At 71.8% G+C, this 228616-nt stretch carries 199 protein-coding genes and 1 pseudogene (2 of these 200 only partly in view); 80 read left to right on the forward strand and 120 right to left on the reverse strand.

The features are described 5' to 3' along the window. Both ACFYQQ_RS10730 and ACFYQQ_RS10735 read left to right on the forward strand, forming a co-directional pair. A protein-coding gene (locus ACFYQQ_RS10730) for a GNAT family N-acetyltransferase (RefSeq protein WP_356171827.1) crosses the window boundary here: on the forward strand, positions 1-539 show its 3' portion. The gene continues 502 nt to the left of window position 1, outside the view; 539 of the gene's 1041 nt are visible here — the last part of the coding sequence; the start codon falls outside the window, past its left edge; it ends in the stop codon at positions 537-539. A 17-nt stretch (positions 540-556) separates the two neighbouring features. Next, entirely contained in the window at positions 557-1408 is an 852-nt protein-coding gene (locus ACFYQQ_RS10735) for a transglutaminase-like domain-containing protein (protein WP_355784579.1), read from the forward strand. Between the two features lie 80 nt (positions 1409-1488). Here the strand turns inward: ACFYQQ_RS10735 and ACFYQQ_RS10740 are convergent, their stop codons facing one another. From ACFYQQ_RS10740 to ACFYQQ_RS10775, 8 genes are all read right to left on the reverse strand, one after another. Next, on the reverse strand, positions 1489-2103 hold the full coding sequence (locus ACFYQQ_RS10740; protein WP_355784576.1) for a response regulator transcription factor: 615 nt from the start codon (positions 2101-2103) through the stop codon (positions 1489-1491). Further along, the gene (locus tag ACFYQQ_RS10745) at positions 2100-3296 is read right to left on the reverse strand and encodes a histidine kinase (RefSeq protein WP_355784573.1); all 1197 of its coding nucleotides are present in this window, start codon (positions 3294-3296) and stop codon (positions 2100-2102) included. Before ACFYQQ_RS10745 ends, ACFYQQ_RS10740 begins: the two co-directional genes overlap by 4 nt. Then, positions 3293-4033, reverse strand: coding sequence for an ABC transporter permease (locus ACFYQQ_RS10750; protein ID WP_355784570.1), 741 nt, complete (start codon positions 4031-4033; stop codon positions 3293-3295). The genes ACFYQQ_RS10745 and ACFYQQ_RS10750 overlap by 4 nt, the downstream gene beginning before the upstream one ends. After that, entirely contained in the window at positions 4030-5043 is a 1014-nt protein-coding gene (locus ACFYQQ_RS10755) for an ABC transporter ATP-binding protein (RefSeq protein WP_355784567.1), read from the reverse strand. Before ACFYQQ_RS10755 ends, ACFYQQ_RS10750 begins: the two co-directional genes overlap by 4 nt. A gap of 177 nt (positions 5044-5220) precedes the next feature. Next, entirely contained in the window at positions 5221-7368 is a 2148-nt protein-coding gene (locus ACFYQQ_RS10760) for a hypothetical protein (protein WP_355784564.1), read from the reverse strand. Between the two features lie 159 nt (positions 7369-7527). Then, complete coding sequence (locus ACFYQQ_RS10765; RefSeq protein WP_355784561.1) at positions 7528-7947, reverse strand: DUF6113 family protein; 420 nt, start codon at positions 7945-7947, stop codon at positions 7528-7530. After that, positions 7944-8852 carry an N-acetyl-1-D-myo-inositol-2-amino-2-deoxy-alpha-D-glucopyranoside deacetylase gene (gene mshB / locus ACFYQQ_RS10770; protein ID WP_355784558.1) on the reverse strand — a complete coding sequence of 303 codons (909 nt, stop codon included), beginning with the start codon at positions 8850-8852 and terminating at the stop codon, positions 7944-7946. The genes ACFYQQ_RS10765 and mshB overlap by 4 nt, the downstream gene beginning before the upstream one ends. A gap of 52 nt (positions 8853-8904) precedes the next feature. Beyond that, entirely contained in the window at positions 8905-9777 is an 873-nt protein-coding gene (locus ACFYQQ_RS10775) for a helix-turn-helix domain-containing protein (protein WP_388904216.1), read from the reverse strand. Positions 9778-10136: 359 nt separating this feature from the next. Between ACFYQQ_RS10775 and ACFYQQ_RS10780 the strand changes: the two genes are divergently transcribed. Together ACFYQQ_RS10780 and ACFYQQ_RS10785 are read left to right on the forward strand one after the other, a co-directional pair. Next, positions 10137-11015, forward strand: coding sequence for a helix-turn-helix transcriptional regulator (locus ACFYQQ_RS10780; RefSeq protein WP_355793639.1), 879 nt, complete (start codon positions 10137-10139; stop codon positions 11013-11015). Further along, positions 11012-11221: a DUF397 domain-containing protein gene (locus tag ACFYQQ_RS10785; RefSeq protein WP_355793638.1), complete on the forward strand. Its 210-nt coding sequence runs from the start codon at positions 11012-11014 to the stop codon at positions 11219-11221. The genes ACFYQQ_RS10780 and ACFYQQ_RS10785 overlap by 4 nt, the downstream gene beginning before the upstream one ends. 67 nt (positions 11222-11288) lie before the next feature. On the opposite strand, the gene ACFYQQ_RS10790 is transcribed toward ACFYQQ_RS10785, so the two are convergent. Beyond that, positions 11289-11483, reverse strand: a complete 195-nt coding sequence (locus ACFYQQ_RS10790) for a hypothetical protein (RefSeq protein WP_028801953.1) — start codon at positions 11481-11483, stop codon at positions 11289-11291. 174 nt (positions 11484-11657) lie between these two features. On the opposite strand from ACFYQQ_RS10790, the gene ACFYQQ_RS10795 reads away from it, so the two are divergent. Further along, complete coding sequence (locus tag ACFYQQ_RS10795) at positions 11658-13817, forward strand: prolyl oligopeptidase family serine peptidase (protein WP_356171805.1); 2160 nt, start codon at positions 11658-11660, stop codon at positions 13815-13817. 149 nt (positions 13818-13966) lie between these two features. Here the strand turns inward: ACFYQQ_RS10795 and ACFYQQ_RS10800 are convergent, their stop codons facing one another. The 6 genes from ACFYQQ_RS10800 to ACFYQQ_RS10825 form a co-directional block, all read right to left on the reverse strand. Then, positions 13967-15154 carry a dipeptide ABC transporter ATP-binding protein gene (locus ACFYQQ_RS10800; RefSeq protein WP_356171802.1) on the reverse strand — a complete coding sequence of 396 codons (1188 nt, stop codon included), beginning with the start codon at positions 15152-15154 and terminating at the stop codon, positions 13967-13969. Beyond that, a complete protein-coding gene (locus ACFYQQ_RS10805; protein ID WP_355793003.1) occupies positions 15147-16121 on the reverse strand; it encodes an ABC transporter ATP-binding protein in 975 nt (324 codons plus the stop codon). Before ACFYQQ_RS10805 ends, ACFYQQ_RS10800 begins: the two co-directional genes overlap by 8 nt. A gap of 5 nt (positions 16122-16126) precedes the next feature. After that, entirely contained in the window at positions 16127-17107 is a 981-nt protein-coding gene (locus tag ACFYQQ_RS10810; RefSeq protein ID WP_355793001.1) for an ABC transporter permease, read from the reverse strand. Continuing rightward, positions 17100-18023 carry an ABC transporter permease gene (locus ACFYQQ_RS10815; protein ID WP_355792999.1) on the reverse strand — a complete coding sequence of 308 codons (924 nt, stop codon included), beginning with the start codon at positions 18021-18023 and terminating at the stop codon, positions 17100-17102. Before ACFYQQ_RS10815 ends, ACFYQQ_RS10810 begins: the two co-directional genes overlap by 8 nt. Before the next feature lie 55 nt (positions 18024-18078). Then, positions 18079-19710, reverse strand: coding sequence for an ABC transporter substrate-binding protein (locus tag ACFYQQ_RS10820; protein WP_356171795.1), 1632 nt, complete (start codon positions 19708-19710; stop codon positions 18079-18081). Positions 19711-19966: 256 nt separating this feature from the next. After that, positions 19967-20470, reverse strand: coding sequence for a DinB family protein (locus ACFYQQ_RS10825; RefSeq protein ID WP_355795518.1), 504 nt, complete (start codon positions 20468-20470; stop codon positions 19967-19969). 98 nt (positions 20471-20568) lie between these two features. Between ACFYQQ_RS10825 and ACFYQQ_RS10830 the strand changes: the two genes are divergently transcribed. Then, a complete protein-coding gene (locus ACFYQQ_RS10830; RefSeq protein WP_356238204.1) occupies positions 20569-21621 on the forward strand; it encodes an amidohydrolase family protein in 1053 nt (350 codons plus the stop codon). A 98-nt stretch (positions 21622-21719) separates the two neighbouring features. Here ACFYQQ_RS10830 and ACFYQQ_RS10835 read toward each other — a convergent pair whose 3' ends face one another. The 7 genes from ACFYQQ_RS10835 to ACFYQQ_RS10865 form a co-directional block, all read right to left on the reverse strand. Then, complete coding sequence (locus ACFYQQ_RS10835) at positions 21720-22868, reverse strand: dipeptide ABC transporter ATP-binding protein (RefSeq protein ID WP_355781887.1); 1149 nt, start codon at positions 22866-22868, stop codon at positions 21720-21722. Next, a complete protein-coding gene (locus tag ACFYQQ_RS10840) occupies positions 22861-23910 on the reverse strand; it encodes an ABC transporter ATP-binding protein (RefSeq protein WP_355781890.1) in 1050 nt (349 codons plus the stop codon). The genes ACFYQQ_RS10835 and ACFYQQ_RS10840 overlap by 8 nt, the downstream gene beginning before the upstream one ends. A gap of 11 nt (positions 23911-23921) precedes the next feature. Continuing rightward, positions 23922-24878: an ABC transporter permease gene (locus tag ACFYQQ_RS10845; RefSeq protein WP_355781893.1), complete on the reverse strand. Its 957-nt coding sequence runs from the start codon at positions 24876-24878 to the stop codon at positions 23922-23924. After that, positions 24871-25803 carry an ABC transporter permease gene (locus ACFYQQ_RS10850; RefSeq protein WP_355781897.1) on the reverse strand — a complete coding sequence of 311 codons (933 nt, stop codon included), beginning with the start codon at positions 25801-25803 and terminating at the stop codon, positions 24871-24873. Before ACFYQQ_RS10850 ends, ACFYQQ_RS10845 begins: the two co-directional genes overlap by 8 nt. Before the next feature lie 150 nt (positions 25804-25953). Beyond that, positions 25954-27579, reverse strand: a complete 1626-nt coding sequence (locus ACFYQQ_RS10855; RefSeq protein WP_355781900.1) for an ABC transporter substrate-binding protein — start codon at positions 27577-27579, stop codon at positions 25954-25956. A 765-nt stretch (positions 27580-28344) separates the two neighbouring features. Next, a complete protein-coding gene (gene typA, locus ACFYQQ_RS10860) occupies positions 28345-30261 on the reverse strand; it encodes a translational GTPase TypA (RefSeq protein ID WP_355781903.1) in 1917 nt (638 codons plus the stop codon). 160 nt (positions 30262-30421) lie between these two features. Beyond that, positions 30422-32662 (reverse strand): ABC transporter family substrate-binding protein, encoded by a 2241-nt coding sequence (locus tag ACFYQQ_RS10865; protein ID WP_355781906.1) that lies wholly within the window; start codon positions 32660-32662, stop codon positions 30422-30424. A gap of 784 nt (positions 32663-33446) precedes the next feature. Between ACFYQQ_RS10865 and ACFYQQ_RS10870 the strand changes: the two genes are divergently transcribed. Genes ACFYQQ_RS10870 through ACFYQQ_RS10885 form a run of 4 tightly spaced genes read left to right on the forward strand, consistent with a single transcriptional unit; the run spans position 33447 to position 37284 of the window. Further along, complete coding sequence (locus ACFYQQ_RS10870) at positions 33447-33734, forward strand: hypothetical protein (protein WP_355789206.1); 288 nt, start codon at positions 33447-33449, stop codon at positions 33732-33734. 18 nt (positions 33735-33752) lie between these two features. Next, positions 33753-34574 carry a hypothetical protein gene (locus ACFYQQ_RS10875; protein WP_355789209.1) on the forward strand — a complete coding sequence of 274 codons (822 nt, stop codon included), beginning with the start codon at positions 33753-33755 and terminating at the stop codon, positions 34572-34574. Next, positions 34574-36517, forward strand: a complete 1944-nt coding sequence (locus ACFYQQ_RS10880) for a fumarate reductase/succinate dehydrogenase flavoprotein subunit (protein WP_355789212.1) — start codon at positions 34574-34576, stop codon at positions 36515-36517. Before ACFYQQ_RS10875 ends, ACFYQQ_RS10880 begins: the two co-directional genes overlap by 1 nt. Further along, entirely contained in the window at positions 36514-37284 is a 771-nt protein-coding gene (locus ACFYQQ_RS10885) for a succinate dehydrogenase/fumarate reductase iron-sulfur subunit (protein WP_355789215.1), read from the forward strand. Before ACFYQQ_RS10880 ends, ACFYQQ_RS10885 begins: the two co-directional genes overlap by 4 nt. Before the next feature lie 19 nt (positions 37285-37303). Here ACFYQQ_RS10885 and ACFYQQ_RS10890 read toward each other — a convergent pair whose 3' ends face one another. Continuing rightward, positions 37304-38554 carry a hypothetical protein gene (locus ACFYQQ_RS10890; protein WP_388904399.1) on the reverse strand — a complete coding sequence of 417 codons (1251 nt, stop codon included), beginning with the start codon at positions 38552-38554 and terminating at the stop codon, positions 37304-37306. Between the two features lie 390 nt (positions 38555-38944). On the opposite strand from ACFYQQ_RS10890, the gene ACFYQQ_RS10895 reads away from it, so the two are divergent. After that, the gene (locus tag ACFYQQ_RS10895) at positions 38945-39307 is read left to right on the forward strand and encodes a hypothetical protein (RefSeq protein ID WP_356171776.1); all 363 of its coding nucleotides are present in this window, start codon (positions 38945-38947) and stop codon (positions 39305-39307) included. Between the two features lie 3 nt (positions 39308-39310). Here the strand turns inward: ACFYQQ_RS10895 and ACFYQQ_RS10900 are convergent, their stop codons facing one another. The 6 genes from ACFYQQ_RS10900 to ACFYQQ_RS10925 all read right to left on the reverse strand — a co-directional run bounded on the left by ACFYQQ_RS10900 (position 39311) and on the right by ACFYQQ_RS10925 (position 46347). Continuing rightward, on the reverse strand, positions 39311-41923 hold the full coding sequence (locus ACFYQQ_RS10900; protein ID WP_355787632.1) for a SpoIIE family protein phosphatase: 2613 nt from the start codon (positions 41921-41923) through the stop codon (positions 39311-39313). Between the two features lie 307 nt (positions 41924-42230). Then, on the reverse strand, positions 42231-42662 hold the full coding sequence (locus ACFYQQ_RS10905) for an ATP-binding protein (protein ID WP_355787635.1): 432 nt from the start codon (positions 42660-42662) through the stop codon (positions 42231-42233). A gap of 173 nt (positions 42663-42835) precedes the next feature. Continuing rightward, positions 42836-43243 carry a (deoxy)nucleoside triphosphate pyrophosphohydrolase gene (locus ACFYQQ_RS10910; RefSeq protein WP_355787638.1) on the reverse strand — a complete coding sequence of 136 codons (408 nt, stop codon included), beginning with the start codon at positions 43241-43243 and terminating at the stop codon, positions 42836-42838. Between the two features lie 200 nt (positions 43244-43443). After that, entirely contained in the window at positions 43444-43626 is a 183-nt protein-coding gene (locus ACFYQQ_RS10915; protein ID WP_355787641.1) for an SPOR domain-containing protein, read from the reverse strand. A gap of 645 nt (positions 43627-44271) precedes the next feature. After that, positions 44272-45024, reverse strand: coding sequence for a GntR family transcriptional regulator (locus tag ACFYQQ_RS10920; protein ID WP_355787643.1), 753 nt, complete (start codon positions 45022-45024; stop codon positions 44272-44274). Positions 45025-45171: 147 nt separating this feature from the next. Next, on the reverse strand, positions 45172-46347 hold the full coding sequence (locus tag ACFYQQ_RS10925; protein WP_356171771.1) for a DUF4190 domain-containing protein: 1176 nt from the start codon (positions 46345-46347) through the stop codon (positions 45172-45174). Between the two features lie 91 nt (positions 46348-46438). On the opposite strand from ACFYQQ_RS10925, the gene ACFYQQ_RS10930 reads away from it, so the two are divergent. Continuing rightward, on the forward strand, positions 46439-47629 hold the full coding sequence (locus ACFYQQ_RS10930) for a serpin family protein (RefSeq protein WP_356171873.1): 1191 nt from the start codon (positions 46439-46441) through the stop codon (positions 47627-47629). A 13-nt stretch (positions 47630-47642) separates the two neighbouring features. Here the strand turns inward: ACFYQQ_RS10930 and ACFYQQ_RS10935 are convergent, their stop codons facing one another. Next, positions 47643-49205, reverse strand: a complete 1563-nt coding sequence (locus tag ACFYQQ_RS10935; protein WP_355791126.1) for a S8 family peptidase — start codon at positions 49203-49205, stop codon at positions 47643-47645. 214 nt (positions 49206-49419) lie between these two features. Here ACFYQQ_RS10935 and ACFYQQ_RS10940 point away from each other — a divergent pair, with 214 nt between their 5' ends. Further along, the gene (locus ACFYQQ_RS10940) at positions 49420-50526 is read left to right on the forward strand and encodes a pyridoxal-phosphate dependent enzyme (RefSeq protein WP_355791129.1); all 1107 of its coding nucleotides are present in this window, start codon (positions 49420-49422) and stop codon (positions 50524-50526) included. A gap of 345 nt (positions 50527-50871) precedes the next feature. Here the strand turns inward: ACFYQQ_RS10940 and ACFYQQ_RS10945 are convergent, their stop codons facing one another. Next, complete coding sequence (locus ACFYQQ_RS10945) at positions 50872-51312, reverse strand: MarR family transcriptional regulator (protein WP_356238200.1); 441 nt, start codon at positions 51310-51312, stop codon at positions 50872-50874. Positions 51313-51447: 135 nt separating this feature from the next. Between ACFYQQ_RS10945 and ACFYQQ_RS10950 the strand changes: the two genes are divergently transcribed. Next, a complete protein-coding gene (locus tag ACFYQQ_RS10950) occupies positions 51448-52449 on the forward strand; it encodes an SMP-30/gluconolactonase/LRE family protein (protein WP_388904229.1) in 1002 nt (333 codons plus the stop codon). Between the two features lie 8 nt (positions 52450-52457). Here the strand turns inward: ACFYQQ_RS10950 and ACFYQQ_RS10955 are convergent, their stop codons facing one another. Beyond that, positions 52458-54881 (reverse strand): DEAD/DEAH box helicase, encoded by a 2424-nt coding sequence (locus ACFYQQ_RS10955; RefSeq protein WP_355784603.1) that lies wholly within the window; start codon positions 54879-54881, stop codon positions 52458-52460. Positions 54882-55204: 323 nt separating this feature from the next. On the opposite strand from ACFYQQ_RS10955, the gene ACFYQQ_RS10960 reads away from it, so the two are divergent. The 3 genes from ACFYQQ_RS10960 (at position 55205) to ACFYQQ_RS10970 (ending at position 57069) form a co-directional block, all read left to right on the forward strand. Beyond that, entirely contained in the window at positions 55205-55591 is a 387-nt protein-coding gene (locus ACFYQQ_RS10960) for a CPCC family cysteine-rich protein (protein ID WP_355784605.1), read from the forward strand. Next, positions 55588-56340 (forward strand): HEAT repeat domain-containing protein, encoded by a 753-nt coding sequence (locus ACFYQQ_RS10965; protein WP_355784608.1) that lies wholly within the window; start codon positions 55588-55590, stop codon positions 56338-56340. Before ACFYQQ_RS10960 ends, ACFYQQ_RS10965 begins: the two co-directional genes overlap by 4 nt. A gap of 147 nt (positions 56341-56487) precedes the next feature. Beyond that, on the forward strand, positions 56488-57069 hold the full coding sequence (locus ACFYQQ_RS10970; protein ID WP_355784611.1) for a Uma2 family endonuclease: 582 nt from the start codon (positions 56488-56490) through the stop codon (positions 57067-57069). Between the two features lie 108 nt (positions 57070-57177). Here the strand turns inward: ACFYQQ_RS10970 and ychF are convergent, their stop codons facing one another. Then, a complete protein-coding gene (gene ychF / locus ACFYQQ_RS10975) occupies positions 57178-58266 on the reverse strand; it encodes a redox-regulated ATPase YchF (RefSeq protein ID WP_355784614.1) in 1089 nt (362 codons plus the stop codon). A 176-nt stretch (positions 58267-58442) separates the two neighbouring features. Here ychF and ACFYQQ_RS10980 point away from each other — a divergent pair, with 176 nt between their 5' ends. After that, complete coding sequence (locus ACFYQQ_RS10980; protein ID WP_356171754.1) at positions 58443-59114, forward strand: DUF6542 domain-containing protein; 672 nt, start codon at positions 58443-58445, stop codon at positions 59112-59114. Between the two features lie 445 nt (positions 59115-59559). Here the strand turns inward: ACFYQQ_RS10980 and ppgK are convergent, their stop codons facing one another. Together ppgK and ACFYQQ_RS10990 are read right to left on the reverse strand one after the other, a co-directional pair. After that, complete coding sequence (ppgK, locus tag ACFYQQ_RS10985) at positions 59560-60306, reverse strand: polyphosphate--glucose phosphotransferase (RefSeq protein ID WP_388904235.1); 747 nt, start codon at positions 60304-60306, stop codon at positions 59560-59562. A gap of 61 nt (positions 60307-60367) precedes the next feature. Further along, positions 60368-61372, reverse strand: coding sequence for a 4-hydroxy-3-methylbut-2-enyl diphosphate reductase (locus ACFYQQ_RS10990; RefSeq protein ID WP_355789348.1), 1005 nt, complete (start codon positions 61370-61372; stop codon positions 60368-60370). 98 nt (positions 61373-61470) lie between these two features. On the opposite strand from ACFYQQ_RS10990, the gene ACFYQQ_RS10995 reads away from it, so the two are divergent. The 4 genes from ACFYQQ_RS10995 (at position 61471) to ACFYQQ_RS11010 (ending at position 65100) form a co-directional block, all read left to right on the forward strand. Further along, complete coding sequence (locus ACFYQQ_RS10995) at positions 61471-62850, forward strand: APC family permease (RefSeq protein WP_356238197.1); 1380 nt, start codon at positions 61471-61473, stop codon at positions 62848-62850. A gap of 70 nt (positions 62851-62920) precedes the next feature. Next, positions 62921-64129 carry an exodeoxyribonuclease VII large subunit gene (gene xseA, locus ACFYQQ_RS11000; RefSeq protein ID WP_355780912.1) on the forward strand — a complete coding sequence of 403 codons (1209 nt, stop codon included), beginning with the start codon at positions 62921-62923 and terminating at the stop codon, positions 64127-64129. 9 nt (positions 64130-64138) lie between these two features. Beyond that, on the forward strand, positions 64139-64372 hold the full coding sequence (locus ACFYQQ_RS11005) for an exodeoxyribonuclease VII small subunit (protein WP_355780915.1): 234 nt from the start codon (positions 64139-64141) through the stop codon (positions 64370-64372). Positions 64373-64509: 137 nt separating this feature from the next. Next, a complete protein-coding gene (locus tag ACFYQQ_RS11010) occupies positions 64510-65100 on the forward strand; it encodes a malonic semialdehyde reductase (protein WP_355780917.1) in 591 nt (196 codons plus the stop codon). A gap of 72 nt (positions 65101-65172) precedes the next feature. On the opposite strand, the gene ACFYQQ_RS11015 is transcribed toward ACFYQQ_RS11010, so the two are convergent. After that, positions 65173-65691, reverse strand: a complete 519-nt coding sequence (locus tag ACFYQQ_RS11015) for a DUF4245 domain-containing protein (RefSeq protein ID WP_355780918.1) — start codon at positions 65689-65691, stop codon at positions 65173-65175. 126 nt (positions 65692-65817) lie between these two features. On the opposite strand from ACFYQQ_RS11015, the gene glpX reads away from it, so the two are divergent. Beyond that, positions 65818-66849, forward strand: coding sequence for a class II fructose-bisphosphatase (glpX, locus tag ACFYQQ_RS11020; RefSeq protein ID WP_355780921.1), 1032 nt, complete (start codon positions 65818-65820; stop codon positions 66847-66849). Between the two features lie 96 nt (positions 66850-66945). Here the strand turns inward: glpX and ACFYQQ_RS11025 are convergent, their stop codons facing one another. After that, complete coding sequence (locus ACFYQQ_RS11025; protein ID WP_355780924.1) at positions 66946-67323, reverse strand: WhiB family transcriptional regulator; 378 nt, start codon at positions 67321-67323, stop codon at positions 66946-66948. Between the two features lie 198 nt (positions 67324-67521). After that, complete coding sequence (locus tag ACFYQQ_RS11030; RefSeq protein WP_388904241.1) at positions 67522-68250, reverse strand: DUF1707 domain-containing protein; 729 nt, start codon at positions 68248-68250, stop codon at positions 67522-67524. Between the two features lie 197 nt (positions 68251-68447). Between ACFYQQ_RS11030 and ACFYQQ_RS11035 the strand changes: the two genes are divergently transcribed. The 4 genes from ACFYQQ_RS11035 (at position 68448) to ACFYQQ_RS11050 (ending at position 74885) form a co-directional block, all read left to right on the forward strand. After that, positions 68448-70115 carry a fumarate hydratase gene (locus tag ACFYQQ_RS11035; protein WP_355780927.1) on the forward strand — a complete coding sequence of 556 codons (1668 nt, stop codon included), beginning with the start codon at positions 68448-68450 and terminating at the stop codon, positions 70113-70115. 98 nt (positions 70116-70213) lie between these two features. After that, positions 70214-71599, forward strand: a complete 1386-nt coding sequence (locus ACFYQQ_RS11040; RefSeq protein ID WP_355780930.1) for a class II fumarate hydratase — start codon at positions 70214-70216, stop codon at positions 71597-71599. Between the two features lie 71 nt (positions 71600-71670). Next, on the forward strand, positions 71671-72360 hold the full coding sequence (locus ACFYQQ_RS11045; RefSeq protein ID WP_355780933.1) for a DUF402 domain-containing protein: 690 nt from the start codon (positions 71671-71673) through the stop codon (positions 72358-72360). A 356-nt stretch (positions 72361-72716) separates the two neighbouring features. Continuing rightward, positions 72717-74885 carry a SpoIIE family protein phosphatase gene (locus tag ACFYQQ_RS11050; RefSeq protein ID WP_388904244.1) on the forward strand — a complete coding sequence of 723 codons (2169 nt, stop codon included), beginning with the start codon at positions 72717-72719 and terminating at the stop codon, positions 74883-74885. Positions 74886-74966: 81 nt separating this feature from the next. Here ACFYQQ_RS11050 and ACFYQQ_RS11055 read toward each other — a convergent pair whose 3' ends face one another. Next, entirely contained in the window at positions 74967-77249 is a 2283-nt protein-coding gene (locus tag ACFYQQ_RS11055; RefSeq protein WP_356238194.1) for a transglycosylase domain-containing protein, read from the reverse strand. A 313-nt stretch (positions 77250-77562) separates the two neighbouring features. Between ACFYQQ_RS11055 and ACFYQQ_RS11060 the strand changes: the two genes are divergently transcribed. Continuing rightward, entirely contained in the window at positions 77563-78510 is a 948-nt protein-coding gene (locus tag ACFYQQ_RS11060) for an SPFH domain-containing protein (protein ID WP_356171139.1), read from the forward strand. After that, complete coding sequence (locus ACFYQQ_RS11065) at positions 78507-78773, forward strand: hypothetical protein (RefSeq protein ID WP_355779639.1); 267 nt, start codon at positions 78507-78509, stop codon at positions 78771-78773. The genes ACFYQQ_RS11060 and ACFYQQ_RS11065 overlap by 4 nt, the downstream gene beginning before the upstream one ends. Before the next feature lie 145 nt (positions 78774-78918). On the opposite strand, the gene ACFYQQ_RS11070 is transcribed toward ACFYQQ_RS11065, so the two are convergent. Further along, positions 78919-80223: a phospholipase D-like domain-containing protein gene (locus tag ACFYQQ_RS11070; protein WP_355779636.1), complete on the reverse strand. Its 1305-nt coding sequence runs from the start codon at positions 80221-80223 to the stop codon at positions 78919-78921. A gap of 744 nt (positions 80224-80967) precedes the next feature. Between ACFYQQ_RS11070 and ACFYQQ_RS11075 the strand changes: the two genes are divergently transcribed. From ACFYQQ_RS11075 to ACFYQQ_RS11085, 3 genes are read left to right on the forward strand one after another with little or no spacing between them, the layout of a single operon-like run. Then, the gene (locus ACFYQQ_RS11075; protein ID WP_355779633.1) at positions 80968-81492 is read left to right on the forward strand and encodes a PadR family transcriptional regulator; all 525 of its coding nucleotides are present in this window, start codon (positions 80968-80970) and stop codon (positions 81490-81492) included. Beyond that, positions 81489-82178 carry an ABC transporter ATP-binding protein gene (locus tag ACFYQQ_RS11080; RefSeq protein ID WP_355779630.1) on the forward strand — a complete coding sequence of 230 codons (690 nt, stop codon included), beginning with the start codon at positions 81489-81491 and terminating at the stop codon, positions 82176-82178. The genes ACFYQQ_RS11075 and ACFYQQ_RS11080 overlap by 4 nt, the downstream gene beginning before the upstream one ends. Continuing rightward, on the forward strand, positions 82175-84514 hold the full coding sequence (locus tag ACFYQQ_RS11085; RefSeq protein ID WP_388904248.1) for an ABC transporter permease: 2340 nt from the start codon (positions 82175-82177) through the stop codon (positions 84512-84514). The genes ACFYQQ_RS11080 and ACFYQQ_RS11085 overlap by 4 nt, the downstream gene beginning before the upstream one ends. A gap of 23 nt (positions 84515-84537) precedes the next feature. Here ACFYQQ_RS11085 and ACFYQQ_RS11090 read toward each other — a convergent pair whose 3' ends face one another. After that, on the reverse strand, positions 84538-85434 hold the full coding sequence (locus ACFYQQ_RS11090; RefSeq protein ID WP_388904402.1) for a LysR substrate-binding domain-containing protein: 897 nt from the start codon (positions 85432-85434) through the stop codon (positions 84538-84540). A 305-nt stretch (positions 85435-85739) separates the two neighbouring features. Between ACFYQQ_RS11090 and ACFYQQ_RS11095 the strand changes: the two genes are divergently transcribed. Together ACFYQQ_RS11095 and ACFYQQ_RS11100 are read left to right on the forward strand one after the other, a co-directional pair. Further along, positions 85740-86294 carry a peroxiredoxin gene (locus ACFYQQ_RS11095; protein WP_355792165.1) on the forward strand — a complete coding sequence of 185 codons (555 nt, stop codon included), beginning with the start codon at positions 85740-85742 and terminating at the stop codon, positions 86292-86294. A 5-nt stretch (positions 86295-86299) separates the two neighbouring features. Further along, positions 86300-86833 (forward strand): alkyl hydroperoxide reductase, encoded by a 534-nt coding sequence (locus tag ACFYQQ_RS11100; RefSeq protein ID WP_355792168.1) that lies wholly within the window; start codon positions 86300-86302, stop codon positions 86831-86833. 26 nt (positions 86834-86859) lie between these two features. On the opposite strand, the pseudogene ACFYQQ_RS11105 reads toward ACFYQQ_RS11100, so the two are convergent. The 4 genes and pseudogenes from ACFYQQ_RS11105 to ACFYQQ_RS11120 all read right to left on the reverse strand — a co-directional run bounded on the left by ACFYQQ_RS11105 (position 86860) and on the right by ACFYQQ_RS11120 (position 91990). Continuing rightward, positions 86860-88319: pseudogene (locus ACFYQQ_RS11105) on the reverse strand (AI-2E family transporter). Between the two features lie 148 nt (positions 88320-88467). Continuing rightward, positions 88468-89184, reverse strand: a complete 717-nt coding sequence (locus ACFYQQ_RS11110) for a transglycosylase SLT domain-containing protein (RefSeq protein ID WP_355794044.1) — start codon at positions 89182-89184, stop codon at positions 88468-88470. Positions 89185-89593: 409 nt separating this feature from the next. Next, on the reverse strand, positions 89594-90919 hold the full coding sequence (locus ACFYQQ_RS11115; protein ID WP_356171114.1) for a PhoH family protein: 1326 nt from the start codon (positions 90917-90919) through the stop codon (positions 89594-89596). 297 nt (positions 90920-91216) lie between these two features. Beyond that, positions 91217-91990: an isoprenyl transferase gene (locus tag ACFYQQ_RS11120; protein ID WP_355784525.1), complete on the reverse strand. Its 774-nt coding sequence runs from the start codon at positions 91988-91990 to the stop codon at positions 91217-91219. A 599-nt stretch (positions 91991-92589) separates the two neighbouring features. Between ACFYQQ_RS11120 and ACFYQQ_RS11125 the strand changes: the two genes are divergently transcribed. Continuing rightward, positions 92590-92943 (forward strand): DUF192 domain-containing protein, encoded by a 354-nt coding sequence (locus ACFYQQ_RS11125; RefSeq protein ID WP_355784528.1) that lies wholly within the window; start codon positions 92590-92592, stop codon positions 92941-92943. Between the two features lie 223 nt (positions 92944-93166). Here the strand turns inward: ACFYQQ_RS11125 and ACFYQQ_RS11130 are convergent, their stop codons facing one another. Beyond that, positions 93167-93937, reverse strand: coding sequence for a class I SAM-dependent methyltransferase (locus ACFYQQ_RS11130; RefSeq protein ID WP_355784531.1), 771 nt, complete (start codon positions 93935-93937; stop codon positions 93167-93169). A 148-nt stretch (positions 93938-94085) separates the two neighbouring features. On the opposite strand from ACFYQQ_RS11130, the gene ACFYQQ_RS11135 reads away from it, so the two are divergent. After that, positions 94086-94598, forward strand: a complete 513-nt coding sequence (locus ACFYQQ_RS11135; protein WP_355784534.1) for a DinB family protein — start codon at positions 94086-94088, stop codon at positions 94596-94598. Positions 94599-94647: 49 nt separating this feature from the next. On the opposite strand, the gene ACFYQQ_RS11140 is transcribed toward ACFYQQ_RS11135, so the two are convergent. From ACFYQQ_RS11140 to ACFYQQ_RS11205, 14 genes are all read right to left on the reverse strand, one after another. Further along, positions 94648-95520 carry an LLM class flavin-dependent oxidoreductase gene (locus tag ACFYQQ_RS11140; RefSeq protein WP_355784537.1) on the reverse strand — a complete coding sequence of 291 codons (873 nt, stop codon included), beginning with the start codon at positions 95518-95520 and terminating at the stop codon, positions 94648-94650. Between the two features lie 100 nt (positions 95521-95620). Further along, positions 95621-96265: an OmpA family protein gene (locus ACFYQQ_RS11145; RefSeq protein ID WP_355784540.1), complete on the reverse strand. Its 645-nt coding sequence runs from the start codon at positions 96263-96265 to the stop codon at positions 95621-95623. Between the two features lie 3 nt (positions 96266-96268). Continuing rightward, a complete protein-coding gene (locus tag ACFYQQ_RS11150) occupies positions 96269-96868 on the reverse strand; it encodes a hypothetical protein (RefSeq protein ID WP_355784543.1) in 600 nt (199 codons plus the stop codon). A gap of 15 nt (positions 96869-96883) precedes the next feature. Continuing rightward, the gene (locus ACFYQQ_RS11155; protein ID WP_355784552.1) at positions 96884-97489 is read right to left on the reverse strand and encodes a pilus assembly protein TadG-related protein; all 606 of its coding nucleotides are present in this window, start codon (positions 97487-97489) and stop codon (positions 96884-96886) included. Beyond that, positions 97486-97686 (reverse strand): hypothetical protein, encoded by a 201-nt coding sequence (locus ACFYQQ_RS11160; protein WP_355784555.1) that lies wholly within the window; start codon positions 97684-97686, stop codon positions 97486-97488. Before ACFYQQ_RS11160 ends, ACFYQQ_RS11155 begins: the two co-directional genes overlap by 4 nt. Before the next feature lie 102 nt (positions 97687-97788). Next, complete coding sequence (locus tag ACFYQQ_RS11165) at positions 97789-98520, reverse strand: response regulator transcription factor (protein ID WP_355784546.1); 732 nt, start codon at positions 98518-98520, stop codon at positions 97789-97791. Beyond that, positions 98513-99946: a sensor histidine kinase gene (locus ACFYQQ_RS11170; protein WP_388904254.1), complete on the reverse strand. Its 1434-nt coding sequence runs from the start codon at positions 99944-99946 to the stop codon at positions 98513-98515. Before ACFYQQ_RS11170 ends, ACFYQQ_RS11165 begins: the two co-directional genes overlap by 8 nt. After that, positions 99946-100836 (reverse strand): DUF5936 domain-containing protein, encoded by an 891-nt coding sequence (locus tag ACFYQQ_RS11175; protein WP_355785711.1) that lies wholly within the window; start codon positions 100834-100836, stop codon positions 99946-99948. Before ACFYQQ_RS11175 ends, ACFYQQ_RS11170 begins: the two co-directional genes overlap by 1 nt. 13 nt (positions 100837-100849) lie before the next feature. After that, positions 100850-101791, reverse strand: coding sequence for a type II secretion system F family protein (locus ACFYQQ_RS11180; RefSeq protein WP_355785709.1), 942 nt, complete (start codon positions 101789-101791; stop codon positions 100850-100852). A 28-nt stretch (positions 101792-101819) separates the two neighbouring features. Then, positions 101820-103163: a CpaF family protein gene (locus ACFYQQ_RS11185; RefSeq protein WP_356171095.1), complete on the reverse strand. Its 1344-nt coding sequence runs from the start codon at positions 103161-103163 to the stop codon at positions 101820-101822. Positions 103164-103181: 18 nt separating this feature from the next. Continuing rightward, on the reverse strand, positions 103182-103505 hold the full coding sequence (locus ACFYQQ_RS11190; RefSeq protein ID WP_356171156.1) for a TadE/TadG family type IV pilus assembly protein: 324 nt from the start codon (positions 103503-103505) through the stop codon (positions 103182-103184). 335 nt (positions 103506-103840) lie between these two features. Next, positions 103841-105454 carry an AAA family ATPase gene (locus tag ACFYQQ_RS11195; RefSeq protein WP_355788287.1) on the reverse strand — a complete coding sequence of 538 codons (1614 nt, stop codon included), beginning with the start codon at positions 105452-105454 and terminating at the stop codon, positions 103841-103843. Between the two features lie 54 nt (positions 105455-105508). Then, positions 105509-106222 carry a Flp pilus assembly protein CpaB gene (gene cpaB, locus ACFYQQ_RS11200; RefSeq protein WP_355788285.1) on the reverse strand — a complete coding sequence of 238 codons (714 nt, stop codon included), beginning with the start codon at positions 106220-106222 and terminating at the stop codon, positions 105509-105511. An 88-nt stretch (positions 106223-106310) separates the two neighbouring features. After that, the gene (locus ACFYQQ_RS11205) at positions 106311-107186 is read right to left on the reverse strand and encodes a hypothetical protein (RefSeq protein WP_355788282.1); all 876 of its coding nucleotides are present in this window, start codon (positions 107184-107186) and stop codon (positions 106311-106313) included. Positions 107187-107568: 382 nt separating this feature from the next. Here ACFYQQ_RS11205 and ACFYQQ_RS11210 point away from each other — a divergent pair, with 382 nt between their 5' ends. After that, positions 107569-109260 carry a glycoside hydrolase family 18 protein gene (locus tag ACFYQQ_RS11210; protein WP_355788280.1) on the forward strand — a complete coding sequence of 564 codons (1692 nt, stop codon included), beginning with the start codon at positions 107569-107571 and terminating at the stop codon, positions 109258-109260. 66 nt (positions 109261-109326) lie between these two features. Here ACFYQQ_RS11210 and ACFYQQ_RS11215 read toward each other — a convergent pair whose 3' ends face one another. Both ACFYQQ_RS11215 and ACFYQQ_RS11220 read right to left on the reverse strand, forming a co-directional pair. Then, positions 109327-109896 carry a hypothetical protein gene (locus ACFYQQ_RS11215; protein WP_356238190.1) on the reverse strand — a complete coding sequence of 190 codons (570 nt, stop codon included), beginning with the start codon at positions 109894-109896 and terminating at the stop codon, positions 109327-109329. A gap of 55 nt (positions 109897-109951) precedes the next feature. Next, positions 109952-111184, reverse strand: coding sequence for a hypothetical protein (locus tag ACFYQQ_RS11220; protein ID WP_388904259.1), 1233 nt, complete (start codon positions 111182-111184; stop codon positions 109952-109954). A gap of 265 nt (positions 111185-111449) precedes the next feature. Between ACFYQQ_RS11220 and ACFYQQ_RS11225 the strand changes: the two genes are divergently transcribed. Both ACFYQQ_RS11225 and ACFYQQ_RS11230 read left to right on the forward strand, forming a co-directional pair. Beyond that, positions 111450-112301, forward strand: a complete 852-nt coding sequence (locus ACFYQQ_RS11225; RefSeq protein ID WP_355783545.1) for a helix-turn-helix transcriptional regulator — start codon at positions 111450-111452, stop codon at positions 112299-112301. Positions 112302-112312: 11 nt separating this feature from the next. Continuing rightward, entirely contained in the window at positions 112313-112504 is a 192-nt protein-coding gene (locus ACFYQQ_RS11230) for a hypothetical protein (RefSeq protein WP_355783548.1), read from the forward strand. 15 nt (positions 112505-112519) lie between these two features. Here the strand turns inward: ACFYQQ_RS11230 and ACFYQQ_RS11235 are convergent, their stop codons facing one another. Then, on the reverse strand, positions 112520-113890 hold the full coding sequence (locus tag ACFYQQ_RS11235; protein ID WP_355783551.1) for an Nramp family divalent metal transporter: 1371 nt from the start codon (positions 113888-113890) through the stop codon (positions 112520-112522). Between the two features lie 387 nt (positions 113891-114277). Here ACFYQQ_RS11235 and ACFYQQ_RS11240 point away from each other — a divergent pair, with 387 nt between their 5' ends. Next, positions 114278-115630 carry a M14 family metallopeptidase gene (locus tag ACFYQQ_RS11240; RefSeq protein ID WP_355783554.1) on the forward strand — a complete coding sequence of 451 codons (1353 nt, stop codon included), beginning with the start codon at positions 114278-114280 and terminating at the stop codon, positions 115628-115630. A 7-nt stretch (positions 115631-115637) separates the two neighbouring features. Here the strand turns inward: ACFYQQ_RS11240 and ACFYQQ_RS11245 are convergent, their stop codons facing one another. The 5 genes from ACFYQQ_RS11245 to ACFYQQ_RS11265 all read right to left on the reverse strand — a co-directional run bounded on the left by ACFYQQ_RS11245 (position 115638) and on the right by ACFYQQ_RS11265 (position 120109). Further along, complete coding sequence (locus ACFYQQ_RS11245) at positions 115638-116195, reverse strand: hypothetical protein (RefSeq protein ID WP_355783557.1); 558 nt, start codon at positions 116193-116195, stop codon at positions 115638-115640. A 64-nt stretch (positions 116196-116259) separates the two neighbouring features. Continuing rightward, positions 116260-117744, reverse strand: coding sequence for a gluconate:H+ symporter (locus ACFYQQ_RS11250; RefSeq protein WP_355783559.1), 1485 nt, complete (start codon positions 117742-117744; stop codon positions 116260-116262). Between the two features lie 120 nt (positions 117745-117864). Next, positions 117865-118275: a RidA family protein gene (locus ACFYQQ_RS11255; protein WP_355783562.1), complete on the reverse strand. Its 411-nt coding sequence runs from the start codon at positions 118273-118275 to the stop codon at positions 117865-117867. Further along, complete coding sequence (locus ACFYQQ_RS11260; RefSeq protein ID WP_355783565.1) at positions 118272-119033, reverse strand: IclR family transcriptional regulator; 762 nt, start codon at positions 119031-119033, stop codon at positions 118272-118274. The genes ACFYQQ_RS11255 and ACFYQQ_RS11260 overlap by 4 nt, the downstream gene beginning before the upstream one ends. Beyond that, entirely contained in the window at positions 119030-120109 is a 1080-nt protein-coding gene (locus tag ACFYQQ_RS11265; RefSeq protein WP_388904264.1) for a sugar kinase, read from the reverse strand. The genes ACFYQQ_RS11260 and ACFYQQ_RS11265 overlap by 4 nt, the downstream gene beginning before the upstream one ends. Before the next feature lie 134 nt (positions 120110-120243). On the opposite strand from ACFYQQ_RS11265, the gene ACFYQQ_RS11270 reads away from it, so the two are divergent. Then, a complete protein-coding gene (locus tag ACFYQQ_RS11270; RefSeq protein WP_356171071.1) occupies positions 120244-121560 on the forward strand; it encodes an amino acid deaminase in 1317 nt (438 codons plus the stop codon). A 298-nt stretch (positions 121561-121858) separates the two neighbouring features. Continuing rightward, a complete protein-coding gene (locus ACFYQQ_RS11275; protein WP_355793995.1) occupies positions 121859-123478 on the forward strand; it encodes a D-aminoacylase in 1620 nt (539 codons plus the stop codon). A 16-nt stretch (positions 123479-123494) separates the two neighbouring features. On the opposite strand, the gene ACFYQQ_RS11280 is transcribed toward ACFYQQ_RS11275, so the two are convergent. Together ACFYQQ_RS11280 and ACFYQQ_RS11285 are read right to left on the reverse strand one after the other, a co-directional pair. After that, a complete protein-coding gene (locus tag ACFYQQ_RS11280) occupies positions 123495-124394 on the reverse strand; it encodes a serine protease (RefSeq protein ID WP_388904266.1) in 900 nt (299 codons plus the stop codon). Between the two features lie 157 nt (positions 124395-124551). Next, entirely contained in the window at positions 124552-125265 is a 714-nt protein-coding gene (locus tag ACFYQQ_RS11285; protein WP_355793013.1) for a hypothetical protein, read from the reverse strand. 124 nt (positions 125266-125389) lie between these two features. Here ACFYQQ_RS11285 and ACFYQQ_RS11290 point away from each other — a divergent pair, with 124 nt between their 5' ends. Together ACFYQQ_RS11290 and ACFYQQ_RS11295 are read left to right on the forward strand one after the other, a co-directional pair. After that, positions 125390-126601 (forward strand): pyridoxal phosphate-dependent aminotransferase, encoded by a 1212-nt coding sequence (locus ACFYQQ_RS11290; protein WP_355793016.1) that lies wholly within the window; start codon positions 125390-125392, stop codon positions 126599-126601. 101 nt (positions 126602-126702) lie between these two features. After that, positions 126703-127125, forward strand: coding sequence for a hypothetical protein (locus ACFYQQ_RS11295; protein ID WP_355793018.1), 423 nt, complete (start codon positions 126703-126705; stop codon positions 127123-127125). A gap of 76 nt (positions 127126-127201) precedes the next feature. On the opposite strand, the gene ACFYQQ_RS11300 is transcribed toward ACFYQQ_RS11295, so the two are convergent. Beyond that, positions 127202-128899 (reverse strand): Ig-like domain repeat protein, encoded by a 1698-nt coding sequence (locus ACFYQQ_RS11300; RefSeq protein ID WP_388904269.1) that lies wholly within the window; start codon positions 128897-128899, stop codon positions 127202-127204. 313 nt (positions 128900-129212) lie between these two features. Next, complete coding sequence (locus ACFYQQ_RS11305; protein WP_355784630.1) at positions 129213-131045, reverse strand: phosphoenolpyruvate carboxykinase (GTP); 1833 nt, start codon at positions 131043-131045, stop codon at positions 129213-129215. A gap of 328 nt (positions 131046-131373) precedes the next feature. On the opposite strand from ACFYQQ_RS11305, the gene ACFYQQ_RS11310 reads away from it, so the two are divergent. From ACFYQQ_RS11310 to ACFYQQ_RS11320, 3 genes are all read left to right on the forward strand, one after another. After that, positions 131374-132078, forward strand: coding sequence for a hemolysin III family protein (locus tag ACFYQQ_RS11310; RefSeq protein WP_355784627.1), 705 nt, complete (start codon positions 131374-131376; stop codon positions 132076-132078). A 127-nt stretch (positions 132079-132205) separates the two neighbouring features. Continuing rightward, positions 132206-132814 carry a TetR family transcriptional regulator gene (locus ACFYQQ_RS11315; RefSeq protein ID WP_355784624.1) on the forward strand — a complete coding sequence of 203 codons (609 nt, stop codon included), beginning with the start codon at positions 132206-132208 and terminating at the stop codon, positions 132812-132814. Positions 132815-132858: 44 nt separating this feature from the next. After that, positions 132859-133587, forward strand: a complete 729-nt coding sequence (locus ACFYQQ_RS11320) for a Mut7-C RNAse domain-containing protein (protein WP_355784621.1) — start codon at positions 132859-132861, stop codon at positions 133585-133587. 220 nt (positions 133588-133807) lie between these two features. Here ACFYQQ_RS11320 and ACFYQQ_RS11325 read toward each other — a convergent pair whose 3' ends face one another. The 5 genes from ACFYQQ_RS11325 to ACFYQQ_RS11345 all read right to left on the reverse strand — a co-directional run bounded on the left by ACFYQQ_RS11325 (position 133808) and on the right by ACFYQQ_RS11345 (position 142548). Then, positions 133808-136219, reverse strand: a complete 2412-nt coding sequence (locus ACFYQQ_RS11325; RefSeq protein WP_355782610.1) for a galactose oxidase-like domain-containing protein — start codon at positions 136217-136219, stop codon at positions 133808-133810. Then, entirely contained in the window at positions 136216-137430 is a 1215-nt protein-coding gene (locus ACFYQQ_RS11330; RefSeq protein ID WP_355782613.1) for a glycosyltransferase family 2 protein, read from the reverse strand. Before ACFYQQ_RS11330 ends, ACFYQQ_RS11325 begins: the two co-directional genes overlap by 4 nt. Further along, the gene (locus ACFYQQ_RS11335) at positions 137427-139064 is read right to left on the reverse strand and encodes a phospholipid carrier-dependent glycosyltransferase (RefSeq protein WP_355782616.1); all 1638 of its coding nucleotides are present in this window, start codon (positions 139062-139064) and stop codon (positions 137427-137429) included. Before ACFYQQ_RS11335 ends, ACFYQQ_RS11330 begins: the two co-directional genes overlap by 4 nt. After that, positions 139061-140323: a glycosyltransferase gene (locus ACFYQQ_RS11340; protein ID WP_355782619.1), complete on the reverse strand. Its 1263-nt coding sequence runs from the start codon at positions 140321-140323 to the stop codon at positions 139061-139063. Before ACFYQQ_RS11340 ends, ACFYQQ_RS11335 begins: the two co-directional genes overlap by 4 nt. Before the next feature lie 188 nt (positions 140324-140511). Beyond that, on the reverse strand, positions 140512-142548 hold the full coding sequence (locus ACFYQQ_RS11345) for a thioredoxin domain-containing protein (RefSeq protein ID WP_355782622.1): 2037 nt from the start codon (positions 142546-142548) through the stop codon (positions 140512-140514). 202 nt (positions 142549-142750) lie between these two features. On the opposite strand from ACFYQQ_RS11345, the gene ACFYQQ_RS11350 reads away from it, so the two are divergent. Next, complete coding sequence (locus ACFYQQ_RS11350; RefSeq protein ID WP_388904274.1) at positions 142751-145969, forward strand: tetratricopeptide repeat protein; 3219 nt, start codon at positions 142751-142753, stop codon at positions 145967-145969. 74 nt (positions 145970-146043) lie between these two features. Here ACFYQQ_RS11350 and ACFYQQ_RS11355 read toward each other — a convergent pair whose 3' ends face one another. Beyond that, positions 146044-146301: a hypothetical protein gene (locus ACFYQQ_RS11355; RefSeq protein WP_355791548.1), complete on the reverse strand. Its 258-nt coding sequence runs from the start codon at positions 146299-146301 to the stop codon at positions 146044-146046. Then, positions 146294-147154: a mycothiol conjugate amidase Mca gene (mca, locus tag ACFYQQ_RS11360; RefSeq protein WP_355791561.1), complete on the reverse strand. Its 861-nt coding sequence runs from the start codon at positions 147152-147154 to the stop codon at positions 146294-146296. The genes ACFYQQ_RS11355 and mca overlap by 8 nt, the downstream gene beginning before the upstream one ends. Before the next feature lie 197 nt (positions 147155-147351). Here mca and ACFYQQ_RS11365 point away from each other — a divergent pair, with 197 nt between their 5' ends. Together ACFYQQ_RS11365 and greA are read left to right on the forward strand one after the other, a co-directional pair. Further along, entirely contained in the window at positions 147352-147753 is a 402-nt protein-coding gene (locus ACFYQQ_RS11365) for a DUF4307 domain-containing protein (RefSeq protein WP_355791551.1), read from the forward strand. Between the two features lie 227 nt (positions 147754-147980). Beyond that, on the forward strand, positions 147981-148478 hold the full coding sequence (greA, locus tag ACFYQQ_RS11370) for a transcription elongation factor GreA (protein ID WP_355791555.1): 498 nt from the start codon (positions 147981-147983) through the stop codon (positions 148476-148478). Positions 148479-148542: 64 nt separating this feature from the next. On the opposite strand, the gene ACFYQQ_RS11375 is transcribed toward greA, so the two are convergent. The 3 genes from ACFYQQ_RS11375 to ilvA form a co-directional block, all read right to left on the reverse strand. Continuing rightward, positions 148543-149400 carry an ABC transporter permease gene (locus ACFYQQ_RS11375; protein ID WP_355791558.1) on the reverse strand — a complete coding sequence of 286 codons (858 nt, stop codon included), beginning with the start codon at positions 149398-149400 and terminating at the stop codon, positions 148543-148545. After that, a complete protein-coding gene (locus tag ACFYQQ_RS11380) occupies positions 149397-150407 on the reverse strand; it encodes an ATP-binding cassette domain-containing protein (RefSeq protein ID WP_356171030.1) in 1011 nt (336 codons plus the stop codon). Before ACFYQQ_RS11380 ends, ACFYQQ_RS11375 begins: the two co-directional genes overlap by 4 nt. Before the next feature lie 199 nt (positions 150408-150606). Next, on the reverse strand, positions 150607-151836 hold the full coding sequence (ilvA, locus tag ACFYQQ_RS11385; RefSeq protein ID WP_355792235.1) for a threonine ammonia-lyase: 1230 nt from the start codon (positions 151834-151836) through the stop codon (positions 150607-150609). Between the two features lie 164 nt (positions 151837-152000). On the opposite strand from ilvA, the gene ACFYQQ_RS11390 reads away from it, so the two are divergent. From ACFYQQ_RS11390 to ACFYQQ_RS11400, 3 genes are all read left to right on the forward strand, one after another. Beyond that, positions 152001-152507, forward strand: coding sequence for a MarR family transcriptional regulator (locus ACFYQQ_RS11390; protein WP_355792238.1), 507 nt, complete (start codon positions 152001-152003; stop codon positions 152505-152507). Positions 152508-152811: 304 nt separating this feature from the next. Beyond that, complete coding sequence (locus ACFYQQ_RS11395; protein WP_355792240.1) at positions 152812-153309, forward strand: sigma factor-like helix-turn-helix DNA-binding protein; 498 nt, start codon at positions 152812-152814, stop codon at positions 153307-153309. Then, the gene (locus tag ACFYQQ_RS11400) at positions 153306-153554 is read left to right on the forward strand and encodes a hypothetical protein (protein ID WP_356171025.1); all 249 of its coding nucleotides are present in this window, start codon (positions 153306-153308) and stop codon (positions 153552-153554) included. The genes ACFYQQ_RS11395 and ACFYQQ_RS11400 overlap by 4 nt, the downstream gene beginning before the upstream one ends. 16 nt (positions 153555-153570) lie before the next feature. On the opposite strand, the gene ACFYQQ_RS11405 is transcribed toward ACFYQQ_RS11400, so the two are convergent. Next, positions 153571-154725, reverse strand: coding sequence for a cystathionine gamma-synthase (locus ACFYQQ_RS11405; RefSeq protein WP_355781107.1), 1155 nt, complete (start codon positions 154723-154725; stop codon positions 153571-153573). A gap of 165 nt (positions 154726-154890) precedes the next feature. Between ACFYQQ_RS11405 and ACFYQQ_RS11410 the strand changes: the two genes are divergently transcribed. Together ACFYQQ_RS11410 and msrA are read left to right on the forward strand one after the other, a co-directional pair. Continuing rightward, positions 154891-156009 (forward strand): hypothetical protein, encoded by a 1119-nt coding sequence (locus ACFYQQ_RS11410; RefSeq protein WP_355781110.1) that lies wholly within the window; start codon positions 154891-154893, stop codon positions 156007-156009. A gap of 181 nt (positions 156010-156190) precedes the next feature. Then, entirely contained in the window at positions 156191-156856 is a 666-nt protein-coding gene (gene msrA / locus ACFYQQ_RS11415; RefSeq protein ID WP_355781113.1) for a peptide-methionine (S)-S-oxide reductase MsrA, read from the forward strand. Positions 156857-157246: 390 nt separating this feature from the next. On the opposite strand, the gene ACFYQQ_RS11420 is transcribed toward msrA, so the two are convergent. After that, entirely contained in the window at positions 157247-158287 is a 1041-nt protein-coding gene (locus ACFYQQ_RS11420) for an NAD(P)-dependent alcohol dehydrogenase (RefSeq protein ID WP_355781116.1), read from the reverse strand. Between the two features lie 172 nt (positions 158288-158459). Here ACFYQQ_RS11420 and ACFYQQ_RS11425 point away from each other — a divergent pair, with 172 nt between their 5' ends. Then, positions 158460-159374 carry a helix-turn-helix transcriptional regulator gene (locus ACFYQQ_RS11425; RefSeq protein WP_355781119.1) on the forward strand — a complete coding sequence of 305 codons (915 nt, stop codon included), beginning with the start codon at positions 158460-158462 and terminating at the stop codon, positions 159372-159374. Between the two features lie 252 nt (positions 159375-159626). Here ACFYQQ_RS11425 and ACFYQQ_RS11430 read toward each other — a convergent pair whose 3' ends face one another. The 6 genes from ACFYQQ_RS11430 to ACFYQQ_RS11455 all read right to left on the reverse strand — a co-directional run bounded on the left by ACFYQQ_RS11430 (position 159627) and on the right by ACFYQQ_RS11455 (position 168311). Next, complete coding sequence (locus tag ACFYQQ_RS11430; protein WP_388904281.1) at positions 159627-160397, reverse strand: group II truncated hemoglobin; 771 nt, start codon at positions 160395-160397, stop codon at positions 159627-159629. Between the two features lie 164 nt (positions 160398-160561). After that, positions 160562-163879, reverse strand: coding sequence for a S8 family peptidase (locus ACFYQQ_RS11435; RefSeq protein WP_355779521.1), 3318 nt, complete (start codon positions 163877-163879; stop codon positions 160562-160564). Between the two features lie 224 nt (positions 163880-164103). Then, a complete protein-coding gene (locus tag ACFYQQ_RS11440; protein ID WP_355779524.1) occupies positions 164104-164787 on the reverse strand; it encodes an ABC transporter ATP-binding protein in 684 nt (227 codons plus the stop codon). Between the two features lie 50 nt (positions 164788-164837). Next, the gene (locus ACFYQQ_RS11445; protein WP_355779526.1) at positions 164838-166280 is read right to left on the reverse strand and encodes an ABC transporter permease; all 1443 of its coding nucleotides are present in this window, start codon (positions 166278-166280) and stop codon (positions 164838-164840) included. A 188-nt stretch (positions 166281-166468) separates the two neighbouring features. Next, positions 166469-167722, reverse strand: coding sequence for an Ig-like domain-containing protein (locus ACFYQQ_RS11450; RefSeq protein ID WP_355779528.1), 1254 nt, complete (start codon positions 167720-167722; stop codon positions 166469-166471). A 244-nt stretch (positions 167723-167966) separates the two neighbouring features. Further along, the gene (locus ACFYQQ_RS11455) at positions 167967-168311 is read right to left on the reverse strand and encodes a hypothetical protein (RefSeq protein WP_355779531.1); all 345 of its coding nucleotides are present in this window, start codon (positions 168309-168311) and stop codon (positions 167967-167969) included. Positions 168312-168442: 131 nt separating this feature from the next. Here ACFYQQ_RS11455 and ACFYQQ_RS11460 point away from each other — a divergent pair, with 131 nt between their 5' ends. Continuing rightward, complete coding sequence (locus tag ACFYQQ_RS11460) at positions 168443-168799, forward strand: hypothetical protein (protein WP_388904405.1); 357 nt, start codon at positions 168443-168445, stop codon at positions 168797-168799. 61 nt (positions 168800-168860) lie between these two features. Then, a complete protein-coding gene (locus ACFYQQ_RS11465) occupies positions 168861-169607 on the forward strand; it encodes a DUF2625 family protein (protein ID WP_356171006.1) in 747 nt (248 codons plus the stop codon). Positions 169608-169769: 162 nt separating this feature from the next. Here the strand turns inward: ACFYQQ_RS11465 and ACFYQQ_RS11470 are convergent, their stop codons facing one another. The 4 genes from ACFYQQ_RS11470 to ACFYQQ_RS11485 all read right to left on the reverse strand — a co-directional run bounded on the left by ACFYQQ_RS11470 (position 169770) and on the right by ACFYQQ_RS11485 (position 176124). Further along, the gene (locus ACFYQQ_RS11470) at positions 169770-171500 is read right to left on the reverse strand and encodes a DEAD/DEAH box helicase (RefSeq protein ID WP_356171003.1); all 1731 of its coding nucleotides are present in this window, start codon (positions 171498-171500) and stop codon (positions 169770-169772) included. A 295-nt stretch (positions 171501-171795) separates the two neighbouring features. Continuing rightward, complete coding sequence (hutH, locus tag ACFYQQ_RS11475; RefSeq protein WP_356171145.1) at positions 171796-173334, reverse strand: histidine ammonia-lyase; 1539 nt, start codon at positions 173332-173334, stop codon at positions 171796-171798. 120 nt (positions 173335-173454) lie between these two features. Then, positions 173455-174606 carry a sensor domain-containing diguanylate cyclase gene (locus ACFYQQ_RS11480; RefSeq protein WP_356238170.1) on the reverse strand — a complete coding sequence of 384 codons (1152 nt, stop codon included), beginning with the start codon at positions 174604-174606 and terminating at the stop codon, positions 173455-173457. A gap of 711 nt (positions 174607-175317) precedes the next feature. Next, complete coding sequence (locus ACFYQQ_RS11485; protein WP_356170997.1) at positions 175318-176124, reverse strand: enoyl-CoA hydratase-related protein; 807 nt, start codon at positions 176122-176124, stop codon at positions 175318-175320. A 201-nt stretch (positions 176125-176325) separates the two neighbouring features. Between ACFYQQ_RS11485 and ACFYQQ_RS11490 the strand changes: the two genes are divergently transcribed. Next, positions 176326-176994, forward strand: a complete 669-nt coding sequence (locus ACFYQQ_RS11490) for a hypothetical protein (RefSeq protein WP_388904285.1) — start codon at positions 176326-176328, stop codon at positions 176992-176994. On the opposite strand, the gene ACFYQQ_RS11495 is transcribed toward ACFYQQ_RS11490, so the two are convergent. Together ACFYQQ_RS11495 and ACFYQQ_RS11500 are read right to left on the reverse strand one after the other, a co-directional pair. Continuing rightward, the gene (locus tag ACFYQQ_RS11495; protein ID WP_356170991.1) at positions 176969-178207 is read right to left on the reverse strand and encodes an adenylate/guanylate cyclase domain-containing protein; all 1239 of its coding nucleotides are present in this window, start codon (positions 178205-178207) and stop codon (positions 176969-176971) included. The two genes, ACFYQQ_RS11490 and ACFYQQ_RS11495, sit on opposite strands and share 26 nt — an antisense overlap. 208 nt (positions 178208-178415) lie before the next feature. Further along, positions 178416-179300: a biotin--[acetyl-CoA-carboxylase] ligase gene (locus tag ACFYQQ_RS11500; RefSeq protein ID WP_355786138.1), complete on the reverse strand. Its 885-nt coding sequence runs from the start codon at positions 179298-179300 to the stop codon at positions 178416-178418. A gap of 131 nt (positions 179301-179431) precedes the next feature. On the opposite strand from ACFYQQ_RS11500, the gene ACFYQQ_RS11505 reads away from it, so the two are divergent. Beyond that, a complete protein-coding gene (locus tag ACFYQQ_RS11505; protein ID WP_355786141.1) occupies positions 179432-181033 on the forward strand; it encodes an acyl-CoA carboxylase subunit beta in 1602 nt (533 codons plus the stop codon). Positions 181034-181049: 16 nt separating this feature from the next. Further along, positions 181050-181256: an acyl-CoA carboxylase subunit epsilon gene (locus tag ACFYQQ_RS11510; RefSeq protein ID WP_356170986.1), complete on the forward strand. Its 207-nt coding sequence runs from the start codon at positions 181050-181052 to the stop codon at positions 181254-181256. Positions 181257-181264: 8 nt separating this feature from the next. Here the strand turns inward: ACFYQQ_RS11510 and ACFYQQ_RS11515 are convergent, their stop codons facing one another. Then, the gene (locus tag ACFYQQ_RS11515) at positions 181265-182395 is read right to left on the reverse strand and encodes an SGNH/GDSL hydrolase family protein (protein ID WP_355794065.1); all 1131 of its coding nucleotides are present in this window, start codon (positions 182393-182395) and stop codon (positions 181265-181267) included. 150 nt (positions 182396-182545) lie between these two features. On the opposite strand from ACFYQQ_RS11515, the gene mmpB reads away from it, so the two are divergent. Both mmpB and ACFYQQ_RS11525 read left to right on the forward strand, forming a co-directional pair. After that, positions 182546-182674, forward strand: coding sequence for a morphogenic membrane protein MmpB (gene mmpB / locus ACFYQQ_RS11520; protein ID WP_355794064.1), 129 nt, complete (start codon positions 182546-182548; stop codon positions 182672-182674). Between the two features lie 51 nt (positions 182675-182725). Continuing rightward, a complete protein-coding gene (locus ACFYQQ_RS11525; protein ID WP_356170981.1) occupies positions 182726-183346 on the forward strand; it encodes a nucleoside triphosphate pyrophosphatase in 621 nt (206 codons plus the stop codon). Here the strand turns inward: ACFYQQ_RS11525 and ACFYQQ_RS11530 are convergent, their stop codons facing one another. After that, on the reverse strand, positions 183347-183826 hold the full coding sequence (locus ACFYQQ_RS11530) for a hypothetical protein (RefSeq protein WP_356170978.1): 480 nt from the start codon (positions 183824-183826) through the stop codon (positions 183347-183349). Positions 183827-184180: 354 nt separating this feature from the next. Between ACFYQQ_RS11530 and ACFYQQ_RS11535 the strand changes: the two genes are divergently transcribed. Next, a complete protein-coding gene (locus ACFYQQ_RS11535; RefSeq protein WP_388904289.1) occupies positions 184181-185953 on the forward strand; it encodes an acetyl/propionyl/methylcrotonyl-CoA carboxylase subunit alpha in 1773 nt (590 codons plus the stop codon). Positions 185954-186371: 418 nt separating this feature from the next. Here ACFYQQ_RS11535 and ACFYQQ_RS11540 read toward each other — a convergent pair whose 3' ends face one another. Both ACFYQQ_RS11540 and ACFYQQ_RS11545 read right to left on the reverse strand, forming a co-directional pair. Further along, entirely contained in the window at positions 186372-187346 is a 975-nt protein-coding gene (locus ACFYQQ_RS11540; RefSeq protein ID WP_355787128.1) for a DeoR/GlpR family DNA-binding transcription regulator, read from the reverse strand. A gap of 314 nt (positions 187347-187660) precedes the next feature. Continuing rightward, a complete protein-coding gene (locus tag ACFYQQ_RS11545; protein WP_355787131.1) occupies positions 187661-189109 on the reverse strand; it encodes an NAD(P)H-quinone dehydrogenase in 1449 nt (482 codons plus the stop codon). A 107-nt stretch (positions 189110-189216) separates the two neighbouring features. Between ACFYQQ_RS11545 and ACFYQQ_RS11550 the strand changes: the two genes are divergently transcribed. From ACFYQQ_RS11550 to ACFYQQ_RS11560, 3 genes are all read left to right on the forward strand, one after another. Continuing rightward, a complete protein-coding gene (locus tag ACFYQQ_RS11550) occupies positions 189217-189654 on the forward strand; it encodes a gamma-glutamylcyclotransferase (protein WP_121405665.1) in 438 nt (145 codons plus the stop codon). Between the two features lie 220 nt (positions 189655-189874). Then, positions 189875-190699 (forward strand): purine-nucleoside phosphorylase, encoded by an 825-nt coding sequence (locus tag ACFYQQ_RS11555; protein WP_355787136.1) that lies wholly within the window; start codon positions 189875-189877, stop codon positions 190697-190699. A gap of 249 nt (positions 190700-190948) precedes the next feature. Next, positions 190949-192580 (forward strand): phospho-sugar mutase, encoded by a 1632-nt coding sequence (locus tag ACFYQQ_RS11560; RefSeq protein ID WP_355787138.1) that lies wholly within the window; start codon positions 190949-190951, stop codon positions 192578-192580. Positions 192581-192717: 137 nt separating this feature from the next. Here the strand turns inward: ACFYQQ_RS11560 and ACFYQQ_RS11565 are convergent, their stop codons facing one another. Together ACFYQQ_RS11565 and ACFYQQ_RS11570 are read right to left on the reverse strand one after the other, a co-directional pair. Then, on the reverse strand, positions 192718-194406 hold the full coding sequence (locus ACFYQQ_RS11565; protein WP_356243560.1) for a hypothetical protein: 1689 nt from the start codon (positions 194404-194406) through the stop codon (positions 192718-192720). A 505-nt stretch (positions 194407-194911) separates the two neighbouring features. Next, positions 194912-195553 (reverse strand): PH domain-containing protein, encoded by a 642-nt coding sequence (locus tag ACFYQQ_RS11570; protein WP_355780033.1) that lies wholly within the window; start codon positions 195551-195553, stop codon positions 194912-194914. A gap of 112 nt (positions 195554-195665) precedes the next feature. On the opposite strand from ACFYQQ_RS11570, the gene deoC reads away from it, so the two are divergent. The 3 genes from deoC to ACFYQQ_RS11585 are packed head-to-tail and all read left to right on the forward strand — an operon-like array spanning position 195666 to position 198959. Then, a complete protein-coding gene (gene deoC / locus ACFYQQ_RS11575) occupies positions 195666-196622 on the forward strand; it encodes a deoxyribose-phosphate aldolase (protein ID WP_355780066.1) in 957 nt (318 codons plus the stop codon). 5 nt (positions 196623-196627) lie between these two features. After that, positions 196628-198079 carry an aldehyde dehydrogenase family protein gene (locus tag ACFYQQ_RS11580; protein ID WP_355780036.1) on the forward strand — a complete coding sequence of 484 codons (1452 nt, stop codon included), beginning with the start codon at positions 196628-196630 and terminating at the stop codon, positions 198077-198079. Continuing rightward, positions 198072-198959 carry an aldehyde dehydrogenase family protein gene (locus tag ACFYQQ_RS11585; RefSeq protein WP_355780039.1) on the forward strand — a complete coding sequence of 296 codons (888 nt, stop codon included), beginning with the start codon at positions 198072-198074 and terminating at the stop codon, positions 198957-198959. The genes ACFYQQ_RS11580 and ACFYQQ_RS11585 overlap by 8 nt, the downstream gene beginning before the upstream one ends. A gap of 124 nt (positions 198960-199083) precedes the next feature. On the opposite strand, the gene ACFYQQ_RS11590 is transcribed toward ACFYQQ_RS11585, so the two are convergent. Further along, complete coding sequence (locus tag ACFYQQ_RS11590; RefSeq protein ID WP_355780042.1) at positions 199084-199485, reverse strand: hypothetical protein; 402 nt, start codon at positions 199483-199485, stop codon at positions 199084-199086. A gap of 127 nt (positions 199486-199612) precedes the next feature. Between ACFYQQ_RS11590 and ACFYQQ_RS11595 the strand changes: the two genes are divergently transcribed. Continuing rightward, positions 199613-200248, forward strand: a complete 636-nt coding sequence (locus ACFYQQ_RS11595) for a uridine kinase (protein ID WP_355780045.1) — start codon at positions 199613-199615, stop codon at positions 200246-200248. Between the two features lie 177 nt (positions 200249-200425). Here the strand turns inward: ACFYQQ_RS11595 and ACFYQQ_RS11600 are convergent, their stop codons facing one another. Then, positions 200426-201199: a SigE family RNA polymerase sigma factor gene (locus tag ACFYQQ_RS11600; protein WP_355780048.1), complete on the reverse strand. Its 774-nt coding sequence runs from the start codon at positions 201197-201199 to the stop codon at positions 200426-200428. 261 nt (positions 201200-201460) lie between these two features. On the opposite strand from ACFYQQ_RS11600, the gene afsQ1 reads away from it, so the two are divergent. From afsQ1 to ACFYQQ_RS11625, 5 genes are all read left to right on the forward strand, one after another. Next, positions 201461-202138 (forward strand): two-component system response regulator AfsQ1, encoded by a 678-nt coding sequence (gene afsQ1, locus ACFYQQ_RS11605; RefSeq protein WP_099505496.1) that lies wholly within the window; start codon positions 201461-201463, stop codon positions 202136-202138. Then, positions 202135-203685 carry a HAMP domain-containing sensor histidine kinase gene (locus tag ACFYQQ_RS11610; RefSeq protein ID WP_355780052.1) on the forward strand — a complete coding sequence of 517 codons (1551 nt, stop codon included), beginning with the start codon at positions 202135-202137 and terminating at the stop codon, positions 203683-203685. The genes afsQ1 and ACFYQQ_RS11610 overlap by 4 nt, the downstream gene beginning before the upstream one ends. Beyond that, on the forward strand, positions 203682-204302 hold the full coding sequence (locus ACFYQQ_RS11615; protein ID WP_355780055.1) for a hypothetical protein: 621 nt from the start codon (positions 203682-203684) through the stop codon (positions 204300-204302). The genes ACFYQQ_RS11610 and ACFYQQ_RS11615 overlap by 4 nt, the downstream gene beginning before the upstream one ends. Positions 204303-204804: 502 nt before the next feature. Beyond that, positions 204805-205356 carry a VanZ family protein gene (locus ACFYQQ_RS11620; protein ID WP_388904295.1) on the forward strand — a complete coding sequence of 184 codons (552 nt, stop codon included), beginning with the start codon at positions 204805-204807 and terminating at the stop codon, positions 205354-205356. A 90-nt stretch (positions 205357-205446) separates the two neighbouring features. Next, on the forward strand, positions 205447-205647 hold the full coding sequence (locus tag ACFYQQ_RS11625) for a PspC domain-containing protein (protein ID WP_356172131.1): 201 nt from the start codon (positions 205447-205449) through the stop codon (positions 205645-205647). A gap of 181 nt (positions 205648-205828) precedes the next feature. Here ACFYQQ_RS11625 and ACFYQQ_RS11630 read toward each other — a convergent pair whose 3' ends face one another. Further along, positions 205829-206182 (reverse strand): ATP-binding protein, encoded by a 354-nt coding sequence (locus ACFYQQ_RS11630; protein ID WP_356172129.1) that lies wholly within the window; start codon positions 206180-206182, stop codon positions 205829-205831. 135 nt (positions 206183-206317) lie between these two features. After that, complete coding sequence (locus tag ACFYQQ_RS11635; RefSeq protein ID WP_356172127.1) at positions 206318-207466, reverse strand: adenosine deaminase; 1149 nt, start codon at positions 207464-207466, stop codon at positions 206318-206320. 113 nt (positions 207467-207579) lie between these two features. Between ACFYQQ_RS11635 and ACFYQQ_RS11640 the strand changes: the two genes are divergently transcribed. After that, the gene (locus ACFYQQ_RS11640; RefSeq protein ID WP_356172124.1) at positions 207580-208341 is read left to right on the forward strand and encodes a prolyl oligopeptidase family serine peptidase; all 762 of its coding nucleotides are present in this window, start codon (positions 207580-207582) and stop codon (positions 208339-208341) included. Between the two features lie 340 nt (positions 208342-208681). Here the strand turns inward: ACFYQQ_RS11640 and ACFYQQ_RS11645 are convergent, their stop codons facing one another. Then, a complete protein-coding gene (locus ACFYQQ_RS11645; protein WP_355785082.1) occupies positions 208682-209635 on the reverse strand; it encodes a LysR substrate-binding domain-containing protein in 954 nt (317 codons plus the stop codon). A 62-nt stretch (positions 209636-209697) separates the two neighbouring features. Here ACFYQQ_RS11645 and ACFYQQ_RS11650 point away from each other — a divergent pair, with 62 nt between their 5' ends. Then, on the forward strand, positions 209698-211017 hold the full coding sequence (locus ACFYQQ_RS11650; protein ID WP_355785079.1) for an MFS transporter: 1320 nt from the start codon (positions 209698-209700) through the stop codon (positions 211015-211017). 248 nt (positions 211018-211265) lie between these two features. After that, on the forward strand, positions 211266-212270 hold the full coding sequence (locus ACFYQQ_RS11655; protein WP_355785077.1) for a sigma-70 family RNA polymerase sigma factor: 1005 nt from the start codon (positions 211266-211268) through the stop codon (positions 212268-212270). Here the strand turns inward: ACFYQQ_RS11655 and ACFYQQ_RS11660 are convergent. Continuing rightward, entirely contained in the window at positions 212163-212549 is a 387-nt protein-coding gene (locus tag ACFYQQ_RS11660; RefSeq protein ID WP_356172117.1) for an STAS domain-containing protein, read from the reverse strand. The two genes, ACFYQQ_RS11655 and ACFYQQ_RS11660, sit on opposite strands and share 108 nt — an antisense overlap. 143 nt (positions 212550-212692) lie before the next feature. Here ACFYQQ_RS11660 and ACFYQQ_RS11665 point away from each other — a divergent pair, with 143 nt between their 5' ends. After that, the gene (locus ACFYQQ_RS11665; RefSeq protein WP_355785071.1) at positions 212693-213613 is read left to right on the forward strand and encodes an AEC family transporter; all 921 of its coding nucleotides are present in this window, start codon (positions 212693-212695) and stop codon (positions 213611-213613) included. Positions 213614-213680: 67 nt separating this feature from the next. Here the strand turns inward: ACFYQQ_RS11665 and ACFYQQ_RS11670 are convergent, their stop codons facing one another. From ACFYQQ_RS11670 to ACFYQQ_RS11725, 12 genes are all read right to left on the reverse strand, one after another. Next, positions 213681-214964, reverse strand: a complete 1284-nt coding sequence (locus ACFYQQ_RS11670) for a thymidine phosphorylase (protein WP_355785068.1) — start codon at positions 214962-214964, stop codon at positions 213681-213683. Between the two features lie 57 nt (positions 214965-215021). After that, the gene (locus ACFYQQ_RS11675) at positions 215022-215459 is read right to left on the reverse strand and encodes a cytidine deaminase (RefSeq protein WP_355785065.1); all 438 of its coding nucleotides are present in this window, start codon (positions 215457-215459) and stop codon (positions 215022-215024) included. Then, positions 215456-216721 carry an ABC transporter permease gene (locus ACFYQQ_RS11680; protein WP_356172111.1) on the reverse strand — a complete coding sequence of 422 codons (1266 nt, stop codon included), beginning with the start codon at positions 216719-216721 and terminating at the stop codon, positions 215456-215458. The genes ACFYQQ_RS11675 and ACFYQQ_RS11680 overlap by 4 nt, the downstream gene beginning before the upstream one ends. Continuing rightward, positions 216718-217848: an ABC transporter permease gene (locus ACFYQQ_RS11685; RefSeq protein WP_356172108.1), complete on the reverse strand. Its 1131-nt coding sequence runs from the start codon at positions 217846-217848 to the stop codon at positions 216718-216720. Before ACFYQQ_RS11685 ends, ACFYQQ_RS11680 begins: the two co-directional genes overlap by 4 nt. Next, positions 217848-219476, reverse strand: a complete 1629-nt coding sequence (locus ACFYQQ_RS11690) for an ABC transporter ATP-binding protein (RefSeq protein ID WP_355794023.1) — start codon at positions 219474-219476, stop codon at positions 217848-217850. Before ACFYQQ_RS11690 ends, ACFYQQ_RS11685 begins: the two co-directional genes overlap by 1 nt. A gap of 271 nt (positions 219477-219747) precedes the next feature. Next, positions 219748-220794, reverse strand: coding sequence for a BMP family ABC transporter substrate-binding protein (locus ACFYQQ_RS11695; RefSeq protein WP_355795002.1), 1047 nt, complete (start codon positions 220792-220794; stop codon positions 219748-219750). Positions 220795-221069: 275 nt separating this feature from the next. Beyond that, positions 221070-222122: a BMP family ABC transporter substrate-binding protein gene (locus ACFYQQ_RS11700; protein ID WP_356172102.1), complete on the reverse strand. Its 1053-nt coding sequence runs from the start codon at positions 222120-222122 to the stop codon at positions 221070-221072. Positions 222123-222447: 325 nt separating this feature from the next. Then, positions 222448-223680 (reverse strand): amidohydrolase, encoded by a 1233-nt coding sequence (locus ACFYQQ_RS11705; protein ID WP_355782395.1) that lies wholly within the window; start codon positions 223678-223680, stop codon positions 222448-222450. 466 nt (positions 223681-224146) lie between these two features. Beyond that, positions 224147-225265, reverse strand: coding sequence for a hypothetical protein (locus ACFYQQ_RS11710; RefSeq protein WP_355782375.1), 1119 nt, complete (start codon positions 225263-225265; stop codon positions 224147-224149). 46 nt (positions 225266-225311) lie between these two features. Beyond that, positions 225312-226250: an N-acetylneuraminate synthase family protein gene (locus ACFYQQ_RS11715; RefSeq protein WP_355782378.1), complete on the reverse strand. Its 939-nt coding sequence runs from the start codon at positions 226248-226250 to the stop codon at positions 225312-225314. A gap of 14 nt (positions 226251-226264) precedes the next feature. Next, positions 226265-227572 (reverse strand): N-acylneuraminate cytidylyltransferase, encoded by a 1308-nt coding sequence (locus ACFYQQ_RS11720; protein ID WP_355782381.1) that lies wholly within the window; start codon positions 227570-227572, stop codon positions 226265-226267. Between the two features lie 32 nt (positions 227573-227604). Next, positions 227605-228616, reverse strand: the 3' portion of a protein-coding gene (locus tag ACFYQQ_RS11725) for a DUF6716 putative glycosyltransferase (protein WP_355782384.1). 323 nt of this gene lie beyond the right edge of the window; 1012 of the gene's 1335 nt are visible here — the last part of the coding sequence; its start codon lies off the right edge, out of view; it ends in the stop codon at positions 227605-227607.

The raw sequence follows: 228616 nt of genomic DNA on the forward strand, positions 1-228616 counted from the left end.
TGCTGTGCGCCGAGCTGGAGGCGCGCGGCTGGTCGCGTGAGGTGACGGCCGAGGTGTGGACCGGGGCGCTCGCGCCGATCGGGGACCGCGAGGCTCCCGGGGTGCTGCTGTCCCGGGATGCGGACGAGGCGTGGCTGAGCCGCTACCGGCGCAAGGGGCTGAGCGACGTGGCGCTGCGCGTGCTGAGCGGTGGCCCGTCCGTGTGGTTCGCGACGGTGCCCGGGGAGCCGGGCGAGCCGCCGGCGGCCATCGGGCGGTGCGTGGTGGACGGGCGCTGGGCCGGTTTCGCGGCCGTCGAGGTCGACCCCGCGTACCGGCGGCGGGGGCTGGGCACGGCCGTGATGGCGGCGCTCGCCCGGCGCGCCCTGGACGAGGGCGCCTCGGCGGCGTGGCTCCAGGTGGAGGCCGCCAACGCGGGGGCGCGCACGCTCTACACCGGGATGGGCTTCGCCGCGCACCACGCCTACCACCACCACCGGGCACCGGAGGCGCCGGAGGAACGGCCCGCGCCGCACGACGGCCGTCACCGGCCCGCGTGAGAGGCCCGGAGGCTGCCATGCGTCCCCCTCACCCCCCGGAGCCGGAGCGAGCCGCCGAGGTGCGGCGCCGGTTCGCCGACGAGGCCCGCTCCGAGCGGCCCGACCTGGCCCTGCTCTGTCTGCTCGTGGGCGCCGCCGCGGACGGGACGCTGAACGAGGCCGGCATGGACGCGGCGGAGATCGAGCTGGACCGGCTGGCGGGGCAGCTCCCGTTCCGGCCGGGCGGCCCCCGGTCCTGGGCGGCCGCGCTCGCCGAACTCCTGGGCGCCCGCTGCGGTTTCCACGGCACGCCCGGCGACTACCAGCGGCTGGAGTCGTCGCTGCTGCACGAGGTGCTGCGGCGCCGGCGCGGGCTGCCCATCCTGCTGTCCGTGGTGTGGATGGAGGTCGCCCGGCGGGCGGGGGCACCGGTGTACGGGGTCGCGCTGCCCGGGCACTTCGTGGTGGGCTTCGGGCCGCCAGGGGACCAGGTGCTGGCCGACCCCTTCGACGGGGGCCGGGTGCTGACCGGGCCCGACGCCGAGCTGCTCGTCGCGGGGGCGACCGGCGCGCCGCTGGACCCATCGATGCTCGCGCCCGCCGACCCGCTCGACGTCGTGCTGCGCATCCTCAACAACGTCCGCGCCTGGGCGGCCACCCGTCCCGAACGCTCCGACGTCGCCCTGTGGGCCGTCGAACTGTCCCTGCTGCTGCCCTCGCACCCGGCGCGGCTGCGCTACGAGCGGGCTCAACTGCTGGTGCAGCGCGGGGACTTCCTGACGGGCGCCGCCGAACTGGACGCGTACGCCGAGGTGGTGGCCGCGGTGGACGAGCCGGCCGCCGACCGGGTACGGCGACAGGCGCACGCCGCACGGTCGATGCTCAACTGACGTGAGGCTCGCGGCCCGCCAGGGCTGCGAGGGCGGGCGCAGCACCGGCACCGTCCACGGGGGCAGCTCCCCGAGGGGGTCTACAGCCAGCCCTTCTCCCGTGCCGTCCTGACGGCCTCAGCACGGTTGCGGACCGCGAGCTTCTGTATCGCCGTGGAGAGGTAGTTGCGGACCGTGCCCTGGGACAGGTGCAGGGCCGCGGCGAGTTCGGCGTTGGTGGAACCGTCGGCCGCCGCCCGCAGCACCTCGCGTTCGCGGGCGGTCAGCGGATTGGCGCCCTCGGCGAGCGCGGCGGCCGCCAGCGTGGGGTCGATGACGCGCTCCCCGGCGAGCACCTTCCGTACCGCCTCGGCGAGTTGGGCGGCCGGGGCGTCCTTCACCAGGAAGGCGTCGGCGCCGGCCTCCATGGCGCTGCGCAGATAGCCGGGCCGGCCGAAGGTGGTGAGGACGACCAGCCTGAGGTCCGGGAACTCCGCGTGCAGCCGGGCCGCGGCCTCGATGCCGGTGAGGCCCGGCATCTCGATGTCGAGGAGAGCCACGTCCACGTCGTGCGCCCGGGCCGCGGCGAGCACCTCGTCCCCGCGCGCCACCTGGGCGACGACCTCGATGTCCGGTTCGAGGCCGAGGAGGGCGGCCAGGGCCTCGCGGACCATCGACTGGTCCTCGGCGAGCAGGACCTTGATCGTACGGCTCATGTCCCGGATCCTACGGCGTCGTCCGCCGCCGTCCGGGAGTGGCCGGCCGGTCCCGCCGGGGCGGTCGCGGGCACCCTGGCGACCAGCCGGAACCCGTGCCGTGCGCGGCCGGCCTCCAGTGTGCCGCCCGCCTTCTCCAGCCGTTCCGCCAGCCCGGACAGGCCGTTCCCGTGGCCCTTGCCCGAACCGCCCGAACCGTCGTCCTCCACGGTCAGTTCGAGGATCGGGCCCGTCAGGGTCTCGCGGCGGGCCAGGGTCACCGAGCAGCGCCGCGCCCCGCTGTGCCGTACGACGTTGGTGACCGCCTCGCGCAGCGTCCAGGCGAGTGCCGACTCGCTCTCCTCGGCCACCTCGCCGGGGCCGGGTTCGGCCGGCAGGTCGGCGACGATCCCGGCGGCGGTCAACGCGACCCGCGCCCCGGCCAGTTCGCCGGAGAGCCGGGGCCTCCGGTAGCCGGTGACCGCCTCGCGGACGTCGACGAGGGCCTGGCGGCTGACGCTCTCGATGTCGGCGACCTGCTGGGCCGCCTTCTCCGGCTGGCCGGGCAGCATCCGGCCGGCCAGCTCGCTCTTCAGCGTGATCAGGGAGAGCGAGTGGCCGAGCAGGTCGTGCAGGTCGCGGGCGAGCCGCAGCCGCTCCTCGTTCGCGGCGAGCTGGGCGACGGTGGCCCGGGCCTCGCGCAACGCGATGGTGGTGCGCAGGAGTTCACGCACCCCCGTCATGGCGAACCCGCCGAGGAACGCCGGGATGAGCAGGCCCGCCAGGTACGCCCTGCCGCCGGGGACGACGAGGGCGAGCACCGCCATCAGCGCGGACACGGCCGGGACGGTCAGGCGTGCCGTGCGCAGCGGCAGGGCGGCGCCGGACGCGATCGAGACGTACACGAACAGGACCAGCCACTCCCGGCCCAGGGTGAGGGCGAGGACGGAGGACTCCGCCGCCAGCACCGCCAGGGAGCCGAGGACCAGGCGCTCGCCCTCGCCCCGGCCGGTGCGGAAGACCAGGGCCCAGTACCAGGCCACGAAGACCACCAGGCCGAGCCAGCCGAGCACGGTGACGCCGGTGCTGTGGCCGCCGTGCAGCAGGTCGCCGACGGGTGCGCTCAGGTAGACGAGCCAGATGCCCGTCCACACGGACTTGACCAGCTTCTGCCTGCGGTTGTCGGGGCGTTGCCCGATGCCGACGCCGCTCACGCCTTCAGGGTGTCCTTCCGGTACAGCCATGCCGCCGCGCCCGCGAACAGGACGAAGGAGACGGCCAGGACGGCGACGTCCGCGGCGGCCGGTGCCTCGCCCAGTTCGATGGCCTGACCGAGGGCAGCGTACGCGTGCGTGGGCAGCCAGTCGGCGATGTCCTGGAGCCAGCCCGGGAAGGTGGTGGCCGGCATCCACAGGCCGCCGAGCACCGAGAGCCCGAAGTAGACGATCATCGTGATCGGACGGACCGCGTCACCGCTCGCCAGATAGCCGATGGCCACCCCGAGCGCGGCGAAGACGAGGCTGCCGGCCCAGATCGCGGCGGTGAGCGCGAGCCACTGCCAGGGGTCCAGGCGGACGTCCTTCACGGCGGCCGCCACGACGAACACGATCACGATGGACGGCAGCGCGACGACGGCGGCACCGGCGGTCTTCGCCAGCACGTAGCCGCGGCCCGGCAGCGCGGTGAGCCGCAACTGCCGTACCCAGCCGCTCTCCCGCTCCTTGGCTATGCGTTCGCTGTTGCCCATCAGGACGGCGGTCAGGGCGCCGAAGGAGGCCATGGACACCATGAAGAAGGTGGGCAGGGTGAGTCCGGTGCCCTCGACCACGGTGGTGGCGTCCTGGCCGCCCGCGATGAGCAGGAACAGGCCCGAGGGGTAGATCACCGAGAAGAAGAGGAACTTGCGGTTGCGCAGGGCGCGGACGATCTCCAGCTTGATGAGGCTGTTCACTTCTCCATCGCTCCTTCGGTGGCGGTGGCCGCGGTGGCCGGGTCGGCGTCGTGCTCGGCGGCGGGGACCGTGCGTTCGGTCCCCTCGGCTTCCCGGGCCGCCTCCTCGGCCGCGGTGATGGCGACGAACGCCTGCTCCAGGCCGAGTCCGGTCACCTCCAGGCCGCGCGGGTACAGCCCGAGCCCGTACAGGGCGTGCACGGTCGCGTCCGCGTCGGTGGACCGGATGCGCACGGTGTGGCCCGAGACGTCGAGGGACGTCAGGAAGGGCAGCGTCCGCAGCGCGGCCTCGTCCACCGGCTCCCGCAGGTCGAAGGAGATCCGGCGGGCGCCCGCCCGTGCCTTGATCTCGGCGGCGGTGCCGTCGGCGAGCAGGCGGCCCCGGTGCAGCACGAGCACCCGGTCCGCGATCGCGTCGGCCTCCTCCAGGTAGTGGGTGGCGAACAGGACGGTGCGGCCCTGGTCGGCCTGCTCGCGCATGGTGGCCCAGAAGGCGCGGCGGGCGGTGACGTCCATGCCGGTCGTCGGCTCGTCCAGCACGATCAGGTCGCTCGCCCCGGCGGTGGCGAGGGCGAAGCGGACCCGCTGCTGCTGGCCGCCGGAGAGCTTGTTCACCCGGCGGTCCGCGATCCGGTCGACGCCCGCGCGGGCCATGACGTCGCCGGGCCGGTACGGCTTCGGGTGCAGCGCGCAGGCGAGGCGGACCAGTTCACCGACCGTCACCTCGTCCATCAGCCCGCCGCTCTGCAGCATGGCGCCCGCCCTGCCCGCGACGACGGCCTCGCGCGGGCCGGTCCCGAAGAGCCGGACCGTGCCGCTGTCGGCGTGCCGGAGGCCGAGCAGCAGGTCCAGGGTCGTGGACTTGCCCGCCCCGTTCGGGCCCAGCAGCGCCACCGTCTCACCGGGGTGCAGGGCGAGCGTCAGGCCGTCCACGGCCCGCACTCCCCCGTAGCTCTTGCTCACCTGGTCGAAGGCGACCACCGGGGAGGTGGCCGTCGCAGTCGTCGTCATGGGGCCATCGTGGCCGCCGCGCCCGCCGCCCCGGCAGTGCGAGGTGTCCTCGGTCGCGCATGACGGATGTCATGTCCGGCGCGGCGACGGCGGCCGGACGGCAACACGAAAGGGGTGCCCGGCCGTCGGCCGGACACCCCTGTCACCGGCGCGGAACCGCGCCGTACGCTCCCGAGGTCAGCTCGGGTTCGTGTCGATCACCGCGATCCGGTCCGCCGCGTTCTTGGACATCAGCGCCGGACGCAGCGCGCCGATCACGTCCTCGACGGTGACCGCGGTCTTCTTGCCGGTGCCCCGCGTGACGAGCACGCCGTCGAAGGTGTTGCCGTAGAGCTTGGTGAGCTCCGCCCGGTCGTAGAAGTCGACGAGCTTGCCGTCCTGGGCCTTCACCCGCAGGAAACGCCACAGGGAGTTCTGCGGGCTGAACGAGACCGTGTGGGCCGCGTCCGTCCGCACCGTGACGATCCCGGACATCGCCGGCTCCGCGAACTTCTTCATCATCCGGTTGACCTCGGCGTCCGAGACCGTCGGCTGCTTGATGGTGGTCGGCACCTTCACCGGGGTGCTCGTGCCGGACTCCACCTGGCTGCGGTACGCCTCCCGGACGGCCTCGGCCGACGCCCCGACGTCGATGCCCTTGCCCGCCTTGCCGTACACGGCGACGGCCTTGCCGGGCTGGAACTTGATCGTGCCGTCGCCGGCCGAGCCGGAGCCGCCCGCGGCCCGTTCCAGCGCCGCCCGGAGCTTCTCCTCGTCCACGGGCATCACGGGTTCCACCACGCGCTGCCCGCCGAACAGGGATCCGATCACGGACATCGGGTTGTAGTCGCTGCGCGCGGCGGCGCTCGCCGTGGCCTTGGCGTCGAGCTGGAGGCCCGACTGGTCCGGCCTGAGCGCCACCGTGTCGCCGTCGACCGACAGCCGCAGCGGCTTGTTCGTACGGTCCCCGAAGGCGTCGTCGAGCTTCTTGACGGCCTCGTCGCGGGTGCCGCCGCCGATGTCGACGCCGAGCACGGTGGTGCCCTTGGGCACGTCCGAGTGGTTCATCAGCAGCCCGGCGCCGTACGCCGCGCCGCCGAGGAAGACCACGCCGACGGCGAGGAGCACCAGCTTGCTGCGCCCCTTCTTCTTGGCGGGCTTGGCGGAGGCGGCCGGTTTCGGGGCGGGCTCGGGCAGCTTCGGGGGCGTGTGCGGCAGCGGCCCGTCGGGGTGCCCGCCCGGTCCGAACGGCGAGTTCTGGCCACCGGGGACGACGGGGATGCCGCTGGTGACGGTGTGCCCGGAGACGTTGTCGTTGGGCCCGTAGCCGTGGCCGCCCGGTTCGGGGGCGGGCCGCTGCGGGGTGAGGATCGCCGTGTCGTCGCTCAGACCGCCGCCGGGACCCGCGCCGGGACCACCGGGGCCCGCGCCGGGGACACCCGGACCGCCGGAGCCGAAGGGGCCCGCGCCGGGGCCGGCGGGCGGCACCATCGGGCCGTCACCGGTGACCGGGCCGCCGGTCGGGCCGGCGGGTCCGCGCCGTCCGTCCGGGGCGCCCTGGCCGTTCTCCGCGAAGTAGGGCAGGTCGTCGCGGCGGGACTCGCCGCCGGACGGGGGGCCGGTGAGGGCCGCGGAGACGTCGAAGGAGCCGGTGCCGCCGCCGTGGCCGGGAGCCACGGGACCGGCGCCGGTGGCACCCGGCAGCCCCGCGCCGTTCGTGCCACCGGGGCGGGCCTGGCCGCCCATCGGTCCGGGGCCGCCCGCTCCGGGGGGAGTGCCGGGTCCGCCGGGACGCGCGCCCGGGCCCTGCGGACCCGAGGACATGCCGGGGGACGGCGCCGGGACCGCGGGTGCGCCGGCACCGGCGGGGGCCGAACCGGCGGGCAGACCCGCTCCGTTGGCCGGGCCGCCGCCCGATCCGCCCTTGGGAGGGCCGGACTTGCGTGGCGCGAACCAGTCGCTCGTCTTCTCCTCGGCCGACGGGGGCTCACCGGGGCCCTCCGCGGCGGGCGCGGTCGGACCCGAGGCGATCGCGGGCACGCGGACGGAACCCGTCGTCTCGGGGTCGGTGTCCGCGCCCTCGGCACTCTCGGCGGAGGTGTCGGCGTCGGCCATCGGCGTACGCACCACGACCGGCGGGATGGGCCGCGATCCGGGGATGTTGATCCGGATCCGGGTCGTCAGTGTGGTCTCGGTCTTGCGTTCCTCCGGCTGCGCGGCCGAACGGCCCGCGGCGGCGCCGTCTTCGGAGGCCGTGGGGGTCCCGTACGGCGGCGTCCCCGACGGGTACGCGGCTCCGCCGCGCCCGTTGGGCCCGGAGGACGAACTGTCAGTTTCACGACTCAAGGCAGGTTCTCCCGGTTGGCTCCGCCGCCCGTTTACTCGACCTCATCTCGGGCAGCTCGGCGGCGCGCACCACCATACTGGCCGTCTCACCGCCCGGACGGCGCCCGCCGGGGAAACCCCCACGGGACCCGCACCTGTCCGATACGGCGAAGTGGTACGTCATTTCCCAAGTCGGACGGCGGGACCGTCCGGTTGCCGCCCGAGACCGAGGGTGGCGCACATCACAGCGACCGCCATCCCGCCGAGCAGGAACAGGTAGGAGCCGATCCCCGCGCCGAAGAGGAAGTCCCCTTCGGGACGGCTGGCGGTGAGCAGCACGACGGCGACCGTCCAGCCGACGGCCGGAGCGACGGCCCCGGCACGGGTGCCCAAAGCACGCGAACCGCCCAGGAAGAGTCCCGCCGCGCCCGCCAGGGACAGCAGCAAGCCACCGGGGAACCAGGCCGCTTGCAGCAGCGAACCGGCCGCCCCGACCACGGCGCCCAGCACGAGGAGCCCGAGGCCCGCCGCCATGCGCCCGCCCGAAGGCCGCTGCAACGGCTGGGCCAGCGCGCTGCCCTGCCTGCCCGTCGTACTCATCGGTTCTCCGTCTCCCGCTGCCCGGTCCGGGTGTCCGCGAGGCCCGCGAACAGGTCGGTCTCCGGCGTCCCGCCGGGTTCCCCGCGCACCAACTCGTAGTACTCGGTGGTGAAGAGGGGCTGAGCCAGCTCGTTCGACAGGACGAACCAGGGCTCGGTGACCTCGATCTGGGTGGCGTGCGCCCGCATCGCGGCGGCCTTGGCGGCGGCGAACGCGGTGCCGTCGATCACCGTGGTGACCATCGCGTCGTCGACCACGCCCGGTACGTCGCCGGTGTCGGCCGCCTTCGCGTACGGCAGGTCCGGCAGGGCGGCCCGCAGGCGGGCGAAGGCTTCCTCGGCCACCGAGCGCGGTACGCGGTTCCAGTACACCTTGGCGATGTGCCAGGGCTCGCCGAGGTCGGGGCGGAAGGCGGCCCGCCCGGCCAGTTCGGCGGCGCGGGTGGCGACCCGGTGGGTCTGGATGTGGTCGGGGTGCCCGTAGCCGCCGTCGGGGTCGTAGGTGACGAGCACCTGCGGGCGGACCTCGCGGATCACCTCGACCAGGCGGGCGGCGGCCTCGTCGACGTCGGCCCGCCAGAAGCAGTCCGGCTCGTCGTTCTCGGGGCCGCCCATCATCCCGGAGTCCCGGTAGCGGCCGTCGCCGCCGAGCCGCCGGAAGTCCGCGACGCCGAGCGCGGCCATCGCCGTACGCAGCTCTCCCAGGCGGTGTTCGCCGAGGGCGGCACCGGTCAGGTGCGCGAGCCGCGGCGGGATGACCTCGCCCCGCTCACCGAGGGTGCAGGTCACCAGCGTCACCAGGGCGCCCTCGGCCGCGTACCGCGCCATGGTCGCGCCGTTGTTGATCGACTCGTCGTCCGGGTGCGCGTGCACCAGGAGCAGACGCCGGTCGGGCAGTTCCGTCATGGGCTCCACCCTACGAGGCGTCCGCCGCCGGGGTCGCGCCGCGGGCCCGCCGTCACTCCTCGCCGCCGGGCGGGGCCTCTCGCCGGCAGTCCCGGCAGCGGCCCGGTTCCGGGGCGCGGAAGGCCCGGTCGCAGTCGTCGCAGTTCCGCAGGGGGTGCCGCACGACGGGCAGGCGCCGGACGGGCGGGCCGAGCGGGGGCGGGGGCGGCAGTTGGGCGCTGAGCCGGTGCGCGAGCAGGGCCGCGGGGCGACGCGGTCCGCCGGGTGGCAGGTCGGTGGTCAGCGCCCGGCGTACGGCGCCGGGGCCGACGTCCCGCTCCAGCCAGGCGGCGACGCCGGGCGCGAGGTGGGCGGTGTCGTGGGCGGACAGGAGCAGGCCCGGGTCGTGGCGGCGGAGGTCCGCGAGGAGGTCCGTGGCGGCCGCGAGGAGGGCGGGGGCGGGGTGCGCCGGGTGCGGGACGGCCGGGAGGGGTTTGCGGGGCTCGCGCCGCTCGGGTGGGCGCGGGGCCGCCGGGCGGTGGTCGTCGGCCGCCCGGCCGCGGTGTCCCGGCTGGTTGCACGAGACCGTGCGGGTGACGATGCGGCCGCCGGGGACGCGCTCGCGGGTGCGGCGCAGGTAGCCGTGGGCCTCCAGCTCGCGCAGGGCGGCGGCGATCCGGGTGGCGCCCTCGGGGAAGCGGGCGGCGAGGGTCTTGATGTCGACGCGGGCGCCCGCGGGCAGGGACTGGATGTGCACGCCCAGGCCGATCGCCAGGGCCGAGAGCTCCGGGTGCTGGGCGAGGTGGTTGCCGATCACCGTGAAGCGGGTGGCGTGGCGGGCGTTGTCGTGGGCGAGGCCGCCGGAGCGGGTGTGCCCGTGCGTGCGGTTTCTGCCCGCGTTCCCGGGCTGGGGGCGCGGGGGCGCGCTAGGGTTCTGCGTATCCATCGGGAAGCTCCTACTTCCTCGGTGGTCAGGCCCTCGCACTGGGATGCCAGTCCCGGCGAGGGCCGTCGCATGTCTGGAGTTGTGTCGCGCCGAGCGTAGGGCAGCCAACCGGGCCGGAAGCCAGCCGAGTTGATGATGTTCACCCGCGCGAGTGAGGGACCGCTGCGGCGCGGAAGGGCGGGGTAGGGCTTGGTGCGGTGCTTTCACCCTCGTGGTCCTTGGGGATGACCGCCCCTCGCACCGGAGCACGGAGAAGCGGGTTCCGGTGGACCGGCGGCTGTCCGCCCGTGTCCGGACTGCCGCAACCGGCCGCACGGGTAGGGGCGTCGCGGCAGGGTCGTACGACGGAGGGGTGCGGGATGGCAAGGGTGGACGGCGCGGCGGCCCGGCTCAAGGGCGAGGCGGACGAGCCGGGTTGGGAGGTCGACCCGGACGACGAGTGGGGTGTGGCGGTCGTCGCGACGGTCGGGCGGCAGCTCAAGCTGCGCCGGGAGGCGGTGGGGATGCGCGCCGCCGACTTCGGTGAAGCCGTGGGATACGGCGAGGACATGGTCTACAAGATCGAGGGCGGCAAGCGGATCCCCCGGCCCGAGTACCTGGACACGGCGGACGAGGTGCTGCGCGCGGGCGGGCTGCTGTCCGCGATGAAGGAGGACGTCGCCAAGGTCCGCTACCCGAAGAAGGTCCGGGAGCTGGCCCAACTGGAGGCACGGGCGGTCGAGATCGGGGTGTACGAGGGCAACATCGTGCCGGGTCTCCTGCAGACCGCCGCGCACGCGCGCTCACTGATCAGGGCGGCCCAGCCGCCGTACACGCCGGACGACGTGGAGCGGATGGTGGCCGCGCGGCTGGCCCGGCGGTCGGTCTTCGACCGGGACCCGGCTCCGTGTCTGCACTTCGTGCTGGAGGAGGCACCGCTGCGCAGGCGGGTCGGGGGCACAATAAGCTGGCGACAGCAACTCGAACACCTGCTGGACGTGGGTCGGTTGCATCACGTCCGCCTTCAGGTGATGCCGACGGACTGCGAGCCTCATCCCGGGCTGGACGGCAGGATCGAGCTGTTGAAGTTCCCCGACGGCACTGCGGCGGGGCGTTCGGACGGCGCCTTCAACGGCCGGCCGGTCACGGACCCGAAATCGCTTCGGATCCTTGAGCTCCGGTATGGCACGATCCGGGCTCAGGCCCTCCCGCCACGGGAGTCGTTGATCTTCATCGAGCAACTGCTGGGAGAAACATGATCCGCACGGCTTCCACCGGGAACTCCCTCGAACTGGCGTGGTTCAAGAGCAGCTACAGCGGCGGCACGGACGGCGAGTCCTGTGTCGAGGTCGCCACCACCCCCGGCACCGTCCACGTCCGCGACTCCAAGGACATCGCCGGCCCCCGGCTCGCGCTCACCTCGCGGGCGTGGGCCCGCTTCGTGGCGTACGCGTCCGAGGGCTGAGCGGGCGGACGGGCGGCGGTGGGCTCCCGCGACGGGTCGCGGAGCCCACGGCACGGGTGTCACGCGGTCAGAACTTGATACTGCCGATCATGCCCGCGATGTTCGTCGTCAGCTCGTTGATCGTGGGTGCCACCGTCGACGAGGCGAGATAGAAGCCGAGCAGGACACACACGATGGCGTGGGCGGCCTTCAGTCCTGACTTCTTGACCAGGATGAAGACGATGATCGCCAGCAGCACCACCGCCGAAATCGAGAGTGCCACGGCGGCTCACCTCCAAAGATCCCAGGGACTAGGGGGGGTCGAACGGGGTCGGAAAACCCTTACAGCAGCCAGCGGGTTCATACCCACGCAGCGCTAGTGATCATAACTATCCGTACGCGCGCATCGATCGGCGCACGGCCGCACAAGGGGGCGCATGGCCAATATGGTCAGGGCATGACGACGGAGCCCCTTTCCTTCCCGCGCATGCAGGCGCGCACCCAGCGGTTCACCCTCGGCGCACCCCGCGCCTTCACCGTGTCACCCGACGGTTCACGCGTCGTTTTCCTGCGGTCCCGGTCCGGCACGGACCGGGCGAACCTGCTGTGGGTCCTCGATGTCGAGGACGGCGGGGAGCGCGTCGTCGCGGACCCCGGGACGCTGCTCGGCGGCGGCACGGAGCGGTTGTCGGCGCAGGAGCGGGCCCGCCGTGAGCGCAGCCGCGAGGGCGGCGCCGGGATCGTCGGCTACGCCACCGACGCGGCCGTGGAGTTGGCGTCTTTCTCCTTGTCAGGGCGGCTTTTCACGGCCGAGCTGCGGGCCGGTACGGCGCGTGAACTCCGGGTCCCGGGGCCGGTGATCGACCCGCGCCCGGCGCCCGACGGGCGGCTGATCGCGTACGTGACCGGTGGCGCCCTGCGTGTGGTGGGGGCCGAGGGAGCGGAGGACCGGGCGCTGGCGGAGCCGGAGTCGGCGACGGTTTCCTACGGATTGGCCGAGTTCATCGCGGCCGAGGAGATGGGGCGTTCGCGCGGTTTCTGGTGGTCACCGGAGTCGGACCGGCTGCTCGTCGCGCGGGTCGACGACGCCCCGGTCGAGCGGTGGTGGATCTCCGATCCGGCGCATCCCGGGCGGGATCCGCAGCAGGTGGCGTACCCGGTGGCGGGCAGCGCCAACGCGGAGGTCCGGCTGTTCGTCATCGGCCTCGACGGGACGCGCACGGAGGTCGTCTGGGACCGGGCGCGCTACCCGTACGTGGCGCATGTGCACTGGTCAGCGGCGGGGGCGCCGCTCGTGCTCGTACAGGCGCGGGACCAGCGCAGCCAGCTGTTCCTGGCGGTGAACCCGGACACCGGGGCCACCCGGATGGTGCACGCCGACGAAGATCCACAATGGCTGGATCTTTTCCCCGGCGTCCCGTGCTGGAGCCCCGGCGGGCAGCTGGTGCGGATCGCCGACGAGGGCGGGGCGCGGGTCCTCGCGTACGGCGAACGCCCGCTGACCGGGCCGCAGTTGCACGTCCGCGCGGTGCTGGACGTGTCGGCCCACGACGTGCTGGTCTCGGCGTCGGCGGGCGCGAAGGCGGCCGAGCCGGAGATCGGCGAGATCCACGTGTACCGGGTGAACGAGCTGGGCGTGGAGCGGCTTTCGCAGGAGCCGGGCGTGCACTCGGCGGTGCGGGCCGGCGGCGTGACCGTCCTCGTCTCGGCGGTGCCGGACCGGCCGGGCAGCCAGGTGCAGGTGCTGCGCGACGGCAGGCGGACCGGGGCCGGACCGGCGCCCGCGGGAGCCTCGGCGAAGACGGCCACCGTGGCGTCATATGCCGAACGCCCTGGTCTGTCCCCGCGCGTGACCTTGACACAGGGGGGCGCACGCCGAATCCCGTGCGCCGTGCTTATGCCGACGGACTACCACGGGGACACTCCCCTGCCCGTGCTCATGGACCCGTACGGGGGTCCGCACGGCCAGCGCGTGCTCGCCGCCCACAACCCCTACCTGACCTCGCAGTGGTTCGCCGACCAGGGATTCGCCGTGATCGTCGCGGACGGGCGCGGGATGCCGGGGCGCTCGCCCGCCTGGGAGAAGGCCGTCAAGGACGACCTGGCCGCCGTCGTGCTCCAGGACCAGGTCGACGCCCTCCAGGACCTCGCGAAGACCTTCCCGCTCGACCTCGGCCGGGTGGCGATCCGCGGCTGGTCGTTCGGCGGCTACCTCGCGGGGCTCGCGGTGCTGCGCCGCCCGGACGTCTTCCACGCCGGCATCCTGGGCGCCCCGGTCACCGACCAGCGGCTCTACGACACCCACTACACCGAGCGCTACCTGGGCGACCCCGGCAGCCGTCCCGAGGTGTACGCGGCCAACTCCCTGATCGACGACGACGGTCTGGTGGCCGCCGCCGAGCCCGCCCGGCCGATGATGATCGTGCACGGCCTCGCGGACGACAACGTGGTGGTCGCGCACAGCCTGCGCCTGTCCTCGGCCCTGCTGGCCGCCGGGCGGCCCCACGAGGTGCTCCCCCTGTCGGGCGTCACGCACATGACGCCGCAGGAACAGGTCGCGGAGAACCTGCTGCTGCTCCAGGTGGACTTCCTGAAGCGGTCGCTGGGCCTGGACTGAACATGCGACGGGCCGGGGCGACATGGCGCGCCCCGGCCCGTCTACGGCACCCGCACGGCCGTACGCTGTTCACCTTGCCGCGTCCGTATATCGGTACCGCTTCCGCCAAGTTGCCTGCGTGTAAACGACGTTCGCCCTCATTTGTGCGCTTATGCAACCCCGTTCGGCGGCCGTGACGGCGGTTCCCCGTCCTCCGGCGGCGGCACCGGACGCCCGCCCAGGGGCGAGCCCGGACGGTCTCCGCCGGGCGACTCCGGAAGGCCGCCGAGAGGCGAGGGCCGGTGCTCCTCCGGGGGCACCACGCGCTTCTCCTCCGCGAAGTGGCACGCCGAGTCGTGTGCCGCGGGCCCGTCCAGGAGCCGGAACTCGGCCGGCACCGCGAGCAGCGGGACCTCCAGGGCGCAGCGCTCGCGCGCCTTCCAGCACCGGGTGCGGAAGCGGCAGCCGGAGGGGATGTTGGCCGGCGACGGCACGTCTCCGGTGAGGATGATCCGCTCCCGGTGCTCGCGCGCCTCCGGGTCGGGCACCGGCACCGCGGAGAGCAGGGCCTGGGTGTACGGGTGCGTCGGATGGTCGTAGATCTCGGCGTCCCTGCCGGTCTCGACGATCCGCCCGAGGTACATCACGCCGATCCGGTCGGAGATGTGCCGCACGATCGACAGGTCGTGCGCGATGAAGACGTAGGACAGGTCGAACTCGTCCTGGAGGCGGTCGAGCAGGTTGATGACCTGCGCCTGCACGGAGACGTCGAGGGCGGAGACCGGCTCGTCCGCGACGATGATCTCGGGGCGCAGCGCGAGGCCGCGGGCGATGCCGATGCGCTGGCGCTGGCCGCCGGAGAACTGGTGCGGATAGCGGTTGATGTACTCGGGGTTGAGGCCGACCACGTCCAGCAGGTCCTGGACCCGCTTCCGGCGGTCACCCTTGGGCGCGACCTCGGGGTGGATGTCGTAGGGCTCACCGATGATGTCGCCCACCGTCATACGGGGGTTGAGCGAGGTGTAGGGGTCCTGGAAGACCATCTGGATGTTGCGCCGTACGGCCTTCAGGGCGCGTCCGGACAACTTGGTGATGTCCTCGCCCCGGTACTTGATCACCCCGTCCGTCGGCTTCTCCAGGTTGACCAGCATCTTGGCGACCGTCGACTTGCCGCAGCCGGACTCGCCGACGATGCCGAGGGTCTCGCCCGACCCCAGGGTGAAGTCGACGCCGTCGACGGCCTTCACCGCCCCGATCTGCTTCCTGAAGACGATGCCTCGGGTGAGCGGGTAGTGCTTGACCAGGCCGCTGACCTCCAGGATCGGCTCGGCCGTCGGCGCCTGCGTCGTCTCAGCCATGCAGGCACTCCCTCCAGAAGTGGCAGGCACTCCCGCGCTCGTCGGAGACCTCGTAGAGCGGGGGTACGTCGGTCCGGCACACGTCCTGGGCCATGGGGCAGCGCGGGTTGAAGGCGCAGCCCGGCGGGATGCGCATCAGGTTCGGCGGCAGGCCCTTGATCGCGTAGAGCTCCTGGCCCTTCTGGTCCAGGCGCGGGATCGAGTCCAGCAGGCCCCGGGTGTACGGGTGCGCGGGCGCCTTGTAGATGTCGTGGACGGGCGCCGACTCGACGATGCGGCCCGCGTACATCACGGCGATCTTGTCCGCGACGTCGGCGACCACGCCGAGGTCGTGGGTGATCAGGATGAGCCCCATGTTGAGTTCGCGCTGGAGTTCCGCCAGCAGCTCCATGACCTGGGCCTGGACGGTGACGTCCAGGGCGGTGGTCGGTTCGTCGGCGATGATCAGGGCGGGTTCGAGGGCCAGCGCCATGGCGATCATGATGCGCTGGCGCATACCGCCGGAGAACTGGTGCGGGTAGTCGCGTACACGCTGGGCGGCGGCCGGGATGCGGACCCGGTCCATCAGCTCGACGGACCGGGTCCGGGCGTCCTTGCGGGACATCCCGCGGTGCACGACGAACATCTCGCCGAGCTGGTCACCCACGGACAGCACCGGGTTCAGGGACGAGAGGGCGTCCTGGAAGATCATCGCCATCTGGGCGCCGCGGACCTTGCGCCGCTCCTCCTCCTTGAACTTCAGCAGGTCCTGGCCCTGGAAGAGGATCTCGCCGCCGGTGATCCGGCCCGGGGGCATGTCCAGGATGCCCATGACGGCCTGCGCGGTGACGGACTTGCCGGAGCCGGACTCGCCGAGCACCGCGAGCGTCTCGCCCTCGTCGACGCTGTAGTTCACGCCGTTGACCGCCTTGGCGACACCGTCCCTGGTCCGGAACTCCACGTGCAGGTCGCGCACTTCGAGCAGCACGGCGGTCACCTCAGCTTCGGGTCGAGGGCGTCGCGGACCGCGTCGCCGAGCATGATGAACGCCAGGACGGTGACCGCGAGGGCGCCGGCGGGCCACAGCAGCATGTGCGGGGCCTGGCGGATGTACGGGGACGCGGCGGAGATGTCGATGCCCCAGGACACCGTGGGTGGCTTCAGCCCGACTCCGAGGTACGACAGCGTCGCCTCCAGCGCGATGTAGGTGCCGAGCGCGATGGTCGCTACGACGATCACGGGCGCGACGGCGTTCGGCAGGATGTGCCGCAGCATCAGCCGTGAGTTGGACGCGCCGAGGGCCCGTGCCGCCTGGACGTAGTCGTTCTGCTTGGTGGTGATGACGGATCCGCGCGCGATCCTGGAGATCTGCGGCCAGCCGAGCAGCACCATGAACCCGATGACCGGCCAGATCGTGTTGCTGGTGACCACGGACAGCAGCACCAGGCCGCCGAGCACCACGGGGATCGCGAAGAAGATGTCCGTGATCCGGGACAGGACGGCGTCCCCGGTCCCGCCGAAGAAGCCGGCGAGGCCGCCGAGCACCGCTCCGAGCAGGGCGACCCCGAGCGTGGCGCAGACGCCGACAGCGATCGAGACCCGGGTGCCGTACACGGTCCGCGTGTAGACGTCGCAGCCCTGGCCGTCGAATCCGAACGGGTGCCCGGGCTGGGAGCCCTCCTGGGCCTTGGACAGATTGCAGTTCAGGGGGTTCTGCGTGGCGATCAGGGACGGCCAGAGCGAGATCACGACCAGGAAGAGGATGACCAGCGCGGAGATGATGAAGACGGGGTTGCGCCGCAGGTCGCGCCAGGCGTCGGACCAGAGCGAGCGCGGCTTCTCCTGCGGTCCGGTGCCCTCCGGGCCGCCGGGCGTCTTCTCCAGGGTGGCGCCCTCACTGGTGGCGAGGTCCATGGCGCCGCCCATCCCGGTCGCCGCGATGGCGCCCTCCGGCTCGTACGGCTGCTCAGGCATAGCGGATCCTCGGGTCGAGTACGGCGTAGAGGAGGTCGACGAGCAGATTGGCGACCAGGAAGACGAGCACGAGGACGGTCACGAAACCGACGACGGTCTGGGTGTTCTGCCGCAGGATGCCCTGGTAGAGCTGGAAGCCGACGCCGTGGATGTTGAAGATCCGCTCCGTGACGATGGCGCCGCCCATGAGCGCGCCGATGTCGGTGCCGATGAAGGTCACCACGGGGATCAGCGAGTTGCGGAGCAGGTGACGGACGATCACGCGGCGCCGGGGCAGGCCCTTCGCGATCGCCGTACGGACGTAGTCGGACCGCTTGTTCTCCGCGATGGAGGTCCGGGTCAGCCGGGTCACGTAGGCCAGGGACACCGAGGCGAGGACCAGGCCGGGGACGATCAGCTCGCCGAAGGTGGCCTCCGAGGAGACCGACGGTTTGATCCAGCCCCACTCGACGCCGAGCAGCAGTTGGAGCAGCAGGCCGGTGACGAAGGTGGGCACCGAGATGACGACGAGGGTCAGCAGCAGGACGCCGGTGTCGACGGGGCGTCCGCGGCGCAGGCCGGTGATCACGCCGAGCACGATGCCGATCACGATCTCGAAGAGGATCGCGACGATCGTGAGCCGGATGGTGACCGGGAAGGCCGACGCCATCAGTTCGGTGACCTCCTGGCCGTTGAAGGCGGTGCCGAAGTCCCCGGTGAAGACGTTGCCCATGTAGGTCAGGTACTGCTGCCACACCGGCTTATCGAGGCCGAACTCCTTCTCCAGCTGGGCGGCGGTGGCGGGGTCGCACTGGCGGTCGCCGCAGAGGCCCGCGATGGGGTCGCCCATCACGTTCACCATCAGGAAGATCAAGAGCGTCGCGCCGATGAAGACCGGGATCATCTGCAGCAGGCGCCGGATCACATACCGTCCCATGAGGGCTCCGGAGGTAGGGGCGGGCGGCCCTGTCACAAGGGCCGCCCGGCGCGGCTCAGTTGACCTTGATCTCGTTGTAGACGGGGACGCTGAACTGGTTGAGCGCGACGTTCGAGAGCCGTTCCGAGTAGCCGGCGCTGCCGTTCTGGTACCAGAGCGGGATGGCCGCCATGTTGTCCCGGACGACCTCCTCGGCCTGCTGGAAGAGCTTGATCGCCTTGGCGGTGTCGGTCTCGGCGTTCGCCTGGTTCACCAGGTTGTCGAAGTCCTTGTTCGACCACTTGCCGTCGTTGGAGGAGGCGTTGGTGTAGTACAGCGGCTGGAGGAAGTTCTGGATCAGCGGGTAGTCCATCTGCCAGCCCGCCCGGAAGGGACCCGACATCTTCTGGTCGGTGATCTGGTTGCGGAAGTCGGCGAAGGTGCCGACGGGGTTGCCGACGCACGCCTTGTCGTTGCCGAGGGCGTTGTTGATGCTGTTGCACACGGCGTCGACCCACTCCTTGTGGGAGCCGGTGTCCGCGTTGTACGTGATCTTGACCTGTCCGCCGGGCAGACCCCCGCCGTCCTCGATCATCTTCTTGGCCTCGCTCGCGTTGTACTCGCAGGCGTCACCGCAGAGTCCGTCCTGGAAGCCGCCGTCCTTGCCGAGCACCGGCGAGGTCCAGTCGGTGGCCGGGGTACGGGTCTTCTGGAAGATCGTCTCGGTGATCTGCTTGCGGTCGATGGCCATCGACAGGCCCGTGCGGACCTTCTCCATCCCGGCCTTGTCCCAGTTCTTGTCGTAGAACGGGAAGGCGAGGGTCTGGATGATGCCGGCCGGGGTGTTGATGTACCGGTTGCCGAGGTCGCTCTTGGCGTTCTTGAGCTGCGAGGCGGGCACGTCGTCGACCAGGTCGAGGTTGCCGGCCAGGAGGTCGGTGTAGGCGGTGTTGTTGTCGGTGTAGACCTTCAGGTCCACCCCGCCGTTCTCCGCCTTGTCCTCGCCGGAGTAGCCGTCCCACTTCCGCAGGGACATCTGGGAGCCCTTGGTGTAGGAGTCGACCGAGTACGGACCGTTGCCGATCGGCTTCTTCAGCCAGTTCGCGTGGTCGTCGAAGAACGCCTGCGGCAGCGGCGAGAAGGCCGCGTAGCCGAGGGTGTCGGGGAAGGTCGAGAACTTCTGGTTGAGCTTGACCGTGAAGGTCTTGTCGTCCTTGACGACCAGGCCGGACAGCGTGTCCGCGCTCTGCTTGCCCGAGTCCGGGTGGACCTTGTCGTACCCCTCGATGTACCCGAAGAAGTACGCGTTCTTCTGGTTGTTCTTGAGGCTGGCGCCGTAGTTCCACGCGTCGACGAAGGACTTCGCGGTGACGGCCTCGCCGTTGCTGAACTTCCAGCCGTCCTTGATCGTGATCGTGAAGTTCTGCGAGTCCGAGGTCTCGATCTTCTCGGCCAGCATGTCGTCGGCCGCGCCGGTCTTCGCGTCGTACCGCTTCAGACCCCGGAAGATCATGTCGAGGACCTTGCCGCCCTGCACCTCGTTGGTGTTGGCCGGTTCGAGCGGGTTCTGCGGATCACCCCACGAGGAGCTGAGGACCCCGGTGCCGTCGCCGCCGCCGCTGTCACTCCCCCCGCCCCCGCAGGCGGTCGCCGCGAGGGCTACCGCCGCCGCGCATGCGGCCCATTTGGCGTGCGTCGCTCCACGCATGGAGTGCCTCCTCGGAAAGCTCTGGTCATTAGCGCCCAATATGACCCGTTACCACCCATATCGCACTCTCGCCCCGTCTGTACGGGTGGCCGCTGTCCGGGCGGCGGCCGTACGTGTGACACCGCGCCCCGCACAGCGGGGCGCGCGCCGGGCCGCGACGTGCGTGCGGACATGCGGAACCGCCGGCCACGTGCGGGCCGGCGGTTCCTGGTGGTCTGTTCTGCGGAGCCCGTGGAGGAGGGCCGAGGAGGGGCCGCTACGAGCCCGTGCGGCCGTCGAGCAGTTCGCGCAGGATGTCGAGATGGCCGTTGTGCCGGGCGGTCTCCTCGATCAGGTGCAGCAGGATCCACCTGAGGTCGAAGTGCCGGTCGTCCCGGCCCGCGCGCTTCGCCGTGTCGTCCAGGCTGTGCCCGGCGACCAGTTCCCGGTAGCGGGCGCTCTGCTCCGCGTACTCCGTGAGGAGCTGCGCGAGCGGCACGTCGACGGCCATGCTCATCTCGCGGTCGGGTTCCTCGTCCGTCCACGGGCCCTGGTCGTCCTCCCCGAGGAACACCACCTGGAACCAGTAGTACTCGACCCACCGCAGATGGCTGATCAGTCCGCACAGGGTCATGAGCGGGGAGCCGGGCAGCGGGGCCCGGCGGGCGTTCTCCGGGGAGACGTCCTCGCACTTGGCCCGCGCCGTGTCACGGGCGTAGTCGAGGAAGGTGGTCAGCTGTGAGCGCTCGTCCCAGGCGGGAGGCGTGTCGGTTCGCGTCATCGGGGTGAAGCATCCCCGCCCGCCCGGCCGCTGTCGACCGAATATGGGCACGGCGGCGGGGACTTGGCCGCGCCCGCCCGCCGGGACAGACTGCCGGGATGATCCTCCACCTGCGCGGCACCGTGCTGCCCGACGGCGAACCGCGCGACCTCTGGCTGCTCGGGGACCGCGTCACCTTCGTCCGCCCCGCCGGCGCCGCCGACGTCGTCACCGTCGCCGACGGCGGCTTCCTGCTGCCGGGACTCGTCGACGTGCACACCCACCCGGGCTCGGGGGACGACGCCGGTGACCTCTCCTTCGACCCCGTCCTCTTCGCCGAGCACATCGCCGCGCACCGCGAGGCGGGCACGACGGCGCTGCGCTTCCCCGGACTGCTGGGCGAGGTGCCCGCGGCCTTGCGCGAGGCCCCCGACGCGCCCCGGATGATCACCGCGGGCCGCTGGCTGGCCTGGGCCGGGCTCTCCAGGACCGCCGCGTTCCACACGGTCACGGACGACCTCGTCGCGTCGGCGGTCGCGGAGGCCAGGGCCCACGACGGCTGGTGCAAGCTCATGGGCGACTGGGACTTCGAGGCCGCCCCGGTCCCGTACGAGCTGCTGCGGGCGGTCGTCGAAGGCGTGCACGCGGCGGGCGGCCGGGTCGCCGTGCACTGCCAGTCCGCCGAGGGCGTGCTCGGCGCGGCCCGCGCGGGCGTCGACTCCGTCGAGCACGGGATGGGCATGCCGCAGGAGTGCGTCGCGCTCATGGCGGCGCACGGCACGGCCTACGTGCCGACCCTCACCGCCTTCGCCGGGAGCGCGCCGCTGCGCACCGGCGGCACCGCCCGGGACCGGCTCTGGCGCGAGGGGCACCGCACGATGGTGCGCCGGGTCCGGGAGGCGTACGACGCGGGGGTCACCGTCCTCGCCGGGACGGACTCGGCGCCGTTCGGCAACGTCGCCACCGAGGTGGAGCACCTGATCGCCGCCGGGCTGCCGGCGCACTCGGCGGTCGGCGCCGCGAGCTGGACCGCGCGCGCCTTCCTCGGGCTGAGCGGCCTGACCGAGGGCGGCCTCGCGGACGTCACCGTGTACGACGCGGACCCGCGGCTGGACCCCGGCACGCTGCGCCGGCCCCGACGCGTCGTGCTGCGCGGACGCGTTGTCCGCTGAGGGAGCCGTGCGGGACCGGCTTCCCCGGGCCCCGAGACGCCGGTTCCCGGCACCGCGAGGCGGGGCCGGGAACCGGTCGGGTGGGACGGGGTGCGGGATCAGACGGCGTGCACGACGTCCTTCTCCTCGGCGAAGTGGCACGCCGACTCGTGCGCCGCCGGGGTGTCCACGCCCTTGAAGAGCTCGGGCACCGCCAGCAGCGGCTCCTCCTGGGCGCACTTCGCCTGCGCCTTCCAGCAGCGGGTGCGGAAGCGGCAGCCCGACGGCGGGTTCGCCGGCGAGGGCACGTCGCCGCTCAGGATGATCCGGTCCCGGTGCTCGCGCGCCTCCGGGTCCGGCACCGGCACGGCCGACAGCAGCGCCTGCGTGTACGGGTGCGTCGGGTGGTCGTAGATCTGCTCGTCCGTGCCGATCTCCGCCATCCGGCCGAGGTACATCACGCCGACGCGGTCGGAGATGTGCCGCACGATCGACAGGTCGTGCGCGATGAAGAGGTACGACAGGTTGAACTCGTCCTGCAGCCGCTCCATCAGGTTGATGACCTGCGCCTGCACCGACACGTCCAGCGCCGACACCGGCTCGTCGCAGATGATGATCTCGGGGTTGAGCGCAAGGCCGCGGGCGATGCCGATGCGCTGGCGCTGACCGCCCGAGAACTGGTGCGGATAGCGGTTGATGTACTCGGGGTTGAGCCCGACCACGTCCAGCAGTTCCTGGACCCGGCGCCGCCGGTCGCCCTTCGGTGCCACCTCGGGGTGGATGTCGAAGGGCTCACCGATGATGTCGCCCACCGTCATACGCGGGTTGAGCGAGGTGTACGGGTCCTGGAAGACCATCTGGATGTTGCGCCGCACGGCCTTCAGCGCGCGCCCGGACAGCTTGGTGATGTCCTGGCCCTTGTAGAAGACCTCGCCCGCGGTGGCCCGCTCCAGGGTCATCAGGAGCTTGGCCACGGTGGACTTGCCGCAGCCGGACTCGCCCACGATGCCCAGGGTCTCGCCCTGGTACAGGTCGAAGGAGATGCCGTCGACGGCCTTGACCGCGCCGATCTGCTTCTTGAAGAGGATGCCCTGGGTGAGCGGGAAGTGCTTCACCAGGTTGCGCACCTGGAGGATCGGCTCGCCCCGCTCGACGGGCGCCTCGATGGCGGCGACCGCCTCCGTCTCGGAGTGGGCGTCCACGATCTCGACGTCGGAGACGTTCGGCGTGGCGTCCTGCGGCTCGTGGTTCTTGCTGAGCTCAGCCATGGAGCGTCTCCTTCCAGAAGTGGCACGCGGAGGCCCGGCCGGGCAGTTCGCCGCCGTCGAGCTCGGTGACCGGGAAGAGGGCCGGCTCGTCCGTGCGGCAGATGTCCTGCGCCTTGGGGCAGCGCGGGTTGAAGGCACAACCCGTCGGGATCCGCAGCAGGTTCGGCGGCAGACCCTTGATCGCGTACAGCTCCTGGCCCTTCTGGTCCAGGCGCGGGATCGAGTCGAGCAGACCCCGCGTGTAGGGGTGCGCGGGCCGCTTGTACAGCTCGTGCACCGGGGCGCGCTCGACGATCCGGCCCGCGTACATGACGGCGATCTTGTCCGCGACGTCGGCGACCACGCCGAGGTCGTGGGTGATCAGGATCAGCCCCATGTTGTACTCGCGCTGGAGCTCCGCGAGCAGGTCCATGACCTGGGCCTGGACGGTCACGTCGAGAGCCGTGGTGGGCTCGTCGGCGATGATCAGGTCCGGCTCCAGGGCCAGCGCCATGGCGATCATGATGCGCTGGCGCATACCGCCGGAGAACTGGTGCGGGTAGTCGTTCACCCGGGCCGCGGAGGCCGGGATCTTCACCCGGTCCATCAGCTCGATCGCCTTGGCCTTGGCGTCCTTCTTGGACAGGCCCTGGTGGACGCGGAACATCTCGCCGAGCTGGTACCCCACGCTGAGCACGGGGTTGAGCGAGCTGAGCGCGTCCTGGAAGATCATGGCGATCTTCTGGCCGCGGATCCGGCGGCGCTCCTCGCCGGACATCTTGAGCATGTCCTGGCCGCGGAACAGGATCTCGCCCTGCGGGATCCTGGCCGGCGGCATGTCGAGGATGCCCATGACGGCCTGCGCCGTCACCGACTTGCCGGAGCCCGACTCACCGAGGACGGCGAGCGTCTCACCGGCGGACACGCTGTAGTTGACGCCGTTGACGGCCTTGACGGTGCCCTCGCGGGTGTGAAACTCGACGTGCAGGTCCCGCACTTCGAGCAGGGGCCCGTCGTCGGTGCCGCGCGGCGAGGGCACGGTTGCTTCTTCGATGATGGTCACGTACGCCTCCCTCAGCGCATCTTCGGGTCGAGGGCGTTGCGTACGGCCTCACCGAGCATGATGAAAGCCAGCACCGTGATGCTGAGCAGGATCGACGGGTAGAGCATGATCCACTGGGCGACGCGGATCTGGTTGCCGCCGCCGGAGATGTCGTTGCCCCACGAGACGCCGTCGAGGCCGAGGCCCAGGAAGGACAGCGTCGCCTCGGCGGAGATGTAGACACCGAGCGAGATGGTGGCGACGACGATCACGGGTGCGAGGGTGTTCGGCAGGATGTGCCGGAACATGATCCTCGGAGTGCTCGCGCCGAGCGCCTTGGCCGCCTGCACGTAGTCGGCCTGCTTGGTGGTGATGACCGCGCCGCGCATCACGCGGGCGACCTGCGTCCAGCCGAAGAAGCCCAGCGCCCCGATGACGACCCAGGTCGTCCGGTTCGTGAAGGAGTTCAGGATGACCATGGTGCCGAGCAGGAACGGGATGCCGAAGAAGACGTCCGTCACCCGGGACATGAACGAGTCGATCAGACCGCCGAAGTAGCCGGAGATCATGCCGACCAGGCCGCCGAGGAGCGTGACGACGACGGTGGTGCCGAAGCCGACGGCTATGGAGGCGCGGGCGCCGTAGATGGCGCGGGCGTAGACGCTGCGGCCCTGCTGGTCGTAGCCGAGCCAGTCCGGCGAACCGACGTCGCTCAGCCGCGGCTTCTGCAGGTAGTGCTTGGACAGGTCGCCGAGGATCGGGTCCTCGCTGGTGAACCACCCGGGGAAGAAGGTGATGAGCAGCAGGACCAGGATCAGCACGCTGGAGATGATGAAGATCCAGCTGCGCCGCAGGTCGGCCCAGGCGTCGCCCCACAGGCTGCGGGTCTTTTCCGGCTTGGCCTCGGCGGCGTGCGGCGTCATGGAGGGCGTGCCGCCCACCGGGTCGATCGCGCCGGTCTTGACGTCGGTCTTGGTCACGTCAGGCATAGCGAATCCTCGGGTCAAGGACCGCGTAGAGCAGGTCGACGAGCAGGTTGGCGAGCAGGTACACGAGGACGAGGATCGTCACCAGGCCCACGAGGGTCGTGCCCTCACGGCGCACGATGGACTCGTAGATCGTGCCGCCCACGCCGTGGATGTTGAACAGGCCCTCGGTGACGACCGCGCCGCCCATCAGCGCACCGATGTCGGTGCCCAGGTAGGTGACCACGGGGATCAGCGAGTTGCGCATGAGGTGGACGCCCACCACTCGGCGCCGGGGCAGGCCCTTGGCGACGGCGGTGCGGATGTAGTCGGCGCGCACGTTCTCGGCGACGGAGGTCCGGGTCAGACGGGTCACGTACGCCAGTGACGCGGCGGCCAGCACAATGGCCGGCATCAGCAACTCGTTGTAGTTCGTCGCGTCGTTGACGTTCGGCTTGAGCCAGCCGAGGTTGAACGCGAAGACGGCCTTGAGGATGAACCCGAGGACGAAGACCGGGACCGAGATCAGCAGCAGCGAGACCAGCAGGGCCACGTTGTCGGTGATCCGCCCGGCGCGCAGGCCTGCCGCGACGCCGAGGGTGATTCCCGCGATGACCTCGATCACGAAGGCCAGCGAGGCCAGTCGGAGGGTCACCGGGAAGGCATCGCCGAGGACGTCCGTGACCGGACGGCCGGAGGCGATCTGCGTGCCGAAGTCGGCGTGCAGAAGGATGCCCTTCATGTAGTGGTAGTACTGCAGAAAGATGTTCTGATCCAGGCCGTACTCATGACGCAGCGCGGCGATCACCTGCGGGCTGCCGCCCTTGTCGCCGAAGAGCCCTCGCACGGGATCGCCGGGCAGGGCGTAGACCATGAGGAAGATCAGCAGGGTTGTCCCGAAGAACACCGGGATCATCTGGAGCAGTCGTCGTGCGACGTAGCGCCCCATCGTGCCTCCATGTCGGTTACAGCGGCAGCCGACGGGCCCTTTCCTCGCGCACCCGTGACTGATGCGTGTGGAAAGGGCCCCCCAGCCGCTGCCGCATGCCGGGCACGGCGCACGAGACGGCGCCGTACCCGGTTCGCGGACTGATTGCGGTTACTTCTTGACCTGAACGCCGGTCAGGATCGGGTCGCCGTCCTGGGCGTACTCGACGCCGGTGACCTTGTCCGAGTAGCCCGCGTTGACCTTGTAGTACCAGAGCGGAATGCTCGGCATGTACTCCGGGAGCTGCTTCTCGATCTCCTGGTACTTCTTCTCCGAGTCCTCGAGCGACGAGGCGCTGTCAGCGGCAGCGATCTCCTCGTCGATCTTCTTGTTGGAGAAGCCGCTCTGGTTGCCGTCCGACTTGGAGCCGAAGAGGTCCCGGATGAAGTTGGCGTTCATCGGGAAGTCCAGCACCCAGCCACTGCGGTACATGGACTTGACCTCCTGCCCGTCACGGGCGTTGAGGTCGGCCTGGAAGTCGGCCTTGGAGTCGCCCACGCACTTGACGCCCGTGGCCTTGGTGATGGAGTTGCAGACCGCCTCCACCCACTCCTTGTGACCGCCGTCCGCGTTGTACTGGATGGAGATCTTGTTGCCCGGGACGCCGCCACCCTCCTTGATGAGGGACTTGGCCTTGGCGGCGTCGTACTTGAAGACGTCGCCGCCGGCGTTCGGCTCGTAGCCGAGGACGCCCTTGGCGACCCAGCCGGTGGCCGGCTCACGGGTGCCCTGGAGCACGGTCTTCGTGATGGTGTCGCGGTCGATCGCCATCGACAGGCCCTGCAGGACCTTGGGGTCGATGTCCTTCCACTGCTTGGTGTAGAAGGCCGGGGCGATGGTCTGGATCGCGGAGTAGGCCTTGTCCACGGCACGGTCGCCGAGGTCCGTCTTGTAGACGGGCAGGTCCTTGGGCGCGATCTGACGCAGGACGTCGACGTTGCCGGACTTCAGGTCCTCGTAGGCCGTCTCGAGGTTGGTGTAGTTCTTGAAGACCACACCGCCGTTCTTGGCCTTGTCGGGACCCTGGTAGTCCGCGTACTTGGCAACTTCGATCTGCTTCTTGTGCTGCCAGCTGACGAACTTGTAGGGGCCGTTGCCGACCGGCTTCTCGCCCGCGGCCTTCGGGTCCTTGAAGAAGGACTCCGGGAGCGGCGAGAAGGTCTCGTAGCCGAGCTTGTACACGTAGTACGGGATCGGCTTCGAGAGCGTGATGGTGAAGGTGCTGTCGTCGACGACCTTCAGGCCGGACATGCTGTCGGCCTTCGGGGAGCCCTTGGCCGGGGCGACGTCGTCGTAGCCCTTGATGTCCGAGAACCAGAAGCTGTTGGTCTGCTTGTTCTTGATGTTCGCAGACCAGTTCCAGGACTTCACGTAGGAGTCCGCGGTCACCGGGGTGCCGTCGTGGAACTTCCAGCCGGCCTTCAGCTTGACCGTGTAGGTCTTGTTGTCCTTGGTGTCCACCGACTCGGCGTTCACCATGACGATGTTGCCCTTCTCGTCGTAATCGACGAGCTGAGAGAACAGGGCATTGATGACGATGCTGCCGTTGGACTCCATGGTGTTGGCAGGCTGCAGCGGGTTCTGCGGCTCGCCCACCTCGACCGAGAACTTACCGTTCGGGTCGACCGCGGCCTTGTTTTCCTTGCCGCTGTCACCATCGCTACCACCACAGGCGGTCGCGCCCAGCGCCACAACCGCGGCTATCGCGACCCACTTGGCGCTCTTGGCACCGCGCATGGGTTCCTCCTCATGAGTCCATTGGTTCACCGCAAAAGGGAGCACCGGTCACACCACCGACACGTTGGACGGACAAGGTGTTCGTGCTCCCCCGCGCTCGTGAGGTCGGCGCCGGCTGCAGCGCGTGACCCGTTGACCGAGCTCTACGCGCCTAACTATCTGCCATGGGCCAGGAGCCGACCACACTCCCAAGGTCTCGGTTCGATCACACCTGCCGCCTACTTCTTCCAAAATCCGGACAAAGGGTTTGCTGAAAGATCCCTGCGAAACGGACTTGTTACACATCTATCGGTGGCAGGTGTCCGTATTCCGGACGCATGGGCTCGAAAAACCGGTTGCGGCTAACCTGGCCGCTGTGCGTGGGGGGCCATCGGCGTGCCCGCACGCCGCGATCGGCGGTGACCCTGTGCCCGTCACGCGGCCAACGCGCCTGTACGGCCGGGCCGTTCGGTGAACGGGCGATCACGTCCGCGGGAGCGAGCGGCGCCTGATGTGCGCCGTCCGCCCGGACGAGATGCATGTGGTCTGCAGGGTAGTGCGAAGCGGCCGCCTTCAGGGCTTTCTCGCCCACAATGAAGGGTTTTCCCTATCCCTTCTCCAGCCCCCCTCCGTCCCGGCTCGGCTCCCCCAGGTCCCCGCGTCCACCGCGGTCCCGGCTGCGCGGCCGGCACGGCGTGACGTTGCCCACGGCGCCGGGGGCCTCCCGCAACGGCATCGGGCACCCCGCCGAGGCGGGGTGCCCGAGATCTGCTGCCGGGGGCCGGATCAGCCGTGCTTGGCCCGGCTCGCCGAACGGGCGCGCTCACGCGCGTCCAGGTTCACCTTGCGGATGCGGACGGCCTCCGGGGTCACCTCGACGCACTCGTCGTCGCGGCAGAACTCCAGGGACTGCTCCAGGGAGAGCTTGCGCGGCGGGACGATCGCCTCGAAGGAGTCGGCGGCGGCCGAGCGCATGTTGGTGAGCTTCTTCTCCTTGGTGATGTTGACGTCCATGTCGTCGGCGCGGGAGTTCTCGCCGACGATCATGCCCTCGTACACCTCGGTGCCGGGCTCCACGAAGAGGACACCGCGCTCCTGGAGGTTCGTCATCGCGAACGCGGTGACGGCGCCGGAGCGGTCGGCGACCAGCGAACCGTTGTTACGGGTCGTCAGCGGGCCGAACCACGGCTCGTGGCCCTCGTGGATCGAGTGCGCGATGCCCGTGCCGCGCGTACCGGTCAGGAACTCGGTACGGAAGCCGATGAGGCCGCGGGAGGGGACGACGAACTCCAGGCGGACCCAGCCGGACCCGTGGTTCGACATGTTGTCCATCCGGCCCTTGCGGACGCCCATGAGCTGCGTGACCGCGCCCATGTGCTCCTCGGGGACGTCGATCGTCATGCGCTCGACGGGCTCGTGCACCTTGCCGTCGATGACCTGGGTGACCACCTGCGGCTTGCCGATCGTCAGCTCGAAGCCCTCACGGCGCATCTGCTCGACGAGGATCGCCAGCGCCAGCTCACCGCGGCCCTGGACCTCCCAGGCGTCGGGGCGCTCGGTGTCGAGCACGCGCAGCGAGACGTTACCGATCAGCTCGCGGTCCAGACGGTCCTTGACCTGGCGGGCGGTGACCTTGCGGTCCTTGACCGCGGCCTTGTTGTCCGCGCCCTTGCCGGTGGCGCCACGGCCGACCAGCGGCGAGGTGTTCGTGCCGATGGTCATCGAGATGGCCGGCTCGTCGACCGTGATGAGCGGCAGCGCGATCGGGTTCTCGGGGTCGGCGAGGGTCTCGCCGATCATGATGTCCGGGATACCGGCGACGGCGCAGATGTCACCGGGGCCGGCCTTCTCCGCGGGCTTGCGGGTGAGCGCCTCGGTCATCAGCAGCTCGGTGATGCGCACGTTGGACATCGTGCCGTCGCGCTTGATCCACGTGACGGTCTGGCCCTTGCGCAGCTCGCCCTGCTCGACGCGGAGCAGCGCGATACGGCCGAGGAAGTTGTCGGCGTCCAGGTTCGTGACGTGGGCCTGGAGGGGGGCCTCCTCGTCGTACTGCGGAGCCGGGACGTGCGAGAGGATCGTGGAGAAGAAGGGCTCCAGGCTGTCGCTGTCCGCCGGGACGGTGCCGTCCTCCGGCTTGGTCAGCGAGGCGACGCCGTCACGCGCGCAGGCGTAGACGATCGGGAACTCGATCTGCTCCTCGTCCGCGTCCAGGTCCAGGAACAGGTCGTACGTCTCGTTGACGACCTCGTCGATCCGGGAGTCGGGACGGTCCGTCTTGTTGATGCAGAGGATGACGGGCATCCGGGCCTGCAGGGCCTTGCGAAGCACGAAGCGCGTCTGCGGCAGCGGGCCCTCGGAGGCGTCGACCAGCAGCACGACCGCGTCGACCATCGACAGGCCGCGCTCGACCTCACCGCCGAAGTCGGCGTGGCCGGGGGTGTCGATGATGTTGATGGTGATGACGTCGCCGCCATCCTTCGGGTGGTACTTGACCGCCGTGTTCTTGGCCAGGATCGTGATGCCCTTCTCACGCTCCAGGTCGTTCGAGTCCATCATGCGGTCGTCGAGCGACTCGGCGGCGTGCGCGGCGAAGGCACCGGCCTGCTTGAGCATGGCGTCGACCAGAGTGGTCTTGCCGTGGTCGACGTGGGCGACGATGGCGACGTTGCGGATGTCGTGACGCGTTGCAGTCACAGCCATATTGAGGCGCTTCTCCCGGGGTGAGTGGACGGCCTCCGCTGCGCGGGGCCTGCCGGGCTGAACACGCCACGGCCTTACCCCATGGTACGTGGCCCTGACGGAGGAGGCCTCCGCAGGGCCACGGGGGCCCGGCCCGCGCGACGCCCGGCGCCGCCCGGAATCAGCCCTTCGACGGGCCGGCCTGGGGCTTCGCGCCCTTCTTCAGGAACCCCATGTCCTCGTAGACCGGCGTCTGGAAACCGAACGCCCCGGCGTTGGCCAGGTTCACGCGGGCGGCCGTCAGCTGCGGGCGCTGATAGAGAGGAATCGATCCTGCGGCAGCCCAGATACGGGCGTCCGCCTTGCGCACCAGGGCACGCGACTCACCCTCGTCGAGCTCCGCGATGGCCTGGTCGAAGAGCTGGTCGACCTGGTCGGTGCCGACCCGCGTGTAGTTCTGCTCGACGTTGAGCGAACCGTCGGCGGCCGGGACCGGCTTGGCGTAGATGGGCCGGGCGTCGGTGGCCGGGAAGGCGGAGGCGGGCCACGAGTAGAGCGCCAGGTCGTACTGGCCCGACGCGATGTGGTCCTTGAAGTAGCTGTCGTCGGAGACCTTGGAGATCTCCGTGCCGATGCCGACGCGGTCCAGCATCCGGGCGATCCGCTCGCCGACGGCACGCAGCGACTCCGAGCCGGGACCGGAGGGCAGCACGAAGCGCAGGGTCAGTGGCTTGCCGTCCTTGGCCAGCGCGCCGGCCGCGGCGCCCGCCGGGGCGGCCGTCCCCTTGGGCGCGTACGCCCCCGGTGCACCGCCCTGCTTGCCGTGCTCGCGCAGGTACCGGCCGTCCAGACGCCGTGCGGCCTGGTCGTCCGCGTTCCGCCGCTTGTCCATGCCGTGCTTCTTCGCGTGGCTCCCGGCATCCTTCTTCTGCTCCCGGTCGGCCTCGGACAGCACGCCCCGCGGCTTGTCGTCCCTGCCGACGATGTACGTGCCGTCGTCGCCGGAGCCCGCCTCGTCCTCGGGCTTCTTCACCTCGGACCCGGCCGCCTTCTCCGGCTTGCGCTGCTCCTTCACCGGGCCGCCGGGCACCCAGCCCGCGTCGGCGAGCAGCGCCCGGGCCTCCGCGGTGTCCTGGCCGCCGAGGGTGCCGCTGTTGTCGGCGTAGGCGAGCTGACCGGAGAGCGCGAGGTGGCTGCCGACCGGGACGGCGGGCAGGCCGAGCGGCTTGAGGACCACCCGGGCGAGCTCCTCGCGGTCGAGGGCGCGGGCCACGGCACGCCGGACGCGCTCGTCGGCGAGCGGGCCGTCGGAGCCGTTGAGGGCGAGCTGGGTGAACGAGGGTTCGAGCGACTTGCGGACCTCGAACCCGCGCAGGGCCGCCTGCCGTCCGGCGTACTTGGCGACCGCCTTGCGCTGCTTCTTGCGGGCGAGGACCTCCTCGTGGGCGGCCTCCTCGTCCGAGCCGTGGGCGACGGCCCAGGAGCGCAGCGCCTTGGCGGGGGTCACCGCGGCGGCCGGGCCCTGATGCGGGGGGCTGCCGGGGGCGGCGGCCCGGGTGATCCGCCCGGCCTCCTCGGGGTCGATCTCGGCGAGGTCGACCTTCTCGGAGTTCAGGGCGGCGGCGCGCTGGTCGCGCGGCACGGCGCGCAGCACCAGCTCGGAGAGCTTGGTGGGGCGGCCCCACCAGCGCGGGTTGCGGGTGAGGGTGACGTCGCCGTCCTCGCGGTCGATCTTCCCCAGCGCGAAGGGGCCGGCGGTCACCTTCAGCTTGCGGCGGGCGCCGTCGTTGAAGGTGTCGGGGGTCCCCATGACGTCCTTGGGGTACAGCGGGGAGAAGAGCGACTTCCAGTCGGCGTAGGGGCGGCTGAAGGTCACGCGGACCTCCAGGTTGTTGGCGCCGCGCTCGATCTTCTGGATGCGGTCGTAGCCCGCGTTGCGGGCCGTCCAGTACGCGGTGTCCTTGCCGGACAGGGCCCGCCACTGGGCGGTGAAGTCGGCGGCGCCGATCTCGCGGCCGTTGCTCCAGACCGCCTGCTGGTTGAGCTTGTAGAGGACGACCTGCTTGGGCTCGCGCTCGACGATCTTGGCCGACTCCAGGAAGTCGGCGTTCCGTGCGGGGCGGCCCATGGCGTCGGTCCGGTACATGGAGGGCAGGACGGCGCCCGCGATCCGTGAGGTCGCCGCGTCGGCGTCCGCCTGGAAGGTGTTCAGCGTCTCGGGCAGGGCGTCCACCGCCCAGCGCAGGGTGCCGCCGTCGGCCACCCGGTCACGGGACGCGGGCGCGATGTCCTGCCCGGCGACGGGCTTGCCCGCCTGGTCCTCCGCGCTGCACGCGGCCAGGGCGGGCACCGCGAGTGCGCCCGCGGTGAGAAACGCGACCGAGCGCATGACCGCGCGCAGTCCGATGCCGTCGTGGGACATCACTGCAACCTCCGGGTCTCGCCGCGCTGACGCTCCGCCAGGAGGACAGTGCGGATTCTGATCACGTTTGGCGGTATATGGAGCTGATCAGATCTATGCGGCCCACTGAAGGGGAGCGGGGCGGCGTCGGGGCCGCGACACGGCGGTGAGGGGGCCGAAGCCCACCCGTGCGGCGCAATACCCCTGCGGGGGCGGCCCCCGTGGAGGGCGGCCAGTGCGCTGTTCGCCGTCGGTTTCGGGGGCGTGGGGCGCCGTCGGTCCGGTGGGGGCGCATTCGGTCCGGTGGGTGGGGGCGCATTCCGTCCGGTGGGTGGGGGCGCATTCCGTCCGGTGGGTGGGCGCATTCCGTCCGGTGGGTGGGGCGGGGCCGTGCCGGTACATCCGGCCGTCGGTAGTTGGTGTCGGCCCCCGTCACCAGCGTTCCTCGGTTGCGTACGTCCCCGTCTCGACGGCCATTTGATGTACCGGCACGGCCCCTCCGGTGCGATGGCGACTGCGGGCCGTGGGGCCGAGCTGCGGGGCAGGCGGGTGCGGTGGCGACTTGCGGTCCGTGGGCGGCTGAGCTGCGGGCAGGCGTGGGCGGGTGCGATGGCGGCTTGTGGTTCGTGGGTGGGCGGGCGTGGTGCTGGGGGTGGTGTCTTGGGCGTGCGCGGGGCGCGTTTGTGGGGTGTGCGCCGGGAATCCGTGCAGATCTCTTCACAGGGGCTCGTGTGACGCGCGACACTCGCAGGCGCATGAACGTTGCCGCCTTGGGCCGCAGAGCCCGTGGAAGTGAGGGCAAGTCATGTCCGTGCACGACGACTTGACGTCAGTCCAGCGCTGCTTAGACGACCTCTCCAGGTCGGTGGGGCGACTGGAACAGCAGATAGGCGCGGGGCTGGAGATGCGCCGCGTGCGCACCGACACCGATCACCTGCGCGAGAGCGTCGCCCTGCTCCGGGAGGCCGCCCCGGCGCTGGCCGCACCCCGGCGACCCGACCTGCTGTCGATCCCCGACACCCCGTACGACAGCTCCCTGTGGACCGATTCGGACGACGAGGGACTCGGCGCCCGCGACCGGCACGCCCCCTGACCCCGACCGGAGCGACAGTTGACCACTGGTACGGAACCCCATCAGGACAGCGGCGGCGTACGGACACCCACGCGTGCCGCCATCGCCGCCCCGCATCTGCGGACCGACCGCTGGTGGCTGGCGCCCGCCGTCACCGCGGCCGGGCTGCTGGCCTTCATCGTCTACTCGACCTGGCGGGCCTTCGCGGACACCGACTACTACTCCGCCCCGTACGTGTCGCCGTTCTACTCGCCCTGTCTGGCCGAGCGGTGCCAGACCATGCACTCCGGACCGAACGCGGACGTCTTCGGGAGCTGGTGGGCGCTCTCGCCCGCCATCATCATCCTGATCTTCCCGCTCGGCTTCCGGCTGACCTGCTACTACTACCGCAAGGCCTACTACCGTGGCTTCTGGGCGAGCCCGCCGGCCTGCGCGGTGGCCGAGCCGCACAAGAAGTACACCGGTGAGACCCGCTTCCCGCTGGTCCTGCAGAACATCCACCGGTACTTCTTCTACGCGGCGATCGTCGTCGCCGGGATCCTCACGTACGACACCGTGCTCGCCTTCCGCGACGAGGACTACGCCTGGGGTCACATGGGCCTCGGCAGCCTGGTCTTCCTCGTGAACATCGTGCTGATCTGGGCGTACACCCTGTCGTGCCACTCGTGCCGGCACATCGTCGGCGGCAAGCTCAAGCACTTCTCCCGGCACCCCGTGCGCTACCGGATGTGGCAGTGGGTCGGCAAGCTGAACGCCCGTCACATGGCGCTGGCCTGGGCCTCGTTGGTGAGTGTCGCGCTCGCCGACTTCTACGTGTACCTGGTCGCGTCCGGCGCCTTCGACGATCCGAGGTTTTTCTGATGTCCGTAGTGGACCGGCAGGAGTGGGACGTCGTGGTGGTCGGCGCCGGCGGCGCCGGGCTCAGGGCCGCCATCGAGGCCCGGGAACGCGGCGCCCGCACGGCCGTGATCTGCAAGTCGCTGTTCGGCAAGGCGCACACGGTGATGGCCGAGGGCGGCATCGCGGCCGCCATGGGCAACGTGAACTCCGGCGACAACTGGCAGGTGCACTTCCGAGACACGATGCGCGGCGGCAAGTTCCTCAACCAGTGGCGGATGGCCGAACTGCACGCGCAGGAGGCCCCGGACCGGGTGTGGGAGCTGGAGACGTGGGGCGCCCTCTTCGACCGCACGGGCGACGGGCGGATCTCGCAGCGCAACTTCGGCGGGCACGAGTACCCGCGCCTCGCGCACGTCGGCGACCGGACCGGCCTCGAACTGATCCGCACGCTTCAGCAGAAGATCGTCTCCCTCCAGCAGGAGGACCACCGGGAGACGGGCGACTACGAGTCCCGCCTGAAGGTCTATCAGGAGTGCACCGTCACAAGGATTCTGAAGGACGGGGACCGGGTGTCGGGCGCCTTCTGCTACGAGCGCGAGTCCGGCCGGTTCTTCGTCCTCGAAGCGCCCTCCGTCGTCATCGCGACCGGCGGCATCGGCAAGTCCTTCAAGGTGACGTCGAACTCGTGGGAGTACACCGGCGACGGGCACGCGCTCGCGCTCCTGGCCGGGGCACCCCTGCTGAACATGGAGTTCGTCCAGTTCCACCCGACGGGCATGGTCTGGCCGCCGTCGGTGAAGGGCATCCTCGTGACGGAGTCGGTGCGCGGCGACGGCGGCGTGCTGCGCAACTCCGAGGGCAAGCGCTTCATGTTCGACTACATCCCCGACGTCTTCAAGGAGAAGTACGCCCAGTCCGAGGAGGAGGGCGACCGCTGGTACGAGGACCCGGACCACAACCGCCGGCCCCCCGAGCTGCTGCCCCGCGACGAGGTGGCGCGGGCCATCAACGCGGAGGTCAAGGCGGGCCGCGGCTCCCCGCACGGCGGGGTGTTCCTGGACGTCTCCACGCGCATGCCCGCCGAGGTCATCCGGCGCCGACTGCCCTCCATGTACCACCAGTTCAAGGAGCTGGCCGACGTCGACATCACCGCCGAGGCGATGGAGGTCGGCCCGACCTGTCACTACGTGATGGGCGGCATCGCCGTCGAGTCGGACACGGCGGCGGCCCGCGGGGTACCGGGGCTGTACGCGGCCGGTGAGGTCGCCGGCGGCATGCACGGCTCCAACCGGCTGGGCGGCAACTCCCTCTCCGACCTGCTGGTCTTCGGGCGCCGGGCGGGCCTGCACGCGGCGGAGCACGCCGCCGCGCTCGCCGGCGACCGTCCCGCCGTGGAGGACCTGCAGATCGACGCGGCCGCCGCCGAGGCGCTGCGGCCCTTCTCCGCGGAGGGCCCCGAGCCGGGGCCGGAGAACGGACGCCCGCCGGAGAACCCGTACACCCTCCACCAGGAGCTCCAGCAGACGATGAACGACCTCGTCGGCATCATCCGCCGCGAGGCGGAGATGGAGACCGCGCTGGAGAAACTCGCCGACCTGCGGGTACGCGCGCGGCGCGCCGGAGTCGAGGGCCACCGGCAGTTCAACCCCGGCTGGCACCTCGCCCTGGACCTGCGCAACATGCTCCTCGTCAGCGAGTGCGTGGCACGGGCCGCGCTGGAGCGGACGGAGTCGCGCGGCGGCCACACGCGTGAGGACCACCCGGCGATGGACCGCGCGTGGCGCCGCGTGAACCTGCTGTGCCGGCTCACCGACCCGACCGGCGGGCTGGCGGCCACGGACCCGGTACGCGGCCAGATCGACCTCGTCCGGACCACCACCGAGCCCATCCGCCCCGACCTGCTCGCCCTCTTCGAGAAGGAGGAGCTGGTCAAGTACCTCGCCGAAGAGGAGCTGTACGAGTGAGCAGCTATCAGGCCCGCTTCAAGGTGTGGCGCGGCGACGTCGGCGGCGGTGACCTCCAGGACTTCACGGTCGAGGTCAACGACGGCGAGGTCGTCCTCGACATCGTCCACCGCCTCCAGGCGACGCAGGCCCCCGACCTCGCCGTGCGCTGGAACTGCAAGGCGGGCAAGTGCGGTTCGTGCTCGGCGGAGATCAACGGACGGCCGCGGCTGATGTGCATGACGCGGATGTCCGTGTTCACCCGCGAGGAGACGATCACCGTCACGCCCCTGCGCGCGTTCCCCGTCGTGCGCGACCTGGTGACGGACGTCGGCTTCAACTACACGAAGGCGCGCGAGGTGCCCGCGTTCGTGCCTCCCGCGGGGCTAGGCCCCGGCGAGTACCGGATGCAGCAGCAGGACGTGGACCGCTCGCAGGAGTTCCGCAAGTGCATCGAGTGCTTCCTGTGCCAGGACACCTGCCATGTCGTGCGCGACCACGAGGAGAACAAACCGGCGTTCGCCGGACCGCGCTTCCTGATGCGCGTCGCCGAACTGGACATGCACCCCCTGGACGCCGCCGAGGACAGCGGCCTGGACCGCAAGCGCAGCGCCCAGGACGACCACGGCCTCGGCTACTGCAACATCACCAAGTGCTGCACGGAGGTCTGCCCCGAGAACATCAAGATCACGAACAACGCCCTGATCCCCCTGAAGGAACGCGCGGCGGACCGCAAGTACGACCCGCTGGTGTGGCTCGGCTCCAAGATCGGCAGGCGGCGGAGCTGAACGTCCGGGCCGCCCGCCGTCATCCGACCCAGCCCTCCCGGTACGCCGTCCAGTCCTCCTCGCGGGCCGCGAAGTCCACGTAGAGGGCCACACCGAAGCGGGCGCGGGTGCGGTCCGTGCGGGAGAGGCCGAGGCGGGTGCCCCGGACGGCCGCCGCGACCGTCTCCGCGTTCTCGTGGTGGCTCATGTCGTCCTCGTGGAAGAAGGGCAGTCCCATCAGCAGGTCCGTGGACTCGGGGGTGACCTCCAGGGCGAGCGAGGTCTGCTGGGCGACGTAGCCGCCGAACAGGCTCTCCAGCGGCAGCGCGGTGTCGTACGTCATGACGGCGATCTGGTCGACCCGGCGCGCGACCTGCCCGAAGAACGCCTGCGACCACCACTTGGGGTGGCCCGTGAGGGTGCCCCGGACGGAGTTGGCCGCCGGGAGCGGGTCGATCTGGTGGGCGGCGACGGACAGCGGCACGCCCCGCGCGCGGGTGACCCGGTGCAGGTCGTCGAGGAGCGCGAGGTAGTTCCGGTCGCCCGAGTGCAGGGGCTCCAGGTCGAAGTGGGCCCCGTCGAAGCCGGCGGTGAGGATCTGCCGGGTGGAGCGCACCACGGCGTCCCTGGTCGCCGCGCGCTCCAGCCGCATCCCGTGCGGCCCCTCGCTCGCGAGCGCGTCGCCCAGCCAGGCCTGGACGCGTACCCCGGGCAGTTCCCGGTGCACGGCCTCGATGAGCCAACGCGCCCTCGGGTAGGCCGACTCGGGCAGCGTCCCGTCGTGCTCCAGCGGCCCGGCGTGCACGTACAGGTCCCGTATGCCGGTGGCGCGCAGCCGTCTCGCCAGCACCTCGACGTCCGCGTCCCGCTTCCGCCCGTCGACCCAGGCGTGCCCGAGCCACAGGGCGTCCCGGTTCCGGGTCTGGGTGCCGGCGGCCGGGTCTCCGGCGTAGTTGACGCGCAGGGCGACACCGGCCGCGAGGGGCGGGAGCAGCAGGACGAGCGCGAGGACGAGGGCGATGCGCTTGGGCCGTCGCAGCGACGGCCGCCGCCACACGTCCCACGCCCGCCTGGCCCACCCGGCCCGGGACCGCGCCCCGTCCCCACCGCCACTTCCGGGCTCCCCACCCGCGCCGGCCGCCGGGCCCGGCTCCCCTGGGCCTCCCGGCTCACCGGTCTCGTCCGTCCCGACGGACGCCTGCGGCTGAGCGGGCGCCTGCGGGTGGGTGAGGGGCTCCTGCTCTTCGGGCGCCTGGGGCTGGGCTGGTGCCTGCGGGTGCGTGGGCGGCACCGGCTCCGCACGCTCATCCGGCCCCTCGGGCGCCTGCGGCCGGGTGGGGGTCTCCTGCCCTTCGGGCGCCTGCGTGGGCGTGGGTGGCAGCGGCTCCTCGGGCGGTTGTGACTGGCCGAGCGACACCGGCTCCTCGTGCCGCTCCGACTGCTCGGGGCGCTCCGGCTCCTCCGGCGGCTTCGTTCTCGCAGAGGTCTCCGAGCGGTCCGGCTGTTCCAAGTCCCCCGGTATGTGCGGCTGTTGCGGCTCCCAGTTCCGCCCCGGCATTCCTCGCCCCGTGTCCATCCCCCACGCCCCTCCGTCGCTCCCCCGAACCCTGCGTACCTTAGGCCTCGCCCCGTGACGGCGGCCCGCTCGCGTCCTCGCACAGGGGGCCATACGCTCCCAAAGGTGACGACACTGACGAGCCGGAGCCGGGCACGGGCGGCGTACGCCGTCGCCGGGGGGCTGTTGGCGTTGGGCTGGCTGTCGGCGCCGGTCGCGGAGGGAAGCACCGGCGCCCCGGCGGCGGGCGCGACCGCACCCGCGGACCCCGCTCCGGTCGCCGCGGGCCCGCGCGCCGACGAGGACGGCGTCTCCACCGCCGACCTCGTGCTGCCCGTCGTCACGGTGGCCGTCGCGGGGGCGCTGGCCTCGTACGGGTATCTGCGGCGCATACGGCGCGCCCGTACACGTACGACTCCCGGCAGCGCCGCCCGCTCACACCGGGCCGACCCGTCCGACCGTGCCGATCCGCCGGGGCCGGCGGGGTGAGCGTCAGAACAGGCTGAGCAGCGCCTCCGCCGGATCCGCGAGGCCCGTCTCCCCGTCGGGGAGCGGCAGTTCGAACCAGACCGTCTTGCCGCGGGGTGTGCGCCGGGACCCCCAGGCCGCGGAGAGCAGCCCGACGAGCTGGAGCCCGCGCCCGCCCTCGTCGGTGTCCCGCGCCCGGCGCCGGCGCGGCTGGACGAGCCCCGCGTCCCAGACCTCGCACACCAGCGTCCGGTCGAGCAGCAGCCGCAGTCTGATCTCGCCCTCGCCGTACCGCAGGGCGTTCGTCACCAGCTCGCTGACCAGCAGTTCCGCCGTGTCGACAAGGGGTTCCAGGTCCCAGGAGAGCAACTGGCCGCGCGCGTACTCACGGGCGCGGCCCACGCTGCGCGGCTCACGCGGCAGCGTCCAGTCACCGACGGACTCGGCGGGCAGGCCCTGGACACGTGCCATCAGCAACGCGATGTCGTCCTCGCCGTGGTGCGTGTCGAGGGTGCTGAGGACGTGGTCGCAGACGTCCTCCAGGGGCCGGGTGGGGTCGGTCAGCGCTCCGACGAAGGCCTGGAGCCCCTCGTCCAGCGGATGGTCGCGCGACTCGACCAGTCCATCCGTGTAGAGCGCGAGCAGAGCGCCTTCCGGGAGTTCCACCTCGACCTCCTCGAACGGCTCGCCGCCGACCCCGAGGGGCATGCCCGGCGGCACGTCGAGCATCAGCGCGCTCTCGCCGGGCTCGACCAGCACCGGGGGCAGGTGGCCCGCGTTGGCGAAGGTGCACCGCCGGGTGACGGAGTCGTAGACCGCGTACACGCAGGTGGCGAGGTAGACCTCGGAGAGGTCGGCGTCACGGGGCTGGCGGGCCGTGCGGGTGGCCTGCTGGACTCCGCCGGGGGTGCCGAGCCCGCGGGCGATCTCGTCCAACGCCGAGAGCACCTCGGCGGGTTCGAGGTCCAGCAGGGCCAGGGTGCGGACGGCGGTGCGCAGTTCACCCATGGCGACGGCGGCGCGCAGACCGCGGCCCATCACGTCGCCGACGACAAGTGCCGTGCGGTGGCCGGGTAGTTCGATGACGTCGAACCAGTCGCCGCCGACCTCGGTGGCCGCGTTGCCCGGGAGGTAGCGGCAGGCGATGTCCAGGCCGGATGCCTCGGGGTCGCCGGGCGGCAGCAGGGACCGTTGCAGCATCAGCGCCCGCTCGTGCTCGCGGCGGTACAGCCGGGCGTTGTCGATGCAGACGGCCGCCCGCGCGGCCAGTTCCACCGCCAGGGCGCGGTCGCGTTCGCCGAACGGCTCGCTGCCCTTCGTACGGGAGAACTGGGCCAGGCCGACGACGGTGTCGTGGGCGACCATCGGGACGGCCAGCGTGGACTGTATGAGGCCGCCTTCCTCGGCGGGGATGTGCTGCGGCCGTGCGGTGCGCAGGGCGTCCGCGCAGGAGGAGTTGAAGGAGTAGTGGTGGACGGCGCCGACGGCGACGGGCGCGGGCCCGCCGGCGAAGGGCGCGTCGGAGACGGCACTGGAGAAGGCGACCCGGCGCAGCTCGGCGCTGCCGTCGGCGAGGCCCGGCGGGGTCTCGTCGCCGGCCAGGAGCCCTTGGTAGAGGTCGACGGTCGCGAGGTCGCAGAAGCCGGGGACGACGACGTCGAGGAGCTCGCGGGCGGTGGTCTCCAGGTCGAGGGAGTTCCCTATCCGGGCGCCGGCCTCGTTCAGCAGGGCCAGGTTGCGCCGGGCGGCGGCGGCCTCGCGGGCGGCGGCGCGGCGGCGGGTGATGTCGGTTCCCAGCCAGGCGATGCCGATGGGGCGGCCGGTGCCGCTGTGCACGCGGTAGAGGTTGACCGACCAGTGCCGGCGCTCGTCGGAGTCGGGCAGTTGGCCCGTGACGTGCATGTCGGTGATGGAGTTGCCGGTCTCCAGGACGCGTCGCAGGGTCGCGGCGACGCGCTCGGCCTCCGAGCGCGGCAGGTAGTCGTGGACGGTCCGGCCGCGGTGGTCGTCGACGCTCCCACCGAACACCGAGGCGAAACGCTCGTTGGCCCGGCGGATCCGCAGGTCGCTGTCGATCAGCAGGAACCCGAAGGGAGATTGACCGAAAATCGCCTGAGAGGCGGCGAGGTCCGTCTCGATCCGGCGCAGGGTGCGCACGTCCACGACGATGCAGACGGCCGCCTGCTCGCCGTGCTCGGTCGTGGTCGGCATCACGTAGACCTCGGCGAGGCCCTCCGTGGCGCCGTCGGCCTCGGCGGGGGCCGGCAGCCGGAAGGGGACCACGCCGGTCCACTCGCGGCCGTCGAGGATCTCCGCCATCTTGCGGTGGCCGCGCTCACGCTGGTCGGAGGCGACGAACGCCTCGATCGGGTCCATGCCGACGGCGCGCTCGGCGGAGATCCCGAAGATCTGCTCGGCGCGCAGGCTCCACTGGTCGACGAGCCCGTCGGGGCCGATGGAGAACGACGCGACCTTGATGTAGTCGTAGATCGAGCCGGGCGGACTGCTCTGCCACATCGCGTCGCCCGCGCCCTCCGCGTCGCCCACCGCGTCTCCGGGCCCGCCGGGCGTGACCTCGCCCGCGGCGCGGTCCGACGGGTCCTCGGACTCCGTGGCCTTCGCTGGTATCTCGCTCACGCGAACCGTCCCCTCCAGCTCACCGCGTCCGGCACCGGTCACCGGGGGCGGCTGCCCGCAGTATCCAGCACTACGGCCCCGCACAACACGGTGTTCACGATCACAGCACGGTCCCGATGGTTTTTGGACCGGCCGCCACATACTTCCAGTCTTCTAACCAGGTGAGGCCCAGTCGAACCAGAGACGGACGTCGGCCTCCCTGGCCGGATCCGTGCGATTCCGCCGCACGCCGCCGCCCGGGGAACCGCGCGCACCGGCCGGGTGCCCGCGCACCGGTCCCCCATGCATGGGGTCCGCCCCGCACCTCTCAACCGGGGACCGCCAGCTCGAACCACACGGTCTTGCCCGCCTCACCTGGCCGCATGCCCCAGCGACGCGAGGACCCGGCCACCAGCTGGAGACCGCGCCCGCCCTCGTCGTCGGGGTGGGCCGACCGCTCCCGGGGCAGCTCGGGAAGGGGGTCGGAGACCTCGACGAGCAGCGCGTCCGGCATCGCGGCGGGGCGCAGCAGCCGTACCCCGATGGGGCCGGTGGCGTGCCGCAGCGAGTTGGTCACCAGCTCGCTGACCAGCAGGGCGGTGATGTCACCGAGGGAGTCGAGGCCCCAGGTGCGCAGCTGGCCGCGCACGAGGGCACGGGCGGTACGGACGGCGCCGGGCTCCGCGGGAAAGGTCCATTCGACGCATTCGCCTTCGGTGTGGAGCACGCCGATCACTTCCCAGGCCAGAAGCCCACCCATGTCCGGTTTCGTGGGGTTAATGGGCACATACCCGATATCCGTGACGCCTTACCGCGTTCGTCGGCGCACTGTGGCACGAACGGCGTACGGAAGGGCCGGACGGCGGGACCGGGTGCGCCGCGCACCTTCCCCGCCCTACGTGCCGTGCGCGCCGTACGCCCCGCACGCGCCCCTCAGGCCGAGGGGCTCCACCACGGGAGGACGGCGCGGACGGCGGGGACGTCCTGGTCGAGCCAGTCCACGTCGTCGATCTCGTCCGGCGTCAGCCAGCGCAGTGCGTCGTGGTCCTGGAGGGGCTTCGGCTCGGCCGAGTGGGGGAGCAGGCGGGCGGTCCACACGCGCATGACGAGCCCGGGCTTCAGGGGCCACTCCCCCGGGACCCGCTCGCCGGGCTCGGTGTCGACGCCCAGCTCCTCGCGCAGCTCGCGCACGAGGGCGGCTTCGGGAGCCTCGCCGGGCTCGACCTTGCCGCCGGGCAGTTCCCAGCGGCCGGCCAGTTCGGGAGGGGCACTGCGGCGAGCGGCGAGCAGACGCCCTTCGCCCAGCAGAGCGGCCGCGACGACCACGATCCGTTCGGTCATGCGCCGGAGCCTACGGGAGCGGCGGGAAGTCCCGTTCCGGGACGGCGGCGCGAGATCGGCGGGCGACTGCTCCGCTACGGCGGCACGGACCGGCGGGAGAGCGGCGGATCCTACGAAGACCGGGAGCGCGGGCACCGGGAGCACGGAACGCCGTGCGCACCTTCACCTTGAGGCAGCGTGGGTCACCGTGAGGGAGCGGGTCACCTCGCGCCGTTCTGGCCGATCCGCTCGACCCAGTAGAGCTGTTTGTGCCCGCGGGCGTCGAGGCTGTCCGCGATCTTCTGCGCCTCGGCGCGGGTCGCGTACCGGCCGACGCGGTAGCGATTGCCGTTGTCGTCCTGCCGTATGACGAGCCAGGGGAGAGTGATCGTGCCGTCGTTCATCGCGCCCCTCCACTTCCCGTCCCCGGCCTGCGCCGCGCCCCGCTCCATAAGGAAACCGCAATCCGCATATGCCCGAGCCTACGCCTAACCTTCACGGAGCGAATACGGGTTTTCACAAAGAGGTACGCAACCGGCCATGACGGAGGGGGCGCACGCCGTCGAATGCGCCGTGGAGCGCCGGTTGAGCCTACGTCGAGCGGCGCCGGAGCAGCGCGCGAGCAGGCCCGGGAACCCGGCCGGGACCCCACGCGCGAGAAAGGCCAGATTCCAACTGCCCTGAGGACAGGCACCACTTGACGACCGGCGGCCCCCAGCCCCGCATGAACGCGACCGCCAACGGCTTCCCATCCGTACGCACGTGACCGTCAGCAGGCCCCCGCCCGCGCCGCGCAGGACCACCGACGGACCCCCGCCTGTACGAACGTGACCGCCGCCGGCCTCCCGCTCCGCACCGCACGAACGTGACCGCCGACGGACCTCCGCCCGTACGAACGCTGAAAGGCGCCGGACTCCCGCCTCACGGCGCGGACTTGGGCGACCGTCGGGCTCCCGCCACGCGCCGCACCTGCGCCGCCGGACAGGCAATCCGTCGCGGCCCTGCCCCTGGGCACGACGACCGCGGCCCTCGCGCCCGGGGAGGGGCGGCTACTTCACCGGCAGGTGGTACGCCACCCGGTAGCGGTCCGCCGGTACGACCACGTCGGCCGTCTCGACCGGCCGCCCCGACGCGTAGTACGTCCGCTGGACGACGAGGACGACGTGGCCGGGGACGCCGCCCAGCGCGAGGAGTTCCTCGGCGAGGCCGGGGCGCGCGCCGACCTCCTCGGTCACGTTGTCCACGATCACGTCGATGGCGGCCATGCGCTCGACGACGCCCATGCCGCCGAGGGGTCCCTCCTCGGGGAGCATGACGGGGGTGCGGCCGGTGACGGCGAGCGGCTCCCACGAGGTGGAGAGCATCATCACCTCGCCGGCGTCCCGGAAGACGTACTTGGTGCACATGACGCGGTCGCCGGGCTTGATGGCGAGCCGCTCGGCGATCGCGCTGTCGGCCTCCGTCTGCTTACTGTGCGACTCCCACGTGCCGCGCGCGGAGGACTCGGCCTGCTCCTGGCGGAAGGGGGTCGCGCCGCTGTCCGGGCGGTACCCGGAGCGGGCGACGCGGCGCGGCACGGGCCGCTCGCGCACATAGGTCCCGGAGCCGGAGCGGCCCTCGACCAGGCCCTCGGCCATCAGCACCTTGCGTGCCTCCAGGGCGACGGTGTCCGAGACGCCGTACTCCTCGCGGATGCGGGCCTGGGAGGGGAGACGGGTGTGCGGGGGAAGTGAACCGTCGACGATCTTCTTACGGAGATCACCCGCGACGCGCAGGTACGCCGGCTGCTCACCGAATGTCACTGGCCGCTCCCATCAGGTTGTACAGACAGCAACAGCGTGGCAACCGTGGGTTCTCTCGTGCAAGCAAAGGCCAGAGAATCACTCGATGTGATGACATGCGGCCCGCGAGGGCTTTACGCAGGCACTTTCTCCCCGCTATGGCAGCGATCACACCTCCGCGTCGTCACCGTCTCCCCCGCCGACCCCGTCGCCGCCGTCCCCCAGGTACTCCGGCGGCGTGGTGTCGAGCCCCAGGGCCTTGCGTGCCGTGACCGTCCGGTGGGGGTCGATCAGCTCGGCCCCCTTGTCGTAGTGCCGTTGGAACGCGTCGGCGTCCCGGGCGCCGGCCGCCTTCGCCCACTCCTTCCGCGCCGCCTCGATGTCGTCGACGAGTGCGGCCACGGGCTTCGCCGCCCCCGGCTCGAAGGTGTGGCCGCGCAGCAGTTCCGCCTGCTCCGTGAGCGCGTCCGACACCCGGTCCGCCCACTTCCGGTGACCGGGCAGGTCGTCCTCGACGTACTCCTCGGGCGCCGTGTCCATCGCCGTGTTGAGCACGCGCGCAGCTTCCAGGTAGGCGAGCTGGTCCGCGTCGAGGGTGGTGGCGTCGTTGCGCAGCGAGCCGGTCAGGCTGCGCTTCTCGTCCATGTTCCCGAACATGCAGGTGATCTCGCGGTCGCCCACGCGCCAGCTCTGCCGGGTGGGCGTGAAGTAGTAGACGTCCACGTCGTCCGGGACGGCCCAGGTGTCCATGGCGTACCGGTCCTGAAGCGCGTAGCACTTGGTGTCGGCGATGTCGTTGATCCTGTCCTCGCCGGGGTAACTCTCCTGCTGCATGGTGAAGTTGGCGAACACCTCCGCGTCGTGCCTGCCCGTGCACGGCACCCGGTCGACGTCGTACGCGTAGCCCTCCAGGGAGCCGTCCGGCGCGTCGAAGCACTCGCCCTCGTCGACGGAGAAGGTGACGCCGGACCCGCCGGCCGCCGCGTCCCTGAACCCCTCCTGGAAGTCCGCCCAGAAGCCGCCGAGGGAGCCCAGCACGATCAGTACGAGACCGAGCGACGACATGACCATGCCGCCCACCGCCAGACCCGTGCCCCGCTCGCCGCGCTTCTTGATCTGGCGGAGCGCGACGATGCCGAGGACCAGTCCCACGGCGGGCAGGAAGCACAGGATGCCCAGCACGAGGGCCGCGATCGCCAGGCCGTTCACGGGCGCCGGACGGTTGTAGGGCGAGTACCCCTGGCCCCAGGTGCGGTACGGCAGCTGCGGGTACGGGCCCTGCGCGTGAGGCGGCGGGTACGGACCCTGCGGCTGCTCGGGCCCGGGCGGCGGGGGTATGGCCACTAGTACCTTGCTCCTCGTGCGGGATGTACGGACGGCCGAGCGCCTGTCGTACGGCTGGGCGAATGGTAAGCGGGACGCGGGCGGGGGCGGTATGCGCACGACGAAGGCGACGATCCGGGCGGTCAACGGCCTCACCGCCCGGTGGGCCGAGACCGTGTCCGGCGCCACGGTGTTCTCCGCGGCCGGGGTCTGGCCCCTGCTGGGGTTCCTCGCCGACGGCGCCGGCGGGGCGGCCCGGGCGGAGCTGTCCGAGGCCGTCGGCCTGCCCGCGGACGAATGCGCGCTCCGGGCCCGGGAGTTGCTGGGCGCGCTGGCGGAGGTGCCGGGAGTCGCGGCGGCGCTCGGGCTGTGGACCGACCGCACGCTGGAGCTGCGGGAGGCGTGGGAGGCCGGGCTGCCCGCGGGAACGCACGGGGTCCTCACCGGCGTCGGGGACACCGACCGCGCGGCCCTGGACGCCTGGGCGGCGAAGCGGACCGACGGGCAGATCCGCCGAATGCCCGTCACCCTCACCGACGGTACCGAGTTGGTGCTCGCCGGCGCGCTGACCCTGCGCACCGACTGGTACCGGCCCTTCGAGGAGTCCTTCCTGTGCCCGGAGACGGGGCCGTGGCGCGACCTCGTGCTGAAGGGACTGCGGCGCACCACCGCCCTGCTGGACCGTGTCGGGGTGGCGGACACCCCGCACGGCGCGCTCACCGAGCTGAAGGTCCTCGGCACCACCGGCGTCGACGTCCATCTGCTGCTCGGCGAGGAGGGGACGGCCCCCGGCCGGGTACTGGGCGAGGGGGTGCGCCTGCTCGCGGGTGAGCGGACGGTCGTACCGGGCCACCGGCTGCCGTACGGCGAGGCGGGTCCCGGTGTGCGGGTGGAGCGCGAGCGCTGCGAGACGCCGCGACCGCCGTCGCTGGAGGTCGACACGGTGCCGTTCGCCCTGTCCGGCGAGCACGATCTGCTGCGGCTGCCGGAGCTGTTCGGTCTCACGACGGCGCGGGAAGGGCACTTCCCCGGGATCAGCGCCCGGCCGCTGTGCGTGGGTTCGGCCCGGCAGTCCGCCACGGCGTCGTTCGGCGCCCTCGGTTTCCGGGCCGCGGCGGTGACCGCCGTGGAGATGCTCGCGGCAGGGGCGCCGTCCACGCCGCGTCACTTCACGACGACCGTCCACGCCGGGTTCGACCGGCCCTTCGGCTTCCTGGCGGTACACCGCCGCTCGCGCCTCGTCCTCGCGGCCGGCTGGGTCGACGACCCGGAACCGTTCCGCGAGGACGAGGAGTGCTACTGAGGCCGGCGAGCCGTCAGAACTGCAGGGCCCAGGCGTCGATCTTCCCGGTGTCCGCAGCCGCGTTGTCGCTCACGCGCAGCTTCCACGTGCCGTTGGCCGCCTCGGAGGAGGCGTTCACCGAGTACGTGGTGTCGATGTTGTCCGAACTGCCGCCCGTCCCGTACGCCTTGAGGGTGTACGCCGAACCGTCGGGGGCGATCAGCTGGACCTGGAGGTCGCCGATGTACGTGTGCACGATGTGCACCTCGACGGACAGCGCGGCGGGCGCGTTGCCCGTGACGCCGCTGACGGTGACCGGGGACTCGACCGTCGTGTTGTCGGCGATCGCGTAGTCACCGGTGTTCTCGAAGCGCGGTCCGGGCGGGGTCGTCGTACCGCCGCCGACGTTCAGGAGGCGGTTGGGCGAGCCGGTGCCGGGGCTGGTGACGACGCCGGTGGAGGCGGCGGCGACGAGGCCCGAGGCGACCTGCGCGGGCGTGGAACCGGGGTGGTCGGCCAGGTAGAGAGCCGCCGCGCCCGTCACGTGCGGGGTCGCCATCGACGTACCGGAGATGGTGTTCGTCGCCGTGTCGCTGGTGTTCCACGAGGAGGTGATCGACGACCCCGGGGCGAAGATGTCCAGCGCGGAACCGTAGTTGGAGAAGCTGGAGCGGGCGTCGGACGACGTGGTCGAACCGACGGTGATGGCCTCGGCGACCCGCGCGGGCGAGTAGTTGGAGGCGTTCGCGTTGTCGTTGCCGGCGGCCACGGCGAAGGTGACGCCGGAGGCGATGGCGTTGCGCACGGCCGTGTCGAGCGCGCTGTCCGCGCCGCCGCCGAGCGACATGTTGGCGACCGAGGGCCCGCTGTGGTTGCGGGCCACCCAGTCGATGCCGGCGACGACCTGGGCGGTCGTCCCGGAGCCCGAGTTGTTGAGCACGCGGACGCCGACGATCTTCGCCTTCTTGGCCACGCCGTACGCGTTGCCGGCCACCGTGCCCGCGACGTGCGTGCCGTGGCCGTTGCCGTCCTGGGCGGTGTTGTCGTTGTCGACGGCGTCGTAGCCGTAGGAGGCACGGCCGCCGAAGTCGCTGTGGGTGATCCGGACGCCCGTGTCGACGATGTAGGCGGTCACACCCTGCCCGGCGCTGTCGGGGTAGGTGTACTTGCTGTCGAGCGGCAGGGCCTTCTGGTCGATGCGGTCCAGGCCCCAGGAGGGCGGGTTGGTCTGGGTCGCGTTGATGTGGAAGGTGCGGTTCTGCACTACGGAGGCCACGGCCGGGTCGGCGGCGAATCGTTTCGCCTCAGCCGGGGTCGCCTCGATGGCGTAGCCGTTCAGGGCCTTGGTGTAGGTCCGCTCGATCTCGGCGCCGTAGGTCCTGGCGAGGGCCTTGCCCCGGGCGGAGGACGACTTCGCGGCCTGCGGGTCCAGGGTCACGATGTAGCTGTTCGCGACCGCGTCGGCGTCGCCGGCGTACTGGATGCGGCCCTCACGGGCGGGGGCGGCGTTCGCGGGGAGCGCCGAGACGATGCCGAGTACGAGGGCCGCGGCTGCCGCGCCGGCCAGTCTTCGGCGGGTGTGACGCATCACTGCCATCTGAGGGTTCCTCTTCGATCGGTGGTGCGCTGGTGGGGGATGGTGCACGAACCGAGACGACAGGGGCATGACAATCTGCTGTGGCTTCCCTGTGCGTCAGCCGAAAGATTGAGGCTCCCACAGGAATTGCACAAGGGTCCTGCAGGGCCGTAACGCGAGTGCCATATGCCCGTCATGACAGACCGTCACCAACCGGTCGATCTAACCTGCGTTCATGACACCCTTGCCGGATTGTTTCTGCCCCACGGACGGCACGCGCGTCCCCGCCGGATCGCTCGCCTGGTGCTGCCCGAGCTGCGGCGGCCCGCTGGATCTGGACTTCTCCCCGACGCCCGCGACCCTCAAGTCCCTTGCCGGACGGGTGAATTCGCTCTGGCGTTACGCGGAGTGCCTGCCGCTGGCCGCGCCGACGGTCAGCCTCGGCGAGGGCCGCACCCCTCTGGTGCCGCTCCGTGACGGCGTCTCGGCCAAGCTCGACTTCCTCATGCCGACCCTGTCGTTCAAGGACCGCGGCGCCGTACTGCTCGCCGAGCTGGCGCTGCGGCTGCGGCCCCGGCGGGTGCTCGCGGACAGCAGCGGCAACGCGGGCACGGCCGTCGCCGCGTACTGCGCGCGGGCCGCGCTGCCCTGCACGGTGTACGTCCCCGCGGCGACCTCGCCGAAGAAGCTGGAGCAGATCGAGGCGCACGGCGCACGGCTGCACGTCGTCGACGGCGACCGCGAGGCCACGGCGGCGGCGGCCCGGGAGGCGGCGGACGACCCGGAGACCTTCTACGCCTCCCACGTCTTCAACCCGTACTTCCTGCACGGAACGAAGACCTACGTCCACGAACTGTGGGAGGCCCTCGACGGACGCCTCCCGGACATCCTGGTCGTGCCGGTCGGCAACGGCACGCTGCTCCTCGGCGCCGCGCTCGCCGTCGCCGAGCTGCACGCGGCGGGCTTCATCGACCGGCGGCCCGCCCTGTACGCGGTCCAGTCCGCCGCGGTGGCGCCGCTCGCCCACGCCTGGGCCGAGGGCGCGGACGACCTGGTCGGCGTCACGGCCGCGGCGCCCACCTTCGCGGAGGGCATCGCGATCCCCCGGCCGCCCCGGGCCCGCCAGATCCTGCGCGCGGTACGGGAGTCGGGCGGAACCTTCCTCACGGTGACCGACGACCAGATCCGGCACGCGCAGACGGACCTGGCGTCACAGGGGCTGTACGTCGAGCCGACGGGGGTCGCGTGCTGGGCGGCCGTACGGGAGGAGCAGCTCGGCGCACGCACGGCGGTGGTGCCGCTGTGCGGGGCGGGGGCGAAGACGGGGCTGGCCCGGGGGTAGGGGGCGGGGGTGAGGGATCCGGTCGCGGGGCGGCTCGCCAGGGGGGGCGGGGGCTAGGCCGGGAGCGGGAGCGCCTGTGGGCGGGGGCGCCGAGGGCGGGAGGGCCGGGAGCGGGAGCGCCGGGAGCGGGAGCGCCGAGGGCACGAACGCCTACGGCGGAGGTGGCGAGTGCCCGCGGGCGCGGAGGCTCATGGCCCGTGGGCGGCTACGGACGGCCGGGGGCCCCCGGGGGGGCGCGGCTACGGACGGCCGGGGGGGGGCGGGGGCGGCTACGGACGGCCGGGGGCGGGAAGCCCGGGGGCGGGAGCGGCTGCGGCGGAGGCGGTGGGTCCTGGGCCCGGGGGCTCAGGGGCGCTCCTTCTCCAGCAGGTCGACGCAGCGGCCCAGCAGGCCGATCAGCGCCTCCCGCTCCTCCTCCGTGAACTCGGCCGCCAGCGCCCGCTCGACGCGTACCGCCCGTACGTCCGCGTCGGCCATGACGGCCCGCCCCTCGTCGGTGAGGCGGGTCTCCAGCACGTTCCGGTGCCACTCGTGCGGGGTGCGCTCGATGTAGCCGCGGTCCTGGAGGTTCTTCAGGACCGTGTTCATCGTGGGCGGGGTGACTCCGCACAGGCGGGCCAGCGCGGCGGCCGAGATACCGGCGTTGGCGCTGAGGTGGAGCAGCGCCCCGTACTGCGCGACGGTGAGGCCGGCCGGCTTGAGGACGGCGGTCTTCGTCGCGTTGAGAGCCTGCTCGGCCCGCTTGATGTGGGAGCCGAGGCGCTCGGCCGCGGGCATGGACGTCATCCCCGCATCGTATCGGCGACATGACGGTAAGCCCCAGGTCAACGCTAAGTACCTTGACGAGCATTAGGGCTCTAATCTAAGTTCGCACTCGTTTCGCAGCGACTTCTTCCCAGACGCCGACCGAGAGGCACCGTCGTGTCCCGTTCGATCCAGCGCCGCACCTTCCTGACCGCCGCCGCGCTCACCGCGGCGGCCACCGCGACCTCCGTACCGTCCGCGGCCACCGCCGCGTCCCGCTCCTCCGCCGCGCGCGTGACCACCGCGTACGAGCTCCCGGGTGACCGCGTCTACCCCGAGGGCATCGCCGCCGACCCGCGGACGGGCCACCTGTACGTGGGCTCGTACGCCACCGGCGCCGTCTACCGCACCACACCCGGCCACCGCACGGCCGAGGTCTTCCTCCCCGCCGGCGCCGACGGCCGCACCACGGCCAACGGACTGAAGACCGACCGCGCCGGCCGCCTCTGGGTGACCGACTCCACGACCGGCGTGGACGTCTACGACCTGCGCACCCGGACCCTGCTGGCCCGCTTCGACGTGCCCGGCGACGCCCCGCGCATGGTGAACGACCTCGCGATCACCCCGGACGGCAGCGCCTGGCTGACGGACAGCCTGCGCGAGGTCGTCTACCGCGTGACACCGGCGGAACTGGCACGGGCGACCGCGCACGGCGGGCGCGCGGTGCTGACCACCGCGTACGAACTCGGCGGCGCCCTCACCCCGCACGCCCCCGGCGCCTACACCCTGAACGGCATCGTCGCCGCCGGCCGCTACCTGCTCACGGTCGACATGACGGCGGGCACCCTCCACCGCGTCGACCTCGCCACCGGCGCCATACGCACCGTCGCGCTGTCCGGCGGGGACCTGCGGCACGCCGACGGACTCGAACTGGTCCACGGCACCCTGTGGGCGGCCCACAACGCGAGCAACACCATCACCCGCTGGCGCCTCTCGCGCGACGGCACGGCGGCCCGCCTGGAGCGCAGCGTCACCGACGCCTCGCTCCAGATCCCGACCACCCTCGTACGGCACGACGGCCGCACGCTCGTGGTCCGTTCACAGTTCGACCAGGGCGGTCCGATGGGACCGGGCACACCCAGTACGCCGTTCACCGTGGCCCAGGTGCACGGCATCTGAGCCCGCTGTCAGCCGCCGGTCACGACCGCCAGCCGCTGCTGCTCCTCCTCCACCAGACGGCGGGCGAGCCGGTCGTCCGAGACGTCGACCGCGTCGGGCGTCGCCTCCGCCACGTCACTGCGGCGGGCGTAGGCGTCGAACAGCCGGTCCTTGTTCTTCAGGATCTCCAGCAGCCGCTCGTCCACGCTGTCCGCGGCGAGCAGGCGGTGCACCTGGACCGTGCGCACCTGGCCCATGCGATGGGCGCGGGCCACGGCCTGGTGCTCCAGGGTCGGCTTGACCTGCGGCTCGCACAGGATCACCACGGACGCCGCCTGGAGGTTGAGGCCGACGCCGCCCGCCTCGATCTGGCAGAGCAGCACCGCGTGCCCGTCGGCCGCCGCGAACTCGTCGACCATGAGCTGCCGGCGGCCGGCGGGCACCGACCCGGAGATCGGCCCGAACACGTCCTCGCCCAGGGCGGCGTGGACGGTCGCGAGCACGTCCCGGAAGTACGAGAACACGACGACCTTCAGCCCGTTCTCCGCCGCCTCCGTCACCAGCTCGCGCAGCCGCTGGAGCTTGGCCGACCCCTCCGCGTCGGCGTACGCGGCCCGCCGCATCGCCATGAAGTTCCCCGCCTCGACGGCCTCGCGGTAGGCCCTGCGGTCCGCGGTGCCGAACTCCTCCCACTCGTCCACCTCGACCAGCGCGGGCAGTTCGGTCAGGACGTCCCGCTGGTTGCGGCGGAGGTAGGCGGGCGCGACCGACCTGCGGAACGCGTGCGGTCCCGCGACCGCGTCGCTCGCGTGGATGCCGGGCACCAGCTCGGGCCGCAGATGGCGCACCAGGCTGCGGAACTCCCCCACCCGGTTCTCCATCGGCGTACCCGTCAGGAAGAGGACGCGGTCGCAGTACGCGGTCCAGGCGGCGACGGCCCGGGAGCGGCGGGTCTCGGGGTTCTTCACGTAGTGCGCCTCGTCGACGACGAGCATGCCGGGCCTGGCACCGGCGGGCGTGAGGGCCGGCCGCGCCGCGCCGGGGGCTCCCCCCGACCGCGCCCGGCCCGAACCCCTGGACGGCCGTGGCACCCCGGCGCCCCTGGACCGCGCACCGCCACCCCGCCGTCCGGTCCCGGTCGAGCCGTCCGCCTTCTCCGTCGCCGCCGTGCCGTCCGCCTCCTCCGCCACCGTCACCCCGTCGGCGGCGGTGAGGGTGTGCAGGACGTCGAAGGTGGTGATCGCGACGCCGCCGCGCTCGCACCACTCGGCGTAGGCCTCGCGGCGGTCGGGACCGTGCACCGGCAGGGCGCGCAGGGTGCTGCGCGCGCGGATCTCACGCGTCCAGTTGATCAGCACGCTGGCGGGGCACACCACCAGGAAGTGGCTCTGCCCCCGCGCCGCGAGATGCGCCAGCGCGGCGATCGCCTGGACCGTCTTGCCGAGCCCCATCTCGTCGCCGAGCACGACCCGGCGCTGGGCGAGGGCGAACCGGGCGCCGAAGGACTGGTAGCCGCGCAGCGACACCCGGAGATGGGTGTCGTCCAGCGCCTGGGCGTGCACGCGCTCGGCGACCTCGGACGGCAGGAAGCCCTCGGCCGCCGCGACGTCCGGCGCCTGGTCCGAGACCTCGGCGAGCTGGCTGTAGTAGTCCGCGGAGCGCAGCTCGAAGTCGACCCACGCCTCGATGTCGGTGGCCGGTTCGCGCAGCAGGTCCGTCGACGCCTGGGCGAGCAGCAGCCGCAGACCGCGCGCCCTCGCGTCGGCCGTCAGCTCGCGGAGTTCGGTGATCGCCGCGAGGGCGCTGTCCCGCCCGTGACGCCCGGCGAGCGCCATGCGCAGCCGACCTACCGCGGGGCGGGCGGCGGGCAGCAACGCACCGAGCCGCTCGTCAAGCCGTCCCGCCGCGTCCACGGCCCGCCGCAGCTCCGGGCCCGCCTCGACGAGCCTGCGCAAGGCGACGACCAGGGCGGTGGTGCGGGGCTCGGGACGGTCCACGTCGATGCGTACGGAGACGGTCTCCTCGACCGCCCTGGCGATCTGGCGGGCGGCGGCGAGTGCCTGGTCGGCGGTCTGCGCACCGACTCCGGGGATCTGCCGCAGCTCGTAGCGGCTCGCCTCGTGCACCGCCCGCACGGAGCCGAGTCCGGCCGCCTCGATCGCCCCGAGGCGCAGCCGGCCCTCGGTGACGTCCTTCAGCCGGGAGACGGGGATGGACTCCAGCTCCCCCGCGACGAGTTCGGCCCGCAGCGGCACCAGGGCCGACCGTACGGCTTCCAGGGCACGGGCGTGATCGGCGAGGACGCCGCGCGCGGCCTCGTACAGCCGCCCGCCCTCGGCGAGCAGTTCCCTGGCCCGGCGCCCCACGGGCGGTTCCGCCCGCTCCTGGGCCCGCGAGCCGCTCGCGCCCAGCACCGCCAAGGGCCCGCCCGCCGCCTCGTCGACACCCGCCATGACGCCCCTCGCACACCGATCCGTCCACCCTGACCGCCCCGACCCGCGCAGTCTTCCACGCCCCACCGACAACGGACCGCCGAAAGGGAACGGGACCGGCACCACGTGGGAAAAGGACCCGACTCCAAGGAGTCGAGCCCTCCCGACCTGCACCCCTGCCACCCCAGCAACCTGGCGGCCACCCGCTACACGTTGAACCGGAACGATCAGCGCAGCGCTCCGACCCGCAGAAACGACCCCCCGGAGTCCCCATCCAGCACCGATCCGGCACTCTGCAGAGAAACCCATGGCGCACCGGCGGGACCTGCCGCGAGACTGCGCAGGTGAGCGACTCCTGCCCCTGTCCCTGCTGCGGGCACCGCGTGCTGGACGCGCTGCCCGGCTCGTACGAGATCTGCCCCGTCTGCTTCTGGGAGGACGACGGGGTCCAGTTCCGCTGGCCGACCATGAGCGGCGGCGCGAACAAGGTCTCCCTGATCGAGGCCCAGCGGAACTACCAGGACTTCCGCGCCTGCGACCAGCGCAGCCGGCAGTACGTCCGCCCGCCGGCTGAGGACGAGCCCCTCGACCCCGTCTGGCGCCCGATCGATCCGGCACGGGACTCCTTCGAGGACTGGGCGGCCGAGGACCGCGCCCCGTGGCCCGACGACCGCTCGGTGCTCTGCTGGTGGCTCCCCACTTTCTGGCGCCGGGACTGCACCGCGTCATGACCTCCCACATCGAGACACTCGTCCAGCAACTCGACGGCCAGGCCGACGAGTCCTACGACGCCCGCGCGGAGCTGATCTGGATCGGCACCGACGCCATATCCGCCGTCATCAAGGGCCTGCCTTCGCTCGGCGGCTTCGGCCAGCTGACCGCCATCGAGGTCTTCGAGGAAATGGGCGACCCCCGTTGCGGCCCCGCCCTCATCGGCCTGCTGGACAGCGACAACCCGACCGTCCGCGAATGGGCGGCCATGGCCCTGGCGAGCCTGGAGATCGACGGCGCGGTCGAACCCCTGCGCCACGCCTACCGCGCCTGCCTGGAACGGGCGACCCCACCGGACTGGAGCGAGCCCGTCGGCATCCGCTGGGCCCTGACCGAACTCGGCGCACGCACCCCTGTCGTCCCACCGCTCACGGCACGCCTACGCCCCACCGCTGCGGACGACGCCCCCGGCTGGCCTTCCGCCCTCTTCGCCGAGATCATCGACGACCTGGCCGACCACGCTCAGGTGATCCTCTACTCCCAGTTCTGGCGAGTGGACGCCGGTCGCACGTACAGCGTCTCCGGCCCCGGCCTGGACTGGGAACTCGACTGGACCGCGCCCTGGGAACACCTGGTCGAGGAGTCCCGCACCTGGTCGCTGCTGGAAGCCTCCGAAGCCCCTGCCGACGACAACATCTTCGTCGCCCCTACCTGGATCGACCGTACGGATTTGTACCCGGAGAGGTGGTGTCCTCCTCGTCCTCGGTGAGTCCACCCATCGCGTCAGGAGCCGGCGTCACTACGCCCGCCTGCCGATCAAGCACGCGGGACCGTGCAGACGGTCTCGGCGGGAAGACTGGTCACCCCCGGTAATGATCTCGTGGCCCCTGCCTCGTCGAGTCGCTACGGTTGGGCCATGACCGCACTGCCCGACTGGATGCGCCCGCCGCGCGCGGAAGGCTGGTTCGCGGAGGACCTGGACCGCCTCCCCGAGGCACCCCGCCACACCGAGCTGATCGACGGAGCCCTCGTCTTCATGATGTCGCCCCAGCGCTCCTGGCATGGCCGCCTCGTCACCGCCCTGACCACCACACTCATGGCGCAGGCACCGGCCGGCTTCGAGGTCGAGCGGGAGATGACGATCCGCCTCGATGCCCGCAACCGCCCCGAGCCGGACCTCCTGCTGACGGACCTGCCCTATGACCCCGACCGAACCTGGTACGCCCCGGAGGACGTGAAGCTCGTCGTGGAGGCGGTCTCCCCCGAGTCCGCGCATCGCGATCGCACAGTAAAGCTCCGCAAGTACGCGGAGGCCGGCATCCCGCACTACTGGTGCATCGAGGACGAAGGCGGCGCTCCCGTCGTCCACGTCTACGAACTCGACGAACCGACCGGCGCCTACGCGCCTGCCGGCATCTTCCGGGGCAGCCTGAAGCGCCCCGTGCCTTTCGAGATCAGCCTGGATCTCGACAAGCTCACCCCGCCGCGGAGCGATTGAAGTCAGCTCCGATTCAGCACGGGAACGCAGAAGGGGCCGGGCTCGCCAGAGCCCGGCCCCTTCTGACCTCACGTCTGCCGAAGCACCTGGCGCGCTTCGGTGAACCGATCACACGTTGAAGCGGAACTCCACCACGTCCCCGTCCTGCATGACGTAGTCCTTGCCCTCCATGCGGGCCTTGCCCTTGGCGCGGGCCTCGGCGACCGAGCCGGTCTCGACCAGGTCGTGGAAGGAGATGACCTCCGCCTTGATGAAGCCCTTCTGGAAGTCGGTGTGGATGACTCCGGCGGCCTCGGGGGCGGTGGCGCCCTTCTTGATGGTCCAGGCGCGGGATTCCTTCGGGCCGGCCGTGAGGTAGGTCTGCAGCCCCAGGGTGGCGAAGCCGACCCGGGCCAGGGTGGTGAGACCCGGCTCCTCGGCGCCGACGGACTGGAGGAGCTCCATGGCGTCCTCCTCGTCGAGCTCGGCGAGGTCCTGCTCCAGCTTGGCGTTCAGGAAGATCGCCTCGGCCGGGGCGACCAGCGCGCGCTGCTCGTCCTTGAAGGCGTCGTCGGTCAGCTCGTCCTCGTCCACGTTGAAGACGTAGAGGAACGGCTTGGTGGTCAGCAGGTGCAGGTCGTGCAGGAGCTCCTCGTTGCCGGAGCCCTGGACGATGCCCGCGGAGAAGAGGGTGTCGCCCCGCTCCAGGATCTCCTTGGCCTCCTCGACCGCCTTGACCTTCGGCGCGATGTCCTTCTTGATGCGCGACTCCTTCTGGAGGCGCGGCAGGACCTTCTCGATGGTCTGGAGGTCGGCGAGGATCAGCTCGGTGTTGATCGTCTCGATGTCGTCCTTCGGCGAGACCTTGCCGTCGACGTGGACGACGTTCTCGTCCTTGAAGGCGCGGATGACCTGGCAGATCGCGTCGGACTCACGGATGTTCGCGAGGAACTTGTTGCCCAGGCCCTCGCCCTCCGAGGCGCCCTTCACGATGCCCGCGATGTCGACGAAGTCGACGGTCGCCGGGAGGACGCGCTGCGAGGAGAAGATCTCGGCCAGCTTCGTGAGGCGGGGGTCGGGGACGCCGACCACGCCCACGTTCGGCTCGATCGTGGCGAACGGGTAGTTGGCCGCGAGCACGTCGTTCTTGGTCAGGGCGTTGAACAGGGTCGACTTGCCGACATTGGGCAGACCGACGATTCCGATCGTGAGCGACACGTTGCGACTTCCCGTACGAGAGGATGGGCGGCACGGCCTACGTGGTGAGCGGGCCGATCCACCAGTCTACGGCGTGCGGGGCCTCGCACCGGCGACGTATCGAACGCATGGCCAAGGTCTGTCCGTCGGCGTGTCCCAGGGGCCATTCCACACATAAAACGACCTAAGTTGGTCCGGTGGAGCAACACAGGACGCGCCCCCCGCAGCCCAGGACCCGACGAGGCACGCCCCTGCCCCCGCAGACGGGGCGGGGCGGCTCGGCCGCGGGCCGCCCCGGCCGCACCCCGTCCGCGGGGCGCGGCACCGCCGTACCGAGGGGTGCGGCCGGCGCCCCCCGGGGCGGCAACGGTGTCCAGCGGAGCGCTCCGGGCGCCCGGCGCCCCGTGTCCCCGCTGGTGCACGCGGTACGGCGGATGCCCAACCCGCGTCTCACCGGGCTCGGCAGCGGACTGTTCTGCGGGGCGCTGATGTTCGCGCTCGCCTGCCTCGACCAGCTGCTGTTCGGGGCGTCCCTGACGGTCTACGGCGTGCTGTTCCTGCCGGTGTGCGCGGTGACGGCCGTCTGGGTGCGGCGCGGCGACCTCGTCACGGCGCCGGTCGTCGTGCCGATCGCGTTCGCGTTCGGGCTGCTGCCCGTCGCCGACGGGGGCGGGGGCTTCGGCGGGCACGTGATGGGGCTCGTCACCGCCCTCGCCACGCAGGCCGGCTGGCTGTACGGCGGGACGCTGGTCGCGGGGCTCATCGCGACCGTGCGCAAGGCGCGCCAGATGACCCGCCGGGCCGCCCGGCGCCGTCCCCATGCCCCGCGGGCCACCACCGCCCCGGCCCGCCGCCGCCCCACCGCCTGAACCGCACCCCGGGTGGCCGGGAGCCCGCTCGCGCGCGGACCATCGTCCGCCACAGCCCGCCGCACCCCGGCACAGGGCACGCTCTCATCCGTCGCGGTGCGCGCTCGCGCGCGGTGACCGTCGTCCCCGCAGCCCGACGCACGGCACGTCCTCGTCCCTCGCGGTGCGCGCTCGCGTGGTGATCGTCGTCCGCCACAGCCCGGCGCACGGCACGCCCTCGTCCGCCGCGGACCGCACGCGCACGCGGAGACCGTCGTCCCCGCAGCCCAGCGCACGGCACACCCTCACCCGCCGCGGAGCCCGCTCGCGCACGTGCCCGTGGGCCGCCACAGCCCGGCGCACGGCACGTCCTCACCCGCCGCGGAGCGCGCTCGCGCGCGGTGACCGTCGGCCGCCGGGCGGGGGACCGTCCGACGCGGACGGTCCCCCGCGCCCGAGGGCGCCGCTACGCGTGCTCGGCCGCCCGCATCGCCGCGCCGACGATGCCCGCGTTGTTCTGCAGGGCCGCCGGGACCATCTCCGCCTTGATGCCCTCGATCAGCGGCAGGAACTTGTGGGCCTTGCGGCTGACGCCGCCGCCGATGATGAAGAGGTCGGGCGAGAAGAGCATCTCGACGTGCGCCAGGTACTTCTGGACGCGGGACGCCCAGTGCTCCCACGTGAGGTCGTTGTCCTCCTTGGCCTTCGTGGAGGCGCGCTTCTCGGCGTCGTGGCCGTGCAGCTCCAGGTGGCCCAGCTCCGTGTTCGGCACGAGGGCGCCGTCGACGAAGAGGGCGCTGCCGATGCCCGTGCCGAAGGTGAGCATGATGACCGTGCCCTCGCGGTCGCGGCCCTGGCCGAAGCGCATCTCGGCGACGCCCGCGGCGTCGGCGTCGTTCAGCACGGTCACCGGGAGGCCGCCCAGCCGCTCGCCCAGCAGGGCGCGCGCGTCCGTGTCGATCCAGTGCTTGTCCACGTTGGCCGCCGTACGGATCGTGGAGCCGCCGGTGACCACCCCGGGGAACGTGATCCCGACGGGGCCGGTCCAGCCGAAGTGGTCCACGACCTCCTTCACGCCGTCCGCCACCGCGTCGGGCGTGGCCGGGTGCGGGGTCAGCACCTTGTAACGCTCTTGGGTCAGCTCGCCCTGATCCAGGTCCACCGGGGCGCCCTTGATCCCGGACCCGCCGATGTCCACACCGAAGATCTGCATGGCTCTACGTTACGTCGTACGACTGACAGTCACTCCTCGGCCCCGGACTTCCCGGGAACCGTCACTTCTGCGCGGTGCGCTCCGCGACGAGGGCGGCGGCCTCCGCGCGCAGGTCGCGGCGCAGCTCCTTCGGCAGCGAGAAGGTGATGGACTCCTCGGCGGCCTTGACCAGCTCGACGTCCTCGAAGCCCTGGCCGGCGAGCCGCTCCAGGACCTGCTCGACCAGCACCTCCGGGACGGACGCGCCCGAGGTGACGCCGACGGTGCTGACGCCTTCCAGCCACGCGTCGTCGATCTCGTCGGCGAAGTCCACCAGGTACGCCTCACGGGCTCCGGCGAGCTTGGCGACCTCGACGAGGCGCTTGGAGTTGGAGGAGTTGCGCGAGCCGACCACGATGACCAGTTCGGCCTCGGCGCCCATCTGCTTCACGGCGAGCTGACGGTTCTGCGTGGCGTAGCAGATGTCGTCGCTGGGCGGCGAGATGAGCTGCGGGAACTTCTCCTTCAGGGCGTCGACGGTCTCCATCGTCTCGTCCACCGACAGCGTGGTCTGGGAGAGCCAGACGACCTTGGACGGGTCGCGGACCTCGACCTTGGCGACGTCCTCGGGGCCGTCGACGAGGGTGATGTGGTCGGGCGCCTCGCCGGAGGTGCCGATGACCTCCTCGTGGCCCTCGTGGCCGATCAGGAGGATGTCGAAGTCCTCGTCGGCGAACCGGACGGCTTCCTTGTGCACCTTGGTGACCAGGGGGCAGGTCGCGTCGATGGTGGCGAGCTTGCCGCGGGCCGCCTCGTCGTGGACGGCCGGGGCCACGCCGTGCGCCGAGAACATGACGATGGAGCCCTCGGGGACCTCGGCCGTCTGTTCGACGAAGATGGCGCCCTTCTTCTCCAGGGTCTGCACCACGTACTTGTTGTGGACGATCTCGTGCCGGACGTAGATGGGGGCCCCGTACTGCTCCAGGGCCTTCTCGACGGCGATCACGGCGCGGTCCACACCCGCGCAGTAGCCACGGGGGGCGGCGAGCAGGACACGGCGGCCAGACGAAGCGGTCATGGAGACCATCGTAAGGCCGCGACCGGCGGGTCGAAGATCGCCTCCGCGGTGACAGCGGGAAAGGATCGGGCGGGGGCGGGACCAGAGGCGACGCTCGGGAGGCACGGATGTCCGACACGCAGACCACGGCCGGCGCGACGGGTGACGCCGGGGAGGAACGCGGGCTGCGGCGCAGTCTGGGCTTCCGGGACCTGGTGGTCTACGGGCTGCTGTTCATCGCCCCGATGGCGCCGGTCGGTGTCTTCGGCACGCTCGACGCCCGGTCGCACGGCGCGGTCGCGCTGGTGTACGTCGTCGCGACCGTCGCGATGGCGTTCACCGCTTTCAGCTACGCCCAGATGGTGCGCGTGGTCCCCCAGGCGGGTTCCGTGTTCGCCTACGCGCGCGCGGGGCTCGGCAGCGGGGCGGGCTTCGTCGCCGGATGGATGGCGATGCTGGACTACCTGCTGATCCCGGCGGTGGCGTACCTCTTCTCGGGGATCGCGATGAACGCGCTGGTCCCGGACGTCTCCCGGTGGGTGTGGACCGCTCTCGCCGTGGTCGTCACGACCCTGCTGAACCTGTGGGGCGTACGGACCGCGGCTCGGGTGGGCTTCCTGGTGCTGGCTATGGAGGTCGTGGTCCTCCTCGTCTTCGTCGTGTCGGCGGTCGTCGTCCTCGCGCGCGACGGGGCCCAGCGCGGCTGGCTGTCCCCGCTGACCGGCGACGGTTCCCAGGGCGCGTTCACGCTGTCGGCGGTCATCGGCGCCGTGTCCATCGCCGTGCTGTCGTACCTGGGCTTCGACGCGATCGCCTCCTTCGCGGAGGAGGTCACGGGCGGTGCGCACAAGGTCGCCCGCGCGGTGCTGCTCTGTCTGGCGCTCGCGGGTGTGCTCTTCGTGGCGCAGACGTACCTGGTGGCGCTGCTGGAGCCGGTGTCGTCCGCCGAGCTGGCCGCAGATCCGGTCAAGCAGGGGTCCGCCTTCTACGACGCCGTCGACTCCTCGGTGGGCGGCTGGCTGCACAACCTGGTGGCCGTGAGCAAGGCGATCGGGGCGGCGTTCGCGGCGCTCGCCGGACAGGCGGCGGCGGGCCGGCTGCTGTTCGCGATGTCCCGCGACCGGCGGCTGCCGCGGGCGCTGTCGAGGACCGACGACGGGGTGCCGCGGGCGGCGCTGCTGTGCGCGGCCGTCATCACGCTGATCGCGGCGGTGTGGGCGGCGCGGCGCGACGACGGCCTGGACCGCCTGGTGTCGGTGGTCGACATCGGGGCGCTGACCGCGTTCACGCTGCTGCACGCGAGCGTGGTGGGCTGGTTCGCGCTGCGCGGCAGCGGGCCGGCCATCTGGTGGCGACACGTCCTGATGCCGGCGATCGGCGCCGCGATCACCGTCGCGGTGATCGTCGAGGCGTCCGGTACGGCACAGGTGGTGGGCGCGATCTGGCTGGTGATCGGGCTGGTGGTGCTGGTCGCCCAGCGCGGCAGGACACCGGCGCCCCGCGGGTGACCGGGCCGGGACGGGGCACGGGCCGGTGAGGCCGCCGGCGTTGTCGGTCCCGGCCGTTACGCTCGGGCGCATGGCTCTGAACACGTCCGCGGACGCCCCGCTGCCCGTCGGTGAGGTGTCGCGGCTCATCGGAGGGTGGATCGACCGGCTCGGCGCGGTGTGGGTCGAGGGGCAGATCACCCAGCTGTCGCGACGCCCCGGCGCGGGCGTCGTCTTCCTGACGCTGCGCGACCCCTCGCACGACATCTCGGTGGGCGTCACCTGCTACCGGCAGGTGTTCGACTCGGTGGCCGACGTGGTGAGCGAGGGCGCGCGCGTGGTCGTCCTCGCCAAGCCGGAGTGGTACGCGCCGCGGGGCCAGCTGTCGCTGCGGGCCACCGAGATCAAGCCGGTGGGGGTCGGCGAGCTGCTGGCCCGGCTGGAGCAGCTGAAGAAGTCCCTGGCGGCCGAGGGCCTGTTCGCGGCCGGGCGCAAGAAGCCGCTGCCGTTCCTGCCGCAGCTCGTCGGGCTCGTCTGCGGGCGTGCCTCGGCGGCCGAGCGGGACGTCCTGGAGAACGCCCGGCACCGCTGGCCCGCCGTCCGCTTCGAGGTGCGCAACGTCCCCGTGCAGGGGGTGCACGCGGTGCCGCAGGTCGTCCAGGCGGTGAAGGAGCTGGACGCGCTGGACGACGTGGACGTGATCATCGTGGCGCGGGGCGGCGGCAGCGTGGAGGACCTGCTGCCCTTCTCGGACGAGCAGCTGGTGCGGGCGGTGGCGTCCTGCCGTACGCCCGTGGTGTCCGCGATCGGGCACGAGCCCGACACTCCCCTGCTGGACTACGTGGCCGACCTGCGCGCGTCCACGCCGACCGACGCGGCCAAGAAGGTCGTCCCGGACGTCGGCGAGGAGTACGAGCGGGTGCGGTTCCTGCGGGACCGGGCGCGGCGGGCCGTGCAGTCCTTCGTCGACCGCGAGGAGCGCGGCCTGGCGCACGCGCTGGCCCGCCCGTCGATAGAGGATCCGCACCGGATGGTGGACGAGCGCGCGGACCAGGTGGGTTCGCTGCTGGACCGCGGCCGGCGCTGCCTCGGGCACCAGCTGGACCGGGCGGACTCCGAGCTGACGCACACGCACGCGCGCGTGGTGGGCCTCTCCCCCGCCGCCACCCTCAAGCGGGGCTACGCGGTGCTCCAGAAGTCCGACGGCCACGTGGTGCGCGCGCCGCAGGAGGTCGCCGCGGACGAGCCGCTGCGGGCGCGGGTCGCCGAGGGTGAATTCACGGTACGAGTCGATGCATAGGGTGGGCGCATGACCAGCAAGGTGGACGAGGCTCTCGGGTACGAGCAGGCGCGGGACGAGCTGATCGAGGTCGTACGGCGCCTGGAGGCGGGCGGGACGACGCTCGAGGAGTCCCTGGCGCTGTGGGAGCGGGGCGAGGAGTTGGCGAAGGTGTGCCGGCGCTGGCTGGACGGGGCGCGGGCGCGTCTGGACGCCGCGCTTGCCGAGGAGGACGGCCCCGAGGACGGGACGGACGGGGAGTAGTCCCCTCATCACTCCGTGGTTGTGAGGCGGATCACCACGGACCCGTTTTTGTTGAACCTTGAACTTCTTCCGCGTACTGTCGGAGACGTCAGCCGATCCGACGGATCCGACGCACGTCTCGAAAAGGTTCTTCTTTCATGTCTCTCGTTCTTGACCCCGCCGCCCAGGACCTGCTGTTCCGCGAGGCCCGCACCGCGAACACCTTCACCGACGAGCCGGTGACCGAGGAGCAGGTCCAGGCGATCTACGACCTGGTCAAGTACGGCCCGACCGCCTTCAACCAGTCGCCGCTGCGCATCACCCTGGTCCGCTCCGCCGAGGCCCGCGCCCGCCTGGTCCCGCTCATGGCCGAGGGCAACCAGCCGAAGACCGCCACCGCCCCGCTGGTCGCGATCCTCGCCGCGGACAACGAGTTCCACGAGGAGCTGCCGCAGCTCTTCCCGCACTTCCCGCAGGCCAAGGACGCGTTCTTCTCCGAGCGCCCGGCCCGTGAGGGTGCCGCCGCGCTGAACGCCGCCCTCCAGGCCGCGTACTTCATCATCGGCGTCCGCGCCGCCGGCCTGGCCGCGGGCCCGATGACCGGCTTCGACTTCGCCGGCGTCCAGAAGGAGTTCCTGGACGACGACCACACCCCGCTGATGATCGTCAACATCGGCAAGCCGGGCGACGACGCCTGGTTCCCGCGCTCCCCGCGCCTGACGGCCGAAGAGGTCATCACGACCGTCTGATCCGTCCCGCGTACGCGAAGGGCCCCCGGCGACGCGCCGGGGGCCCTTTCCGTGTCCGGAGCCGGACCGAGGTCAGGACGTGCGCAGGGCCCCGGCCATCTTCGCGAGCCCGGTGAACGACGCCGTGCCGGTCACCACCGTCGTGGAGCCCTTCTCCTTCAGCACGAGCGCGTCGTAGTGGTCGCCCTCGTACCGCTGCCACGTCCGGTCGCCGATGCGCTGCGTCTTCGGCGTCTCCTCGGCACCCTGGCTGGCGTCGTCGATGAAGGCGGCCGGCCGCTGCGTGGACTGCTCGACCGCCACGTACTCGCCGTCCGGGGCGTGGTAGCCGAGGTGCCAGGCGTCGAACTTCTCGCCGTCGAACCGCACGGACGTCGCCTTCCAGGCCGTCGGCAGGCCCTGGGGCGCCGCCACCGGGTAGGCGGCGGCGCGGCGGGCCGTGCTCAGCTCGACGGTGTAGTCGACGCGCTTGACCGGGGGCTCGGAGTCGTCGTGCGGGACGAAGACGTAGATGAAGCCCGCGACCAGACCGATGAAGCCCAGGGACAGAACCATGTCCCGGACCGTCTGCTTGCCTTTCATACCTGCCACGCCCCCTATCGTCGCAGGTGCAGTGGTCTGCTCATCCGTGGGCCCCCCTGCTCATTTTGTCTGCCTGACGATAGAGTCGGGGCACACCCTCATCCGGCCGTCGTCGTATCAGAAAGGTGCGCTCCGATGACCGAGCATCACTTGCCGTCCGAACTCGAGGTCCCCTCAGAGGCCCCCGACCGCAACCTCGCCCTGGAACTCGTCCGGGTCACCGAAGCAGCCGCGATGGCCGCGGGCCGCTGGGTCGGCCGCGGTGACAAGAACGGCGCCGACGGCGCCGCCGTACGGGCCATGCGGACCCTCGTCTCCACCGTCTCCATGAACGGCGTCGTCGTCATCGGCGAGGGGGAGAAGGACGAGGCCCCGATGCTCTTCAACGGGGAGCAGGTCGGCGACGGGACGGGCCCCGAGTGCGACATCGCCGTCGACCCGATCGACGGCACCACCCTGACCGCGAAGGGCATGAGCAACGCCATCGCGGTGCTGGCCGCCGCCGACCGCGGCACCATGTTCGACCCGTCCGCGGTCTTCTACATGGACAAGCTCGTCACCGGTCCGGAGGCCGCCGACTTCGTCGACATCAACGCCCCCGTCTCGGTGAACATCCGCCGCGTCGCGAAGGCCAAGCGCTCCACGCCCGAGGACGTCACGGTCGTCATCCTGGACCGGCCGCGGCACGCCGGGATCATCGACGAGATCCGCGAGACCGGCGCCCGCATCAAGCTGATCTCCGACGGCGACGTCGCGGGCTCGATCCTGGCGCTGCGCGAGGGCACCGGCATCGACCTGCTGCTCGGCATCGGCGGCACGCCCGAGGGCATCATCTCGGCCTGCGCCGTGAAGTGCCTGGGCGGCACCATCCAGGGCAAGCTGTGGCCCAAGGACGACGAGGAGCGCAGCCGCGCCGTCGACGCGGGCCACGACCTCGACCGGGTCCTCTACACCGACGACCTGGTGTCCGGCGAGAACGTCTTCTTCGTCGCGACCGGCATCACGGACGGCGAGCTGCTGCGCGGGGTGCGGTACCGCGCGGAGACGGCCACGACCGAGTCGATCGTGATGCGCTCCAAGTCGGGCACGGTCCGCCAGATCACCTCGGAGCACCGGCTGAGCAAGCTGCGGGCGTACAGCGCGATCGACTTCGACCGCGCCAAGTAGCGGGCCCGCGCGGCCCGTTGGACCCGCGGCCGTGACGTACGTCGGAGGGGCGCCCCCCGTGCGGGGAGGGCGCCCCTCTCGCGTCTGGTCCGCCGGTCAGCCGGCGGCGGCTATCGTCCCCGAGGCGCGGGCGGCCTTCTTCAGCTCGACGTCGCGCCGGCGGCGCCGGGCGAGCACCACGCGGCGCTCGGCGGCGGTGAGGCCGCCCCACACCCCGTACGGCTCGGGCTGGAGGAGGGCGTGCTCCCGGCACTCGACCATGACGGGGCAGCGTGCGCACACCCGCTTCGCCGCCTCCTCGCGGGACAGCCGGGCCGCGGTGGGTTCCTTGGAGGGTGCGAAGAACAGGCCCGCCTCGTCACGCCGGCACACGGCCTCCGTGTGCCACGGGGCTTCCTGATCCCTGTCCCGCACTGGCGCCCGCTGGGCCGGAACGGCAGCTACCTGCAGGGTCTGATGCGGCGGTTGCAGCACGGTCTACTCCTGACGACGGCTTCGCGAGCGTGCCGGGCGCCGCGGACCTTTTCGCAGCGCCCTCCGAGAGACGATGCAGCAAGGCCTACCCGCTGTGCGCGCGCCTATGCACTGCGTTCCGAAGCGCGGAGTTTCTCCGTCCCCGGCACGCCGCGCGGGCGGACCGGTCCGCTCCGCACGCCGCCGGATTCACGAGCGTCAATGCCCCAGGTGTTTGCGCAAACCGCGGTCCACCCGCCCCGACACGTGCTGCGCCACCCGGTCGAGGATGTCGGCGACGAGCTTGCCGCGCTTGGGCTTCGCCTCCACGTTCCCCAGGACGGCGATGCCGTCGACGTAGATCACGGGGGCGTCCGGGTCGTCCGCGTCCAAGGTGGCCACCTCGAAGTTGCCGAGGACACCGCCGCCGCTCCCGCGCAGCGACACGTTCTCCGGGACGCGGACCTCCACGTTGCCGAAGACCGAGACCGCCTTGATCACGACCTGCTGGTACTCGAAGACCGCCTCGCTGAGGTCGATCTCCACGTTGCCGAAGATCGCGTACGCGTGCATGCGGCGGCCGGCGCGCCAGCGGCCCTTGCGGACCGCGGTGCTGAACACCGCCACCACGTTCTCGTCGGCGTCCACCGGGATCGCGCCCTCTGTGGGGCGGTTCGGCGCGGGCGCGAAGGCGGGGGCCGGGCGGCGCCCGTGGGCTGCGGGCAGGTCCCGCACGAACACGTCGAGCTGCCCCACCGTCTTGGCGCTCAGCACGCCCTCCACGCGCTCCGCGTGCTCGTCCGGGGTGAGGCGGCCCTCGGCCAGGGCGTCGCGCAGGAGGTCCGCGATCCGGTCGCGGTCGGCGTCGGAGCAGCGCAGCTCGGTCGGCGTGACGGGCCGGCTGTCCGGCCTGTCGTCGGTCGGGGCGGGGCTCTTGTGAAGGTCCACGGCAGCAGCGTACCCAAACGCGATAGATCGCGACTACCCCCTGTCGCGACCTGTGGAGAACTCCGGCGCCCGGCACCGTCCCGTCCGGCCGCCCGACTGAGCCCTACCTCACAGGCGGGCCGCTTCCGCCAGGTCCTACGCTGGTGGACGCTGCCAACGGAGGCCAGCCGCTGTCTGTCGAGTGAGGAATGGGCGAGATGCCTGAGTTCGCGTACACCGATCTGCTCCCCCAGGGAGAGGACACCACCCCCTACCGGCTGGTGACCTCCGAGGGTGTCTCCACCTTCGAGGCCGACGGGCGGACCTTCCTCAAGGTGGAGCCGGAGGCGCTGCGCAAGCTGGCCGCGGAGGCCATCCACGACATCCAGCACTACCTGCGCCCGGCCCACCTCGCGCAGCTGCGCCGGATCATCGACGACCCGGAGGCGTCGGCCAACGACAAGTTCGTCGCCCTCGACCTGCTGAAGAACGCGAACATCGCCGCCGCGGGCGTCCTGCCGATGTGCCAGGACACCGGCACGGCGATCGTGATGGGCAAGCGCGGCCAGAACGTCCTCACCGAGGGCGGCGACGAGGCGGCCCTCTCGCGCGGCATCTACGACGCGTACAAGAACCTCAACCTGCGCTACTCCCAGATGGCCCCGCTGACCATGTGGGACGAGAAGAACACCGGCTCGAACCTGCCGGCCCAGATCGAGCTGTACGCGACCGACGGCGGCGCCTACAAGTTCCTCTTCATGGCCAAGGGCGGCGGCTCGGCCAACAAGTCGTTCCTCTACCAGGAGACGAAGGCCGTCCTGAACGAGGCCTCCATGATGAAGTTCCTGGAGGAGAAGATCCGTTCGCTCGGCACGGCCGCCTGCCCGCCGTACCACCTGGCGATCGTCGTCGGCGGCACCAGCGCCGAGTACGCGCTGAAGACCGCCAAGTACGCCTCCGCGCACTACCTGGACGAGATCCCGGCCGAGGGCTCCGAGCTCGGGCACGGCTTCCGGGACAAGGAGCTGGAGGAGAAGGTCTTCGAGCTGACGCAGCGGATCGGGATCGGCGCGCAGTTCGGCGGCAAGTACTTCTGCCACGACGTGCGCGTGGTCCGCCTGCCCCGGCACGGCGCGTCCTGCCCGGTCGCGATCGCGGTGTCCTGCTCCGCCGACCGCCAGGCCGTCGCGAAGATCACCGCCGAGGGCGTCTTCCTGGAGCAGCTGGAGACCGACCCGGCGCGCTTCCTGCCCGACACGACCGACGAGCACCTCGACGAGGCCGCCGACGTGGTCAGGATCGACCTCAACCAGCCGATGGACGACATCCTCGCCGAGCTGACCAAGTACCCGGTCAAGACCCGGCTCTCGCTCTCCGGGCCGCTCGTCGTCGCGCGCGACATCGCGCACGCCAAGATCAAGGAGCGCCTGGACGCGGGCGAGGAGATGCCGCAGTACCTGAAGGACCACCCGGTGTACTACGCCGGTCCCGCGAAGACGCCCGAGGGGTACGCGTCCGGTTCCTTCGGGCCGACCACCGCCGGGCGGATGGACTCCTACGTCGAGCAGTTCCAGGCGGCGGGCGGCTCCAAGGTGATGCTCGCCAAGGGCAACCGGTCCCAGCAGGTCACCGACGCGTGCGGATCGCACGGCGGTTTCTACCTCGGGTCGATCGGCGGTCCGGCCGCGCGGCTCGCGCAGGACTGCATCAAGAAGGTCGAGGTCGTCGAGTACGAGGAGCTCGGCATGGAGGCCGTCTGGAAGATCGAGGTCGAGGACTTCCCGGCGTTCATCGTCGTCGACGACAAGGGCAACGACTTCTTCAAGGACCCGGCGCCCGCGCCGACGTTCACGACGATCCCGGTGCGGGGCCCCGGACTCGGCTAGCCACGGGCGAGGGGCCGTTTCCGGCCGCCGCGGCCCGACGGTGACCACGGATGGGCGGACGGGGGAACATCCCCCGTCCGCCCCACGCTGTACCGGGTATGAGCGACTACCGCATCGAGCACGACTCCATGGGCGAGGTCCGCGTCCCCGCGCACGGCAAGTGGCGGGCCCAGACGCAGCGCGCCGTGGAGAACTTCCCCGTCTCCGGGCAGCACCTGGAGCGCGCCCACATCGAGGCCCTCGCCCGGATCAAGGCGGCCGCCGCGAAGGTGAACGCCGAACTGGGGGTGCTCGACAAGGACGTGGCCCAGGCCATCGGGGACGCCGCCGCCGAGGTGGCCGAGGGACGCTGGGACGAGCACTTCCCAGTGGACGTCTTCCAGACGGGCTCCGGGACCTCGTCCAACATGAACACCAACGAGGTCATCGCCACCCTCGCGACCGAGCGGCTCGGCCGGGACGTCCACCCGAACGACCACGTGAACGCCTCGCAGTCGTCCAACGACGTCTTCCCCTCCAGCATCCACATCGCCGCCACCGCCGCCGTCACCCGCGACCTCGTCCCCGCCCTGGAGCACCTCGCCGCCTCCCTGGAGCGCAAGTCCGAGGAGTTCGCCGACGTGGTGAAGTCCGGGCGCACGCACCTCATGGACGCGACGCCGGTGACGCTGGGCCAGGAGTTCGGCGGATACGCGGCGCAGGTGCGGTACGGCGTCGAGCGGCTGCGGTCCTCGCTGCCGCGACTGGCCGAACTGCCCCTCGGGGGAACGGCGGTGGGCACCGGGATCAACACCCCGGCCGGGTTCGCCGCCGCCGTGATCGAGGAGGTCGCCCGCACCACGGGGCTGCCGCTCACCGAGGCGCGCGACCACTTCGAGGCACAGGGCGCGCGGGACGGGATCGTCGAGACGAGCGGGCAGCTGCGGACCATCGCGGTCGGGCTGACGAAGATCGCCAACGACCTGCGGTGGATGGCGTCCGGACCGCGCACCGGGCTCGCCGAGATCAACCTGCCCGACCTCCAGCCGGGTTCCTCGATCATGCCGGGCAAGGTGAATCCGGTCATTCCCGAGGCCGTGCTGATGGTCGCCGCCCAAGTGACGGGGAACGACGCGACCGTGGCCGTCGCGGGCGCCGCCGGCAACTTCGAGCTCAACGTCATGCTCCCGGTCATCGCCAAGAACGTGCTGGAGTCCGTCCGGCTGCTCACCAACGTGACGCGCCTGCTCGCCGACCGGACCGTCGACGGCATCACCGCCAACCGCGAACGGGCGCGCGAGTACGCCGAGTCGTCGCCGTCCGTCGTGACCCCGCTGAACAAGTACATCGGGTACGAGGAGGCCGCCAAGGTCGCCAAGAAGGCCCTCGCGGAACAGAAGACGATCCGTCAGGTCGTGCTGGAGTCCGGCTATGTGGAGCGCGGCGACCTCACGGGCGGGCAGCTCGACGAGGCCCTGGACGTCCTGCGGATGACGCACCCGTGACTCAGCCCGCCCGCGCGCGAACCGTGACGGGCGCCGCAGCGTCGTATGCCTGTGGCACCTAATATCTGTTCATGGCGGACGGTGGAGCGGTGAGGCGGGAAGAGGGCGGATCGACGGCGCGCTGGGCCCCCGGCGACCGCATCCTGTGGCGGTACCGGGAGAACGCGGGCGAGCGCGTGCACATCTGCCGTCCCGTGACCGTCGTGCGCGACGACGACGAACTGCTCGCGGTGTGGATGGCTCCCGGCACGGAGTGCGTGAAGCCGGTGCTCGCCGACGGAACGCCGGTGCACTCCGAGCCGCTGGAGTCGCGGTACACCAAGCCGCGCGCGGTGCGCCGCGACCGCTGGTCCGGCACCGGCGTACTGAAGTTGGCGCGGCCGGGCGAGCCGTGGTCGGTGTGGCTCTTCTGGGAGCCGGGCTGGCGGTTCAAGAACTGGTACGTGAACCTGGAGGATCCGCTGGTCCGCTGGTCCGGCGGCGTCGACTCCCGGGACCACTTCCTGGACATCTCGGTCCATCCGGACCGGACGTGGCGTTGGCTGGATGAGGACGAGTTCGCACAGGCGCAGGCGGCCGGTCTGATGGATACTCAACTGGCGGAACGGGTACGGGAAGCGGGCCGCTCCGCCGTGGAGGTGATCCGTGCCTGGGGGCCGCCGTTCTCGGAAGGATGGCAGCACTGGCGCCCGGATCCGTCGTGGGGCGTACCGTCGTTGCCGGACGACTGGGACCGTACGCCCGCGCACGTGTCCACGTGAGACCCTTGATGCGCCCCCGTGGTACAAACGTAGGATCGTCCTCCGCATCAGATCGGGTCAAGGCCGGTGCACGGCACCGACGTTGAGGGGTGGTGGCCGGGTGACGGGAGGGCGCACAGCAGCAACTCCCGCAGCAAGCGCTGGGCTTGGCCAGACGTCACCGAGGGGCGGCAGGACGTGAGCGAGGGGTACGAGGGCCACACGGGTACGGCCCGGCACCGGCGGGACGGGCTGTCCGCGCCGATCGCGGGCCGGTCCGAGGCTCATGACGCGGAAATTCCGTTCCCGGGACACGTATTCCGGGTATCGGCACTTCTGCGGGACGAACTGCACGCACGGCGCGCAGCCCCGGACGGATGGATTCGACACGCGTGACGGAGCACCCGACCTCGCACGAGCGCCACCGGCCCAGTGCCGGACGGCCGCCCACCCCCGCGGACCCCCGCGGGGCGCTCCTGCGTACCCCGGAGCAGGTGAGCACTCCCCCGGCCGCGGCGGCGTTCGACCGCGGCGACCCCCACGGCCCCGTGGCGTTACCCGCTCAGGCGCGCACCGGCGACGCCCCGGCAGGTCCGGGCACGACCGCCCAGTGCGCCAAGCAGGGACCCCCCGCCGGCCAGGGCACGGGCACGCCCGCGCCCGGCACGGGTGCGTCCGCCGCGCCCGGCCCCGAGCACACGCAGCCGACGGCCGCCGAGCAGGACCCGCACCGGCCGCGCCCCGCGGAGAGCATCCCGGTCCAGCCGGGCGGCGAGCAGGAACGGACGTCCGCCGGAAAGGACCGGCGCACCGGCCAGGGGCTGCCGCCGAGCGGCCCGATGCCGATGCGCCGCGACGGCGACCGGCTGCGCTTCGTGGGCGCCGCGACCCGGCGGATCGCCCGCGGCATAGACCTGGACGAGATCGTCATGGGCCTGTGCCGGGCCACCGTGCCGACCTTCTCCGACGCGATCCTCGTCTATCTGCGCGACCCGCTGCCCGTGGGCGACGAGCGGCCCACCGGGCCCGTCGTGCTGCGGCTGCGGCGCACCGACCGGATCCCCGAGGAGCGGGACACCGAGGGCGGCTTCATCGCCGCGCTCCAGCCCGAACCGAGCGACCTGTCGACGATGACCGCCGAGCTGTGCGAGGTCCGCCCCGGCGGCGCGCTCGCCGAGGTGCTGCGCGGGGTGCGGCCCGTCTTCGCGGACGCGCCCGCCGCCCGGGCCGCGCTGCCGGAGCTGCTCGGCGACGACCTCTCCGTGCCGGGCGGCCAGCGCGCCATCCTGGCCCCGCTGCGGGGCCGGCGCCGGGTCATCGGCGCGGCGCTCTTCCTGCGCCGGCCCGAGCGCATGGCCTTCGAGACCGACGACCTGCTGGTGGCCGCCCAGCTCGCCACGCACAGCGCGCTCGGCATCGACAAGGCGGTGCTGTACGGCCGCGAGGCGTACATCGCCGACGAGCTCCAGCGCACGATGCTGCCCGAGACGCTGCCGCGCCCCACCGGCGTACGGCTGGCGTCCCGCTACCTGCCGGCCGCCGAGACCGCGCGCGTGGGCGGCGACTGGTACGACGCGATCCCGCTGCCGGGCAGCCGTGTCGCCCTCGTCGTCGGTGACGTCATGGGCCACTCGATGACGTCCGCGGCCATCATGGGCCAGCTGCGCACCACCGCGCAGACCCTCGCCGGGCTCGACCTGCCGCCGCAGGAGGTGCTGCACCACCTGGACGAGCAGGCCCAGCGGCTGGGCACCGACCGCATGGCGACCTGCCTGTACGCCGTCTACGACCCGGTCGCGCACCGCATCACGATCGCCAACGCGGGCCACCCGCCGCCCGTCCTGCTGCACCTGGGCGGCCGGGCCGAGGTGCTGCGGGTGCCGCCGGGCGCCCCGATCGGCGTGGGCGGGGTCGACTTCGAGGCCGTCGAGCTGGACGCGCCCGCCGGAGCCACCCTGCTCCTCTACACCGACGGCCTGGTGGAGTCCCGGCTGCGGGACGTGTGGACCGGGATAGAGCAGCTGCGGGAGCGTCTCGCGGCCACCGCGCAGCTGACCGGGCCCGACCATCCGCCGCCGCTCGAAGCCCTCTGCGACGAGGTGCTCGACATGCTCGGCCCGGGCGACCGGGACGACGACATCGCCCTGCTCGCCGCCCGGTTCGACGGGATCGCGCCGAGCGACGTCGCGTACTGGACCCTGGAGCCCGAGGACTCGGCACCCGGGCGGGCCCGGCGGCTCGCGCGCCGCGCGCTGTCCCGCTGGGGTCTGGAGGACATGAGCGACTCCGTGGAACTGCTCGTCAGCGAGGTCGTGACCAACGCCGTGCGCTACGCCTCGCGGCCGGTCACCCTGCGCCTGCTGCGCACGGACGTGCTGCGCTGCGAGGTCGGCGACGACGTGCCGCAGCTGCCGAGGCTGCGCCAGGCGCGCGCCACGGACGAGGGCGGGCGCGGCCTGTACCTGGTGAACCGGCTGGCGCGGCGGTGGGGCGCGACCAGGCTGAGCACCGGCAAGGTCGTCTGGTTCGAGCTGAACCGCAGCTGACGCACCGCCCCGCGGACCGCGGGGACCCCGCACGAACGAGGAGGGCGCCCGGCCGGTCGGCCGGGCGCCCTCCTCGTGTGGTCAGCGTTCCTCGCCGCCGGGACGCAACGGGTCCTCGGGCAGCCCGCCGCTCGCCGACGGGCTCGGCGTGACCGACGGCTTCGTCGGCGGCTTCGTCGTCGGCTTGGTCGAGGGCGTCGCGCTGTCGCTCGTCGGCGGCTCGGTCGTCGGCTCCTTGGTCGTCGGCGTCGACGAGGGGGTCTCGCTCGGGGTCGGCGTCGCCGACGGGGTCTCGGTCGGCGCGACCGCCGCGCCCTGGGTGGTCTCCAGGTTGAACCGGGTGACCTTGCCCATGGCGTCGAAGGTGTACGAGGCCCAGATCTGGGCGGGGTACCCGCCGCCGTTGATGCGGCCGCTGCCCGGGACGAGTCCCGTGGCGCCCTTCAGGGAGACCTGCGTGTGCTTCTTGGCGTCCTCGCCGAAGAGGCCCACCGAGGTGACGAGGTTCGGCGTGTAGCCGGTGAACCAGGCCGACTTGTTGTTGTCGGACGTACCGGTCTTGCCGGCGACCTGCTGGCCGTTGCGGTGCACCGCCTGCGCCACCGACACCCGGGCCGTACCGTCGTCGACCACGCCGGTCAGCACGGAGGTGACGGTGTCGGCGGCCTCGCGGCTGATGACCCGCTCGCCGACCGCGTCCGGGAACTCGACGTCGTAGTCCTTGTGCTCGGCCGTCTTGACCACGGCCGGGGTGACCTTCTTGCCGTGGTTGTCGAGGGTGGCGTAGACGCCGGCCATCTCCAGCGGGCTGGCCCCCATGGTGCCGAGGGTCTGCGCGGGCACCGCCTGCAGGCCCTCGGTGTCCATGCCGAGGTCGCCCGCGGTCTTGAGGACCTCGTCCATGCCGACGTCGACGCCCATCTGCGCGAAGACGGAGTTGACGGACTTGTTCATCGCGGTCTGGACGGTGACGTCGCCGTAGCTCTGGTTGTCCTCGTTCGGCGGCGCGAACCCGACCTTGGCGCCCCGGTCCACGACCGGGCGCCTGCTGGTGCCGTCGTAGACCGTGCTCGCGTTGATCGGCTTGCCGTCCTGCGTGGTGGCGCCCTGGTCGAGGGCGGCGGCGAGGATCAGCGGCTTGAAGGTGGACGCCGGCTGGTAGTCGCGCCGGGTCGCGTTGTTCACGAAGTGCTTGACGTAGTTCTTGCCGCCGTACAGCGCGAGGACCTTGCCCGTCTTCGGGTCCACGGACGCGGCGCCCGCCTGGACGTCGCCGTCGACCGGACGCTTCTTCGCGTTCAGCTTGCTGGTCAGCTGGGTCTTGACCGCGTCCTCCAGCTGCTCCTGCTTCTTCTTGTCGATGTTCAGGGTGAGCGTCCAGCCGCCCGCCTCGACCTTCGCCTCGGCGTCCTCCAGGCTGCTGGCGGAGCCCTGGGCGACGAGCTGCCTCATGAGCGCCTTGTTGGCCGCGTCGACGAGGTAGCCGGTCTGGCCCTCCATGCCCGGCGCGCCCTTGGGGTCCTTCGGCACGGGGAACGTCATGCCCTGGCGCTCGCCCGCGTCCAGCCAGCCCTGCTCGACCATGTTGTCGAGCGTGTAGTTCCAGCGGTTCCTGACCAGCTTCTTGCCGGTGTCCGTGGCGACCGCCCAGTCGTACTGGCTCGGGGCCTGGAGGAGCGAGGCGAGGTAGGCGCCCTGCTCGACCGACAGGCGCTTGGCGTCCACCTGGTAGTAGGCCTGCGCCGCCGCCTGGATGCCGTAGGCGCCGCGGCCGTAGTAGCTGGTGTTGATGTAGCCCGCGAGGATGGCCTCCTTGGACTTCTGGCGGTCCACCTTGAGCGAGATGACCAGTTCCTTCAGCTTGCGCGTGACGGTCTGGTCCTGCGTGAGGTAGTAGTTCTTCACGTACTGCTGCGTGATCGTCGAGCCGCCCTGCTTGCCCTTGCCGGAGAGGGTGTTGACCAGACCGCGGGCGGTGCCCTTGAGGTCGACGCCCGAGTCGCTGTAGAAGGACTTGTTCTCGGCGGCGACGAAGGTCCGCTGGACCTTCTTGGGCACCTTCGCGAGGTCGACGATCTCGCGGTTGACGTCGCCCGTGCGGGCCAGGACCGAGCCGTCCTCGTACTCGTAGACGTTGCTCTGGAGCTTCGCGGCCGCGTTGCCCTCGGGGACGTCGACGACCAGGTACAGCACGACGAACGCGCCCATGACGAGGAGGCACAGGCCGAAGAACGTGCCGACGATCTTCTTCCAGGTGAAGAAGCGGCGTATGCCCCCGCGGCTGCCCTTGGCCCCGGTCGAGCTCCGGGGCGCCGCGCGGCGGCCACCACGCTGCCGCGCTCGTCTCTCTTCCGCTCGTCCCATGGGTCCGATCCGCTCCGCTTCGGTCTCGTGGCGTGTGGTCGTGCCGCGCTCGTGTGGCGCGTCCACTCTCGTGCGTCACACAGGTTCGTCGCTCAGGTCAGCTCAGAAAGCTAACACCGCGCGGTATGACAAAGCGCTGCCGATCCGGTCTTTTACGGACGTGAGAATCAGCACCCGCTTCTCACTCAACCGACGATCCAGGGATGCGGAAGGTTGCCGGGCGCGATAAAGTGATATCACTTAGCTAGAACAAGGCTTTCACACCAGTGCCGTACGGCCAGGGCCGCGCGGCACGAGACAGGGGGGGACGACCATGTCCGCACACGACACCGCACAGGGCGCGCCGGCCGAGGCCGACCTGCCGGACATGCCCGCGCCGCGGGTCCGGGAGTTCGCCGCGCACAGCATCGGCGGCGGGCTGGCCCTGCTGCTGGGACTGCTCGGGCTGGTGGCGGGCGCCGGGGCCGTCGCCGCCGGAGCCTCGGTCACGGACACCGGCTTCAAGGCCGTGCTGATCACCGGCGGCATCCTGATCGGCATCGCGGCCTTCTTCGCCATGTGCGGCCTGAACACGGTGGCGCCGGGCGAGGCCCGGGTGGTCCAGCTCTTCGGGCGCTACCGGGGGACCATCCGGCAGGACGGGCTGCGCTGGGTGAACCCGCTGACGTCCAGGACCAAGATCTCCACGCGGGTGCGCAACCACGAGACGGCCGTCCTCAAGGTCAACGACGCGTACGGCAACCCGATCGAGCTCGCCGCGGTCGTGGTGTGGCGGGTCGAGGACACCGCGCAGGCGAGCTTCGAGGTGGACGACTTCCTGGAGTTCGTCGCCACCCAGACCGAGGCGGCCGTGCGGCACATCGCCATCGAGTACCCCTACGACGCCCACGAGGAGGGCGGCCTGTCGCTGCGGGGCAACGCGGAGGAGATCACCGAGAAGCTCGCCGTCGAGCTGCACGCGCGCGTGGAGGCAGCCGGCGTGCAGATCATCGAGTCGCGCTTCACCCACCTCGCGTACGCTCCCGAGATCGCCTCGGCGATGCTCCAGCGCCAGCAGGCGGGAGCGGTCGTGGCGGCGCGCCGGCAGATCGTCGACGGCGCCGTCGGGATGGTCGAGGCGGCGATCGCCAGGATCAGCGAAAGGGACATCGTGGAGCTGGACTCCGAGCGGAAGGCGGCGATGGTGTCGAACCTGATGGTGGTGCTCTGCGGGGACCGCGCGGCGCAGCCCGTCCTGAACACCGGGTCCCTCTACCAGTGACGGCTCCCACGGAAGGCACCCCCGGGGAGGGGGCGCCCCGGCGTCGGCCGCAGCAGCGCAAGCAGGTGCTGCTGCGACTGGACCCGCTCGTCCACGACGCGCTGGCCCGCTGGGCGGGCGACGAGCTGCGGTCCGCCAACGCCCAGATCGAGTTCCTGCTGCGGCGGGCGCTGGCCGAGGCCGGGCGGCTGCCGGGGGCCGCGGGGCCGATCCCCCGCCGGGGCCGGCCACCGGCCTCCACGGAGGAGCAGCCGGAGGACTAGGGCCTGTCCGGCGGATCATGCCGTAGACGCGGGGGCTGCAAGGCACTGCCGATTTCCTCCGACTTGATCCGCCGGACGGGCCCTAGGTGCGGTTCGAAGAACTCACCGTGCGGTACCCCCAGGGGTCACGAGCGGCGGGGAATGCCTACTCCTTGACCTGCTTCGGGTCGATCGGAATCTCGCGTGCCGTGTTCTCGGCGCGCTCCTCGGCGCCCAGCTTCAGCGTTGCGGTCCCGCAGCAGCGGTCGTACTGGTCCTGCCAGTCCGTCATGAACGCGTCATAGCTGGACTGGCCGACCAGCTTCAGGTCCGACTCGTCGTTGTGCCAGACGCCGTTGCTCGTCCAGTTCGCGGAGCCGACGAACACGATTCTGGAGTCGACCGCACCCGCGTAGCCGCCGCTGACCATCATGTACTTGTCGTGTGTGTAGTGCAGGGCGTTGCCGTTCGCGTCGGTTCCGCGGGTGGTGTCGTGCACGGAGATGTTCGGCCGGTCCTTCAGGTAGTTCTGCACACTGCTGTCGACCTGGCCGGCGGTGAGGAGTACGCGGATCTTGACGCCGGTCTGTGCCAGGCTCACCAGCTTCTTCGGCAGTTCGAGATAGTTCCGGTCGCCCGGCTGCCCGTGAGAGGTCCACTCGAACATGGCTATGTTGATCGTGGCCGGCGCCTTGACGTTGTTCAGGAAGTCGACCCAGGTGTCGCTCTTGGAGCGCGCCTTGGGCCACTGGTAGGAGGGCGGGGACAGTGTCCTGGCGGCCTGACCGTCGGTGGAGCTGTAGTAGTCGGGCATCAGCGGGCCCGGACCGTTGAGCGCCCCCTTGGCCATGGCGGTGAAGTAGCGGGCGTAGAGGTTGTACAGGTCGACGTTGCCCTTGACGGTGGCGCTGCTGTTCCACGCGGTATTGGCCTGGGCGGGCGTGGGGTTGGCGCTGCTGACGGTCACGGTCCTGTTCGCGTCGCTCCCGCCGCTGAACATGTAGTACTTCGCGTGCAGGGCGGAGCCGGAATAGTGGGTCAGGCAGCCGCCCGGGCACAGCGCGGCGAAGCTGGAGGCCCGCGGATCGTTGCCCAGCTCGGTGACCAACGACTGCCAGACCGCGTTGTCGCTGTGCACGTCCATCAGCGCCTTGACGATGACGCCGCGCTGATGCGCGGCGATCAGGGCGTTGGCGAAGTCCGGGCCCGGCTGCGTGCCGCCGATCGAGTACATGGCGACGCGTATGGTCTGCCCGCAACCGGCGCTGTTGATCGATTCGATGATCGGGCCCATGACGTTCATCCGGGCGTCGGGGTCCTCCGGGTCGTTGAAGCGAGGACCCGGTGTCGAGGTGAACGTCCGGGACTCGCAACTGAGAGGAGTCTTGGCCTTCTTGACCGCGGCGTGCGCCGCGGTCGGCGACAGCGCGGTGACGGCCAGTGCACTGATCAACGTGAGCGTTCGCTTCATGGACGGGCCTTTCGCTGGGCTGTTGCCGATGACGAGTCGGGCGTTGCTGTACTGATCGCCCCATGGGTGGTCGCCGAGGCGAGCCCGGCAGCCGGGGTTCGCCCAGCACGTCGCACAGCCCTCCCCGTCGATCTCCGCCGTGCGGTCGCGCCGGAGTGGGCCGCGCCGGCCGAGCCGCCGACGCGGTGAGGAGGCCGCCGGTCAGCGGCGCTGCCGCGACGTTCGCGGCAAGGACGTGTACGCGTGTCGGGAGCGGGGCCGGGAATGCGCCTGTGCTCGGCCATGCGCGATGGGATCGGGACATCCGGCGGAGATCCCGGTCGATGAAGTGCTGGTCCGTCGGTGTCTGCTCGAAGTTGTTCCATGTATGACCCACTGATCCTGTCCGGCAATCAGGAGACTCGCGATGGCGTCGAAGGGTTGCACGAGGAGACAGGAAAGCAGGCACGCAGGCAGGGGAGTTGGAAGTGGGGACGGGCCACGGGAGCGGTGCCCTCCACCAGCCCATGGGGCAGGCCGACTGCGGCATGGGACGGATAAGCCCCGCCGCGCCCCGGCCGGCCTCCATCGCAGCCTCCCCGAGAGGGCGGGCCCCAGGAAGCGGCAGGCAGCGGTCCCGGGCAGGGGCCGGCGTTCTTACAGAACCGTGACAACCCGCTCCGACCTGCGGGGCGCCACGTTGCGCCATGATCTATTCGCGGTGTGTATACGCGGGGTGTATACGCCCTGTGTAGAGTGCTCCGCATGTCCATCGGTCACACACTCCTGGGACTCCTCGAGTCCGGGCCCCGCCACGGCTACGACCTCAAGCGGGCCTTCGACGAAAAGTTCGGTCACGACCGGTCGCTGCACTACGGCCAGGTCTACTCCACGATGTCCCGCCTGCTGAAGAACGGCCTCGTGGAGGTCGACGGGATCGAGGCGGGCGGCGGGCCGGAGCGCAAGCGGTACGCGATCACCGAGGCCGGCATCACCGACGTCCAGCGCTGGCTCGCGACCCCCGAACCGCCCGAGCCGTACCTCCAGTCGACCCTGTACACGAAGGTCGTCCTGGCCCTGCTCACCCACCGCGACGCGGCCGAGATCCTCGACACGCAGCGCGCCGAGCACCTGCGCATGATGCGCATCCTGACCGACCGCAAGCGCAAGGGCGACCTCGCGGACCAGCTGATCTGCGACCACGCCCTCTTCCATCTGGAGGCCGACCTGCGGTGGCTCGAACTCACCGCCGCGCGCCTCGACAAGCTCGCCGAGGTGGTGACCCGATGACTCCTCCCCCCGGTTCCCTGCTGACGGCGACGGAACTGCGCAAGACGTACGGCCCGACCGCCGCCCTGGACGGCGCCGAGTTCTCCATCCACCCGGGCGAGGTCGTCGCCGTGATGGGCCCCTCCGGCTCCGGCAAGTCCACCCTGCTGCACTGCCTCGCCGGCATCGTCCCGCCCGACTCCGGCTCGATCATGTACGACGGCCGGGAGATGGCCGGCATGAGCGACGCCGAACGCAGCTCCCTGCGGCGCAGCGACTTCGGGTTCGTCTTCCAGTTCGGCCAGCTCGTCCCCGAGCTGACCTGCGTCGAGAACGTGGCCCTCCCCCTGCGGCTGAACGGCACCGGTCGCAAGGAGGCCGAGCGCACCGCCCTGTCCTGGATGGAGCGCCTGGAGGTCGACGACCTGGCGGGCAAGCGCCCCGGCGAGGTCTCCGGCGGTCAGGGGCAGCGCGTCGCCGTCGCCCGCTCGCTGGTCACCAGCCCGCGGGTGCTGTTCGCCGACGAGCCGACGGGCGCGCTCGACTCGCTCAACGGCGAGCGCGTGATGGAACTGCTCACGGACGCGGCCCGGTCGACCAACGCCGCCGTCGTCCTCGTCACGCACGAGGCACGCGTGGCCGCCTACTCCGACCGGGAGATCGTCGTCCGCGACGGCAGGTCCCGCGACATGGAGCGCGTCGTATGAGCGCCCGCCAGTGGTCCCGGGACCTGGCCATGGGCGCCAGGTTCGCGGTCACGGGCGGCCGCGAGGGCTGGGGGCGCGTCCTCCTGACGGCCGTCGGCGTGGGACTCGGCGTGGCGCTGCTGCTGCTCACGACGGCCCTGCCGAGCGCCCTCGGCGCCCGGCACGACCGGGAGCGCGCCCGCAACGACATGACGTACAGCTCGCTGGTCGCGAAGAAGAGCGACCGGACGCTGCTCGTGGGCACCGCCGACACCACCTTCCGCTCCGACGACGTGCGCGGACGGCTGCTCCAGCCCGAGGGCGCACACGCGCCCCTGCCGCCAGGCGTGCGGAAGTTCCCCGCGGCCGGCGAGATGGTCGTCTCCCCCGGCCTGGAGCGGCTGCTGAAGTCCGACGAGGGCCGGCTGCTGCGCGAACGGCTGCCGTACCGGATCACGGGGACGGTCGGCGACGCCGGGCTGGTCGGACCGCACGAACTCGTCTTCTACGCCGGCTCCCGGGACCTGGCCGGGGCGGACCGCACGAGCGGTGTCCGCATCGAGCGCATCAAGTCCTTCGGGTCGACGGACCAGAACGGCGAACAGCTCGACCCCGTACTGCTGTTGCTCATCCTGATCGTCTTCGTGGTGCTGCTGATGCCGGTCGGCGTCTTCATCGCCGCGGCGGTGCGGTTCGGCGGCGAGCGGCGCGACCGCAGGCTGGCGGCGCTGCGCCTGGTCGGCGCCGACGGGCGGATGACCCGCAGGATCGCGGCCGGTGAGGCTCTGGCGGGCGCGCTCGTCGGGCTCGTCCTCGGCGACGGGTTCTTCCTGGCCGGCCGCGAACTCGCCGGGATGCTGGAGCTGTTCCAGATCAGCGTGTTCCCCGGCGACCTCAACCCGACGCCCGCGCTGGTGGCGCTGGTCACCGTCGCCGTCCCGGCCGCCGCGGTCGCGGTGACCCTCTTCGCGCTGCGCGGGGTGGTCATCGAGCCGCTGGGCGTCGTCCGCACGGCCCGGCCCGCACGGCGTCGGTTGTGGTGGCGGCTGCTGGTGCCGCTCGGCGGACTGGCGCTGCTCTACCCGATGGTCGGGCAGGGGCGGGACGACGGGAACTTCAACCAGTACATGGTGGTCGGCGGTGTCATCCTGCTGCTGGTCGGCGTCACCGCGCTGCTTCCCTGGGTGGTCGAGTCCGTCGTGGCCCGGCTCGACTCCGGCGGGGTGGCCTGGCAATTGGCCGTACGCAGGCTCCAGTTGAGCAGCGGCAGCGCAGCGCGCATGGTCAACGGCATCGCGGTGGCGGTGGCCGGTGCGATCGCCCTGCAGATGCTGTTCGCGGGGGTCGAGGGCGACTACACCAAGGAGTCCCGCAACGACCTCTCGCGGGCGCAGATGCAGGTGACCGTGCAGCACGGCGTCCCGGTGGCCGAGGCCGCTGGGCGGCTGGAGCGGACCGAGGGCGTACGGCACGTGACGCCGTTGTCCTACGCCACCGTCGGCGAGCGCGCCAAGGACCCCGAGGCGTCCGTGAACCTGACCGTCGGCGACTGCGCGTCGCTGCGCGAGGTGGCGCGGCTGTCCTCGTGCCGGGACGGTGACGTCTTCGCCGTGCAGGGCGCCGCGTACGACGGCGGGACCGCCGACCTGGGCAAGCCCGGCAGGAAGCTCTACATCGACCCCTCCTACGACGGCAGCCCCAAGCGCCACCAGGTCGCCTGGACCGTGCCGAAGGACCTCAGGAAGGCGGGGTCGCGTGAGGACCCGACGGGCTGGGAGCGCGGCGGGATCCTGATCACCACGGGCGCCCTGCCGGCGAACGCGGCGGCGGCCGTGGAGGGCCAGCTCTTCCTCAGGATCGACGGGACGGTGCCGGACGTCCGCGAGCACGTCCGCAACACCGCCGCGACGCTCGGACCGCTGACCAACGCCAACTCCTGGTCGTCGATGGAGCGTTCGGGACGCTTCACCTCCATCCGCACGGGTCTGTTCGTCGGCGCGACCTGCGTCCTCTTCCTGATCGGCGCGAGCCTGCTGGTCTCGCAGCTGGAGCAGTTGCGCGAGCGCAAGAAGCTGCTGTCGGCGCTGGTCGCCTTCGGCACCCGGCGCCGGACGTTGAGCCTGTCGGTGCTGTGGCAGACCGCGATCCCGATCACCCTGGGCCTGCTGCTCGCCACCACGGTGGGCCTGACCCTCGGCACCGTCCTGCTGAAGATGACGGACACCTCGGTGACGGTGGACTGGTCGAGCGTGCTGTCGATGGCGGGCGTCGGCGCGGGCGTCGTCCTGCTGGTGACGGCGCTGAGCCTGCCGCCGTTGCTGCGGCTGATGCGGCCGGACGGCCTGCGCACGGAGTAGCCCGGCCGCTGCCCGTCCGGGGGTCAGAGCACCCGGACGGGCAGCGGCCGCAGCGCGTCCCGGAGCGCCCCGGCCAGCTCCTCGTACTCGGCGCCCCGCGCGGCACCGGCGCGCATGGCGAGCGCGATCCGCCGGGTGGGCGCCGGGTCCTGGAAGTACCCGGTGAGGAGCTGGTTGCTGCGGCTCGTCTCGACCTTGACGGCGGTGCGCGGCAGCAGGGTCACACCGAGGCCGCCGGCCACCAGCTGGACCAGCGTGGAGAGTCCGGCGGCGGTCGTGGTGACGGGCGCGTCCGCGCGTCCGGCCTCCCGGCAGATGTCGAGCGCCTGGTCGCGCAGGCAGTGGCCCTCGTCCAGGAGCAGCAGGTTCAGCTCGCGCAGCGCCTGGCGGGGGATGCCCTCCCGGCCGCCGAGCCAGTGGTCGAGCGGGGTGACGAGCACGAAGTCCTCGTCGAAGAGCGGGAGTTCGACGACGCCGGGCACGCCGAGCGGCACAGCGAGCAGCAGCAGGTCCAGCCGTCCCACGGCCAGGCCCTCCAGCAGGTTGGCCGTCTGCTCCTCGTGGACCTGGAGGTCGAGGTCGGGATAGCGGTCGTGCACCAGCTTCAGGACGGTCGGCAGCAGGTACGGCGCCACGGTGGGGATCACCCCGAGCCGGAGCACGCCGGTGAACGGGGCCCGTACCGCCTCGGCCTCCTCCATCAGCGCCCCGACCGCGTCCAGCACGGCCTTGGCGCGTACGGCGAGACGCTCGCCCTCGGGTGACAGGAGCACCTTGCGGGTCGTGCGCTCCAGCAGCGTCACCCCGAGGGTCTCCTCCAGGGCCGACACCGCGCCGGACAGGGCGGGCTGGCTCATGCCGATCGCGGCGGCGGCGTCCCGGAAGTGCAGGTGCTCGGCGACGGCGGCGAAGGCCCGCAGCTGCGCGAGACTGGGCTGCCGCCGCCCGTTGCCCTTGGCTCCGAGGGCGCCCTTGGCCCCCAGGGAGCCCTTGGCGCCCAGTGCCCCCGCGGGACCGGCCGGACCGCCGAGGACTCCGGGACCCGTCGAACTCCTGGCGCCCGCCATGGCCATACCCCTTACTCATTGCTACTGATAGCCCACACCGATCAACACGACCGAGTGTAGCTATTTCACTAATCAATGCAGCCTGTGCCAACATCATCAGCGTCCAACCCATGGGAAAGGTCCCCAAAAGGGGCGTTTCCTCGCTGCAAGGAGAGCGCGTGCTCACTGTCGGTGACAAGTTCCCCGAGTTCGACCTGACCGCCTGCGTCTCGCTGGAGAAGGGCGAGGAGTTCCAGCAGATCAACCACAAGACCTACGAGGGTCAGTGGAAGGTCATCTTCGCGTGGCCCAAGGACTTCACCTTCGTGTGCCCGACCGAGATCGCCGCCTTCGGCAAGCTGAACAGCGAGTTCGCCGACCGTGACGCCCAGGTCCTCGGCTTCTCCGGCGACTCCGAGTTCGTGCACCACGCCTGGCGCAAGGACCACGACGACCTGCGCGACCTGCCGTTCCCGATGATGGCGGACTCCAAGCACGAGCTCATGCGCGACCTCGGCATCGAGGGCGAGGACGGCTTCGCCAAGCGCGCCGTCTTCATCGTCGACCAGAACAACGAGATCCAGTTCTCCATGGTGACCGCCGGCTCCGTCGGCCGTAACCCCAAGGAGGTCCTGCGGGTCCTGGACGCCCTCCAGACGGACGAGCTGTGCCCGTGCAACTGGACCAAGGGCGAGAACACCCTCGACCCGGTCGCGCTGCTGGCCGGTGAGTGACCCCCATGGCCCTCGATGAACTGAAGTCCGCCATACCGGACTACGCCAAGGACCTCCGCCTGAACCTCGGTTCGGTGATCGGCAACTCCGAGCTCCAGCAGCAGCAGCTGTGGGGCACGGTGCTCGCCTGCGCCATCGCGTCCCGCTCGCCGCGTGTGCTGCGCGAGCTGGAGCCCGAGGCGAAGGCGAACCTCTCGCCGGAGGCGTACACGGCCGCCAAGTCGGCCGCCGCGATCATGGCCATGAACAACGTCTTCTACCGGACGCGGCACCTGCTCTCCGACCCGGAGTACGGGACGCTGCGGGCGGGTCTGCGGATGAACGTCATCGGCAACCCCGGTGTCGAGAAGGTCGACTTCGAGCTGTGGTCGCTGGCCGTCTCGGCCGTCAACGGCTGCGGGCAGTGCCTCGACTCGCACGAGCAGGTGCTGCGCAAGGCCGGCGTCGACCGCGAGACGATCCAGGAGGCGTTCAAGATCGCCTCGGTGATCCAGGCGGTCGGCACGACGCTCGACGCCGAGGCCGTCCTCGCCGAGTAGTCCCTCCCGCGGCTCAGGAGCCCCGCTCACCTCTGTGGTGGGCGGGGCTCCGGCCGTTCTCGCGGTTGTGCTCCGCCGGGCCCGTCCGCGGGCCCCGCGGACGGGCTCAGGCGTCCGGCGGAGGCGGCGGCGCCTGGCGCAGGGCCGTCTCCTCGGCGTACGAACGGAGGTAGCCGACCACGGTGTTGGTCACGGCGACCAGGGGCACCGCGACGACCGCGCCGCCGATTCCGGCGATCATCCCGCCCGCGGCGACGGACAGCACGACGGCCAGCGGATGCACCCGCACCGCGCGGCCGAGGATGAACGGCTGGAGGATGTGGCCCTCGATCTGCTGCACGGCGAGGACCACGGCCAGCACCATGACGGCCGCGAACACGCCCTGGGTGACGAGCGCGACGACGACGGCGAGCGCTCCCGACACCACCGCGCCCACCAGCGGGATGAACGCGAAGAGGAAGATGAAGACGGCGAGCGGCACGGCCATCGGCACGTCGAGGAAGTAGATGCCGAGGCCGATGAAGATGGCGTCGATGAGCGCGACGATCACCGTGCCGCGGACGTAGGCCGTGAGCGTGCGCCAGGCGCGCGGTCCGGCGCCGGCGACACCCGGACGGGCGGCGGCCGGGACGAGCTTGAGCGACCACTCCCAGATCCGCTCGCCGTCGTACAGCAGGAACAGCGTCGAGAACATCGTCAGCAGGATCCCGGTCAGGCCTTCGACGATGACCGTGACGCCCTCCAGCCCGGCGGAGGTGATCTGGTCGGTGTTGGCGCCGACCGCCTCGCGCAGGTTCTTGGCGATCTCGTTGATCTGCTTGTCCGTCACGTGGAACGGGCTGTTGAGGAGCCACTTGCGCAGCTCGTCGATGCCGTCCTGGATCTGGCTGGAGAGGTTGTCGATGTTCTCCATCACCTGCCAGACCACGAACCAGCCGACCAGGCCCATGACGACGAAGCCGAGGATCGCGGTGAGCGCCGTGGCCAGTCCGCGCGGGACGCCGTGCCGGCGCAGCCGCGCCACGGTGGGCTGGAGCAGCGCGGTGACGAGCAGCGCCGTCACGAAGGCGAGCACCACCAGCTGTACGGCGCTGATGACCCGCATCAGCACCCAGACGGTGCCCGCGAGGACGAGCAGCCGCCAGCCGGCCTCGGCCGCGACGCGTACCCCCCACGGCACGGCCGCGGCGGGGTCGGGGCGGGCGGCCACGGCGGGGGCGTACTGCGGGGGCGCGGGGACCTGCTCGGGAGCGGAGTCCTCGGAGTCCTCCGCCCCGGGAGCGGTGGACTCCTCATCGTCGGCCGCCGCCGGGCGTCCCCGGCCGGCCTCGCGGACGCCGGCGGGCACCACGGCGGCACGGGGGACGCCCGTGTCGGCCTCCCCCTGCGTCTCGCGCTCGACCTCGGCGCGGCGCTCGTCCAACCGCTCCCCCAGTTCGGTCAGTTCCGCGCCGATCCGACCGAGCCATCTGGGCACTTGCGACATGATCCGTCCTCTTCCCCCGTTGCTCCCCACCACTCCCCCGGAGTCGTTCCGTCCGACCGTACATGGCGGGGCCACGGCACGGCCGAAGCCCCTCACCCAAGGACGGTGAGGGGCTTCGTGAGGTTGAGCCGCCGTATGCGGCCACCGGCTAGTACCAGTGGTTGGCCTGCCAGAAGGACCAGGCCTCGCACGGGCTGCCGTAGCGGCTGTCCATGTAGTTGAGGCCCCACTTGATCTGGGTGGCCGGGTTCGTCTGCCAGTCGGAACCGACGGACGACATCTTCGAACCGGGCAGTGCCTGGAAGAGACCGTAGGCACCGGAGGAGGCGTTGACCGCCTTGTAGTTCCAGCTGGACTCGTGGTCCACGATGTTGCTGAAGCACTGGAACTGCCCGCTCGGCACCACCTGCCGCGCCATCGCCTGGATCTGCGCGACGGTGTACGAGCTCTGCACGGAGAAGGTGCTGACGTCCCGCGTGGCCGAACGGCTGGCCTTGGCCTCGGCCTCCTTGCGGTCCTTCGCTTCCTGCTCGGCCTTCTCCGCGGCCTTCTGCTTGGCGATCGCGTCCTCGGCGGCCTGCTTGCGAGCCGCTTCCTCCGCGTCCTTCTTGGCGCTGGCGTCCGCGGCGATGGCCTGTGCGTCGGCCTGCTGCGTCAGGGAGGCGGTCTGCACCTGAGCCTGCTGACCCGCGGGTATGTCCGCGAGGAGCGTCGCGTCGCTGGCCGTCGCCTCGGCGTCGTTGGGGGACTGCGCGGTGCTGCCCGCGGCAACACCGGTGACGGCGCCAACAGCGGTGACCGCGGTGGCAGAAGCCACTGCGAATCCCCGGACCGAAATCCGGCTCACTCGGTTTCCTTCCAGCATCGCCCGCTTAGGTGACCCTCGCGGACGCAATCGTGCCCCTCGGCACTGGCCTCCCAACTGCGGGGTCACGGGAGGCGCGGGCCCGGTGGGCAACTCCCTTGCGGGGAGCGCCGCGTGGTGCTCGGGCGGCATACGACGGCTCTATGGAGTTCTGATGTTTCCTGTTGTGCCGTACCGCTGGGGGTACACGTGTGTCGTATGCGGGGCCTGACAGGAGTGAGACTCTGCCGTACCCCGATGCCGCAAGGCAATTCTCTCTTGCGTGTGAAAGCTCACACCTCGTTTGCCCCACGAGTTTCCCGGAAACGTGCACGCGCCAAGACGCCGCCCGGCTAGGGTCTTGGCCTTTGCCGGACGGCGCCAACTGACATGCTCTCGCCCCGGGTTGGGTGCCATGGGGCACCAGACCCTAGATGTGTCCGTCCTCCAGCATTTCGGTCACAAGGGCCGCAATCTGGGACCTCTCGGACCGGTTCAGGGTGACGTGCGCGAAGAGCGGATGGCCCTTCAGTTTCTCGACGACGGCGACCACTCCGTCGTACCGGCCGACCCGCAGATTGTCCCGCTGTGCCACGTCATGGGTCAGTACGACCCGCGAGTTGGCGCCGATACGGGACAGAACGGTCAGCAGCACGTTCCGTTCCAGCGACTGTGCCTCGTCCACGATCACGAAGGCGTCGTGGAGGGAGCGGCCGCGGATGTGCGTGAGCGGCAGCACCTCCAGCATCCCGCGTGCGGTGACCTCCTCGATGACCTCGCGGCTGGTGACCGCGGAGAGCGTGTCGAAGACCGCCTGCGCCCAGGGGCTCATCTTCTCGGACTCGGAGCCGGGCAGATAGCCGAGCTCCTGCCCGCCGACCGCGTACAGCGGCCGGAAGACCATGACCTTCTGGTGCTGGCGCCGCTCCAGCACGGCCTCCAGACCGGCGCAGAGCGCGAGCGCGGACTTGCCGGTGCCGGCCCGGCCGCCCATCGACACGATCCCGATGTCCGGATCGAGCAGGAGGTCGAGAGCGATGCGCTGCTCGGCGCTCCTCCCCTTGATCCCGAAGGCCTCGCGATCGCCGCGGACGAGCCGGACGTTGCCCTCGGGCGTGACGCGCCCGAGTGCCTTGCCGCGCTCGGACTGGATCGTCAGGCCCGTGTGCACCGGCAGCTCGGCCGCCTCGGGTACGTAGGCGTGCCCCTCCTCGAAGAGGACGTCCACCTGCTCGCCCGGGAGCGTCAGCTCGGCCATCCCGGTCCAGCCGGACGAGCCCGTGATGGCGAGCTCCGCCCGGTACTCCTCGGCCAGGAGCCCGACGGAGGACGCCTTGATCCTCAGCGGCAGGTCCTTCGACACGACGGTGACGTCGTAGCCCTCGGCCTGGAGGTTGCGGGCGACCGCGAGGATGCGGGAGTCGTTGTCCCCCAGGCGGTAGCCGCTGGGCAGGATGCTGGGGTCCGAGTGGTTGAGCTCGACACGTACGGTCCCGCCGAGATCCCCGACCGGGATCGGGGCGTCGAGACGGCCGTGCCGGACCCGGAACTCGTCGAGCAGCCGCAGGGCCTGCCGGGCGAAGTAGCCGAGCTCGGGATGGTGCCGCTTGGCCTCCAGTTCCGTGACCACGACGATCGGCAGCACGACTTCGTGCTCGTCGAAGCGGTTCATCGCGTGCGGATCGGCCAGCAGGACGCTGGTGTCGAGAACATAGGTGCGCCGGTCTGGCTTGTGGCGCTTTGCGCTGGTCACCACGGAAGGACGTACCCCCTCGGATGAGGTCGGGGAGCGACGAAGGAGATCTGGACCGGTCTCGGCCACGCTGCGCGGGCCGGGAACCGGCCCTCCGCTTCGTCCGTGCTGACCACACGGTCGGGCTGGTGCAAAGGGCCTCCCGGGCGGACGGCCCCGTGCCGCCCGCTGAGATCCGACACCCGTGGTTCGGGCGTCGACCTGGAAGCTTTATGCCCTGTAACGAGCGCCGCCATGCCAAAGGGCATGACGGCGCGTTCGTTAACTCCTGGTGACGTACGTCCCTGGCGTGCTCCCGGGTCAGCCGCCGTAACGGCGATGTCGCGCCGCGTAGTCGCGCAGGGCGCGCAGGAAGTCGACCTTGCGGAAGGCCGGCCAGAAGACCTCACAGAAGTAGTACTCCGAGTGGGCCGTCTGCCACAGCATGAACCCGGACAGGCGCTGCTCGCCGCTGGTGCGGATCACCAGGTCCGGATCGGGCTGGTCACCCGTGTAGAGGTGCTTGCCGATGAGGTCGACGTCGACGGAGTCGGCGAGGTCGGTGAGGGCGGTGCCCTGGTCGGCGGCCTCCAGGAGCATGGAGCGCACGGCGTCCGCGATCTCCTGGCGTCCGCCATAGCCGATGGCGACGTTGACCACTATCCCGTCGACGTGCGCCGTGGTCTCCTCGGCCTCCTTGAGGACCGTCTGCATCTGCGAGGGCAGGATGTCGGGCGTACCCACGTGGTGGACGCGCCAGCGGCCGTCGGCGGCCAGGGTGCGGACGACGCCCTCGATGATCTCCAGGAGCGGGACCAGCTCCTCCTTCGGACGGTCGAAGTTGTCCGTGGAGAGCAGCCAGAGGGTGACGACCTCGACGTCGGTCTCGGAGCACCAGCCGAGGAACTCCTCGATCTTGTCGGCTCCGGCGCGGTGGCCCTGGGCGGCGGTGCTGCCCGCGGCCTTCGCCCACCGGCGGTTGCCGTCCATGATGACGCCGATGTGCTTGGGCACCTGGTCGTGGTCGAGGTGGCCTTCCACCCTGCGTGTGTAGAACCTGACCAGCAGACGGCGCAGGTTGTCGCGCAAGGTCACGTGTTGTCAGCCCCTCCGTGCGGATCAGACAGGCGCGATCGGGCGCAATCCCTGTCCATATGGCGGTCCCCGGAGGCGAAGCCTACCCCCGTGCAACTGGGGCCCGGCCCATGGGTGTCAGCGCCCGGCCACGGGAGGCGGGCCCCGGGCACGCCCGGTCCGGTGGCGCAAGTCGCCCGATGCGGGCAGGGGGTGGGGGCCGGGGCGTCCGGTGTACGGAGGGGGCCGGGGGGCGTCGCGGTCCCCGGGGGCGGGGCCGCCGCGCGAGGGCACAAAAAACGGGCCGGTCCGTGGGGGGGAGACGGACCGGCCCGAGGGGGGGTTTCCACCATAACCCTTCGTAAGTGATGCTGCGTGCATCGGCGTGCCACAACTACTCTCCGGAGTCGCCCAGCAACGCGGCGATAATCGCGGAACCCCTCATTCAGGGGCCGTGCATGGCCGGATCACAGCGGATTCCAAGGTAATGGAGGGGAATCCATGGAGGTTTCGGAGGTCCGAGGGCACCTGTGAGGCACCTGGTGCCCGGAGGGCGCCGTACTCCGGGTGGGTGACGCGCGTGGCGACGTCCGCTTGACGCCGCCGCTACCTTCACGGCCATGGCGACCTTCACGACCCCTCTCAAGCCCGCACCCGTACCCCTGGAGCGCGCGGAGTCGGCGCGGGCGAGACGGCGGGGGCTGCTCGGCCGGGACGGGATCGCGGGGGCGCTGCTGCTGAGCCCGGCGAACTCGGTGCACACCGTGGGGATGCGGTTCGCGATCGACGTCGCCTATCTGGACCGGACGTTGCGCGTGATCGCGGTGCGGACGATGCGTCCGGGCCGGGTGGGGCTGCCGCGCCCACGGGCCCGGCACGTCCTGGAGGCCGAGGCCGGGGCGATGGAGCGCTGGGGCGTACGTCGCGGGGTACGGGTCGCCGTCCAGGAGGATCGGTCCGGGGCGCCCGGCTGAGGCCGGAAAACGGGGTCGGCACCGCGCAGCCCCCTCCACCGCGCGGTGCCACACGCGCAGCTTTGCTCACGCGAATTACCTTGGTCCGAACTTACGTGAGACGAGCAACCGGGCGCGAGCAGCCCCGGATAACGATGTGGAAAACCTGTGAGGGAATCCGGGATGTGGACGGGCGTCTCGCACAACGGGCGTCCGGGCCACGGTCCCGCTACCCCCGGGGCTCTCAGCGCTCCGGCCTGCGCGCCTCGATGAGGTAGCGGGTGCTGTGCGCGACGAAGGGGCCGTTGCCCACGATCTCTTCGTGCAGGGCCAGCAGCCGGTCCCGGTACCGGTCGACCGTGAACCCGGGGACCATCCAGATCACCTTGCGCAGGAAGTGGACCACGGCCCCGATGTCGAGGAACTCGATGCGCAGCCGGGCCGTGCGCAGGTCCACGACCTCAAGTCCGGCTGCCTCGGCGGCGGCGCGGGCGCGGTCGGGATGCCGGGCCTCCCTGGTCTCCCGCGGCTGCCGTCCCACGAAGTACTCGACGAGCTCGAAGACGCTGGCGGGGCCGACCTGTTGGGAGAAGTACGTGCCGCCGGGACGCAGTACGCGCGCGATCTCCGCCCAGTGCGTCGATACGGGATGGCGGCTGGTGACCAGGTCGAAAGCGGCGTCCGCGAAGGGCAGCGGCGCGTCCTCCGGCGAGGCGACGACGACGGCGCCGCGCGGGTGCAGGAGTGCGGTCGCCTTCGCGACGTTCGGCGGCCAGCCCTCGGTCGCGACCGTGAGGCGGGGCAACCGGGGCGCGGAGGCGAGGACTTCGCCGCCGCCGGTCTGCAGGTCGAGTGCGGACGCGGCGCGCGCGAGGCGCCGGCCCATGGCCCGCGCGTACCCCCAGGGCGGGCGCTCCTCGGTGGCCCGGCCCTCGAACCAGGAGAAGTCCCAGCCTTCGACGGGGGCGGCGTCCGCCTCGGCGACGAGCTCTTCGAAGGAACGGTCCGTGGTCATGCGCCGATCCTGCCAAGCGGGGGCCGCGTCGGCGACCGGGTTTTCGCGGCGACGGCGGAGACCGCGAGGCGGCGGGGACGGTGGGGCGGCGGGGACGGTGGGGCGGCGGGGGCCGTCGACTGTCGGTGCCCGCTGCTACGTTCCGGGAATGACGACCGAATCGGGTGCCGTACCGGTGCCGTACACCGCCGGCGAGAAGGACATCCTGCGCGCGAGCCTCGACCGGCACCGGGACGCGGTCCTGTGGAAGCTGGCCGGACTGGACGACGAGCAGGTGCGGCGGGTGATGACGCCCTCGGGCACCAGCCTGCTCGGTCTGGTGAAGCACCTGGCGTCCGTGGAGTACGGCTGGTTCTGCCGGACCTTCGGGCGGGAGGTCGAGCCGCTGTGGTTCGACCCGTACACCGACGAGGACATGAGCGCGGCGCCCGGCGAGACGACGGAGCGGATCACCGACTTCTACGGCCGGGCCCGCGCCGCCGCCGACCGCACGATCGCGGAGCTGTCGCCGGACGACGTGGGCACGTCGTGGAACGGCACGACCGTCTCCCTGCGCTGGGTCCTGGTCCACATGGTCGAGGAGACGGCACGGCACGCGGGCCACATGGACATCCTGCGCGAACTCATCGACGGCGGCACGGGAGACCACCCGCCCGCCTGACCGGACCCGCGCGGGCCTCGCGCACTCCGGAGCCCCGGGGAGGCGACTCTCAGGAGACCAGGGGCCGTACCTCGGTCGCGGCGAAGCGCAGGAAGCCCTCGGGGTCGGGCTCGTCGGCGGTGGGCTGGAGGACGACGGTGTCGGCGCCGGCGTCCGCGAGGCGCCGCACGGCCTCGGCCACGGCGGACGCGTCCCCGGCGACGCCGTGCTCCGGGACGGTGTCCTCGCCGTTCGCCTCGATCTCGGCCCGCAGCCGGGCGGCGGCGCCCGGACCGGTCGCCGTGTGCAAATTGACGACGATCCGGTGCGGGTCGGTCCGGCCGGCCGCCGCGCGGCCCTCGTCGATCAACAGTCGCGCCCGCCGGACGCCGTCCGGGGCGGTGGCGGCGGTCAGGACGGTGCCGTCGGCGGCCTCGCCGGACAGGCGCAGGGACCGGGGTCCGGTGACACCGGCCAGTACGGGCACCCCGGGCGCGGGCGGCCAGTCGAGGGCGACACCGTCCAGCTTGACGTAGCGGCCGTCGGTCGTGACCCGCTCCCCGCCGAGCAGTGCGCGGAGGGCGGCCAGGTACTCGCGGAGCAGCGTCACCGGGGACTCGGCTCGCGCCCCGACCTGGCCCATCCAGTCCTGCACGCCGTGCCCGACGGCCAGTACGGCCCGCCCGGGGAAGAGACGGTGCAGGGTGGCGGCCTCCATCGCGGTGAGGGCGACGTTGCGCAGCGGTACGGGCAGCAGGCCCACGCCGACCCGCAGCCGCTCGGTCCAGGCGAGTGCCGCCGCCGCGGTGGAGATGCCCCCTTCTAGGAAGCAGTCCTCCCAGAGCCACAGCTCGTCGAGCCCGGCGTCGTCCGCCAGACGGGCCAGGGCGCGGAGGCGCTCGGGAGGAAGCTGGGGACGGAAGACGGCGCCGAGGACGGTCATGACCGTCTTCCTACCGGCCGTCCCCCGGAGCGGCAACCGCTTTACGGCAGCGCCGAGTTGTCGCCCCCGCGGTGCACCGGGCTCAGGCCGCGTACCGGGGTCAGCTCTGCTTGCCCGACTCCGTGGACCCGCTCCTCGGGAACGACACCTCCACCCGGCGGTTCTTGCGCCGCCCCTGCTCGGAGGTGTTGTCGGCGATCGGATAGTCCTCGCTGTACCCGCGCACCTCGAACGTGACGTCGCCTCCGAGGTCGCCCGCCAGTTCGTCGTGGACCACCTCGGCGCGCTTCTTGGAGAGGGTCAGGCCGTGCGCGTACGAGCCGAGGTTGTCGGTGAAGCCGAACACCCGCACGTTCGTGGCGTTCTGCGCCTTGATCTCGTCCGCGATCGCCTGGATACGGGAGCGGGCCTCGGGGTTCAGCTTCGAGCTGTCCTTGGGGAACAGCACCTCCGCCTGGAGCGCGAACGTCACGTTCTCGTTCGTGTCCTCCCGGCGCTCCTCACCTCCGAGGTCCTCCACGACCGACTTGATGTCCAGGACCTTGGCGGGGGCGAGGGTGGCGCCGTCCCCCAGCTTCAGGCCCGGGCTGTTGGCGTCCACCTCGGGAGGCGGGGACGTCGTCACACTGCCCGGCGGCGCACTCGGATCCTCGTCGTCCGCGTGAGCCGGCCCGGGAAGCCCGAGGGTGACCAGCACGACCAGGGCCGTGAACGTCGTCGCGGTGGTGCGGTTGGGGAGCGGCATGGGTCACTCGCCCTCGGAGAGTTTGACGGTGGCGGGAGGCATGGCACCGACCTGGAAGCTGACCTTGGTGGTCCCGTCGGGCGGGGCGGGGAATTGGGCGTACCAGTCGGCGGTCGCGCCCTGCCGTACGCCACCCGTGAACTGAGTGCACAAGCAGCGCCCTGACGTGTCCCGGAGAACCAGGTACTTCTTCTTGCCCTGCTGGTCGACCAGATTGGCGCCCGCGATGGACGCGCCGTTCTTGGACAACTCACGTTCGTCACCACGCCAGTTCGCGGCGACCCAGGCGTTGTCGGTGTTGTTGGTCACCGTTCCCTCGACGGTGACGAATCCGCCCTCGTCGCGCTTGGCTGAGGTGATGGCGAGAGTCAGACCGTTCTCGCCTTTGACCTCGGCGAGCACCTGGGCAGCCTCGGGCGGCTGTGACTCCGACTTGTCGCCGTCACCGCCGGTCCGCGCGGAGGTCGGCGAGGACGCCGGGTCCTTGTCGGATTTCCCGTCGTCATCACCCCCGCCACAACCGGCCACCGTGAGGAGCAGCCCAGTCGTGATCGCCACCGCGCTCAGCGCCCTGCGGCCCTTCATGGTGTGCCGGAGATCCATCGGTAAGGCTTCCTCTCACTCGGCCAGATGCACAGAGAACATCACGGACGCGTCGGGAAGGTCGTCCGGATCGAAATCTTCGGGGTCGATGTTCACGTTCTCGCCATCGCAGTCCAGTTCCACGGGCTTCTCGGGATCCGCTTCGGGGTCGAAGTCGCAACGGGGCTCGATGACGGCTGTCGCATCGGCCTTGGCCTGCATGCTCTCCGTTCCGGGGATGATCGAGTCGCCGACCGTGTAGTTGGTCTCGATCTCGGCCTCGTACCCCGGGTACCCGTTCACCACGGTGGGCTGGACGCCCAGAAGTGCCGAGTCGTTCTCGGCGGCCAGTTGTTGGGCCGCGGCGGTGGCTCCCGCACCGGGCGGAGGGTTGTCACCGAGCCAGTCGAGCCAGTCGCCGCCCTCACCGATGGCCAACAGCAGCTCGTCCAGCATCTCGTCTCTGGCATCCTGCGCCGCCGCCAACGCCGCAGCGTCCGCCGCGGATTGTGCTCCATTGCGGGCGGACGCTGCCTGCGCGAACGCGAACAGGGCGAGTGCGGCGAAGAGCAGGATCGCCGTCAGCCAGATATAGATGGGCAGGGTCTGCCCACGGTCGTCGTGCCTGCGGGGGGCTGTCAGCCGCCGATGACGTCCGTCACCGCGTTGAGGATCGCGGTCGAGATCAGACCGTCCAGCCCGAGGCTGTCGATCAACGTGAAGATCCCCGCGATGATGATCATCAACCCCGCGTACTCCACGAACCCCGCGCCCGCGTCCCGGTGTTCGTCCCGCGTTCGGGAGATCACGGTCCGCTTCCAGTCGTCGAACCTGCTCATCGTCACTGCCCTCCCACCCGACGCCACTTCCGACCCGAGCACCGTACGTGAGAACACGCCTACTCCGGGTGGGCCCAGGGGCCCAACTTCGCGTCGACGCGGTCACCGGCTCCACCCCCCGGGGGCGGTGCCCAGCCAGTGGGCGATCGCTTCGCTGCGCGAAGAACTGTGCAGCTTCGCGAAGATCCGGTTGATGTGGTTCTTCACGGTCTTCTCGCTGATGAAGCAGGCGGCGGCGATCTGCTGGTTGTTCATGCCGGACGCGATGAGATCCATGACCTCCACCTCCCGTGAACTCAGGCCGCGTCGGGGCCGGTCGGGGCCGCGCCGGAACGGTCCGGTCGGAGCCGCGGTCCGCACCTCCGACGAATGTGCCACAACCGGTTGCATCTGCGAAGAGCTTTCGTCCGGTTCGTAGGAAACACCGAGCGATTCCGTGACAGTGGGCCGCCCGTGCCTCATGTCCCGTACGGCCGCGATCAGTTCGGCCGCGGTGAACTCCCCGTGGACGAGGTAGCCGACCGCGCCCCGGCGCAGCGCCTCGGCCACGACCTCGGGTTCCCTGCTGTACGTCAGCATCATCACCGGGGCCAGGCGGGCCAGCCGGGGCAGTGCGGTGAGGCCGTCGGTGCCCGGCATGCGGACGTCGAGCAGGACCACGTCCGGGCCGTGCAGGCTCGCGGCGGTCACGGCTTCCCGGCCGTCCGCGGCCTGCGCGACGACGTCGATGTCCGGATGCGCGCCCAGCAGGGCGGTCAGTCCGGCGCGTACGACCGGGTTGTCGTCGGCCACGAGCACACGCAGGGGCCGTCCGGAGAGTGCCTGGTCAGGCATGGGCTGCCTCCTCTCGGGGGATGGGGCGGGCCGGCGCGGGGAGCGGGCAGGTGAGGGCGATCTCGGTGCCGCCGTGGGCGGGGACGGACAGGTGCAGGCGCCCGCCGAGCGAGGCGGCCCGCTCCACCATGCCGAGCAGGCCGAAGTGGCCGGATTCCGTCAGTTCGTCGAGGACGGCGGTGGGGGGCAGACCGACTCCGTCGTCCCGGACGGACAGCCGCAGGACCCCGGCGGAGGTGTCGGCGTCGAGGCAGAGGACGACACGGCCGGCGCGTGCGTGCCGGTGGGCGTTCTCCAGCGCCTCCGAGACGATCGCCAGGAGGTGCTGTGCCGTCGCGCGCGGCAGTACGGGCACGGCGCCGGTGCGGCGCAGCTCCGCCGTGATGGCCGTACGGGCCTCGAAGTCGGCGACGCGCCGGTCGAGTTCGGCGGCGAGGTCGCGGCGTGCCGTGCTCAGGTCCGTGTGGCGGCGCAGGTCCGACAGGAGTTCGCGGGACTCCGTCGCGGCCCGGCGTGCGGCGCCCGCCACCAGGGTCGCCTGGCACTCCAGGGTGGCGGGGTCGCAGGAGTCGGCGGACGCGGCCAGCGCCTCCGCCGCGAGGGCGAGGCCGTGCAGGGTCTTGGCGACCGAGTCGTGCATCTCCCGTGCCAGGCGCGCCCGTTCGGACTCCACGGCCTCCGCCACCGCGAGGCGTGAGGTCGCCTCGGACAGCGCCTGGCTCGCCGTGCCGAAGCGGAACATGAGGTTGCGCAGGGTGACGCCGATGATGCCGGCGCCGACGCAGAATCCGGCGACGAGCAGGGTGCTGGCGCCGGTGCCGGGCCGGTGCTCCCAGGCCCGGAACACCGTGAGCAGGACGACCAGTTGGAGCCCGGTGAAGATGCCGGAGCCGCGCCAGCCGTACAGCAGGCCCGCGAGGAGCGGGGTGCAGACGGTCGCGTAGGCGAGCGGCGAGGCCGGGGACGCGGTGAGGAGCAGGACCGCGCCGAAGACGAGGTCGACGGCCAGCAGGCTCGGGTGGGCCAGGAGCCGGGGGCCGAACCGGTCCCAGTCACGGAGCATGGCGTACGAGCCCATGACGCCCAGTACGGCGGCGGCGAGGACGGTGTACCGGGCGGGGCCGTCCGTGGCGTTGGCCATGGCGAAGGGCGCCCCGATGGCCACGGCGGCGAGGCGTACGGCGAACGCCTGGCGGCACAGGGCCTGCAGGGCGCTCAGCTGGAGGCGGACGCTGCCGGGGGCGGGGGCGTCGTCGGCCAGGTACCCGGCGCCGGTGCCCCGCGTCCAGCCCGCCCCCGGTGTCCTGGCCGTGGGCTCGCCGGGGCTGGTGTCCGCGTCGGGGTCGGCGGGACGGCGCCGCACCCGGTCGTACCACCCGCCGGGGTGTGCCCGCCCGGGGCCGCGTCCGAGCCGGAGGCTTCTCATCAGCGGCCCAGGATCGAGCCGAAGTTCGTGCCGGACCCGAGGAACATCCCGGTCGCGATGAGGATCATCGTCGCGGGGAGCATGAAGACGAGGGTCACCATCGTCGCCTTGGGGATGGTCTTCGCGGCGCGGCGGCGGGCGTTCTGCGCGTCGGTCCTGCGCATGTCGGTGGCGAGTTGGATGAGGGTCTCGGCGATCGGGGAGCCGAGTTCCTCGCCCTGCTGGAGCGCGGAGACGAACTGGGCGACGGACTCGGAGGAGTTGCGGCGGCGCAGCTCGTCGAAGGCCTGGCGGCGGCTGACGCCCATGTCCATCTGGCGCAACGTGATGCGCAGTTCGTCGGCCCAGGGGCCCTCGTACTTCTCGGCGACCCGGTCCAGGGCCTGCCGGAAGCCGAGGCCGGCCGAGACCACGACGGCCAGTACGTCGAGGAAGTCGGGCAGGGTGCGGTCGATGACGTCCTTGCGCTCCCGGATGGCCTGCCAGATCAGCGCGTCGGCGGCCAGCAGCCCGAAGGCCAGGGTCGCCACGGCGAAGAGGGTCCGCCCGTTGGAGAGGAAGACCAGGCCGAGTACGAGGCCGAAGGCGCCGTAGACCGCGCGGCGGGCCGCGTAGCGGTTGAGGGTGAGGCCGCCGGGGTTGCCCGCCATGTCGATGCGCCGGCGTTTGGCGTCGACGCGGCGGGGGCCCATCAGGCGCAGGACGACGGGCGCGAAGCGCATGCCGAGGCGGTCGACGGCCGAGTCCGCCTTGGAGACCCGGGTCGCGCCGACCTCCAGGGCGAGGACGAGGTCGCTGGGGAGCTTGGCGTCGGCGCGGATCATGCGGACGCCGAGGAGGACGCCCGCGACGGCCGCGCCCATCGCGACGGCGAGCAGCAGGGCTTGCAATGGAATCTCCCCCTCACACTTCGATCTTGCCGAGGCGGCGGATGACGAAGAAGCCGACGGTGTAGAGGCCGAGCGAGACCAGGACGAGGGCCTGGCCGAGCGGGGAGCCGGTGACGCGGGCCAGGGCGCCCTCGTTCGAGGAGTTGATCAGGAGCAGTGAGCCGAGGCCGAGCAGCGGGACCGTGAAGGCGGTGGCGTTGACCTCGGAGAGCATGGTGCGGACCTCGCGGCGGGTCTCCTTGCGGTCCTCCAGCGTCTGGGTGAGGTTGCGCAGCGAGCTGACGACCGAGCCGCCCGCCTTGTTGGCGAGGACGAGGGTGGTGACGAGGACGACGAGTTCGCGGGAGGGGAGGCGTTCGGCGAGCTCGCCGAGCGCGTCGTCGATGGACCTGCCCAGGGTCAGATGGTCGGCGACCCGGGCCAGCTCCTCGCCCGCCGGTGCCTCCAGTTCCTCGGCGGCCATCGCGAGCGCGGTGCGCAGGGCGAGCCCGGCGGCGGTGGCGTTGGCCAGCAGCCGTGCCACGTCGGGGAGTTGGTTGATGAACGCCTCGATGCGTTTCTGGCGCTGCCAGTTGAGGAAGATGGCCGCGCTCCAGACGCCGACGAGTCCGGCGATCGGGCCGAAGAACGGGGCCAGGGTCGCGGCGGCGATCAGCCACAGAGCGACGACGACGGCGGTGACGTAGGTGAAGAACTCGCCGGCGGTCAGGTCGAGTCCGGTCGCCGACAGCCGCAGGTGGATGGTGCGGCCGAGCCGGGTGCGGCGCAGCCTGCGGTCGACGGCGGCGAAGCGGCGGACGCGGCCGGCCGCCGTACGGACGGGTCCGCCACCGGAGAGGCGGTCCACGAGGGCCTGGCGCTGGGCGCGGCCGGTGGCGTAGGCGTGCACGCCCGCGACGGCGAGGGTGCCGCACAGGACGGTGGCGCCGAGGGCCAGCAGGGCCGGGTTGTTCATTCCTGCCTCCCGTGCGGGGTGGGGGCGCTCATCCGATGGCCTGCCTCGTGTTCAGGACGTCGATGGCCTCGGCGACGCCGAAGGCGGGCGGCAGCGGTTCGCCCGCGACGTACAGCTTCTCGGCGATCTGGCGGGGCAGCGGCAGGTGCTCGAAGCGGCCGTGGACGACACGGTCGGGGCCGGTGGGGCGGGGGACGAAGCGGGAGACGGTCGCGATGCGGAACTGCTCGCGGCCGTGCGAGACGAGCAGGGCGATCTCGGCGATCTTGCGGGAGCCGTCGGCGTGCCGGGAGAGCTGCACGACGACCTCGACGGCCGAGTTGATCTGGTCCTTGAGCGCCTCGAAGGGGATCTGCACCTCGGACATCGAGCCGAGGGTCTGGAGCCGCATCAGGGCGTCCTCGGCGGAGTTGGCGTGGACGGTGGCCAGGGAGCCGTCGTGGCCCGTCGACATCGCCTGGAGCATGTCGAGGGTCTCCCCGCCGCGGACCTCGCCGACGATGATGCGGTCGGGGCGCATGCGCAGCGAGTTGCGGACCAGGTCGCGGATGGTGATCTGGCCCTTGCCCTCGACGTTCGGGGGCCGGGACTCCAGGCGGATCACGTGCTCCTGCTGGAGCTGGAGTTCGGCGGAGTCCTCGATGGTGATGATGCGCTCGTGGGCCGGGATGAGTCCGGAGAGCGCGTTGAGCAGGGTCGTCTTGCCGGTGCCGGTGCCGCCGCTGACGATGACGTTGAAGCGGGCGCGGACGAAGGCCGCCAGCAGCATCAGCATCTGCTCGTCCAGGGAGCCGAGGTCGATGAGCTCGGGGAGCGTGTAGGCGCGCGGGAAGCGGCGGATGGTGAGGGTCGGGCCGGTCAGGGCGAGCGGCGGGATGATGACGTTGACGCGCTCGCCGGTGGGCAGGCGGGCGTCGACCATCGGGTTGGACTCGTCGACCCGGCGGTTCACCGTGGAGACGATGCGCTCGATGGTCTGCATGAGCTGTTCGGTGGAGGCGAAGCGCAGCGGGAGCTGTTCGACGCGGCCGGCCCGCTCCACGAAGATCGAGTCGGGGCCGTTGACCATGATCTCGGTGATGGACGCGTCGGCGAGGAGGGGTTCGAGGACGCCGAGGCCGAGCGCTTCGTCCACGACCCGCCGGATCAGCTGGGAGCGCTCGGCGGAGGACAGGACGGGTCCCTCGCGGCTGATGATGTGGCCGAGGACGCGCTCCAGCCGGGCCCGCCGTTCGGTGGCGGCCAGGCTCGACATCTCCGCGAGGTCGATCTCCTCCAGGAGCTTGGCACGGTAGACGGCGACGAGGTGTCCGTCCTCGCGGGCGGGGCCCCCCTCCTCGGGGGCGGCGGCGATACGGGAACGCAGGCTCATGTCTTCGGCTCCTCCCGGTCAGTCGTCCTGGTCGTTCGGCATGGTGGCCCGGCGTTCCGCGGTGAAGCCGTCCATGAAGGGGATGACCGAGGGGATCTCGACCTGCACGGTGGCCACCACGGTGTCTCCCCCGCCGCCGACCGAGACGCTCGCGCCGAACCGGCCGTCCATCGCGGCCTGGCCCGCCGCCTGGCCCGCCCCGGCGTCCTTCTGGGCGGCGACCCGGGCCGCCGCCCGCGCCCCGGACCCGGCCTGGTTGATGCCGTAGCCGACCAGGCCGAGCTGGATGGCGGCCATGCCGATGACCAGCAGGATGGGCAGGAATCCGGCGAACTCCAGCATGGAGACGCCCCGGTCGCCCCAGCGGCGGGCCCGCTCGGGACGGGAGCCGGACACGCCGGCACGGCGGCGCGCCCGGGCGGCGGCCTCCTGCCGGTGTCCGGGCCGGTCCGACGGCCCCCGCCGGCCGGGCCCGCGACGTGCGGACGCCCGGTGCGCGGGCCAGGGCCGCCACCGGTGTGCCCCAGGACGTGACGCCTGCTCGTGCGCGGACGACGGCCGCCGGCGGTCCACCGCCGGGTGCGCGGACGGCGAGTGCGCCCGCGGCGTCCGGGGCGGGGCCGTCGGCCGCCGTAGGCGGGGGCGTCCCGGCACCCGGTGCGGGAGTACGAACAGGCTCATCCCTCGTCCCCCTCCACCGCGGCACCCGCCTCACCGTCGACCTGCCAGCCGGCGTCGAACCCGGGGAAGAACAGCGGCACTTGGGCGGTGACGCGGGCCTTCCACACGTCGCCTTCGAGGGTGCAGCCGATGTCCGCGCCCTGCCAGGCCCCCGGCAGGTGTTCCGCCCCGGCCGACTGGCAGGCGCCGGCCGCGTCGCCGTCCACCGCGTACGCCGCCGTCGCCGCCCGGGCCGCCTCGTCGGCCGCGTTCCCGGCGAGGGACCAGGTGTAGCCGTAGAGCACGCACTGCCACAGGATCGTCATCACGACGAGCAGCAGCGGGAACATCCCGGCGAATTCGAGGGTCACCGCTCCCCGGTCGCCGCCCTTGCGGCGCAGGGCCAGCGCGCCGCGCTCCGGGGCCGGTTTGCGGCGGCGGCCTCCCCCGCCCTCCGGGGCCGGGACGGCGAGGCCCAGTTCGCCGGTGAGGGCCCACAGGGCCTGCTTCACCGTGGAGCGGGCGTCGAGGTCCTGGAGCCGGCCCGCGTCGACCACGGACTGCAGTTCCTTGAAGGCGGCGGGCACCGTGGAGCGGGCGACCCGGGTTCCGGTGACGCGCTCGACCAGCGACGGCTGGATCTCCGTACCGCGCGAGTGCCGGTTGACGACCGTCGTCGTCTCCTCCGCCTTGCGGATCTGGAGGCGGTCCCACATCCGCACCATGCGCTTGGCGGCGCGGACGGCGACCACGTCGGGGGTGACGAGGAGCAGCGCCTGGTCGGCCATCTCCACGGCGGCGGCCGTCGCGGAGGTCATCTGGGAGCCGCAGTCCACGACCACCACGTCGTGGCGGGAGCGCAGGGCGGCGACGACCTGGCGGGCGACCCGGTCGGTGACCTCCTCGCCGCGTTCGCCCTCGGCGGGGGCGAGCAGCAGGCCGACGCCGCTGTCGTGGGTGTAGACGGCGTCCTGGAGGACGCGCGGGTTGATGTCGCTGATCCCGGCGAGGTCGGCGACCGAGCGGCGGAACTGGACATCCAGATAGGAGGCGACGTCCCCGGACTGGAGGTCCAGGTCGAGCAGGGCGACCGTACGCCCGGACGCCTGCGCGGCGAGGGCGAGGTGGACGGCGGTGACGGTGGCGCCGACGCCGCCCTTGGCACCGGTGACCGTGACGACGGTGCCGCCGGGGCCGGTGTACAGCTCGGGTGTGCTGCCGAGGTGGCGGCGCATGCCGACCGACCAGGCGGCGGCGGCCTGGACGCGCTCGGCGAGGGCGTCGTAGCCGAGCGGCAGGCCGACGATGCCGCGGGCGCCGGAGTCCATGGCGGCGGTCAGCACGCCGTTGCCGGTGTCGGCGGTGATGAGGACGACGCCGACCGCCGGGAAGCGCATGACGACGTCGCGGATCAGGTCGAGGGCCGGCACCGGGCCGATCCGCTCGTGCACGAGGACGACCTCGGGCAGCTCGTCCAGGGACTCCGCCGCGAGGCGCGCGAGGGTGTCGAGGAGGGCCGTCGAGTCGGGTACGGGCGGGGCGGGCTCGGTGTCGGCGAGCTGGCTCAGCAGCGTGGTGAGCGCGCGGGCCGAGTCGATGTCACCGACGGCGGGAAGGATGCGGACGGTCATCGGCGGCACCTTCCGCGACGGGTCCCAGCGGCAGCGGTCGACATGCGCGGCCTCCTACTTGTCCTCGTCGAGGGTGTACGTGCGGTCGCCGGGGGCGACGGCCGTGTCGGAGCCGCCCGCGACCAGGGCGAGGCGGACGTGGGTCGCGAACGACTCGGCGTACGCGACCCGTTGGGCGTCGGCGGTGTCGAGCGCGAAGGTGATGGGGACGGCCTCGCTCGCGGTGCGGCGCCGGTCGTCGCTCGACTGGCCGGGTTCGAGGGCGGTGAGCTTGCCGACGTCGATGACGCGCGCGTTCGCGACGATGACCTTGGACTGGTTCTTTCCCTTGTCGTTCTCCGCCTTGAAGGTGGCGTAGATGTTGACCCGGGCGCCCGGGTTGATCTTTCCGGCGACGCCGGTCGCCGCGTCGATCATGATGGCGATCTCCTGCTGGCCGGCCTCCAGCGAGGGCCGGTCCACGATCATGTCGGCCTGGAGGAGCGAGCCCTTCTCCAGCCGGGTGACCGCGATCTTGCCGCGGATCTGGGAGAGGTCCGTGACGGCGGTGGACGACAGCCAGCGCTCGGGCATCGAGACCTTCTCGAACTGGTCGGCCGACAGCTCCCTGTAGGGGGCGACGTCGCTCTTGAGGCGGTACGCCGCCACCTCGGGGCCCACCTTGGAGTTCACGTCGCGGATCACCGAGAGGACTCCGGCGAAGGCGCCCAGGGCGCACAGGACCGAGAGGACCAGCAGGATGACGCCGCGGCGCTGGCGTGAGTTCATGACGCGGACAACCTCGATCGGGGGCGGGGACAGCGGGGTCGGGCGGTCGTGCCTGGTTCTCCGTGCTGTGCGGTGGTGCCGGCGGTGCCTAGGTGACGCCCGGGGGCAGGGCGCGTACGGAAGAGGCTGCCCGCGCGGGGGCGCCGGGAAGCTCCCCGGGCGGCGGCAGCGCGGCGGCGCAGAACCCGCAGCGGTCGCCGATGAGTTCGAGGCCGCACCAGTGGCAGGTCTCGCGCCGGACGGAGGAGACGAGCTGGTAGAGCACGGACACGTCGTACAGCCCGGCGGCGAACTCGGCGAGTCTCGCGGTCCCCCACCAGCGGGCGGACTGCTCGGGCAGCGGGACGGTCGCGACGCCCTGCACCTGCCAGGCGGGGGCGAGTGTCGCCGTGACCCAGTCGGAGGGCGGCTGTTCGGCCGCGACGAGCAGCCGGGTGCCGAACTCGGGCCCCGTCAGGTCCTCCTGGCCGACCCGGACGAGCTGCGGGCGCGGGTTGGCGAGGACGGCGAACTGGGCACCGGGCACCCAGGACTTGGCGTGCGACTTCAGGGACACGGGGACCCGGTCGAGCTTGGCGACGGAGCCGAGCAGGGCGCCCGCGTAGATGTAGTGGGCGAGGAGCCGGGCGGAGGAGGCGAGGACGCCGGGGCTGAAGTCGCAGACGGACAGCTGGCGCAACTGCTGCGCCAGCAGGGCGATTCCGAGCGGCGGCAGGTCGATGCCGAGCAGCGCGATGCGGTCGCTCTCCAGGACCGAGCGGACGGTGTGCAGCCGCCGGGCGAGCTCGCCGGGGGCGGCGGACGGGTACAGGGAGATCACGTACCCGTGCTGCTCGATGAGCGCGTGCATCCCGGTGAGGGAGCTCTCCAGGGTCTCCAGCGGCTGGATCACGGCGGGCGGTGTCTGCCGGTCGTGCGGCGGCAGCACCAGGTCGGGACTGGTGACGGCTATCGCGGTCGGCACGCTGGACACCACCCCGTTCACCGGGGCGGGATGGTCGGTCGCCGCCCTCGGATCGCCCCTGTTTCGCCATGGACCGTCACAGATGGCCACACATCGTCACTGTGACGCCCTCCTGCATCTGCACCATATCCACGGCATGCCCCGCTCAACACCGACTTCGGCAGATCAACTCACCGAAGGTACGGGCTTGATCCACACAGAGTGAAACGCATATGCCGCAACTCCGCGCCGCCACACGGATGTTGGGACGAGCCGGACGCCGACAGAGGTCTTGACAACCGTATTGGTCTGGACCACCTTGGACCTCCAGCGGTGGCCACCGTTCCGCAACCTCCCCGCCCTCTCCCCCTCACCGGAGGCACCAGTGGACCGCGTACCAGGCATGCCCAGACGCAGACGGACGTGGGCGGGATTCCTCGCCGCCGCACTGGGGGCGTCGGCCCTCACCCTCACCGGACTCGCCACCGAGGCGCAGGCCGCGGACGTCAACAACGCCAGGAACGGCGGCTACGAGTCCGGCCTCGGCAACTGGACCTGTTCCGCGGGCAGCGGTACGACGGTGTCCTCGCCGGTGCACGGCGGCTCGGCCGCGCTGAAGGCGACGCCTGCCGGCCAGGACAACGCCAAGTGCACGCAGACCGTCGCGGTCAAGCCCAACTCGACGTACACGCTGAGCGCCTGGGTGCAGGGCGGCTACGCCTACCTCGGCGCGAGCGGCACGGGGACGACGGACGTCTCCACGTGGACGCCGGACTCCTCCTCCTGGAAGCAGCTGACGACCAGCTTCACCACGGGCTCCTCGACGACCTCGGTGACGGTCTACACCCACGGCTGGTACGGGCAGGCCGCCTACTACGCCGACGACCTGTCGGTGTTCGGCCCCGACGGCGGGGGCGGCACCGACCCCGCGCCCACCGTCCCGGCGGCCCCGGCCGGCCTGAAGGTCGCCTCCACCACGTCCTCGTCGGCGTCCCTCGCCTGGAACACGGTCTCGGGCGCGACCGGCTACAACGTCTACCGGGACGGTACGAAGGTGACGGCGGTGTCCGGCACCTCGGCGACCGTGACCGGTCTGGCCGCCTCGACCTCGTACTCCTTCCAGGTCACCGCGACCAACGCGGCCGGTGAGTCCGTGAAGTCGGCGGCGGTCACCGGCACGACGGCGGCCTCGGGCGGCGGGGGCGGCGGGACGGTGCCCGCGCACGCCCTGACCGGCTACTGGCAGAACTTCAACAACGGCGCCAAGGTCCAGAAGCTCTCCGAGGTCCAGTCGCAGTACGACATCATCGCCGTCGCCTTCGCGGACGCCACCGGCACGCCGGGCGCGGTGACCTTCAACCTCGACTCGGCCGGGCTCGGCGGCTACACCGTCGACCAGTTCAAGGCCGACGTCCGGGCCAAGCAGGCCGCGGGCAAGAAGGTCATCATCTCCATCGGCGGCGAGAAGGGCACGATCTCCGTCAACGACGCCTCGTCCGCGACGAACTTCGCCAACTCCGTCTACTCCCTGATGCAGACGTACGGCTTCGACGGCGTCGACATCGACCTGGAGAACGGTCTCAACGCCACGTACATGACGCAGGCGCTGCGGTCCCTGTCGGCGAAGGCGGGCTCGTCCCTCGTCATCACGATGGCCCCGCAGACCATCGACATGCAGTCCACCTCGAACACGTACTTCCAGACGGCCCTGAACATCAAGGACATCCTCACGGTCGTCAACATGCAGTACTACAACAGCGGTTCGATGCTGGGCTGCGACGGCAAGGTCTACAGCCAGGGCACGGTGGACTTCCTGACCGCCCTCGCCTGCATCCAGCTGGAGGGCGGGCTCGCCCCGTCCCAGGTGGGCCTCGGCGTCCCGGCCTCCACCAGCGGCGCGGGCAGCGGCTACGTCTCCCCCTCCGTCGTGAACAACGCCCTCGACTGCCTGGCCAAGGGCACGAACTGCGGCACGTTCAAGCCGTCCAGGACCTACCCGGCCCTGCGCGGCGCGATGACCTGGTCCACGAACTGGGACGCGTCGGCAGGCAACGCCTGGTCCAACGCGGTCGGCCCCCACGTACACGGCCTCTGACCCCGGCCCACACGGACGCCCTCCTCCGGGACTTCCGGGGGAGGGCGTTCGGGGTACGCGTACACATCATTTCGGGTCGAAGGACCAGACCATGCCGACATCCGTCTCGGACACGAGGACCAGACCGAGATCCCAGTCGTACGAGGAGACGGTCGAACAGCCCGAGATGCGCTGGTAGTAGTCCGGATTACGGCTGTCCCGCCCGGTGTTGGCGTAGAAGACCGACCCTTCCGGGAACCGCGACAGGATGACATCGGCCTTCCCTTCCAGCTCCGCCCTGCCTTCCTCGAAATCCGAAGTGTCCTCGACATTGAGCCACAACGTGGACAGGACCACGATGAGCTGCCTGGCCGAGGTCCGCGAGATCTCCGAGACCCGGCTCCTGAAGCCCTCGGCCCCGGCACCGTCCACCGGGACCTCGATGAACGGGTAGAAGGGATCATCGAGCCTCTCGAACTCCTCCGCGAAGAAATCGATGACGCGCCAGCCGCGAGCGTCCGGCACGTCCCCCCGCATCAGAGTGCCTACGTCGAGCGCCCAGTCCTCGTGCTCTCTGCGCGTCACCTTGGCGATGCTGCACCTGCGGGCGTACAGGCTCAGGGCGTCGGCCCACGCCCCCTCGTGGAGAGCTGCCATCGATCTCTCCTCGCTCGTCGTCCGGTCGTGGGCGTCGCGACGGCTCTGCGTCCGGTCACCAGGCGTGGAACGACCACACCATGCCGACCTCGGTCTCGGAGACCAGGATCGGGCCGAGATCCCAGGTGTGGACCGAGATCGTGTTGCACCCGGAGATCCGCTTGTAATAGTCGAGGTCTCTACTGTGGTGCCCGGTGTTTGCAAAGAAGCGGGAACCGACCGGAAAGCGAGACAGGATGACCTCGGCCTTCTCCTCCAGGCCCGGCCTGCGTGCCTCGAAGTTGTCCTCCTTCTCGACATTGAGCCAGATCGTCGAGAGCGCCACGAGGAACCGCTTGGCGGAGGAGCGCGGGATCTCGTCCAAACGCGCCCTCCAAGCGCCCGTCGCAGCGGGGTCGTCCGGTCTCAGGGCGAAGGGGTAATACGCATCGTCCAGCCGCTCCGGCTCGCCCAGCAGAGAGTCCTTCGTACTCCAGCCTCGGTTGTCAGCCGTGTCGCCGTGCATCAACGTGTTGACGTCGAGCGCCCAGTCCTCGTGCTCTCTGCTCGTCACCTTGGCGACGGTGTACCTGCGGGCGTACATGCCGACGGCCTCGGACCACGACCGCTCGGTGAGCTCGGCCACCCCTGTCTCCTCACACATCCGCTGCCATGCGCGTCGATACGACCAACGGCACGCGGAGCAGCGCCCGTCCACTTCCCGGCAGTTGCGCCGGGGCCACCTTGTCACTGGTCGAAGGCATCCGGCACGTGAGTTGCGCGCCGCCTCTTCCGACAGTGGCCCACTGGTCCGGGTGAGCGGCGTCTCCGCCTCCCCGTACGCCGTCGCGCCGGCCCTCGGCAGCGTCGCCCACATGCGGGTTCCGCCGCCCGGTTCGCGGGCCTTGCCGAAGCCCCAGTCGCCGTCGCAGGCCCGGCAGACGCAGGCCAGGACGCGCAGGGCCGCCCGGCGGCGCGTGGCGCACTCCTCCGCCAGCCGGGGGTGCGCGTGCGGCGGGTGGCTGTCGTAGACGATCACGCGCAGCGCCTCGGCCCGATAGCGGAGCGCCAGGTAGAACTCCACCGACTCCGTGAACTGGCATGCCACAGCCGTCAGTTCACCGACCGCCTGGAGGCCCGCGTCCATCATCCGGTGCAGATCGTGTGCGGCCAGGAAGGCCCGCGTCGCCGCCCTCGCGAGCTTCGGGCTGGCCAGGGCCGCCGGCAGGGTGAGGCTGTAGGCCAAGGTCTCCGGGCTCGGGGCGGTCGGGTCGGCGGGATAGGCGGTCGCCAGCGGGCAGCGGGACATACGGGCTCCTGTGGTCGTACGCGGATGTCGTCACCTCGGCAGCAGTGGCCTGTCCCCCTGGCGTGGGCCCGCCCCTCCCAGGGGAGGAGTACGCGGGCAGGCTCACGCGATGCACTTCCGGCTGCCGTGAGTAGCGGTGGCAATACATAGGGTACGCACGGTAGGGGCCTAATTTGGCCCTCAATGGTGAAAGATGCACCCTCTGGAGGCCCTGGCGCACACAAAAGCGGCAGACTGCACCCGACCGCACGCGGAGGGGACCGGCATGGCAGCGAGGACGTCGCCCACTGAGCGCCAGAAGCGCCTGGGGGCCGAGGTACGCAGGATGCGCACGTCAGCGGGGGTGTCCGCGGAGTACGCCGCCGGGCTGCTCGGTGTGGACCGGGGCAAGATCTCCAACATCGAGTCCGGCGTCCGCGCCATCAGCCCCGAGCGCCTGCGCACCCTCGCCTGCAACTGCGACTGCCGGGACGAGCGATACGTCGCCGCGCTGGCCGAGATGGCCAGGACCACACGTCGGGGCTGGTGGGAGAAGTACCGTGGCTCCCTGCCTCAAGGGCTGCTCGACATCGCCGAGTTGGAGGAGCACGCGGTACGCATGCGCGCCGCATACTCCATGCACGTCCCCGGCCTGCTGCAGACCTCCGATCACGCGCTCGCCGTCTTCCGCGTAGTCATCCCGCACTTGCCGGACCACGAGGTGGCTCTCAGGCTCGCCCTTCGCGTGGAACGGCAGAACGTACTCGACCGGGAGCACCCGCCCGAGTTCGTCGGCATCGTGCACGAAGCCGCCCTGCGCATGCGGTTCGGCGGGCGTTCGGCCGCCCGCGCGCAACTCGAACACCTGTTGAAGAAGTCCGAGCAGCCCAACATCACGCTGCTGGTGATCCCCTTCGAAGCCGGTGCGTTCCCAGGTGCCGGGCAGACCGTCCTCTACGCGGAGGGACCCGTGCCGCAACTGGACACCGTGCAGATCGACAACTCCCACGGGCCCGATTTCCTTCACGCGGAGAGCCAGTTGGCGAAGTACCGTGCCCACCTGGACTGGATGGAGCGCATCGCCCTGTCACCAGCGGCGTCACGCGACTTCATCCGCGGTATCGCCAACGAGCTCTGAGGAGAGGTCCAATGGACGACATCACGTGGGAGGAGCCGTTCTGCGGTGAGGGAAACTCCTGCTTCCGCCTCGGCACCGACGAGGACGACAACGCCTACATCGCCATAGCCGGGGCCGAGGACGCCTACCTCACCGACTCCCGCGAAGCTCTCCGTACGCTGATCCGGGACATCAAGGCCGGGAAGGCCGACCACCTGCTCTGAGCCGGGCGGCCGGTGTCAGAAGAACTCCGACCACGGCTGGTCCCAGATCTGCTTCACGCACAGGACGAGGAAGAGCAGGCCGGCGACGGCGAGCATGGCGTTGCTCAGCATGCCGTTGCGCCATTCGGCGGGCGTGCGGGCGGAGTTGAGCAGCCACATCAGGGTCAGGGCGAGGAAGGGAAGGAACGCGGCGCCCAGCACCCCGTACAGGATGATCAGGCGGAAGGGCTGGCCTTCGAAGAGCAGCACCATCGGCGGGAAGGTCAGCCAGAGGAGGTAGGCGCGGAAGGGCCAGGACTTCTCCCGGGCGCCGGACGCCACCTCCTCGCCGGAGGCCGGGGACGCCAGGGAGGCCGGGGACGCCGCGGAGGTCCCGGCGCCGGGGGCCGGCCCTGCCGCGCGGTCCTTGCGGAAGCGTTCCACGAAGTCCGCGAACATCAGGCTCACCCCGTGCCAGACGCCGATCAGCGAGGTGAACGACGTGGCGAAGAAGCCGATCAGGAAGAACTTGGCCGTCGCGGTCCCGTACTCGTCCTCCAGGATGTCGCTGAGCTGGACCAGCCCCTTGTCGCCGGAGGCGATGGCCACGTTCGCCGAGTGCAGCAGTTCCGCGCCGACGAAGAGCATCGCGACGACGAAGATGCCGGTGGTGATGTACGCGACGCGGTTGTCGAGGCGCATCACCTTCATCCAGCCGGTGTTGGTCCACCCCTTGGCGTTGACCCAGTAGCCGTACGCGGCGAGCGTGATCGTGCCGCCGACGCCGCCGATCAGGCCGAGGGTGTTGAGGACCGAGTCCTTCTCGTCGGGCAGGACCGGCAGCAGGCCGGCGAACGCGTCGCCCAGGTTCGGGGTGACGCGGACCGCCAGGTAGACGGTGACGACGAACATGACGCCGACCAGGACCGTCATGACCTTCTCGAACACGTCGTACTTGTTGAACCAGACGAAGACGAGGCCGACCAGCCCGGTGAGGATGGCCCACCACTTGAGGTCCATGACGTCCGGGAAGAGCGCCTGGAGCGGCAGTCCCGACGACGACATCGCCGCGGCGCCGTAGACGAAGCCCCAGACCACGACGTAGACGACGAAGAACCACGACGTCCAGCGGCCGAGGCTCGCCCAGCCGTCGAAGAGGGTGCGGCCGGTGGACAGGTGCCAGCGGCCCGCCGCCTCGGCCAGCGAGATCTTGACCAGGCAGCCGACGACAGCGGCCCACAGGAGTGTGTAGCCGAAGTTGCTGCCCGCGATGAGGGTGGCGACGAGGTCACCGGCGCCCACGCCGGTCGCGGCGACGACGATGCCGGGTCCGATGTACTTCCAACTCGACTTCCGGGGGCGGGAGGTGACCTCGCCTGACGCTGACTTCCCAGTGGTCTCCGACATGACGTTCAAGGAAGCGTAAAGCGGCCGGGGGCACAAGGGGGCGTGCTGTGAAGAGACCCGGTCGAGCGTGTGCGGTGGCCGGGCCGCCGCGGTGCCGTCCGGCGCCGACAGTACGGGGTGCCGCCGGGCTCCGTCCGGCCCGGTCCCGCCTGCGTCGCCCGGTCGGCCCGCGCGCGTACGGTCCCGGGCCGAGCGGGCCCCCGCGTACAGTGCCCGGCTGATTTTCGGCCGGTTCCCGCCGCCGACCCCTCGACCCTGCTTGACCTGACCATGCCAGACGCTCACGATGAGCGCCACACCCGCACCAGGCACGTCGCCATGGACCACCCCCCGCTCCACTCCCCACATCCGGCGACCCCGGATTCCCTGGAGAAACTAGGAGACTTCATGCGACTTCGCATACGAGGCAGCGGCGGCAGAAGCGGCCGGCGCAGCGCGGCACTCGCCACCCTCCTCGCCCTCGCGCTCGCCGCCCCCATCACCGCCACGGCCACCGACGCCACGGCCACCGGCGGGCGGGCCGCAGCCCCCTCGGCGGACGACATCCGCCAGTACGAGATCCACCAGGGCACGACGCCGGTGACCCGGACGGCGATCCAGCGCACCGGCGTGACCGTGGACGAGGCCGACGAGGAGACCGTCGTCGTCTCGGGCCGCGCGGACCAGATCAAGAAGCTGCGGCAACTGGGCTACGACGTCTCGCTCCTGGGTTCGGCGCCCGACCGGACCGACGGCTCGGACGTGCGGCTGCTCGACTTCCCCTCGGCGGACTCGAAGTACCACAACTACGCCGAGATGAACACGGAGATCAACCAGCGGCTCGCCGCCTACCCGGGCATCATGAGCAAACGGGTGATCGGCAAGTCCTACCAGGGCCGGGACATCGTCGCCATCAAGGTCAGCGACAACGTCGCGAGCGACGAGGCCGAGCCCGAGGTACTGTTCACCTTCCACCAGCACGCGCGCGAGCACCTGACCGTCGAGATGGCGCTCTACCTGCTGCGCGAACTCGGCGCGGGCTACGGCTCCGACTCCCGCGTGACGAACATGGTGAACAACCGCGAGATCTGGATCGTCCCGGACCTCAACCCGGACGGCGGCGAGTACGACATCGCGTCCGGCTCGTACCGCTCCTGGCGCAAGAACCGCCAGCCCAACAGCGGCAGTTCGTACGTCGGCACCGACCTGAACCGCAACTGGAACTACAAGTGGGGCTGCTGCGGCGGCTCCTCGGGCTCCACCTCGTCCGAGACCTACCGCGGTTCCGCGCCCGAGTCGGCTCCCGAGGTGAAGGTGGTCGCCGACTTCGTACGCGGCCGGGTCGTCGGCGGCAAGCAGCAGATCACCGCCGGGATCGACTTCCACACCTACAGCGAGCTGGTCCTGTGGCCCTTCGGGTGGACCTACTCGGACACCGCGACGGGCATGACGGCGGACGACCGCAACGCCTTCGCGGCCGTCGGCCAGAAGATGGGCGCCAGCAACGGCTACACGGCCGAGCAGTCCAGCGACCTCTACATCACCGACGGCTCGATCGACGACTACCTCTGGGGCAGCCAGAAGATCTTCGCGTACACCTTCGAGATGTACCCGCGGTCCGGTGGCGGCGGCTTCTACCCGCCCGACGAGGTCATCGAGCGGGAGACGTCGCGCAACCGGGACGCGGTACTGCAACTCCTGGAGAACGCCGACTGCATGTACCGCTCGATCGGCAAGCAGGCGCAGTACTGCGCGAGCTGACCGGCCGTCACTCCTGGAAGTAGGCGTCCAGGACGGCGTCGAGCTGCTTCTCCCACTCCGGGAAGCGCGCCCGGGACGCCGCGTCGATCTCGAGCGGGTACCAGCGGCGGTCCGGCGTGTGCACGGTGACGGTGAACCGACGTCCCCAGCGCGGCGACTCGGTCTCGACGGCGCCGATCTCGTCCCAGCGGAACTCGGCCTCCTGGTCGTCCAGCCGCAGCACCACGCCGCGGCGGTCGGCCCGGACCGAGGCGCGCCGGTCGGAGGCCTCGAAGACGGGGCCTCCGGCCTCCCCGTCCTCGTCGGCGGGGGCGTCGCCCGGCGTCTGCACCCCGGCAGCCGGGGCGTCCTCGGGGGCCGTCTCCTCGGGAGCGGCCTCCTCGGACTCCTGCTCGGGCGTCGCGTCGACGGGGTCCGTCCCGGCCTCATCGGCCGGGTCCTCGGACGTCACGGGCGCGGGTGACGTGATCCCGGGGACGTACGCCGGATCGACCGCGGCGGCGGGGACGACGGGCACGACGGGCACGTCCGGGGACTGGCTGCTCGAACCTATGCGCTGCTCCACAGCGGGCAGTATGGTCGAAGATCCTGTGCCGGGCACAGCCAGCCCCCGTTTAGCTGCACGGCTGTTATACGAAGAGGCTGAGAACCGCCGCCACCGCGAAGCCGGCCACCGACAGCACGGACTCCAGCACCGTCCACGACTTGAGGGTGTCGCGCTCGGTGATGCCGAAGTACTTGGCGACCATCCAGAAGCCGCCGTCGTTCACGTGCGAGGCGAAGATGGAGCCCGCCGAGATGGCCATGATGACCAGCGCGACGAACGCCTGCGAGTGGTCGCCCTCGGCGAGCAGCGGTGCCACGATGCCGGCCGTGGTGACGATGGCGACGGTCGCCGAGCCCTGCGCCACCCGCAGCACCACGGAGATCAGGTACGCGAGGAACACCACCGGCAGACCCACGTCGTTGAAGGTGTCCGACAGCGCCTGGGCGACGCCGCTCGCCTTCAGCACGGCACCGAAGACGCCGCCCGCGCCGACCACCAGCAGGATGTTGCCGACCGGCTTCAGGGACGAGGTCGACACCCGCTCCAGGGACTTGCGGGACCAGCCGCGCCGGATGCCCAGCAGGTAGTAGGCGAGCAGCAGGGCGATGGTGAGAGCGACGAACGGGCTGCCGAAGAACTCGACGACCGAGCGGCCGGTGGACGGGTCGAACGCGATCGAGGAGAACGTCGCGGCGAGGATCAGCACCAGCGGCGTACCGATGATGCCGAGGACCGTGCCGAGCGGTACGGGCTTCTCCTGCGGCTCGACGCCCGCGGCGCGCTGCTCCTCCGCGACGGCCCGCTTGGCCTCGTCCGCGGCCTCCACCATGTCCTGCGGTACGGCGACGAAGATGCGCCGGCCGATCCAGGCCGAGAAGACCCAGGCGGCGAGGACGGCCGGGATGCCGCAGACGATGCCCATCAGGATGACCCAGCCGAGCTGGACGTGCAGCAGTCCCGCGGCGGCCACCGGGCCGGGGTGCGGGGGCAGGAACGCGTGGGTCATCGACAGGCCGGCGAGCAGCGGCATGCAGTAGAGCAGGATCGACTTGCCGGAGCGCTTGGCGGCGGCGTAGACGATCGGCGCGAGGACGAAGATGCCGACGTCGAAGAAGACCGGGATGCCGAAGATGAGGCCGGTCAGGCCCATGGCCAGGGGCGCCCGCTTCTCCCCGAAGAGGTTCAGCAGCCGGGACGCCAACACCTCGGCGCCGCCCGAGACTTCGAGGATCGCGCCGAGCATGGTGCCGAGCCCGATGATGATCGCGACATGGCCGAGGATGCCGCCCATCCCGGACTCGATGACCGAGACGGCCGTGGACTTCTGGACGGTGCCGAAGAGTTCGGTGACGGACAGTCCGGCGGCGAGGCCGACGGCTATGGAGACGGCGAGCAGGGCGACGAACGGCTGGAGTCTGACCTTGATGATCAGCAGCAGCAGGAGGGCGATGCCGAGGGCGGCGACCGTGAGCAGGCCGGCGGTGCCGTCGAGGAGCAGGAGCAGGCCACCGGTGTGGGGTGGGATCTCGGGAGCGGGAGGTGCGGCGGCGAGCAGGGGGGACGACATGGTGGTCCTTTGTTTCGTAAGTGCATGAGGCTTTCGGGCAGGGGGTATCGCGGTGCGGCGCCCCGGGATGACGGGCGCCGCACCGTGACGACGTACGGTGTGCGGGGAGTTGAGGGAGCGTCAGCCGAGGACGGCGAGCGCGTCGATCTCGACGAGGAGTCCGGCCGGCAGTCCGACGTAGACCGTCGTGCGGGCGGCGGGGGGCGCGGTGAGGCCCTGCTCCTCGAAGTAGGTGTTGTAGATGCCGTTCATCTCGGCGAAGTGGTCCACGTCGGTGAGGTAGACGCGGATCATCATCACGTCGTCCCAGCTCGCGCCGCCCTCTTCGAGGATGGCCTTGACGTTGTCGAGGGTCTGCAGGGTCTGCTCGCGCAGGCCCGGGCCGACGGGCGTCGGGGGCTGCCCCTCGACGGCGGGCAGGAAGCCGACCTGTCCGGCGACCTGGAGGATGTTCCCCTTGCGGACGCCGTGCGAGAACCTGGCGGGCGGCGTGGTGTGGGTCTTCGGGGTGAGCGCGGTCTTCTCGGTCATGCGGGGTCCTTTGCTGGGGTCTTGCCGGAGTACTCGCGGCTGATGGCGTCCGCGGTACGGCGCACCAGCGGGAGCAGCGTGAGGAGTTCGTCGGCGGTGACGACGACGTTCGGGGCGGACACCGACATCGCGGCGACGACGCGTCCGTCGGCACCCCTGATGGGGGCGCCCACGCAGTTGATGGACTCCTCGTGGCCACCGAGGTCGGTGGCCCAGCCCTGTTCGCGCACCGTCGCCAGCTCCTTGAGGAAGGCGGGCGCGCTGGGGGTCGAACGGGCCGTGTACATGGGGTAGTCGAACTTCTCCGCGAGGGCGCGGCGTTCGGCCTCGGGCAGGTCGGCGAGGAGCAGCTTGGCCACGGCGGCGACGGTGATGGCCACCGGCTTGCCGATCCGCGAGTACATGCGCACCGGGTAGCGGCTCTCCACCTTGTCGATGTAGAGCACCTCGCTCTCCTCGTACACCGCGAGGTGGACGGTGTGCCCGCAGGTCTCGTTCAGTCCGACCAGGTGGGGGTGGGCGATCTCCCGGATGTCCAGGTTCTCCACGGCCTCCTGCGCGAGCGCGAAGAGGCGGGCGCCCAGGCGGTAGCGCTGGTCGGACTGGCGGTAGACCAGCCCGTGCTCGTGCAGGGTGCGCAGCAGCCGCAGGGCCGTGGACTTGTGGACGCCGAGGCGCTCGGCGACCTGCCCGAGGTCGGCGGGTCCCTCGGCGAGCAGCGGCAGGATGCTCAGCGCTCGGTCGACGGTCTGGCTCATGGGGTGCGTACCTCCTCGTCGGCCCACGCGACGGCTTCGGTCCAGCCGGGGCCGAGTCGAAGTGTCTCCCACGCCCGGTCGTCCAGGGCGGCCAGCCGGTCCGCGTCCGCGCGGGCGCAGGGCGCGGCGAGGTCGCCGGGGACGGTGAGGGCGGCGGCGGCCGTCAGGTGGCCGTGGCGCAGCCGCTCGCGGGCGGGCAGTCCGCGCAGGGTCGCGGAGAGGAACCCGGCGGCGAAGGCGTCGCCGGCGCCGACGGGGGCGACCACGTCGACGTGCAGGGAGGGGACGAAGGCGGCGGTGTCGCCGTCGAAGAAGGTGGCGCCGCGCTCGCCCTGCTTCACGACCAGGGCGGCGGGCTCGGGCAGCGCGGCGCGTACGGCGGCGGGTCCGCCGGTGACGCCCCAGGCGGCCTCGGCCTCGTCCTCCCCGACGAAGACGAGGTCGCTGCCGCGGGCGAGGTCCAGCAGGACGGCGCCGGCCTCCTGCCCCTGCCACAGGTGGACGCGGTGGTTGACGTCGAAGGAGACGAGGGGGCGGCCGGGGCGGGGCGCGGTCAGTTCGCGGAGCAGGGCCAGGCAGTCGCCGGAGAGCGCGGCGGTGATGCCGGAGAGGTGAAGCACCCGGCCCGAGCGGACGGCGTCCAGGTCCACGGTGTCGACGGCCATCGCGGAGGCGGCGGACCCGGCCCGGTAGTACGCCACCTCGTGGGCGTCGGTGGCCCGGTCGCCGGCGGTGCGGAAGTAGATGCCGGTGGGGCGCTCGGGGTCGCGCCGTACGGCGGAGGTGTCGACGCCGTAGGAGGTGACGGCCTCGACCAGGTGATCGCCGAAGCCGTCAGCGCCGACCCGGCTGACCCAGCGGGTACGGTGCCCGGCCGAGGCGAGGACGCAGGCGACGTTGGACTCGGCGCCGCCGATCCCCCGCTCGAAGGAGGGGACGTCGGCGAGGCGTCCCGGGCGGGACGGCAGGAACGTGACCATGGACTCGCCGAGGGCGACCACCTCGGCCGGGCCGTCGAGGCCGTCGAGGCCGTCGGCGGCGCGGTGCCCGGTGGTTGCCGGTCCGTTGGTGGTCACGTGGGATCAGACTCCTCGCATGCTCCGGGTCCACGGCACCGTTGACCCTGCGTTGGCTGGGATGTTAGACAGCAGTAAGCGACATACGCAATGACCGTTGCACATAGCGCAACGGAACCCGAGGAGGAGGCTCCATGGCCGCCGACACCACCGCCACCGAAGCCGTCGCCCGCCTGGCGGCGGAGCGCGTCGACCACCGCTTCAAAGGCCTCCCCCCGGACGCCGAGGGCCTGACCGTCGGCGAGCTGGCCGCCCAGCGCCGCAACCTCTTCACCGGCGGCTTCACCACCCCCGTCCTCGCCCTCTCCGCCGAGCGCCTGCGCCACAACCTCGCGCTGATGGAGACGTACGCCGCCCGCCACGGCCTGGCCTTCGCCCCGCACGGCAAGACCTCCATGGCCCCCCAGCTCTTCCAGCGGCAGATCGAGCACGGCGCCTGGGGCATCACCCTCGCGGTGCCCCACCAGGTGCGCGTGGCACGGGAGTTCGGCGTCCGGCGGATCTTCCTCGCCAACGAACTGGTCGACGCGTCCGCCCTGCGCTGGATCGCCGCCGAGCTCGCCGCCGACCCGTCCTTCCGCTTCGTCTGCTACGTCGACTCGGTGCGCGGCGTCGAGCTGATGGACGCCGCGCTGCGGGGTACGGCGCGTCCCGTGGACGTCGTGGTCGAACTCGCCGCCGGGGAGGGCGCCCGCACCGGCGCCCGCACGGAGGCGGACTGCGCCGCGGTCGCCGACGCGGTGGCCGCCACCGCCACGCTGCGGCTGGTCGGCGTGGCGGGTTACGAGGGCGAGGTCCCGGACGCGACCCCGGACCGCGTGCACGCGTGGCTGCGCCGGCTCACCTCGCTGGCGGCGGACTTCGACCGGGCGGGCCGCTTCAAGGACCTGGCCGCGGACCGCGGCACCACCGGCGACGGCGACTCCGACGGGATCATCGTCAGCGCCGGGGGCAGCGCCTGGTTCGACGCCGTGGCGGACGTGTTCGCGCAGCTCCCCGAACTGTCCCTGCCGGTGCTCAAGCTGCTGCGCTCCGGCGCGTACGTCTCCCACGACGACGGCCACTACAGCAGGCTCACCCCCTTCACCCGGGTCCCCGAGGAGGGCGCGCTCCAGCCCGCGTTCCGTCTCTGGGCGCAGGTCGTCTCCCGCCCCTCCTCGGAGCAGGCGTTCGCCAACGCGGGCAAGCGCGACGCCGCCTACGACCTGGACCTCCCGGCGGCCCAGGTGGTCCACCGCGACGGCACCGAGCACCCGGCCACCGGCGTCACGGTCACCGGTCTCTCCGACCAGCACACGTGGCTCACCACGACCCCGGAGGCGGACCTGCGCGTCGGCGACTGGCTCGCCATGGGCCTCTCCCACCCGTGCACGTCCTTCGACAAGTGGCAACTGATCCCGGTCACGGAGGAGGACGGCACGGTGACGGAGTACGTACGGACGTTCTTCTGACGGCCGCCGGGCACGGGGGCGCGCCGAGCCCACCGACAGCACCGCGCGAAGCAGGTCCGGTGGGCCGAGCCGGCGCCCTTCGACAGCACCGCGCGAAGCGCGCCATACGGGCCGAGACGGGTGGTCGTGGGTGGGCAGGCACCGCGCGGAGCGCGGGAAAGAAGCGGCACGGGCGAAGCCCGGAAATCCGCGCCGCAGGCGCGTGAACACACGGCACGGGCGAAGCCCGGAGACCCGCGCCGCAGGCGCGTGAACACACGGCACGGGCGCAGCCCGGAGAGGGAAGGAGACGCCCACCATGGACCTGGTGATCAGAGACGCCACCGTCGTGGACGGCACGGCCACACCCCCGTACAGAGCAGACGTAGGCATCCACGAAGGCCGCATCACAGAGATCCACAGAACCGGCACCGGCACCCGCACCCCCCTCCCCGGGGGAACCAGAACCCTGGACGCGTCCGGCCTCGCCCTCTCCCCCGGCTTCATCGACATGCACGCGCACAGCGACCTCGCCCTCCTGACGGACCCGGACCACAGCGCGAAGGCCGCCCAGGGCGTCACCCTGGAGGTCATCGGCCAGGACGGCCTGTCGTACGCCCCCGTCGACGACCGCACCCTCGCCGAGGTCCGCCGCGCGATCACCGGCTGGAACGGCCCCGGCGACGACGTCGACTTCAGCTGGCGCTCGGTCGGCGAGTACCTGGACCGCCTCGACCACGGCTTCGGCGGCGAGGGCATCGCCGTCAACGCCGCGTACCTGATCCCGCAGGGCACGGTCCGGATGCTCGCCGTCGGCTGGGGCGACCGGGAGGCCACCCCCGGCGAGCTGGACCGCATGCGGCGGCTGGTGGCCGACGGCATGCGGGAGGGCGCGGTCGGCATGTCCTCCGGGCTGACGTACACCCCCGGCATGTACGCGAAGGACGCCGAACTCACCGAGCTGTGCCGGGTGGTGGCCGAGCACGGCGGTTACTACTGCCCCCACCACCGCTCGTACGGCGCGGGCGCCCTCGCCGCGTACGAGGAGATGGTGGCCCTCACCCGCGAGGCCGGCTGCCCGCTCCATCTCGCGCACGCCACCATGAACTTCGGCGTGAACAAGGGCAAGGCCCCGGACCTGCTGGCCCTGTTGGACGACGCGCTCGCCGCGGGCGCGGACATCAGCCTGGACACGTACCCCTACACCCCCGGCTGCACGACCCTCGTGGCGATGCTGCCGAGCTGGGCGAGCGAGGGCGGCCCGGCGGCGACCCTCGCCCGGCTGGCGGACGACGCGACGGCGGCGCGGATCCGGCACGCCGTGGAGGTGGTGGGCTCCGACGGCTGTCACGGGGTCCCCATCGAGTGGGACACGATCGAGATCTCGGGGGTGAGCGACCCCGCCCTCGCGCCGTACGTCGGCAGCACCGTCCAGCAGTCCGCCGACCGGCTCGGCGAGGAACCCTGGACCACGGCCCGCCGGCTCCTCGTCGCCGACGGTCTCGGCCCGACGATCCTCCAGCACGTCGGCCACGAGGAGAACGTCCGCGCGATCATGCGGCACCGGGTGCACACGGGCGGCTCCGACGGCATCCTGCGGGGCGACAAACCGCACCCGCGCGCGTACGGCACCTTCCCGCACTATCTGGGCCACTACGTGCGGGAGTTGGGCGTCCTCTCGCTGGAGGAGTGCGTCGCCCACCTCACCGCGCGGCCCGCCGCCCGGCTGCGGCTGCCCGACCGCGGCCTCGTACGCGAGGGCTACCGGGCGGACCTGGTCCTCTTCGACCCGGACACGGTCGCCGCAGGGTCCACCTTCGAGGCGCCGCGCACGCTGCCGACCGGCATCCCGCACGTCCTGGTCGACGGCCGCTTCGTGATCGAGGACGGCCGGCGCACCGACGTCCTGGCGGGGCGGGCGGTCCGCCGTACGGCCTGAACCGCCCGCCGGTCGCCTACGGCCTGGGCAGCGTGCACCCGCTGCGGCTCAGGTCGATCTTGTTGTCGATGCCGACGCACGGCACGATCTGGTAGGTCTCCTGGCCGTAGTTGATGCCCTGCCGGACGGTGACGTTGCCGCTCGCGTCCACCTCGCACGGGTTGTTGTCCGTGCAGCGGGCGCCGTCCTCGTTGCCGGTGTTGTTGACGGCGACGACCTTGCCGGTGGCGCTGTCCACGACGGGCGAGCCCGACGTGCCGCCGATGGTGTTGCAGGCGGAGGTGTAGCGAACCGAGTCCTTCCAGGTCCACTGCCCCTCCTTGAGGCGGTAGGCGAACCCGTCGATGTTGCAGGTGTAGATCCGCTTCCAGTAACCGGACACCACCTTGATCGCGGTCCCGGCGACCGGGTGCGCGGCGTCGAGGGTCAGCGCGCCGATCCCGTACGAGCTCCTGATCTGCGCGTAGGTGCGGGTGAGCTGGTAGATCGAGATGTCCGTGTCGGTCATCGTCGCGTACGCGATCTTGCTCGCGCGCAGGGTCGCGACCCGAGTGCCCGCGGAGTTGAGGAGGCTGAAGGTGCGGCTGGACGGCCGGTCGACGAGGACCTCGCCGGCCGCCGGGAAGCCGGTCTCCAGGCAGTGGCCGTTGGAGAGCACGAGCGCGGGGTCGTCGTCCTCGGACCCGGGCGTCCGCACGACGGAGCCGGAGCAGTTGCTGAGCGCGACGGTGCCGGCGAAGTCGACCGCCTGCACGGCCGGCGCCGGTGCGGCCTGCGCCGGTGCGGCCTGCGCCGGGGCGGTGGGTGCCGCCGCCGTCCGCCCGGCCGGTACGGGCGCGGGCGCCGCGACCGCGGGTGCCACGCCCGTCCCGGCGATGACCAGGGCGAAGAGCGCGGCGACGAGAGGCTTTCTCATGTGGGGGTCCCCTCTGTTTTCTGTTGTCCCGACAGACGGGCGACCGGAGGTCTTCCGGCCGTCTCCGTTTGTCATGCGCATTGTGAAGGGACCCCCGCCGGGGCGACAAGGAGCTGTTTCCGGCCGCCGCCCGGCGCATTCCGGCTACCCCGGCCGCCTACTTCGGGCGCTTGGTGGAACCGGGTCCGCGGCCGGGCTTGCCGTCCTCGCTCCGGGTCGGCTCGGCCGTGGCGGAGGAGGCCGTGGGCGTCGCCGGGGCCGTCTGTACGGGCGCCTTCGGCTCCGTCGCCTTCGTGGCACCCGCGGAGGGGCTCGTGGTCGTGGTCGTGGTCGTGTTCGTGGTCGCCGTGGACCCGGACGGCGAGGCCGAGGGCGACCGGTCGGCGGCGGAGGGGCGCTCCGAGGAGGAGCCGGCGGGCTCGGCCGCCTCGCGCGTACCGGTGTTTTTACCCTCACCGTGCGGCCGCCGCGGAGCCGGCGAGGAACCGGAGTCGAAGGCCCCGGCGAGCACCGCCGCCAGCAGCACGGCGCAGCCCGCGCCGGCGCCGATCGCCGCCCGGCGCAGCGTCCGGGTGCGGCGGCGCCGCAGCAGGCGGGCGTGGCGGCCCGGCTCCTCGGCGGGCTCCTCGAGGACCGAGGCGTCGTACAGCTCCACCGCCGTACCCGGCCCGTCGTACGGACCCGCCTCGCCGTACGGGTCCGCGCCCGCGTGCGCGTCGTGGGCCCCGTCACCCCCGTGGGCGTAGGAGTCCTGCCAGCCGTGCGCCGCGGCCGGATCCGCGTACGCCTCGTATGCGGGCGTCGCGTCCGCGTCGCCCTGCGGGAGGTACACGTTCGGTGGACTCTCCGGTCCGCCGCTCTGCCATGACATGGCCGCGCATTGTAGAGACCGCAAGGGCTTGCGGCGTAGTGGAGCGACAAATCGACCGAAGCCGGACGTCTCACGTGGTGGAAAACACCCCCCACGACCCGTTACGCGGCCGTAAGCTCACCGCATGCAGGTGATCCAGTCCACGAAGCTCGCCAACGTCTGTTACGAGATCCGGGGCCCGGTTCTCGAGGAGGCGATGCGGCTGGAAGCGGCAGGCCATCGCATCCTCAAGCTGAACACCGGCAATCCGGCGGCGTTCGGCTTCGAGTGCCCGCCCGAGATCCTGGAGGACATCCTCCGCAACGTCTCCTCGGCGCACGGCTACGGCGACGCCAAGGGCCTGCTCGCCGCCCGCCGGGCCGTGGTGATGCACAACCAGACCCTGGGCATCGAGACGGACGTCGAGCACGTCTTCATCGGCAACGGCGTCTCCGAGCTGATCGTGATGGCGATGCAGGGCCTGCTGGACGACGGCGACGAGGTCCTCGTGCCGGCGCCGGACTACCCGCTGTGGACCGCCGCCGTGTCCCTGTCCGGCGGTACGGCCGTCCACTACCACTGCGACGAGCAGTCGGACTGGATGCCCGACCTCGCCGACGTGGAGCGCAAGGTCACCGACCGCACCAAGGCGATCGTCATCATCAACCCGAACAACCCGACGGGCGCGGTGTACGACGAGGCGGTGCTGCGCGGGCTGACCGACATCGCCCGCCGCCACAACCTGCTGGTCTGCTCCGACGAGATCTACGACAAGATCCTCTACGACGGCGCCACGCACACCCCGACCGCCGCCGTCGCCCCCGACCTGCTGACCCTCACCTTCAACGGGATGTCCAAGTCCTACCGGGTGGCGGGCTACCGGGTCGGCTGGATGTCGATCTCGGGACCGCGGGCGCACGCCGACTCGTACATCGAGGGCCTGACGATCCTGGCCAACATGCGCCTGTGCGCGAACATGCCGGGCCAGCACGGTGTGGTCGCCGCGCTGAGCGGACGCCAGACGATCAACGAACTGGTACTGCCCGGCGGGCGGCTGAAGGAACAGCGGGACGTGGCGTACGAGCTGCTCACACAGATCCCCGGGGTGAGCTGCGTCAAGCCGAAGGGCGCGCTGTACCTCTTCCCGCGCCTGGACCCCAAGGTCTTCAAGATCAAGGACGACCGGCGGATGGTCCTGGACCTGCTGCGCCAGGAGAAGATCATGGTCGTCCAGGGGACGGGCTTCAACTGGCCGGAGCCCGACCACTTCCGGGTGGTCACCCTGCCGTCGGTCGCGGACCTGACCTCGGCGGTGACCCGGATCGGCACGTTCCTGGACGGCTACGGCCAGATCTGACGCTCACACCCTGTGCCCGTCCGTCCGGTCTCCGTGAACCGACTCAACTTTAGACGAAATCCAAGCTAGGATGGTTTCCTGACAGCACAGGAGGCCTTCCCATGTACGAACCGATCCGCACCAAGTCGGTCCACAGCACGGCTGACGGCCCCAACCCCGACTTCCCGCACCGCTCCCGCGAGGAGGAGCTGGACATCCAGCTCGCCGGCCATCTCGGCGCCCTGCTCGCGGTGACGGACGACCTGCGCGCGCTGGCCCCCTCCGCCGATCTCGACCAGGCGGCCGAGCGGCTCGCCGCGCAGGTGGCCCGGCTGCGCCGCGGCCAGGCGCCCGTGCGCGCCTCGGTGGCCGCCGCGGTCCACGAACCGCACCTGGTGATGCTCCACCAGCGGGCGCACGCGCTCGCCGGACGCGCCCTCGTCGTCGCCGCCTCCCGCGCCGACACGGCCGCGGCGATCCTGGCGGCCGAGCGGATGGACGCCCACGCGGCGGCCGTCGGCCCCCGCGAGCTCGCCTCCCACTGAGCCCTCCCGGCTCCCCCGATCGGCCCCGGTCCGCGCGCACCCGCAGCGACGTGCGGACCGGGCGCCACCTTCCCCGTCAGCGCCGGCGTACCTCGACCTGCGCCGACGCGGTCGCCCCCACGTGCAGCGCGTCACCCGCGTAGCTCAGGGTGTAGGTGACCGTCCGCGTGGTCCGCGGCAGGTCCTTGACGGTGAACGTGCCGTCGGCCCCGACCGCCACCGACGACAGCGCGCCGGAACCGAGCCGGTCGGTGCGCTCCACCCGCACCGTCGCGCCGGGTTCCAACGCCGGTCCCTGCCGGCCCAGCGTGCCGGTGATCTCGACCCCGCCGCCGAGAGTCGCCTCGTCCGGAGCCGTCAGCGTGAGCGTCGTCGACGCCTTGGCCACCGGGACCGTCAGGCTGACGCCCTCGGCCGGCCGGTGCGTGAGGTCGCCCAGGTAGGACACGGTGTACGTCGCCTCCCCCACCGCGTCCGGCTCGTCCAGGACCGTGAAGGTGCCGTCGGCCCTGGCCTCCACAGAGGCCAGCCGGTGCGTCCCGGACGCGTCCGTGCGTACCGCGGAGACCTTCACCGGATCGACCGGGGCGGTGCCGTCCAGGGTGAGGCGGCCCCGGACGGCGAGCGCCTCGCCGACCACGGCCCTGCTCGGCGAGTGACTCAGTCCGCCGGTGAAGCGGGAGTCGTACTGGGCGGCGGGCGGCTGGATGACGTGCAGCCAGTACTCGCTGCCGGACGCGTTGGTGGTGACGGCGAACAGCCGCGTCCCGTCCTTCGACCAGCCGAGTCCGCGCGGCGCGACCCGGTCGCCGTCGAGGCTGCCCTCGAAGGCGAACTCCAGCGGCGCGGCCGCGCTCCCCGGGTCCGCCTTCTGCACGAGCAGGTCGGCCGTACTGCCGGAGGCGGAGGCACCGCGGGCGAGGTAGGTGCCGTCACCGCTGAACGCCACCGCCGACGCCGTCGCCCCGGATGGCAGCGGCGCGTAGGAGCCGTCCGCGTCGGAGAGGTCGGCGGTGTTCAGCAGGCGCGTCCCGTAGCCGGCGTCGGCGACCGCGAGCAGCTTGCCGTCCGCCGAGACCGACATGTCCTTGAAGTCCAGGGCGCCCTTGCCGTCGGCGTCCGCGAACCGCCGGGCGGCGCCGCGCACCAGGGTGTCGCCGCCGGTGTCGAACGAGGTCAGGAAGGGGTCCTTCTCCGCGCCGCTCGGTGGCTGCCCCATGAAGAGCCGGTTCGGGGCGCCGTCCCCGGTCGCCAGCTGGAGCCGTCCGGCGGCGGACCACTTGGTGTCGTAGGCGGAGCCCCCGGCGACCCCGTACAGGGTGTTCGTGTACGAGTAGCAGTCGCCGGTGTTGAAGTTCTGCGTGTACCAGACCTTGCCGCCGGAGTGCGCGACCTGGCGCCCGCAGTAGGCGTACCAGGGGGTGTACGCGTGGACGCTCCTGGTCAGCGTCTGCGTGTCGTACGCGGCGATCATCTCGTAGTTCGACGCGTAGAGCGTGCCGCTGTCCTCGCTGAGCGCCATTCCCGAGACCGGGCCGCTGGAGGTGAGCGTGGCCACCTTGCGGCCGTCGAAGTCGTAGACCTGGATGGCGCCGTCGGTGCTGCTCCGGCTGTCCTCGGTGACGTAGACGCGCTCGTGCGCCGAGTCGATCACCATCGCCGCGTACGAGGAGATCGGCAGCTTGGCCACGGAGTCCGTCGCGGCGACCGCCGCGGGCGCGGCACCCACCGTCAGACCGGCCCCCGCCATCCCGAGCGCGGCCAGCGTGGCCACCGTCCGTCCACGGCTGTGTGCGGTTGTCAACTGTGCCCCCCACAGGCTGAGTCGAGCGCCCCGCTCGTCGAGCGGGGCGCCTGTAAGGGCATGAAACAACTGTGCGGATCCGCTGGGCAAGGGGCCCGTGGGGCGTGTCGCCGTCCGGCCGGGAACCGGTGGACCCGCGTGTCGCGGTCCGGCCGGGAACCGCAGGAACCGCGTGTCGTCGTGCGGGCCCGGGGACCCGTCCGGGGTGCCGTCGTCACCGCGGCCGGCCTCGACGACGTCGCTGGTCAGGGCAACAGGCCGGCCGCGGAGCGGGGGGCGGGACTCAGCCCAGGCGCTGCACCAGCGCGCGGTACTCGTCCCACAGCTCCTTGGGCGCGTGGTCGCCGAAGGTGTTGAGGTGCTCGGGCACCAGCGACGCCTCCTCGCGCCACACCTCCTTGTCCACGGTGAGCAGGAAGTCGAGGTCGGACTCGGCCAGGTCGAGGCCCTTGGTGTCCAGCGAGCCCTTGGCGGGCAGCACGCCGATCGGCGTCTCGACACCGGCCGCCGTGCCCTCCAGACGCTCGACGATCCACTTGAGCACGCGGCTGTTCTCGCCGAAACCGGGCCACACGAACTTGCCCTCGTCGTTCTTGCGGAACCAGTTCACGTAGTAGATCTTCGGGAGCTTCGACTGGTCCTTGCCCTTGGCCACGTCGACCCAGTGCCCCATGTAGTCGCCCATGTTGTAGCCGCAGAACGGCAGCATGGCGAAGGGGTCGCGGCGCAGCTCGCCGACCTTGCCCTCGGCGGCGGCGGTCTTCTCGGAGGCGACGTTGGCGCCCAGGAAGACGCCGTGGTTCCAGTCGAAGGACTCGGTGACCAGCGGCACGGCGGAGGCGCGGCGCCCGCCGAAGAGGATCGCGGAGATCGGCACGCCCTTGGGGTCCTCCCACTCGGGCGCGATGATCGGGCACTGCGCGGCGGGGGTGGTGAAGCGCGCGTTCGGGTGGGCGGCCGGGGTCCCGGACTCCGGCGTCCAGTCGTTGCCCTTCCAGTCCGTCAGGTGGGCCGGGGTCTCCTCCGTCATGCCCTCCCACCAGACGTCGTTGTCGTCGGTGTGCGCCACGTTCGTGAAGACCGAGTTGCCCCACAGGGTCTTCATCGCGTTGGCGTTGGTGTGCTCACCGGTGCCGGGCGCGACGCCGAAGAAGCCGGCCTCGGGGTTGATGGCGTACAGGCGGCCGTCCTCGCCGAAGCGCATCCAGGCGATGTCGTCGCCGATCGTCTCGACGGTCCAGCCGGAGATCGTCGGCTCCAGCATGGCGAGGTTCGTCTTGCCGCAGGCGCTCGGGAAGGCGGCGGCGACGTACTTCGACTCACCCTGCGGCGGCGTCAGCTTGAGGATCAGCATGTGCTCGGCGAGCCAGCCCTCGTCGCGCGCCATGACGGAGGCGATGCGCAGGGCGTAGCACTTCTTGCCGAGCAGGGCGTTGCCGCCGTAGCCCGAGCCGTAGGACCAGATCTCGCGGGACTCGGGGAAGTGCGAGATGTACTTCGTGGAGTTGCACGGCCACGGCACGTCCTCCTGGCCCTCCTCCAGCGGCGCCCCGAGCGTGTGCACGGCACGCACGAAGAAGCCGTCGGAGCCGAGCTCGTCCAGGACCGGCTGACCCATGCGGGTCATGGTGCGCATGGACACGGCGACGTAGGCCGAGTCGGTGATCTCGACGCCGATGGCGGAAAGGTCGGAGCCGAGCGGGCCCATGCAGAAGGGGACGACGTACATCGTCCGGCCGCGCATGGAGCCGCGGAAGAGGCCGCCCTCGCCGCCCTGCCCCTGGAAGATCTCCCGCATCTCGGCGGGCGCCTTCCAGTGGTTCGTCGGGCCGGCGTCCTCCTCCTTCTCGGAGCAGATGAACGTCCGGTCCTCGACCCGCGCGACATCGGTCGGGTCGGAGGCGGCGTAGTAGGAGTTCGGGCGCTTGATCGGGTCGAGCTTGCGGAAGGTGCCCTTGCGGACGAGCTCCTCGCTCAGCCGCTCGTACTCCGCCTCGGATCCGTCACACCAGACCACGCTGTCCGGCTGGGTCAGTTCGGCGATCTCGTTCACCCACGAGATCAGTTCCTGGTGAGAGGTGGGGACGACGGTGGGAGCCGCGATGTCGCGCGCCACGATTGCTCCTAAATGAGGGGTTTTGTTGTTGAATGCCCCGTGGGGGCCGCGACCCGGATGCTTCACGGTGATGGATCATGGGCGCTCATCCGGTGCCGACCGCACTCATTTGATCATCCGACGCATCCGCCCATATGTCCAGAGGGCCTCACACCTGAGCGGCGTGAGCATCACCACTCACACGAGGGTTTCCCCGCGGACTTTCGGGGTTCCCCTGAAGGACCCCCGCGGCGGTGTCCGCGACATCACGTGAGACGCTGGCCACTATCGACCCGCGGCTGGGTACTGCTGACGCGTAACTTACGGTTCCGTAGGTACGATTGCCCGCATGACTGCGCCCGTCCCCGACGCGCCCACGGACTCGCCGGCCGCCGGCCGCGGGCCCGTCGAGCTCTCCCTGCCGCACCCCGTCAAACCCAAGCTCCGCGGCTGGCTCCACCTCGGCATGTTCCCCGCCGTACTCGTCGCGGGCCTGCTGCTCACCGCGCTCGCCGACACCGGCCGCGGACGGCTCGCCTGCGGGATCTACACGCTGACGGCCTGCCTCCTGTTCGGAGTGAGCGCCGTCTACCACCGCGGCAACTGGAGCCCGCGCATGGACGGTGTCCTGCGCAGACTCGACCACGCGAACATCTTCCTGATCATCGCCGGCACCTACACACCGCTGACGATGCTCCTGCTGCCCGAAGCCAAGGGCCGGTGGCTCCTGTGGGGCATCTGGGGCGCCGCCGTGGCCGGCATCCTCTTCCGGGTGTTCTGGGTCGGGGCGCCGCGCTGGCTCTACACCCCCTGCTACATCGCCATGGGCTGGGCCGCCGTGTTCTTCCTGCCCGACTTCATGCGCGCCGGCGGGGTCGCCGTCCTCGTCCTGGTCGTCGTCGGCGGTCTGCTCTACAGCGCCGGCGGCGTGATCTACGCGCTCAAGCGCCCCAACCCGTCACCGCAGTACTTCGGCTTCCACGAGGTCTTCCACTCCCTCACCCTGGCCGCGTTCATCGCGCACTACGTCGGCATCTCATTGGTGGCCTACTAGCGACGAAACTCCCCAGCGCTCCGGGGCCGCGGCCGTCCGCCGCGGCCCTCTCGCGTGTCCGGGCCCGGACGCCGGAGCCGCCCAGGGAGCCGGTGCCCGCCGTCGCCGGTGGCGGAGAATGAACCCCATGGCCGCCACCGCACACAGCTCCACCACCGCCGAGCCCCGGCCGAGGCTGCGCGAGCGGAAGAAGACGAAGACCCGGCTCGCGATCCGCGAGGCGGCCTACCGGCTGATCCAGGAGCAGGGCTACGAGGCGGCCTCCGTCGAGCGGATCGCCGCGGCGGCCGAGGTCTCCCCCTCCACGGTCCTGCGCTACTTCCCGGCCAAGGAGGACATCGTGCTCCCGGACGGAGGCGACCGGGAGACCGAGGAGCGGCTGCGGTCACGGCCCGCCGGCGAACCCTGGCCGGAGTCCCTGCGGCACGTGCTCGGGCACGTCCTCGCCGGGCGGCCCGAGGTGCTGCGGCTGCGCACCCGGCTGATGGCCGAGGTGCCCGCCGTGCGGTCCCGCACGAGGGAGCGCCTGACCGGCACCGGCCGCATGCTGTGCCGGGTCATCGGTGAGCGCACCGGCCGGGACCCGGACGCCCTCGACGTGCGCGTGTACGCCGCGGCGCTGACCGGCGCCCTGCTGGAGACCGCCGTGTACTGGGCCGAGGGCGGTCACCGCGAGGACCTCGCCGCGCTCCTCGACCGCACCCTGGACTTCCTGGAACACGGCCCCGCCCGCTGAAAACCCGGAGGCCGCCGCCCCGGCCGCCGTGGCATCCTGACCCGGTGAACGGACCGGAGATCCACGTCGAGTTCGCCCCCGAGCTGGGCCTGTTCGTCCCGCCCGCACGGCGGGCCGCCGCCACCGGGGTCGCCACCGACGGCGCCTCCACCCTCGGCCACGTCGTCGAGTCGCTCGGCGTCCCGCTGACCGAGGTCGGCGCCCTGGTCGTGGACGGCCGCGAGGTGCCCGTGTCGCACATCCCCGCCGCGGGCGAGTCCGTCCGGGTGCGCGCCGTCCGGCGCCCGCAGTCCGTACCCGGGGCGCCGCTGCGCTTCCTGCTCGACGTCCACCTCGGAACACTGGCCCGCCGTATGCGGCTGCTCGGCGTCGACACGGCGTACGAGTCCACCGACATCGGCGACCCGGCCCTCGCCGCGCGCTCGGCGGCCGAGCGGCGGGTCCTGCTCAGCCGCGACCGCGGGCTGCTGCGCCGCCGCGAACTGTGGGCGGGCGCCTTCGTGTACAGCACCCAGCCCGACGACCAACTCCGCGACGTGCTCGGGCGGTTCGCACCCCAGCTGAAGCCGTGGACGCGGTGCACCGCGTGCAACGGGCTGCTCAGGGAGGCCACCAAGGAGGAACTGGCAGACCGGCTCGAAGGCGGCACGAGCCGGTCGTACGACGTCTTCGCCCAGTGCGCCGCGTGCGGGCGCGCCTACTGGAGGGGCGCGCACCACGACCGCCTGGAGGCGATCGTGGGACGCGCCCTCGCGGAGTTCGGAAGCCACTGAGGGCGCGGCCCCCAGCAGCCCCGCCGGGCCCGGCCGGCCCGCACCAGGTCGTGTCCGCAAAGTCCCGTCGTCCGCCCGTAGGGCGGGTTCCGCGGCGTCTGGTGCGTGCTCTCGGTGGGCCGGGCGGAGTTCCTCGTACTGGACGTACTCGGGGCTTCGCCCGGTGCGGCGAGAGTGCGTGCCAGGCGTCGCGGAACAGGCGGGACTTTGCGGACACGACCTAGGACCTCCGCACGTCCCCCTTCCCGCAGGCCCGGCCGTCCCGGTCGCGGTCGAGGCCCAGCGGATCGTCCTTGCCGTTGACCCGCAGGCGGCCGTAGTCGTGGGTCTTCAGCCAGGCGCACCGGGCCGCCGCCGTCTCCTTCACTCCGTCCGGGAAGACCGTCGGCACGCACACGTTGACCGATCCGTAGTGCGGGTCGCAGCCGGAGACCGTCGGGCTCACCGGCTGCGAGGTCCGCTTCCTCCCCGGCCCGCTCGTCTTCCCGTCCGGCGATTCGGCGAAGGCGTGGACGTGCGGCGAGGCGGCGTCCGCGGCCAGTGCGGACGGCCCCTGGAGGTGCACCCACTCGGCCACCGACGGCACGCCGTTGGCGTCGACCGCGAAGAGCATGTACCAGCCGGGCGGGGCCAGGTTGGGGTTGCTCGTCACGTTCAGGTCGACGTTGTTCCCGTCCACGCTCAGCGGCAGGTCCACGAACCGCTGGTTCGGGTCGGAGGAGTGCGTCACCGCGGCCGGCCTGATCAACTCCGCCTTGGCGACGGGCCGGTCGACGGTGATGCGCTGGGTGTCGCCGTAGACCCACTCGGTGTCGATGACCGAAGTGATCGCCGGGCGGGGGCCCTTGAGGAGATACGGCGGGGTGTAGACCGACACGTCGTGGTTCCAGGTGCCGTTGCCCGGGTTGTCGCCGGTCGTCATCACCCGGCCGTCGGGCAGCAGGAACGCGGACGAGTGGTAGCCGCGCTCCTCCGGGTCGGGCGCCACGGGGTCGAAGGTCGAGGTCGCCGGGTCGAAGAGCGACGACTCGTACACCGGGTTCGCGCGGTTGTGCAGGGCGCCGCCGGTCTCCAGGACCTTGCCGTCGGGCAGCAGCACGGCGGACACGTACATCTTCCCCTGGCCGCCGGTCTGGGCCACCTTGCCGTTGCCGAGGTCCACCTCGCCCTGCGGGACCGGCGGCCCCGCGACGTACGACGGGGAGGGCGACTTGAGGTCGATGAGGTCCGTGAGCCCGTTCGCCTCCGGGTTGGAGTCGATGTTGCCGCCGCCGAGCGTCAGCACCCGCTGGTCCTGGGCCGGCGGCAGCAGCACGCTCGCCGACTGGTCCCGCTGGTCCTTGTTCCGCAGTCCCGGGACCGCGGTGGTGGTGTTGGCGTCGTAGTCGTAGATCGCCGAGCCCGTGCCCGGGGTGCCGTTGCCGAAGACGTGGCTGCCCGAGTAGAAGAGGCGGCCGTCCTGCATCAGGATCATCGACGGGTACAGACCCCAGTACGACCAGGTCTGGTTGACCTTCCACAGCGGCTGCCACCGCTGCTCGGCGTCCGACCAGAGCTCGGCGGTCACCGAACCCGTCGAGTCCTCGCGCAGCCCGCCGAACGAGATCACGTCACCGTTGCCGAGGACGGTCGCCGACGGATACCAGTGGCCGTCGTTCATGTCGTTGGTCTTGCCGTACGTCTCGGTGACCGGGTCGAAGACGTACGAGTCCTTGTACCCCTCGTAGCCGTGGCCGCCCGCGACCGGGAACGCCTTGTTGCCGCTCATCACCAGCACGCGCCCGTCCGACAGCTGCACGTGCCCCGCGCAGAACATGTCCTTGGGCGTCGGGATCTGCTTGTACGTCCCCCGCACCGGGTCGTAGACCGCCGAGGTGAACGTGCCCGCCGCGAACATCTCCTCGCTGTTGCCGGAGCCCGCGATGAGCAGCACCTTGCCGTTGTTGAGCACGACGGAGTGCATGGACCGGACCGGGTTCCGCGTGGGCAGCACGGTCCACTTGCCGTTGGCGCACTCGTCGGCCGTGCCGGTGCACCGGACGGGCGGCACGGGGTCGGCGACCTCGTCCATCGTGTAGTCGTCGGTGGTCGCGGAGCCGGTGCCGTAGACGGAGACGCCCCAGCTGACGCGGTCGGTGCCGGCCGGTACCGCGGGGGTGCGCACCGACGCCTGCGTCCAACCGCTCGTCATCTCCAGCGTCTTGAGGTCGGTCCAGTACTGCCAGCCGGCCGTCGCGTCGTGCCGGAACAGGGTGAGGGAGGTGTCCGGGGTCGTCGACTTGTACCAGAGCCCCAGGTCGTACTGCTTGCCCGGCGTGACCACCGGGGCGCAGGCCGCGCTCTCGGTGACCAGCGCCTTGCGGTCGCCGTCCACGCGGCGGGTCAGCTCGACCTTCATCGCCTTCGTGCCCGAGTGGGCGCCGGCGACGGTGGAGAAGGTGAAGTCGTTGTCGCCCCAGCCGGACTTCTCCCAGCAGTACGGCATGCCGTCGGTGCCCGCCGTCTCGAAGCCTGGGTTCTTGACGAGGTTCGCCGCGGCGGCGGGCTGCGGCGAGACCAGGAGCAGCCCGGCGGCGAGGCCCGCCACGGCCAGCAGGGAGGTTCTCCGCCGGGGTCTGAGGTGGAAGCTCACGCGGCTCTCCTCTCCGAGCGATCGCGGTCGCGGCTCGTGCGCCGGGGTCCGGCGGCCCTGCGCGGCAGGTAGACCAGCGCCTCCGTCCCCGCGAACCGCAGGACGAAGGTCGTCACCAGGGCGAGCGCGGTGGCCGACAGGGGGCCCATCCCGAGCTCGCGCACGAACAGCGCGATCAGCGGGATGCGCAGCACCAGGTCGGCGTTGGCGAGCAGCGCGAACCGGCCCGCGCGGTCCCACCGGTTGCGGTGCCTGCGGCGCTCACGGAACAGCAGGTGCTCGATGAGCAAGAAGTTCCACGCCACCCCGAACTGGTTGGCGACGATCTCGGCCGGCAGGTAGTGCACCCCGGCGGCCGTGAGCGCCCACAGGCCCAGCAGGTTCGGCAGGAACCCGGTGACACCGATCAGGCCGAAGGCGACCATCCGGGCCACCGGTGAGGCGGTGCGCAGCCCGGCCAGGTGGCGCAGGAAACGGAACCCCTCCTGCGCCGTCGACTTGGACTCGCCCGCGTACCGGTCCTGGAAGACGAAGGGCACCTCGGTGACCTGCCGGGGGCGGCTGCGCACCGCGAGTTCGAGGAGGATCTTGTAGCCGAGCGGCTGGAGGACATCGGCGGTGACCGCGCTGCGCCGGATGGCGAAGAAGCCGCTCATCGGGTCGCTGATGCCGCGCAGCTTGCGCGGGAACAGCGTCTTGGTGAGCCAGGTCGCGCCGCGCGAGACGGCGACGCGGTAGCCGCCCGCGAGTCCTTCGCGGCTGCCGCCCTTGATGTAGCGGCTGGCGACGACGAGCCCGGCGGACGCCCGCTCGCCCGTGGACACCAGCTCCGGCACCAGGGACGGCGGGTGCTGGAGGTCTCCGTCCATGACGACGATCCAGTCGGAGGCCGCGGCTTTGAGTCCTTCGACGACGGCGCCGCCGAGGCCGCCCACGGGCTCCTCGCGGTGCAGCACGGTGACCGGGAAGGGGCAGTCCTGCGCCGCCCGCGCGATCACCTCGGGGGTGTCGTCGGTGGAGTCGTCCACGAAGACGACCTCGCAGGGCAGCCGGGCGGGCACCGACTCGGTGATCCGGCGCAGCAGCTCCCGGACGTTCGCGGACTCGTTGAAGGTCGGTACGACGATGGTGACGGCGCCCGGCTCGGCTACCTCCGCGGCGTGTACCGCCGGGTCGCCGAGCTCCTCGGGAACGGTGGACTCGTGACTCATCGGGAGCCTCCCTCGGTCTGGATCCGGCGGATCTCGACGCGGTCCTCGCCGGTGCCGAAGACGGCGACCGGGGTGGAGTGGCGCATCGCGGCCCTGACGTTGGGCAGGTCGGCCGCGTCGCGCCGGACCGTGGGCGAGGCGACCACGTAGTCGAGGTCGCGCCAGCCGCGCGGCATCGTCTTCGTCACCGCCGGGTCCAGGTCCGCCTTGTAGAACCAGATGACGCCGGGTCCGGGCCGGTACCCGTGGTGCACGAGGTCGAGCCAGAGCGCGTCGTCGACGAGGACCCGGGTGCCCGCGGGGTCCTCCACCCGCGTGGTGAGCCAGTGCGACGCGGCCCGGTAGGGGGCGTTCGCGTCGGCGGTCAGGGCGGTGCGGTCGCCGTCGTACCAGCGGGGCACGACGTAGAGGGCCGCCGCAGTCACGAGCAGGGCCGCGGTCGCCCGGCGCCCCCAGGTGACGTACGGCCGCTCCCGCGTGCTCCGCGACCGGCGCAGCACCGCGTGCGCCACGCTCGCGGTGCCCCCGGCGAGCACCAGCGCGAGGAAGGGCAGCGCCTGGATGACGTACATGGCGGGCAGGTAGCCGTTCGGGCGCAGTGCGACCAGGGCGAGGATGCCGACGGTGAGGGCCGGTCCGGCCAGCGCGCGTGCCGTCACCGACCAGCGCCAGGTGAGCAGGAGCAGCACGGCGCCCGCCAGTCCGCCGAGGGGCAGGACGCGGTCGTAGTACAGCCAGGACCGCAGCACGGCGTGCGAGCCGGAGCCGGGGTCGAGGACGAAGCCGGAGCCGGGGCGGCTCATCTGGTAGGTGATGCCGTCCCACAGCGACACGTGCCCGGAGCCGGGCAGCAGCTCGCCCTTGAGCAGCGCGAACAGCGGGTACGCCAGGCCGATCAGCACGCAGGCGGTGACGGCTCCGGTGAGGGCGAACTTGCGGGTGTCGCGGTGTCCGTGGCGCCACATGGTGACCACGAGCGCGGGCAGGACGACGAGCATCGTCTCCTTGGTGAGCACCGCCGCGGCGGCCGCGACGCCGGCCGCGAAGTGGTGCCAGAGGTGCCGGTTCGGCGAGGCGGCCAGGCAGAACGCCAGCAGCGTCCACATCACCGCGATGTTGTCCAGGAAGATCTCGCGCTGGAGCACGACCGACAGCGGCGAGAGCCCGAAGATCGCCATGGCCAGGCCCGCCGCCCAGCGCGGCAGCCGGAGCCTGCGCGCGAGGACGTACAGCAGGACCGCGCTCGCGGCGCCGACCAGCAGCATGGTCACGCGCATCGGGCCGACGGTCATCAGGGACGGGCTGATCTTCGCGGGGAGCCAGGTCAGCGCCGCCAGCTGGATCCAGCCGAGGGGCGGGTGGTCGTACCAGTAGGTGTAGTGGGCGAGTCCGTCGCCCTGCTGCACGGCCCAGGCCTGGGCCAGGTAGGTGCCCTCGTCGTCGCTGAGGGCCGGGTAGTCGGTGATGTTCCAGCCCTGCACGACCATGATCGCCACGAGCAGCAGTCCACACAGGACCAGGTCGGAGCGCGAGCTGCGGAAACGCGGGACGGGACGGACGGCGGGCGCGTTTGCGGGCGCACGGTGCCGCTGCGCGGGGACCGTGGTGGCCGCCGCGGGGAGAGTGGAGGTCACGCGGGAACGTCCTCTCGGATCGTCTCGGTGAGGTGCGCGCCGACGTGACTGGTCAACTCCCAGTCCGTGCGGCCTCGTTGCTCGCGCCACACCGCGCGAACGGCCGCGCCCGCGAGGAGCACCTGGTAGAGGGGCCCGCCGGCGACGAGCTTGAGGTAGTGCACGAAGCGGACGCGCAGTCCGTACTGCTTGCCGAAGTCGTGCAGTCCGACCAGTTCGAAGACGAAGGTGACCAGGGCGGTGACGGCCGGCAGGAAGGTGATGAAGGCGATGCCGACCGGCACGTCGAGGAAGAGCGCGACGGCCACGTTGAGCGGGATGATCACGCCGGAGACGGCCTGGAGATACGGCGTCATCAGGGTGTAGCGGGCCAGCAACCGTTGCCCGAACGTGGGCAGTTGCCGCCAGTCCCGCTTGCGGTAGACCTGGAGGAAGCCCTGGTTCCAGCGGGTGCGCTGCTTCATCAGGGACACCAGGCTGCCCGGCGTCTCCTCGCGGGTCACCATGTCGGAGTCGTAGGCGACGACGACCTTCTTGCCGACGCTGGACAGCCGCACCCCGAGGTCGCAGTCCTCCGCCAGGCAGTCCGGGTCCCAGCCGCCGGCCGCGCGCAGCACCTCGGTGCGGACGAAGACGGTGTTGCCGCCGAGCGGAATGAAACCTTTCTGCGCGTGCAGGTGGAGCCGCGAGCGGAACCAGAAGAAGTACTCCAGGCAGTTGCGCAGGCTGTACCAGCTGGAGTGGAAGTTGATGAGCTGCACACCGCCCTGCACCACGTCCGCGCCCGTCGTGCGGAAGGCGTGGTCGACGTGGGCGAGCAGCTCCGGATGGACCTGGTCCTCGGCGTCGAAGACCCCGACGACGTCACCGCGGCAGTGCGGCAGCGCCGTGTTCATGGCCTTCGGCTTGTTCTTCCGCTCATGGGTGTCGACGACGACCCGCACCCGCGGGTCGCGGGCCTCGGCGGCGCGGGCGACGGCCGCGGTCTCCGGGTCGTCGTGCCCCACGATGACGATGATCTCGTAGTCGTCGTGACCGGACTCCAGCAGTCGCCGGATCGTGTGGTCCAGCACCGCCTGCTCGTGCCGGGCGGGCAGCAGCAGAGAGAAGGACAGGCCCTCTCCGCCGTCCGGTCTGCCGAAACGGGTGGAGGCGAGCACCTCGGGCGTACGCCAGGCGTGCATCTGCCACCACAGAGTGAAGGCGGCCATCCAGAACAGAGCCAGTGAAACGGCAGCGATGAAGACAGACGTGAGCAACAGATCCCCCCAGATCCCCAAACCCCTGTCGCGGCGGCGTGTCCTCAACCGCCGCGTCACCGTGAGGAGACTAGGAGGGATCTGTGAAGTCCCGGCACTGTTCAGATAAATAGAGTGTTTCGTAATCCTCGGTCGACTAAGGGCATGTATCGGACCACGTCAGAATTTTCCCGTCCAGATGCGACCGATCAGTCGGAAACCACGCCGCCCAGGGCCTCCCTGAGCTGCTCGGCGTCGGACGTCGGGGCGTCGCACGTGAAGTTGCGGCAGACGTACGCCGCCGGTCGGCCGCCGAGCAGCGGTCGGTCCGCCAGCAGCGGCAGTTCGTCACTGCCCGGAGCACCCACCGCGACCACCGCGCCCGGCGCCGTCCCCAGAAGTGCCGTGCGGTGCAGGGTTCTTGTGGCGTCCGCGTCCGCCGGACCGACGACCGCGACCTCGCGCGGCCCGTCCAGCAGCGCCTCGGCCACCGAGAGCCCCCAGCCCACGAACCGCGGGGCGCGCGGACCCAGCGCCTTCACCACGCCCAACGCCCGCTCCGCGGCGGTGCGGTGGGGTTCGGCGCCGGTCTGGGCCGCGTACGACAGCAGGGCGCCGGCCGCCGCGCTCCAACCGGAGGGGGTCGCGTTGTCGGTGGGGTCCTGCGGACGCCGGATGAGCCGCTCCGCGTCGGCCGCCGTGTCGTACAGCGCGCCCGACTCCGCGTCGGTGAACTGCGCGAGGACGTGGTCGAGCAGGAATCCGGCGAACTCCAGCCAGACCCCCTCCCCCGTGACCGACGCGAGCGCCAGGAAGCCCTCGGCGACGTCCGCGTAGTCCTCCAGCACCCCGGCGTGCGCGCCGGTCCGGCCGTCCTTGCTGGTACGGGCCAGGCGGGCGCGGTCGTCCAGATGGACGCGTACGAGCAGGTCGGCGGCGCCGATCGCGGCCTCCACCAGGTCCGGACGCCCGAAGTAGGCGCCGGTCTCCGCGAGCGCGGCGACGGCCAGCCCGTTCCAGGCGGCGACCACCTTGTCGTCGCGGCCGGGAGCAGGCCGCTCCCCGCGGGCGGCCAGCAGCCGCTCCCGCACCGAGGCGATCCGCGCGGCGTCGGACACGCCCTCCCGCTGCGGAAGTTGCAGCACCGAGGCGCCCTCCTCGAAGGTGCCCTCCTCGGTCACGCCGAAGTGCCGGGCGGCAAGTTCGGCGTCGTCCCCGAGGACGTCGCGCAGCTGCTCGGGCGTCCACACGTAGTACGCGCCCTCGACGTGCCGGCCGGTCCCGTCGTCGCTGTCGGCGTCGAGCGCGGACGCGAACCCGCCCTCGGCGGTGCGCAGTTCGCGGACCATGAAGTCGGCGGTCTCCAGGGCGACCCGGCGGGCGAGGTCCGACCCGGTGGAACGCCACAGGTGCGCGTAGACCCGGCACAGCAGGGCGTTGTCGTAGAGCATCTTCTCGAAGTGCGGAACCGTCCAGTCCCGGTCGACGGAGTAGCGGGCGAAACCGCCGCCCAGCTGGTCGTAGATCCCCCCGCGCGCCATGCGCTCGCAGGTGTCCCGCGCCATCTGCAGGGCGCCCTCGGAGCCGGTGCGGGCGTGGTGGCGCAGCAGGAACTCGATCACCATGGACGGCGGGAACTTGGGCGCCCCGCCGAAGCCGCCGCGCTGTTCGTCGTACTCCCGGGTGAGCCCGAGCAGCGCCCCGGCCAGCTCCTCCTCGCCCGGCACCTCGGTACCGCCGTAGTTCAGCTCGCGGCCCGCGAGGTCCCGCACGATCTTGCCCGCCACGTCGGCGACCTCGTCGCGGCGGTCGGTCCAGGCGCTGCCGACGCCTTCGAGGACCTGGCGGAAGGCGGGCATCCCGTGCCGGGGCTCGGGCGGGAAGTAGGTGCCGAAGTAGAAGGGCTCGGCGTCGGGGGTGAGGAAGACGGTCATAGGCCAGCCGCCCTGGCCGGTGGCGGCCTGCACCGCCTCCATGTAGACGGCGTCGACGTCGGGCCGCTCCTCGCGGTCCACCTTCACGCTCACGAAGTGCTCGTTCAGGTACGCGGCCGTCGCCTCGTCCTCGAAGGACTCGTGCGCCATGACGTGACACCAGTGGCAGCTGCTGTAGCCCACGCTGAGCAGGACGGGCACATCGCGTCTGCGGGCCTCGTCGAAGGCCTCGGCCGACCAGGGCCACCAGTCGACGGGGTTGTCGGCGTGCTGGAGCAGATACGGGGACGTCTCATGGGCCAGTCGGTTCACCCTTCCACTCTCCCACGGTGTCCCGCGCGAGGAGGAAGCGCCGCTTCGCCCGGCGTGCCCCGCCGGGGGCTCCCCGCCTGGAGGGTCCGCGCCTCCCCGCGTCGCGGCGGCGGGCCGCGCCAATGATCGCGGGCCTCTGTCGCTCGGGCCCCGCACCAAGGACACTCGTAGCCAAGGGAGTTGCACCGGAGGGGGACATGACATGCGGGACAGCCATCGGGCGGAGGCCGAGCGGCTGTTGGCCCGGGCCGTGGAGGAGGAGGTGCGGCGCTCGGGCGGGCGCACCGACGGCGCCGTGCTGCTGTCACGCGCGCGGGGCGGCCTGGACGTCATGGCCCAGGCCGCGGCGGAGGAGTACGAGGCGTACACCCGCGCGCTCGACGAGACGGCGGCGGGCGAGCTGACCTTCGGGCAGCGGTACGCGCGCGAGGGCGCCGGCACCGCCGTGCTGGTGGCGGGCGTCGCCGCGCTCGCGGCCTGCGTCGCCGACCTGGCCCTGGGCACCGGCGCCGGTACGGCCCTGGGCGCCGGTGCGGTGGCCGGCGTGGCCGGGGCGGCGACCACCGTGGCGAAGGTGTCCGCCTCGCACCTGCCCGCCGCGAGCCGCCGCGCGGGCGCCCTGAACCAGCCCGGCGGGCCCGAACAGCTGCGCCTGCAGTGGCTGACGGCCCTGGAGGTACGCGGCATCCGCCCCTTCCTCGACCAGCAGCGGGTGCTCAACGCGTCGGCCGGCGCCAAGAAGGGCGCACCCCAGCTGCGCCGTACCGACAAGAGCGCCGCGGCCCGCCGACGCAACGTCCTGGAACAGTCCTTCGGGCAACTCCCGGAGCTGGACCCGGTGTTCACCGGACGCAGGCCGGAGCTCTCCCGGGTCGCGCAGTGGGTGCACGCGGCCCGCGCGAGCACGGAGACCAAGCCGACGGTGGTCGTGCTGCACGGCGCCCCCGGCTCGGGCCGCAGCACCCTCGCCGTGCGGGCGGCGCACGAGCTCAAGGACCAGTTCCGGGGTGCGTGCGTGGTGGACCTGCGCGGCGACAGCCCGGAGGAGCCGCCGCTGTCCACCCGGGACGCGCTGCTGCACCTGCTGAACCGGCTGGGGGCGCCGCGCGAGCAGCTCCTGTTCCGTGAGCGTTCCTCGCAGGACCAGCAGGTCAGGCGGCTGAGCGAGCTGTACCACCAGCATCTGACCGGGCTGCCGGTCACCATCGTGCTGGACGACGCCTCCGACGCCGAGCAGGTCCGCACCCTGGTCCCCGAGCGGTCCGAGAGCCTGGTGCTGGTCACCGCCCGCACCCCCCTCGAACTCCCCGCGGACCTCGCCGCCTGGGTGCACCACCTCCCGCTGGAGGCCCTGGACGCGGGTGCCGCCGAGGAGCTGCTGAACGCCGCGGCGCAGGACACCTCGGGCCCCTACGACGCCGAATCCTGCGACCGCGTACGGGAGTTGTGCGGCGGCCTGCCGCTGGCCCTGCGCATCGCGGGCTCCTCGCTCGGCCCGCGCACACCCCGTGTCCTCGCCGTCGACCTCGGGGCGTACGGCCCCGTCGAACCGGTCGAGCGGGCCCTGTGGCTGCGCTACACCGACCAGCCGGACACCGCACGGCGCCTGCTGCGGCGGCTGGCGCTGGCCGGGCGCGCCTCGCTGGGCGCGGCAGCGGCGGCCTCGCTGCTGGCGACGGACGAGCAGGAGGCGGCCCGCCAGCTGGCCGCGCTCGCCCGCGCCGGCCTGATCCTGCACGTGCGCGGCAGCCGCTACCGCCTGCACGACGTCGTACGCGGCTTCGCCCAGGCCCGTCTGCTGGACGAGGAGGAGCCGGCCGAGCGGACGGCCGCGCAGGAACGGCTGATCGTGAACTACGGCGAGCTCGCGGACTCGGTGATCCGCCTGGTCGACGGGAAGACGTCGACGCGCGCGGACTCCGCGTTCCAGTCGAGCGCGGTCGGCCCGCACGGTTTCACCTCCCTCGACGCGGCCCTGCGCTGGCTGGACGACGAGTCGAGCTTCATCACGGCGGCGCTGCGCCACGCGGAGGGCGTGAACCAGGCGGCCGTGCTCAACCTGCTGGGCGCCCTGTGCGACTACTGCCTGCTGCGCGGCGACCTGTACCGCCTCGGTGAGATCAGCGAGCTGACCCAGGCCGTCGACCAGGGGCTGCTGGTCCGCTCGGTGCAGTGGCGTACGGGCATCGCGGCCCGCCAGCTCGGCGAGCTGGACAAGGCCCGCACGACGCTCTCCTCGGTGGTCGACCTCTACTTCGAGGCGCACCACGACGCGGGCGCCGCCCGCGCGCTCTGCTCCCTCGGGATCACGCTGCACCACCAGGGCAACCTGGCGGAGGCGGCGGCGCGGCTCCAGGAGGCCATGGACCTGCAGGCCTCGCCCGAGCTGGCCGCCGACCGCGCCTGGACGATGCACGCCCTGGCCGCGGTGGAACGGGACCGCGCCCGGCTGGGCGCGGCTCTCGGCCTGCTCACCGAAGCCCTGGTCCTGCACCGCGAGAGCGAGTCGGTGCACGGCGAGGCGTGGGCGCACTTCCAGCTCGGGCAGGTGGCGCTGCGCATGGGCGACGTGGCGCGGGCGGACCGCGAGCTGCGCGAGGCGCTCGATCTGTACGGGCGTACGCGCGACGGGCGCGGTGAGGCGTGGGCGCTGACCCAGCTGGCCCGGGCGCGGCTCGTCGACGGCGATCCCTCCACGGCGGTGGACGGGCTGCGCCAGGCGGCGTCGCGGCACCGGGACAACGAGGACGCGCGCGGGGAGGCGTGGACGGTGTACTACCTGGGCCAGGCCCTGGAGGAGACCGGCAACCTGGACCACGCGGTGCGCGAGCTGGAGCGGTCCCGCACGATGTTCTCCCGGATGCGGGACGTCTACGGGCTGGCCTGCGCCCGGCACCACTCGGCGCGCGTGACCCGCGACCAGCGGGCCGCCCGGACCGGCTCCCTGCGCAACTCGGGCTTCGCCCGCCAGCTCCTCGTCGACGCCCGCGCGGACTTCCAGCGCATCGGGGTCGCCCACGGCGAGGCGTGGACGTGCCTGGAGCTGGCGGTGGTGGACGCCGGCAACGCGCGCTCCCCGCAGGCGCTGTCCCTGTGCGACGAGGCGATCGGCCTGTTCACGTCCTACGGCGACCGCCGCGGCGAGGACTGGGCGCGCTTCCTGCGCTGCACCCTGCTCCCCTACGCGGCTCCCGGCGGCTCGGAGATCGGCACGGCGGTGGCCCAGGAGGAGCTGGCCCGGCTGTCCCGCTCCCCGCACCCGGCCCGGGACGGCAAGCTGGACGACTACGTCGAGGCGTACCAGCTGCTGCTCGAACGCGGAGTCGACCTGGACGCCGGCTGGCAGGCGTGGCGTCTGGGCATGGTCCCGGACCGCCACGCCCGTGAGGTCATGGGTGTGCCGGTGACGGCCCACAGCTGACCGGGGCCGTCACGCACAGGACTCCGCCCGCCGCGTCCCCTCCCGTACCGGAGGGGCCGGCGGGGACGGGCGGCTCAGCCCTGCTGGGGCTTGGGCGCGGAGGTACCCGAGGTCTCCCGGTCGGCCGGGGCCCCGTCCGTCTCCGGGTCCTCGAAGTCGACCTTCCGCATGTGGCGGTTCATCGACTTCATCAGGCCCCACACGGCCAGGGCCATCACCGCGAACACGATGAAACCGAGGACGCCGGGGGTGACCTTGTTCTCGTCGACCTCCTTGGCGAGGGAGACGAGGTCCGTCATTGCCAGGCTTGCGCTTGCGCTCATGTCAGGCATTGTCGCGGATGCCCGCAAAGAGGTCGTCCTCGGGGAGGGAGGTATCGACGAGGGACTTGGCGAGCTCGTACTCCTCGGTCGGCCAGACCGCCTTCTGGAGCTCCATCGGGACCTTGAACCAGCCGCCGTCGGGGTCGATCTGCGTGGCGTGCGCGATCAGCGCCTTGTCGCGGATCTCGAAGAACTCGGCGCACGGGATGTGCGTGGTCAGCGTGCGCTCGACGCGCTCGAACTCCGACCAGCGCTTCAGCCAGTCCCCGTACGGCGACTCCAGGCCGCTGTCCAGCATCGCCTGGTGCAGCGCCTCGGTGCGCGGGCGGTTGAAGCCCTGGTTGTAGTACAGCTTCTGCGGCTGGAAGGCCGGGCCGAACTCCGACTCCGGGTACTTCTCGGTGTCCGCCGCGCCCTCGAACGCCACCATCGAGATCTTGTGGGTCATGATGTGGTCGGGGTGCGGGTAGCCGCCGTTCTCGTCGTAGGTGGTGATCACCTGGGGACGGAACGAGCGGATCTGCTTCACCAGCTCGCCGGCCGCCTTGTCGACGTCCTCCAGCGCGAAGCAGCCCTCGGGCAGCGGGGGCAGCGGGTCGCCCTCGGGCAGCCCGGAGTCGACGAAGCCGAGCCACTCCTGCTTGATGCCGAGGATCTCGCGCGCCTCGTCCATCTCCTTCTTGCGCACCTCGTGGATGTGCTCCTCGATGTACGTGTCCCCCTGCAGCTTCGGGTTGAGGATGGAGCCGCGCTCCCCGCCCGTGCAGGTCACGACCAGCACGTCCACCCCTTCGGACACGTACTTCGCCATGGTGGCCGCGCCCTTGCTCGACTCGTCGTCGGGGTGGGCGTGCACGGCCATCAGTCGCAGCTGGTCAGTCAAGACTCAATCCTCAGTCAGTCGGCTGTCGCCTCGGTAGGTCGGCGGTCGGCGCCCGGCGTGATTCGGCGTGATGGGCGGCTTCTATAGTGACGGACCGAGGGGGCGAAAAATTCCGCGGCCCGGCCCCGGGAGGTCCCGCCGGGACTTCCGCCCCGGCCCCCTGCGAGAGGACGACCATGAGCACGGCGAGCACGCAGCTGCCCGAGGGCCGGTACGGCCGCTCCGAGGACGAGCGCGCCGACCGCAGGCTCAAGGTCATCGGCACCGTGCTGGGCGCCGCGCTCCTCGCCCTCGTCGGCTACTTCGCCTACTACTACGTGGGCGGAAGCAAGATCAGCGGTGAGGTGATCACCTTCAGCGCCGTCTCGGACAAGGCGGTCGAGGTGCATCTGGAGGTCCGCAAGGACACGGACGCGAGCGGCTACTGCACGCTGCGCTCGCAGAGCTCCGACGGCGCCGAGGTGGGCCGCGCGGACTTCCGCTTCGACCAGCGTTCCTCACGCGTCGACAAGGTCGTCACCCTGCGGACGACGGCGCGCGGCACCACCGCCGAGCTGCTCGGCTGCCACGCCGACTGATCCCGGCGGACACGCTCCGTCACGGGACGGCGCGCGGCGACGAGCGCGCGACACGGCCGCCCCGTATGCGCCGGTTCGTCGCTGACCTGCGTGGACGTAATTCTCATGCCTTATGTCCTCCCCCTTCAGCCACCGAATTGTTAGGCTCGTGGTTTCGCCCACCCGAGAAGGAACATTCTTCTGGGTAGGGCGATGCTTTGTATTCCCAGTACCTACGAGGAGCACCTGTGACCCAGACCAGCGAAAACGTCACCTGGCTTACCCAGGAGGCGTACAACCAGCTCAAGGCCGAGCTGGAGTACCTGTCTGGTCCTGCGCGCACGGAGATCGCCGCCAAGATCGCGGCAGCGCGCGAGGAGGGGGACCTGCGCGAGAACGGCGGGTACCACGCGGCCAAGGAGGAGCAGGGCAAGCAGGAGCTCCGAGTGCGCCAGCTGACCCAGCTCCTGGAGAACGCCAAGGTCGGGGAGGCCCCCGCGGCGGACGGTGCGGTCGCGCCCGGCATGGTCGTGACCATCGCCTTCGACGGTGACGAGGACGACACCCTGACGTTCCTGCTCGCCTCCCGCGAGTACGCGAGCTCCGACATCGAGACGTACTCGCCGCAGTCCCCGCTGGGCTCCGGCGTGAACGGCAAGAAGGTCGGGGACGACGCCCAGTACGAGCTGCCGAACGGCAAGCTCGCCTCGGTGAAGATCCTGAAGGCGCAGCCGTACCAGGGCTGAGCCCCCACGACACGGTCGACGAAACCCCCGGCGGTCATCCGCCGGGGGCTTCGTCATGCCGGGCTCACGCCGTGGCGGACCGGTACTTGCGGACCGCGAGCGTGCGGAAGATCAGGATGATCAGGACGGAGTAGATCACCGAGGCCCAGACGGAGTGCTGCATCGGCCAGGCGTCGGACTGCGACTGGCCGGGGTTGGCGAACAGCACACGGCAGGCCTGGACGGTGGCGCTGAAGGGGTTCCACTCCGCGATGTGCCGCAGCCAGGGCGTCATGTTCGAGGAGTCCACGAACGCGTTCGAGATGAACGTGACCGGGAAGAGCCAGATCAGGCCGCCGGAGGTGGCCGCCTCGGGCGTCCGCACGGAGAGGCCGATCAGGGCGCCGATCCAGGTGAACGCGTAGCCGGACAGGAGCAGCAGTCCGAAGGCGCCGAGCACCTTGGCGGCGTTGGTGTCGCCGTCCGATCCCACGCGCCAGCCGACCAGCAGGGCGACGACGGCGAGGACCAGCAGGGTCAGGGCGGTCTGGACGAGGTCGGCCAGCGTGCGCCCGGTGAGCACCGCGCCGCGCGCCATCGGCAGGGAGCGGAAGCGGTCGATGAGGCCCTTGTGCATGTCGTCCGCGATGCCCGCTCCGGCGCCCGCGGTGGCGAAGGTGACCGTCTGCGCGAAGATGCCGGCCATCAGGAAGTTCCGGTAGTCGGTGGCGCTGGTGCTGCCGCCGATCTGCATGGAGCCGCCGAACACGTACGAGAACAGCACGACGAACATGACCGGCTGGATGAGCCCGAAGATCACCATCTCCGGGATGCGGGACATCCGGATCAGATTGCGCTTGGCGATGACCAGCGAGTCCCTGACGGACTGGGTCAGGGCGTTGCCCGGGGCCGGGATCTGCACGGCGTCGGTGGCGGCGCTCACTTGGCGGTCTCCTTCGGGTGCTTGCGGCTCTTGGCGTCCGCGGCGGCCGCGCCGTCCTCCTCGCGCTCCTCGGCGAGGTGGCCGGTGAGCGAGATGAACACGTCGTCCAGGGTGGGTCGGCGCAGGCCGATGTCGTCGATCTCGATGCCGCGGGCGTCCAGCTCGCGGATCACCTCGGCGAGGAGCTTGGCGCCGCCGGACACCGGGACGGTGAGCTTGCGGGTGTGCTCCTCGACCTTGGTCTCGCCCTTGCCGAAGCCGAACAGCACCTCGGAGGCGGTGGCGATGTGCTCGCGGTCGTGCACGACGACCTCGACGCGCTCGCCGCCGGTCTGCGCCTTGAGCTGGTCGGAGGTGCCGCGGGCGATGACGCGGCCCTGGTCGACGACGCAGATGTCGTGGGCGAGGTGGTCGGCCTCCTCCAGGTACTGCGTGGTCAGCAGCAGCGTGGTGCCGCCGGAGACGAGCTGCTTGATGACCTCCCACAGCTGCTGGCGGTTGCGGGGGTCGAGGCCGGTGGTCGGCTCGTCCATGAACATCACGGGCGGCGAGACGACCAGCGCGGCGGCCAGGTCGAGCCGGCGGCGCATACCGCCCGAGTACGTCTTCGCGGGGCGGTCGGCGGCGTCCGTGAGGTGGAACTGCTCCAGCAGCTCGGCCGCCCGCTCCTTCGCCGCCTTCGCCCGCATCTGGTAGAGCTGGCCGACCATCTGGAGGTTCTCGCGGCCCGTCAGGTACTCGTCGACCGCGGCGAACTGCCCGGAGAGCCCGACCGAGCGGCGTACCGCGTCGGGGTGCTTGAGCACGTCGATGCCCGCGACGACCGCCCGGCCGCTGTCGGGCCGCAACAAGGTGGTGAGACAGCGGACGGTGGTGGTCTTGCCCGCGCCGTTCGGCCCGAGCAGGCCCAGCACGGTGCCCTCCGGGACATCGAGATCGACGCCGTCCAGAGCCTTTACGTCACCGAAGGTCTTCACCAGGCCTTCGGCATAGATGGCGCCTGGCATGTGAGGTCTCCCAAAAGTTGGAGAATTCCTACGGAAAGATCCTAGGTTTGCAATATGTGCGCCGCGCGACGGACGGGCGTCACCCGGACGGGTGGAACGCCGCCCCTCACGGGCGCGGTTGTGGCGAGGGACACACGGTATCGCGATGTATCGCGTCTCTCAACAGATTTACCCGGCCCTTCACGGCGAACCGCCGGCCTCAGTCGATGACCGTGTAACCCGCCGTACGCAGCGCCCTGTTGACCTCGGCGCAGTGCTCGGGCCCCTTCGTCTCCAGGTGCAGTTCGACCTCCACCTCCGTGAGCCCGAGCCGCGGGTCGGTCCGGACGTGACTCACATCCAGGACGTTAGCGTCGGCCACTGACAACACCCCCAGAAGCGTCGCCAGGGCGCCCGGCCGGTCCGTCAGCCGCAGCGTGACGGCGAGGTAGCGGCCCGCCGCGGCCATGCCGTGCCGCAGGATGCGCTGGATCAGCAGCGGGTCCACGTTGCCGCCGGACAGCACCGCCACCACCGGCCCCTCGAAACTGCCCGGCTCGCTCAGCAGCGCCGCGACGGGACTGGCGCCCGCCGGCTCGACGACCAGCTTGGCCCGCTCCAGGCACAGCAGCAGCGCGCTCGACAGATGGTTCTCCGAGACCGTGCGCACGTCGTCCACCAGGTCGTGCACGATCCGGAACGGCACGTCGCCCGGCCGCCCGACCCTGATGCCGTCCGCCATCGTCGCCGGGTTCTCGATCGCCATCGGGCGCCCCGCCGCCAGCGAGGGCGGATACGCCGCCGCGCCTGCCGCCTGCACACCGACCACCCGCACGTCCGGACGCAGCGCCTTCACCGCCGTCGCGATACCCGCGACCAGGCCGCCACCGCCGATCCCGACCACGATCGTGCGGACCTCCGGGCACTGCTCCAGGATCTCCAGGCCGACCGTGCCCTGCCCCGCGATGATGTCGGGGTGGTCGAACGGGTGGATGAACACCGCGCCGGTCTCGGCCGCGTACTCCTGCGCGGCGGCCAGCGTCTCGTCGACCACCTGACCGTGCAGCCTCACCTCCGCGCCGTACTCGCGGGTGGCCGCGACCTTCGGCAGCGGGGCCCCGGACGGCATGAACACCGTCGAGCGCACACCGAGCAGCGAGGAGGCGAGGGCGACACCCTGGGCGTGGTTGCCCGCGCTCGCCGCGACGACCCCGGCGGCCCGCTCCTCGGGCAGCAGACCCGCGATCCGCACGTACGCGCCGCGCAGCTTGAAGGAACCCGTCCGCTGGAGGTTCTCGCACTTGAGGTGCACCGGCGCGCCGACCAGCTGGGACAGGTGCCTGCTGCCCTCCATCGCGGTCATTCGCGACACGCCGGAGAGCATCTTCTGTGCCCCGCGCACGTCGTCCAGGGTCACCGTCCGCAAGGAGTCAGCCGTCCTGTAGCTCATGACCACCAGTCTCGCAGTTCACAGCCCGCCCCTCCTCGTGTGACCACCGGGCGAGACTGGATTGCGCAGCGCCGGTACGGCCCGCCCCCCGGCCGCGTACCCTGTCCCCCAACCCAGGACCCCACGCATGAATTGAGCCCCCGGCCATGCCCACAACACCTGAAATGTCGATGGACATGACGACCGTCGGTGACACCGGTCTTCTCGACACGCTGCAGCACGAGGTCGCGGTGTTCGCGCGCCGCGCGGAACAGACCCGGCTCGGCGGGGTCGGGCAGGTGCGCAACTCCATGGACCGGGCCGCGTACCTGCTGCTCAACCGCCTCGACAAGGAAGGCCCGATGGGCGTCAAGGCCCTCGCCGCGAGCATGGGCATCGACTCCTCGACGGTCACCCGTCAGGTGGCACCGCTAGTCGACACCGGCCTCGTCAAGCGCACCTCGCACCCCGAGGACGGGCGGGCCGTGGTGCTCCAGCTCTCCCCGCGCGGGCAGTCCCGCCTGGAGGAAGTGCGCTCGTCGAGACGTCAGTTGATGGCCGAGCTGACACACGACTGGGCGCCGGAGGAGCGCGACGCGTTCTGCACGCTCCTCACGCGCTTCAACGGCGCGCTCTCGGCCCGCCAGGCCGCACAGGGCGGCCCGGTGACGGAGACCCATTCGGGTTCCTGACCGGCAGCCCGGCCGCCAGGCTCCCCCCGCCGCGCACCGTCCGTTTCCGCACGCCGACCGGCCGCGGACCGTCCGCAGCACCCCGGAGCCCGTCCGGCCACCCCTTCCACACGCACGCGCGCCCGCACCTCCGCACGCGCGTGCGTGTGCGCATGTACGCCTGCCCCTTGACCGGGAGGCCGGGCCTGGCCTCATATGAGAGCGGGCCCCGCCGTACACGGTCTGGCATGCCGTACACGGCCGGGACCACCGTTCCCCTCAGGTCCCACAGACCCCTCCGGGTCACCCTCAGGCGGGAGGCGCGGTGCGAGAACGGCGGGCGTTCCAGAGCGCTCGCCGCGCCCGGGAGTTCGAGGCGTTCGTCGCGGGCGCGGCAGGGCGGCTGCTGCATGCCGCCACGCTGCTCACGGCCGAGACGCCGGACGCCAACCCGCGCGCGCGGCGCCTGCTCACCCAGGCCCTGGCCCACACGTACGCCTGCTGGGACCGGCTGCGCGGCGAGGACCCCTACGACCGCGCGCGCCAGGAGCTGGCCGTCCGCTTCGCGCACGCGGCCTGGCACCAGTACGGCGGCCTCGGCCGGGCCCGGCCCGACCCCGGCAGCGTCCTGGCGCGGCTCACCCCCCAGGAACGGCTGATCCTGGTCCTGCGGCTGTACGAGGGGGTCGCCGAGGAACAGACGGCGGCGCTGCTCGGCCTGCCCCCCGAACGCGTCCGCGCGATCTGCGCCCGCGCGATGACGACCCTGCTGCATCCGCCCCGCGGACCGGCACCGGCCCTGGCGGAGGTGGCGCCGTCGTGAACCAGCCCGAGCGGGAGGCCGCCGTACGGCGGATGCTGGAGCAGAACCCGCCCCAGGTGCCGCCCGACCTGTACCCGGCCGTCGTACGGCGCGGCGCACGGATGCTGCGCCGCCGCACCGCCGCCCGCCGGCTGCTGTGGCTGCTGCTGTTCGCGGCGGCCGTCGCCTTTGTCGTCTGGGCGTCGACGGCGCGCCCCTGGGTGGAGCCGCCGTCCGACACGACCCCACCCCTCACCGGCTGGTGAGCGCCGCGGGCACGGCCTAGCCGAGGGCCTGCTGGAGGTCCTGGAGCAGGTCGTCGACGTTCTCGATGCCCACGGACAGGCGCACCAGGTCGCCGGGCACCTCCAGGAGCGAGCCGGCCGTGGACGCGTGCGTCATACGCCCCGGGTGCTCGATCAGGGACTCGACGCCGCCCAGGGACTCGCCGAGCGTGAACACCTTGGCGCGGTTGCAGACCTCGACGGCCGCCTCCTCGCCGCCCTCGACGCGGAACGAGATCATGCCGCCGAACGCCCGCATCTGCTTGGCGGCGACCTCGTGACCGGGGTGCTCCGGCAGACCCGGGTACAGCACGCTCGTCACGCGCGCGTGCCGCGTGAGCATCTCGGCGACCTTGCCGGCGTTCTCGCTGTGCCGGTCCATGCGCACGGACAGCGTCTTGGCGCCGCGCAGCACCAGCCAGGAGTCGAAGGGCCCGGCGACCGCGCCCATCGCGTTCTGGTGGTACGCCAGCTCCTCGCCGAGTTCCGCGTCACCGGTGACCAGGGCGCCGCCGACGACGTCCGAGTGGCCGCCCATGTACTTGGTCAGGGAGTGCACGACGACGTCCGCGCCGAGCGCGAGCGGCTGCTGGAGGTAGGGGGTCGCGAAGGTGTTGTCGACGACGAGGCGGGCGCCCGCCTCGCGCGCGACCTGGGCGACCGCCGCGATGTCGGTGATGCCGAGGAGCGGGTTGGAGGGCGTCTCCACCCAGATCGCCTTGGTCTTCGGGGTGAGCGCGGCCCGTACGGCCGCGGGGTCGCTGGTGTCCGCGACCGACCACTCCACGCCCCAGCGGGAGACGACCTTCGCGAAGAGGCGGAACGTGCCGCCGTACGCGTCGTTCGGGATCACCACGTGGTCGCCGGGGCTGAGCAGCGTACGCAACAGGCAGTCCTCGGCAGCCAGTCCGGACGCGAACGCGAGGCCCCGGCGCCCGCCCTCCAGGGCGGCGAGGTTCTCTTCGAGGGCGGTCCTCGTCGGGTTGGCGCTGCGGCTGTACTCGTATCCGCCGCGCAGCCCGCCGACGCCGTCCTGCTTGTAGGTCGAGACCTGGTAGATCGGCGGGACGACCGCGCCGGTGAGGGGATCTGCGGTGTTGCCCGCGTGGATCGCAAGGGTCTCGAAGTGCTGACTGATGTGCCTGTCGCTCATGGGCACCGAGGGTAGTGCTCCCGCGGCACCGATGACGGCACGCGGCCCGCCGGAGCGTGCGGACGGGGGCGGATCCGCGCCGCCGGGAGCGCCCGAAGGGCCCCCGCCGGGGGTTCCGGCCGACCGGGTTCGCCATTTGTCGGACCCGTCTGGTTCGCTTGAGCCATGGAGATTCTCTGGGTCCTGATGGCGGCGCTGATGATGGGGATGGTCCTCGGGCCCCTCTTCATGCGCAGGCGGGCCGGTATTCAGCAGGTCGCCCCGGGTGACCCGGACGCCGCGGACCCGGCGAACTACGGCTTCGTGCGCCAGGAGGAGCTGGACATCCGCATGCCGGGCCCGGACGGCGACCTCGTCGACGTACTGGACCTGGTGCAGCGCACCCAGGACTACCGGGCCGCCTCGCAGCTCCTGGCGGGCACGGAGGCGGACGGCGAGCGCCGCTGGCAGCGGGTGCAGGCGTTCGCGGGCGCGGCCTCGCTGGAGCTCCAGCGGCGTCCGGGCGGCGTGAGCGACGTGCCCGGCGGTCAGTGGCTGCGGGTGTGGCGGACCGAGGCGCCGAAGGACGCGGGCGGCGCGGCGGTGCACGCCGAGTTCCTGGTGCAGCAGGCGTGGCGGACGGCGACACCGGGGACGGACGAGTTCCGGATCATCATGGAGGAGGCCCGGGCGGCGTGCGGTGACGCGGCGCTGCTGGCCCCGGGTGACCCGGTCCCGTACATCATCGAGCTCTCCGTGGCCCGCGGACTGGCCTACGACCGGGCCGAGTTCGAGAATCTCTGGCTCAAGATCCTGGACCGGGCGCCGGCCCACATGGGCGCGCATCTGGCGGCCCTGCACTACTGGTGCGAGAAGTGGCACGGCTCGCGCGAGGTGGCGTACTCCTTCGCGGAGGCCGCCGCGACCCGCGCTCCCCGGGGTTCGCTGCTGGCCGCGCTGCCCCTCTTCGCCGTCTTCGAGCACCTGCCCGAGGTGAACCTGGTCAGCAGCTTCTACCAGAGCGAGGTCGTGACCAAGGCGGTGCACGGCGCGCTCTTCGCGGTGCACGCGGCGCGCCCGGACGACCCGATGCTGGCCCACGTCCGCCACCTCCTGGTCTTCTTCCTGGTCCGCGGCGAGCGCTGGTCCGAGGCGATGAACCAGCTGGTCCACATCGACGGACACGTCGGCGCCCTGCCCTGGACCCTGACGTCCGACCCGGCGGCGGACTACGCGGTCTACCGCGCGCTGGCGGTGGCGGGCTACGAGGCGAACGGCGGAAACCCGGCGACGCTGCCGCAGTGACGGAAGGGGCGGTTCCCGGGGGTACGCCGACCCGCCCCAACTCTCCTGGACACGGCGGACGTTGCATTCCAGCCTCTCATCACGCAGTGCCCCCGTCCCGACTCGCCCAGACACCGGAATGCCCCGCACCCCGGCGCGGTTGAGGTGCGTGGACCCACCCCTGCGACCCCGTGGAGACCGCGTGTTCCTGTACGGCCGTACGCCCAGGCTGCCGACCCGCGAGCAGGCGCTGACGGGTCGCCCGGAGCCGATGTTCGACCTCCCCGCCCGGCACACCGTGCTCGGGACGCCCCTCGCCGGCCCCTACCCGGAGGGCATGGAGGTCGCCGACTTCGCCCTGGGCTGCTTCTGGGGCGCCGAGCGCGCGTTCTGGAGACTCCCCGGGGTGTACACGACCCTGGTCGGCTACCAGGGCGGCTACACCGAGCACCCCGCGTACGAGGAGGTCTGCTCGGGCCTCACCGGTCACACGGAGGCGGTCCGGGTGGTCCACGACCCCGCGCTGATCACGTACGAGCAGCTCCTGCGGGTCTTCTGGGAGTCGCACGACCCGACCCAGGGCTTCCGCCAGGGCAACGACGTGGGCACCCAGTACCGCTCCGCCCTGCACACCCACACCCCGGCCCAGGCGGCGGCCGCGGCGGCGTCACGCGATGCCTACCAGAGGGTGCTGACCGGGGCGGGCCACGGCACGATCACCACGGAACTCCTCCCGGCGGAGGGACGCCCCTTCTACCCGGCGGAACCGCACCACCAGCAGTACCTGGACAAGAACCCCGCGGGGTACTGCGGGATCGGCGGGACGGGGGTCTCCTGCCCGGTCGGCGTGGCCGGGGCGGGCGGGTGAGCGATCCGTCAGGGTGAACCCCGGCGTTCGGCGATCGTACGCACGGCCCGTGCGCACGCCGCCCACCGCGCCCCGTCCTGGGTGCGTACGACCTTCACGGGCGGCTCCGCGCACGTCGTGCCGTGCCAGGTGCACCGCTCTTCCCGGTAGGACACGCTGTCCGGGTCAAGTCCTTCGGGAAAGTCGGGCCACACGTCCACCGTCGTCATAGACCAACGCTGGTAAGACGACACCGCACAGCGCAGCACCTCGGACGGACCTGGCTGTACATGCGAGGACGTGCCGTCAAGGGCGGTCTGCGACCCGGCACCGGGAAACGCCGGAAGGCGAGGCGCCCCCCGGACGCGTGGTCCAGGGGGCGCCCTTGGGGTGGGGGCACCCTTGGGGGGATCAGATGGTCGCCGTGTCGATCACGAAGCGGTAGCGGACGTCGCTGGCGAGGACACGCTCGTAGGCCTCGTTGATCTCGGACGCGCTGATCAGCTCGATCTCGGCGCCGAAGCCGTGCTCCGCGCAGAAGTCGAGCATCTCCTGGGTCTCCTGGATGCCGCCGATGCCCGACCCGGCGAGGGTCTTGCGGCCGCCGATCACGGAGAACAGGTTGAGCGCGACGGGCTCCTCGGGCGCGCCCACGTTCACGAAGGCGCCGTCCGTCTTGAGCAGGGACAGGTAGGCGTCCAGGTCGAGCGGGGCCGAGACGGTGGAGAGGATCAGGTCGAACGTGCCGCGCAGCTCCTCGAAGGTCTTCGGGTCGCTGGTGGCGTAGTAGTGCGAGGCGCCCAGCTTCAGCCCGTCGTCCTTCTTTCGGAGCGACTGGGACAGGACCGTCACCTCGGCGCCGAGCGCGTGCGCGATCTTGACGCCCATGTGGCCGAGGCCGCCCATGCCGAGGACGGCGACCTTCTTGCCGGGGCCGGCGTTCCAGTGCTTCAGCGGGGAGTACGTGGTGATGCCGGCGCAGAGAAGGGGCGCCGCTTCGTCCAGGGCCAGGCCCTCGGGGATGCGGACGGTGTAGTTCTCGTCGACGACGATGTGGGTGGAGTAGCCGCCGTAGGTGGGCTCGCCGTTCTTGTCGACGGCGTTGTACGTGCCGGTCATGCCCTTCGAGCAGTACTGCTCCAGACCGGCCTTGCAGTTGTCGCACTCGCGGCAGGAGTCGACCATGCAGCCGACCCCCACGCGGTCACCGACGGCGAACTTGGCGACACCGGAGCCGACCTCGGTGACGATGCCCGCGATCTCGTGACCCGGCACCATCGGGAAGATGGCCTCACCCCAGCCCTCACGGGCCTGGTGGATGTCCGAGTGGCAGATGCCCGCGAACTTGATCTCGATCAGGACGTCGAACTCGCCGACCTCACGTCGCTCGATGGTCGTGCGCTCCAGCGGAGCCTTGGCGGCGGGGGCGGCGTACGCAGCAACAGTGGTCATGCCGTGGGTTCTCCTCAGGAGGTCTGTCGCACCCGGCCGCCTGCTGACCGGGCACGTCGACCAGACTGCCCCGTCGCGCCATATTCACCCAGGTCACGGCTCTGCCTACGTCCAGCGGTCCTACTACTGACGGGGTCAGGTTCATGGGCGTAGGACCGTGAATACTGGACGCATGGACCAACAGCCCTCCCATGAGCCCGCCGGGGACGCGGGGCAGTCGCTGGACCGGCGTGCCGAGCTCAGCGAGTTCCTGCGCACCCGCCGCGCCCGGCTCAAGCCGGAGGACGTGGGGCTGCCGGACTTCGGCCGGCACCGCAGGGTGCCCGGACTGCGCCGCGAGGAGCTGGCCCAGCTCGCCGGGGTCTCCGTGGCGTACTACACGCGCCTGGAGCAGGGGAACGGGCGCAACGTCTCCGCGGAGGTCCTGGACGCCATCGCCCGCGCCCTGCGCCTGTCCGACGCCGAGCACGCCCACCTGACGCACCTCGCCAAGCCCAAGCAGCACAAGAAGAAGCAGCCGGCCCGGCCGCAGCAGGTGCGCGGGGCACTGCGACAGCTCCTGGACACGCTGGACGGCACGCCCGCGTACATCACCGGCCGGCGTGCAGACGTACTCGTCTGGAACCGGATGGCCGCGGCCGTCTTCGGCGACTGGGCGGAGCTGCCGCCGCAGGAGCGGAACTGGGCGCGGCTGGTGTTCCTGAGGCCGGAGTACCGCGAGCTTTTCGTGGACTGGGAGCAGAAGGCGAGCGACGTCGTCAGTTTCCTGCGCATGGACGCGGGCTGCCATCCCGACGATCCCCGGCTGTCCGCCCTGGTGGGCGAACTGTCCGTGAAGAGCGAGGAGTTCAGGCGGCTCTGGGCCACGCACGACGTCAAGGAGAAGAGTCACGGGGTGAAGCGGCTGCACCATCCGCTGGTGGGCCCGCTGACCCTGTCCTTCGAGACGTTCCGGCTTCCGGACGACGGCGAGCAGGCGATGGTCACGTACCACGCCGAGCCGGGGTCCGCCTCGGCGGAGGCGCTGCGGCTGCTGGCGTCGTGGGGAACGGACGCGACGCGAGCCGGGGCGGCGACCCCGCAGTAGGGCGCCCGGCAGACCATCCGGTCCGGGTTCCGGCCGGGTCCTGGTCCGGCACGGTCGCCCGGTGCGGGTTGCCCCCCGGGCCGCCCGCCCGGCGCGGGTCCGGCCCCGGACAGCCCGCCCCCGGACGGACGTCGACCCGACGGCAGGGCTCGCGGCACGACAAGCGGGCGGCGGCCCCTCCCCCGGCGGGCCCCGGACATCCGCCCCGGCACCACGCCCTCCATCCTCCAAGGGTCGCCCCCATCCCCCGTCCTACCCCCGATACGGCGGTGCGGCCCCCCACGTCCACTTGGGGACCGGCTGTTCCGCCGGTGGGGCCGCGTCCGGGGCGGAGAAGTGGACGGCGAGGCGGGTGCCCCACTCGGCGTAGGCGACGAAGGCGGAGCGGAACTCGGGGTCCGTGGGGAGGCCGGCGTCGTCGGCCGCGTCCTGGAGGAGGTTCACCCAGCGTCGGCGCTGGGGCTCGGTGATCCCCTTGCCGAGGTGCTTGGCGACCATGTGGCCGTGTCCGCCCTGCGTCTCGGAGTACGCCGTGGGCCCGCCGAAGACCTCGCCGAGCCAGAGCGCGACGTGGGCGGCGTGCTCGGGCGCGAGGCCCGCGAAGACGGGGGCGAGGACGTCGTCCTTGAGCACCTTCTCGTAGAAGGTCTCGGTGAGCCTGGCGAAGGCCTCGGCGCCGCCCGCCCAGGAGTAGAGGGTCGGCACGGCCGCGCCGGTGCCGCGTACGGTCGTCGGCTTGTAGTGGCGCATCTCCTCGATGTCACCGACGTAGGGGCGGATCTCGGCGAGGAAGTCCGTGAACAGCTCCGACTCCCGGAAGCCCTCCAGGTGGTCCTCGGTCGAGGTCCAGGTGATCCGCAGCACGAAGTGCTCGAAGTCCTCCTCGCAGCGCGCCAGTTCGTAGTCGATGCACTGCGGGGCCGCCGCGAGCTGGGCGGCGGCCCGGGTGTAGGCGGCCATGAACTCGGCCGACTGGTGCTCGGGGATCCGGTACCGGATGTACTCCACGGTCGATACGGTCATGCCCCCACACAAACACGGACGGCCCGCGGAAGCTCGGCTTCCTGCGGGCCGTCGCGCGTATCAGCGCTGGGCGAAAAACGTCCAGCACTCGGTCCGGCACTCAGCGGACCCCGGGGACCGGGCCCGTCCGGCGGGTCAGCGGGACCTCGCCGGACGGCTCCGGGTCACTTCCCGTAGTACGCGTTGTAGATCGAGATCGTCGACTTGTTGCCCTTCTTGTCGGTGATCTTGGCGTGGAAGGAGATGCCCTTGCCCTTCGCCGGGTTGGTCACCTCGACCTTGCCGTTCTTCACCGTCAGCTGGGTCCACGTCTGGCCGTAGTCGTACGAGGCGTACACGTACAGCGACCTGAGGTTGCCGCCCGCGGCCGCGCCCTGCACGGTGACCGGCACCGAGACCTTCTTGTCGGCCTCGACGCGGCTGTCCAGGCCGGTGGCGGCGTTGAAGCGGACCGTGGAGGCGGGCAGCTTCGCGCTGTCGACCTTCTTGGACCGGAACGTCCAGCTGGCGTCGATCCGGGTGGAGGCCGCGGCGACCTTCACACTGCGCTTGACCGACGTGGTCAGCTTGTACTCGGCCTCGCCCGCCGGGACCTTGAACTGCCCGTCACCGAAGAGCGCGTCCTCGTTCGAACCCACCTTGGTGCCGTTGCGGTACAGCGTCGTGGCGACCGAGGTGAACGCGGACGAGCCGGCGTGGGTCTTGCCGTCGGCGAACAGCGGCAGGTAGCCGTAGATCTTGTCGTCCTCGCGGAACAGGCCGTAGGACCCGCCGATACGCGGACCGAAGACGGCCGTGTTGAAGGTCTTCTCGTAGCTCTTGCCGCCGGTGAAGCTCTGCGCGTTGCCGAGCGTGTAGAACGCGTCGCTGATCGGCCAGCCGTCCTCGTCGACCCCGGCGATCTGCTCGAAGTCGATGCTCCACTTCACCCCGCCGGTGGTGGACAGGTGCAGCGTCCGGGTGCCGGGCAGGGTCTGCTGGATGCCGATGGCGGAGCCGCTGGAGCTGCCGGGCAGCCAGCCGAACGCCGTGACGGCGCCCTTCTTGCTGCTGGAGGACGCGCCGAGACCGAACTTCACCGAGGCCAGTTCGCTCGCCTTGTAGTGCCTGGTGTAACCGGTGGCCACCTGCTTGACCTTGGCGGCCGCGGTGGTGTCGTACTCCTCGTCGTCCCCCTTGGTCCAGTGCGCGTCCCACTGCTGCGTCAGCGAACCGTCGGTGATCTGCGGACCCAGGTGCGCGGTACGGAAGTTCGCGTACGAGTCCAGCCACCAGCCGTAGGAGTAGCTGGTGTCGGCCGTCTCCAGCGTGAAGTCCGGTGACGCGAACTGCGACTTCGCCGCCGCGTCCGGCACCGTGATGTCCACCGGCTCGGTGGTCCGCGCGTCCAGCGTGATCGCCGTGTCCTTGGCGATGTTCAGCTTGGGCTGGGCGATCCAGTCGGCGCCCTTGGTGAAGTCCTCCGGGTCCACGTACACACCGGAGTTGAGGATGTAGCCGCCCTTGGGGACGCGCACCTTGACCGTGCCCGAGGCGTCGTAGGGAGAGAACCACTTCTCCTTGCCGAGGCCCGAGACGCCGGTCAGGTCCGTGCCGTAGTTCACGGCCGGCTTGCCGTCGCGGTCGATGTGCTTGAGCGTGACCGTGTACGACTCCACCTCGCGCTGCACCGCGGCCGCCGTGCGGACGCTCTGCCCGCCGCCGCTCGCCGTGACGTACGCGGAGTAGGCGCCGTCCGTGGTGCCGCCCAGCTTGGTGTTGGCGGTGAGTCCGACGGACGCCTTGCCGCCGGCCGGGACGGTGACCGTCTTCGCGCCGAGGGTGAAGAAGCCCGCGGGAGCCGCCTGGCCCTTGGGGTTGGTGCCGGCCACCGTGAGGTTCAGCGTGACGGCGGCCGTACCGAGGTTGCGGTAGGTGATCTCCTTGGTGACCGGGGTGTCGTCGGTGTGCGGCCACTGCTGCACGCCGAAGGTCGCCGACACCGGGTCCGCGATCACGGACTGCTTGATGGCCTTGTCGACCTGGATGCGGCCCGAACCCTGCTGGAACGGCGTGTACTTGCCGCCCTTGGTGGAGCCGGTCAGCGCGCCCTTGAGCTCGGTGTACGTCCAGCCGGGGTGCTGCTGCTTCAGGATGGCGGCGGCGCCCGCGACGTGCGGGGTCGCCATCGACGTACCGGAGATGGTCAGGTAGCCGGCCGGGTTCTGGCCGACCTCCTTGTCGATGACGCTGCCGGGGGCCGCGGCGGCCGTGATGTTCACGCCGGGCGCGGTCACGTCGGGCTTGATGGCGCCGTCGAGGCCGGGGCCGCGGCTGGAGAAGGAGGCCAGCTTGTCGCTGTCGTCGACGGCGCCGACGGTGAGCGCGGCGGCCGCGCTGCCCGGGGAGCCGACGGTCTGCTCGCCGAAGTCGCCGTCGTTGCCGGCGGCGATGGCGAACAGGATGCCCTTCTCGGCGGAGAGCTTGTTGACCTCGGCTTCGAGCGGGTCGATCTCGGGGGTGTCACCGCCGCCGAGGCTGAGGTTGACGACGTCGGCGCCCTGCGCGGCCGCCCACTCCATGCCGGCGAGGATCTCGGAGTCCTCGCCGTAGCCGGTGTCGTTGAGCACCTTGCCGTTGAGGATCTTCGCGCCGGGCGCGACACCCTTGAACTTGCCGTTCGACTTCGCGCCCGTGCCCGCGGCGATGGACGCGACGTGCGTGCCGTGGCCGTAGTGGTCGGTGGCGTCGGCCGCGGTGGAGAAGTTCTTCGACTCCAGCACCTGGTCCTTGAGGTCCGGGTGGGTCGCGTCGACACCGGTGTCCAGGACGGCGATCTTGACGCCCTTGCCGTCGTAGCCCGCCGCCCACGCCTTGGGGGCGCCGATCTGCGGCACGGACTTGTCGAGGCTGGCCTTGCGGACGCCGTCCAGCCAGACGTGGGCGATGCCGGAGGCGGCGGTGCCCTCGTCGGTGACCGCGGTCCACAGCCGGTCCGCGTCCTGCTTCGGCGTCAGCACCGCGTCCGCGTTCAGGGACTTCAGGGTCCGGCGGACCTTGGTGGCACCGGCGTCCCGGACGTCCGCCTTCGCCGCGGTGGCGGCGCCCCGGTAGCCGACGATCAGCTTCAGGCCCTGCTTCTGGGCCTTGCGGCTCGCGGACTTGTTCAGCTCGGTGACGTCGAAGAGCCGCTGGTCCAGCTTGCCGGTGGCTATCAGGCGCTGCGCGTCGGCCGGAACGACGAGCGTGTGCCCGTCGGTCTTCCGCACCTGCACGGGTATGTGCTCGCGGCCCTTGGCGGGCTCGAACCCGACGACGCGGCCCTTGGCGCCGACGACGACGCGGTCGCCGGTGACGAGCGTGATGCGGTGCTTGGCCGTGAGGGCGGTCCCCGTCGCGCTGTTCGTCGCCTCGGCCCTGGCCGCCGACGCCGGGCTGGTCATTCCCGCCGCCAGTGCCACCGCGGCCGCCGTGGCGATCGTGGCCGCGCATGCTCTCTTCACTTGTTGACGCAAGTCTCCCCCTGGAGTGAGTTCCGGATGAATTTCCCCATTCACCCGGCCGGGGGTAGTCCCGTACGTGTGCACGAACACCCCCCGGTAACGGCAGTATGCCCGGGGGGTGATCAGCCGCTCAATAGCGTGACGAGGGTGAAGGGTTGACACCTAACTTCCGTTTACCACCCAAATGGGGCAGGAACGTGCCGTCTTCGTCGCCGGAGGTGCGCTCAGCCCCCCGCGTTCTCCTTGACGCTGATCCTGCCCTTGCGGATCGTCGCGACCCTCGGGGCCTTCCGCGCGATCGCGGAGTCGTGCGTGACCATGATGAAAGTCAGCCCGTGCTCCTTCCACATGGTCTCCAGTACGTCCATGATCTCGTCGCGCATGGACTCGTCGAGGTTGCCGGTGGGCTCGTCGGCGAGCAGCACCTTCGGCCGCTTCACCAGCGCGCGGGCGATGGCGACGCGCTGCTGCTGGCCGCCGGACAGCTCGGCGGGCAGATGCCCGAGCCGCTCGGCCAGCCCCACCGACTCCAGTGCCTCCGCGGCCCGTTGCCGCCGCTGACTCGCCTTGAGCCTCATCGGCACGAGGGCGGTCTCGACGTTCTCCTGGGCGGTGAGCGTCGGGATGAGGTTGAAACTCTGGAAGACGAAGCCGATGTTCTCGCTGCGCACCTTGGTCAGCCTGGCCTCGGACAGCTTCGCGAGGTCCGTGCCGTCGAGGTCGACGCTGCCCGCGGTCGGCCGGTCGAGTCCGCCGAGCATCTGCAGCAGGGTGGACTTGCCGCCACCGGTGGGACCCTGGATGACGAGGCGGTCGCCGTCCGCGATGGTGAGGTCGACACCGGCGAGCGCGTCCACACTCTCCTTGCCCCGCTGATAGCGCTTGGTGACGCCGCTGAGTTCGTACATGGTCCAACTCCTGTGATGGGTACGGCTGGTGGTCGGCGGACGCGGCGGGGCTACTCGACCCGGCGCAGGGCGTCGGCGGGGCGCAGCCGGGAGGCCCGCCAGCCGCCGAAGGCGCCCGCGACGAGGCCGCCGGTGACGGCGAGCGCGACGGCCAGCGCGATGGTGCCGACGCTGACCGGTGCGGTGAGCGCGACGTCGAGGGCCTTGGACGCGGACTGCCGGGCCGGGCCCACCATGCCGCCGGGGCCGCCCGGACCGCCGGCGCCGCCGCCCGAACCGCCCAGCTGGGCCTGGAGCGTCGGACTGACGGCGGTGACGGCGTAGGCACCCGCGAGCCCGAGGGCGATACCGAGCACGCCGCCGACCAGGCCGTTCACGACCGCCTCGCCGACGACCTGGCGGGTCACCCGGCCGGACTTCCAGCCGAGCGCCTTGAGGGTGCCGAACTCCCGGACGCGACGGGACACGGCCGAGGAGGTGAGCAGGCCGGCCACCAGGAAGGCCGCCACGAGCACCACGACGGACAGCCACTTGCCGACGCTGGACGCGAGGTCGGACGCGGTCGACAGGGAGCCGGAGACGGTGTCGGCGAGGTCGGCGGAGGTGGTGACGGTGGTACCGGAGATGTTCTTCTGGATGGTGCTCTTGACGGCGTCGATGCGCTGCGAGTCGGACGCCTTGACGTAGATCGTGGTGACCTTGCCCGCGGAGTCGCTCAGCTTCTGCGCCTGCCGGAGCGGGAGGTAGAGGTTCGCCGCCGCGTCCCCGCTGTCCGGCGTCGCTATGCCGATGAGCTCGTACTTCACGCCCTTGACGGTGACCGTGTCGCCGAGCGCGAGCTTCTTCTCCTTGGCGTACGAGGCGTCGGCGACGACGACCTTCGCGTCGGTCTCCGAGGTCCTGAAGGTGCGTCCGCTGGTGATCTTCGACGAGGTCAGCGGGCCGAGGGCGGGCTCGGTGACGTCGGTGCCGTAGACGGAGTAGCTGTTGACGTCGAACTCGGCGCCGCCGCCCTCCACCCGGCCCTGCGGAGCGGGCTCGGCCCCCCGCGCGACGTCGCCGTTCTGGTCCTGCTTGAACTCACCGCGCTTGAACTGGCCGCTGACCTTGACCACTTGGAGGCTCAGGCCGCCGACGGCGTCCGCGACGCCGTCCTGCGCGGCGACCCTGCCGACGGTCTTCGCGGACAGCGTCTGGAAGCCCTGCACCATGACGCGGTCGCTGCTCTGCTTCTCGTCGGAGTCGTCGGAGCGGGCGTCGAACTTGAAGCGCGGGCGGCCGCTGTCGTCCTGGGCCGCCGCGGCCTTGGTGACCGTCATGTCGGTGCCCAGTCCGTAGAGCGACTGGAGGACCTTGCCCTGCGCCTTCTCCATCCCCGAGGAGACCGAGCTGACCACGATGACGAGGGCGATGCCGAGGGCGAGTCCGGAGGCGACGACGAGGGCCGCTTTTCTGCGGCGGCGCAGTTCGCGCCTCAGGTAGGTGAAGAACATGGCCGCAAGCTAGGTACGGCGCGTGATGAGGGGATAAGGCCGCCATAAGAGAACGATGAGAAGGCCGTGCGGCACGCTGACGGCGCCCTGCGCGCAGCCTCGGAACCCCGTGACCGCCGCGTGGCCGGGAACGCGAGAGCGGCGGCTCCCTGTCCGGGAGACCGCCGCTCGGGACCGCTGAGGGGGCGTCAGGCCGCCGCGCCCGCCTTCCAGGTGGCCCAGTCCATGTTCCAGTCGCTCAGACCGTTGTCCGGGGAGATCGTCTTGTCGCCGGTGTTCTTGACCACGACGACGTCACCGATCAGCGAGTTGTCGTAGAACCAGGCCGCGGGCGTGTTCGGGTCGTTGGCGCCCTTGGTGTCCGACAGGCCCACACAGCCGTGACTGGTGTTCACCGAGCCGAAGATGGACTTGGCTCCCCAGTAGTTGCCGTGGATGAAGGTGCCGGAGGCGGACAGGCGCATGGCGTGCGGCACGTCCTTGATGTCGTACTCGCCCTTGCCGTCCTCCTTGGTGAAGCCGACGGTCGAGCCGTCCATCCGGGTCTCCTTGAACTTCTCGGAGATCACCATCTGGCCTTCGTACGTCTTGTTCTCCGGAGCGCCCGCGGAAATCGGGATGGTCTTGACGGTCTTGCCGTCCCGCGTGATCTTCATCGTCTTGGTCTGGGCGTCGACGACGGAGACCTGGTTGCGGCCGATCTTGAAGGTGACCGTCTTCTGCTGCACGCCGTACACGCCGTTCGCGCCCTCGACACCGTCGAGGTTCAGCTTCAGGGTGACGGTCGAGCCGCTCTGCCAGTACTCCTCCGGGCGGAAGTCCAGGCGGTTCGGGCTGAACCAGTGCCCGACGACCTCCTGGCCGCTGCTGGAGGAGACGGTGATCCCCTTCTGCACGGCGGACTTGTTCGTGATCGCCTTGTCGAAGTTGATCGAGACCGGCATGCCGACGCCGACGGTGGCGCCGTCCTCGGGCGTGAAGTTGCCGATGAAGCTGTTCGCCGGGGAGACCGTGGTGAACGAGGCGTTCTCGTGGGCGGCGCGGCCGGCGGAGTCCTTCGCCTCGGCGGTGAGCTTGTAGGTCGTGGCGCGCTCGAGCTGGCCGGTGGGGGCCCAGCTCTTCTTGTCAGCCGATATCTGGCCGGCCACGGCGGTGCCCGCGGCGGTCTTCAGCGTGACCTCCGTGAGCTTGCCCTTGCTCACGGTGACCTTGGTGCCGGTGTTGATGGAGGCGCTGTCGGAGCCGTCCTTGGGCGTGATCTTGATCTGGGCCTCGGACGTCTTCTTGGCGGCTGCCTCGTCGACCTTGGCCTGCGAGGTGCTGTCACCGCCGCCCGACGCGCCGGCCGAATCGTCGCCTCCGCTGCACGCAGAGAGCACCAGCACCCCGCCGAGCAGTGCGGACGCGGCCATCAGACCCTTGCGCCGCTTACTGTCCGTCATCACACGCTTCTCCATCGTTGCCGAAAACCCGAAAACCCCGAGAGTCCCGTTAAGAACCTTCAACGCTACGACCGGTACGTCCCGTTCCACATCCCTCGGATGTGTGGGCCACGCCACGTCTGATCGACCGGCCCGACGGGCGGACCGGGACCGACCGTGGTGCTCAGGTGGTCAGTGCGCCTGGTGAGACGAAGAAACCCCGGACGGCGGTTGCCCCCCGGGGTCACCTTTTCCCCAAGTCGCGTCAGCCGAGTCCGTTCTCCTCGTCGTCCTCGGCAGCATCATCCTCGTCCAGGTCCCAATCCGGCGAATCGGGGTCGTAGTCGATCTGCTCGCTGCTCCACGACGCCTGGGCCAGCTCGATCCCGGGCACCTCGCTGACCAGGTCGAACGGGTCGACGAGATACGCGAGGGCCTCGGCAGTGTCTTCCGTCACCGCGCCCTCGGCGTGCGTCCGCTCGTCGGCCGGCATGTCGGTGTCCCCGGCGATCCGCTGCAGGGCGGCCTTGGTGACGGCGTCGGCGTCGCCGACCTCCAGCACCAGTTCGACCCGAAGCCGTACAAACCGTGATGTCTCAGGAGTACTCATGGGAGGGAGCGTACGACCCACACGATGCGCGACTTTCCCACGACCCACGCCTTTCATTAGCATCGCCCCACACGGCCAATTCGCCAGCGCCACAAGGGGATCGATATTCCGTGTCCGCCGCACGTCGATCGTTGCTGACCGCCACCGCCGCCGGGACCCTGCTGGGGGCCCTGTGGTTCGTTCCGTCCGCCAACGCCACACAGGACGACCCAGCACAGCACTCGGCGTCCATGACCCGCACCTCGGCCGGTTCGGCGAACTCGTCGGCCTGGTCGGACTCCTCGGGCCCCTCCCTCACCTCGACGTCCACGGACGTCACACGGACCTCCGCCGAGACGACGGGCGACGGTGACGGTGACGGGACCCGGCTCGCCGACACCGGCGGCGTCGACACCACGCCCTACGTCGTCGGGGGCACGCTCTTCCTCGGCCTCGGGGCCGGGTTCGTGGCGTACTCGGTGCGACGGGAGCGCGCGACCGCCTTCTGAGCAACGTACGACGGCCCGTTGAGCACGGCGGCCGCGGCCCGCGAGACCCCCGGGTGGACCCATGCGAGACCTGATCGAGCTGACCGACGTCGAGGCGCCCGCGTGGCCCCTCCTCTCCGCGGACCTGGCCGCGAGCGAGGTGCACGTCGACGTGCTCCCCGTGGACCCGGAGCGGGCGCGCGCGTCCCTCCTCCAGATGCAGATCACCGCGCGCTCCCGGCTGGGGGCGCTCGTCCTCAACTGCGGTGGCCTGGTGCTGGACAGCGGCTGGCTGCGCGTCTACGGCAGTCCCGGCCCCGGAGCGCCGTCGGGGCCGCCCGGACTGCGCGGGGTGCCCTCACTGGCCGCCGTCAACGGCTTCCCCGAGCGCTTCGACCCCGGGTGGCGGCCGCGTGGCGCGCTCGTCGTCGGCCACGACGTCCTGGGCGGCGTCTTCGCCCTCAACGGGGCGGACCCGCAGGTCTCGGGCCGGCCGGGCGAGCCCGGCGAGATGGTGTACTTCGCGCCGGACTCGCTGCGCTGGGAGGCGCTCGGCGCCGGCTACGGCCCGTGGCTCGCCTGGCTGCTGACCGGCGGCATGGAGCAGTTCTACGAGACGCTGCGCTGGCCCGGCTGGCGGGCCGAGTCGGGCGCGCTGACCGGGTCGCAGGGGATCTCGGTCGCGCCGTTCCTGTGGTCGGCCGAGGCCAAGCGGGATCTGGCGGCGACCAGCCGCCGCGCGGTCCCGCTCGCCGAACTCCTCGGCGTCAACAGGCACTTCTGCCAGGAACTCGACTCCGTGGACCCGGGGTTCCTGGGCGACGTGTGACCGGCGCCCGCCGGGAGGCCATCACCGGTAGGTCCGCGCGGACGCGAAAAAGCACGAGGTCCCGGCGCGGGTGCGCCGGGACCTCGTGACTGAAGTGCAGGGCCTCTCGGCCGGACAACACCGACCGTGACCGGCGGTCGCCCGCCGATCCGGACGACAGACCTAGGCGGCGCTGCGTCCGCCGCCGCCCTGGCCGCCGCGCTGCGGGGCGCGGCCCCGGCCGCGCCCGCCGCCCGAACCCGAGCGCGTACCGCCCGTGCCCGCTCCGGAACCGGCGGCGCCACGGCCCCCGGTACCCGAACCGGTACGGCTTCCGGTGCCCGCGCCGGTACGGCCGCCGGCGGAGGTTCCCGTACGGCCTCCGGTGCCGCCGGCCGTGCGGCCCCCGGCGCCGGTGCCGTTCGTACGGCCGCCCGTGCCGGTGCCGCCGGTGCGGCCCGCGGAGCCGGTGCGCCGGCCCGTGCCGGTCCCGGCGGCGGCCCTCGGCCTCGACGCCCTGCCGGGCCGCTGCTTCGGCTGCTCGACGGGCTGGGGGACCTCGATGACGACCGGGACGCCGGAGGGCTCGCGCGCCCCGGTGAGCCGGGCGAGCTCCTCGTCGCCGGAGGTGACGCGGGCCGTGCGCGGGCTGATGCCGGCGTCGGCCATCAGCCGGGTCATCTCCCGCTTCTGCTCGGGCAGTACGAGCGTCACGACGCTGCCGGACTCGCCGGCCCGGGCGGTACGGCCGCCGCGGTGCAGGTAGTCCTTGTGGTCGGTCGGCGGGTCGACGTTGACCACGAGGTCGAGGTCGTCGACGTGGATGCCGCGGGCCGCGACGTTGGTCGCGACGAGCGCGGTGACGTCGCCGTTCTTGAACTGGTCGAGGGTGCGGTTGCGCTGCGGCTGGCTGCGTCCGCCGTGCAGGGCGGAGGCGCGCACGCCGTTGGCCAGCAGGCGCTTGGTGAACCGGTCGGCGCCGCGCTTGGTGTCCACGAACAGGATCACCCGGCCCTCGCGGGCCGCGATCCGCATCGCGACGGCCTTCTTGTCGGTCTCGTCGGCGACGTGCAGCACGTGGTGCTCCATCGTCGTCACCGCGCCGGCCGACGGGTCCACGGAGTGCACCACCGGGTCGGTGAGGAACATCCGGACGAGCCGGTCGATGTTCTTGTCCAGCGTCGCCGAGAACAGCATCCGCTGCCCGTCCGGCTCGACCTGCTTGAGCAGGGCCGTGACCTGCGGCATGAAGCCCATGTCGGCCATCTGGTCGGCCTCGTCGAGGACGGTGATCGCGACGCGCTCCAGCGTGCAGTCCCCGCGCTCGATCAGGTCCTTCAGGCGGCCGGGGGTGGCGACCAGCACCTCGGCGCCGCGGCGCAGCGCACCGGCCTGGCGCCCGATCGACATGCCGCCCACGGCGACGGTCATCCGCAGGTTGACGGCGGTCGCGTACGGGGTGAGGGCGTCGGAGACCTGCTGGGCCAGCTCACGGGTGGGCACCAGGACCAGCGCGAGCGGCGACCTCGGCTCGGACCGGCGGCCGGCGGTGCGGGCGAGCAGGGCGAGTCCGAACGCGAGCGTCTTGCCCGAGCCCGTGCGTCCGCGGCCGAGCACATCGCGTCCCGCCAGGGTGTTCGGCAGGGTGGCGGCCTGGATCGGGAACGGCTCGGTCACACCCTGGGCCGCGAGGGTCTTCGTCAGCGCGGCGGGCATGTCCAGCGCGTCGAAGGACTCGACGGCGGGCAGTGCGGGCGTGACGGTCTCGGGCAGCGAGAATTCCTGCGGCGCCACGGCCTTGCGGACCGGGCCGCCCTTGCCGGCGCCCCTGGTGCCGTTCTTCTGGGGACGCCGGGCGGCGGCGCCGGTGGGCCGTCCCGAAGTGGTGCGGGCGGCGCGTTCGGATCGAGTCATGCTGGCTCTGGATTTCCTTCCTGGGCCCCATAAAGAGCAGGAGTCGGGGCCCGCACCCGAGAGGTGCGGGCCCCGGCTCAAAAGAAGAGCGTCCCCGATTCAGACGGGGGCGTCGTTCTGCAAAACAAAACGCGCCTGCGGAAGATTCCGATCAGGCGCAGAAAGTAAGGGGATAACTGAATAGCGTATCAACGAGACCTTAGCACAGGTGGGACCGCCGCCCGATCGGCAGCGGCCCCACCCGCACCTCCTGCACCGGCCCGCGCGGACGCGCCCGGCCGGTGCAGGAGGGGGCTCAGGCCAGGGGGCCCGTCACCGGCTCCACGGCGGCGACGACCCGGCCGGCCCGGACGAAGGCGTCCGCCGCGGCCAGGTCGGGCGCGAGGAAGCGGTCGGGGCCGGGGCCCTCGACACCGGCCGCGCGCACGGCCTCGATGACCGCCTGCGACGCCGGGGCCGGGGTCAGCCCCTCGCGCAGCTCGATCGCGCGGGTGGCGGCGTACAGCTCGATGGCGATGATCCGGGTGAGGTTGTCCACGGCCGTCCGCAGCTTGCGCGCCGCCGACCAGCCCATCGAGACGTGGTCCTCCTGCATCGCGGAGGACGGGATGGAGTCCGCGGAGGCCGGTACGGCGAGCCGCTTCATCTCGCTGACCAGGGCGGCCTGCGTGTACTGGGCGATCATCAGGCCCGAGTCGACGCCGGCGTCGTCCGCGAGGAACGGCGGCAGCCCGTGCGAGCGGTTCTTGTCGAGCAGGCGGTCGGTGCGGCGCTCGGCGATCGAGCCGAGGTCGGCCGCGGCGATGGCGAGGAAGTCGAGGACGTAGGCGACCGGGGCGCCGTGGAAGTTGCCGTTGGACTCGACGCGTCCGTCGGGCAGCACGACCGGGTTGTCGACGGCGGAGGCCAGCTCGCGCTCGGCGACCGTGCGGGCGTGGGCGAGGGTGTCGCGTCCGGCGCCCGCGACCTGCGGGGCGCAGCGCACGGAGTACGCGTCCTGTACGCGCGGCGCGTCGTCCTGGTGGTGGCCGGTGAGCTGCGAACCCTTCAGCACGGCCAGCATGTTGGCGGCGGAGGCGCCCTGCCCGGGGTGCGGGCGGATGGCGTGCAGCTCGGGGGCGAGGACCTTGTCCGTGCCGAGCAGGGCCTCCAGGGAGAGGGCCGCGGTGACGTCGGCGGACTTGTAGAGCGTGTCCAGGTCGGCGAGGGCCATGACGAGCATGCCGAGCATGCCGTCGGTGCCGTTGAGGAGGGCGAGGCCCTCCTTCTCGCGCAGCTCGACGGGGGCGATGCCGTGCTCGGCGAGCAGTTCGCCGGCGGGCCGGACGACGCCGTCGGGGCCCTCGGCGTCCCCCTCGCCCATCAGGGTCAGCGCGCAGTGCGAGAGCGGGGCGAGGTCGCCGGAGCAGCCGAGCGAGCCGTACTCGTGGACGACGGGGGTGATGCCCGCGTTCAGGATGTCGGCCATGGTCTGCGCGACCTCGGGCCGCACGCCCGTGCGTCCCGAGCAGACGGTCTTCAGCCGCAGGAACATCAGCGCGCGGACCACCTCGCGCTCCACACGGGGGCCCATCCCCGCCGCGTGCGAGCGGACGATGTTGCGCTGGAGCTGGGCGCGGAGTTCCGGGCTGATGTGCCGGGTCGCGAGGGCGCCGAAGCCCGTCGAGACGCCGTACACGGGGTCCGGTTTGGCGGCCAGCGCCTCCACGATCCCGCGGGCCGCGGCGAGGGCCGCCACCGCCTCGCCGGAGAGCTCGATCCGGGCGCCGCCGCGCGCCACGGCGAGTACGTCGGACGCGGTCACGCCCGACGTCCCCACCACCACAGTGTGCATATCCATATTCAGGAGCGTACGCAGTGAATTCCTCGATGTCACTAGTGGGTGGCCGGTTGACCCCTTACTCCGGGCTACGTCACAGAGGCGCTCCCGGACCCGGGGCAGACCCCGCCCGGATCACGGCGGGGGTTCGTGCCGGCCCCGGAAGCGGCGGCGCTCCGCGGCGGCCGGCGGCGGGGTGTCCGCGAGGCGCACGACAGGGTCGTCGGGGCCCTCGCGCCCGGCGACGACCGGCCTCGTGGCCCGCACGGCCTTCGCGCGGTACTGGGCGGCGTCGGCCAGCCGGAAGAGCCGGCGCGCGGACCGTACGGGCCCGATCGGGTCCTCGGTCGAGGCGACCCCGCAGGCCACGCCGTCGCCGAGTTCCAGCTCGGCCGCCCGCCGGCACAGCTCGTCGGCGATGCGGACGACCTCGTCGGCGGCCGGGCCGACCGCGAGCAGACAGAACTCGTCGCCGCCGAGACGGGCGGCCAGGGCGCCGGGGAGCATCGCCCCGCACAGCGACAGCACGGACCCGAAACGTTCCAGCAGGCGGTCGCCCACGGCGTGCCCCCGGGTGTCGTTGACCCGCTTGAGCCCGTTCAGGTCACAGACGACGAGGCTGACGACGGCGCCGTCACGCCGGTGCAGCTCGACGGCCTCGTCGAGGCGTACGTCGACGGCGCGGCGGTTGGCCAGGCCGGTCAGCGCGTCGGTGAACGCGAGCCGGCGGGCCTCCTCCAGACGCTCGGTCTGGGCGATGCCGGCGGCCACGACGGAGGCCAGGACGGTGGCGAAGTCGGCGTCGCCGCCGTCGAAGACGGGCTCGCCGGTGCGGCGGGCCACGTACAGCTCGCCCCAGGCTCGGCCGTGCAGGACGATCGGCGCGACGACGCAGCAGCCGCGGCCGCGCCGGCGCAGGGCGGCGACCCGCTGGTGGCAGTACTCGGCGCGGCCCTCGGCGGGGCCCTCCGCCGTCTCCACCCAGGCGTTGGGCTCGCCGCCGCACGCCCAGCGCTCGTGCAGGAACTCGGTGATCTCCGGGAACTGGTGCACGGGGTAGGACTCCCCGTCGGGGAACTCCTCCTCGTCGTCCGCCCGCTCGCCCACGTTGACCAGGACGCGCAGCCTGCCGAGTTCGCGCTCCCACACGGAGAGCGCGGCGAAGCTGCCGGACAGCGCGCGGCACGCGCCGAGCGCTGCGGCCCGCCAGGACTCGCGCGGGCTGTGCGCCGCCGCCATCCCCTGCGCCAGCGCCACCACGGCCCTCAGCCGAATGTCCTCACCCATCACCACAGGCTAGGTAAATTTCCGACAATTAGGGCGATCAGTGCGCCGAACAGACGCCCGACTGGCCGTACCGCCCACGCCCGGCAAACGCCCCCGCCACGACGGCGACCACGAAGACACCGGGAGACCGCCGGGGCCCACGGCACACTCAGACCCACCCCAGCACCCACCCGACCGGGCCCGTCACCCCGCCGGGCACGGCGCCGGGAAGCCCCAGGTTCGACGGGCGCCGGGGGCACGCGCCCGGAAGCCCGGACCGTCGGGCGCGACGTCCCGCGTATCACCGAGGCCGCGGCCCGGCACCGACGAAGGCGCCCGGCCAACGACGCCCCCGATACGGGGCCCGGCACCCGGAAGTCCCGGCCTTGACGGGCACTCCGCTCCCCGCGCCACCGAAGGCCGCCCGCACCAGCGGGGGCACTCGGCCGACGGGACCCCTGCCATGGGCCCGGCGCCCGGAAGCCGCGACCCTCGCCTCCCCCAGAGGCTCCCCCCGACCGGGCAGGGACGCCCGGGCGACGGCAACGCCGGAACGGGTGCACGGCGCCCGGAAGCCTCGGCGCGCGCCTCGCCCCGGGGCGGCGAGGGGCACCCTACCCACGGCACCCCTAATACGGGGGCACGACGCCCGGAAGCCCAGGCCCGACGTCCCCGCCACGCGGGCATGGCACCCACACGCCCCGGCGCCCGGCGATCACGTCGTCGTGGGGGTCACTCGCCCGGCCATTGGGGGGCTCGCTTCTCGTTGAAGGCGGCGACTCCCTCCGCGCGGTCGCCCGAGAAGGCGACCGAGCGCCACGCGGCGTCCTCGACCTCCAGGCCCGCCCGCAGGTCGAGGCCGTGGCCCAGCCGCAGCGCGCGCTTGGCGGCCCGCAGGCCGACCGGCGAGTTCGCGGCGATCCGGGCGGCGAGCGCGAGCGCCTCCGCGCGGTCCTGCCCCTCGTCCACCAGCTCGTCGACCAGGCCCAGCTCCCGCGCCTCCTCGGCCCGCAGCTTCCGCGCGGTGAAGACCAGCTCCGCCGCGCGGGCCGCGCCCACCCGGCGGGGCAGCAGCTGCGTACCGCCGCCACCGGGGATCACCCCGACGGACACCTCGGGCAGCCCGAGGACGGCGGTGCGGTCGGCCACGATCAGGTCGCAGGACAGCGCGAGCTCGAAACCGCCGCCCAGCGCGAACCCGTGCACCGCGGCGACCGTGGGCATCGGCAGCTCCAGCACACCGGTGTACGCGGCCCGCGTCACCGGGCGCTGGCGCAGCAGATCGGCATCGCTGAAGGAGTTGCGCTCCTTGAGGTCGGCGCCGACGCAGAAGGCCCGCTCGTGCGTGGAGGTCAGCACGACCACCCGTACGTCACGGTCGGCGGCGAGGGCGTCGCAGGCACCGGCGACGGAGCGGGCCATGTCCGTGGACACCGCGTTCATCGCCTTGGGCCGGTCGAGCGCGAGCTCCGCGACATGCCCGTGCCGCCGTACGGCGACGAACTCCCCGAACCGCCGCTCGTCCCCTTGCTCCGCCATGACACCCTCCTGGTTAACGCGGGTTAACACCGACGTCCCGATCATCGCAGCCGGGGCCGCCGAGGAAAAGGCGTCCCGCCCCGCCCGGCTCCTCGTTCGGGTGACACCGGCCCCAACTCCCCCCGTAGGCACGCAAGCCGCGCATAACCTGCGCACCGCTACAGCGCACCCGGGGGCGCCGACGCATCTGGGAGGACCGGCATGACGGACACAGCGCAAGCGACAGCATCGCCGGACACGGCGCGGACGGCACCGCCGCCGGGCGCGAAGGAGGCCCAGGACCGCCTCGTGTCGTGGACGCGCCCCGTGCGGGGGCGGCACCGCAGGCCACGGCCGCGCCGCACGCTCGTCGCGGTCGGCGGGCTCGCCCTGGCCGCCGGGGCGCTGAGCCTCGTACGGCTCACGCCCGATCCGCTCGGCGGGGGCGGCGAACGCACCGAGGCGGGGCCCCACGGGTCCGGCGCGGCCAGTGACCCGGCGGACAACGCCGCCGCCACCGTCGAGCCGGTGCCCACGGCCGGCTCCGCGACGCCTTCGGCGACGGGCGTGATGGGCGGGGCGGGCGCCACCCCGACCTCGGGTGCGACGGTCGTCCCGACCTCCCCGACCTCCCCGACCGGCACGCCCATGCAGTCCCGGGCCGTGGACCCGGCGGCCGGCCGGACCGGCATCCCCGAGGCTCCCGCGGACCCGGTGACCTCCGCGCCGCCGGCCCCGTCCAGGCCGCCCACGACGTCCGCCGCGCCGCGGCCCGCCCCGAGTCACAGCACGCGCGCGCCGGACCCGGGCCCGGACGACCCGGGCCTGTGCGTTCCGGTGATCGGGCTGTGCGTCGACCCGCTGGCTAGGGTGCCGCGTCCCGGCGGGTGAGCAGCCAGGGCTCCACGACGCCGAGGCCGCGCACGGGCCGCTGCCACATCGGCTGGAGCGCGAAGCGGTAGGTGGGCGGCTCCTCGCCCTCCTTCTCCGCGGCGGCCGCGGCCTCGGCGGCCTCCGCCTCGGAGGCGGGTGCCTCGCTCGTGCGGACCAGTTCCTCCGCGAAGGCCCCGTCCACCAGGACGGCGTCCCGCGGCGCTATCGAGGTGAGCCGGCTCGCCAGGTTCACCGTCGTACCGAACACGTCGCCCATCCGGGTGGTCACGGTGCCGAAGGCGATGCCGACGCGCAGCTCCGGCATCGTCTCGTCGTTCGCCATCGTCTCGATGAGGCGCAGGGCGATCTCGGCGGCCACTCCGGCGTCGTCCGCCGCGTAGAGCACCTCGTCGCCCAGGGTCTTGATCAGCCGGCCGCCGTGCGCGGCCACCAGGTCGGCCGCGGTGGTCTCGAAGGCCTCGACGAGTTCGCCGAGTTCCTCCTCCTCCATACGGCGGGTCAGCCGCGTGAACCCGACCAGGTCCGCGAAACCGACGGCCAGCCGCCGGTCGACCATCTCCTCGTCGTCCGCGGCCTGGACGACCCGGCCGGTCGCGGCGGCGAGCTGGCGCCGCCAGACGTAGACGATGAACTCCTCCAGCTCGGGCAGGAGCAGCTCGACCAGGGGGTACGTCACCTCGGTGCGGGTCATGCCCGGCTCGGGCGGCTCGGTCAGGCCCTCCAGGAAGGAGTCGATCTGCCACTCGGCGAGCCGCGCCGTCGTCTGCCCGGTCGAGCGGGCCACCTGCACGGCCATCGCCTCGCTGAGCAGTCCGGCCTCGACGAGACCGGCGAGGCGGCGCAGGGCGAGGACGTCCGCCTCGGTGAGTGCCTTGGCCTGGCCGATGTCGGCGAAACCCATGGCCCGCCAGAAACGGGACGCCAGCTCCATGGAGACGCCCGCGCTGCGGGCCGCCTGGAAGGGGGTGTAGCGGCGCTCGGCGCCGAGGATGAGCTGTTCGAGCCGCAGGGCGAGCGGGTCGCCCTCACCCTGGTCGTCCTCGGAGTCCACCCGGTCGTGCGCCTCGGTGCGGCCGGCCGGTGCGTCCGTACGCCCGTGCGCGTCGGTGCGGCCTCGCGGCGCGTCGGCGGCCCGCTCGGCGGTGCGCGCCGGCTCGGCGTCGGGATCGGGGTGTGCACCCGTGCCGGAGCCCGTGTCGTCGACGGTCACGCCTGCTGCCCTTCCGATCTGCCGCGGTCAGGTATCGACCGCGCTCAACTCTACGGCAGGTGTGCGCTGGCTCACTCCTGACTCGTACGGTCGTGGGGCCGGCCTCGAAACCTTTCGCTCCGGCCGCCGCTTCCCGCGCCGACCTGGGACTCCTGCCCCGGGCTCCGCTTCTCGAACGCCCCCGGGCCCGGCGATCGGCGGCCCCGGATCAGGCGGGCCGCAGGTGCACGATGTCCCCCGCGCCCACCGGCTGCTGCACGCCTTCCTCGGTGGCCAGCACCAGGCGCCCGTCACCGTCGACGGCCACCGCCTCACCGGTGATCGACGTGTCCCCGGGGAGTTCGGCCCGGACCACTCGACCCAGCGTCGCGCACCCGGCGGCGTACGTCTCCTGCAGACCCGAGGCCGCGGGGTCGCCGCCGGCCGCCCGCCACCTGCCGTACCACTCCTCCAGCGAGCGCAGCAGGGCCCGCAGGACCGTGTCGCGGTCCGTCGAGACGGCGCCGGCGAGGGCGAGCGACCCGGCGCCCGGCACCGGCAGTTCGTCCTTGCGCAGGGTGACGTTGAGGCCGATGCCGATGACGACACCGTCGGTGCCGGCCCGCTCGGCGAGGATGCCGCCGGCCTTGCGCTCCTCGCCGTCGACGGTGACCAGCAGGTCGTTGGGCCACTTGAGTGCCGTGTCCACGCCCGCGGCGCGCGGCAGCGCCGTCGCCACGGCGACCCCGGCGAGCAGCGGCAGCCAGCCCCAGCGCTCGACGGGCACCTCGGCGGGCTTCAGCAGCACGGAGAAGAAGAGGCCGGAGCGGGCCGGAGCGGTCCACCGGCGGTCCAGCCGGCCGCGTCCGGCGTGCTGCTCCTCGGCGACGAGGACGGCGCCCTCGGCCAGCGTCCCGGCCCGTCCGGCCAGGTCGGTGTTGGTGGAGCCGGTCGCGGGTACCACGTCGAGCGAGGACCACAGGCCGCCCTCCCGGACCAGTGCCCGGCGCAGGGCGGCGACGTTCAGGGGCGGACGGTCCAGGTCCGACCAGCGGCTCGCGCGCGGGCCGTCACCGGGCTCGTCGTGCGCGTCTGAGGAATCTCGCGGCGTCATGCAACCCACCCTAGGTGTGGTAAACGCCGCACTGCCGAACGGTATCCGCGCCACTACCCTACGAGTCAGTAGCAAACCCCTGAGCACGTCACCCTCACGTCCCCACTGAGCAGGCAGGGAGCCGCATCCCGATGTCCGAGCCGGAAGAGCTGCACCACCCCGACATCCACACCACCGCGGGCAAGCTCGCGGATCTGCAGCGGCGCATCCAAGAGGCGACGCACGCCGGCTCGGAGCGCGCCGTCGAGAAGCAGCACGCCAAGGGCAAGCTGACGGCGCGTGAGCGCATCGAACTCCTCCTCGACGAGGGCTCCTTCGTCGAGCTGGACGAGTTCGCGCGACACCGCTCGACCGACTTCGGCATGGAGCAGAACCGCCCGTACGGAGACGGTGTCGTCACCGGGTACGGCACGGTCGACGGCCGCCCCGTCGCCGTGTTCTCACAGGACTTCACCGTCTTCGGCGGCGCCCTGGGCGAGGTCTTCGGGCAGAAGATCATGAAGGTGATGGACTTCGCGCTGAAGACGGGCTGCCCGGTCATCGGCATCAACGACTCCGGCGGCGCCCGCATCCAGGAGGGCGTCAGCGCGCTCGGCATGTACGGCGAGATCTTCCGCCGCAACACCCACGCCTCGGGTGTCATCCCGCAGATCAGCCTGGTCGTCGGCCCCTGTGCGGGCGGCGCGGTCTACTCGCCCGCGATCACCGACTTCACGATCATGGTCGACCAGACCTCGCACATGTTCATCACGGGCCCGGACGTCATCAAGACGGTGACCGGTGAGGACGTCGGCTTCGAGGAGCTGGGCGGCGCCCGCACGCACAACTCCGCGTCCGGCGTGGCCCACCACATGGCGGGCGACGAGAAGGACGCCATCGAGTACGTCAAGCAGCTGCTGTCGTACCTGCCGTCCAACAACCTCAGCGAGCCGCCGGTCTTCCCCGAGGAGGCGGACCTCACGCCGACGGACGAGGACCGCGAGCTGGACACGATCGTGCCGGACAGCGCGAACCAGCCGTACGACATGCACACCGTGATCGAACACGTCCTGGACGACGCGGAGTTCTTCGAGACGCAGGCGCTCTTCGCACCGAACATCCTCACCGGCTTCGGCCGGGTCGAGGGGCAGCCGGTGGGCATCGTCGCCAACCAGCCGATGCAGTTCGCGGGCTGCCTGGACATCGACGCGAGCGAGAAGGCCGCGCGGTTCGTGCGCACCTGCGACGCCTTCAACGTCCCGGTGCTCACCTTCGTGGACGTGCCGGGCTTCCTGCCGGGCGTCGACCAGGAGCACACCGGCATCATCCGCCGCGGCGCCAAGCTCATCTACGCGTACGCCGAGGCGACCGTCCCGCTGATCACGGTCATCACCCGCAAGGCCTTCGGCGGCGCCTACGACGTCATGGGCTCCAAGCACCTGGGCGCCGACCTCAACCTGGCGTGGCCGACCGCGCAGATCGCGGTGATGGGCGCGCAGGGCGCGGTGAACATCCTGCACCGCCGCACCATCGCGGCCGCGGAGGCCGCCGGGGAGGGCGAGGCGACCCGGGCGCGGCTCATCCAGGAGTACGAGGACGCCCTCCTGAACCCGTACACGGCCGCCGAGCGCGGCTACATCGACGGCGTGATCATGCCGTCCGACACCCGCGCCCACGTCGTGCGGGGGCTGCGCCAGCTGCGGACCAAGCGCGCGTCCCTGCCGCCGAAGAAGCACGGCAACATCCCCCTCTAGTCCCCAGGGAGCGGTCATGACGATCAAGGTCGTACGGGGCAATCCGACCCCGGAGGAGCTGGCCGCCGCACTCGCGGTGGTGCGGGCGCGCGCCGTGGCGGCGGAGACGCCGTCCGGCGCGCCCCGCGAGCGGGAGGCCTGGGCGGACCCGGCGCGGCTGGCGCTGCGCCGGATGCCCGCGCCGAGCCCGCGGGCGTGGGGCCGCACGTACTGGCCCGGATAGGTTCCGGCTCAGAGCAGTTCCGCGACGGCTTCGGCCATCACCGCGTATCCGGCGTCGTTCGGGTGCAGGTGGTCGCCGAAGTCGTACGCGGGGTGCAGCCGGTCCGGGTCCGCCGGGTCGGCCAGCGCCACCGTGAGGTCCACCACCGCGTCCCACTCCCCCGAGGCGCGGATCCACTCGTTCATCTCGTGGCTCACCTTCGCCGCGTGCTCGCCCCAGTGGTCGGAGCCGCCGAACGGCAGCAGGGTCGAGCCGATCACCCGCAGGCCGCCCGCGCGGGCCTGCCGTATCAACGCCCGGTGGCCGTCGATCAGTTCGTCCGCCTCGACGACCGGCGCCGGGTGGTACGTGGGCTGCTCGCGGGTCTCGCTGAAGCCGATGTCGTTGAGGCCCAGGAGCACGACGAGGGTGTCGACGCCCGGGTGGCGCAGAACGTCCCGGGCCAGCCGGTGGACGCCCCTCTCTCCGTACCAGGCGGAGTCGTTGAGCAGCAGGTTCCCGCCGATGCCCGCGTTGAGCACGGGCCGGCCGGTGAGCTCCGCGAGCGCGTCGGACCAGCGGCGGTCGGCGCCCGGGGTCGAGCCGAAGCCGTCCGTGACGGAGTCCCCGAAGAGCGCGACGGCGTCACCGCGGCCCGCGTCGGTCTCGACGGCCGACAGGAAGTACCAGGACTCGTCGGACTCCTCGAAGCCGTCGCCCGTGACGTCGTCCAGCAGGTCGCCCGGACCCTGATAGGCGGTCGTGAACGCCTGCGCGTGGAAGGTCGCGGGGCCGGTGACGGCGTCGAGATGCAGGGTGACCGTCAGTGACTCCCCCGCCGCCAGGGTGAGGCCCGCCGGATCGCTCAGCACACTGCCGCGCGCCGGGACCGCGACGGCGTACGCCCCCTCGAATTCCAGCCGCCTGAGCGAGCCGGGCTCGACGGCGGCTCCGGCGGCCGCACGGGCGACCGTGGCACCCGCGATCCGCAAGGGCGAGAACCCGTAGTCGTTGGAGAGGCGGACGCGGAGGCGGTCGCCGCCCGCGCTGACACGGACGGTCTGGCGCAGCGACTGACGCCAGAAGCCCTCGCGCGAGCGGTTGGGCGTGAAGCCCTCGGCGGGGAGCTGGGGGGCTGCCGTCCAGGCGGTGGTGAACACAGGCGTTCCTCTCTAAAAGGGACCGTGGTTCCTTTAGTGGCGCTCATGACGGTAGCAGGCAGTGACGCCTAATGGAACGGTGGAACCGTTTAGAGAAGTTGAGTACGCGTACTCAGGCGCCCGGGACCGCGCCGACGCACGATCGGAGACATGCTGTGGTCCGACCCCGAGAACGAGCCGCCCGAGGAACTGCGCGACATGCAGAACATGCTGCGCCGCCTCGGTGTCCTCATGGCGCTCGCCATCATGCTCGCGATGATCGTCCTCGGCGTCAGATGACCGCGCCCGGCACGGCCCGGGACGCCCTGGCCGCGCCGATACCCTGACGGCATGACCGATCAGCCGCGCCGCCGTCTCGTGCTCGCCTCCCAGTCCCCCGCCCGGCTCGGCCTGCTGCGGCAGGCCGGACTCGCTCCCGAGGTGATCGTGAGCGGCTTCGACGAGGACACCGTCACCGCCCCGACGCCCGCCGAGCTCGCCCTCGCGCTCGCGGAGGCGAAGGCATCCGTCGTCGCGGCACGGCCCGAGGTCCAGGGCGCGCTCGTGATCGGCTGCGACTCGGTCCTGGACCTGGACGGAGAGGCGCTCGGCAAGCCCGCCGACGCCGAGGAGGCCACCGCCCGCTGGAAGGCGATGCGCGGCCGGGCCGGCACCCTTCAGACCGGGCACTGCATCTACGACACCACGGCCAAGCGCTACGTGTCGGCGACCGCGTCCACCGTGGTGCGCTTCGGCGAGCCCACCGACGCCGAGATCGCCGCGTACGTCGCCTCGGGCGAACCCCTCCACGTGGCCGGGGCGTTCACCCTCGACGGCCGCTCGGCCCCGTTCGTCGAGGGCATCGACGGCGACCACGGCAACGTCATCGGCATCTCCCTGCCCACGGTGCGCCGACTGCTGGCGCAACTGGGCGTGGGCATCACGGAGTTGTGGACGCCGCGCGAGGGGTGATCAGCCCGCCGTGGGGGCCGGGGGCGCCGTGACCGGCGCTCCCCCGCCGTCGCCGCCGTCCTTCTCCGGCGCCGCGGCCGCCGGGCCCGTCCGGCGGTCGTACGCCACGAGGACGAGCACGATCAGCCCGAGCACCACCATCATGAAGACGAACGCGCCCCAGCCGACCAGGCCCACGGCGAAGGCGCCGAGCAGCGCGTGCACCACGGCGGCGCTGATCAGCAGGATGCGGCCGATGCCGGCCGGGGGCCGGTCGCGCAGCGCCACCAGCAGCGCGGCCAGGCCGCACAGCGCGAAGTACAGGCCGAAGACCAGCCCCCCGGCCTTCGAGGAGACGGACATCTTGTGCGGGTCGAGCCCGGCCAGGGACATGTCCTGCCGGTCGACGACCATGCCGAGGTACCAGTTCAGCAGCGCAATGCCGACCGCCTCCACGAAGAGCACGATCGCCGCCACCCACGCCGCCGGTCTGCGCACCACCGGTCCCCACCCACTTCCGCGTGCTGTTACCCCAAGTACGTTCGAGACAAGCGAACGCTACTAACGGGTAAACCGTGGGACAAGGGCTCGGCGCAGGGCAAAGAATCATTGGGCCATTCGTAGGGACTCCACAAAGAAACCCTGTGGGGCGCAGCACGCTCTCACAGAGACCTTGACCACACCGGAGGGCTAGGGTTCAGGGGAGGATTCCTGCGTACCGCGGTGCGACAAGGGATTTCGCGGGCCGAGCGAGCCTCGGATCACGCTCCGTGTGGGCAAGCTCACCATTGGGGACGGGTCGAAAGGTCGTGTCGGCTGTCCCTAAACTCGGCTTGTTTCAAGGAGGGAGCCATCGTGCGCAAGGTGCTCATCGCCAACCGTGGCGAAATCGCTGTCCGCGTGGCCCGGGCGTGCCGGGATGCCGGGATCGCGAGTGTTGCCGTCTACGCCGATCCGGACCGGGACGCTCTGCATGTCCGGGCCGCGGACGAGGCGTTCGCGTTGGGCGGTGACACCCCGGCCACCAGCTATCTGGACATCGCCAAGGTGCTGCAGGCCGCCAAGGACTCCGGAGCGGACGCCGTCCATCCCGGCTACGGGTTCCTCTCGGAGAACGCCGAGTTCGCCCAGGCCGTCCTGGACGCGGGCCTGATCTGGATCGGCCCGCCCCCGCAGGCCATCCGCGACCTCGGTGACAAGGTCGCCGCCCGCCACATCGCGCAGCGCGCCGGCGCACCGCTGGTCGCGGGCACCCCCGACCCGGTCTCCGGCGCCGAGGAGGTCGTCGCCTTCGCCCGCGAGCACGGCCTGCCCATCGCGATCAAGGCGGCCTTCGGCGGCGGCGGACGCGGCCTCAAGGTCGCCCGCACCCTCGAAGAGGTCCCGGAGCTGTACGACTCGGCCGTCCGTGAGGCGGTCGCCGCGTTCGGGCGCGGCGAGTGCTTCGTCGAGCGCTACCTCGACAAGCCCCGCCACGTGGAGACCCAGTGCCTGGCCGACACCCACGGCAACGTGGTCGTCGTCTCCACCCGCGACTGCTCCCTCCAGCGCCGCCACCAAAAACTCGTCGAGGAAGCCCCGGCGCCGTTCCTGTCCGACGCGCAGGTCGAGGAGCTGTACGCCTCCTCCAAGGCGATCCTGCGCGAGGCCGGCTACGTCGGCGCCGGCACCGTGGAGTTCCTGGTCGGCATGGACGGCACGATCTCCTTCCTGGAGGTCAACACCCGCCTGCAGGTCGAACACCCCGTCACCGAGGAGGTCGCCGGCATCGACCTGGTCCGCGAGATGTTCCGCATCGCCGACGGCGAGGAACTCGGCTACGGCGACCCCGTCCTGCGCGGCCACTCCTTCGAGTTCCGCATCAACGGCGAGGACCCCGGCCGCGGCTTCCTGCCCGCCCCCGGCACCGTCACCACCTTCACCCCGCCCTCCGGCCCCGGCGTGCGCCTGGACGCCGGCGTCGAGTCCGGCGCCGTGATCGGCCCCGCCTGGGACTCCCTCCTGGCCAAACTCATCGTCACCGGCGCCACCCGCGAACAGGCCCTCCAGCGCGCCGCCCGCGCCCTGGAGGAGTTCACCGTCGAGGGCATGGCCACCGCCATCCCCTTCCACCGCAAGGTCGTCACCGACCCCGCCTTCGCCCCCGAACTCACCGGCTCCGACGCCCCCTTCACCGTCCACACCCGGTGGATCGAGACCGAGTTCGTCAACGACATCCCCGCCTTCACCACCCCCGCCGACACCGACACCGACGACGAGAGCGGCCGCGAGACCGTCATCGTCGAGGTCGGCGGCAAACGCCTGGAAGTGTCCCTGCCCTCCAGCCTGGGCATGTCCCTGGCCCGCACCGGCCTCGCCGCCGGCGCCAAACCCAAGCGCCGCGCCGCCAAGAAGTCCGGCCCGGCCGCCTCCGGCGACACCCTCGCCTCCCCCATGCAGGGCACCATCGTCAAGATCGCCGTCGAGGAAGGCCAGGAAGTCAAGGAAGGCGACCTCATCGTCGTCCTCGAAGCGATGAAGATGGAACAACCCCTCAACGCCCACAAGTCCGGCACCATCAAGGGCCTCACCGCCGAAGTCGGCGCCTCCCTCACCTCCGGCGCCCCCATCTGCGAGATCAAGGACTGACCCACAGCACAAACAAGTGCCCGGCCCCTTCCCGAAGGCGCCGGGCACTTCCACATCACCACCCACAACCGGCAGCCGAACCGAGCATCGACATCCTGCGGCTCAGCCCCCACAACCGGCAGCCGAACCGAGCATCCATGTCCTGCGGCTCAGCCCCCACGGCCCACAGTCGCGATCCGGCGGAAGGGGCCGTGCCGGTACATCAAATGGCCGTCGAGACGGGGACGTACGCAACCGAGGAACGCTGGTGACGGACGCCGGCAACAACTACCGACGGCCGGATGTACCGGCACGGCCCCGACCCACCCACCGGCCCCACCGCGCCCGACGCCCACCACACCGCACCAACGGCGACCAGCGCACCGGCGCACCGGCGCCAAAGAGGACACCGCACCGCACCGCACGGCGCACCCCGTCGTCAGCGACGGCGCAAGTCAGCCACCCGAGCACGCTCCCCCGGAGCCTGCTCCCCCAGCACGGTCGCGCTCCGCAACTGCGCCCCCGCCCCCGGCACCTGCCCCCGGCGCGGCCCGGGCAACGGCATGTCCCGGCGCGACTGACGCCCCGCCGGGCCCGTATCACCCCCCGCACCCCCGGAGGACGAAGCCGACGACGACCCGGCCACGGCGATCTGCACGCCCTGGTCGGCCAGGGCCTGCAACTCCGTGCCCGCCCGGTCGTCGTGAGCGGGCGGCTCGTCCGTCACCAGCCGGGTGATCAGATCCGTCGGCACGGTCTGGAACATCGTGTCGGTCCCGAGCTTGGTGTGATCGGCGAGGACCACGACCTCCCCCGCCGCCTGCACCAGCGCGCGGTCGACGGACGCCGACAGCATGTTGGACGTCGACAGCCCCCGCTCGGCGGTCAGACCACTCCCCGAGAGGAAGGCCCGGGAGACCCGCAGCCCCTGGAGGGACTGCTCGGCCCCGCTGCCCACCAGGGCGTAGTTGGAACCGCGCAGGGTACCGCCGGTCATCACGACCTCCACGCGATTGGCATGGGCCAACGCCTGGGCCACCAGCAGCGAGTTGGTGACGACGGTCAGTCCGGGCACCCGCGCGAGCCGGCGGGCCAGCTCCTGGGTGGTGGTTCCCGCCCCCACCACGATGGCCTCGCCCTCTTCGACGAGACCCGCGGCGAGATCGGCGATGGCCGTCTTCTCGGCGGTCGCGAGATGCGATTTCTGCGGAAAGCCGGACTCCCGCGTGAACCCGCCCGGCAATACCGCACCGCCGTGCCGGCGGTCGAGGAGTCCTTCTGCCTCCAGTGCGCGCACGTCCCGCCGTACGGTCACTTCGGAGGTCTGGACGACGCGGGCGAGCTCACGGAGCGACACGGCCCCGTTCGCTCGCACCATTTCGAGGATCAATTGGCGACGTTCTGCAGCGAACACGAAACTGACAGTAACCCCAACGACCGTCTGCTTTCAGCAGTTTGCGCCGAATAACAGAAGTTGTTCGCACAGAGGGACACGGAGTGGTATACGTGCCTACGCCCGGCGCCTATGCCGCGAGAATGGGCGGCGACTCTCCGTGACCGGCGGGAGTCACCACCGGCCCGACCGGCCAGAACACCCCCGCCCGGCCCACGCGCCGCGGACCGCGCGCGGCCGCCACTCCCCGCGACTCGCTCGACGCGAGCCCCCGCAACCGCCGGACGCACTCCCCACGAGCGCCCCGCCGCCCGGGCGCGGCCCGGCAGAACCGATCAGCCCTCGCCCGCACTCTTGCGGGTGTGCAACTGCCGGGCCACCTCCGCGATCGATCCCGACAGGGAGGGATACACGGTGAACGCGTTCGCGATCTGCTCGACGGTCAGGTTGTTGTCGACGGCGAGCGAGATGGGGTGGATGAGTTCCGAGGCGCGCGGCGCGACGACGACACCGCCGACGACGATCCCCGTGCCGGGCCGGCAGAAGATCTTGACGAAGCCGTCCCGGATGCCCTGCATCTTGGCGCGCGGGTTGCGCAGCAGCGGCAGCTTGACGACCCGGGCGTCGATCTTCCCGCCGTCGACGTCCGCCTGGGTGTACCCGACGGTCGCGATCTCGGGGTCGGTGAAGACGTTCGAAGAGACCGTCTTCAGGTTCAGCGGGGCGACCGCGTCACCGAGGAAGTGGTACATCGCGATGCGGCCCTGCATGGCGGCCACGGAGGCGAGCGCGAAGACGCCGGTCACGTCACCGGCGGCGTAGACGCCGGGGGCGGTGGTCCTGGACACCTTGTCGGTCCAGATGTGCCCGGACTCCTTGACCTTGACCCCGGCCTCCTCGAGCCCCATGCCGCTGGAGTTCGGGATGGCGCCGACGGCCATGAGGCAGTGCGAGCCGGTGATGACCCGGCCGTCGGCGAGCGTGACCTCGACGCGGTCGCCCACCCGCTTGGCGGCCTGGGCGCGCGAGCGGGCCATGACGTTCATGCCGCGGCGCCGGAAGACGTCCTCCAGGACGGCGGCGGCGTCCGGGTCCTCGCCCGGCAGCACGCGGTCACGGCTGGAAACGAGCGTGACGCGTGAGCCGAGCGCCTGATAGGCGCCGGCGAACTCCGCGCCGGTGACGCCGGAGCCGACCACGATGAGCTCCTCGGGAAGCTCGTCCAGGTCGTAGACCTGCGTCCAGTTCAGGATCCGCTCCCCGTCCGGCTGCGCGTCGGGCAGCTCGCGGGGATGCCCGCCGGTGGCGATGAGGACCGCGTCCGCGACGAGGGTCTCCTCGTTACCGTCGGCCGCGCGCACGACGACCTTGCGGGAGCCGTCCGTGGCCTGCTGCCCGTCGAGCCGGCCGCGACCGCGCAGCACACGGGCCCCGGCACGGGTGACGGAGGCGGTGATGTCGTGGGACTGGGCGAGCGCGAGCCGCTTCACCCGGCGGTTGACCTTGCCGAGGTCGACGCCGACCACCCGGGCGGCCTGCTCCATCGGCGGGGTGTCGTCGGCGACGATGATGCCGAGTTCCTCGTACGACGAGTCGAAGGTGGTCATCACCTCGGCCGTCGCGATCAGGGTCTTCGACGGGACGCAGTCGGTCAGCACCGACGCCCCGCCCAGACCGTCGCAGTCGACGACGGTCACCTCCGCGCCGAGTTGGGCGGCCACCAGGGCCGCCTCGTATCCGCCGGGTCCGCCACCGATGATCACGATCCGAGTCACGTACTCCATTGTCCCGCACCCGCCAAGGTGCTTCCGCCCCGGGGCCCGCCGAGCGCGCATTCGAGCGACTTCTGTTACGCGGGGGGCCGGGTCGCCGCTGCCGTACCCTCGACCCCATGTCGCTCTACGCCGCGTACGCCGGCAATCTCGACCCGCGGCTCATGACGCGCCGCGCCCCGCACTCGCCGCTGCGCGCCACCGGCTGGCTGAACGGCTGGCGGCTGACCTTCGCCGGTGAGCACATGGGCTGGGAGGGCGCTCTGGCGACGATCGTCGAGGCACCGCGTTCCCAGGTGTTCGTGGCGCTGTACGACGTGGCGCCGCTGGACGAGGACTCGATGGACCGCTGGGAGGGCGTGGGCCTCGACATCTACCGCCGGATGCGCGTACGGGTGCACACCCTGGAGGGCGAGGAACCCGCGTGGGTGTACGTGCTGAACGGCTACGAGGGCGGGCTGCCGTCGGCCAGGTACCTGGGTGAGATCGCCGACGCGGCGGAGTCGGCCGGGGCGCCGCACGACTACGTCATGGAACTCCGCAAGCGCCCCTGTTGACGCCGGGCCGCCGGCCCCCGGAAATCCCCGTGCCGTGCCGCCACGGGATCGCCGCACCGCCCGCCCGGAGCGGCGGCCCAGCTCCCCGATCCGGGGCACCCGCTCCCCGGTCCGGCGCGCCCCGGGCCCGCCCTTTCGTGGGAAACGACAAGACAACGATCGCATGACCGTGAGCTCTGTCATCTACGCGCGTAGGCCGAGACCGGCTACCCTCATGCGCGTGAACGCATCTCTTCTTCCGGACGACATCCAGGGCGATCCCTACGCCGCCGCCGACGCCGCCGCCGCGCGCCTGCGCGAGCTCACGGGCGCCGAGACCCACGACGTCGCCCTCGTGATGGGCTCCGGCTGGGCTCCGGCCGTGGACGCCCTCGGCGTCCCCGAGGCCGAGTTCCAGGTCACCGAGCTGCCCGGCTTCCCGCCGCCGGTGGTCGAGGGCCACGGCGGCAAGATCCGCTCCTACCGCACGGGCGGCAAGCGGGCGCTGGTCTTCCTGGGCCGCACCCACTACTACGAGGGCCGCGGCGTCGCCGCCGTCGCGCACGGCGTCCGCACCGCCGTCGCCGCCGGCTGCAAGACGATCGTGCTCACCAACGGCTGCGGCGGCCTGCGCGAGGGCATGCGCCCCGGCCAGCCGGTCCTGATCAGCGACCACATCAACCTGACGGCGACCTCGCCGATCGTCGGCGCGAACTTCGTGGACCTCACGGACCTGTACTCGCCGCGCCTGCGCGCCCTGTGCAAGGAGGTGGACGCCACCCTGGAGGAGGGCGTCTACGCGCAGTTCCCCGGCCCGCACTACGAGACGCCGGCCGAGATCCGCATGGCCCGTGTCATCGGCGCGGACCTGGTCGGCATGTCGACCGTCCTGGAGGCGATCGCGGCGCGCGAGGCGGGTGCGGAGGTCCTCGGCATCTCGCTCGTCACCAACCTCGCCGCCGGTATGACGGGTGAGCCCCTCAACCACGAGGAGGTCCTCCAGGCGGGCCGCGACTCGGCCGCCCGCATGGGCGCCCTGCTCACCCGGGTGCTGGACCGCATCTGACCCGGCCGGGCCCCTGCCCCCCGGACCCGGCTGCCCGGCCCCGACGCGCTCGTCCTCGACGCCTAGGGGGCCGCGGGCTCCCGGCGCTCTCCAGGGCGGTCCCGACCCTCCGGCGTACGCGGAGCGGGGTCCGTCCCGGGCCCCGCGCGCACCTGGACGGGTCCGGGCCGCGCCGTGCGGGAGCGCCCGGGACGAAACCCGGGTACACAGCAACGTACGACGCAGACGAAGACGAGAGGTTGACCCCACGTGCAGGACGAACTCATCGCACGGGCCGAGGCATGGCTGGCCGAGGACCCCGACGCGGAGACCCGTGAGGAACTCGCCAAGCTCATCGAGTCCGGGGACGTCACCGAGCTCGCCGCACGCTTCGGCGGCACCCTCCAGTTCGGCACCGCCGGCCTGCGGGGCGAGCTGGGCGCGGGCCCGATGCGCATGAACCGCTCCGTGGTCATCCGCGCGGCCGCCGGACTCGCCGCGTACCTGAAGGCGCAGGGCCGGACGGACGGCCTCGTCGTGATCGGCTACGACGCCCGCCACAAGTCCGCCGACTTCGCCCGGGACACCGCCGCCGTGATGACCGGCGCCGGGCTCCGGGCCGCCGTCCTGCCCCGTCCGCTGCCCACCCCGGTCCTGGCCTTCGCCATACGGCACCTCGGGGCGGTCGCGGGCGTGGAGGTCACCGCCAGCCACAACCCGCCGCGCGACAACGGCTACAAGGTCTACCTCGGCGACGGTTCGCAGATCGTGCCGCCGGCCGACGCGGAGATCGCGGCCGAGATCGACGCCGTGCGCGCGCTCGCCGACGTGCCGCGCCCGGACCGCGGCTGGGAGACCCTCGACGACAGCGTCCTGGAGGCCTACCTGGCCCGTACCGACGCGGCCCTCGCCCCCGACTCGCCCCGGACGGCCCGCACCGTCTACACGGCCATGCACGGCGTCGGCAAGGAGACCCTGCTCGGCGCCTTCGCGCGAGCCGGCTTCCCGGAGCCCGTCCTCGTCGCCGAGCAGGCGGAGCCGGACCCGGACTTCCCGACGGTCGCGTTCCCGAACCCGGAGGAGCCGGGCGCGATGGACCTGGCCTTCGCGAAGGCGCGCGAGACCGAGCCGGACCTGATCATCGCCAACGACCCGGACGCCGACCGCTGCGCGGTGGCCGTCAGGGACGGTGGCGACTGGCGCATGCTCCGCGGTGACGAGGTCGGCGCGCTGCTCGCCGAGCACCTGGTCCGCAAGGGCGCGCGCGGGACGTTCGCCGAGTCGATCGTCTCCTCCTCGCTCCTCGGCCGGATCGCCGAGAAGGCGGGCCTCGCCTACGAGGAGACCCTGACCGGCTTCAAGTGGATCGCCCGCGTGGAGGGACTGCGGTTCGGCTACGAGGAGGCGCTGGGCTACTGCGTCGACCCCGAGGGCGTACGCGACAAGGACGGCATCACCGCCGCCCTGGTCGTCACGGAGCTGGCCTCCGAGCTCAAGGAGGAGGGCCGCACGCTGCTGGACCTCCTCGACGACATCGCCGTGGAGTACGGCCTGCACGCCACCGACCAGCTGTCGGTGCGGGTGGACGACCTCTCGGTCATCGCGAGCGCGATGCGGCGCCTGCGCGAGCAGCCGCCGACCCGGCTCGCGGGCCTGACGATCGAGAAGTCCGAGGACCTGACGCAGGGCACGGATCGGCTCCCGCCCACCGACGGGCTGCGCTACACCCTGGACGGCGCCCGCGTGATCGTCCGTCCGAGCGGCACCGAGCCGAAGCTGAAGTGCTACCTGGAGGTCGTGGTGCCGGTGGCGACCCACGCAGACCTCCCCGAGGCCCGCACCCGCGCGACCGGCCTGCTGACGATGATCAAGCAGGACCTGTCGGCGGCGGCCGGCATCTGAGCCACCGCCCCGCACGCACCACGAGACGAAGCCCCGGTCCGGGTCCCCGGACCGGGGCTTCGGCCGTACTCCCGGGGCGCACCCGGCGCACGCCCGATCAGCGCGACTCGGGCCGGTTCACGCGCGCCCGGCGCAGCTCACGGCAGCAGGAAGACCAGCACGACGGCCCAGGCCACGGCCAGGACCACGCTCACGGGCCACAGCGGCCGCCCCCGCTCCCGTCCGCTGCTGCTCCCCGTCGGCCGCAGCGCGGGGTCCCGCCACATGGCGGTGATCTCGGCGGCCGTCCTCTCGTACGGGTGGACCAGTCCGAACCGCCGCTCCAGCCACAGCAGCCGAGGTCCGTGGACGCTCCACACGGGGAACGAGGCCCGGTGGCTGTCCACCCTCAGCACGGTGTTGCGGCACTCGACGACCCGGATGTGGTCCCAGGCGACGTGCCGGGTGCCGCGCAGGTCGTTGAGCCACAGCCCGGAGCTGTCGGCGGTGATGCGCCAGGCCGCCTTGCGGGGCAGCGACAGCACGCCCATCAGGCCGACCGCCGCGGCCAGGACGTAGCGCCACACACCGTCCTCAGCGGGGAGCAGGAAGCAGCCGAACAGCACGAGGGCGGCGGCGCCGAGCCGGTCCCACCAGCCCGCTCCCCAGCGCCGTACGGGCACCGGCCCCGCGTCCAGCGCCCGCACCACCGCGGTCCGCCGCTCCTCCTGCGTCTGCTCGCGGGCCGCGGCCTTGCGCAGCGCGGCCACCCGGCGCCGCGCGGCACCCTCCGACAGGGGGCGTACGGGCCCGGTGGACCAGGCGCGCGCGGGCGGCTCGTCGGCCTCCTCCTCGGCGCGGACCAGGAGGATCTCGGCGCCGTCGCAGGGCACGCCGTACAGGACGGCCTCACTCAGCGGGCCGGGGGTGTCGAGACCGGCGAGGAGCTTCTCCAGCTCGTCGTCCTCGTCGTCCTCGTCGTCGTCACCCTCGACCTCGTCCTCGTCCTCGTCCTCGTCCTCGTCGTCGTCCTCGTCGTCGTCGTCCGGCAGGTCACGCAGGGAGACGACGAACAGCGGCCGTCGCGCCTGCCGGTCGTCCGCGGCGAAGACCTCGGTGTCGCCGGTGCCGTCGTCGCGCGCCAGGACGCGCAGCACCGGTACCGGGGCTCGGCGCAGCGCGGTGGCCCGGCGCCGGCCCAGCACACCGGAGAGGGCGGCCGTCAGGCCCAGGCCGAGCGCGCAGCAGCCCACCGTCCGGGACACCTCGGGGTCGCCGGTGAGGGTCCAGGCGTCCGCCGTGGCCGGCAGGACGCCGCCGAGCACCGCGAGGACGAGTCCGGCGGGGACGAGGAAGGTCCCGCGCTCCAGCGGCCGGTCCTTCCCGGGCGGCGGCGCGGTCACGCCGTCGGCCGCGGCGAGGGCGGCCTCGCGCTGGCGCCCCCTGGCCCGCAGCCGCAGACCCGCGGCGGTCCAGGACACGGCCAGTGCCGCGACGACCGGCGCGGTCACCGCCCACGGCAGGCGGGGGTGCTGCGTGAGGAGGACGACGGCCAGGGCGGGAGCCGTGACGGGTACGACCTCGGGGCGCACCGACACCCAGACGACGTGGCAGGCGAGCAGCGCGGCGACGTACGGGCGTACGTCCGCGAGCGCGGGCACCAGGAAGGGCGAGGCGGCGACGAGGGCGCCGAGCGTCAGGTGGTAGCGCGCCCGGCCGCGCACGGGGGCCCAGCGCGGCGGCAGCGCCCCCGTCCAGCGGCGGACCCCTTCGCCGTCCCAGGCACGGCAGTCGTCGGGCACGGCGGCGGCGGGCAGCCGCGCGGGCCCCTGAAGATTCGTACTCATCGATGACCAGACGCTCGGACCCTGGCCGCGGTTGCCCACGACCACGAAAGCGGGGCCCGGCCCGGCGACCGCAGCTCAGGACAGACCCCTCCACTCGCGGCCCACCGTAGGCGGACGGACCAGCCGGCCGCATCACGCACCGCAAGCGGCCGTTCGAAGCACGGCGACCGCCAGGCAGGGCGGCCCCTCCACTCGCGGCCCACGTCAGACGGCCGGCGCGCGACAGCCACCGACGGACGGACCGGCCCGCCGCATTCCGCCCCGCAGCGGCTGGGTCACGGCGACCACCGGCCCCTCCACTCGCAGCTCACCGAAACCGGCCGACGCGCGCGAGTCACCGACGGACGGACCGCCCTCCGCTTCACGCACCGCAAGCGCCGAAACGCCCCGCACGGACGAACCGACCCGCTCGCCACGCGCCACTCACCGGAAGCGACCGCAGCACGGCGCCCCGCGCACGGCACCGCGCACGAAAGCCCGCGCCGGTCAGGCGCGACCGGTCCGCTCAGCCGATCGCGAGCAGGATCACCAGCAGCAGCGCCCCCGCGATCACCGGGGCCAGCACCTCGTACGCCCAGCGCACGCTGACCTCGCCCTGGGCGGTCGGTGCCGCCGCGCGGTCCTGGACGAGTTCCCGCAGGTCGTCCATGATCTGGTCGGCCGGTGCGCGGGTGGGGTCGGTCGCGATCGCGGACGTGCGGCCGCTGGTGTCCGCGGCGGCGCTGCGCGACTGCCGCCTGGCGGCGCGCTTGCGGGCGCGCAGGGAGACCGGCACGGCCCAGAGCTGATATTTGGTGCCGGCGGTGTCGACGACCTCGTTGGAGTAGCCGGAGCGCAGCGAGCCGACGGCGGCCCAGGGCAGCACGATCACCCGGAACGGGTTGCGCACGCGCAGCCGGTCCTCGTTGGCGAAGACGGCGGGGCGCAGGGTGAAGGCGCTCACCAGGGGGACGAGCAGGATCAGCGCGGCGAGCGCCACCCACGGCGTGCGCCCGTCACCGATGATCAGCGCGTCGATGCCGAGCCAGCCCGTGATGGCGAGCAGCAGCACGCCGCCCGCGATACCCGCGGACGACCGGTAGGTGCGGTCGCTCAGCTCTGGGTGCGCGGCGTCCGGTGCGGGAGACTGGTGGTCCGGGGTCGTCATGGCCCCGATTGTGCCCGACAGTGGCAGCTGTGCCCGTACACGGTGGTCGAGGTCACTTCGACCACGTGGGGTGTACAGCCGCTACGCGCGTAGATATGCTCAGGTCGTGACCATGCCCACCACTGCATCCGCTGCTCATGCACTCACGGACGTCGCCGCGTCCGACAGCACGCTGCGCCGCTTCCTCCACGGGCTGCCCGGCGTCGACGCGGTCGGCCTGGAGGCGCGCGCCGCCTCACTCGGCACCCGTTCCATCAAGACCACGGCGAAGGCGTACGCCATCGATCTCGCCATCTCGATGGTCGACCTGACGACGCTGGAAGGCGCGGACACCCCGGGCAAGGTCCGGGCGCTCGGCGCCAAGGCGGTCCGTCCGGACCCGACGGACCGGACGACGCCGAGCACCGCCGCCGTCTGCGTCTACCCCGACATGGTGCCCGCCGCCAAGGAGGCCGTCGCCGGCTCCGGGGTGAAGGTCGCCTCCGTGGCGACCGCGTTCCCGGCCGGGCGTGCCGCGCTCGACGTGAAGCTGGCCGACGTGCGCGACGCGGTCGCCGCGGGCGCGGACGAGATCGACATGGTCATCGACCGCGGCGCGTTCCTCTCGGGCCGCTTCATGAAGGTGTACGAGGAGATCGTCGCCGTGAAGGAGGCCGCGGGCGCCGCCCGGCTGAAGGTCATCTTCGAGACCGGCGAGCTGTCGACGTACGACAACATCCGGCGGGCCTCCTGGCTCGGGATGCTGGCCGGCGCCGACTTCATCAAGACCTCGACCGGCAAGGTCGCGGTGAACGCGACGCCCGCGAACACGCTGCTGATGCTGGAGGCCGTCCGCGACTTCCGCGCGCAGACCGGCATCCAGGTCGGCGTGAAGCCCGCGGGCGGTATCCGCACCTCCAAGGACGCCATCAAGTTCCTGGTCGTGGTCAACGAGACCGCGGGCGAGGACTGGCTGGACAACCACTGGTTCCGCTTCGGCGCTTCCTCGCTCCTGAACGACCTGCTGATGCAGCGTCAGAAGCTGGCCACCGGCCGCTACTCCGGCCCCGACTACGTGACGGTGGACTGATCACCATGACCATCGAGAAGCGGTCATCCGCATTCGAGTACGCACCGGCGCCCGAGTCCCGCGCGGTCGTCGACATCGCCCCGTCCTACGGGCTGTTCATCGACGGCGAGTTCACCGAGGCAGCCGACGGCCGGGTCTTCAAGACGGTCAGCCCGTCCACCGAGGAGGTCCTCTCCGAGGTGGCGCAGGCGGGCGCCGAGGACGTGGACCGCGCCGTGAAGGCCGCCCGCCGCGCCTTCGAGAAGTGGTCGGCGCTGCCCGGCTCCGAGCGCGCCAAGTACCTCTTCCGCATCGCCCGGATCATCCAGGAGCGCAGCCGCGAGCTGGCCGTCCTGGAGACGCTGGACAACGGCAAGCCGATCCGGGAGACCCGCGACGCGGACCTCCCGCTGGTCGCCGCGCACTTCTTCTACTACGCGGGCTGGGCCGACAAGCTCGACCACGCCGGGTTCGGCGCGAACCCGCGCCCGCTGGGCGTGGCCGGCCAGGTCATCCCGTGGAACTTCCCGCTGCTGATGCTGGCGTGGAAGATCGCCCCCGCTCTCGCGACGGGCAACACGGTCGTCCTGAAGCCCGCGGAGACCACTCCCCTGTCGGCCCTGTTCTTCGCGGACATCTGCCGCCAGGCGGGCCTGCCCAGGGGCGTCGTCAACATCCTCCCGGGGTACGGCGACACGGGCGCCGCGCTCGTCGAGCACCCGGACGTGAACAAGGTCGCGTTCACCGGCTCGACGGCGGTCGGCAAGGCCATCGCCCGCCAGATCGCCGGCACGCGCAAGAAGGTCACCCTCGAACTGGGCGGCAAGGGCGCGAACATCGTCTTCGACGACGCCCCGATCGACCAGGCCGTCGAGGGCATCGTCTCCGGCATCTTCTTCAACCAGGGCCAGGTCTGCTGCGCGGGTTCGCGGCTCCTCGTCCAGGAGTCGATCCAGGAGGAGCTGCTGGACTCGCTCAAGCGCCGGCTGTCCACGCTGCGCCTCGGCGACCCGCTCGACAAGAACACGGACATCGGCGCGATCAACTCCGCCGAGCAGCTGGCGCGCATCACCACGCTCACCGAGCAGGGCGAGGCCGAGGGCGCCGAGCGCTGGTCCCCGGCCTGCGAACTGCCCTCGTCCGGCTACTGGTTCGCCCCGACGCTCTTCACGAACGTCACCCAGGCGCACACCGTCGCCCGCGACGAGATCTTCGGCCCGGTCCTGTCCGTCCTCACCTTCCGGACGCCGGACGAGGCCGTGGCCAAGGCCAACAACAGCCAGTACGGCCTCTCCGCGGGCATCTGGACGGAGAAGGGCTCCCGCATCCTGGCGGTGGCGAACAAGCTCCGCGCGGGCGTCGTCTGGTCCAACACGTTCAACAAGTTCGACCCGACCTCCCCCTTCGGCGGGTACAAGGAGTCGGGCTTCGGCCGCGAGGGCGGCCGCCACGGCCTGGAGGCGTACCTCGATGTCTGATGCGCGACTGTCGGTGTTCAAGACCTACAAGCTGTACGTCGGCGGGAAGTTCCCGCGTTCCGAGAGCGGCCGGGTGTACGAGGTGACGGACTCGAAGGGCAAGTGGCTGGCCAACGCGCCGCAGTCCTCCCGCAAGGACGCCCGGGACGCGGTCGTCGCCGCGCGCAAGGCGTTCGGCCCGTGGTCCGGTGCGACCGCCTACAACCGCGGCCAGATCCTCTACCGCGTCGCGGAGATGCTGGAGGGCCGCCGGGGGCAGTTCGTCCACGAGGTCGCCGACGCCGAGGGCCTGTCGAAGTCCAAGGCCGCCGAGCAGGTCGACGCGACGATCGACCGCTGGGTCTGGTACGCGGGCTGGACCGACAAGATCGCCCAGGTGGTCGGCGGCGGCAACCCGGTCGCGGGCCCGTACTTCAACCTCTCCACGCCGGAGCCGACGGGCGTGGTGGCCGTCCTGGCACCCCAGGCGTCGTCGTTCCTCGGCCTGGTCTCGGTCGTCGCCCCGGTGATCGCGACGGGCAACACCGCCGTCGTCATCGCCTCCGAGAACTCGCCGCTCCCGGCGCTCTCCCTCGGCGAGGTGCTCGCCACCTCCGACCTGCCCGGCGGTGTGGTCAACGTGCTGTCCGGCCGGACGGCGGAGATCGCCGCGCCGTTGGCCGCGCACCAGGACGTGAACGCGATCGACCTCGCCGGTGCCGACGAGGCGCTGGCGAAGGAGCTGGAGATCGCGGCCGCCGACAACCTGAAGCGCGTCTTCCGTCCACAGCCTGTGGATTACGCGCGCACGCCGGGCATCGAGCGGCTCACGGCGTTCCTGGAGACGAAGACCGTCTGGCACCCGACGGGTTCGCTGGGCGCGTCCGGCTCCGCCTACTGAGCCACCGCGGTCCGGGGCCATCGCGCCCCCGTGGTCTCGGGACCCCGATCCGTGTCCCCGGGGTCCCGTACACCGGAGAGCCGCGCTTCCCCTCCGTCCAGGGGGAGCGCGGCTCTCTTCACGTTCAGTGCAGCAGCCCGGGTGCCTGCCCGATGACCGGGATGCTCCCGATCGACGGCGCCTGCGCCAGCGGACCGGTCAGGGCCTGGGAGGTCAGCGGCCGGAAGTCGCCCAGCTGGGTGCCGACGCCGTTGTCGAGCGGGTCGACGCCCGTGCCCGCGAGCGGGTTGGGCTTCAGGCCCTCCACCGGTCCCGTGACGTACTGGACGATCCCGGTCACCGCTCCGAGTCCCGCCTGGGGGTCGATGTTGCCGAGCGAGGTGGGCCGGGTGTGCGCCACGCCGAGAACGTCCTGAGTGTCCGCGGCGGCCGTGGAGGCCCCCGCTCCGAGTGCCGCGCCCGCCGTCGCGAGGGCCACCAGGGCACGCCGGGCGGTCGGGCTGTTCAGGGGTGTGTGTCGGGCCATGACTGGTGCCGCCTTCTGCTGCTCAAGGTAATCAGGTCGACACGTAGGGTAGTTGAGGTGTGATGTGCGCTCCAACGCCGACCCGCGGGGTCGGCCGGGGCCCCCCGATGCCTCACACTGGACTCTCGTGAGTTCCCATCCGCCCATACCCGCCCGCGTCGTGCTGCTGTCCGGCCCGTCCGGCTCCGGGAAGTCCCTCCTCGCCGCCCGTTCGGGCCTGCCCGTCCTGCGGCTCGACGACTTCTACAAGGAGGCGTCGGACCCGACCCTGCCCCAGGTGGAGGGGAGTTCCGACATCGACTGGGACCACCCGCTGTCCTGGGACGCGGACACCGCGGTCGCCGCCATCGCCGAGCTGTGCCGCACGGGCCGTACCACCGTCCCCGTGTACGACATCTCCCTGAGCGCGCGTACGGGCACGGAGACCCTGCACATCGACCGCACCCCGCTGTTCATCGCCGAGGGCATCTTCGCCGCCGAGATCGTCGGCCGCTGCCGCGAACTCGGCGTCCTGGCCGACGCCCTGTGCCTGACCCGGGGCCCCGTCACCACCTTCCGCCGGCGCTTCCTGCGTGACCTCAGGGAGGGCCGCAAGTCCGTGCCGTTCCTGCTGCGCCGCGGCTGGCGCCTGATGCGGGACGAGCGGTCGATCGTGGCCCGGCAGACGGCGCTGGGCGCGTACGCCTGCGACCGGGACGAGGCGCTGGGACGGCTGGCAGGAGCGGCGGCGGGCCGCAGCGCGGCCGCCAAGAGCCCGGCGTAGCGTCCGCCCGCACACACGAAAGCGGGACCGGAAGGACCCCCCGGCCCTCCAGTCCCGCTCTTTCGTGCTCCCCCGTGATCACAGCGGCTCCCCCCGGAACCGCTCCCCCGTGACCACACCGGCTCCCCCCGGAACCGTTCCCCCGTGCGTCCCCCGTTTCCCCGTTCCCCCGGACCTTCAGGCGACGAGTTCGCCGAAGGACTCCTCCTCGTCACGGCCGAAGCTGAGGACCTCGTCCTCGCGCAGCCGGCGGAGCGACCGCCAGATGCTGGACTTCACCGTGCCGACACTGATGTCGAGGATCTCCGCGATCTCCGGATCCGTGCGGCCCTCGTAGTAGCGCAGGACCAGCATGGTGCGCTGGAGTTCGGGCAGCCGGGCGAGCGCCTGCCACAGCACGGCGCGCAGCTCGGTGCCGCGCATCGCGTCCGTGTCACCGGCGGTCTCCGGCAGTTCCTCGGTCGGGTACTCGTTCAGCTTGCGCCGACGCCAGGCGCTGATGTGCAGGTTGGTCATCGTCCGCCGCAGGTAGCCCCCCACCGCGGCCTTGTCGCTGATCCGCTCCCACGCCCGGTACGTCGAGAACAGCGCGCTCTGGAGCAGGTCCTCGGCCTCGAAGCGGTCCCCGGTCAGGTGGTAGGCGGTCGCGTACAGGGAGGCGCGGCGCTCCTGGACGTAGGCGGTGAACTCCGCCTCCGACAGCGAGCGACGCTCCCCCGAGCCCTCCCTGTACGCGGCTCCCCCGTGAGCTCCCCCGTCGGCGGCGGACTTCTCCGCCACCGCCGTTCCCCCCGTGAACGCGTCAACCACCGTCATGTACGCGGTGTGCTGACGCCCGGCGCCGCGAGCGCACCCCCGCCCGCTCACAGCACCGGACTTCTCCGTGCTCCGGTTGACGTCGTGAAGACGCGTGACCACTGCGCTAGTGCTGGTGCTGTGCAGCGTGTTCATCTCGCGCCCCCCGTCGTGGAGTCCCGGTTTCCCTGCGTGCCTTGCTGGTGTCGAAAACTCTGCCGCCGGCACTTCATGGCCGTGTCCGCCGACTGTCACAGGCCTGTCACAGGGGTCACCCCCGGGCGCGTCACGCGGCGATCACGGAGAAGAGCCGTACGACTACGCAGACGGCTCATGGCGACTTCCATCTGTGCAAGAGATGGGTGGGAGCGGTTCAACGGTCGATAGACCACCGTGCGATGGGCCAGAATGACGTTCGTGCCTTCCCTGTTGCTGATCGAGGACGACGACGCCATCCGTACGGCCCTGGAGCTCTCTTTGACGCGCCAGGGACACCGTGTGGCCACCGCTGCCACCGGCGAGGACGGTCTGAAGCTGCTGCGAGAGCAACGGCCGGATCTCATCGTGCTGGACGTGATGCTGCCGGGCATCGACGGATTCGAGGTGTGCCGCCGCATCCGGCGCACGGACCAGCTGCCGATCATCCTGCTGACCGCCCGAAGCGACGACATCGACGTGGTGGTCGGGCTGGAGTCCGGCGCCGACGACTACGTGGTCAAGCCGGTGCAGGGCCGCGTCCTCGACGCCCGTATCCGGGCGGTGCTGCGGCGCGGCGAGCGGGAGGCCAACGACTCGGCGACGTTCGGTTCCCTGGTCATCGACCGGGCCGCCATGACCGTCACGAAGAACGGCGAGGACCTGCAACTGACGCCGACCGAGCTGCGGTTGCTCCTGGAGCTGAGCCGCAGACCCGGACAGGCGCTGTCCCGCCAGCAGTTGCTGCGACTGGTCTGGGAGCACGACTACCTGGGCGACTCCCGCCTGGTCGACGCGTGCGTGCAGCGCCTGCGCGCGAAGGTGGAGGACGTCCCGTCCTCGCCCACCCTGATCCGTACCGTGCGCGGAGTCGGCTACCGGCTGGACAACCCTCAGTGACACCACCGCAGGACGAGCGCCGCGGCTGGGCCGCGGCGCGCAGGGCGAGGCTCGCCGGTCTGCGCTTCACCAGCCTGCGGCTGCGCCTGGTCGTGGTGTTCGGGCTGGTCGCGCTCACCGCGGCGGTGTCGGCGTCGGGGATCGCGTACTGGCTCAACCGCGAGGCCGTGCTCACCCGTACCCAGGACGCGGTGCTGCGCGACTTCCAGCAGGAGATGCAGAACCGCGCCAGCGCCCTGCGCCCGCACCCCACGCAGGACGAACTGCAGCACACGGCGGGGCAGATGGCCAACAGCAGCCAGCGCTTCAGTGTGCTGCTCGTCGAGGCCGACAAGAGCGGCCGGACGGTCACGGGCAACTCGGACCTGGACGCGTTCACCCTGGAGGACGTGCCGAAGTCCCTCCAGAAGGCCGTGAACAAGAGGCAGTCGGTCTCCTCCGGCAACAAGTACGCGTACCACCTGTACTGGCAGCGGATCGTGGAGGACGACGAGCCGTACCTGGTGGCCGGCACGAGGGTGATCGGCGGTGGCCCGACCGGCTACATGCTCAAGTCCCTCGAACCGGAGGCCAAGGACCTCAACTCCCTCGCCTGGTCGCTGGGGATCGCCACGGGCCTGGCGCTGATCGGCTCGGCGCTGCTCGCGCAGGCCGCGGCGACCACGGTCCTCAAGCCGGTGCACCGCCTCGGCACCGCGGCCCGCAGGCTCGGCGAGGGCAAGCTCGACACGAGGCTCCGCGTCTCGGGCACGGACGAACTCGCCGATCTGTCACGCACGTTCAACCGCACGGCGGAGTCCCTGGAGAAACGCGTCCAGGACATGAGCGCGCGCGACGAGGCGTCCCGCCGCTTCGTCGCCGACATGTCCCACGAACTGCGCACGCCGCTGACCGCGATCACCGCCGTGACGGAGGTCCTCGAAGAGGAACTCGACGCGGAGACCGGCAGTGTGGACCCGATGATCGAGCCGGCGGTCCGGCTGGTGGTCAGCGAGACCCGCCGCCTGAACGACCTCGTCGAGAACCTGATGGAGGTCACCCGCTTCGACGCGGGCACGGCCCGCCTGGTCCTTGACGACGTGGACATCGCCGATCAGATCACGGCGTGCATCGACGCGCGCGCCTGGCTGGACGCGGTGGAACTCAACGCCGAGCGCGGCATGATGGTCCGGCTCGACCCGCGCCGGCTCGACGTCATCCTCGCCAACCTGATCGGCAACGCGCTCAAGCACGGCGGCTCGCCGGTCTGCGTCTTCGTCCGCAAGGAGTCCGACGACCTGGTGATCGAGGTCCAGGACCACGGCCCCGGCATCCCCGAGGACGTGCTCCCGCACGTCTTCGACCGCTTCTACAAGGCGAGCGCGTCCCGCCCGCGCTCCGAGGGCAGCGGACTCGGCCTGTCCATCGCCCTGGAGAACGCGCACATCCACGGCGGCGAGATCACGGCGGCGAACTCGCCCAAGGGCGGCGCCGTGTTCACCCTGCGGCTGCCCCAGGACACGTCCGTGCCCCCGGAGGCGGACGGCACGGAGGAGGACGCCGGATGAGGCGACGACTGCGGGGCGTACGCCCCTGGCTGACGCTCGTGGCGTCCGCGGCGCTGCTCACGGGCTGCGGCATCCGCTCGACCCAGGTCCCGACGGACTTCGGCCCCGCGCCGTCCCGGGTGCCGTGCTCGCTGCCGGGCTCCGACATCGCCACCCGGTCGGCGCCCGGCATCCCGGTCCAGGTCTTCCTCCTGTGCTCCTCGCAACTGGTGACGGTCGACCGGTCGGTGCGCATCCCGGACGGTACGGCGGAGGCGCAGCGCCGGGTACTGGTCGCCCAGGGTCTCCTGGACCAGCTCGCGGGAACGCCCTCCTCGCCGGAGAGGCAGGCCGGTTACTCGACCGACGTGCGCGCCGGTACGCGGGTGAGCGGGCCGCAGGGCAAGGACCCGGAGAACACGTTCCGGCTCAGCACGGCGCCGGAGAAGCTGACGTCGTACGCCCTCGCGCAGATCATCTGCACGTTCGCCGACTCGGAGGCGACCGCGGCGGACGACGGCTCCGTCATCCTGGGCGGCCCCGCCCCGGCCCCGCTCCACCACTACGACTGCACCACAGAGGTCCGCGCCAGCCCCGGCACAGAGACTCCCCCCTCCACAGACATCACCGAAAACTGACCCCACCCCCACAGCCGAGGCCGCGGCGGTCCCGCTCACCCCACGTACATCCGGCACCCGGTGCCGCAGCCGAGGTCAGGGTGGGACGGCGAACCCGGCGCCAACGGGGAGCCGCCTGCGCCCATCCTCCCCCATCGCCCCTAGCGGCACGCCTGCCCGCAGCTGGAGGGGCCGCCGCCCTTCACCGCACGTGTGCCCGCACCGGAGCCACCGACCCCGCGCCCCCGCAGCTCAGCCCCTACGAACCGCAAGCCGCCATGCGACCGAAGGGGCCGTGCCGGTACATCAAATGGCCGTCGAGACGGGGACGTACCCGACCGAGGAACGCTGGTAACGGACGCCCACAACAACTACCGACGGCCGGATGTACCGGCACGGCCCCGACCCACCCACCGCCGGACAGCGCCCGACGCCCACCGAACCGGACACCGCAGGGGCTCCAGACGGTGTGACCCCCGCCCCACCCGGAACCGATCCCACCAACCCCCGCGTCTAGGGGGACGTGCAGCGTCAAGGCTCGAACGGCGGCAGCGCCGTGACCCGCGTCCGTGCGACAGGAGGTGTCCTCCTCGTCGCCCACCTCGCGCTCGTCGCCTGGATCACGCTGCGCCCCCTGGACGTCCCCTGGGTGAGCGCCGCCAACCTGCGGCCCTTCGCCGGCATCCGGGCCGACCTGGCCCTCACCCCACAGGAAGCGGCCCGCCGCATAGGCGAGGGCCTCGCCCTGCTGGCCCCGCTAGGCGTCCTGCTCCCCCTGGCCGGCGGCAGACTCACCGCCTCCCCTCTGGCCTCCCTGCTCCGCACGATGACCGCGGGCGCCCTGATCTCCCTCGGCATCGAGCTGTTCCAGACCGGCGTACCGGGCCAGGTCGTCGACATCGACTCCCTGCTGCTGAACACGGCCGGCGTGGCCCTGGCCCACATGGCCGTCGTACCCGCCGCCCGCGCCCGTCTCCGCCGCAGGGCCGAGACACGGCGCCGCTCGACCGTCCGCCCGGAGGAGACGACTCAGGGTCTGACCCCGACGATTCCCAGGGTCGGCATCGCACCGTAGAGCGACGCTTCGCCCGCTTCGTGACCGTAGCTTTGACAGGGATGAGGCAGCCGCCAGGGAAGCCTCGGCACGGTTCACGAAGGAGCCATGATGACCGCCATTGCCCGCCCCACCCAAGGTCGCATGATCGGCGGAGTGTGCGCAGCGCTGGCGCGGCGCTTCGGTACCTCCGCGACGACGATGCGGGTGATCTTCCTGGTGTCGTGCCTGCTGCCGGGCCCGCAGTTCGTGCTCTACATAGCGCTGTGGTTCCTGTTCCCGTCGGAGGACAAGGCCCGCACGGCCTGGTAGTGAGGACGACCGCCGGCAGGACGCCCGACCACGGGCCGCCCGGAAGGCGCGAGACACAACACCACTCAGCCACAACCCAGTTGGGGCGCACCCGAACCCGGGCGCGCCCCAACGACGTCCGCGCGAGGACCGATCGGCACCAGAGCCGACCGAGCCTACGGAAAGACGGAAAGACCGGGCGTCAGCCCAGCGGCACCCCGTTCACGGGCAGCCCGTGCGTCGGCAGCCCCTGGATCGGCAGCCCGCCCAGCAGCCCGGCCACCGGCCCGGTCGGCCCCTCGGCGAGCAGCTGCCCGACGGCGGGCTGGGCGGCGCGGAGGCCCTCGCCCAGCGCGTCCTTGCCGGTCTCGAGCGTGCCGTTCCCGCCGGGCAGCGAGTTGCCGAGGTTCTCGGTCGGGAGCGCCGCGGTGACGGTGTCGAGCGCCGAGGAGGCGTCCGGCATGGCCGGCGCCGCGTTCGCGGCACCGGTGCCCGCGGCGGCGAAGGCGGCACCGAGGGCGGCGACACCGAGGGTCTTGGCAGCAGACTGCTTCATGTTGAATGCGTCCTTGAATGCGTGACGGGGATGTGAGCGGTCCACGACCGTAAACACGCGAACGCTCGGCCCGCAAACATCGAAAAGCGGCCGGGTCAACCCCTCCCGGCCGCTTTCCCGATTTTCGGAAAACCCTTATTCTCCCACAGAACCGCTGGTGGAGAAGTTTTGCTGGAACAGCCATTCGGACTTCAGCTCGGCATAACCGGGCTTGATCACGTCACTGATCATGGCCAGTCGTTCATCGAAAGGAATGAATGCTGACTTCATAGCATTGACTGAGAACCACTGCATGTCGTCGAGTGAATAACCGAACGCTTCGACAAGGTGCTCGAATTCCCGGCTCATGCTGGTCCCGGACATCAGCCGGTTGTCCGTGTTGACGGTCGCGCGGAAGTGCAGCCGCCGCAGCAGCCCGATGGGGTGGGCGGCGTACGAGTCCGCGGCGCCGGTCTGCAGGTTGGAGCTGGGGCACAGCTCCAGCGGGATGCGCTTGTCGCGCACGTACGAGGCGAGGCGCCCCAACTGCACGGAGCCGTCCTCGCGGACCTCGATGTCGTCGATGATCCGCACACCGTGCCCGAGCCGGTCGGCACCGCACCACTGGAGGGCCTGCCAGATCGAGGGCAGCCCGAAGGCCTCGCCGGCGTGGATGGTGAAGTGGTTGTTCTCGCGCTTGAGGTACTCGAAGGCGTCGAGGTGCCGGGTGGGCGGGAACCCGGCCTCGGCACCGGCGATGTCGAAGCCGACGACGCCCAGATCGCGGTAGCGGTTGGCGAGTTCGGCGATCTCCAGCGCGCGGGCCGCGTGCCGCATGGCGGTCAGGAGGGCACCGACCCGGATCCGGTGCCCGTTCTCCCGGGCCCGCTTCTCGCCTTCGCGGAAGCCCTCGTTGACGGCCTCGACGACCTCTTCGAGGGTGAGCCCGCCCTCCAGGTGCTGCTCGGGCGCGTACCGGACCTCGGCGTAGACGACGCCGTCCTCGGCGAGGTCCTCGGCGCACTCGGCGGCGACACGGACGAGCGCCTCGCGGGTCTGCATGACGGCGCAGGTGTGGGCGAAGGTCTCCAGGTACCGCTCCAGGGAGCCGGAGTCGGCCGCCTCGCGGAACCAGACGCCGAGCTTGTCGGGATCGGACTCGGGGAGACCGTCGTAGCCGTTCGCGCGGGCCAGGTCGACGATCGTGCCGGGGCGCAGGCCCCCGTCGAGGTGGTCGTGCAGCAGGACCTTGGGCGCCCGGCGGATCTGCTCCGAGCTCGGGGTGTTCGGGTGCTGGCTCGTCATTTCCGCACTCTAACGCCTACGCGCGTAGATCTCTCGGCACGCCGATCCGCCGATACCCAAAGGTGACCCCCAGGACGGATGGCGTACACCAATGCTTCTGACACTGTTCTGTCATGGCACAGCAAGCGACGCCGGTTCGCAGGGCCCGGCTGGGAAGGGCGCTCGGGCCCGAGCCGACGGCGGTGAGCGGAGTGGTGCTGCTGCTCCCGGGCGGCGACGAGACCTCCGACCGCAGACCGTCACCCCTGGTGGCGGCGGCTTCGGTACGAGCGCTGGGGCGCCGCCTCACGCAGGCGGGCCGCACCGAGGGTCTGGCGACCCACGTGGTGCACTACCGCTACCGCGGGTGGAACGGCGCGGAGGCGCACCTGGCCCACGACGCGTCGTGGGCCGCCGACGAGGTGGTACGGCGCTACGGGGACGTGCCCGTGTGCCTCGCCGGAGTGGACATGGGGGCCCGGGCGGCGCTGCGGGCGGCCGGGCACTCGGCCGTCAACTCGGTGCTGGCGCTCGCCCCCTGGCTGCCCGAGGAGGACGTGGCGGCGCCGCCCGAACCGGTGAAGCACCTGGCGGGCCGGCGGGTGCTGATCGTGCACGGCACGAACGACCAGCGCACGGACCCGGAGTTGTCGTTCCGGCTCGCGGCGCGCGCGAAGAAGGCGAACCGCGACATCTGCCGCTTCGAGGTCCACTCGGACGGGCATCACCTGCACCAGCACCGGGCCGAAGTGCACGCGCTGGCCGAGGACTTCGTGATGGGGGCGCTGTTCGCGCGGGGCTTCTCGCGGCCGGTGCAGGACGCGTTCGCCGCGCCGCCGCCGCTGGGCCTGCGGATGCCGCTGGCAGCCGGCTTCGGCCGCTCCCTACGCCGCTAGCCCCTGCCCGCACCTCGAAGGCGCCCGCACCACCCGCCCACCGACCCGACGACCTGCACCGCAGCCCCGACGCGCCCCGCTCCCCCGACCGACGCCCCGCGCCGCCCGCCCGGCCCCGCACCGCACCCTCGCCGGTGCGCCGGCCACCTGTCTCCCGACCCGACGGCCCACGAGCCGAACCGCTCATCCCCTCTGACCCGACGCCCCACGAGCCGAACCGCCCGTCCCCCGACCCGACGCCCCACCAGCCGACCCGCCCGTCCCCCGACCCGACTCCCCACAAACCGACCCGCGCCCACCCACCGCAGCCCCGGCCCTCACCACAACCCCACCCCGCCACTCAGTCCGGCAACAGCCGTCCCCGCCTGGAGAGCAGGAACTTCTTGAAGGCCGCCACCGGTGGGGTGTCCGGGTGGCCGTCGAGCCAGGCGACGCCGATCTCGCGGGCCGCGCGCGGGGCGGTGACGGTCAGTTCGGCAACTCCCGGACGGGGCACGGCCGGTGGCGGCAGCAGGGCGACGCCGAGCCCCGCGGCGACGAGCCCGCGCAGCGTCTCCGCCTCCTCGCCCTCGAAGGCGATCCGCGGCCGGAATCCCGCCTGTTGGCAGAGGTCGTCGGTGATCCGGCGCAGCCCGTAGCCGGGTTCGAGGGTCACGAAGGTCTCGTCGGCCGCCTCGGCGAGCCGGACGCGCCGCCGCGCGGCCAGCGGATGGTCGGCCGGCACCACGAGCCGCAGCTTCTGCTCGTCGAGCCGGCGGCCCACCAGGTCGGGCGCGTCCGGCACCGGCGAGGTCAGGCACAGGTCCAGCTCGCCCGAGCGCAGCCGTTCGATCATCGCCTCGCCGTAGTTCTGGACGAGACTGAAGCGGACGCGCGGATGGTCGGCGCGGAAGGCGCGGATGAGCGCGGGCACCGTCTCCGAGCCCATGGTGTGCAGGAACCCGAAGGCGACCTTGCCGGTGGCGGGGTCGGCGTCGGCCCGCACCTCCTCGGCGGCGCGCTCGATCTCCGCGAGCGCCCGCTCGACGGACCCGAGGAACGTACGGCCGGCCGGAGTGAGCGCGACCGTCCGGCCGCGGCGGGCGAACAGCTCGACCCCGAGGTCCTGTTCCAGGCGCACCATCGCCCGGGACAGGGTGGACTGCGGGACCTGCATCTCCTGCGCGGCGCGCGTGACGTGCTCGGTGCGGGCGACCCCGGCGAAGTACGCGAGCCGTGGGGCGAGCACCGCCACGATGTCTTCTGTGTCACTGGACGGTGACAGGTGAGCCTCTGACCTCTGCTGATGCGCCATGGGAACGATTATGGGGTTTCCGTGCATTGGACGGATGAATCACGGCTGCCTACGTTCGAGGCATGCCTTCCGCCAGTACCGGGGCGTCCACCACCGTGGACGCCGTACCGTCCGTCCCCGCTCCCGACGCACCCGCCCCGCACGCGCCTCACGCGCCCGATGCGCCCGACGCGCGCATGGCCCCCGGCGGCCCCGGCTACCGCCGGATGAGCCTCGCCCTCTTCCTCGCCGGTGTCGCGACGTTCGCGCTCCTCTACTCGACGCAGGCGCTCCTGCCCCTCGTATCCGGCGACTTCGGCGTCAGCGCGAGCGAGGCGAGCTGGACGGTGTCGGCGGCGACCGGCGCGCTGGCGCTGTTCGTCCTGCCGATGAGCGCGCTGTCGGAGCGGTTCGGGCGGCGGACGATGATGACGGCGTCGCTGGCGATCGCCGTGTCCGTCGGCCTGCTGGTCCCCTTCGCCCCCTCGCTCGGCGCCCTGGTCGCGCTGCGGGCGGTGCAGGGCGCGGCGCTGGCGGGGCTGCCCGCGTCGGCGACGGCGTATCTGGCCGAGGAGGTCCGGCCGAAGGCGCTGATCACGGCGATCGGCCTGTTCGTGGCGGGCAACAGCGTCGGCGGGATGAGCGGCCGGGTCATCACCGGCTGGGTCGCGCAGGAGTGGGGCTGGCGGGTCGCCGTCGGGGTGATCGGCGTGCTCGCGGTGGCCTGCGCGGTCGCCTTCCGGCTGCTGCTCCCGGCGCCGCGGCACTTCACCCCGGGGTCGCTGCGGCCCCGCGTCCTGGCGCGCACGGTCCGCGACCACCTGGCGAACCCGCTGCTGTGCCGGCTGTACGCGATCGGCGCGCTGTTCATGACGGTGTTCGGCGCGGTCTACACGGTGATCGGCTACCGCCTCACCGAGGCGCCGTTCTCGCTGCCCCAGGGCATCGTCGGCTCGGTCTTCCTGGTCTACCTGGTCGGTACGGTGTCCGCCTCGACGGCGGGCGGGCTGGTCGCCCGGCTGGGCCGGCGCGGCTCGCTGTACCTGGCGGGCGGCACGACGGCGGCCGGGCTGCTGCTGTCCCTGGCCGGGTCCCTGCCGCTGGTCCTGCTCGGCCTGGTCCTGATCACCGCGGGCTTCTTCGCGGGCCACGCGGTGGCGTCCTCCGCGGTGAGCCACACGGCCACGCGCGGCCGGGCCCAGGCGTCGGCGCTGTACCAGTCCGCCTACTACGTGGGTTCCAGCGCGGGCAGCACGCTCGGCGCGGTCGCCTTCCACGCGGGCGGCTGGGCCGGGACGGTGGGCCTGGGGCTGCTGGCGGTGCTCGGCGTCGTGTCGGTGACGGTGTTCGGCTCACACGCGGCGCGGGTCTCGTCCCGCCGCGGGCCCGCCCTGGCCCGCTGAGTCCAGGTCCCCGGATCGCGGCTCGCGGGACCCGAGGAGTGCGCCGCTCGGCCTGTTTCCGGGCTCCGAGGAGCGCGCCCGCCGGGCCCTGCCTTTGCCCGGGACGGCGGGGGCGCGGGAACGGCGTTCTTCACACCCCCTCCCACCTGGGACTTCGCCCTTCCGGGGGCCATTGTCAGTGGGCTGCGGTAGCTTCCGAAGTGCTGGCGCGAAGGTGCGACGGACAGAGCCACAGGGGTGGGTTGGCGATGAGTGACGGTACGGCGACGGCGGACCTGGACGTCCGGCTGGAGAAGCACAGGACCGAGCTGACCGGGTACTGCTACCGCATGCTCGGCTCCTCCTTCGAGGCCGAGGACGCGGTGCAGGACACGATGGTCCGCGCCTGGCGCAGCTACGACAAGTTCGAGGGCCGCTCCTCGATGCGCTCATGGCTCTACCGGATCGCCACGAACGTCTGCCTGGACATGCTGAGCGCGGGGAACCGAAGGGCTCGCCCCATGGATCTGACAGGCCCCTCGCCGCTGGACCGCGCGGCCCTGAACCCCCGCCCGGACCACACGTGGCTTGAGCCCATGCCCGACACGCGCGTGCTCCCGGCGGTCGGCGACCCGGCGGAGGCGGCGGTGGCGAAGGAGTCGGTGCGCCTCGCCTTCATGGCCGCGCTCCAGCAACTGCCGCCCAAGCAGCGGGCCGTGCTGATCCTGCGCGAGGTCCTGGCGTGGAAGGCGAGCGAGGTCGCGGAGTTGCTCGGCACCACGGTCGCCTCGGTCAACAGCGCGCTCCAGCGGGCCCGCGCGACGCTTGCCGAGAGCGCGGGCGAGGGCGCCGAGGCCGCCGTCTCCGACCCCCTGGACGAGGAGCAGCAGAAGCTCCTGGAGCGCTACGTCGCCGCGTTCGAGGGGTACGACATGACGGCGCTGACGGCCCTGCTGCACGAAGACGCGATCATGACGATGCCGCCGTTCGACCTGTGGCTGCGCGGCCCGGACGACATCACCGGCTTCATGACGACGCTGGGCGCCGCCTGCGCGGGCTCGCGCCTGGTGCCGGTCGGGGTCAACGGCCTGCCGGGCTTCGCGCACTACAAGCCGGACCCGGAGTCGGACGGCTTCGTGCCGTGGGCGGTGCAGGCGCTGGAGATCTCAAAGGGGCGGATCACCGGGTTCCACTGCTTCCTGGACACCGCCCGCTGGTTCCCGCTCTTCGGGCTCCCCCTCCGCCTCGAAGCGGAGGCCGACCAGACCGAGTAGGGCCCGCAGCGCGGGGTCCGCGTTCCGCAGACGTATCCGCCCGCCGGCGCGGCGGGCGGTGAGTTCCAGTCTGGCCAGCGCGTCGACGGCCGCCAGACCGGGCGGTCCGAGCCCCGCTACGTCGCAGATCACGACCCCGGCCCCGGTCTCCTCCAGCTGTGCGCGTACACGTGCGCAGAGCCGGGGCACCGCGTCACGGGTGACGGGGCCCGGCAGCGCGAGTACGGCGGGTGTCGTGGCGTCCACCTTCAGTAGACCGGAGTGAGGCGCGGAACTCATCGGGGGCGGCGCCGTGCCGTGCCGTGCCCACGACAGGGATCACATTGACCTGGGACCGGCCTTCCCCGGAGGGTTGGTTGTATGCCCCATAGATCAGCTCCCTCCGCCCCGCGCGACGGCCTCTTCGTCCCGGTGGGGGTGCTGTGCGGGGGGTACTGACGGGTTTCGGCGTCATCGCCGCCGTCATCGCGGTCGGCTACGTCATCGGCCGCCGCGGCTATCTGGGGGCGAACGGACGCGAGGTCCTGACCAAGCTCGCCTTCCACGTGGCCTCGCCCGCGCTGCTGTTCACGACGCTCGCCGGGGCCGACCTGTCGGTGGTCTTCTCCAGCCGGCTCCTGGTCACCGCGATGAGCACGGCGGTGGCGGCGGGCGTCTTCATCACGGTGGGTGCCGTACGCCGCTGGGGCGTCGGGCGTACGACCATCGGCGCGCTGTGCTCCAGCTACGTCAACTCCGGCAACCTCGGCATCCCGATCGCGGTGTACGTCCTCGGCGACGCCTCTCTGGTGGCGCCGGTGCTGCTGTTCCAGCTGATCGGGGTGACCCCGGTCGCGCTGACCGTGCTGGACCTGGCCGGCCGGGACGGCAAGGCCCCGCTGTGGCAGCGCCTGCTCACACCGCTGCGCAACCCCGTGGCGGTCGGCTCGCTCGCCGGGGTCGCCGTGTCGGCGAGCGGCCTTCGGGTGCCCGGGCCGGTCCTGGATCCGATCACCCTGATCGGGAACATGTCGGTGCCCGCGGTGCTGCTGGCGTTCGGCATCTCGCTGTGCGGCAGCACCCTGCCCGGCCGCGGCCCGGACCGTCACCCGGTGCTGCTCTCGGTCGCCCTGAAGTCGGCGGGGCAGCCCCTGGCCGCCTGGGCGCTGGCCGCCGGGGTGTTCGGGCTCAAGGGCGCGCCGCTGCTCGACGTGGTCGTCACCTCGGCGCTGCCCGCCGCGCAGAACCTCTTCACCTACGCCTCCCGCTACGGGACCGGCGAGGTGCTCGCGCGGGAGTCGATCCTGCTCTCTACGATCGTGTCCGTGCCGGTGCTGGTGGTGATCGCCGCGCTGCTGGGCTGACCCCCGCCCGGACAGCCGGAAAGGGGCCGGCGCCGAGGCACCGGCCCCCTTTCCGGGACGTACGGGGTCAGGCGATGCGCTCCAGCACGATCGGGGCCGGCGTGAAGTCCGTGCCCGCCGCGGCGATGTCGTACGAGCCCTCGACCGCTTCGAGCGCGTACGCGAAGCGCTCGGGGGTGTCGGTGTGCAGGGTGAGCAGCGGCTGGCCGGCCGTGACGGTGTCGCCCGGCTTGGCGTGCAGCTCGATGCCGGCGGCGGCCTGCACCGGGTCCTCCTTGCGCGCGCGTCCGGCGCCCAGGCGCCAGGCGCCGACGCCGATGTCGTAGGCGTCCAGGCGGGTCAGGACACCGGAGGAGGGAGCCTTGACGACGTGCTGCTCGCGCGAGGTCGGCAGCGGCGCGTCCGGGTCACCGCCCTGCGCGGCGATCATGCGGCGCCAGGCGTCCATGGCGGAGCCGTCGGCGAGCGCCTTCGCCGGGTCGGCGTCCTTGACGCCCGCGGCGTCGAGCATCTCGCGGGCCAGTGCGAGGGTCAGCTCGACGACGTCCGCGGGGCCGCCGCCGGCCAGCACCTCGACGGACTCGCGGACCTCCAGGGCGTTGCCCGCGGTCAGGCCGAGCGGGGTCGACATGTCGGTGAGCAGCGCGACCGTCTTCACGCCGTGGTCGGTGCCGAGGCCCACCATGGTGGAGGCGAGTTCGCGGGCGTCCTCGATGGTCTTCATGAAGGCGCCGGTGCCGACCTTCACGTCCAGGACGAGCGAGCCGGTGCCCTCGGCGATCTTCTTGGACATGATCGAGGAGGCGATCAGCGGGATGGCCTCGACGGTGCCGGTGACGTCGCGCAGGGCGTACAGCTTCTTGTCGGCGGGCGCGAGGCCGTCGCCGGCGGCGCAGATGACCGAGCCGACCTCGTCCAGGACGGAGAGCATCTCCTCGTTGGAGAGCAGCGCCCGCCAGCCGGGGATCGACTCCAGCTTGTCCAGGGTGCCGCCGGTGTGGCCGAGGCCGCGTCCCGACAGCTGCGGGACGGCCGCGCCGCAGGCCGCCACGAGGGGCGCGAGCGGCAGCGTGATCTTGTCGCCGACGCCGCCGGTGGAGTGCTTGTCGGCGGTCGGGCGGGACAGCGAGGAGAAGTCCATGCGCTCGCCCGAGGCGATCATCGCGGCGGTCCAGCGGGCGATCTCGCGGCGGTTCATGCCGTTGAGCAGGATCGCCATGTTGAGGGCGGCCATCTGGTAGTCGGCGACCTCGCCGCGGGTGTACGCGTCGATGACCCAGTCGATCTGCTCGTCGCTGAACTCGCCGCGGTCCCGCTTGGTGCGGATGACGGAGATGGCGTCCATGGCCATGGCTTTCCTTCCGAAGAGCAGCGGCCCCTCCGGACAGTCCGGAGGGGCCGCGGAGAGTTACTTGGTGAGGTGCTCCGGCCCGAAGGCCTGCGGGAGCATCTCGGAGAGCGGCAGGATCCCCGCCGGCGTCTCCAGCAGCAGGTCCGGACCGCCGAACTCGAAGAGCAGCTGCCGGCAGCGCCCGCACGGCACGAGGATCTCGCCGCGGCCGTCGACGCACGTGAAGTGGGTCAGCCGGCCGCCGCCGGTGTTCTGGAGCTCGGAGACCAGACCGCACTCGGCGCACAGCCCGAGACCGTACGAGGCGTTCTCGACGTTGCAGCCGGAGACCGTCCGACCGTCGTCGACGAGGGCCGCGACCCCGACCGGGTAGCCCGAGTAGGGGGCGTACGCCCGGGACATGGCGTCCCGGGCGGTCTCGCGCAGGGCGTCCCAGTCGACCTCGGAACCGCCGCTCCCGGAGCCGGCCCCGGGAGCGCCCTCGGCCGCCGTCACTTGCCCTGCCCCTTGCGGTACGGCAGGCCGTCCGCCTTCGGCATCCGCAGGCGCTGCGCGGACAGGGACAGCACGAGCAGGGTGATCACGTACGGCGTGGCGGACACGACCTGGTTCGGCACCTCGTTGGTGCCGGCGTACCAGGCGAAGACCAGCGCGCCGACGACGAGGGTGATCACGGCCGGGACGTACTTCTTGCGGACCGCGAGCCAGATCGCGCCGATGACCAGCAGGATCGCGCCGAGCAGCAGCAGCGCGTGGACGTTCGCCGAGCCGCCGCGCAGGTTGAGGCTGTCGGTGTAGCCGAACAGGCCCGCGCCGAGGGCGAGTCCGCCCGGCATCCAGTTGCCGAAGATCATCGCCGCGAGGCCGATGTAGCCGCGGCCGCTGGTCTGTCCCTCCAGGTAGAAGGGGTTGGCGACGATCGAGAGGAAGACACCGCCGAGGCCGGCCAGGCCACCGGAGATGATGACGGCGAGGTACTTGTACTTGTAGACGTTCACGCCGAGGGACTCGGCCGCGACCGGGTTCTCACCGCAGGAGCGCAGGCGCAGGCCGAAGGCGGTGCGCCACAGGATCCACCAGGTGGCGGGGATCAGCGCGACGGCGATCAGGGTCAGCCAGGAGACGTTGGTGACCAGGCCGCCGAGCAGGCCCGCGATGTCCGAGAGGAAGAACCAGCCCTTGCCGTTGAGGGTGGTGAGCCAGTCGGAGAGTCCGGGCACCGTGAAGTGGCCGAGGGAATCGACCGGCGGGGACTGCTTGGCCGAACCGCCCTGGACGCCCTCGAAGGCGAGCGGGGAGAGGTAACGGGTGGCGCCGAGCGCGAGGATGTTGATGGCCACACCGGAGACGATGTGGTTGACGTTGAAGGTGATCGTCACGATGGCGTGCAGCAGGCCGCCGATGGCGCCGCCGGCGATGCCGACCAGGACGCCCGTCCAAGGACCCCACTGGTAACCGGCCCAGGCGCCGAACCAGGTGCCGAGGATCATCATGCCTTCGAGGCCGATGTTGACGACGCCCGCGCGCTCGGCCCACAGACCGCCGAGGCCGGCCAGGCCGATCGGGACGGCGAGCTGGAGCGCGGTGGACATCTGGCTGACGTTGGTGATGCCGTCGGCGCCGGTGATGATGCGGACGATCGACGTCAGCGCCAGGCCGCCCGCGATGACGAGCAGGAGAACGGGGAGCGACAGCCGGCGGCCGCCGGGTGCTGCGGGCTGCAGCGAGGGCTGGTTGACAGCGGTTGCGGTGGTCATCGGCCAGCCACCTCCTTCTTGGTGTCGTTGTCAGAGGAGGCGCCGAGGACGTTGCCCGCGGCGATTTCCGCGCCGACCCGGCGCTGCTGGCGGCGCAGGCCCCACTCGCGCACGGCCTCGTACGAGACGACGACCGCGATCACGATCAGGCCCTGCATGATGACCGCGATCTCCTTGTCGTACCCGTGGAAGTCGAGTTCGGGAGAGGCCTTGTCGAGCCAGGCCCACAGCAGGGCCGCGAAGGCGATGCCGGTCGGGCTGTTGCGGCCGAGCAGGGCGATGCCGATGCCGAGGAAGCCGATACCGGTCGGGAAGTTCAGGCTGAAGGTGTGCGTGGAGCCGAGCAGGATCGGCAGGCCGGCGAGGCCCGCCATGCCGCCGGAGACCAGCATGGCGGTGAGCACCATGCGCTTGGGGTCCACTCCGCTGGCCGCGGCGGCGCTCTCCGAGGCGCCCGAGGCGCGCAGGTCGAAGCCGAAGCGGGTGCGGTTGAGGACGACCCAGTAGCCGATGCCGAGCAGAACCGCGAGGACGACCAGGCCGTAGATCTCTCCGGCGTCGCCCATGTCGATGCCGGGCACCCAGCCCGACTCGTGCATCTCGCCGGTGGTGTTGTTGTTGCCGACCTTGACGCCGAAGACGTCGGGCAGCCACATGTAGGCGATGAGCGCGGTGGCGATGGCGTTGAGCATGATCGTCGCGACGACCTCGCTGACGCCCCGGGTGACCTTGAGGACACCGGCGATGCCGGACCAGAAGGCGCCGGTGAGGATCGCGGTGAGGATCAGCAGCGGGACCTGGAGCGCGGCCGGCAGCGCGACGTGCGCGCCGACGATCGCGGCCATCATGGCGGCGAGCTGGTACTGCCCGTCCACACCGATGTTGAACAGGTTCATGCGGAAGCCGATGGCCACCGCCAGCGCCGCGATGTAGTACAGCGAGGCCTGATTGATGATCAGGACCTGGATGTCCGAGAACGTGGCCTGCTCGAACATGAGCGTGTAGGGCTCGAACGGGTTCTTGCCCGAGGCGAGCAGCACGACCGAGGTCAGTGCCACGGCCACGACGAGCGCGATGACCGGTCCGGCCACCGCGAGGAGCACGCGCTCCTTGTCGAACTTCTTCATCAGCGGGCCTCGTCTTCCGGGGCGTCTGCCTGCTCTTCGAGCTGCTCTGCGAGCTCTTCGTTCTCGAGGTGTCCGGAGGCGGCGCCGGTCATGGCCGAGCCGAGCTCCTCCGGGGTGATGGTCGCCGGGTCGGCGTCCGCGACCAGCTTGCCGTTGTAGATCACCCGGAGCGTGTCGGAGAGGCCGATCAGCTCGTCCAGGTCGGCGGAGATCAGCAGGACGGCGAGGCCCTCGCGGCGGGCCGCGCGGATCTGGTCCCAGATCTGGGCCTGCGCGCCGACGTCCACACCGCGGGTGGGGTGGGCGGCGATGAGGAAGCGCGGCTCGTGGCTCATCTCGCGGCCGACGATCAGCTTCTGCTGGTTGCCGCCGGACAGGGAGGCCGCGGTGACGTCGATGCCGGGGGTGCGGACGTCGTACTCCTCGACGATCCGGCGGGTGTCGGCCTGGGCGCCCTTCGGGTCCAGCCAGATGCCCTTGGCGTTGGGCCGTTCGGTGACGTGGCCGAGGATGCGGTTCTCCCAGAGGGGGGCCTCCAGGAGCAGACCGTGCCGGTGGCGGTCCTCGGGGATGTAGCCGATGCCGCTCTCACGGCGCTTGCGCGTGGACCAGGAGGTCACGTCCTCGCCCGCGAAGCGGATGACGCCGGAGTCGGCGCTCTTGAGGCCGATCAGCGCGTCGATCAGCTCGGTCTGGCCGTTGCCCTCGACTCCCGCGATGCCCATCACCTCACCGGCGTGGATGGTGAAGGAGACGTGGTCGAGCACGAGCCGGACGGCGCCGCGCGCCACCTCGTCCATGAGCAGGCTGGCCGATCCCTTGCCCATCGACACCGAGCCCTTGGCGAAGACCGTCAGGTCGTCGACCTCGATGACGGGCCGGTCGGTGACCGTGGACTCCGCGGTCTCCGGGGTCGGCAGCTCGCTGCCGACCATCAGTTCGGCGAGCTGGCGGGGCGTGGTCTCGGACGGGACGGCCGTACCGACGGTCGTGCCGCGGCGGATCACCGTGATGTCGTCGGCGACCGAGAGGACCTCGCCCAGCTTGTGCGAGATGAAGATGACCGACAGGCCCTCGGCCTTGAGCTCGCGCAGGTTGGCGAAGAGGGCGTCGACCTCCTGCGGGACGAGCACCGCGGTGGGCTCGTCCAGGATCAGGATGCGGGCGCCGCGGTAGAGGACCTTGAGGATCTCCACGCGCTGGCGGTCGGCGACCCCGAGCTCCTCGACCAGGACGTCGGGGCGGACTCCGAGGCCGTAGCGCTCGGAGAGCTCCAGGATCTTGCGGCGGGCCCGGCCGCCGATGCCGAACAGCTTCTCGCTGCCCAGCACCACGTTCTCCAGGACCGTGAGGTTGTCGGCCAGCATGAAGTGCTGGTGGACCATGCCGATGCCGCGGGCGATGGCGTCGCCGGGCGACGAGAAGGCGACCTGCGTGCCGTCGACGGCGATGGTGCCCTCGTCCGGCTTCTGCATGCCGTAGAGGATCTTCATCAGCGTCGACTTGCCCGCGCCGTTCTCACCGACGAGGGCGTGGACCGTGCCCTTGCGGACCTTGAGGTGGATGTCGTGGTTGGCCACGACGCCGGGGAAACGCTTGGTGATCCCGGCGAGTTCGACAGCGGTCACCTGACCGTCGCTCACGTCGGCCGGAGGGCTGCTGGACGCGTTGATGGCGCACTCTCCTGAGGGAAAGGGGGTCGTCTACGCGCGTAGCGCCCCTACGGCAACGAAAGGGGCGCCGCGCCGCGAGAACGGGATACGGAGGGCCAGGCTCTCCGTATCCCGTTGAGCGGACGTAACCCCGCGGTTACTGAGCGGCTCCGGGGTCGCGCGGGCGGTGTGGAGCACCCGCCCGCACTCCCCCGGAGCCCCAAAGCTGCTCCTGAGGTCCTGCTCGTCAGCTGGTCTTGACCTTGATCTCGCCGCTGATGATCTTCTCCTTGGCCGCCTCGACGGCATCCTGGACGGCCGTGTCGCTCTTGTACTGCGGGTTGGAGTCGGCGAGGCCCACCTCGCCGGACTTCAGATCGCCCCTGACGATACCGCTCTCGGGCTTGCCGTCCTCGACCGACTTCGCGAGGTTGTACACCGCCTTGGCGACGTCCTTGGTGGCGGAGGTCAGGATGGCGCCCTTGTACTTGGCGAGGGCCTCCTGGCGGTACTGGTCGGAGTCGACGCCGATCGCCCACACCTTGTTGGCGGCGGCGGCCTCGATGACACCCTGACCGGACAGACCGGCGGCCGCGTAGACGACGTCCGCCTTCTTCTCTATCTGGCCCTCGGCGGCAGTCTTGCCCTTGTCGGGGCTGGAGAAGCCGCCCTCGTCCGCCGTCTGGGTGAGGTACTGGGACAGCACCTTGACCTTCGGGTCGGTGTCCTTGACGCCCTGCGCGAAGCCGGCCTGGAACTTGTGGATCAGCGGGATGTCCACGCCGCCCACGAAACCGACCGTGTGCGTGTTGGTGGCCTTGGCGGCGGCGACGCCCGCGAGGTAGGACGCCTCCTGCTCCGAGAAGACCAGGTCCGCGACGTTCTTCGCCTCGATGGTGGAGTCGTCGACGATGCCGAAGGTGGTGTCCGGGTACTTGGCCGCGGCCTCCTTGACGGCCGGCGCGTACGCGTAGCCGATGCCGACGACCGGGTTGTAGCCCTGCTTGGCCAGCGAGACCAGACGCTGGGTCTTGTCCGCGTCCGTCTCACCGTCGGTGGGCTCGAGGTCGGCGGTCTTGTAGCCGAACTCCTTCTTCGCCTTCTCCAGGCCCGCGAACGCCGCGTCGTTGAAGGACTGGTCGCCCTTGCCGCCGACGTCGTAGGCGATGGCGAGGCCCTTGTCGCCCTTCGACTCCGACGAGTCGGAGGTCGAGGTGCCTCCGCACGCGGAGAGGGCGAGGGCGAGAGAGGCGGTCGCAGCGCCTGCGAGCGCGATGCGGGGAACCCGGCGCATGTGTTGTGCTCCTGTCTTACAAGCGCCTGGCGGATCGTCTTCGGCGCTGGCTTCGCCGCAGATTAACGCGCGTAGACCATCTAGAAAACCCCTTCTGTCCACCTTGTTATGCGGCTGTGCCCGACGCCACCTCTTCGCCGTGCGAAGGCTTGCCGACCGCAAAGGCGCGGTGGCTTTGGGTGACCCCCGCACGGCGGAACGACGGGAGCGGGCGGGCACCTGGGTGCCCGCCCGCTCCGTACCGCCTGACCGTGTCCGCCCGTCGGGGCGGCCGGCTACTCGGTCTTGACCTTGATGGTGCCCGCGGTGATGCCTTCCTTGGCCTTCGCCACCGCGTCGGTGAGACCGGCGATCTCCGCCATCTTCGGGTTGCTGTCGGCCAGGCCCACGCCGTCGACCTTGAGGTCGAAGGTCTGCGTGCCGGTCAGCGGCTTGCCGTCGTGGACCGACTTGGCCTGCGCGTAGACCGCGCCGCCGACGTCCTTCAGCGCGGACGTGAGGATGTAGTCCTTGTACGCGGCGAGCGCCTTCTGCTTGTACTGGTCGGAGTCGACGCCGATCGCCCACACCTTGGCCTTCGCGGCGGCTTCGATGACGCCCTGGCCGGACAGGCCGGCGGCGGCGTAGAGGACGTCCGCCTTCTTCTCGATCTGGCCCTCGGCGGCGGCCTTGCCCTTGTCGGGGCTGGAGAAGCCACCCTCCTCCGCGGTCTGAGTGAGGTACTGCGAGAGCACCTTGACCTTGGGGTTGGTGTCCTGGACGCCCTGCTTGTAGCCGGCCTCGAACTTGTGGATCAGCGGGACGTCGACGCCGCCGATGAAGCCGACGGTGTTCGTCTTGGTGGCCTTGGCGGCGGCGACACCGGCGAGGTAGGACGCCTCCTGCTCGGAGAAGACGAGGGACGCCACGTTCTTGCCCTCGACGACGGAGTCGACGATGCCGAAGCTGGTCTTCGGGTACTTGACCGCGACCTTCTCCATCGCGGGGCCGTAGGCGAAGCCGATCCCGATGACCGGGTTGTAGCCCTGCTTGGCCAGCGAGGCCAGGCGCTGCTCCTTGTCCGCGTCGGTCTCACCCTCGTTGGGCTCGATGTCGGCGGTCTTGTAGCCGAACTCCTTCTTCGCCTTCTCCAGGCCCGCGAACGCGGCGTCGTTGAAGGACTGGTCGCCCTTGCCGCCGATGTCGTACGCGATGGCGAGGCCCTTGTCGCCGCTGCTGCTGCTCTCGCCGCCGTCGCCTTCGTCACTGGTACCGCCGCAGGCCGTGGCCGCGAGTGCGAGCGACGCGACCCCCACCGCGACACGGGTCAGGCTGGAAATACGACGCATCCGAAGTTCCCCTTCTCCAAAGCCCCGCAGTGGGTGCTGAGTTCGGCGCACATTAACGCGCGTAGACCGTGGAGGGAACGGGGTTCCCCGGGCCGTTACCCATTCGTGCCGATGGCCGGTTACGTCCTTGTGAACCACGGGCTCGAATGGGGCGCTTCGTGGACACAGCCACCCTCGCGTCCGCCACGCTCCGCTTACGGGGGTGAAGTCAGCGTGACGGCGCGAGTGGCTGTTTCCAACCGCCGCTCACGCTACTGCGCACGATCCCGCCCCGCGACCGGAGTGGGCCGACGGGGCGGGGAGGGCGAGCCGGGGCGCGGGACGGCTATGCGAGGGCGTCGAGCAGGGCCGCGGCCGTGAAGAGCTCCACGCCGACCTTGATCGCCGTCTCGTCGGCGTCGAAGTCGCCCTGGTGCAGGTCGCGGCCGCCGCGCTCACCGGGCGTGCGGACGCCGAGCCTGGCCATGGCGCCGGGCACCTGCTCCAGGTACCAGGAGAAGTCCTCGCCGCCCAGGCTCTGCGTGGTGTCCTCGACGGAGTGCGGTCCGAGCCGGGTGGTCATAGCGTCCCGGAGCAGGTCGGCGACGACCGGGTCGTTCACGACCGGCGGGACACCGCGGACGTAGTTGATCTCGGACTTCGCCCGGTGCAGCGTGGCGATCTCGTCGATCGCGGCGTGCAGCAGGTCGGGCGCCTGGCGCCAGGCGTCGAGGTCCAGGCAGCGCACGGTCCCGGAGAGCTCGGCGTGCTGCGGGATGACGTTGCACGCGTGGCCGGACTCGATCCGTCCCCAGGTCACGGAGAGGCCGCTGCGCGCGTCGATACGGCGGGCGACCACGGCGGGCACGTCCACGGCGACCCGGGCGACGGCCGTGACGAGGTCGGTGGTGAGGTGAGGGCGCGCGGTGTGGCCGCCCGCACCGTCTAGTGAGACTTCGAGCCGGTCGCACGCCGACGTGATCGGACCGTGCCGCAGGCCGATGCGCCCCGCGTCCACCTTCGGGTCGCAGTGCACGGCGATGATCCGGCCGACGCCCTCCAGCGCCCCGGACTCGATGGCGTCGAGCGCGCCGCCGGGCAGGACCTCCTCGGCGGGCTGGAAGATCAGCCGGACGGGCTGGGGCAGCCGCCCCTCGCGGTGCAGCCCGGCGAGGACCAGGCCGGCCCCGAGGACGACGGTCGTGTGGACGTCGTGTCCGCAGGCGTGGGCGCGGTCCGGGACGGTCGACCGGTAGGCGCAGTCGGCCTTGGTGTCCGGGATGGGCAGCGCGTCGATGTCGGCGCGCAGGGCGAGCATGGGACGGCCGTCGGCGGGCGCGCCCCCGTCGAGCCCGATGTCGCACACGAGGCCGGTTCCGGTGTTGAGCACGCGCGGCGCGAGGCCCGCCTGCTCCAGGCGGGCCTTGATCGCCGCGGTGGTACGGAACTCCTGGTTGCCGAGCTCCGGGTGCATGTGCAGGTCGCGGCGGAAGGCCACGAGTTCGGCGCGCAGTGCCTCGGGCAGCGCGCCGGGAAGCACTGCTTCCCCGGGATGATCGGCCTCGGACTCTCGGGACATCAGTTGGTTCACCCTCTGAAGGGTAGGGCGATCGGGCGGCCAGCCGACCCACGATCAACAAAACTTCAGCCCGTTAGGGGAAGAAAATCTGGCCGCCCGGCGCATAGGTATCGGCCGGGGTGGGTAAACTCGCCCGGCTCTCCGGGCGGTTGGATCTTGAACCGGGCGCTCTGATCAGGCCCTTCGGTCTCCGTCGACCTCTCCCGCCGGTCCGGCGGGCGGTTCTCGAACCGCTCCGCGGCGCAGCCCGCGGAGTCCCACACGGGGAACAACGCCCGGGGTGCCCGAGCCCATTCCCTTCCTCCACGGTGCCACAGATACGCACGTTGCCGCCCCGTCCCCCAGCGTGACGCGAGCCTCACCCGAGATCGTCCGCACGGGCCGGGACGGGCCGGTGACCGACCGTCACCGAGGAGCACGTCTCGCGCCGCGTGTTCGGTTCCCGGGTGCCCGCGTCCGCCCGGCCCTATGCCGGGGCGGTGTGCGCGACCGCCGTGAGGCGGTGGACGTCCTTGGCCGTGCCGGTCACCCCGGAGAGGAAGCCCTCGGCGCGCGGGGAGGCGTTCTCGGTGAGCCAGGAGGGGTCGATGTCGCAGACCGCGACGCGGACGTCGGTGCCGGCCAGCGCCAGCGGCAGGGTGTGGACCACGGTCGACGGGAAGCTGAGGATGGTCCGGCCGATGGGGCCGCGGCGGGCGATCAGTTCGAGCGGGAGGTCGGGCCGGACGATCTCCAGTCCCGTCTCGCCGGCCAGCCGGCGGAGCTTCTCGGGGCTCTCGCGGCGGTGGGCGAAGTACCGGGTCGCGCCGTGCGCCGCGGCCAGCGAGCGGACCGCGGCCAGATAGCGCTCCGGGTCGACCACGCCGGTCTCGACCAGGGAGGTGCCCACCAGGTCGGCGCTCCTGGTGATGCGTGGCGGGCCGAAGCGGGCCCGGGTCCAGGCGAAGTCGTTGGGGGTGACGCGGACGCCGTCCGGTGCCGAGTCGATCGGCATGGACGAGAACACCTCGACCGAGCGGTGGCCGGTGGGGGTGAGCCGGCGGCGGGCGGAGGCGGACACCGGCGCGAACAGCACGTCGCGCGCGCCGGGCCGGCCGCCGCGCCGGTGCCACCGCACCAGGCGCTCGCCGCGGCCGAGCTGGGCGACGAACTCCATCGTCGCCGTGCCGTCGTCCACGACCACCAGGTCGCGGGCGCCCGTGATGGTCAGCAGGAGCTGCACGTAGCGGGAGAACGGATCTCCCATCACTATGCGGCGGGCTCTGCGCAGCAGCGGGACGAGGCCGCCGATCGTGTGGAAGGGAGCCGCGGTGCCGCCGCGGGCCTCCTCCCACCGGACGTCGTAGCCCTCGTCGCGGGCCAGCTCCGCCATGCGGCGCAGCTGTCCCCGGGTCATGGGGTCGGTCGGCGACAGGACGACGAGCGTGAGCCCCGCGCCGGGTGCCGGGGCGGTGCCCTCCTCCGTGCGCAGGTTCCGGGTGTGGGCCCACTCCAGCACGTTGAGGAGTTGCACCGGGCTCTCGACGAACGCGAGGGTGTCCGGCTTCTTCGGGCGGTTGCCGGCGGAACCGGCGCGGGGGCTCATCGACGTACGACCGTCGCTTCCGTGAGGGTGGAAGAAGGGAGAGGGATCAGACCGCGACCGGCTCGCCCGCCGCCGCGGCGATCTCCGCCTCCGCGACGACGCCCGAGACGCGGCGCAGCTTCTTCATCGGGCCGAGCTCGGACTCGTACACCTTCTTGACGCCGTCGCCGAGGGAGGCCTCGATGGTGCGGATGTCGCGGACGAGGCGGGTCAGGCCCTGCGGCTCGACGGAGGCGGCCTGGTCGGAGCCCCACATCGCGCGGTCGAGGGTGATGTGGCGCTCGACGAAGGTGGCGCCGAGGGCGACCGCGGCGAGCGTGGTCTGCAGGCCGGTCTCGTGGCCGGAGTAGCCGATCGGCACGTTCGGGTACTCGGCCTGGAGGGTGTTGATGACGCGGAGGTTCAGCTCCTCCGCCTGCGCCGGGTAGGTCGACGTGGCGTGGCACATCAGGATGTTGTCGCTGCCGAGGACCTCGACGGCGTGCCGGATCTGCTTCGGCGTCGACATGCCGGTGGAGAGGATGACCGTGCGGCCGGTGGCGCGCAGGGCGCGCAGCAGCTCGTCGTCGGTCAGCGACGCGGAGGCGACCTTGTGGGCGGGCACGTCGAACTTCTCCAGGAAGGCGACGGCCTCGGTGTCCCACGGGGACGCGAACCAGTCGATGCCGCGCTTCTTGCAGTGCTCGTCGATCTGGCGGTACTCGTCCTCGCCGAACTCCACGCGGTGGCGGTAGTCGATGTAGGTCATGCGACCCCAGGGGGTGTCGCGCTCGATGTCCCACTGGTCGCGCGGGGTGCAGATCTCCGGGGTGCGCTTCTGGAACTTGACCGCGTCGCAGCCGGCCTCGGCGGCCACGTCGATCAGCTTGAACGCGTTGTCCAGGTCACCGTTGTGGTTGATGCCGATCTCGCCGGTGATGTAGACCGGCCGGCCCGGGCCGGCGGTCTTCGAACCGAAGGTGCGGAGGCGGGAGTTGCTGCTCATGGTGAAGACGTTCCTTAGTTGTCGAGGGAGTCGAGAGAAGGGCCGAGGATCCAGCTGGCGATCTCTCGGATCGCGCCGTCGCCACCGGGGACGGTGGTGACCGCGCGTGCGGCGCCGCGCACGACGTCGTGGGCGCTCGCGACCGCCACGGGCCAGCCCACGAGGGCGAAGCACGGGAGGTCGTTGACGTCGTTGCCGACGTAGAGCACGCGCTCAGGCGCGATGCCCTGCTCCTCGCACCACTGCTTCAGTGCGAGGTCTTTCCGGTCGATGCCGTGCAGGACCGGGATCTTGAGCTTCCGGGCCCGGGCGGCGACGACCGGGTTCTGTTCCGTGGACAGGATGAGCATCGACAGTCCGCTGCGGCGCAGGGCTGCGACACCGAGGCCGTCCCCGCGGTGCACGGAGACGAACTCCCGTCCTTCGGAGTCGATCAGCACCCTGTCGTCGGTCTGGGTGCCGTCGAAGTCGAGTACGACCGCGTCGATGTCCTCGGCGGTCGGGAGGGCGCCGGGCCGGCCCGCGTCGAAGAGCGGGGCGAGCGCGCGGGCGCGGGCGAGGTCGTGCGGGTCGTCGATCTCCAGCACTCGGGCCGGGTCGGTGCGCACGAGTTCGGTGCGGCCGAAGAAGCGGTGCCCGGCGGTGCGGAAGCCCGCCGCGTCCATGCCGTAGACGGCGCCGGTCTCCAGGAGGTCCTGGGGGCGGTCCTGGCGGCGCGGGCGGAAGGACTTGTCGTGGTTGATGCCGTAGCCGCCGCTGATGGCGGTGCCGGCGAGAAGGGTGTCCGTGCCGCCGACGGCGGCCGTGCGCGCGGTGCCGGGCGCGGCGGGCGCGGTCGGTTCGTCGTCGCCGTCGCGCCACACGAAGCCGTGGAAGGGGGCCACGGTCAGCGCCGTGTCCGCGCCCTTGTCGACGACCGCGCGGACCACTCCGTCGATGTCCTCGCGGACGATGAACGGGCTGGTGCACTGGACGAGCAGGACCACGTCCACCGCGGCGCCGTGCAGGGTCTCGTGGGCGTCCATGGCGTGCAGGACCGCGGCCTCGGAGGTCGCGGTGTCCCCGGCGATGGCGGCGGGCCGCAGGACGACCTCGGCACCGGCGGCGCGGGCCGCGGCGGCGATCGCCGTGTCGTCGGTGGAGACCACGACGTCGGTGACGAGCCGGGCCGAGCGGCACTCGCGCACGGCGCGGGCCACCAGCGGCACACCCCCGACCGGGGCGAGGTTCTTCGCGGGCACGCCCTTGGAGCCGCCGCGCGCGGGGATCACCGCGAGCACACGGCGTACCGGCGCCGCTTGGCCCGCTTCCGGGTGGGACATCAGGTGTACTCCTTGGGAGGGGATCGGGGCGCTCACAGCTCCCCCATCCGCCGGATGACGGGCGCCACGCGCTGGACGCCGTGGCGGTAGGCGCCGCGGGCCGCGCGCCGCACGATCTGCCGTACGGGGCTGGGCTCCTTGTCGGCGGCGGGTGCGCCGGGCAGCGGGCTGCCGTCGGGGGCGAGGTGGTGGCGGGCGAGGATGCCGGGCAGGTAGCCGGGCGCGGTGGCGGGCGTGTAGTAGGGCGCGAGCCGCGGGAGCCGGGCGGCGCCGAGCAGTTCGGCGATGCGGGCGCGCGCGCTGTCGAAGGCCGTCTCGTAGGAGCCTCCCCCGGACTCCGTCTGGGAGGTGCCCCCAGCGGCGACGCCCTGCCGGGCCACCCACGCCGGATCGGGCGCCGGTTCGTGCCCGGCGTCGAGCTGGTCCCAGGAGGCCAGGCAGCCGGAGCCCACGAAGTGGTGGTTGCCGAGCGCCTCGCGCACCCCGAGGTCGGTCAGGACGACGGTGGGGATGCGGCGGTGCAGGGATTCCAGGGCCGCCGTGGAGCTGACGGTGACCAGCAGGTCGGTGCGGTCCAGGACCTCGCCCATGTGCCCGTACACCAGGCGGAAGTTGGCGGGGGCGTCGGCCTTCTCCGCCAGCTTCTGGTAGGGCAGCTCCTCGATGTGCGTGGTGTGTTCGCCGGGCCTGGAGCGCAGCTTCAGCAGGACCTCGCGGTCCGGGTGCAGCCGTGCGTGCCGGATCAGGCGCTCCAGCAGGTACGTACGGTCCTTGCGGTTCTCCGGTACGGAGGGCTGCGCGGCGAAGACGACCGTGTACGGGTCGTGCTTCTCGTAGCCGGCGCCGCCGAGGAAGGGCAGCGCCACCTCCGTCACGGCCGAGGCGTCGGCGCCCACTCCCTCGTACACGGCCCGGAAGCGATCCGCGTCCTGGCGGGAGTTGGCGAGGACGAGGTCCGCGCCGTGGCGCAGCAGCAGGCCGTCGGCGAGCTTCTCGTAGACGACGCCGACGTAGCCGGTGACGACGATCGGCCGCCTCGTCCGG

The sequence above is a fragment of the Streptomyces sp. NPDC005496 genome (assembly GCF_042872045.1).
In the GTDB taxonomy this organism is placed as follows: domain Bacteria; phylum Actinomycetota; class Actinomycetes; order Streptomycetales; family Streptomycetaceae; genus Streptomyces.

Coding starts and splice junctions, on each gene's coding strand:
- ACFYQQ_RS11220 (WP_388904259.1), bottom strand. CDS start 111,184: ATGTCCCGCTGCCCGCTGGCGACCGCCTATCCCGCCGACCCGACCGCC.
- ACFYQQ_RS11615 (WP_355780055.1), top strand. CDS start 203,682: ATGAGGCGACGACTGCGGGGCGTACGCCCCTGGCTGACGCTCGTGGCG.
- ACFYQQ_RS11425 (WP_355781119.1), top strand. CDS start 158,460: ATGGACCAACAGCCCTCCCATGAGCCCGCCGGGGACGCGGGGCAGTCG.
- ACFYQQ_RS11165 (WP_355784546.1), bottom strand. CDS start 98,520: ATGCCTGACCAGGCACTCTCCGGACGGCCCCTGCGTGTGCTCGTGGCC.
- glpX (WP_355780921.1), top strand. CDS start 65,818: ATGACCGAGCATCACTTGCCGTCCGAACTCGAGGTCCCCTCAGAGGCC.
- ACFYQQ_RS11275 (WP_355793995.1), top strand. CDS start 121,859: ATGGACCTGGTGATCAGAGACGCCACCGTCGTGGACGGCACGGCCACA.
- ACFYQQ_RS11660 (WP_356172117.1), bottom strand. CDS start 212,549: ATGAGTTCCGCGCCTCACTCCGGTCTACTGAAGGTGGACGCCACGACA.
- ACFYQQ_RS11110 (WP_355794044.1), bottom strand. CDS start 89,184: ATGCTGGAAGGAAACCGAGTGAGCCGGATTTCGGTCCGGGGATTCGCA.
- ACFYQQ_RS11410 (WP_355781110.1), top strand. CDS start 154,891: ATGGAGATTCTCTGGGTCCTGATGGCGGCGCTGATGATGGGGATGGTC.
- ACFYQQ_RS11280 (WP_388904266.1), bottom strand. CDS start 124,394: ATGAGAAAGCCTCTCGTCGCCGCGCTCTTCGCCCTGGTCATCGCCGGG.
- ACFYQQ_RS11585 (WP_355780039.1), top strand. CDS start 198,072: ATGTCTGATGCGCGACTGTCGGTGTTCAAGACCTACAAGCTGTACGTC.
- ACFYQQ_RS10935 (WP_355791126.1), bottom strand. CDS start 49,205: ATGGCAGTGATGCGTCACACCCGCCGAAGACTGGCCGGCGCGGCAGCC.
- ACFYQQ_RS11635 (WP_356172127.1), bottom strand. CDS start 207,466: ATGACGAGCCAGCACCCGAACACCCCGAGCTCGGAGCAGATCCGCCGG.
- ACFYQQ_RS11630 (WP_356172129.1), bottom strand. CDS start 206,182: ATGAAGCAGTCTGCTGCCAAGACCCTCGGTGTCGCCGCCCTCGGTGCC.
- ACFYQQ_RS10965 (WP_355784608.1), top strand. CDS start 55,588: ATGACCTCCCACATCGAGACACTCGTCCAGCAACTCGACGGCCAGGCC.
- ACFYQQ_RS11240 (WP_355783554.1), top strand. CDS start 114,278: ATGCGACTTCGCATACGAGGCAGCGGCGGCAGAAGCGGCCGGCGCAGC.
- ACFYQQ_RS10995 (WP_356238197.1), top strand. CDS start 61,471: ATGTCCGACACGCAGACCACGGCCGGCGCGACGGGTGACGCCGGGGAG.
- ACFYQQ_RS11135 (WP_355784534.1), top strand. CDS start 94,086: ATGACGACCGAATCGGGTGCCGTACCGGTGCCGTACACCGCCGGCGAG.
- ACFYQQ_RS11645 (WP_355785082.1), bottom strand. CDS start 209,635: ATGGCGCATCAGCAGAGGTCAGAGGCTCACCTGTCACCGTCCAGTGAC.
- ACFYQQ_RS11290 (WP_355793016.1), top strand. CDS start 125,390: ATGCAGGTGATCCAGTCCACGAAGCTCGCCAACGTCTGTTACGAGATC.
- ACFYQQ_RS11250 (WP_355783559.1), bottom strand. CDS start 117,744: ATGTCGTCCCCCCTGCTCGCCGCCGCACCTCCCGCTCCCGAGATCCCA.
- ACFYQQ_RS11170 (WP_388904254.1), bottom strand. CDS start 99,946: ATGAGAAGCCTCCGGCTCGGACGCGGCCCCGGGCGGGCACACCCCGGC.
- ACFYQQ_RS11445 (WP_355779526.1), bottom strand. CDS start 166,280: ATGTTCTTCACCTACCTGAGGCGCGAACTGCGCCGCCGCAGAAAAGCG.
- ACFYQQ_RS10970 (WP_355784611.1), top strand. CDS start 56,488: ATGACCGCACTGCCCGACTGGATGCGCCCGCCGCGCGCGGAAGGCTGG.
- ACFYQQ_RS11590 (WP_355780042.1), bottom strand. CDS start 199,485: ATGGCCCGACACACACCCCTGAACAGCCCGACCGCCCGGCGTGCCCTG.
- ACFYQQ_RS10855 (WP_355781900.1), bottom strand. CDS start 27,579: ATGCGCGGTGCCAAGAGCGCCAAGTGGGTCGCGATAGCCGCGGTTGTG.
- ACFYQQ_RS11485 (WP_356170997.1), bottom strand. CDS start 176,124: ATGGCGGAGCAAGGGGACGAGCGGCGGTTCGGGGAGTTCGTCGCCGTA.
- mca (WP_355791561.1), bottom strand. CDS start 147,154: ATGGCCGTGCACGCCCACCCCGACGACGAGTCGAGCAAGGGCGCGGCC.
- ACFYQQ_RS11035 (WP_355780927.1), top strand. CDS start 68,448: ATGCCTGAGTTCGCGTACACCGATCTGCTCCCCCAGGGAGAGGACACC.
- ACFYQQ_RS10765 (WP_355784561.1), bottom strand. CDS start 7,947: ATGAGTACGACGGGCAGGCAGGGCAGCGCGCTGGCCCAGCCGTTGCAG.
- ACFYQQ_RS11310 (WP_355784627.1), top strand. CDS start 131,374: ATGACTGCGCCCGTCCCCGACGCGCCCACGGACTCGCCGGCCGCCGGC.
- ACFYQQ_RS11545 (WP_355787131.1), bottom strand. CDS start 189,109: ATGGAGTACGTGACTCGGATCGTGATCATCGGTGGCGGACCCGGCGGA.
- ACFYQQ_RS11060 (WP_356171139.1), top strand. CDS start 77,563: ATGTCCGCACACGACACCGCACAGGGCGCGCCGGCCGAGGCCGACCTG.
- ACFYQQ_RS11430 (WP_388904281.1), bottom strand. CDS start 160,397: ATGACCGTATCGACCGTGGAGTACATCCGGTACCGGATCCCCGAGCAC.
- ACFYQQ_RS11230 (WP_355783548.1), top strand. CDS start 112,313: ATGGACGACATCACGTGGGAGGAGCCGTTCTGCGGTGAGGGAAACTCC.
- ACFYQQ_RS11070 (WP_355779636.1), bottom strand. CDS start 80,223: ATGAAGCGAACGCTCACGTTGATCAGTGCACTGGCCGTCACCGCGCTG.
- ACFYQQ_RS11685 (WP_356172108.1), bottom strand. CDS start 217,848: ATGAAGAAGTTCGACAAGGAGCGCGTGCTCCTCGCGGTGGCCGGACCG.
- ACFYQQ_RS10820 (WP_356171795.1), bottom strand. CDS start 19,710: ATGCGTGGAGCGACGCACGCCAAATGGGCCGCATGCGCGGCGGCGGTA.
- ACFYQQ_RS11655 (WP_355785077.1), top strand. CDS start 211,266: ATGAGTGACGGTACGGCGACGGCGGACCTGGACGTCCGGCTGGAGAAG.
- ACFYQQ_RS11045 (WP_355780933.1), top strand. CDS start 71,671: ATGGCGGACGGTGGAGCGGTGAGGCGGGAAGAGGGCGGATCGACGGCG.
- ACFYQQ_RS11050 (WP_388904244.1), top strand. CDS start 72,717: ATGGATTCGACACGCGTGACGGAGCACCCGACCTCGCACGAGCGCCAC.
- ACFYQQ_RS11130 (WP_355784531.1), bottom strand. CDS start 93,937: ATGACCACGGACCGTTCCTTCGAAGAGCTCGTCGCCGAGGCGGACGCC.
- ACFYQQ_RS11710 (WP_355782375.1), bottom strand. CDS start 225,265: ATGAGCCCCCGCGCCGGTTCCGCCGGCAACCGCCCGAAGAAGCCGGAC.
- ACFYQQ_RS11420 (WP_355781116.1), bottom strand. CDS start 158,287: ATGACCACTGTTGCTGCGTACGCCGCCCCCGCCGCCAAGGCTCCGCTG.
- ACFYQQ_RS10755 (WP_355784567.1), bottom strand. CDS start 5,043: ATGACGACGACTGCGACGGCCACCTCCCCGGTGGTCGCCTTCGACCAG.
- ACFYQQ_RS11260 (WP_355783565.1), bottom strand. CDS start 119,033: ATGAGCCAGACCGTCGACCGAGCGCTGAGCATCCTGCCGCTGCTCGCC.
- ACFYQQ_RS10785 (WP_355793638.1), top strand. CDS start 11,012: ATGATCCGCACGGCTTCCACCGGGAACTCCCTCGAACTGGCGTGGTTC.
- ACFYQQ_RS11285 (WP_355793013.1), bottom strand. CDS start 125,265: ATGTCATGGCAGAGCGGCGGACCGGAGAGTCCACCGAACGTGTACCTC.
- ACFYQQ_RS11085 (WP_388904248.1), top strand. CDS start 82,175: ATGAGCGCCCGCCAGTGGTCCCGGGACCTGGCCATGGGCGCCAGGTTC.
- ACFYQQ_RS11565 (WP_356243560.1), bottom strand. CDS start 194,406: ATGAGTACGAATCTTCAGGGGCCCGCGCGGCTGCCCGCCGCCGCCGTG.
- ACFYQQ_RS11270 (WP_356171071.1), top strand. CDS start 120,244: ATGGCCGCCGACACCACCGCCACCGAAGCCGTCGCCCGCCTGGCGGCG.
- ACFYQQ_RS11525 (WP_356170981.1), top strand. CDS start 182,726: ATGACCGATCAGCCGCGCCGCCGTCTCGTGCTCGCCTCCCAGTCCCCC.
- ACFYQQ_RS11695 (WP_355795002.1), bottom strand. CDS start 220,794: ATGCGCCGGGTTCCCCGCATCGCGCTCGCAGGCGCTGCGACCGCCTCT.
- ACFYQQ_RS10815 (WP_355792999.1), bottom strand. CDS start 18,023: ATGGGACGGTATGTGATCCGGCGCCTGCTGCAGATGATCCCGGTCTTC.
- ACFYQQ_RS10910 (WP_355787638.1), bottom strand. CDS start 43,243: ATGACCGAACGGATCGTGGTCGTCGCGGCCGCTCTGCTGGGCGAAGGG.
- ACFYQQ_RS10735 (WP_355784579.1), top strand. CDS start 557: ATGCGTCCCCCTCACCCCCCGGAGCCGGAGCGAGCCGCCGAGGTGCGG.
- ACFYQQ_RS10930 (WP_356171873.1), top strand. CDS start 46,439: ATGCGCACGACGAAGGCGACGATCCGGGCGGTCAACGGCCTCACCGCC.
- ACFYQQ_RS11715 (WP_355782378.1), bottom strand. CDS start 226,250: ATGAGCAGCAACTCCCGCCTCCGCACCTTCGGTTCGAAGACCGCCGGC.
- cpaB (WP_355788285.1), bottom strand. CDS start 106,222: ATGAACTCACGCCAGCGCCGCGGCGTCATCCTGCTGGTCCTCTCGGTC.
- ACFYQQ_RS11680 (WP_356172111.1), bottom strand. CDS start 216,721: ATGACCACCGCAACCGCTGTCAACCAGCCCTCGCTGCAGCCCGCAGCA.
- ACFYQQ_RS10740 (WP_355784576.1), bottom strand. CDS start 2,103: ATGAGCCGTACGATCAAGGTCCTGCTCGCCGAGGACCAGTCGATGGTC.
- ACFYQQ_RS10880 (WP_355789212.1), top strand. CDS start 34,574: ATGTCCGTAGTGGACCGGCAGGAGTGGGACGTCGTGGTGGTCGGCGCC.
- ACFYQQ_RS11490 (WP_388904285.1), top strand. CDS start 176,326: ATGACGGACACAGCGCAAGCGACAGCATCGCCGGACACGGCGCGGACG.
- ACFYQQ_RS11640 (WP_356172124.1), top strand. CDS start 207,580: ATGGCACAGCAAGCGACGCCGGTTCGCAGGGCCCGGCTGGGAAGGGCG.
- ACFYQQ_RS11550 (WP_121405665.1), top strand. CDS start 189,217: ATGTCGCTCTACGCCGCGTACGCCGGCAATCTCGACCCGCGGCTCATG.
- ACFYQQ_RS10955 (WP_355784603.1), bottom strand. CDS start 54,881: ATGGCGGGTGTCGACGAGGCGGCGGGCGGGCCCTTGGCGGTGCTGGGC.
- ACFYQQ_RS11080 (WP_355779630.1), top strand. CDS start 81,489: ATGACTCCTCCCCCCGGTTCCCTGCTGACGGCGACGGAACTGCGCAAG.
- ACFYQQ_RS11720 (WP_355782381.1), bottom strand. CDS start 227,572: ATGTCCCACCCGGAAGCGGGCCAAGCGGCGCCGGTACGCCGTGTGCTC.
- ACFYQQ_RS11145 (WP_355784540.1), bottom strand. CDS start 96,265: ATGCCGCTCCCCAACCGCACCACCGCGACGACGTTCACGGCCCTGGTC.
- ACFYQQ_RS11500 (WP_355786138.1), bottom strand. CDS start 179,300: ATGACGCCGCGAGATTCCTCAGACGCGCACGACGAGCCCGGTGACGGC.
- ACFYQQ_RS10800 (WP_356171802.1), bottom strand. CDS start 15,154: ATGGCTGAGACGACGCAGGCGCCGACGGCCGAGCCGATCCTGGAGGTC.
- ACFYQQ_RS11505 (WP_355786141.1), top strand. CDS start 179,432: ATGTCCGAGCCGGAAGAGCTGCACCACCCCGACATCCACACCACCGCG.
- ACFYQQ_RS11150 (WP_355784543.1), bottom strand. CDS start 96,868: ATGGATCTCCGGCACACCATGAAGGGCCGCAGGGCGCTGAGCGCGGTG.
- ACFYQQ_RS11650 (WP_355785079.1), top strand. CDS start 209,698: ATGCCTTCCGCCAGTACCGGGGCGTCCACCACCGTGGACGCCGTACCG.
- ACFYQQ_RS11380 (WP_356171030.1), bottom strand. CDS start 150,407: ATGCCAGGCGCCATCTATGCCGAAGGCCTGGTGAAGACCTTCGGTGAC.
- ACFYQQ_RS11450 (WP_355779528.1), bottom strand. CDS start 167,722: ATGACGGACAGTAAGCGGCGCAAGGGTCTGATGGCCGCGTCCGCACTG.
- ACFYQQ_RS11195 (WP_355788287.1), bottom strand. CDS start 105,454: ATGACCGTCCGCATCCTTCCCGCCGTCGGTGACATCGACTCGGCCCGC.
- ACFYQQ_RS10775 (WP_388904216.1), bottom strand. CDS start 9,777: ATGGATACGCAGAACCCTAGCGCGCCCCCGCGCCCCCAGCCCGGGAAC.
- ACFYQQ_RS11580 (WP_355780036.1), top strand. CDS start 196,628: ATGACCATCGAGAAGCGGTCATCCGCATTCGAGTACGCACCGGCGCCC.
- ACFYQQ_RS11405 (WP_355781107.1), bottom strand. CDS start 154,725: ATGAGCGACAGGCACATCAGTCAGCACTTCGAGACCCTTGCGATCCAC.
- ACFYQQ_RS10795 (WP_356171805.1), top strand. CDS start 11,658: ATGACGACGGAGCCCCTTTCCTTCCCGCGCATGCAGGCGCGCACCCAG.
- ACFYQQ_RS11470 (WP_356171003.1), bottom strand. CDS start 171,500: ATGACTCGATCCGAACGCGCCGCCCGCACCACTTCGGGACGGCCCACC.
- ACFYQQ_RS11440 (WP_355779524.1), bottom strand. CDS start 164,787: ATGTACGAACTCAGCGGCGTCACCAAGCGCTATCAGCGGGGCAAGGAG.
- ACFYQQ_RS11295 (WP_355793018.1), top strand. CDS start 126,703: ATGTACGAACCGATCCGCACCAAGTCGGTCCACAGCACGGCTGACGGC.
- ACFYQQ_RS11705 (WP_355782395.1), bottom strand. CDS start 223,680: ATGTCCCGAGAGTCCGAGGCCGATCATCCCGGGGAAGCAGTGCTTCCC.
- ACFYQQ_RS10940 (WP_355791129.1), top strand. CDS start 49,420: ATGACACCCTTGCCGGATTGTTTCTGCCCCACGGACGGCACGCGCGTC.
- ACFYQQ_RS10865 (WP_355781906.1), bottom strand. CDS start 32,662: ATGTCCCACGACGGCATCGGACTGCGCGCGGTCATGCGCTCGGTCGCG.
- ACFYQQ_RS11390 (WP_355792238.1), top strand. CDS start 152,001: ATGTCGATGGACATGACGACCGTCGGTGACACCGGTCTTCTCGACACG.
- ACFYQQ_RS11570 (WP_355780033.1), bottom strand. CDS start 195,553: ATGACGACCCCGGACCACCAGTCTCCCGCACCGGACGCCGCGCACCCA.
- ACFYQQ_RS11055 (WP_356238194.1), bottom strand. CDS start 77,249: ATGGGACGAGCGGAAGAGAGACGAGCGCGGCAGCGTGGTGGCCGCCGC.
- ACFYQQ_RS11005 (WP_355780915.1), top strand. CDS start 64,139: ATGACCAGCAAGGTGGACGAGGCTCTCGGGTACGAGCAGGCGCGGGAC.
- ACFYQQ_RS11455 (WP_355779531.1), bottom strand. CDS start 168,311: ATGAGTACTCCTGAGACATCACGGTTTGTACGGCTTCGGGTCGAACTG.
- ACFYQQ_RS11215 (WP_356238190.1), bottom strand. CDS start 109,896: ATGGCAGCTCTCCACGAGGGGGCGTGGGCCGACGCCCTGAGCCTGTAC.
- mshB (WP_355784558.1), bottom strand. CDS start 8,852: ATGACGGAACTGCCCGACCGGCGTCTGCTCCTGGTGCACGCGCACCCG.
- ACFYQQ_RS10990 (WP_355789348.1), bottom strand. CDS start 61,372: ATGGTCTCCATGACCGCTTCGTCTGGCCGCCGTGTCCTGCTCGCCGCC.
- ppgK (WP_388904235.1), bottom strand. CDS start 60,306: ATGCAGATCTTCGGTGTGGACATCGGCGGGTCCGGGATCAAGGGCGCC.
- ACFYQQ_RS11255 (WP_355783562.1), bottom strand. CDS start 118,275: ATGACCGAGAAGACCGCGCTCACCCCGAAGACCCACACCACGCCGCCC.
- ACFYQQ_RS11355 (WP_355791548.1), bottom strand. CDS start 146,301: ATGCCTGACATGAGCGCAAGCGCAAGCCTGGCAATGACGGACCTCGTC.
- ACFYQQ_RS11465 (WP_356171006.1), top strand. CDS start 168,861: ATGCGAGACCTGATCGAGCTGACCGACGTCGAGGCGCCCGCGTGGCCC.
- ACFYQQ_RS11075 (WP_355779633.1), top strand. CDS start 80,968: ATGTCCATCGGTCACACACTCCTGGGACTCCTCGAGTCCGGGCCCCGC.
- ACFYQQ_RS11040 (WP_355780930.1), top strand. CDS start 70,214: ATGAGCGACTACCGCATCGAGCACGACTCCATGGGCGAGGTCCGCGTC.
- ACFYQQ_RS10905 (WP_355787635.1), bottom strand. CDS start 42,662: ATGGGTGGGCTTCTGGCCTGGGAAGTGATCGGCGTGCTCCACACCGAA.
- ACFYQQ_RS11315 (WP_355784624.1), top strand. CDS start 132,206: ATGGCCGCCACCGCACACAGCTCCACCACCGCCGAGCCCCGGCCGAGG.
- ACFYQQ_RS11125 (WP_355784528.1), top strand. CDS start 92,590: ATGGCGACCTTCACGACCCCTCTCAAGCCCGCACCCGTACCCCTGGAG.
- ACFYQQ_RS11210 (WP_355788280.1), top strand. CDS start 107,569: ATGCCCAGACGCAGACGGACGTGGGCGGGATTCCTCGCCGCCGCACTG.
- typA (WP_355781903.1), bottom strand. CDS start 30,261: ATGGCTGTGACTGCAACGCGTCACGACATCCGCAACGTCGCCATCGTC.
- ACFYQQ_RS10835 (WP_355781887.1), bottom strand. CDS start 22,868: ATGGCTGAGCTCAGCAAGAACCACGAGCCGCAGGACGCCACGCCGAAC.
- ACFYQQ_RS11700 (WP_356172102.1), bottom strand. CDS start 222,122: ATGCGTCGTATTTCCAGCCTGACCCGTGTCGCGGTGGGGGTCGCGTCG.
- ACFYQQ_RS11330 (WP_355782613.1), bottom strand. CDS start 137,430: ATGAGTCACGAGTCCACCGTTCCCGAGGAGCTCGGCGACCCGGCGGTA.
- ACFYQQ_RS10945 (WP_356238200.1), bottom strand. CDS start 51,312: ATGACGTCCATGCCCGCGGCCGAGCGCCTCGGCTCCCACATCAAGCGG.
- hutH (WP_356171145.1), bottom strand. CDS start 173,334: ATGCACACTGTGGTGGTGGGGACGTCGGGCGTGACCGCGTCCGACGTA.
- ACFYQQ_RS11225 (WP_355783545.1), top strand. CDS start 111,450: ATGGCAGCGAGGACGTCGCCCACTGAGCGCCAGAAGCGCCTGGGGGCC.
- ACFYQQ_RS11510 (WP_356170986.1), top strand. CDS start 181,050: ATGACGATCAAGGTCGTACGGGGCAATCCGACCCCGGAGGAGCTGGCC.
- ACFYQQ_RS11185 (WP_356171095.1), bottom strand. CDS start 103,163: ATGAGCCTGCGTTCCCGTATCGCCGCCGCCCCCGAGGAGGGGGGCCCC.
- ACFYQQ_RS10850 (WP_355781897.1), bottom strand. CDS start 25,803: ATGGGGCGCTACGTCGCACGACGACTGCTCCAGATGATCCCGGTGTTC.
- xseA (WP_355780912.1), top strand. CDS start 62,921: ATGGCTCTGAACACGTCCGCGGACGCCCCGCTGCCCGTCGGTGAGGTG.
- deoC (WP_355780066.1), top strand. CDS start 195,666: ATGCCCACCACTGCATCCGCTGCTCATGCACTCACGGACGTCGCCGCG.
- ACFYQQ_RS10825 (WP_355795518.1), bottom strand. CDS start 20,470: ATGACGCGAACCGACACGCCTCCCGCCTGGGACGAGCGCTCACAGCTG.
- ACFYQQ_RS11235 (WP_355783551.1), bottom strand. CDS start 113,890: ATGTCGGAGACCACTGGGAAGTCAGCGTCAGGCGAGGTCACCTCCCGC.
- ACFYQQ_RS11600 (WP_355780048.1), bottom strand. CDS start 201,199: ATGAACACGCTGCACAGCACCAGCACTAGCGCAGTGGTCACGCGTCTT.
- ACFYQQ_RS10870 (WP_355789206.1), top strand. CDS start 33,447: ATGTCCGTGCACGACGACTTGACGTCAGTCCAGCGCTGCTTAGACGAC.
- ACFYQQ_RS11190 (WP_356171156.1), bottom strand. CDS start 103,505: ATGCTGGAGTTCGCCGGATTCCTGCCCATCCTGCTGGTCATCGGCATG.
- ACFYQQ_RS11180 (WP_355785709.1), bottom strand. CDS start 101,791: ATGAACAACCCGGCCCTGCTGGCCCTCGGCGCCACCGTCCTGTGCGGC.
- ilvA (WP_355792235.1), bottom strand. CDS start 151,836: ATGAGCTACAGGACGGCTGACTCCTTGCGGACGGTGACCCTGGACGAC.
- ACFYQQ_RS11670 (WP_355785068.1), bottom strand. CDS start 214,964: ATGGCCATGGACGCCATCTCCGTCATCCGCACCAAGCGGGACCGCGGC.
- ACFYQQ_RS11350 (WP_388904274.1), top strand. CDS start 142,751: ATGCGGGACAGCCATCGGGCGGAGGCCGAGCGGCTGTTGGCCCGGGCC.
- ACFYQQ_RS11625 (WP_356172131.1), top strand. CDS start 205,447: ATGACCGCCATTGCCCGCCCCACCCAAGGTCGCATGATCGGCGGAGTG.
- ACFYQQ_RS10780 (WP_355793639.1), top strand. CDS start 10,137: ATGGCAAGGGTGGACGGCGCGGCGGCCCGGCTCAAGGGCGAGGCGGAC.
- ACFYQQ_RS10845 (WP_355781893.1), bottom strand. CDS start 24,878: ATGCCTGACGTGACCAAGACCGACGTCAAGACCGGCGCGATCGACCCG.
- ACFYQQ_RS11140 (WP_355784537.1), bottom strand. CDS start 95,520: ATGACCGTCCTCGGCGCCGTCTTCCGTCCCCAGCTTCCTCCCGAGCGC.
- ACFYQQ_RS11010 (WP_355780917.1), top strand. CDS start 64,510: ATGTCTCTCGTTCTTGACCCCGCCGCCCAGGACCTGCTGTTCCGCGAG.
- ACFYQQ_RS10810 (WP_355793001.1), bottom strand. CDS start 17,107: ATGCCTGAGCAGCCGTACGAGCCGGAGGGCGCCATCGCGGCGACCGGG.
- ACFYQQ_RS11365 (WP_355791551.1), top strand. CDS start 147,352: ATGAGCACGGCGAGCACGCAGCTGCCCGAGGGCCGGTACGGCCGCTCC.
- ACFYQQ_RS11160 (WP_355784555.1), bottom strand. CDS start 97,686: ATGAGCAGGTTCGACGACTGGAAGCGGACCGTGATCTCCCGAACGCGG.
- mmpB (WP_355794064.1), top strand. CDS start 182,546: ATGCTGTGGTCCGACCCCGAGAACGAGCCGCCCGAGGAACTGCGCGAC.
- ACFYQQ_RS10830 (WP_356238204.1), top strand. CDS start 20,569: ATGATCCTCCACCTGCGCGGCACCGTGCTGCCCGACGGCGAACCGCGC.
- ACFYQQ_RS11100 (WP_355792168.1), top strand. CDS start 86,300: ATGGCCCTCGATGAACTGAAGTCCGCCATACCGGACTACGCCAAGGAC.
- ACFYQQ_RS11480 (WP_356238170.1), bottom strand. CDS start 174,606: ATGGGTGAGGACATTCGGCTGAGGGCCGTGGTGGCGCTGGCGCAGGGG.
- ACFYQQ_RS10915 (WP_355787641.1), bottom strand. CDS start 43,626: ATGAACGACGGCACGATCACTCTCCCCTGGCTCGTCATACGGCAGGAC.